General features: G+C 47.3%; 192 protein-coding genes, 7 pseudogenes and 2 riboswitches (1 of these 201 only partly in view). Of the genes and pseudogenes, 166 read left to right on the top strand and 33 right to left on the bottom strand.

The genetic code is table 11. The annotated features are described in order from the left end of the window. Window positions 1–298: 298 nt before the first annotated feature. Window positions 299–391, bottom strand: a complete 93-nt coding sequence (locus FYJ45_RS33005; protein ID WP_408609478.1) for a GNAT family N-acetyltransferase — start codon at window positions 389–391, stop codon at window positions 299–301. Between the two features lie 98 nt (window positions 392–489). Between FYJ45_RS33005 and FYJ45_RS01210 the strand changes: the two genes are divergently transcribed. The 5 genes from FYJ45_RS01210 (at window position 490) to FYJ45_RS01190 (ending at window position 6,883) form a co-directional block, all read left to right on the top strand. Further along, a complete protein-coding gene (locus FYJ45_RS01210) occupies window positions 490–1,668 on the top strand; it encodes a winged helix DNA-binding domain-containing protein (protein WP_154463080.1) in 1,179 nt (392 codons plus the stop codon). Window positions 1,669–1,913: 245 nt separating this feature from the next. Next, window positions 1,914–2,741, top strand: coding sequence for a dipicolinate synthase subunit DpsA (locus FYJ45_RS01205; RefSeq protein WP_035320534.1), 828 nt, complete (start codon window positions 1,914–1,916; stop codon window positions 2,739–2,741). A gap of 18 nt (window positions 2,742–2,759) precedes the next feature. Then, window positions 2,760–3,353: a dipicolinate synthase subunit B gene (locus tag FYJ45_RS01200; protein WP_021633806.1), complete on the top strand. Its 594-nt coding sequence runs from the start codon at window positions 2,760–2,762 to the stop codon at window positions 3,351–3,353. A 100-nt stretch (window positions 3,354–3,453) separates the two neighbouring features. After that, the gene (gene asnB / locus FYJ45_RS01195) at window positions 3,454–5,304 is read left to right on the top strand and encodes an asparagine synthase (glutamine-hydrolyzing) (protein WP_154463079.1); all 1,851 of its coding nucleotides are present in this window, start codon (window positions 3,454–3,456) and stop codon (window positions 5,302–5,304) included. A gap of 217 nt (window positions 5,305–5,521) precedes the next feature. Continuing rightward, the gene (locus FYJ45_RS01190; RefSeq protein ID WP_154463095.1) at window positions 5,522–6,883 is read left to right on the top strand and encodes an MATE family efflux transporter; all 1,362 of its coding nucleotides are present in this window, start codon (window positions 5,522–5,524) and stop codon (window positions 6,881–6,883) included. A gap of 48 nt (window positions 6,884–6,931) precedes the next feature. Here FYJ45_RS01190 and FYJ45_RS01185 read toward each other — a convergent pair whose 3' ends face one another. Then, window positions 6,932–8,155: an FprA family A-type flavoprotein gene (locus FYJ45_RS01185; protein WP_154463078.1), complete on the bottom strand. Its 1,224-nt coding sequence runs from the start codon at window positions 8,153–8,155 to the stop codon at window positions 6,932–6,934. Between the two features lie 381 nt (window positions 8,156–8,536). Between FYJ45_RS01185 and FYJ45_RS01180 the strand changes: the two genes are divergently transcribed. The 8 genes from FYJ45_RS01180 (at window position 8,537) to FYJ45_RS01145 (ending at window position 14,296) form a co-directional block, all read left to right on the top strand. Continuing rightward, a complete protein-coding gene (locus FYJ45_RS01180; protein WP_154463077.1) occupies window positions 8,537–8,746 on the top strand; it encodes a hypothetical protein in 210 nt (69 codons plus the stop codon). A gap of 9 nt (window positions 8,747–8,755) precedes the next feature. Beyond that, window positions 8,756–8,905, top strand: a complete 150-nt coding sequence (locus FYJ45_RS01175; protein WP_154463076.1) for a GNAT family protein — start codon at window positions 8,756–8,758, stop codon at window positions 8,903–8,905. 172 nt (window positions 8,906–9,077) lie between these two features. Continuing rightward, window positions 9,078–9,398 carry a hypothetical protein gene (locus FYJ45_RS01170; RefSeq protein WP_154463075.1) on the top strand — a complete coding sequence of 107 codons (321 nt, stop codon included), beginning with the start codon at window positions 9,078–9,080 and terminating at the stop codon, window positions 9,396–9,398. Further along, complete coding sequence (locus FYJ45_RS01165) at window positions 9,341–9,694, top strand: hypothetical protein (protein WP_195841594.1); 354 nt, start codon at window positions 9,341–9,343, stop codon at window positions 9,692–9,694. The genes FYJ45_RS01170 and FYJ45_RS01165 overlap by 58 nt, the downstream gene beginning before the upstream one ends. A gap of 266 nt (window positions 9,695–9,960) precedes the next feature. Next, complete coding sequence (locus tag FYJ45_RS01160) at window positions 9,961–10,356, top strand: DUF4430 domain-containing protein (protein WP_154463073.1); 396 nt, start codon at window positions 9,961–9,963, stop codon at window positions 10,354–10,356. Continuing rightward, the gene (locus FYJ45_RS01155) at window positions 10,356–10,868 is read left to right on the top strand and encodes a hypothetical protein (RefSeq protein ID WP_154463072.1); all 513 of its coding nucleotides are present in this window, start codon (window positions 10,356–10,358) and stop codon (window positions 10,866–10,868) included. The genes FYJ45_RS01160 and FYJ45_RS01155 overlap by 1 nt, the downstream gene beginning before the upstream one ends. A 92-nt stretch (window positions 10,869–10,960) precedes the next feature. Beyond that, window positions 10,961–11,893 (top strand): hypothetical protein, encoded by a 933-nt coding sequence (locus tag FYJ45_RS01150; RefSeq protein ID WP_154463071.1) that lies wholly within the window; start codon window positions 10,961–10,963, stop codon window positions 11,891–11,893. A 561-nt stretch (window positions 11,894–12,454) separates the two neighbouring features. Beyond that, a complete protein-coding gene (locus FYJ45_RS01145; RefSeq protein WP_154463070.1) occupies window positions 12,455–14,296 on the top strand; it encodes a hypothetical protein in 1,842 nt (613 codons plus the stop codon). Window positions 14,297–14,525: 229 nt separating this feature from the next. Here the strand turns inward: FYJ45_RS01145 and FYJ45_RS01140 are convergent, their stop codons facing one another. Both FYJ45_RS01140 and FYJ45_RS01135 read right to left on the bottom strand, forming a co-directional pair. Then, on the bottom strand, window positions 14,526–15,728 hold the full coding sequence (locus FYJ45_RS01140; RefSeq protein WP_154463069.1) for a cation:proton antiporter: 1,203 nt from the start codon (window positions 15,726–15,728) through the stop codon (window positions 14,526–14,528). 74 nt (window positions 15,729–15,802) lie between these two features. Beyond that, window positions 15,803–15,876: riboswitch (Fluoride riboswitch) on the bottom strand. Between the two features lie 69 nt (window positions 15,877–15,945). Then, a pseudogene (locus FYJ45_RS01135) lies at window positions 15,946–16,461 on the bottom strand (carboxypeptidase M32); the annotation flags it as partial. 313 nt (window positions 16,462–16,774) lie between these two features. On the opposite strand from FYJ45_RS01135, the gene FYJ45_RS33000 reads away from it, so the two are divergent. From FYJ45_RS33000 to FYJ45_RS32980, 5 genes and pseudogenes are all read left to right on the top strand, one after another. Beyond that, a complete protein-coding gene (locus FYJ45_RS33000; protein ID WP_330588475.1) occupies window positions 16,775–17,236 on the top strand; it encodes a nuclear transport factor 2 family protein in 462 nt (153 codons plus the stop codon). After that, complete coding sequence (locus tag FYJ45_RS32995; protein WP_330588474.1) at window positions 17,196–17,516, top strand: PAS domain-containing protein; 321 nt, start codon at window positions 17,196–17,198, stop codon at window positions 17,514–17,516. The genes FYJ45_RS33000 and FYJ45_RS32995 overlap by 41 nt, the downstream gene beginning before the upstream one ends. After that, window positions 17,516–17,611 (top strand): hypothetical protein, encoded by a 96-nt coding sequence (locus FYJ45_RS32990; protein ID WP_331672532.1) that lies wholly within the window; start codon window positions 17,516–17,518, stop codon window positions 17,609–17,611. The genes FYJ45_RS32995 and FYJ45_RS32990 overlap by 1 nt, the downstream gene beginning before the upstream one ends. Window positions 17,612–17,640: 29 nt before the next feature. Further along, window positions 17,641–18,090: a hypothetical protein gene (locus FYJ45_RS32985; protein ID WP_330588473.1), complete on the top strand. Its 450-nt coding sequence runs from the start codon at window positions 17,641–17,643 to the stop codon at window positions 18,088–18,090. Continuing rightward, window positions 18,060–18,674 (top strand): annotated as a pseudogene (locus FYJ45_RS32980) (hybrid sensor histidine kinase/response regulator); the annotation flags it as partial. The gene FYJ45_RS32985 and the pseudogene FYJ45_RS32980, both read left to right, overlap by 31 nt. Window positions 18,675–18,752: 78 nt before the next feature. Here the strand turns inward: FYJ45_RS32980 and FYJ45_RS01120 are convergent. Next, window positions 18,753–19,418 (bottom strand): Crp/Fnr family transcriptional regulator, encoded by a 666-nt coding sequence (locus FYJ45_RS01120; protein WP_154463068.1) that lies wholly within the window; start codon window positions 19,416–19,418, stop codon window positions 18,753–18,755. A 172-nt stretch (window positions 19,419–19,590) separates the two neighbouring features. On the opposite strand from FYJ45_RS01120, the gene FYJ45_RS01115 reads away from it, so the two are divergent. The 8 genes and pseudogenes from FYJ45_RS01115 (at window position 19,591) to FYJ45_RS30220 (ending at window position 24,638) form a co-directional block, all read left to right on the top strand. Beyond that, the gene (locus FYJ45_RS01115; RefSeq protein ID WP_154463067.1) at window positions 19,591–20,304 is read left to right on the top strand and encodes a 4Fe-4S dicluster domain-containing protein; all 714 of its coding nucleotides are present in this window, start codon (window positions 19,591–19,593) and stop codon (window positions 20,302–20,304) included. 68 nt (window positions 20,305–20,372) lie between these two features. Then, window positions 20,373–21,199, top strand: a pseudogene (locus FYJ45_RS01110) (ABC transporter substrate-binding protein); the annotation flags it as partial. A gap of 50 nt (window positions 21,200–21,249) precedes the next feature. Continuing rightward, entirely contained in the window at window positions 21,250–22,098 is an 849-nt protein-coding gene (locus tag FYJ45_RS32975) for a PDC sensor domain-containing protein (RefSeq protein WP_330588470.1), read from the top strand. Window positions 22,099–22,258: 160 nt separating this feature from the next. Beyond that, a pseudogene (locus FYJ45_RS32970) lies at window positions 22,259–22,785 on the top strand (response regulator); the annotation flags it as partial. A gap of 18 nt (window positions 22,786–22,803) precedes the next feature. Continuing rightward, a complete protein-coding gene (locus FYJ45_RS32500; protein WP_321170200.1) occupies window positions 22,804–23,337 on the top strand; it encodes a substrate-binding periplasmic protein in 534 nt (177 codons plus the stop codon). 35 nt (window positions 23,338–23,372) lie between these two features. Next, complete coding sequence (locus FYJ45_RS30230; protein WP_235930470.1) at window positions 23,373–23,777, top strand: transporter substrate-binding domain-containing protein; 405 nt, start codon at window positions 23,373–23,375, stop codon at window positions 23,775–23,777. A gap of 5 nt (window positions 23,778–23,782) precedes the next feature. After that, window positions 23,783–24,151 (top strand): sensor histidine kinase, encoded by a 369-nt coding sequence (locus FYJ45_RS30225; protein WP_235930469.1) that lies wholly within the window; start codon window positions 23,783–23,785, stop codon window positions 24,149–24,151. A 16-nt stretch (window positions 24,152–24,167) separates the two neighbouring features. Continuing rightward, on the top strand, window positions 24,168–24,638 hold the full coding sequence (locus FYJ45_RS30220) for an ATP-binding response regulator (protein WP_235930468.1): 471 nt from the start codon (window positions 24,168–24,170) through the stop codon (window positions 24,636–24,638). Here FYJ45_RS30220 and FYJ45_RS01095 read toward each other — a convergent pair. Beyond that, window positions 24,635–26,494: a hypothetical protein gene (locus FYJ45_RS01095; RefSeq protein WP_154463066.1), complete on the bottom strand. Its 1,860-nt coding sequence runs from the start codon at window positions 26,492–26,494 to the stop codon at window positions 24,635–24,637. The two genes, FYJ45_RS30220 and FYJ45_RS01095, sit on opposite strands and share 4 nt — an antisense overlap. 259 nt (window positions 26,495–26,753) lie before the next feature. On the opposite strand from FYJ45_RS01095, the gene FYJ45_RS01090 reads away from it, so the two are divergent. Next, window positions 26,754–27,548 (top strand): nucleotidyltransferase domain-containing protein, encoded by a 795-nt coding sequence (locus tag FYJ45_RS01090; protein WP_235930467.1) that lies wholly within the window; start codon window positions 26,754–26,756, stop codon window positions 27,546–27,548. Here FYJ45_RS01090 and FYJ45_RS01085 read toward each other — a convergent pair. Beyond that, window positions 27,545–28,000, bottom strand: a complete 456-nt coding sequence (locus FYJ45_RS01085; protein WP_154463064.1) for a hypothetical protein — start codon at window positions 27,998–28,000, stop codon at window positions 27,545–27,547. The genes FYJ45_RS01090 and FYJ45_RS01085 overlap by 4 nt on opposite strands. Before the next feature lie 381 nt (window positions 28,001–28,381). Between FYJ45_RS01085 and FYJ45_RS01080 the strand changes: the two genes are divergently transcribed. Beyond that, complete coding sequence (locus FYJ45_RS01080; RefSeq protein ID WP_154463063.1) at window positions 28,382–29,167, top strand: serine hydrolase domain-containing protein; 786 nt, start codon at window positions 28,382–28,384, stop codon at window positions 29,165–29,167. A 134-nt stretch (window positions 29,168–29,301) separates the two neighbouring features. Here the strand turns inward: FYJ45_RS01080 and FYJ45_RS01075 are convergent, their stop codons facing one another. Beyond that, entirely contained in the window at window positions 29,302–30,099 is a 798-nt protein-coding gene (locus FYJ45_RS01075) for a LytR/AlgR family response regulator transcription factor (RefSeq protein WP_154463062.1), read from the bottom strand. A gap of 238 nt (window positions 30,100–30,337) precedes the next feature. On the opposite strand from FYJ45_RS01075, the gene FYJ45_RS01070 reads away from it, so the two are divergent. From FYJ45_RS01070 to FYJ45_RS00955, 24 genes are all read left to right on the top strand, one after another. Then, on the top strand, window positions 30,338–31,432 hold the full coding sequence (locus FYJ45_RS01070; RefSeq protein WP_154463061.1) for a GGDEF domain-containing protein: 1,095 nt from the start codon (window positions 30,338–30,340) through the stop codon (window positions 31,430–31,432). Window positions 31,433–31,554: 122 nt separating this feature from the next. Beyond that, on the top strand, window positions 31,555–32,685 hold the full coding sequence (locus FYJ45_RS01065; RefSeq protein WP_154463060.1) for a Gfo/Idh/MocA family protein: 1,131 nt from the start codon (window positions 31,555–31,557) through the stop codon (window positions 32,683–32,685). 198 nt (window positions 32,686–32,883) lie between these two features. Continuing rightward, window positions 32,884–34,062, top strand: a complete 1,179-nt coding sequence (locus tag FYJ45_RS01060) for a glycoside hydrolase family 88 protein (RefSeq protein ID WP_154463059.1) — start codon at window positions 32,884–32,886, stop codon at window positions 34,060–34,062. A 76-nt stretch (window positions 34,063–34,138) separates the two neighbouring features. Next, the gene (locus tag FYJ45_RS01055; protein WP_154463058.1) at window positions 34,139–35,758 is read left to right on the top strand and encodes an alginate lyase family protein; all 1,620 of its coding nucleotides are present in this window, start codon (window positions 34,139–34,141) and stop codon (window positions 35,756–35,758) included. Between the two features lie 260 nt (window positions 35,759–36,018). Next, window positions 36,019–38,307, top strand: coding sequence for a helix-turn-helix domain-containing protein (locus tag FYJ45_RS01050; protein WP_154463057.1), 2,289 nt, complete (start codon window positions 36,019–36,021; stop codon window positions 38,305–38,307). Window positions 38,308–38,528: 221 nt separating this feature from the next. Beyond that, window positions 38,529–40,223, top strand: a complete 1,695-nt coding sequence (locus tag FYJ45_RS01045; protein WP_154463056.1) for an extracellular solute-binding protein — start codon at window positions 38,529–38,531, stop codon at window positions 40,221–40,223. 105 nt (window positions 40,224–40,328) lie between these two features. After that, window positions 40,329–41,249, top strand: a complete 921-nt coding sequence (locus FYJ45_RS01040; RefSeq protein ID WP_154463055.1) for an ABC transporter permease — start codon at window positions 40,329–40,331, stop codon at window positions 41,247–41,249. Window positions 41,250–41,261: 12 nt separating this feature from the next. After that, complete coding sequence (locus FYJ45_RS01035; RefSeq protein WP_021638684.1) at window positions 41,262–42,140, top strand: carbohydrate ABC transporter permease; 879 nt, start codon at window positions 41,262–41,264, stop codon at window positions 42,138–42,140. A 63-nt stretch (window positions 42,141–42,203) separates the two neighbouring features. Beyond that, window positions 42,204–44,126, top strand: coding sequence for a DUF5696 domain-containing protein (locus tag FYJ45_RS01030; RefSeq protein WP_154463054.1), 1,923 nt, complete (start codon window positions 42,204–42,206; stop codon window positions 44,124–44,126). Between the two features lie 293 nt (window positions 44,127–44,419). Further along, entirely contained in the window at window positions 44,420–45,340 is a 921-nt protein-coding gene (locus tag FYJ45_RS01025) for a metallophosphoesterase family protein (protein ID WP_154463053.1), read from the top strand. Further along, entirely contained in the window at window positions 45,328–45,558 is a 231-nt protein-coding gene (locus tag FYJ45_RS01020; protein WP_035323312.1) for a putative signal transducing protein, read from the top strand. The genes FYJ45_RS01025 and FYJ45_RS01020 overlap by 13 nt, the downstream gene beginning before the upstream one ends. Before the next feature lie 7 nt (window positions 45,559–45,565). After that, window positions 45,566–46,138 carry a nitroreductase family protein gene (locus FYJ45_RS01015; protein ID WP_154463052.1) on the top strand — a complete coding sequence of 191 codons (573 nt, stop codon included), beginning with the start codon at window positions 45,566–45,568 and terminating at the stop codon, window positions 46,136–46,138. Between the two features lie 125 nt (window positions 46,139–46,263). Then, window positions 46,264–46,608, top strand: coding sequence for a hypothetical protein (locus FYJ45_RS01010; protein ID WP_021638679.1), 345 nt, complete (start codon window positions 46,264–46,266; stop codon window positions 46,606–46,608). Window positions 46,609–46,854: 246 nt separating this feature from the next. Further along, a complete protein-coding gene (locus FYJ45_RS01005) occupies window positions 46,855–47,172 on the top strand; it encodes a PadR family transcriptional regulator (protein WP_025489540.1) in 318 nt (105 codons plus the stop codon). A 91-nt stretch (window positions 47,173–47,263) separates the two neighbouring features. Further along, on the top strand, window positions 47,264–48,112 hold the full coding sequence (locus tag FYJ45_RS01000; protein ID WP_025489541.1) for a DUF1700 domain-containing protein: 849 nt from the start codon (window positions 47,264–47,266) through the stop codon (window positions 48,110–48,112). After that, complete coding sequence (locus FYJ45_RS00995; RefSeq protein ID WP_021638675.1) at window positions 48,105–48,626, top strand: hypothetical protein; 522 nt, start codon at window positions 48,105–48,107, stop codon at window positions 48,624–48,626. Before FYJ45_RS01000 ends, FYJ45_RS00995 begins: the two co-directional genes overlap by 8 nt. A gap of 61 nt (window positions 48,627–48,687) precedes the next feature. Beyond that, window positions 48,688–49,041, top strand: coding sequence for a putative immunity protein (locus tag FYJ45_RS00990; protein ID WP_330588477.1), 354 nt, complete (start codon window positions 48,688–48,690; stop codon window positions 49,039–49,041). Window positions 49,042–49,350: 309 nt separating this feature from the next. Beyond that, on the top strand, window positions 49,351–52,674 hold the full coding sequence (locus FYJ45_RS00985; RefSeq protein WP_195841593.1) for an ATP-binding domain-containing protein: 3,324 nt from the start codon (window positions 49,351–49,353) through the stop codon (window positions 52,672–52,674). Between the two features lie 52 nt (window positions 52,675–52,726). Continuing rightward, window positions 52,727–52,831: a DUF3788 family protein gene (locus FYJ45_RS32495; protein ID WP_276890953.1), complete on the top strand. Its 105-nt coding sequence runs from the start codon at window positions 52,727–52,729 to the stop codon at window positions 52,829–52,831. 363 nt (window positions 52,832–53,194) lie between these two features. Beyond that, on the top strand, window positions 53,195–53,752 hold the full coding sequence (locus FYJ45_RS00975; protein ID WP_021638669.1) for a phosphoribosyltransferase family protein: 558 nt from the start codon (window positions 53,195–53,197) through the stop codon (window positions 53,750–53,752). 137 nt (window positions 53,753–53,889) lie between these two features. Further along, entirely contained in the window at window positions 53,890–55,545 is a 1,656-nt protein-coding gene (locus FYJ45_RS31635) for an ABC transporter ATP-binding protein (RefSeq protein WP_321170196.1), read from the top strand. Between the two features lie 50 nt (window positions 55,546–55,595). Next, the gene (locus FYJ45_RS00965) at window positions 55,596–56,420 is read left to right on the top strand and encodes an energy-coupling factor transporter transmembrane component T family protein (RefSeq protein WP_021638667.1); all 825 of its coding nucleotides are present in this window, start codon (window positions 55,596–55,598) and stop codon (window positions 56,418–56,420) included. A gap of 51 nt (window positions 56,421–56,471) precedes the next feature. Beyond that, the gene (locus FYJ45_RS00960; RefSeq protein WP_021638666.1) at window positions 56,472–57,251 is read left to right on the top strand and encodes a creatininase family protein; all 780 of its coding nucleotides are present in this window, start codon (window positions 56,472–56,474) and stop codon (window positions 57,249–57,251) included. 26 nt (window positions 57,252–57,277) lie between these two features. After that, window positions 57,278–57,844, top strand: coding sequence for a hypothetical protein (locus FYJ45_RS00955; RefSeq protein WP_021638665.1), 567 nt, complete (start codon window positions 57,278–57,280; stop codon window positions 57,842–57,844). 75 nt (window positions 57,845–57,919) lie between these two features. Here the strand turns inward: FYJ45_RS00955 and FYJ45_RS00950 are convergent, their stop codons facing one another. Then, window positions 57,920–58,885 carry a D-alanyl-D-alanine carboxypeptidase family protein gene (locus tag FYJ45_RS00950; RefSeq protein WP_235930466.1) on the bottom strand — a complete coding sequence of 322 codons (966 nt, stop codon included), beginning with the start codon at window positions 58,883–58,885 and terminating at the stop codon, window positions 57,920–57,922. Between the two features lie 48 nt (window positions 58,886–58,933). Between FYJ45_RS00950 and FYJ45_RS29360 the strand changes: the two genes are divergently transcribed. Continuing rightward, window positions 58,934–59,107: a hypothetical protein gene (locus FYJ45_RS29360; RefSeq protein WP_162162471.1), complete on the top strand. Its 174-nt coding sequence runs from the start codon at window positions 58,934–58,936 to the stop codon at window positions 59,105–59,107. Window positions 59,108–59,160: 53 nt separating this feature from the next. Here the strand turns inward: FYJ45_RS29360 and FYJ45_RS00945 are convergent, their stop codons facing one another. Next, window positions 59,161–60,297, bottom strand: a complete 1,137-nt coding sequence (locus FYJ45_RS00945) for a sensor histidine kinase (protein WP_154463048.1) — start codon at window positions 60,295–60,297, stop codon at window positions 59,161–59,163. Beyond that, a pseudogene (locus FYJ45_RS00940) lies at window positions 60,287–60,811 on the bottom strand (response regulator transcription factor); the annotation flags it as partial. The pseudogene FYJ45_RS00940 and the gene FYJ45_RS00945, both read right to left, overlap by 11 nt. A 169-nt stretch (window positions 60,812–60,980) precedes the next feature. Between FYJ45_RS00940 and FYJ45_RS00935 the strand changes: the two are divergent. The 3 genes and pseudogenes from FYJ45_RS00935 to FYJ45_RS00925 form a co-directional block, all read left to right on the top strand. Beyond that, window positions 60,981–61,511, top strand: a pseudogene (locus FYJ45_RS00935) (DUF11 domain-containing protein); the annotation flags it as partial. 255 nt (window positions 61,512–61,766) lie between these two features. After that, on the top strand, window positions 61,767–61,862 hold the full coding sequence (locus FYJ45_RS32490; protein ID WP_288909410.1) for a helix-turn-helix domain-containing protein: 96 nt from the start codon (window positions 61,767–61,769) through the stop codon (window positions 61,860–61,862). A 192-nt stretch (window positions 61,863–62,054) separates the two neighbouring features. Beyond that, window positions 62,055–62,450, top strand: a complete 396-nt coding sequence (locus FYJ45_RS00925; RefSeq protein ID WP_276890905.1) for an ATP-binding cassette domain-containing protein — start codon at window positions 62,055–62,057, stop codon at window positions 62,448–62,450. Between the two features lie 72 nt (window positions 62,451–62,522). On the opposite strand, the gene FYJ45_RS00920 is transcribed toward FYJ45_RS00925, so the two are convergent. Then, a complete protein-coding gene (locus FYJ45_RS00920) occupies window positions 62,523–63,350 on the bottom strand; it encodes a helix-turn-helix domain-containing protein (protein ID WP_154463047.1) in 828 nt (275 codons plus the stop codon). A gap of 155 nt (window positions 63,351–63,505) precedes the next feature. Between FYJ45_RS00920 and FYJ45_RS00915 the strand changes: the two genes are divergently transcribed. From FYJ45_RS00915 to FYJ45_RS00880, 10 genes are all read left to right on the top strand, one after another. After that, window positions 63,506–64,636, top strand: coding sequence for a Gfo/Idh/MocA family protein (locus FYJ45_RS00915; RefSeq protein ID WP_154463046.1), 1,131 nt, complete (start codon window positions 63,506–63,508; stop codon window positions 64,634–64,636). Between the two features lie 150 nt (window positions 64,637–64,786). Next, on the top strand, window positions 64,787–65,938 hold the full coding sequence (locus FYJ45_RS00910) for an AAA family ATPase (protein WP_154463045.1): 1,152 nt from the start codon (window positions 64,787–64,789) through the stop codon (window positions 65,936–65,938). A 2-nt stretch (window positions 65,939–65,940) separates the two neighbouring features. Next, window positions 65,941–66,417 carry a hypothetical protein gene (locus FYJ45_RS00905; protein WP_154463044.1) on the top strand — a complete coding sequence of 159 codons (477 nt, stop codon included), beginning with the start codon at window positions 65,941–65,943 and terminating at the stop codon, window positions 66,415–66,417. Continuing rightward, window positions 66,404–66,787, top strand: a complete 384-nt coding sequence (locus FYJ45_RS00900) for a hypothetical protein (RefSeq protein ID WP_154463043.1) — start codon at window positions 66,404–66,406, stop codon at window positions 66,785–66,787. Before FYJ45_RS00905 ends, FYJ45_RS00900 begins: the two co-directional genes overlap by 14 nt. 13 nt (window positions 66,788–66,800) lie before the next feature. Further along, a complete protein-coding gene (locus FYJ45_RS00895; RefSeq protein WP_154463042.1) occupies window positions 66,801–67,640 on the top strand; it encodes a sugar phosphate isomerase/epimerase family protein in 840 nt (279 codons plus the stop codon). 100 nt (window positions 67,641–67,740) lie between these two features. Then, window positions 67,741–68,220, top strand: coding sequence for a glycoside hydrolase family 3 protein (locus tag FYJ45_RS30200; RefSeq protein WP_235930465.1), 480 nt, complete (start codon window positions 67,741–67,743; stop codon window positions 68,218–68,220). 6 nt (window positions 68,221–68,226) lie between these two features. After that, window positions 68,227–69,903, top strand: a complete 1,677-nt coding sequence (locus tag FYJ45_RS00890; protein WP_321170199.1) for a glycoside hydrolase family 3 N-terminal domain-containing protein — start codon at window positions 68,227–68,229, stop codon at window positions 69,901–69,903. Window positions 69,904–69,933: 30 nt separating this feature from the next. Next, window positions 69,934–70,380 (top strand): alpha/beta fold hydrolase, encoded by a 447-nt coding sequence (locus FYJ45_RS30195; protein ID WP_235930489.1) that lies wholly within the window; start codon window positions 69,934–69,936, stop codon window positions 70,378–70,380. Window positions 70,381–70,421: 41 nt separating this feature from the next. Next, window positions 70,422–70,580 (top strand): alpha/beta fold hydrolase, encoded by a 159-nt coding sequence (locus tag FYJ45_RS31630; protein ID WP_276925136.1) that lies wholly within the window; start codon window positions 70,422–70,424, stop codon window positions 70,578–70,580. Next, the gene (locus FYJ45_RS00880) at window positions 70,577–71,047 is read left to right on the top strand and encodes a pyridoxamine 5'-phosphate oxidase family protein (RefSeq protein WP_154463041.1); all 471 of its coding nucleotides are present in this window, start codon (window positions 70,577–70,579) and stop codon (window positions 71,045–71,047) included. The genes FYJ45_RS31630 and FYJ45_RS00880 overlap by 4 nt, the downstream gene beginning before the upstream one ends. Before the next feature lie 82 nt (window positions 71,048–71,129). Here FYJ45_RS00880 and FYJ45_RS00875 read toward each other — a convergent pair. Further along, a pseudogene (locus tag FYJ45_RS00875) lies at window positions 71,130–71,582 on the bottom strand (ABC transporter permease); the annotation flags it as partial. Beyond that, window positions 71,560–71,724, bottom strand: a complete 165-nt coding sequence (locus FYJ45_RS00870; protein WP_154463039.1) for a helix-turn-helix domain-containing protein — start codon at window positions 71,722–71,724, stop codon at window positions 71,560–71,562. The pseudogene FYJ45_RS00875 and the gene FYJ45_RS00870, both read right to left, overlap by 23 nt. A 200-nt stretch (window positions 71,725–71,924) precedes the next feature. Here FYJ45_RS00870 and FYJ45_RS00865 point away from each other — a divergent pair, with 200 nt between their 5' ends. The 24 genes from FYJ45_RS00865 (at window position 71,925) to FYJ45_RS00750 (ending at window position 96,527) form a co-directional block, all read left to right on the top strand. Continuing rightward, a complete protein-coding gene (locus FYJ45_RS00865; protein ID WP_154463038.1) occupies window positions 71,925–73,187 on the top strand; it encodes an ATP-binding protein in 1,263 nt (420 codons plus the stop codon). Window positions 73,188–73,358: 171 nt separating this feature from the next. Then, window positions 73,359–73,595 carry a hypothetical protein gene (locus FYJ45_RS00860; RefSeq protein WP_154463037.1) on the top strand — a complete coding sequence of 79 codons (237 nt, stop codon included), beginning with the start codon at window positions 73,359–73,361 and terminating at the stop codon, window positions 73,593–73,595. Window positions 73,596–73,801: 206 nt separating this feature from the next. After that, entirely contained in the window at window positions 73,802–74,266 is a 465-nt protein-coding gene (locus FYJ45_RS29355) for a DUF2461 family protein (RefSeq protein ID WP_276925137.1), read from the top strand. A gap of 205 nt (window positions 74,267–74,471) precedes the next feature. Further along, on the top strand, window positions 74,472–74,708 hold the full coding sequence (locus FYJ45_RS00850) for a hypothetical protein (RefSeq protein WP_154463035.1): 237 nt from the start codon (window positions 74,472–74,474) through the stop codon (window positions 74,706–74,708). Window positions 74,709–74,803: 95 nt separating this feature from the next. Continuing rightward, on the top strand, window positions 74,804–74,968 hold the full coding sequence (locus FYJ45_RS00845) for a hypothetical protein (protein ID WP_154463034.1): 165 nt from the start codon (window positions 74,804–74,806) through the stop codon (window positions 74,966–74,968). A 51-nt stretch (window positions 74,969–75,019) separates the two neighbouring features. Next, entirely contained in the window at window positions 75,020–75,739 is a 720-nt protein-coding gene (locus tag FYJ45_RS00840; RefSeq protein WP_321170198.1) for a sulfatase-like hydrolase/transferase, read from the top strand. Between the two features lie 230 nt (window positions 75,740–75,969). Beyond that, window positions 75,970–76,206: riboswitch (cobalamin riboswitch) on the top strand. Between the two features lie 201 nt (window positions 76,207–76,407). Next, window positions 76,408–77,889 carry a precorrin-2 C(20)-methyltransferase gene (gene cobI, locus FYJ45_RS00835; protein ID WP_154463032.1) on the top strand — a complete coding sequence of 494 codons (1,482 nt, stop codon included), beginning with the start codon at window positions 76,408–76,410 and terminating at the stop codon, window positions 77,887–77,889. Between the two features lie 20 nt (window positions 77,890–77,909). After that, entirely contained in the window at window positions 77,910–79,058 is a 1,149-nt protein-coding gene (gene cbiD, locus FYJ45_RS00830; RefSeq protein WP_154463031.1) for a cobalt-precorrin-5B (C(1))-methyltransferase CbiD, read from the top strand. 50 nt (window positions 79,059–79,108) lie between these two features. Then, window positions 79,109–79,882 carry a precorrin-4 C(11)-methyltransferase gene (gene cobM, locus FYJ45_RS00825; RefSeq protein WP_154463030.1) on the top strand — a complete coding sequence of 258 codons (774 nt, stop codon included), beginning with the start codon at window positions 79,109–79,111 and terminating at the stop codon, window positions 79,880–79,882. Then, window positions 79,882–80,994 (top strand): cobalt-precorrin 5A hydrolase, encoded by a 1,113-nt coding sequence (locus FYJ45_RS00820; protein WP_154463029.1) that lies wholly within the window; start codon window positions 79,882–79,884, stop codon window positions 80,992–80,994. Before cobM ends, FYJ45_RS00820 begins: the two co-directional genes overlap by 1 nt. A gap of 15 nt (window positions 80,995–81,009) precedes the next feature. Continuing rightward, entirely contained in the window at window positions 81,010–81,771 is a 762-nt protein-coding gene (gene cobJ, locus FYJ45_RS00815; RefSeq protein WP_154463028.1) for a precorrin-3B C(17)-methyltransferase, read from the top strand. Further along, entirely contained in the window at window positions 81,768–83,921 is a 2,154-nt protein-coding gene (gene cbiT / locus FYJ45_RS00810; RefSeq protein ID WP_154463027.1) for a precorrin-6Y C5,15-methyltransferase (decarboxylating) subunit CbiT, read from the top strand. The genes cobJ and cbiT overlap by 4 nt, the downstream gene beginning before the upstream one ends. Then, entirely contained in the window at window positions 83,918–85,360 is a 1,443-nt protein-coding gene (locus FYJ45_RS00805) for a cobyrinate a,c-diamide synthase (protein ID WP_195841591.1), read from the top strand. The genes cbiT and FYJ45_RS00805 overlap by 4 nt, the downstream gene beginning before the upstream one ends. A 46-nt stretch (window positions 85,361–85,406) precedes the next feature. Further along, entirely contained in the window at window positions 85,407–86,504 is a 1,098-nt protein-coding gene (cobT, locus tag FYJ45_RS00800; protein ID WP_154463025.1) for a nicotinate-nucleotide--dimethylbenzimidazole phosphoribosyltransferase, read from the top strand. After that, window positions 86,498–87,100 (top strand): bifunctional adenosylcobinamide kinase/adenosylcobinamide-phosphate guanylyltransferase, encoded by a 603-nt coding sequence (locus tag FYJ45_RS00795; protein ID WP_154463024.1) that lies wholly within the window; start codon window positions 86,498–86,500, stop codon window positions 87,098–87,100. The genes cobT and FYJ45_RS00795 overlap by 7 nt, the downstream gene beginning before the upstream one ends. Continuing rightward, complete coding sequence (locus tag FYJ45_RS00790) at window positions 87,097–87,879, top strand: adenosylcobinamide-GDP ribazoletransferase (RefSeq protein ID WP_154463023.1); 783 nt, start codon at window positions 87,097–87,099, stop codon at window positions 87,877–87,879. Before FYJ45_RS00795 ends, FYJ45_RS00790 begins: the two co-directional genes overlap by 4 nt. Before the next feature lie 115 nt (window positions 87,880–87,994). Next, window positions 87,995–88,372 carry a bifunctional adenosylcobinamide kinase/adenosylcobinamide-phosphate guanylyltransferase gene (locus FYJ45_RS00785; protein WP_195841590.1) on the top strand — a complete coding sequence of 126 codons (378 nt, stop codon included), beginning with the start codon at window positions 87,995–87,997 and terminating at the stop codon, window positions 88,370–88,372. Between the two features lie 141 nt (window positions 88,373–88,513). Next, on the top strand, window positions 88,514–89,137 hold the full coding sequence (locus FYJ45_RS00780) for a histidine phosphatase family protein (RefSeq protein WP_154463021.1): 624 nt from the start codon (window positions 88,514–88,516) through the stop codon (window positions 89,135–89,137). Then, window positions 89,098–90,066: an adenosylcobinamide-phosphate synthase CbiB gene (gene cbiB / locus FYJ45_RS00775; RefSeq protein WP_154463020.1), complete on the top strand. Its 969-nt coding sequence runs from the start codon at window positions 89,098–89,100 to the stop codon at window positions 90,064–90,066. Before FYJ45_RS00780 ends, cbiB begins: the two co-directional genes overlap by 40 nt. A gap of 77 nt (window positions 90,067–90,143) precedes the next feature. Continuing rightward, on the top strand, window positions 90,144–91,205 hold the full coding sequence (locus FYJ45_RS00770; protein WP_195841589.1) for a pyridoxal phosphate-dependent aminotransferase: 1,062 nt from the start codon (window positions 90,144–90,146) through the stop codon (window positions 91,203–91,205). Window positions 91,206–91,226: 21 nt separating this feature from the next. Beyond that, window positions 91,227–92,726 (top strand): cobyric acid synthase, encoded by a 1,500-nt coding sequence (locus tag FYJ45_RS00765; RefSeq protein WP_154463018.1) that lies wholly within the window; start codon window positions 91,227–91,229, stop codon window positions 92,724–92,726. A 14-nt stretch (window positions 92,727–92,740) separates the two neighbouring features. After that, window positions 92,741–93,358 carry a precorrin-8X methylmutase gene (locus FYJ45_RS00760; RefSeq protein ID WP_025489582.1) on the top strand — a complete coding sequence of 206 codons (618 nt, stop codon included), beginning with the start codon at window positions 92,741–92,743 and terminating at the stop codon, window positions 93,356–93,358. 410 nt (window positions 93,359–93,768) lie between these two features. Further along, the gene (locus FYJ45_RS00755; RefSeq protein ID WP_235930462.1) at window positions 93,769–96,063 is read left to right on the top strand and encodes a penicillin-binding transpeptidase domain-containing protein; all 2,295 of its coding nucleotides are present in this window, start codon (window positions 93,769–93,771) and stop codon (window positions 96,061–96,063) included. A 185-nt stretch (window positions 96,064–96,248) separates the two neighbouring features. Beyond that, window positions 96,249–96,527 carry a type II toxin-antitoxin system HicB family antitoxin gene (locus tag FYJ45_RS00750; RefSeq protein WP_154463017.1) on the top strand — a complete coding sequence of 93 codons (279 nt, stop codon included), beginning with the start codon at window positions 96,249–96,251 and terminating at the stop codon, window positions 96,525–96,527. An 86-nt stretch (window positions 96,528–96,613) separates the two neighbouring features. On the opposite strand, the gene ytvI is transcribed toward FYJ45_RS00750, so the two are convergent. Further along, a complete protein-coding gene (gene ytvI, locus FYJ45_RS00745; protein WP_276890950.1) occupies window positions 96,614–97,687 on the bottom strand; it encodes a sporulation integral membrane protein YtvI in 1,074 nt (357 codons plus the stop codon). A 901-nt stretch (window positions 97,688–98,588) separates the two neighbouring features. Between ytvI and FYJ45_RS00740 the strand changes: the two genes are divergently transcribed. From FYJ45_RS00740 to FYJ45_RS00600, 29 genes are all read left to right on the top strand, one after another. Then, entirely contained in the window at window positions 98,589–99,764 is a 1,176-nt protein-coding gene (locus FYJ45_RS00740) for a tyrosine-type recombinase/integrase (protein ID WP_154463015.1), read from the top strand. 336 nt (window positions 99,765–100,100) lie between these two features. Further along, window positions 100,101–100,505 (top strand): helix-turn-helix domain-containing protein, encoded by a 405-nt coding sequence (locus FYJ45_RS00735; protein ID WP_154463014.1) that lies wholly within the window; start codon window positions 100,101–100,103, stop codon window positions 100,503–100,505. 5 nt (window positions 100,506–100,510) lie between these two features. Then, window positions 100,511–101,278, top strand: coding sequence for a CpsB/CapC family capsule biosynthesis tyrosine phosphatase (locus FYJ45_RS00730; protein ID WP_154463013.1), 768 nt, complete (start codon window positions 100,511–100,513; stop codon window positions 101,276–101,278). A 146-nt stretch (window positions 101,279–101,424) separates the two neighbouring features. After that, window positions 101,425–102,162 (top strand): YveK family protein, encoded by a 738-nt coding sequence (locus FYJ45_RS00725; RefSeq protein ID WP_154463012.1) that lies wholly within the window; start codon window positions 101,425–101,427, stop codon window positions 102,160–102,162. A gap of 115 nt (window positions 102,163–102,277) precedes the next feature. After that, the gene (locus tag FYJ45_RS00720; RefSeq protein ID WP_154463011.1) at window positions 102,278–103,273 is read left to right on the top strand and encodes a polysaccharide biosynthesis tyrosine autokinase; all 996 of its coding nucleotides are present in this window, start codon (window positions 102,278–102,280) and stop codon (window positions 103,271–103,273) included. Continuing rightward, entirely contained in the window at window positions 103,264–104,091 is an 828-nt protein-coding gene (locus tag FYJ45_RS00715; protein ID WP_154463010.1) for a hypothetical protein, read from the top strand. Before FYJ45_RS00720 ends, FYJ45_RS00715 begins: the two co-directional genes overlap by 10 nt. Before the next feature lie 970 nt (window positions 104,092–105,061). Then, window positions 105,062–106,126 carry an NAD-dependent epimerase/dehydratase family protein gene (locus FYJ45_RS00710; protein ID WP_154463009.1) on the top strand — a complete coding sequence of 355 codons (1,065 nt, stop codon included), beginning with the start codon at window positions 105,062–105,064 and terminating at the stop codon, window positions 106,124–106,126. Window positions 106,127–106,200: 74 nt separating this feature from the next. Beyond that, the gene (locus tag FYJ45_RS00705) at window positions 106,201–107,451 is read left to right on the top strand and encodes a nucleotide sugar dehydrogenase (protein WP_268890886.1); all 1,251 of its coding nucleotides are present in this window, start codon (window positions 106,201–106,203) and stop codon (window positions 107,449–107,451) included. Between the two features lie 40 nt (window positions 107,452–107,491). Beyond that, window positions 107,492–108,757 carry a glycosyltransferase family 4 protein gene (locus FYJ45_RS00700; RefSeq protein ID WP_154463008.1) on the top strand — a complete coding sequence of 422 codons (1,266 nt, stop codon included), beginning with the start codon at window positions 107,492–107,494 and terminating at the stop codon, window positions 108,755–108,757. A gap of 11 nt (window positions 108,758–108,768) precedes the next feature. Further along, window positions 108,769–109,731: an NAD-dependent epimerase/dehydratase family protein gene (locus tag FYJ45_RS00695; RefSeq protein WP_154463007.1), complete on the top strand. Its 963-nt coding sequence runs from the start codon at window positions 108,769–108,771 to the stop codon at window positions 109,729–109,731. 3 nt (window positions 109,732–109,734) lie between these two features. Then, entirely contained in the window at window positions 109,735–110,853 is a 1,119-nt protein-coding gene (locus FYJ45_RS00690) for a glycosyltransferase family 1 protein (RefSeq protein WP_154463006.1), read from the top strand. Then, complete coding sequence (locus FYJ45_RS00685; protein WP_154463005.1) at window positions 110,853–112,037, top strand: polysaccharide pyruvyl transferase family protein; 1,185 nt, start codon at window positions 110,853–110,855, stop codon at window positions 112,035–112,037. The genes FYJ45_RS00690 and FYJ45_RS00685 overlap by 1 nt, the downstream gene beginning before the upstream one ends. Further along, a complete protein-coding gene (locus FYJ45_RS00680) occupies window positions 112,037–113,215 on the top strand; it encodes a Coenzyme F420 hydrogenase/dehydrogenase, beta subunit C-terminal domain (protein ID WP_154463004.1) in 1,179 nt (392 codons plus the stop codon). The genes FYJ45_RS00685 and FYJ45_RS00680 overlap by 1 nt, the downstream gene beginning before the upstream one ends. Continuing rightward, complete coding sequence (locus tag FYJ45_RS00675) at window positions 113,212–114,303, top strand: glycosyltransferase (protein WP_154463003.1); 1,092 nt, start codon at window positions 113,212–113,214, stop codon at window positions 114,301–114,303. The genes FYJ45_RS00680 and FYJ45_RS00675 overlap by 4 nt, the downstream gene beginning before the upstream one ends. Beyond that, complete coding sequence (wzy, locus tag FYJ45_RS00670) at window positions 114,304–115,692, top strand: O-antigen polysaccharide polymerase Wzy (protein ID WP_154463002.1); 1,389 nt, start codon at window positions 114,304–114,306, stop codon at window positions 115,690–115,692. Between the two features lie 825 nt (window positions 115,693–116,517). Further along, complete coding sequence (locus FYJ45_RS00665; protein WP_154463001.1) at window positions 116,518–117,927, top strand: lipopolysaccharide biosynthesis protein; 1,410 nt, start codon at window positions 116,518–116,520, stop codon at window positions 117,925–117,927. A gap of 47 nt (window positions 117,928–117,974) precedes the next feature. Next, on the top strand, window positions 117,975–118,517 hold the full coding sequence (locus tag FYJ45_RS31625) for a serine acetyltransferase (protein ID WP_276890881.1): 543 nt from the start codon (window positions 117,975–117,977) through the stop codon (window positions 118,515–118,517). A 23-nt stretch (window positions 118,518–118,540) separates the two neighbouring features. Further along, a complete protein-coding gene (locus FYJ45_RS00655; RefSeq protein ID WP_154463000.1) occupies window positions 118,541–119,626 on the top strand; it encodes a glycosyltransferase family protein in 1,086 nt (361 codons plus the stop codon). Between the two features lie 761 nt (window positions 119,627–120,387). After that, the gene (locus tag FYJ45_RS00650) at window positions 120,388–121,098 is read left to right on the top strand and encodes a LytR/AlgR family response regulator transcription factor (RefSeq protein ID WP_154462999.1); all 711 of its coding nucleotides are present in this window, start codon (window positions 120,388–120,390) and stop codon (window positions 121,096–121,098) included. Further along, window positions 121,085–122,422, top strand: a complete 1,338-nt coding sequence (locus tag FYJ45_RS31620; protein WP_154462998.1) for a sensor histidine kinase — start codon at window positions 121,085–121,087, stop codon at window positions 122,420–122,422. Before FYJ45_RS00650 ends, FYJ45_RS31620 begins: the two co-directional genes overlap by 14 nt. A gap of 99 nt (window positions 122,423–122,521) precedes the next feature. Beyond that, window positions 122,522–123,106, top strand: coding sequence for an accessory gene regulator ArgB-like protein (locus FYJ45_RS00640; protein ID WP_154462997.1), 585 nt, complete (start codon window positions 122,522–122,524; stop codon window positions 123,104–123,106). Then, window positions 123,094–123,255 carry a cyclic lactone autoinducer peptide gene (locus tag FYJ45_RS00635; RefSeq protein ID WP_154462996.1) on the top strand — a complete coding sequence of 54 codons (162 nt, stop codon included), beginning with the start codon at window positions 123,094–123,096 and terminating at the stop codon, window positions 123,253–123,255. The genes FYJ45_RS00640 and FYJ45_RS00635 overlap by 13 nt, the downstream gene beginning before the upstream one ends. A 76-nt stretch (window positions 123,256–123,331) precedes the next feature. After that, complete coding sequence (locus tag FYJ45_RS00630) at window positions 123,332–126,019, top strand: vWA domain-containing protein (RefSeq protein WP_154462995.1); 2,688 nt, start codon at window positions 123,332–123,334, stop codon at window positions 126,017–126,019. Window positions 126,020–126,041: 22 nt separating this feature from the next. Continuing rightward, window positions 126,042–129,272 (top strand): tubulin-like doman-containing protein, encoded by a 3,231-nt coding sequence (locus FYJ45_RS00625; RefSeq protein WP_154462994.1) that lies wholly within the window; start codon window positions 126,042–126,044, stop codon window positions 129,270–129,272. A 6-nt stretch (window positions 129,273–129,278) separates the two neighbouring features. Next, a complete protein-coding gene (locus FYJ45_RS00620) occupies window positions 129,279–130,994 on the top strand; it encodes a hypothetical protein (protein WP_154462993.1) in 1,716 nt (571 codons plus the stop codon). Window positions 130,995–131,009: 15 nt separating this feature from the next. Next, the gene (locus tag FYJ45_RS00615; RefSeq protein WP_154462992.1) at window positions 131,010–133,985 is read left to right on the top strand and encodes a hypothetical protein; all 2,976 of its coding nucleotides are present in this window, start codon (window positions 131,010–131,012) and stop codon (window positions 133,983–133,985) included. Then, complete coding sequence (locus FYJ45_RS00610) at window positions 133,960–134,739, top strand: hypothetical protein (RefSeq protein ID WP_154462991.1); 780 nt, start codon at window positions 133,960–133,962, stop codon at window positions 134,737–134,739. The genes FYJ45_RS00615 and FYJ45_RS00610 overlap by 26 nt, the downstream gene beginning before the upstream one ends. Before the next feature lie 823 nt (window positions 134,740–135,562). Beyond that, window positions 135,563–135,943, top strand: a complete 381-nt coding sequence (locus FYJ45_RS00605; RefSeq protein WP_154462990.1) for a metal-sensing transcriptional repressor — start codon at window positions 135,563–135,565, stop codon at window positions 135,941–135,943. A 194-nt stretch (window positions 135,944–136,137) separates the two neighbouring features. After that, a complete protein-coding gene (locus tag FYJ45_RS00600; RefSeq protein WP_154462989.1) occupies window positions 136,138–138,855 on the top strand; it encodes a heavy metal translocating P-type ATPase in 2,718 nt (905 codons plus the stop codon). A gap of 263 nt (window positions 138,856–139,118) precedes the next feature. On the opposite strand, the gene FYJ45_RS00595 is transcribed toward FYJ45_RS00600, so the two are convergent. Next, window positions 139,119–139,919: an AraC family transcriptional regulator gene (locus FYJ45_RS00595; RefSeq protein WP_154462988.1), complete on the bottom strand. Its 801-nt coding sequence runs from the start codon at window positions 139,917–139,919 to the stop codon at window positions 139,119–139,121. Between the two features lie 282 nt (window positions 139,920–140,201). On the opposite strand from FYJ45_RS00595, the gene FYJ45_RS00590 reads away from it, so the two are divergent. From FYJ45_RS00590 to FYJ45_RS00545, 10 genes are all read left to right on the top strand, one after another. Next, window positions 140,202–141,341, top strand: a complete 1,140-nt coding sequence (locus FYJ45_RS00590; RefSeq protein WP_154462987.1) for a glycoside hydrolase family 88 protein — start codon at window positions 140,202–140,204, stop codon at window positions 141,339–141,341. 82 nt (window positions 141,342–141,423) lie between these two features. Further along, the gene (locus tag FYJ45_RS00585) at window positions 141,424–142,563 is read left to right on the top strand and encodes a DUF2264 domain-containing protein (RefSeq protein ID WP_154462986.1); all 1,140 of its coding nucleotides are present in this window, start codon (window positions 141,424–141,426) and stop codon (window positions 142,561–142,563) included. A 343-nt stretch (window positions 142,564–142,906) separates the two neighbouring features. Continuing rightward, a complete protein-coding gene (locus FYJ45_RS00580) occupies window positions 142,907–144,472 on the top strand; it encodes a response regulator transcription factor (RefSeq protein ID WP_154462985.1) in 1,566 nt (521 codons plus the stop codon). Next, window positions 144,469–146,301, top strand: coding sequence for a cache domain-containing sensor histidine kinase (locus FYJ45_RS31615; RefSeq protein WP_154462984.1), 1,833 nt, complete (start codon window positions 144,469–144,471; stop codon window positions 146,299–146,301). Before FYJ45_RS00580 ends, FYJ45_RS31615 begins: the two co-directional genes overlap by 4 nt. A 430-nt stretch (window positions 146,302–146,731) precedes the next feature. Continuing rightward, window positions 146,732–147,667: an ABC transporter permease gene (locus FYJ45_RS00570; RefSeq protein WP_154462983.1), complete on the top strand. Its 936-nt coding sequence runs from the start codon at window positions 146,732–146,734 to the stop codon at window positions 147,665–147,667. A gap of 17 nt (window positions 147,668–147,684) precedes the next feature. Then, the gene (locus FYJ45_RS00565; protein WP_021636070.1) at window positions 147,685–148,602 is read left to right on the top strand and encodes a carbohydrate ABC transporter permease; all 918 of its coding nucleotides are present in this window, start codon (window positions 147,685–147,687) and stop codon (window positions 148,600–148,602) included. Window positions 148,603–148,636: 34 nt separating this feature from the next. Then, the gene (locus tag FYJ45_RS00560) at window positions 148,637–150,193 is read left to right on the top strand and encodes an ABC transporter substrate-binding protein (RefSeq protein ID WP_195841587.1); all 1,557 of its coding nucleotides are present in this window, start codon (window positions 148,637–148,639) and stop codon (window positions 150,191–150,193) included. Between the two features lie 117 nt (window positions 150,194–150,310). Further along, window positions 150,311–151,762: a glycoside hydrolase family 30 protein gene (locus FYJ45_RS00555; RefSeq protein ID WP_154462981.1), complete on the top strand. Its 1,452-nt coding sequence runs from the start codon at window positions 150,311–150,313 to the stop codon at window positions 151,760–151,762. A gap of 79 nt (window positions 151,763–151,841) precedes the next feature. Further along, window positions 151,842–152,957, top strand: a complete 1,116-nt coding sequence (locus FYJ45_RS00550) for a glycoside hydrolase family 5 protein (RefSeq protein WP_235930461.1) — start codon at window positions 151,842–151,844, stop codon at window positions 152,955–152,957. A 316-nt stretch (window positions 152,958–153,273) separates the two neighbouring features. Continuing rightward, entirely contained in the window at window positions 153,274–154,626 is a 1,353-nt protein-coding gene (locus tag FYJ45_RS00545) for an MATE family efflux transporter (protein WP_154462980.1), read from the top strand. 104 nt (window positions 154,627–154,730) lie between these two features. Here FYJ45_RS00545 and FYJ45_RS00540 read toward each other — a convergent pair whose 3' ends face one another. From FYJ45_RS00540 to FYJ45_RS00520, 5 genes are all read right to left on the bottom strand, one after another. Then, on the bottom strand, window positions 154,731–155,723 hold the full coding sequence (locus FYJ45_RS00540) for a sensor histidine kinase (RefSeq protein WP_235930460.1): 993 nt from the start codon (window positions 155,721–155,723) through the stop codon (window positions 154,731–154,733). A 22-nt stretch (window positions 155,724–155,745) separates the two neighbouring features. Then, window positions 155,746–156,474 carry an ABC transporter permease gene (locus tag FYJ45_RS00535; RefSeq protein WP_154462979.1) on the bottom strand — a complete coding sequence of 243 codons (729 nt, stop codon included), beginning with the start codon at window positions 156,472–156,474 and terminating at the stop codon, window positions 155,746–155,748. A 10-nt stretch (window positions 156,475–156,484) separates the two neighbouring features. Further along, window positions 156,485–157,192 (bottom strand): ABC transporter permease, encoded by a 708-nt coding sequence (locus FYJ45_RS00530; RefSeq protein ID WP_154462978.1) that lies wholly within the window; start codon window positions 157,190–157,192, stop codon window positions 156,485–156,487. Then, a complete protein-coding gene (locus tag FYJ45_RS00525; RefSeq protein WP_154462977.1) occupies window positions 157,170–158,108 on the bottom strand; it encodes an ATP-binding cassette domain-containing protein in 939 nt (312 codons plus the stop codon). Before FYJ45_RS00525 ends, FYJ45_RS00530 begins: the two co-directional genes overlap by 23 nt. 106 nt (window positions 158,109–158,214) lie before the next feature. After that, on the bottom strand, window positions 158,215–158,895 hold the full coding sequence (locus FYJ45_RS00520; RefSeq protein ID WP_102289066.1) for a response regulator transcription factor: 681 nt from the start codon (window positions 158,893–158,895) through the stop codon (window positions 158,215–158,217). A 361-nt stretch (window positions 158,896–159,256) separates the two neighbouring features. On the opposite strand from FYJ45_RS00520, the gene FYJ45_RS00515 reads away from it, so the two are divergent. The 10 genes from FYJ45_RS00515 (at window position 159,257) to FYJ45_RS00470 (ending at window position 168,372) form a co-directional block, all read left to right on the top strand. Next, window positions 159,257–159,460, top strand: a complete 204-nt coding sequence (locus FYJ45_RS00515) for a hypothetical protein (RefSeq protein ID WP_154462976.1) — start codon at window positions 159,257–159,259, stop codon at window positions 159,458–159,460. A gap of 170 nt (window positions 159,461–159,630) precedes the next feature. Then, window positions 159,631–160,194 carry an RNA polymerase sigma factor gene (locus tag FYJ45_RS00510; RefSeq protein WP_154462975.1) on the top strand — a complete coding sequence of 188 codons (564 nt, stop codon included), beginning with the start codon at window positions 159,631–159,633 and terminating at the stop codon, window positions 160,192–160,194. Next, window positions 160,191–161,279, top strand: a complete 1,089-nt coding sequence (locus FYJ45_RS00505) for a DUF4179 domain-containing protein (protein WP_154462974.1) — start codon at window positions 160,191–160,193, stop codon at window positions 161,277–161,279. The genes FYJ45_RS00510 and FYJ45_RS00505 overlap by 4 nt, the downstream gene beginning before the upstream one ends. Before the next feature lie 249 nt (window positions 161,280–161,528). Continuing rightward, window positions 161,529–162,200, top strand: coding sequence for a YkgJ family cysteine cluster protein (locus tag FYJ45_RS00500; RefSeq protein WP_154462973.1), 672 nt, complete (start codon window positions 161,529–161,531; stop codon window positions 162,198–162,200). Window positions 162,201–162,410: 210 nt separating this feature from the next. Beyond that, on the top strand, window positions 162,411–163,886 hold the full coding sequence (locus FYJ45_RS00495; protein WP_154462972.1) for a D-alanyl-D-alanine carboxypeptidase family protein: 1,476 nt from the start codon (window positions 162,411–162,413) through the stop codon (window positions 163,884–163,886). A gap of 130 nt (window positions 163,887–164,016) precedes the next feature. Further along, complete coding sequence (locus tag FYJ45_RS00490) at window positions 164,017–165,078, top strand: GGDEF domain-containing phosphodiesterase (RefSeq protein WP_154462971.1); 1,062 nt, start codon at window positions 164,017–164,019, stop codon at window positions 165,076–165,078. Window positions 165,079–165,267: 189 nt separating this feature from the next. Then, on the top strand, window positions 165,268–165,807 hold the full coding sequence (locus tag FYJ45_RS00485; RefSeq protein WP_102289061.1) for a DUF6323 family protein: 540 nt from the start codon (window positions 165,268–165,270) through the stop codon (window positions 165,805–165,807). A gap of 60 nt (window positions 165,808–165,867) precedes the next feature. Continuing rightward, a complete protein-coding gene (locus FYJ45_RS00480) occupies window positions 165,868–166,740 on the top strand; it encodes a DUF6179 domain-containing protein (RefSeq protein WP_154462970.1) in 873 nt (290 codons plus the stop codon). Window positions 166,741–166,828: 88 nt separating this feature from the next. After that, window positions 166,829–167,452, top strand: coding sequence for a GH25 family lysozyme (locus FYJ45_RS00475; RefSeq protein ID WP_154462969.1), 624 nt, complete (start codon window positions 166,829–166,831; stop codon window positions 167,450–167,452). Between the two features lie 164 nt (window positions 167,453–167,616). Beyond that, the gene (locus FYJ45_RS00470; RefSeq protein ID WP_154462968.1) at window positions 167,617–168,372 is read left to right on the top strand and encodes a hypothetical protein; all 756 of its coding nucleotides are present in this window, start codon (window positions 167,617–167,619) and stop codon (window positions 168,370–168,372) included. A 63-nt stretch (window positions 168,373–168,435) separates the two neighbouring features. Here the strand turns inward: FYJ45_RS00470 and FYJ45_RS00465 are convergent, their stop codons facing one another. Then, complete coding sequence (locus FYJ45_RS00465; protein ID WP_025489633.1) at window positions 168,436–168,687, bottom strand: hypothetical protein; 252 nt, start codon at window positions 168,685–168,687, stop codon at window positions 168,436–168,438. A gap of 171 nt (window positions 168,688–168,858) precedes the next feature. On the opposite strand from FYJ45_RS00465, the gene FYJ45_RS00460 reads away from it, so the two are divergent. From FYJ45_RS00460 to FYJ45_RS30170, 5 genes are all read left to right on the top strand, one after another. Further along, on the top strand, window positions 168,859–169,842 hold the full coding sequence (locus FYJ45_RS00460; RefSeq protein ID WP_154462967.1) for a hypothetical protein: 984 nt from the start codon (window positions 168,859–168,861) through the stop codon (window positions 169,840–169,842). 1 nt (window position 169,843) lies between these two features. Next, window positions 169,844–170,716, top strand: coding sequence for a TPM domain-containing protein (locus tag FYJ45_RS00455; protein ID WP_154462966.1), 873 nt, complete (start codon window positions 169,844–169,846; stop codon window positions 170,714–170,716). Window positions 170,717–170,811: 95 nt separating this feature from the next. Next, window positions 170,812–171,435 carry an MBL fold metallo-hydrolase gene (locus tag FYJ45_RS00450; protein WP_154462965.1) on the top strand — a complete coding sequence of 208 codons (624 nt, stop codon included), beginning with the start codon at window positions 170,812–170,814 and terminating at the stop codon, window positions 171,433–171,435. 37 nt (window positions 171,436–171,472) lie between these two features. Continuing rightward, window positions 171,473–171,814 (top strand): arsenate reductase family protein, encoded by a 342-nt coding sequence (locus FYJ45_RS00445; protein WP_035321678.1) that lies wholly within the window; start codon window positions 171,473–171,475, stop codon window positions 171,812–171,814. A 3-nt stretch (window positions 171,815–171,817) separates the two neighbouring features. After that, window positions 171,818–172,027 carry an NUDIX hydrolase gene (locus FYJ45_RS30170; protein WP_025489638.1) on the top strand — a complete coding sequence of 70 codons (210 nt, stop codon included), beginning with the start codon at window positions 171,818–171,820 and terminating at the stop codon, window positions 172,025–172,027. Window positions 172,028–172,225: 198 nt separating this feature from the next. On the opposite strand, the gene FYJ45_RS00435 is transcribed toward FYJ45_RS30170, so the two are convergent. Beyond that, complete coding sequence (locus FYJ45_RS00435; protein WP_154462964.1) at window positions 172,226–173,578, bottom strand: MATE family efflux transporter; 1,353 nt, start codon at window positions 173,576–173,578, stop codon at window positions 172,226–172,228. A 336-nt stretch (window positions 173,579–173,914) separates the two neighbouring features. Between FYJ45_RS00435 and FYJ45_RS29350 the strand changes: the two genes are divergently transcribed. From FYJ45_RS29350 to FYJ45_RS00400, 8 genes are all read left to right on the top strand, one after another. After that, window positions 173,915–174,085 carry a hypothetical protein gene (locus tag FYJ45_RS29350; protein ID WP_195841586.1) on the top strand — a complete coding sequence of 57 codons (171 nt, stop codon included), beginning with the start codon at window positions 173,915–173,917 and terminating at the stop codon, window positions 174,083–174,085. Continuing rightward, window positions 174,033–174,488, top strand: a complete 456-nt coding sequence (locus FYJ45_RS00430; protein ID WP_154462963.1) for a SufBD protein — start codon at window positions 174,033–174,035, stop codon at window positions 174,486–174,488. The genes FYJ45_RS29350 and FYJ45_RS00430 overlap by 53 nt, the downstream gene beginning before the upstream one ends. 207 nt (window positions 174,489–174,695) lie before the next feature. After that, window positions 174,696–175,337 carry an RpiB/LacA/LacB family sugar-phosphate isomerase gene (locus tag FYJ45_RS00425; RefSeq protein WP_154462962.1) on the top strand — a complete coding sequence of 214 codons (642 nt, stop codon included), beginning with the start codon at window positions 174,696–174,698 and terminating at the stop codon, window positions 175,335–175,337. A 151-nt stretch (window positions 175,338–175,488) separates the two neighbouring features. Next, window positions 175,489–176,847 carry an MATE family efflux transporter gene (locus FYJ45_RS00420; RefSeq protein WP_154462961.1) on the top strand — a complete coding sequence of 453 codons (1,359 nt, stop codon included), beginning with the start codon at window positions 175,489–175,491 and terminating at the stop codon, window positions 176,845–176,847. A gap of 192 nt (window positions 176,848–177,039) precedes the next feature. After that, complete coding sequence (locus tag FYJ45_RS00415) at window positions 177,040–178,371, top strand: glycoside hydrolase family 28 protein (RefSeq protein WP_154462960.1); 1,332 nt, start codon at window positions 177,040–177,042, stop codon at window positions 178,369–178,371. A gap of 91 nt (window positions 178,372–178,462) precedes the next feature. Further along, a complete protein-coding gene (locus FYJ45_RS00410) occupies window positions 178,463–178,795 on the top strand; it encodes a PadR family transcriptional regulator (RefSeq protein WP_154462959.1) in 333 nt (110 codons plus the stop codon). Further along, a complete protein-coding gene (locus FYJ45_RS00405; RefSeq protein WP_154462958.1) occupies window positions 178,788–180,344 on the top strand; it encodes a permease prefix domain 1-containing protein in 1,557 nt (518 codons plus the stop codon). The genes FYJ45_RS00410 and FYJ45_RS00405 overlap by 8 nt, the downstream gene beginning before the upstream one ends. A gap of 35 nt (window positions 180,345–180,379) precedes the next feature. Further along, on the top strand, window positions 180,380–180,919 hold the full coding sequence (locus FYJ45_RS00400; protein ID WP_154462957.1) for a rubrerythrin family protein: 540 nt from the start codon (window positions 180,380–180,382) through the stop codon (window positions 180,917–180,919). Window positions 180,920–180,991: 72 nt separating this feature from the next. Here the strand turns inward: FYJ45_RS00400 and FYJ45_RS00395 are convergent, their stop codons facing one another. The 3 genes from FYJ45_RS00395 to FYJ45_RS00385 form a co-directional block, all read right to left on the bottom strand. Then, on the bottom strand, window positions 180,992–182,605 hold the full coding sequence (locus FYJ45_RS00395) for an AAA family ATPase (RefSeq protein WP_276890847.1): 1,614 nt from the start codon (window positions 182,603–182,605) through the stop codon (window positions 180,992–180,994). Window positions 182,606–182,918: 313 nt separating this feature from the next. Continuing rightward, window positions 182,919–184,427 (bottom strand): tagaturonate reductase, encoded by a 1,509-nt coding sequence (locus FYJ45_RS00390; protein ID WP_154462955.1) that lies wholly within the window; start codon window positions 184,425–184,427, stop codon window positions 182,919–182,921. 13 nt (window positions 184,428–184,440) lie between these two features. Further along, window positions 184,441–185,949 (bottom strand): UxaA family hydrolase, encoded by a 1,509-nt coding sequence (locus FYJ45_RS00385; RefSeq protein ID WP_154462954.1) that lies wholly within the window; start codon window positions 185,947–185,949, stop codon window positions 184,441–184,443. Between the two features lie 421 nt (window positions 185,950–186,370). Between FYJ45_RS00385 and uxaC the strand changes: the two genes are divergently transcribed. The 3 genes from uxaC to FYJ45_RS00370 all read left to right on the top strand — a co-directional run bounded on the left by uxaC (window position 186,371) and on the right by FYJ45_RS00370 (window position 188,585). Beyond that, the gene (gene uxaC, locus FYJ45_RS00380) at window positions 186,371–187,786 is read left to right on the top strand and encodes a glucuronate isomerase (RefSeq protein ID WP_154462953.1); all 1,416 of its coding nucleotides are present in this window, start codon (window positions 186,371–186,373) and stop codon (window positions 187,784–187,786) included. Window positions 187,787–187,955: 169 nt separating this feature from the next. Continuing rightward, window positions 187,956–188,120 (top strand): hypothetical protein, encoded by a 165-nt coding sequence (locus tag FYJ45_RS00375; protein WP_154462952.1) that lies wholly within the window; start codon window positions 187,956–187,958, stop codon window positions 188,118–188,120. A 42-nt stretch (window positions 188,121–188,162) separates the two neighbouring features. Then, window positions 188,163–188,585: a flavin reductase family protein gene (locus tag FYJ45_RS00370; RefSeq protein WP_330588476.1), complete on the top strand. Its 423-nt coding sequence runs from the start codon at window positions 188,163–188,165 to the stop codon at window positions 188,583–188,585. A gap of 240 nt (window positions 188,586–188,825) precedes the next feature. Here the strand turns inward: FYJ45_RS00370 and FYJ45_RS00365 are convergent, their stop codons facing one another. The 5 genes from FYJ45_RS00365 to FYJ45_RS00345 all read right to left on the bottom strand — a co-directional run bounded on the left by FYJ45_RS00365 (window position 188,826) and on the right by FYJ45_RS00345 (window position 192,508). Continuing rightward, window positions 188,826–189,821, bottom strand: coding sequence for a LacI family DNA-binding transcriptional regulator (locus tag FYJ45_RS00365; protein ID WP_154462950.1), 996 nt, complete (start codon window positions 189,819–189,821; stop codon window positions 188,826–188,828). 162 nt (window positions 189,822–189,983) lie between these two features. After that, on the bottom strand, window positions 189,984–190,742 hold the full coding sequence (locus FYJ45_RS00360; protein WP_021636009.1) for an ABC transporter permease: 759 nt from the start codon (window positions 190,740–190,742) through the stop codon (window positions 189,984–189,986). Beyond that, a complete protein-coding gene (locus FYJ45_RS00355; protein ID WP_154462949.1) occupies window positions 190,739–191,656 on the bottom strand; it encodes an ABC transporter ATP-binding protein in 918 nt (305 codons plus the stop codon). Before FYJ45_RS00355 ends, FYJ45_RS00360 begins: the two co-directional genes overlap by 4 nt. Next, entirely contained in the window at window positions 191,653–191,808 is a 156-nt protein-coding gene (locus FYJ45_RS00350) for a PLDc N-terminal domain-containing protein (RefSeq protein WP_276890845.1), read from the bottom strand. Before FYJ45_RS00350 ends, FYJ45_RS00355 begins: the two co-directional genes overlap by 4 nt. A gap of 157 nt (window positions 191,809–191,965) precedes the next feature. Then, window positions 191,966–192,508: a helix-turn-helix domain-containing protein gene (locus FYJ45_RS00345; RefSeq protein WP_154462948.1), complete on the bottom strand. Its 543-nt coding sequence runs from the start codon at window positions 192,506–192,508 to the stop codon at window positions 191,966–191,968. A gap of 275 nt (window positions 192,509–192,783) precedes the next feature. On the opposite strand from FYJ45_RS00345, the gene FYJ45_RS00340 reads away from it, so the two are divergent. The 7 genes from FYJ45_RS00340 to FYJ45_RS00310 all read left to right on the top strand — a co-directional run bounded on the left by FYJ45_RS00340 (window position 192,784) and on the right by FYJ45_RS00310 (window position 199,324). After that, window positions 192,784–193,746, top strand: coding sequence for a Gfo/Idh/MocA family protein (locus tag FYJ45_RS00340; RefSeq protein WP_154462947.1), 963 nt, complete (start codon window positions 192,784–192,786; stop codon window positions 193,744–193,746). A gap of 187 nt (window positions 193,747–193,933) precedes the next feature. After that, entirely contained in the window at window positions 193,934–195,364 is a 1,431-nt protein-coding gene (gene glnA, locus FYJ45_RS00335; protein ID WP_154462946.1) for a type I glutamate--ammonia ligase, read from the top strand. 29 nt (window positions 195,365–195,393) lie between these two features. After that, window positions 195,394–196,614, top strand: a complete 1,221-nt coding sequence (amrB, locus tag FYJ45_RS00330; RefSeq protein WP_154462945.1) for an AmmeMemoRadiSam system protein B — start codon at window positions 195,394–195,396, stop codon at window positions 196,612–196,614. Window positions 196,615–196,643: 29 nt separating this feature from the next. Continuing rightward, a complete protein-coding gene (locus FYJ45_RS00325) occupies window positions 196,644–197,285 on the top strand; it encodes a radical SAM protein (protein ID WP_195841585.1) in 642 nt (213 codons plus the stop codon). Between the two features lie 186 nt (window positions 197,286–197,471). Beyond that, the gene (locus FYJ45_RS32965; protein ID WP_408609479.1) at window positions 197,472–197,696 is read left to right on the top strand and encodes an ATP-binding cassette domain-containing protein; all 225 of its coding nucleotides are present in this window, start codon (window positions 197,472–197,474) and stop codon (window positions 197,694–197,696) included. A gap of 143 nt (window positions 197,697–197,839) precedes the next feature. Beyond that, window positions 197,840–198,178: a hypothetical protein gene (locus tag FYJ45_RS00315; RefSeq protein WP_154462943.1), complete on the top strand. Its 339-nt coding sequence runs from the start codon at window positions 197,840–197,842 to the stop codon at window positions 198,176–198,178. A 279-nt stretch (window positions 198,179–198,457) separates the two neighbouring features. Then, window positions 198,458–199,324 carry a CAP domain-containing protein gene (locus FYJ45_RS00310; protein WP_235930458.1) on the top strand — a complete coding sequence of 289 codons (867 nt, stop codon included), beginning with the start codon at window positions 198,458–198,460 and terminating at the stop codon, window positions 199,322–199,324. 110 nt (window positions 199,325–199,434) lie between these two features. Here FYJ45_RS00310 and FYJ45_RS00305 read toward each other — a convergent pair whose 3' ends face one another. Continuing rightward, window positions 199,435–199,941: a hypothetical protein gene (locus tag FYJ45_RS00305; protein WP_154462942.1), complete on the bottom strand. Its 507-nt coding sequence runs from the start codon at window positions 199,939–199,941 to the stop codon at window positions 199,435–199,437. 201 nt (window positions 199,942–200,142) lie between these two features. Here FYJ45_RS00305 and FYJ45_RS00300 point away from each other — a divergent pair, with 201 nt between their 5' ends. The 3 genes from FYJ45_RS00300 (at window position 200,143) to FYJ45_RS32960 (ending at window position 201,121) form a co-directional block, all read left to right on the top strand. Then, the gene (locus FYJ45_RS00300; RefSeq protein WP_154462941.1) at window positions 200,143–200,676 is read left to right on the top strand and encodes a Spo0B domain-containing protein; all 534 of its coding nucleotides are present in this window, start codon (window positions 200,143–200,145) and stop codon (window positions 200,674–200,676) included. 80 nt (window positions 200,677–200,756) lie between these two features. Then, on the top strand, window positions 200,757–200,990 hold the full coding sequence (locus FYJ45_RS30160) for a hypothetical protein (protein WP_235930457.1): 234 nt from the start codon (window positions 200,757–200,759) through the stop codon (window positions 200,988–200,990). Between the two features lie 17 nt (window positions 200,991–201,007). Continuing rightward, the gene (locus tag FYJ45_RS32960; RefSeq protein ID WP_408609477.1) at window positions 201,008–201,121 is read left to right on the top strand and encodes a hypothetical protein; all 114 of its coding nucleotides are present in this window, start codon (window positions 201,008–201,010) and stop codon (window positions 201,119–201,121) included. On the opposite strand, the gene FYJ45_RS00290 is transcribed toward FYJ45_RS32960, so the two are convergent. Beyond that, the gene (locus FYJ45_RS00290) at window positions 201,096–201,980 is read right to left on the bottom strand and encodes an AraC family transcriptional regulator (protein WP_154462940.1); all 885 of its coding nucleotides are present in this window, start codon (window positions 201,978–201,980) and stop codon (window positions 201,096–201,098) included. The genes FYJ45_RS32960 and FYJ45_RS00290 overlap by 26 nt on opposite strands. A gap of 307 nt (window positions 201,981–202,287) precedes the next feature. Here FYJ45_RS00290 and FYJ45_RS00285 point away from each other — a divergent pair, with 307 nt between their 5' ends. After that, a protein-coding gene (locus FYJ45_RS00285; protein WP_021635988.1) for a sugar phosphate isomerase/epimerase family protein crosses the window boundary here: on the top strand, window positions 202,288–203,000 show its 5' portion. 73 nt of this gene lie beyond the right edge of the window; the window shows 713 of its 786 coding nt (coding positions 1–713); it begins with the start codon at window positions 202,288–202,290; the stop codon falls past the right edge of the window.

Here is a 203,000-nt window from a genome sequence, read left to right as displayed (position 1 = left end):
TTCAGCCCTTGTCACGATAAATTTTCTCCTTTGCGAAAAACTTTTTTTTATTTTATCATGCATCGGCTAAATCTTCAGTGCTTATCAGTAATTTTTGTGCGAGAAATTTTCGCCTTTCAGAGCTGGAAAGCACAAGAAGATGTTTAACAGGATGATAATTTTCCCCTTATAACTATAGTTTTCCCCTGCTGCTGTATCTTTTCAAAACCCAAATTATAGTACATTGCCATCGGACCAGTGAAAGCAAGCGGGAGCAGGTTTTGGAAGCCTGCGGATAGACTTCGATATATTCAAAGCCTTATGCTTCAGCATCCTTGCAGACCCGCCTCAGAAGCGCTTTTGCAATCCCCCTGCCACGATACTCCGGCGCTGTCTCAAAGCAGATATGCATTTTGATTTTTTCTTTGTCACCATCAAAAAGCAGAGGTATAATAACTTCATAATAAAAAACAGTTAATACAGCTTCCCGCAGGACGAAAGGAATCCCCTATGACAGAACTGAACCTGGAACAGATAAGAAATTTCCGGCTCCATTCCCACCATCTGGATGCGTTTTATACAAAGGAAGACCTCATCGCAGCCGCAGGCGCCTGCGGTATGCAGAACAGTCCGCCCGGAACCTGGGAAACCGCGCTGTACAACAGAATTCCTTCCTGCAGCCAGGAGGATATGAACCGTTTTTTGTACCAGGAACGGTGTCTGCTGCAGGCATGGAGCCTGCGGGGCGCGCCTGTTGTATTCCCGGAGGAAGAAAGCGATGTCTTTTTATCTGCGCTTATTCCGCAGGAGGATGAGCCATGGATTTATACGCAGGGAATTTCCCTGGCGCTGGATTTTCTGCAGATGTCCTTTGAAGAACTGCTCCCAATGCTGAAGCAGGTAATGCCCAGGCTTAACGGCAAGACAATCGTGACCAAAAGCGCTCTGGATCAGACGCTGGCCGAATGGATGCTGCCGCTGCTTCCTGAAGAAAAGAAAACGCTGTGGAACCATCCGTCCATGTACGGCAGCCCGGACAAACAGACGGTGGGCGGCGCGGTGGTGTCATTCCTGCTGCGTCCCTGTGCATTCGACGGATTGGTGGTGTTCGGGGCGCGGGAAGGAATCAGCCCCACCTTTACTTCTTACAACGCCTGGACAGGCCATCCGCTGGGAAACCAGGGAGAAGGGGAAAAGAAGCTGGTGCGGAAATTCCTGCACTGCTATGGACCGGCAACGCCTGCCTCTTTCGAAGGTTGGCTTGGCTGCTCGGGAAAACAGGCCCGCCGCATGTGGAAAGCTGTGTCTGAGGAGATGGAGCCTGTCAAAGCAGCGGGTAAGAAGGCCTGGATTCTTTCCGAAGACAAAGCCTGCCTTCTGTCCCCGAAACCGCTGCAAAGGGAATTGCTCCTTCTTGGCGGCCACGACCCATATCTTGACCAGCGTGACAGAAGCATTTTGCAGCCGGATAAATCCCTGCATAAACAGATCTGGAAAATGGTGGCGAATCCGGGAACTGTTGTTTACCGGGGAGAAATCATTGGAATCTGGACAGGTAAAAAGAAGAGCAGGGGAATGGAGATGAAAATAACCCTGTGGAACGGTTTTCAGGATAAGGAAAAAATTTCTGTACTTGCTGAAGAATATGCAGCTTTCCGGCAGCAGAAGCTGATCGGTATTGAATTTTAACAGGATTTTTGGGAAAAAGCGATGCGGAAACGGTATCGCTTTTTCTGTATAAAGTGGAAGTATAAAAGAAAAACGTTAGTGGGAATTGTTTCTTTTTTGCAGGCATTTTCTGCCGTATTACAGCAGATTCTGTTCCGGGGCATTTTCCAAACACGCTTTCCTGACAGGCACAACAGCGGATAAGCGGCATACAATTTTATGAGACAGTAAGTCGATTTATGACACCTGCAGTCAGGAGGGCAACTATGGCGGAATACGATATTGCGGTTATCGGAGGAGACAGACGTACGGCTTTTATGATACCGTTTTTTCAGGAAAATGGATATAGAGTCATCAGCTTTGGAATTCAGGAAACGGATAAGGAAAACGCGGATGGCCGGGCGCATTCTTTGAAGGAGGCGCTGGACGGTGCGGATGTGATTGTGGGAGGGATTCCCCTGGAAAAAGAAGGGGTTCTGGAAATCCGGGAGCTGTCGCGGCTGATCCGTAAAAAACACACTATTTTCGGGGGTGTCATTCCGGAATCGTTCCGGCAGGAATGCAGTGAAAGGGATATCCTTTGCTGTGATTTTATGCTGGTGGAAAGCATTGCCGTGTTCAATGCGGTTGCAACAGCGGAAGGCGCGGTGCTGGAAGCGTTGCGGCATAAGGATACCAATATACACAAAAGCGAAAGCCTTGTCATCGGTTATGGCAGATGCGGAAAGATACTGAGCGATAAGCTGAAAGGCCTTTCTGCCTGCGTTACGGTATGCAGCAACAGTCAGACCGAGCTTGCGGTGGCGGATGCCTATGGCCTTCGGACACTGCCTCTGGAACAGCTTGAAAGCAAGGCGGGAGAGTTTGAATACATCTACAATACGGCCCCGGCCCTGCTTTTAACGGAGAAGCTGCTTGAAAAAATAAGAGAAGATGCGTTAATTATAGACATTGCATCAGGAAGCGGCGGCGTGGATTATAAGGCGGCCGAACGTCTTAATATAACAGCCCTGCGCTGTCCGGGCCTGCCCGGCAAATATGCCGGCAGGACTTCCGCGAAGTGCCTTACGGACTATGTATTGAGACATCTGTGAAAGGAGCGTATTTTAACGATGGATTTAAAAGGTAAAAAAATAGGAGTTGCACTGACCGGCTCCTTTTGTACGTTTGAGAAGATATTTAAGGAAATGGAAAAACTGGCACAGCTGGGGGCGGATATTTACCCTCTTTTTTCCAATGCTTCCCAGAGCATAGAGAACAGATTCGGGAAGCCGGAGGAGTTCATGGAACGGGCGGCCAAAATCGCGGGCAGGGAGCCGATATGCTCCATTGAGGCGGCGGAGCCGATAGGCCCCAAGGGTTATCTGGATATTATGGCGATTCTGCCGTGCACCGGCAATACTGCCGCCAAACTGGCAAACGGGATTACGGACACACCGGTTCTGATGGGTGCCAAGGCGCATCTGAGAAATAACAAGCCTCTTTTGATCTTCATTTCCACCAATGATGGCCTGGGGATGAATATGAAAAACATAGGACTTCTTCTGAATACCAAAAATATTTATTTTGTGCCCTTTGGCCAGGATAATCCGGAGAAAAAGCCGAATTCCCTCGTAGCCCACGCAGACAGACTCATACCGGCGCTGATGCAGGCCCTTGACCATAAGCAGATACAGCCTTTACTGGTGGATTACGGGGAAACGTAAAGGCCATGAGCCGCTGCGATGAAAGAAAAATCAGTAACAGTCCAAACATCGTAAACTTTTACTGTAATCAAGTCAAATGACAGGAAAGGCGGAAAGCCATATGTGCGGAATTGCAGGCTTTTGTAACGTCAGAATAAATTATGAAAAAAACGAAGGAGAATGGAGGACGGTGCTGAACCGAATGAAAACCGTCCAGAAACACAGAGGGCCGGATGAGAAAGGGATTTTTCTGGGAAAACACTGCGGCCTGGCTCATGTGAGGCTGTCCATCATCGATTTGGCGTCAGGGCGCCAGCCTATGGTAAAAAGAGAAGGCGGCGCCGAATTTGCGATCTGTTACAACGGAGAGCTATATAATATGCCGGAGCTGAAAAAAGAACTTCTGGCATCAGGAGAAAGCTTTCAGACGAACAGTGACACAGAGGTTATTCTGACAGCTTATCTGCATTACGGAAAAGAATTCGTAAAGCGGCTGGATGGTATTTTTTCCTTTGCGATCTGGGATGGAAGGCTGGAAAAAATTTACCTTTACAGGGACCGGGCAGGCGTAAAGCCCTGTTTTTATACCATAAAAGAGGATACCCTCATTTTTTCATCGGAAATCAAGGGAATCCTCAGCTATCCCGGGATACAGGCGCAGGTGGATAAGGCCGGGCTCTGCGAGGTTTTCGGGCTGGGGCCTGCCAAAACCTACGGCAGCGGTGTATTCCGTAATGTGAAGGAGGTACTGCCGGGATATTACCTGGAATTTGGCCCGGAAGGGATTAACCAGCATTGTTACTGGAAACTGCAAAGCCGCCCCCATGAGGAGTCCTACGAAAAAACAGTGGAGCATACCCGGTATCTGATTGAAAATGCGGTAAAAAAGCAGATGTTGTCCGATGTCCCTGTCTGTACCTTTCTGTCCGGCGGCGTGGACAGCAGTCTTGTGACTGCTATCTGCAGCAGCGAACTGAAAAAACAGGGGAAGATGCTGTCCACCTATTCCTTTGATTTTAAGGACAATGATATTAATTTTCAGGCAAACAATTTCCAGCCTTCGCAGGATCGGCCCTGGGTGGATGTGGTCAGAAAATATGCGGATACACAGCATTTTTACCTGGAATGCAGAAATGAGGAGCTTTACGACTATCTTTTTGAAGCGGTGGACGCCAGGGATCTGCCATGTATGGCTGATGTGGAGTCCTCCATGCTGTATTTCTGCCGTAAAGTGGCAAAGCAGCATAAGGTGACGCTGACAGGGGAATGTGCGGATGAGATTTTCGGCGGTTATCCTTGGTTTCATAAAAAAGAATGCTTTGAGTCGGCCTGTTTTCCCTGGTCCATGGATTTTACACCCAGGACGATGCTGCTTAAGGATGAAGTGCTTGAGGAGCTGCCCCTGGAGGAGTATGCAGGGAATGCATACCGCAGAACCATAGAGGAAACACCTGTTTTAGAGGGGGAGGCTGGGGAAGAAAAGCGGCGCAGGGAAATTTCCTATCTGAATCTGAAATGGTTCATGCAGACGCTTCTTGACAGGATGGATCGCACCAGCATGCATGTGGGGCTGGAGGCCAGGGTGCCATTTGCTGATCATTTAATTATGGAATATCTGTGGAATGTTCCCTGGAGCATGAAGTGCCATGACGGCGTTGTAAAAGGGCTTCTGCGGGATGCCGGCAGGGGCTGGCTGCCGGACGATGTCCTCTACCGCAGGAAGAGTCCCTATCCCAAGACCTATGATCCGGCATATGAACAGCTTGTGAGGAGCCATATGCGGGAGGTGCTTTCCGATATGAATGCGCCGCTGAACCTGCTGATTGATAAAAAGAAGGTGGAACATTTTATGGAACAGCCATCCGATTATGCCCGTCCCTTCTACGGACAGCTGATGGCCGGGCCGCAGCTGCTCGCTTATTTGTTACAGGTGAATTACTGGCTGGAGCATTATCGGATTAGTCTGGTGTGATTTTGCCTTTTTGCCTGGTGTGATTATGAAGAATCAGCCTGATACGTTTCACTCTGGTGCGCCCGTAAAAAATGTGCTAATATTATAGATAACGATAAAATTTCAGCTGGCAGGGGGAAATATCTCCTCTGCCAGCTGATACTTTCGTAAGAATATAAAACAGCGCGCTGTCCGATATATGGAGGATTCCTGCGCGGAAAGAGGTTATGTGGGTGAAATGACACAGGACGAAGCGCGCAGGCAGGCGCATTATGAGAAGATGACACAGACACCGGTTCCGAAGCTGGTCACGACGCTGGCGATTCCAACGATTATCAGTATGATGGTATCGGCCATTTATAATATGGCGGATACTTTTTTCGTGTCCCAATTAGGGACAAGCGCGGTGGGAGCAGTTGGCATTGTATTTTCACTGATGGCCATTATTCAGGCCATCGGGTTTACATTAGGCATGGGCTCAGGGACTATCGTGTCGCTGCACCTTGGGGCAAAGGAGGAGGAAAATGCCACATGCGCCGCCAGTACGGGCTTTTTTTCCGCGATTGTGCTGGGACTTGCGCTGACTGTTTTTGGGTCGCTTTTTGTAGAACCCCTGATGCAGGTGCTTGGTGCGACGGAAACGATTCTTCCCTATGCAAGGGATTATGGACAGTACATATTGCTGGCGGCGCCGATTATGTGCGCTTCCTTTGTGATGAACAATATTTTCAGGTGCGAAGGGAAATCCGTGCTTGGCATGCTGGGAATCGGCACCGGCGGTATCCTGAATATTATCCTGGATCCCATTTTTATTTTCGGGCTGGGGTTGGGAACTGCCGGGGCGGCGATTGCCACGGCGCTGAGCCAGACGGTGAGCTTCATCATTCTGCTGGTGCTTTTCTTAAAAGGAAAGAGTGATGTGCGGCTGCGGATTACCAAAGTTTCCAAACAGCTGAAAACATACGTGGATATTGTTACAACCGGTATGCCCACGCTTTGCCGGCAGGGTCTTGCCAGCCTGGCCTCTGTGGCGTTGAATGTGAATGCGGCAATGTATGGGGATGCGGCTGTGGCGGCCATGAGCATTGTGGGAAGGCTTATGTTTTTCATGTTTTCCGCCATGCTTGGCTTTGGGCAGGGCTTCCAGCCTGTGGCAGGCTTCAATTATGGGGCAAAAAAATATGACAGAGTGCATGCAGCCACCCGTTTCACAATCCTGGTGGGTACGGTGGTAATGGCGGTTTTCAGCCTGATTATTTTCATTTTCGCCCCGCAGATTCTGAGAGCCTTCCGCAGGGACGACGCACAGGTAATCGCGTTGGGGGCCTATGCGCTGAGGGCGCAGTGCCTTGTAATGCCGTTCTGCGGCATTACCACAACCGCCAATATGGCGCTTCAGAGTACGGGACAGTCGGGCAGGGCCACCTTCCTGGCGCTTTGCCGGCAGGGGGTATTTTTCCTGCCCCTGATCCTGATTCTGCCCCGGTTTACGGGAGTGCTGGGCGTACAGCTGGCACAGCCTCTGGCGGATGTGTGCACTCTGCTTGCATCCATACCTTTCTTGATGGCATTTTTGAGACGGCTGAAGGTTATGCAGTAATAAGACGGGCTGTATCCTGAAAGGTAAAACCAGGCCTGAAAGGTAAAACTAGGCCTGAAAGGAATGGCCGTCACGAAGGGAAGCGGCCAGGCTCTCCTTCAGCTGAAGGAGGCTGCCCAGGGAATCCTCCTTCAGAGAGGATTTGATGGTGACGACAGGCTCCAGAATTTTCATCTGCTTCATTTCTTCCAGCAGAGTGCGCATCTGCCTGCCGCTGGCCGGCGCCCAGGAACCGTTTTCGATCAGGGCAACCGTACGGTTCTGCAAATTCAGCGCTTTCATATCATGAAGAAAATTCAGCATGGCCGGGTAGATGCCGCTGTTGTAGGTGGGAGCCGTGAGTACCAGATGGCTGCAGCGGAATACCTCGGCAATGAGGAAGGATATGTGGGTACAGGAAATATCATAGACCGCAATTTTACGGATGCCCGCATCTGCAAGGCCGGCGGCCAGTATGTTGACGGCGTTTTCCGAATCGCCGTACATGGAGCCGTAGAACAGGGCGACCGTATGCTCCTCCGGCTCGTAGCTGCTCCAGCGGGCGTATATATCAAGCAGCAGGTCGATGTCGCTGCGCCAAATGGGCCCATGCAGAGGGCAGACCACGGCAATTTCCAGAGCAGACAGTTTCTTCAGCGCAGCCTGTACCTGCGGCCCGTATTTTCCTACAATGTTGCCGTAATACCGTCTGGCTTCCGCCAGCCAGTCCTGCGTATAGTCCAGTTCGTCAATAAAAATATTGCCATTCAGGGCTCCGAAGCAGCCAAAGGCGTCGGCGGAGAACAGGATATTTTCGCTTTCCTCATAGGTCATCATAACTTCAGGCCAATGGACCATGGGCGTCAGGTAAAAATGCAGGGTATGGCGGCCGAGCGGGAGCGTATCCTTTTCTTTAACGGTAATTGCCCGGCCCTCCAGATCCATATCGTAGAACTGCCGGATGAAGGTAAGGGTTTTGGCATTCCCGACGATTTTCAGCCCGGGAAAACGAAGGAGAAGTTCACTGATGTTGGCGCAGTGATCCGGCTCCATATGGTTTATCACTAAATAGTCCAAAGGGCGTGAATCCAGTGTATGGAGCACATTTTCCAGAAATTGGCGGGAGATGGAAGAGTCCACAGTATCCAGCAACGCTGTTTTTTCATCCAGAATCAGATAGGAATTGTAGGCGACGCCACTGGGAACCGGGAAAAGATTTTCGAACAGTGACAGCCGGCGGTCACATCCGCCGACCCAGGTGACGGCGTCAGTAATTTTTCGAGTACAGTACATGCTTGAATGCTCCTTTCATTGAGGCTTTATGATTTCAATGTATTTTATACTGCAAAAGAGTTAGAATACACTAACCAAAAATACAATACAGGATTTGTTTAAAAAGATCAATATATTTGTGTATCGGAGATCTGCGGTGATTTGATCGGTTATTAGCATTATGTACCGAATATGGGCAGGAAATTCAAATTAATGAAATTCATGGACAAACCCGTAAACCTGCTGTCTTTAATTGTATTATCTTTATATTTGGATAGAGAGTACTGATTATAGGACATTGATTTTGATAAGCTTGATGCATATACAGCGGGAAACGGGGAGGTATCATTCATGGATAAAAGAGAATATGCGGAATGCTTTCAGAAATTGGTGGATTGTTTTGTGAAAGAAGAAAAATTTATTCAGGATATTGAACTGATGGATAAACCTAATCTGGATGAAATAGAACAAAATGCGGTTCTGTCCTATAGGGCGGCAAATAGGGAACAATTGGTGCAGGCGCGCTTTATTGGAGTATGCTGCTCCATTTGCGATTGTCTGGAAGTTCCGGCCAGGATAAAGCGCTGTTGTCATAATGTCAGGAAAGGATAACGGAGGCATATGATGAATGTAATAGCAAATAAAGATAATATTTGCATCAGAAAAATGGAGGAGAGCAGGGATGATTTTGAATTATTCTTAAAATGGATGACAGATCCTGATACAATGAAATACTGGGAAGGGATGAATTTCAGGTGCTGCGAAAACTGAATCAGGAGAAATACCGGGAGGCACTGGCCGAGTGTATGCAAAGATTACAGGATAAGAAAAATTTAATGCCTGTTAGACAGTGAACCTGTTGCTGAAGGTGATTTTGAACTGGCTGGAGTTAATATTTATTCAGCCTGGTATCTGAATGGGTATATCGGCTGGGGAGGCCGGTTTGAAGGCGGAGAAAACAGATATTTTGATGCGGAAGATAACATTTATTCCGGTGACAATGGCGAAGCAGAAGGCAAGAAGCAGTTCCATAGGGATGCTGTTCCTGCTGCCGGAACCATGGAAAACGGGCCGGCAGCCGAAGAAAATACATATGCCGGACCATTTAAAACACCGGTTGAAAGAACATCAGATACAAACCGTTCTGACCCCAAAACCACCATTTCCTGCTGGAGAAAGGATTTCCAAAACAGCTTCCAGGCCAGAATGGACTGGTGCACAAAGAGCTATGAAGAAGCAAATCATGAACCCACCGTCGTTTTAGAAGGCCTGGCAGGAAACATTATGATCCGGCAGGTCAGACCGGGCGATACTATAAGCTTAAGCGCAGCAGTCTCCTCAGATCCGGATGGTAATCATCTTTTCTATCATTGGTGGATTTACGAAGAAGCCGGAAGCTGCAAGGAAAAAATCCATATATCAGGCGCATACTCCCAGAAGGCCGCCATCACAATCCCTGCATCGGCCAGGACAGGCAGCGTTCACATCATACTGTCGCTGACGGATGACGGGGAGCCGGTGCTGACCTCTTATGGCCGTGTGATACTCAATATCACGTAGGAACAGCCGGCGGTGGGATAACTGTGTTGCTGCGGAACACGCCGGCTGGGAAGATAAATACTTTCTGTTCTATATGGGTTCCGGGCCGCAGGGGTATTGGAATTTCCCCATGCCAAAGGATAAAAAATGGCAGAAGACAAGTGAATTCCATTCATATTTGATATTGCAATCCATCCATAAATGCTGGTATGATATAGAAGTTACGGATATCATGCTGAACCGGAAAACAGATGAATGAAACAGCATGAGGGAAGGAGAAAAAGAATATGAAGGAAAAGAAAGGAATTATCATAGCCGCAGTGCTCCTGCTTCTTGTTTGTGCGGGAGCAGCAATCCTTTATGGAAAATTCCGTCCGTCAGGAGAAGCGGGAAGCAAGAACGTTACGGTTGTGGTAGTGCACGGGGATCAGTCGGAGCAGACCTTTGAATACCATACGGATGCGGCGTACCTTGGCGAAGTGCTGGAAGCGGAACAGCTGGTGGAAGGCGAAATGGGACCTTATGGTTTATTCATCACTGCCGTGGACGGAGAGAAGGCTGACGATACAAAGCAGCAGTGGTGGTGTATCACCAAGGGCGGCGAAACCGTCAATACTTCTGCTGATCAGACCCCGATAGCGGACGGAGATCGTTTTGAACTGACCATGAAGGAAGGCTATTAATGGCACATCTTAATACAAAGGAAATAGCGCTTATGGGGATCCTCAGCGCGCTGCTGATCATAGGGCAGGTTGCGCTGGGGTTTCTTCCCAATATTGAAGTTGTGACCCTTTTAGTAATCGCCTATACGCTTGTGTTCGGCAAAAAGGTGTTTTTTATCATCTATATTTTTGTGCTGGTGGAAGGGCTGATTTACGGCTTCGGATTATGGTGGATCAATTATCTTTATGTCTGGAGTGTTCAGGCCGCAGTCAGCCTGTTTTTCAGAAAACAGAAATCGGTGCTGTTCTGGAGCATCCTTTCCGGTTTTTTTGGGATTACCTTCGGCGCGCTGTGCGCGCTGCCTTATTTTGCCATAGGGGGCCCGCAGGCGGCGTTTGCCTACTGGATATCAGGCCTGGCCTATGACATTCCCCACTGTGTCGGGAATGTAGTGGTATGTCTTGTGCTTTTTAAGCCTGTGCTTTCCATATTAAAAAGGACCTGCGGTGAAATCAATGTGTGTGAAAATTGATTTCACCGCATTTTTTATTGCGGTCATTTCCGGGTAAATTCGAACGGATGCAGCACATTCCTGCGGAAGAAATAAAAGAGGTGGAAAGCGTTATGGACAGCCAGGAGGTGAATGCGGACAGCTATTCCAGGGAGTATACGCAGACAGAGAAGGAAAGGTATGGGAATCTGTACAGAGCCTATCTCCAGGGAACTTTCCCGCAGGGGGAACTCAGACAGGAGCAGACGCAGAAAAAGGAGACGGCGGATTCGCTTTATTATGCCAGGGATACCTCAACCTTCTGTCTGCCGGAGCGTGAACTTACGGATGAAGAGCTGCTGCAGATTATAGAGTTTGAAATCAAAAGGGATTATGTGCTTTCCGAAAGAACGGAGCCGGCGGATATCACGGCAGAAGAAAAGCAGGCCAGGGAACAGATCGCGGAAAGCGGCGGGATTACCGAAGAAAAGGCAATTGCGCTGGGAACCGAATGGCTTCATAATCTGTATGGCGTGTCCGAAAAGGGGATGGAACTGAACCATTATCTGGATACAGATATGGGGGCTGAGGGAAAAGGCGTCTATAATGTTAACTTCAGCGTACGCAGCACGGAATACTATTATTTCTATTTTGATCCACAGGACGGAACTCTTCTGGGGGCTTCCGGCAGCCTGGCCGCGGATATGGAAGCAGATGCCGTAAGTTACGCTGTGCTGGAAGGAAAGATGGAGAAAATGTGTGAAACGGCAAAGGCTGTTTTAACAGGAAAACTTCAGAAGGAAGCAGAATATGAAAAAATCGTCTGTGCTTACCGGGATGAAAACGGATATCTGGGCAGCTTTAACAGATTTGCCTACTATTTTATCAGAAAGGACGGAAGCGCTTATAAGATCGCAATGAACGCCGCAAGAGAAGCATTCCTGGATTATGCATATATTGAAGATTATGGCGCATACATTCAGGAACAGAATCCGCAGACGGCGGAAAAGAGTAAAAATCCGAATTCCGGGCAAGGAAAAACGGTTTATGTGGAAATGTGGAAATAGGGAAATAAGGAAAGGTCCGGGATGCGATTCCCGGGCCTTCCTTTATGGAAATATGCGGCGGCCGTCCGTACGGAGCGAAGTAGACAGGTTATCAGAGAGAGCTGGAAGACATGCATTTGCATTTGAAACAGACTGTGAAACAAGTAATGTGGCGCAGAAACCGTCTGGGAATGACAATTGTAAAGTCTGCGATAATAGTGAGTAGATAAATTGACAAAATTTTTATAATCCGCTACACTTATGTAAACGCTTACACAAACGCAGGAATCAGTATTCACAATCAGAACCAGGGAGGTTTCAGCCATGGCGCTGTATTTGCCTTTTTTAAACGGCTGCACCAGGATTATCAGGCGGTTTTTTCCTGCTTTTGTTTCTATGAAGAAGGCAAAGACGGAAGGAATCTGGCGCAGGTTTTACATCGATATAAGTACAATTCTTTACTGCAAATACGCAATAAATATTGACAAACTCGCAGTAATTAGATACTATCTATGTAAGCACTTACATAGATATGTGATATAGAAAACTGTTATAAAAAACAAGAATAAAAGAGGAAAAATCATGTTGGAAAATCTTAAGAAAGAATTTCTGCAGCCGTCGGAGGAATTCTCACCCATTCCCTTCTGGTTCTGGAATGATTATCTTACTGAAGAAGAGCTGGACCGGCAGATGCTTGCCTTTAAGGAAAAAGGGGTGGACGGGTTTGTAATTCATCCCCGTCTGGGACTGCCGGAGGAAATCGGTTATCTGACGGATACCTATTTTCATTACGTCCGTTATGCGGTGAAGCGCGCTTCCCAGCTGCATATGAAAGTTGTGCTTTATGATGAGGCGATGTATCCTTCCGGATCCTGTCACGGACAGGTGGTCAGGGAGAACCCGGCGTTTGCTTCCCGGGGACTTCGCATGAGTGATCAGGAATCGGCGGAGGAAGGGGAGCTTCTTATTGCCGCCGTGAAGCGGGAGGGAAAGACCTGGTATTTTTGGGAAGGCCCTTCCGGCGGTACCATCCGGGGCGTTCATTATGGAGAAGACGATGGAGAAGCGGGCGCGCCGGCCAGTGCGGATCTGATGAATCCGGAAGCAGTGGCCTTATTTCTGCAGCTTACCCACGAACGCTATTATCAGGAACTTAAGGAATATTTCGGGAATACCATTATTGGGATCTTTACTGACGAACCGAATATCCTGGGGCGCTGCAGCAAAGGGGGAATGATTGCCTGGAGCGGGAATTTCCTGGAGGATTTTTACAGGCAGGGAGGAAATGAGCAGGATTTATACCTGCTGTTTGCAGATACGGATTCCTCTGAGGGCAGACGCGCAGGTGAACGCTACAAAAGGGCGGTTTATGAAAGAATGTCCCGGGCCTATTACAGGCAGATAGCGGACTGGTGCGCGGCGCACGGCGTGGCGATGACCGGGCATCCGGAGAAATCTACGGATATCGGGTATTTACAGCATTTTACGATTCCCTGTCAGGATATTGTGTGGCGTTATGTAGCGCCGGAAGAGGAAAAAGCGATCACAGGCGAACACAGTACCATGGGAAAATGCAGCTCCGATTCCGCCAGGCACCGGGGAAAAAGGCGGAACGGGAACGAATGCTTCGGCTGCTGCTGCGCGCCGGAGGATCCTTACCGTTTTACCATGGAGGATATGAAATGGTATCTGGACTGGCTGTTTGTCAGAGGCGTCAACATGATTTTTCCTCATGCTTTTTATTATTCCCTGCGGGACAGGCGAAAGGAGGAAAGACCGCCGGAAGTGGGCATGCACAGCAGCTTCTGGGAGGATTACCATATTGCTTCAGATTATATCAAGCGTATGTGCGGCCTGCTTACGGATTCCGTCAATCAGGCGAAGGCCGCAGTATTATGCCGCAGCGAGGAGCTTTCCTGGGAAATCGCAAAGCCCCTGTTTGAAAATCAGATAGAGTTCAATTATCTGGAAGAGGAGCTTCTGCCTTCCTGCAGGATAGAAAACGGCTGCGTGCTAATCCGGCAGCAGCGTTATCCTGTGGTTATTACAGACGGAAAGGATACGCCGGAAACCAGGGATTTTCTCCGCCGGCTGGAGGAAAGCGGAGGAACTGTCCTTGTCTGGAATGCGGACCTGACCGCTCAGAAAATCAGAGAGGCCGTAAAACCGGCGGAAACCTTCCTGCCTCCCGCCAGGGATCTTCGATGTACCTGCCTGAGAAAAGAAGGGACGGAGTTTTTGTTTCTGGTAAATGAAGGGGAAAATTCTGTTACCACAAGCCTGCGGCTGGAAGACGGCCATATCTGCCAGATCTGGGATGCCTGGAACGGTACAATAAAGCAGCTGGAGCTTCCTGTGCAGGAGATGAGGCTGTCGTTGGGACAAAGGGAAAGCCTCATCCTGGTAACGGACAGGGGCGAATAAGGGCTGGACGAAGAGCCGTTTCAGCGTACAAAGAAAAAAGAATTGTACCGGGGCATGAACTGAAAAATATTGTGTTCCGGGATATCCGCATCGGCAGCGAAAGGGAGAGCAGGAAGCAGACTCTTTCCCTGCAGTGCTGTGAAAATATTACTTTTGAAAGGCTGCAATGCATTTAGCCACGCTGCACCGGAGTTTTCCGGTTGGGCAGTTGCAGCGGTAATGCCTTTATTCAGCGGCTCCTCCGGTTGAGGAGCCGTTTATACGTGGCGTCCATGCCCAAAGCCCCCAAAGGAGCGGTGATCAGAATGGAAAGCACGGCCACGGAGAGCACCAGCTTTCCGCAGGGAAGGCCCAGGGCCAGGGGGACGGAGCCGATTGCCGCCTGGACGGTGGCCTTGGGAAGATAAGCGATGACGCAGAACAGCCGTTCCTTCCGGTTAAGTTTTGTTCCCAGCAAGCACAAAAGTACGCCGGCGGAACGCAGGGCGAGGGCAAAGAAAATCATGAGAACCGCTCCCAGCCCGGCGCCCAGCGTATAGCGGATATCCACGGCTGCGCCCACAAGGACGAAAAGGATGACCTCTGCGGCCAGCCAGAGCTTTCCGAATTTTTCCGCCAGCCGTCTGGTTACGAAGGTTTCACTTTTTAACTGAAGGACACAGGCCATGCTCATGACGGCCAGCAGACCGGAGAAGGGCAGCGTCCCCTCCAGCCAGGTTTCCAGTGCGACCAGCAGAAAGGAAATCCCCAAAACGATAATCACCTTCATGCTGTTGCGCACATATCGTTCTTTTGCATACTGCGATTCAAAAAAGAGAGCCAGCAGCCAGCCCGTCAGCGCGCCGCCTGCAATGCCAAGCAGGATGGATATGGGAATGCCGGCAAAATCCATGGCGGATACGGCGCCGCCCTGGGCCATACCCGTGAAGGTGGAAAACAGGACGATAACAAATACGTCATCCAGGGAAGCCCCGGCCAGAATCAGCTGGGGAATCCCCTTATCGGTGCCGTAACCGGTTTCCATCAGCTGCACCATTTTGGGCACGACTACGGCCGGGGAAACGGCGCCCAGCACGGCGCCCAGGATGGCGGCTTCCAGTAAAGTGACGCCAAGGATCCCTGGCGCCAGCAGGACAAAAGCCAGGATTTCAAAGACGGCGGGGAGGAAAGCCATAAGCACCGCGGGCCTTCCCACCTCCTTTAATTCACTGATATCCAACGAAAGGCCAGCCTTAATCAGAATGATGACCAGGGCCATTTCCCTTAAATCAGAAGAGATGCTGAGAATGGAGCCGTCAAGAAAATCCAGCACATAAGGCCCTAAAAGGATTCCGGTAGCCAGCATACCGATGATACGGGGCAGGCGTATCCGCTGGCAGATGGACGCGGCGGCCAGCCCCACCAGAAAAATAAGTGCGAGTGATGTAAGCATAAAAAATTCCTCCCTGAAGAATGTCAGATTACGGGTCTTTACCCGGCAGCAAAAAAAGCCAATGACTCTGTGAAAAAATCACAGAAGTCATCAGCTTTATCAGCGGTTTTGGCAAAAGCCATGGGAGAACTTCATTCCCGGACCTTATTGTAGCATGGGGAAAAAGGAAAAGCAAGGCTTCCTTTAAAATCCGTAAATCTCCCCCATACTTTTTATTGAAATAGGACAGCAGCGACGCTGCGGAAATTTCACAGCCGCATACCCTCTGCACCGCCTGGCGGGAATTGTACAGGCTTCCGTAACGGTGGATTTTTTCATTGAGCCAGGCGGTGATTTCCTTTACCCGGCCTTACGCAAGGATGGGCTCCAGGCTTCCCAGCTCCTTTTCTATCTGATTTAAGAACATGCCGCCGTAAATGGAGCCCAGCAGATAGGAAGGGAAGTAGCCGAAGGAACCGTCGGACCAGTGCATATCCTGCAGAATGCCCTCCGCATCGTTGGAAGGACGGATGCCAAGCAGCTCTTCCATTTTATCATTCCAAAGCTCCGGCAGCGTGTCTGTGGCGGCATGGTCACGGAAAATTGCCTTTTCCATTTCATAGCGCAGGATAATGTGAAGGCAGTAGGTCACCTCGTCCGCTTCCGTCCGTATGAAGCTGGGACGGACATCATTGATCGTCCGGCAGAAAACATCAAAGGGAACGGTCTGAAACTGAGGAAGAAGTTCTCCCAGCTGTCTGTAAACTCAACTGTAAAACGGGCGGCGGCCGCTTTGCCGTGAAGTTGCGGCTGAGAAGGTAAAATGGATGTAGGCGGGCAAAACAGCGTGAATTGGGGTAAAGAGCATAAAACAAACAGGAAGAATCCTGGAGTCTGGCCTGCCGTATCACGCACAGTCATTAGAATGAGCATGATGCGGAGTGGATCACGACTCTTTTTTTGCTGTAGTTTTCCGGGTTCAAAGCAGGAAAAGAGGAAGAATAGGAAACGATGATGCTCCGGTGGATAGAGTGCTATTGACATGCAGTTACAGAGAGGATAAACAGATGAATTATCAAATGACGGCAGGGGAGGCGCTGCAGGCATTCTGCCGGGCCTGGCTTGTGGAACGGGATGTGGAGGCGGCTTTGGCCTTTATCAGGGAAGACGTGGATTTTGTGGGCACCGGAATCGGAGAGTCAGCACGGGGCAGGGATGAGATGCTTTCCTATCTCAGACAGGATATGCTGGAGATTCCGGAGCCGTTTACACTGCTTCTGACGGAGATAAATGAACAGGTTATAGCGGAGCATGTGCGTAACCTGTCTGCGGAGGTTACTCTGAAAAATTCTGTGTATACCTGGCATGTACGCGGTTTCTTTACCATGGTAATGGAGGGGGGGGGAGGGCTGGAAGCTCCAGAGCTTCCACTTTGCCGAGCCTGCCGGCAGCCAGCGGGGGACGGAACATTACCCGAAGACGCTGGTTATGGAGAATACCATTCGGCAGAGACAGGAGCTTTTGAATGAGTCCCTGCCCGGCGGTATGATGGGCGGTTACATAGAGGAAAACTTTCCGTTTTATTTCGTCAACCGCAGGATGCTGAATTACCTGGGCTATGCGGACGAGGCCGAATTCGTAACGGATATTGAAGGCTGCGTTTCCAACTGCATGCATCCCGAGGATCGGGATATGGTGGAACGGGCAGTGATGGAGCAGCTGGCAGAGGATGTTGAATATGTGGTGGAATACCGCATGAAAAAAAGGATGGTTCTTACATCTGGGTTCATGACATGGGACGCAGAGTAATGGCTGAAGACGGGAGGCCTGCGATCATATCGGTCTGCATGGATATTACGGCACAGAAGCGTGCACAGGCGGAAGTGGCAGGGACGGAAGTGTAAAATGGATTTCCATCAAGGCGCAGCTGTTTATGGAAGAAGATGGAGAGCAGTATTTTTATTGTGTTTTTGTAGATATAACGGATGAAAAACAGCTGCAGCAGAGAGTGCTGAATCTGTATGAAAAGGAGCTGTCTTATTTTGCGGAGGTATCTTCTGCGGAGGGAAGCATTCAGGGAAGCCTGAATGTGACTCAGGGGAGGCTGGAAACCTACGTTTCAACTTCGGAAATGGCGGTGGCCCATATCGGGATTTCCTATGAGGATACTATTTTCAGCCTGGAGCGATCAGCCATGGATCCGGAAATTAGGAAAAGGATTGGAAGCACTCTGGAACGGGAGAAGGTGCTGGCCGATTATGCCAACGGAAAAACGGATTATCACTTTGAATTCCTCCGCAGAAGCAACACCGGAAGCAGCTTCTGGGAGAGTACGAAGCTGCGCTCCTTCAGGAATCCGGAGAGGACTGCATTTCAAAAATAGGAATTTCCTCCCGTCTCCTTTTGTCCCTGATAAATGATATCCTGGATGCGGAGGCCAAGGGCGTGGAGTATGAATGTATCGTGGACCCGGTGCTGGACGATTATTATATCGGGGATGCCATGAAGCTGCAGCAGGTGCTGATCAATATTTTAAACAATGCCATCAAATTTACCGGCGAGGGCGGTAAGGTGACCTTTTCCGCATCCCAGCGCAGGAAAACAAAAAACGACGCCATGCTCCGTTTTATTGTCAATGACACGGGAGTGGGGATGGGTGATGATTTTATCCCGCATATATTTGAACCCTTTTCCCAGGAATCCACAGGAACCACCTCCCTTTACGGAGGCACGGGTGCAGAGGACAACCAGATTAACACCGAAGTGGCGGTGATGCTTCTGGAAAGCAAGGGCTTTACGGTGGATACCGCGGAGAACGGACTCATTGCAATGACGGCCAATGCCTTTGATGATGATATTGAAAAGAGCAAGGCGGCGGGTATGAATGCCCATCTGGCCAAGCCCATTGAACCGGAGCGTATGTTCCAGACGCTTTATGATTTCATTTTTGGAAAAGAAGATTATTAGTAACAGGCAGCGAAAAGAGCCGGGATTGAGACTTCACGGAATCCCGGCTCTTTTTGTGCGGCCGCTGCGCATCTGCGGCTACGGCTGATTGTCCCGGATGATAAAATGGTTCTTGTTTACCTTAAGAAGCCCGTCCTTCTGCATTTTACCCAGCTCATTGGACAGGGCGCTCCGGTCCACGCTCAGATAATCTGCCAGCTGCTGACGGTTGAAGGGAATCGTGAATTCACTGCTTCCCTGGGAGGACGCCTGGAAGGAAAGGTAGGACAGAAGCCTTCCGCGGATTGATTTGGGAGAGGTATGGAAAATCCTGCGGGAGAGAATCAGATTTTTCTGTGCCGAGATGGTGAGCAGGTTCCGGATCAGCCTGCCGTGATACTCACAGGCGCCGGGGCAGGTTTGCAGCATTCTGGCGGCGTTGAGGAACAGGATTTCGGAGTTTTCCGAGGCAGTTACGCTTACCTGCATGGGCTCTCCCGGGATGCAGGCATAGGTTTCCGCAAAAATCATGCCCTCCCCCACGCTGTCCAGCAGGCTTTTATTCCCCCAGTGATCGTCATTTTCTATCTGCACACGACCGGAAAGCACCAGTCCGATTGCATCCACCGCTTCGCCGGCATGATAAACAGTGCTTCCTTTTATATAGTGCTTCTGTTCTGCGCCAAGGCAGGAAAGCATTGCCTTGATTTCTTCTTCCGTATTTCCCCGGAATAACAGAGTTTTTGACAAAAATTTATAATTCAAAAAAAATTTCCTCCATTTGTTGTTTTAACAACATACATGTTGGAAGGATTGTATTATACTTACTCCAGAAAGTCAAGTAAAGAGTTCCCGATGTGATAGCTAAGAATTCCCGGCGTGACAGGCCCATAGGTAAGCTGCTGCGATCCGGGAGTAATAAAAGGAGGTAGGAATTATGGTAAGAAAAATTATTCATATTAATGAAGAAAAATGCAATGGCTGCGGTCTTTGTGCTTCGGCGTGTCATGAAGGTGCAATCGGAATGGTTGACGGCAAGGCAAAACTGCTCAGGGATGATTATTGTGACGGGCTGGGAGATTGCCTTCCCGCCTGTCCTACAGGAGCGATTTCCTTTGTGGAGAGGGAGGCGGCGGCCTATGATGAAGGCGCGGTCCTGGAAAATAAAAAGAAAAAAATGCAGCCAGAGGGCGGGGCTGTTTCCGGCGGCTGCCCCGGCAGCAGGGCAAGGGAGCTTGACAGACAGGAGACGCAGCAGCCTGAACATGCAATGGAGGCTGTTCCCTCCCGGCTGCGGCAGTGGCCGGTACAGATCAAACTGGCGCCGGTGAATGCCCCTTATTTTAACGGAGCCAGCCTGCTGGTTGCCGCGGATTGTACCGCGTATGCTTACGGCAATTTCCATCAGGATTTTATCCGCGGTAAGGTGACCCTTATTGGCTGCCCCAAGCTGGACAGTGTGGATTACAGTGAAAAACTGACGGAAATCATCCGTCAAAACGACATCAGGAGCCTGACTATTGTAAGGATGGAGGTGCCCTGCTGCGGCGGTATCGAACACGCGGCGGTGACAGCCCTGAAAAACAGCGGCAAATTTATCCCCTGGCAGGTGGTAACGATATCCACTGACGGCCGGATACTTGAAAAATAAAAGGAGAAACAGGGTGGGAACCATCGGCAGCCTTCCCTGTCAGGGTATGTTTTATATGCGCAGCGGTTTTGGCATGCATTTTTATTCTGGCGGGCTGCGGGAACGGCAATCAGGTGGTGAATTATGAGGAGACAGACCGGGAGAGCATTACGCTTACCTTTTTTGGGAATAAGTATGAACCGGAGAACGTTCTTATTATATTATAGAAGAGATCATATCGGAGTTTATGAAAGAAAATCCGGGTATCAGGATATCTTATGAAAGCCTGAAGGGGACTGCATATTATAATGCGCTGGAAAAGCGGATGGCGGCGGGAAAAGGCGATGATGTGTTTATGGTCAACCACGATATCCTGCTGGAACTGAAAAACCAGGGGCTTGTGGCTGATTTATCCGGGCTTGGCACGATGTCAAATTTTACGGAGAGTATGCGGGGACAGATGGAGGTGGACGGCAGGATATACTGGGTGCCAACCACCGTATCCGTTTTCGGGCTTTACTGCAATCTGGATCTTTTGAAGGAGCATAATCAGAAGGTGCCGGAAAATCTGGGAGAATGGATGGCGGCCTGCGAGTATTTTGCGGGGCAGGGAATCACTCCTGTGATTGCCAATAATGATATTTCGCTGAAGACGCTTGTAATCGGCAGGGGATTTTACTCTCTGTATCAGGAGAAAAGGAAAAAAGAAGTATTTTCCAGTCTGAACAGCGGTGAAGAGGCATTGAGCGATTATCTGGAACCGGGCTTCCTCCTTGTAAAAGAAATGATTGATAAGGGGTATGTGGATGCGAAGAAAGCGGTGGAAACCAGGAAGACATCCGATGATTTATAGGAATTTACCAAAGGGGAAGCCCCTTTTATGCTGACCGGGGCATGGGCGGCAGGAAGAGTGGAACCAATAAGAAGGATGGGATTATAAATCCGCATATAAGCAGCGTCACAGGGGTGAATGTATTTGACCTGTTTGTCCGGATCGATTTGCGGGACGGTGAGACGGGGTTCCTTGTGAAGGAATATGAAGTGGAAAATATTGTGGATAGCTTTTCCCTGTCATTTTATAATGACGCGGGTTTTTCCTATGTAATAAATACAACCGGGGACGTACTGATTCGTCCGCCCCATCCCAACAGCAATAAGACGGTCCAGAACCTGTTTGATATGCTTCCGGTCACTCAGAACAGTGAGAATAAAATCCGGGAGTTTGCCAAAGCCCTGGAAGATTTCCGTACGGGCTGGGCTGTATTTGCATATCAGGAGGAACAGATGGTATTCTGCTATACGCCGCTGAAGCTGCAGTCCGACTGGTATCTGATTTCCATCATTTCCAGGAATGTGGTGGAGAAGCGGACGAATGAAATCCTGATGCGTACAATGACGCTGATAGCCAGCATTATTCTTGGGATTTTCCTGCTTGTGGCATTCTATGTCCGCTATGTGAACAGGACTGACAGAAAGCTGGGCAATCAGGCGGAATACATAGGGCATTTATATAATGCGGTGCCGGAAGGGATTGCCCTTATCACGCAGGAGCAGCCGCTATGCATTCTGCAATTGAACAGAGAGGGCCTCAGATTGCTTGAATATCCGGAGGATGCGCAAAACGACGTGCCCAAAGGCAACGCCATAAAGGATATCGTCCACCCGGAGGATTATGAGCAGACGATAGGTTTTTTCAGGGATACAGCGGAGAATGACAGGAAAAACAGGTTTGAAAACAGGGTGATGCGCCAGGATCCATATTCGGAGGATAAGCTGGCCATTCTTATTTCACGCAGGAATGGCCCACCTGGATGACAGGGACCGTGTGGTGGAATGTCTGCGCAAAATCAGCCTGTCCAGCCAGCATCTGCTCAGCCTGAACAATGATAGAACGGCGACATCCATGTGGAAAGCTGTCCCGGGAAAGGCTCTGTCTTTACAGTGACTATGCCTATGCAGCCGGAAAATGCCCAGGTGGAGGAGGTCCCCGGGGAAAGCCAGGGAAGTCGGGGTGACGGCCTTCCTTGCCAAACCTTTTTACCGTTCCAAAGTATGTTATCTGCTCAGTGAGCTGAGTGGAGACAGGGAAGGTACGAAACCTGTACGGCCCGGCTGGAAGGCAGATTACAGGGACAAAGGGTTTTGCTGGCAGAGGATAATGAAATCAACCGGGAAATTGCCAGGAAACTTGTGGGAGAAAGCGGCGTCGTTATTGAGGAGGCCTGTGACGGAGCGGAAGCGGTCAGGATGGTGCGGGAATCAGAAGAAGGTTACTATGACCTGATCCTGATGGATATCCAGATGCCTGAAATGGACGGCTATGAGGCAACAAGGAAAATTCGGGCCCTGGAACGGCAGGATGTGAAAAGACTGTCGATTGTAGCCATGACGGCGAATGCATTTGCAGAGGATGTGAAGGCGGCCTGCCGGGCGGGGATGAACGCCCACCTGGCAAAACCGATCGATCTGAATGAGCTGGAACGGATACTGAAACAATACCTGTCGGAAGGGAAGCTTGTCATGCTTCTCATAATAGAAATGCTTTATCCCTGTATAAAACAGGCAAAGGAGCCGGAATCGGGACTGGTGCTGCGCGTGGCCTTCCCTGAAGTGGATGGATTTACGGAAATCGATAGGGAAGGCAACCGTCACGGTGTAGTTGTGGACTATCTGAATGAGATAGCCAAAAATACCGGATGGAAATATGAATACATTCCTACGGACAGTGAAAGTATGACCGACAGATTCCTGGCGGGCGAATTTGATCTGATGGGGGGCACCTACTACAGAAAAGAGTTTGAAAAGTTTTTTGCCTATCCTGATTATAATTCGGGCTACACCAAATCAGTGCTTCTGGCGCGCCGGGACGATATGAGCATTAAGGCCTATGACCTGAAAAGTATTGAAGGAAAGACTATAGGCGTATATGAGCGTGCGGGTGAGAATATCCGGCATCTGAAGGTATATCTGGAAAGCAGGATTCCAATCCTAACTTTGCCGAAGAACGCTACAAGGCCAATTTTCCGGACGGCAGCATTGCAGGCATTATCCTGAATGAAGAGGAAAAAGAATATATCGCGCAGAAAAAGATGGTTTCCGTTGCGGTAGTGGAAAACTGGCATCCTCTGTTCTGCGCGCAGACGGATAATGATCTGCATGACGGTATTATATCAGATGTCCTGGGTGCCGTAGCCGGATTTACCGGACTGGAATTTGAGTATGTGTATACGAACAGCTATGCGAAGGCGCTGGCTATGGTGCAGGAAGGAAAAGCGGATATGCTGGGCGCGTTTATGGGAAACGAAGAGGAAGCTGCACAGATGGATCTGGCGCTTTCCGCTTCCTATGCTTCCCTGAACGATATCCTGGTAAGAAATAAGGCGGTCAGTTACCCATCGGAAGGTCTAATCGGCGGTATTATAGAGGGGCGGGAAATGCCTAAGGAAGTAGCCGCCGCCGAGGTAAGGTATTTTAAAACCGTACCTGAGACTTAACCTGCATGGAGAAGAACGTTCCCGAAAATATCCGTGAGAACCTGGGAAAAATACGCTCCTCCTCCCATTATCTGCTGAATCTTATCAGTGACATCCTGGATATGAGCAGGATAGAGAATGAAATGATGACAATAACCAGCGAACCTTTTTCCATGGGACGCGTGGCGGATGAACTGAAAAGCATGATGACTGCGGAGGCAGGCAGACGAGGGTTGGAATTTGTCCTGGAGGATGGGATAAAGGATGATATTCTCTCCGGGGATGCCATACGGCTGAAGCAGGTGCTGATGAATCTGATTTCCAATGCCTTCAAATTTACGCCGGCAGGCGGCAGGGTAATAGTGCGGAACCGGCCTGGGCCTTGCCATCAGTAAAACAATTGTTAAGCTGATGGGCGGGGAACTGAAGCTGAAAAGCGAACAGGGAAAGGGCAGCGAGTTCTATTTTACAGTGGAATTTCCGCTTGCCATGTTGGAATCGGAAGAGGAAAAAGAGGAAACGCCGCAGTCTCTGGGAGAAATCAGGATATTGCTTGCGGAAGATAATGATCTGAATGCTGAAATTGCAGAGGAGCTGCTGCAGATGAAGGGAGCGCAGGTTTGCAGGGCTGAGAATGGCGAAACGGCGTTGAAAATGTTCCGCGACAGCAGTGAAGGCGAATTCCAGGCGATTCTCATGGATCTCCAGATGCCGGTAATGGACGGGCTGGAAGCATGCAGGGCCATCCGGAAGCTGGAACGGGCGGCTGCGGCGGCAGGGATGAACGGCTTTGTTACTAAGCCGGTGGATGTGGATTATCTGTATCATGTTTTGAACAGGGTTATGAATAAAAGCAGGCAGAAGCCTCAGGCCGGGGATTAACCCCAGCCCGGCAGTTCCGTGAAAAGCTGTGTTTCAGAAAAGAGCATCCAGCCCTTTTCGCTTCCATCGGTGCGTTCCATCTTTACAAAGATGAGTTCTTCCGTACAGGGAGCCAGGGCCAGACAGTACATCTGGTCTCCGGGATCCAGTATAAAGGACGGTACCCCGGAAGGCTGATCTTCCGGTGAATCAAAGAAGGGCAGCGCCGCCTGTGCTGTATAGACAAAGGGTTCTCCATACATCCAGGGGACTTTCATCTCATATTCGTCCTGCTGCAGCTGAGTGAAGCCGTTATCGCTGCAGCGGAAGGAAAGCTTTACGTAATAGCATCCAAGACCGTTTACGAATACCGGTGTGTCGGCCCAGACAGAAAGGGTGCCGTCACCCGGTATTTTTATGTAATTTCCATATCCCTCATCCCAGGATGAGATGCGGTAAAGATTTCCGGTGCCGTTTAAGACGGAGGTCTCCGCCAGATCGCCAAGCTCTTTGAGTGCGTCATTTTCATAAGACAGAAGCTTCAGCATGAAAATGCAGTCATTTTCTTCCTGTCCCTTCAGAACCAGTTCCTTTTTCCCATCGGCCGCGTCCAAATCTGTTACCCAGACATAATATCCTGCGGCTCCCTGCTTCAGACTCCAAACCTCGCGTCCGTCAATCTCAATGCTGATGCCCTCTGACCGATACGATTCCTCGTCATAGTCCGTCTTGAAACAGATTATTTCCGGCAGACCGTCTCCGTTCAGATCGTACCATGCATTCTCGTTTGGCTGCAGGGCTGCGAACAGGCCGTCCTGTCCACTGTTTTTCTGTTCCCAAATGCTCTGCAGGGCATTCTGGCCGCCAAACCAGTCTGCTGAGACGATTTCTCCGATTAAGGTGCCTGACAGCCCGTCGTTTTCCGATATGACAGCCAGACTGCCGCCTTCCATAGCGCAGGCAACGGTTTTATTCAGTGAATTATCCGTCATGTTTACCTGGATGAGACCATTCCCCCGCAGCCAGATTTCACGTATCCAGTAATTCTCTGCCTGGAAAGGGGCAATGCAGTCCGCGGCGCCTTCCAGGGCCAGAAATTCCTCCTGGGTGAGGGGACAGGAACCGTACTCATGAAAAGCGCCGCCGGCGTAGTAAAAATAGCAGGGCTTATAAGAATGGCCGGCGCCGTCGGTTCCCCCATCGAAGGAGCTTTGGGTCAGGAAAAAATTGTCATTTCCATCCTTTGTCAGGTTCATTCCCTTTCCTGAAAGGACAGTTTCGTAGGGGCTGCCGTCCTGAACTCCCCAAAGAAAGGAGAGGGTGGAGCTGGCGCCGTCTGTTTCCGCGTACCAGTAGCAAAGGCCATCGGCAGTTTCCAGGACAGCGCTGCGATCCTGAAAATATTCAGGTTGCTCCCCGACAGTTTGGCCATCCGGCGTCTGTCTTCTGGGGGCAAGCTGCTGCGTCCCCCCTGCGCCGGCAAACCAGATATGTCCCTTCAGATAACCATCCTGCCTGGTTCCGGTAAAGGCAAAGGCCTCCCGGACTCCGTCATTATCATAATCCGCACAGTCGAACAGTAAAACCTCTTCTTCCGAAGCCTCCTGAAGGGCGGCCAGAAGAGACGAGTCCTCTTGTGACAGGGCTTTCCCGCCGAAGCTTTGCCCGGCGTTATCTGTCTGCGCGCCGTTTTGTGTTTCGGACACGGCATGGTTGCCATCCTGGCTTTGCGCGCCGGAAGCTGTTCCCGCGTCAATAACCGGATCCGCGGCATTATCCGCAGGCAGGCCGCACCCGCCAAGAAGGGCGGCGCTGAGTAAGAGCGCGGTGGCAAGACAGGTAAGGGCGGGAACGGTTATAGGGGTGTTTTTTTCCATAGATGCTCCTCCTTTGCTGAGGAAGGTGGTTTCCGGCAGATGAATGCCGTTATTAATTGTTCTGATTTTATGTTATATCCTGGAGCGGATTTTCGCAAGATGTCCGGGGAAATATTAAAGAAATCGTAACTTTTGAATTTTCGGTGTATTTTCACAGTTTAAAGAGTGGCTAAGATCGCAGATACGTAGTATACTGGTTGCATTGAACAGTTTTGGCTTTAATGGATAAGCGCAGGAAAGTGCGCGGATGGGAGTAAATATGTCGGAAATAGATGTAAACCGGCTTTGGGAAAAGCTGGCCGGATGCCCCGCTGTGGAAGCGATTGCGCTCGGCGGATCCCGGGCAACAGGAAAAGCGGATGAAAAATCCGATTATGATGTATATGTTTATCTGCAGGGAGAATTCCCGGCCTGTGAGCGGGAAAAATTACTGGGTGAATTTTGTCCGGTTATGGAAATCAACAATCATTACTGGGAGATGGAGGATAACTGCACCCTGGGAAATGGGGTGGATTTGGATATTATTTACCGGAGGCTGGAGGATTTCGCGGCGGGTATCCGCTGGGTGGTGCAGGAAGGGAATGCTTCCAACGGTTATACCACCTGTATGTGGCATAATCTGAAAACCTGCAGGATTCTATATGACGGCACCGGCCGCCTGACCGGGCTGAAGAAAGACTTTGATGTGGAATATCCCCGGGAGCTGAAAAGGAATATTGTGCAGCGGAATATGAAGCTGATGAACGGCGTCCTGCCCTCCTATGACATGCAGATAAAAAAAGCGCGGCAAAGAAGGGATCTGGTAAGCATCAACCACAGGACGGCCGCATTTCTGGAAAGCTACTTTGATGTTATTTTTGCATTGAACGAAATGACGCATCCCGGTGAAAAACGGCTGATGCGGCTTTGTATGGAACAGTGCCATATCCTGCCTGCCTGCTTTGAAGAGAACCTGGAGGGGCTTTTCACCCATATGTTTGACGGGCAGGGGGAAGAATATCTGTGCAGGATGGTAAAGGAGCTGCAGAAAGTTTGTTCCGCCCAGGGCTTCTAAACGCCCGTTGACTGTTCTTTGATATATGCTTCAGCTTCGGCTGCCGTGAGCCTTCTGATTTCTGTATGGGGAAATTCTCTGTATTCAGGCCTTCTGTAAACGGGCCGCATTGCAGTACAGGATTTTCCCCTGTTCTTTTCCAGATATTCCTTCAATGTAAATTCATCTTTGAAAATCTTAAAGGATTTCCTTCCATTGGAAGCTGTGATTTCGTATATGCCGCAATTTGTTTTTTCGGTGGCATCTGCTGTCCGCAGGTAGAGCTTTGCTGTTTCCGCTGATTGAAAGGGGAAATTCCATCTTTGCAAGCCGTTTTTTCCCGCTTTGTTGATGCAAATGCATCTGCCGCAGGTACCGCAGATGTATTGCAGATGATTTTCCAGGCAGTCCCGTGGGTTTTGCAGCGGGGTTGCTCTTTTTTTGTTGCTGTAGCATTCCGGGCATTCAGTCATATTTTTTCTCCTTTAGTAGGTTATATTAGTGGGATGTAAGGGGAAGCAGGTTCTTTTTTTGACAGGCGGGAAAGCCGCCGGAATGGATTAACAGCTGTATGCACTATCACTCCACAGTTAAAGTATAGACTCAGACATAATGGGAGTGTCAAGAAGAAAATAAAAAATATAAAATTTATTACTAATACGTATTGATTTTGATTTCTTATCGATTTATCTTCTTTTTAAGGATATCCTTCAAAACAGGGAAGGAGGAAGTCTATGGCATTTATGCCGGGACAAAAATTCAGGCAGGATATGAGATAGTAATTAGACGATAGGTACATTAAATGAAAGAAGGAATTAACTGCCCGGCGCCGGGCGGTTACAGAGGATTGATATATGAATGAAGAAAAGATAACGGCATTGGAGAAAAAAATTCAAAAGGAGCATGGCAATATTGCGGGCATGGTGGTTCTGAAAGACGGCAGGACGGTATATGAAAATTATTTTAACGGCTGTGGGGCCGATGATACCATCCATGTATTTTCGGTGACAAAGAGCATTGTTTCCATATTGGCGGCCCTTGATTTACTGGGAGGAAGGAAGCCGGCGGGTGAATTCCGGTATATGGAAATGATAGGGCCGGATATTTTATCAGGGCTCCTTGCCAATGCAACGGGGCAGCCGGTGCTTGATTTTGCCAGGGAGGCTTTATTTGAACCGCTTCATATTGCCGTTGCTTCCAACATTGTTTTATATACTCCGCAGGAGCACGTGGCATTTATAAAAAAGAATTGTGCCAGCGGCTGGGTTGCGGACGAAAAAGGACATAATACGGCGGGCTGGGGGCTTACGCTCACCGCTGTGGACATGGCAAAGATCGGACAGCTGTATCTGGACGGCGGGAAATGGGAAGGCAGACAGATTGTATCAGAGGAATGGGTGGCGGAGAGCACGGCGGAACACAGCCGTTGGGAGAAGGAAAAATTGTCTTACGGATATCTGTGGTGGACTGGTATATTAAATGGTTATGCCGCCATGGGAAACAGCGGGAATATCATTTATGTTAATCCTGCGGATAAGATGGTGGTTTCCATTGCCGCACTGTTTAAGCCCACTGCCAAAGATATTACGGAATTTATTGATAAGGATGTTAAGCCATTGTTCTGTGGGGCCGAAGGGTGAATCGGAGGGTATATGGAAATAATAGGAAATAAGCCCGGCCGCCCGAGAGAGAGGACGGCACGGACGCCGTGCTGGTTATCAGGACATAAAAAGGGAGGGGCAGTCTGCTCCTCCACAGTTCCCCAACGCCTTCCTCAGCAGCTGAGAGCCTTTTTTATCTCCATATACTTTTCCTTTCCGATGGGAATCTGGATCCCGTTCAGAAGGGTTGCCTGGTAACGGCAGATTTCACGGACATAATTTCTGTTCACCAGATAGCTTCGGTGAATCAGCAGAAAGGGAGGGCGGTACAGCCTGTGCAGCGTTATGCGGACCGGAAATGCGGATTCCGCCGTAAAGATGTGGCAGATTTTGTTGTCTGATTTAATATAGAGGATTTCTGCCGGAAAGATATAATGTATTTTCCCGTTCAAATCCCTGAGGGACATTTTGGTTTCGGGTTCGGCGGACAGAGGCTGCGCCGGTACGTTTACAATGCTTTTTCCGGCATCTGCCAGACCGCTGTTATTCCTTGCCTGGGGCCTGCTGTGGGACATGTTCGCATGAACCAGAAGAAGCCTTTCCCCGGCCTGCCTCCAGACAAAGGTAAACACTATTTTCGAGGCGGACAGCAACCGGCCGTCCATGTAAGCCGTAATGGAAAAACAGCCGCAGATTACCCACAGACAGCGTTCATGGGAAACAACGGCGTATTCTTCCTGGGATATTGCCTCGCTGACTTCCGGCTCCGGACTGAGCAGGTCCGGGCTGAGCGGCCCCGGGCTTACAAGCCCTGGGCCATTCTGTATAAGTAAGGGATCGTAATCCCCAATCAGGACAAAGCTTCCGTCCAGCTGCTTCATAAAGGAATCAGACTGTCTGCTTACCAGCAGACGTATCATATCCTGTGTTTTATCTATGATATCCTGCTCTTTAAATCTCTGGTACTTCATACAATAATTCCTTCCTTATTTCCATATAACGGTCAATGTTATTATAATGCGCTATTCCATATTATGTAAATGCGAAATTTTATTTTTATGCTGATCCGTGCAATGAAAATCCGATTTCGAATAATAATTTCCAATTGCGCTTAAATAACCGTTATCCGGCAAAGATTTCCCGTTCATTCACTTATTATGCACTTTCGAATAAGATAGGGTAAATGATTATGAACAGGAGGGGAAGAGCTTGGTACAGTTATGTAAATACTGGGGTTTCGTCCTGGCTTCCTACGCTGCGTTTATCATATATGGCTTTAAGGCATGCAGATATTCCCGGGAAATTCTTGGCATGCCTGTTTTTACCAGGGGCCGTGGTATCATGGTTCCCGCGGCCGCGTTGGCGGTGCTTTGGATGGTGGTATTTTCCGGCATTCCCATGATTGTTGTTTATATATTCCTGTACAGTCTGCTTTTGCTTTATTTTCTGCTGGCTTTTCAGAACAGCCTTTCGGTTGCGCTGATATTGCTGGTGGCCCTGGCGTCTACCATATCCCTGGAGGTTTTCCGAAGGACCATTTCCCAGGATGCCATACAGAAATTAATCAGCAACAGGAACCAGCTCTATTTTACTACCACATCCCAGCTGCTTATTGATGCATATCTGTTTATTTTAAGCATTGCTTTCGACGGAAACCCGTACACCGGGCTGATGCTTCTTTTTTTCGTGGTCACTTCGGTTCTTTTATTCGGCGCATTTTATACTTCCTTCATCCATGCGGTTAAAATGAGCATTCTGGAGGTATATGAGACAAAGTCCAGAGAACTGGAACAGCTGCTGGAACAGACCAATCGGGACATTGGCGAGCTGAAAAGCGAGGCCTATACGGATGTACTGACCAATACGTCAAGCCGCAGGTACGGATTGCTGGCGCTCCAGAGGGCGCTGAAGGAAAAGAAAAAGCTTTGTGTATGCATGATCGATCTGGATGGGCTGAAATATGTAAATGATACTTTGGGGCATCAGGAAGGAGACCGCTATCTCACGGCGGTAGCAAGAGTGCTGCTGGAACTGTTTGAAAGAAAAAATGTGAGCAGGCTGGGAGGAGATGAATTTCTTGTCCTGTTTCCGGACAGAAACGAAGAGGAAGCTGAATTGTTGATGCAGGAGGTTAATAAAAGGCTGGCTCAGTTTTTCCTGTGGCCGGATAAAAAAATCTGTCCCGTTGTCAGCTACGGAATTGCCGATGCGCAGAAGCTGCCATTCTGTTCCGTTTCCGACCTTCTCCATGCGGCGGATGAAAAGATGTATGAAATGAAAAAACACCGAAAAAAGGCTGATTAAGGAATGGGGAAAGGACGGGAAAATTCATGGCGGAGCGCAGAGAGGTGTGTTATACTTTTCCATAATAAGAACAGAAGCTGCGAAGAAACAAAACAGCTGCAATTAAGAAAGGAAATACACCTATGAATGAAAAAACCATGAAAACCGCCGTGGTAGGCTGCGGAGCGATCAGCGATATCTATCTCACCAATATGATAAACCGCTTTGATATTCTGGAGGTTGCGGCCTGCTGTGCGAGAAATCCGGAGCATGCCGCCCGGAAAGCGCAGCAGTACGGAATAAAGGCCTCTACCTATGAGGAAATCCTGGCGGACGAGTCCATTGAACTGATTGTTAATCTTACCCCGGCCCCGGCGCACTATGAAATTATCAAAAAGGCTCTTGAGGCAGGAAAACATATATACACGGAAAAGAGCATGACCGTCAGCCTGGAGGAGGCCGCGGAGCTGGTCAGGCTTTCGGAGGAAAAAGGCCTGTACCTTGGTTCTGCGCCGGATACCTTTCTTGGTTCGTCCTTCCAAACCGCCAGGAAGGCGATTGATGACGGCCTGATCGGGGAAATCACCTCCTGCACCGTGGCGGCTAACCGGGATCTGAATTTCCTGTGCAGCATCAGTTCCTTCCTTCTCATGCCTGGCGGAGGAATCTGTTACGATTACGGCGTATATTACCTGACCGCGCTTGTGAGCATACTGGGAAGCGTCAGGCGGGCCTGCGGCATTGTCCGCAATCCCTATCCGCTGCGTACAAACTGCAATCCGTCCAGTCCTGATTTCGGGAAAGAAATGATTCATAAAAATGAAAGCCAGGTATCCGCAGTGCTGGATTTTTCGGACGGCTTTACCGGCACCTTCCAGTTGAACGGGGACAGCATTATTTTTGAACAGGCGGGAATTACCATCTACGGAACCAGGGGAATTCTCAGGCTTCCCGATCCGAACCAGTTCGGCGGCGAGGTTTTATATCTCCCGGCCTCCTTTGATTTTGCAAATCCTCCCAAACCGCAGAGCCTTCCTGACATATTCGGCTTTTCGGATAATTCCAGAGGAATCGGCCCTGCAGAAATGGCCCATGCCATCCGGGCAGGAAGGCCCTGCCGCGCGGGGAAGGAAATGGCTTATCATGTGCTTGAAATCATTACGGCAATCATGAAGAGCAGCGAAACAGGTTCCTTCTGTGAAATTCATTCCTCCTGTGAACGCCCAAGGCCGTTAAAACCGGAAGCCTTAAACGGCGTCTTCAGCCTGGATTAAACCTTGTCCCAAAAGACATATATCCGGTAAGCCTCCCGGCAGCTTCGGGCTAAGTTCTGTCCGGAATCGAAATTATGCAAACCGAATCTGAAGTTTTGTCGATATACTTTTTGCCGCATAATTACTATAATAAATGTATGGACTGTCCCGCCCGGCTCAGGCTGCCGGGACGGATATGGAAAAAGGAGGAGAGGTATTATGCAGACAAGGGAAGAATTACTGCAGCACAAAGAGATTGATGAGGGGATGCTGAAGGCCGCGTATGACAAAGCGGCGGAGCTGATCAAAACGGCCACAGCCGAGTTCACGGAAAAATTTCCGCCGTCCGCCAGCGTAAATCATTTTTACCAGCCGGGAAGCAATTATGAGTGGACGCCAGGCTTCTGGACCGGCGAGGTGTGGCTGGCTTATGAAAAGACAGGCGATGAAGCTTTGAAGAAAACCGCAGAGATTGAGGTGCAGGATTTTTACAGGAGAATAAAGGAAAAGGACGGCGTAAACCATCACGATATGGGCTTTTTATACTGTCCCTCCTGCGTGGCTGCTTACAAGCTTACCGGAAATGAGACCGGAAAGGAAGCGGCGATCATGGCTGCCGACAATCTTATGACCCGCTTTCATGAAAAAGGCCAGTTCTTCCAGGCATGGGGGACGCTGGGAGACGAGAACAATTACCGTCTGATCATTGACTGCCTGCTGAACATGCCGCTTCTGTTCTGGGCCGGAGAAGTGACCGGAAACGGAGAATATGCAAAAAAAGCGGAAGCACATATCAAGACTGCAATGAAGAATATCATCAGAAAGGATCATTCCACATATCATACCTTTTTCTTTGATGTGAATACGGGTGAACCGAAAAAGGGAGTTACCCATCAGGGCTACCGCGACGGCTCCGTCTGGGCCAGAGGACAGGCCTGGGGCATCTACGGCTCCGCGCTTGCCTACAAATTCCTGCGGGATGATGAATATGCCGATATTTTCTGCAAGGTAACAGATTATTTCCTGGAGCATCTGCCCAAGGACATGGTCCCTTATTGGGATTTTGACTTCTGCGACGGCAGCGAGGAGCCCAGGGATTCCTCTGCGGCGGCGATTGCGGCCTGCGGCATGCTGGAAATGAGCAAATATCTGCCGGAAGAAAAGGCGGCTTACTATACGGGAATGGCCAGACGGCTTCTGTATGCGCTGGTAATGGAATGTGCGGTTACCGATCCTGCACAGTCCAACGGACTGCTGTTTCACGGAACCTATGCAAAAAGCTCTCCCTACAACACCTGCCCCAACAATGGCGTGGATGAATGTGTGATTTGGGGCGACTATTTTTACATGGAAGCGCTTACCAGGCTTTCCCGCGACTGGGAACCTTACTGGTATTGATTGCGTACTGCGGGGACAGAAAGGACAACGGGCTGAAGGCGGCGCGCTTTCGGCCTCCCGAATCGGACCCTGGCGCATGCTGGAAACCGGGCTGCGGGGAGAGACGTGGACGAAGGCTATCCGCTATTTTAAGGACAGCAGCCTGATAACGGAGGATTTTCTGGAACGTTTTGCAGCCTGCCTGCGCCTCCATGCACAAAGGCTGGTGGAAAAGGGCGGGGATGCCAGGCTGCAGAGCAACTGGTGTGTCCTGGAGAACAGCGGCCTGTTTGAAATTGCCATGGGGCTGCCTCAAACGGAGGAAACCGGACGCTGGGCGGCTCTGGCGCTTAAGCGTATCCGGGAGTCGGTTAAGGTGCAGGTTTATGAAGACGGCAGCCAGTGGGAGCAGTCGCCCATGTACCATAACGAAGTATATCACTGCCTTTGCTGCGTGATTTACCTGGCAAAAGCCAACGGCATACGGCTGGATCCGGCCATGGAGGATGCGGTGCACCGCATGGCGCTGGCCAATGTCATATGGAAAAAGCCGGATGGCTGCCAGTTTACCCAGGGAGATTCCGACGATACGGATTTGAGGGACAAGATCACCATGGGCGCATGGCTTTTCAAGGACCCGGTTTTGAAATATTCAGGCTTCCCGCGGCTGGATTATGAAAGCGCATGGGATTTCGGGTACGGAGCCGTCGCCGGCTATGACGCCCTTGCCTGCCTGCCGCCTGATTTTACTTCGGCGGCCCTTAAGGACAGCGGGAATTATTATCTTCGTGAAAGCTGGGAAAAGGATGCCAATCTGCTTCATTTTACCTGCGGGGCCATGAGCACGGGCCACTGCCATGGGGACAAGCTGCATGTGGATCTGGTGATAAACGGCGAGGATGTCCTGGTGGACGGCGGCAGATCAACCTATATGAATGTGCCCATCCGTTTCACCCTGAAGGACAATCCGGGGCACAATACAACAACGGTGGATGGAAAATCCTTCACGACTTTTGCGGATTCCTGGGAGACGGAGAAGCTGTCTCTTCCTGTGAACAGAAGCTTTCGTTTCGGAAAAACAGCTGATTTTGTGCAGGGCGGCCACCTGGGCTACATATCGGAGGGAATTTTCGTAAACCGCCGCGTTATCTGGATAAAACCGGACATATACCTGATTAACGATCAGTTTTACGCAGCGGGAGAGCATGAATACAGGCAGTTTTTCCATTTTGCGCCGGAAGGATGGCTTCAGACAGACGGCAGCATGGCGGCCTTCCGTGGGAAAAAGAACGCGGCATATTTCCGTTTCCTTACGGAAGGGACTGTGTTGGAACAGGGGACGGGCATTACCTCCCGGCACTATAACCAATGGGAAGAAAACAGCTGCCTGACGGCCAGACTGAAAAAAGAAGGCTTTGCCAGCATGATTACGGTCATAAACGGCGGAGACGCCCTGACGGAACCTGCCAGGGCAGAGCTTCTGGAGGTCCGCAGCCATACCCGCCAGGTGAAGCTTGCGGATGATGAAGCGCAGGCGGTAAAAATTACGGTGGGAGACAGAAGTTATGTGGTGATTCTGTGTCACAATGAGGTTTTCCATGGTTCGGATGCCGTTATTGCAGATAACTGCTTTGGCGCCGGAAATGTGTGTGTTTTCGATGTAACCGGCGTAAAAGAGGGAGAACGGGTTTACGGAGGAGAAGTACTTCATGTCTGAAAATGTGACATGGGGTATGGAAGATAAAAAAGGGCTTGCATAAGCCTCTTTTTTATGGGCGGGAATAAAAAACGACTTACATGGCCGGATGCCCGCAGCAGTTCAGCCCCGTCCGGGCTGTTGCCCGGCTTGGACAATGGTATGGGAAATAATTACATTTGTACTGTTTTCAGTAAGAGTTTTGTGATAAAATCAATTATATATCGTCAGAATGCCATTGCGGTAAAAAAATCTAAGGCGTGTGGAAGGAAGTAAGCGAAATGAGAAAGAACGGAAAAGCTTACCGGCAGCTTTATTTATCATATGCATTCATCTTTTTAATTCCGATTACTATGGGGATCCTGTTTTATTTTTATGCATATCGTGTAGCAAAGGATCAGGCGGATGCCTCTAACCGAAGCCTTATCCAGACGGTAAAGAATACCTGTGACAGGGAGCTGGGCTATTATGAAAATGCGTTGTTCCAGTTGGCCCTGAATAAAAATGTGCAGCAGCTGTCCGCCGTGCGCGGGGAGTTCCGTTCTGATAATTCCTACCAGCTCTACCAGCTGCAGAACGAGCTTTCGGATCTGCAGGTCTCAATCAATAAAAACGGAAGCTTCTGCAAGGATATCATGGTTTACTTTAAGAACAGCGATAAGGTGGTTTCTTCCTTCGGCAATATGGATTTTTCCATGTACTGTGAGCTGTACTGTTTTGAAGAGGGAGAGACGGCGGCCCGGGACAGGCTGAAAAACCACCTGTCCGAATACCATTTCCGGGATTCCATCCGGATGGACAGTAAATGGACGGGAGGAAGGCCAGCCTTGCTTCTGACTATGACGAACCTGAAGGGAGACTTTGGGGAATCCTCCGCCATGATAGGAATGTGGCTGGATATGGAAGCGCTCAACAGCAGCATTGAGCTGGCGGCCTGGGAGTCCGGGCTGGACTGGATGATCATCAACCGGGAAGGCCAGATTATGAACAGTCCGGAGGAATACAGCGATATTGCGATCAGCTATGATAATCTGGAACAGGGTGGGGACCAGAAAACGGAATGGAAGGGCGAGACTTATATCATAAGAACTGTTTTTTCCGATGTATTTGACTGGAAATATGTCCTTCTGATGCCGGAGAAGCTGATCAGCGGTTCGGCGAGCAAAATGAAGAATATTTTTGTCGTGGGTATTTTTGTCTGCCTGCTTACCGGCTTCTGGGCGGCATCCCGTATGATGAAAATCAATTATAACCCTCTGAAGGTGCTTCTTGAGGTATTCAGGAAACATGATGAGGAGGAAGGCGCATATGTTGATAATGAATATCTGTATCTGAAGGAGAAAGCGATGCTGCTTCTGGAGGAATGCTCAGATTTCAAACAGCTGGTGAGCAGGAGCCAGGAGGTGGTGAAGCAGTATTACCTGACGGATCTGCTGATCAATGCCTATGATGAAAGCGGGGACACGCCGGACCGCGAGCTTATCTGCAGACAATTCAGGGAGGGAAGGAACCTGGTCCTGCTGTTCCTGGTAAAGGATGCTCCGAACCGGGGAGACAGCCAGGAGGAATACATACAGAAAAACAGCCTGCGTAAATTTATCATAGGCAATGTTTTCGGGGAAGGGCTGTCGGAAAGCTTCCGGCTGGAAAAGGTGGAGCTGGGAGATATGGTAGCCATGATTTTAAGCCTGGGGAAAGAAGATACGGCCTATGAGGAGCGCCTGGCGGAAATTGTAGATGCCATGCAGAAGTTTATTTATGACAATTTTAATTTCCGCGTGGCCGTCCTGGCGGGAGAACCCCACAATGGGCTGGAAGGAGTGCATCTGTCCTGGCTGGAGGCAAAGGAAGCGGAGGAATTCGTGTCCGTGCTGGATCCAGACTTCATCAGCTACCGGGAAATCCGCAACAGCTCCCATAAAAAGTACGATTATCCCACCGAGCAGGAGGAACGCATCATCTCGGCGGTGAAAAACCACAACAGCCAGCTTGCCGTATCCTATATAAATAAAATACTGGATGTGAATTTCCTGGAAATCAAAGCATCCCCTGAAATGTTCAAATACCTTTTATATGATTTAATCGGTACTCTGATGAAGGCCGCCCAGGAGGTAGGAGAGCCTTCCGATAAGGAGCTTGGCCTGAATGAAATATCCATCAAGCTTCCGCTGGATAAAATCAAGGACAAATTTTCCGCAGCAGTGGAAGAATTATGCCGTACCCCTGAAGTACAGGGCAGCGGATACAGCCAGAACCAGCAGCTGTGCCAGAAAATACAGGAATATATCCAGGAAAATTTCAGCAATCCCGACCTGAATATATCCCAGACAGGGCTGTATTTCCATATGACGCCCGCCTATCTGTCTTCAATTTACAAAAAATGCACAGGGGACAGCCTTTTGAAGTTTATCAATCAGACCCGTATTGATGAAGCGGAGAGGCTTCTGGCGGAAGGAATCAGCGTTGTGGAGGCGGCGGAGCGGGTTGGTTTCCGCGACAGCTCCACTTTTATCAGAACTTTCAAGAAATTTACAGGCGCCACGCCCGGACAGCTGAAAAGCGGCAGGTAGTTTTTTCTGAAAAAGCAGATAGATTTGATAAATCATCAATAAAGGTTGATAAGATCATTCGATTTTGTCAATCTTTTTTATATTTTGTCTATATAAAATGTATATAGATATATTTAAAATGAACAAAAAGACATGCAAGATGCATAAATAGCATAAAGGCCATGTTCTTTCGAAAATTAAGATAGCAAATATCTTAAAAACATTATGAAGGAGGAAGTTTTATGAGAAGAAATCTAAAAAAGCCGGTTGCATTACTGACAGCGGCACTGACGGCGGCGTCTTTGCTGGCAGGCTGCGGCAGCTCCGCAGGGGAGAGCACCGATGCAGGAGGACAGGTGAAGGAAACCTCTAATGCAAATGAAGCTGCGGAAACGACAGCAGGCGGTTCGGATGCAGAAGAGGCGGCTGCGCCTGCAGAGGTTACATATCCCCTTGCTGAGGGAGGAACCCTTACCTACTGGCTTCAGCTCAATCCCAACGTATCCGCTAACTTTACTAATTTAGGAGAAACAGAACTGGGCAAGGCATGGCAGGAGCAGACCGGTGTTACGGTAGAATTCCAGCATCCGGCGTCCGGGCAGGAAAAAGAACAGTTCAACCTGATTGTTGCGGACGGAAGCCTTCCTGATATTATGGAATGGCAGTGGGTGAAGCAGTATCCCGGCGGACCGGAAAAGGCAATCAAGGACGGCGTAATTATTCCTTTGAACGATATCTTTGACCAGTACTGCCCAAACATTAAAAAGTATCTGGCAGAAAATCCTGAGGTTGACAAGATGATCAAGACGGATGACGGAAATTACTTTGCATTCCCTTTCATCCGCGGCGAGGATAAGCTCTGCTATACTGTAGGCGGCTTTATCCGTCAGGACTGGTTGGATGAGCTTGGCCTGGAGGTTCCCACCACCGTTGACGAGTGGCATGAAGTCCTGACCGCATTCAAAGAGAAAAAAGGTGCGGAAGCTCCTCTTTGCTTTGACTGGACAAACTTCAAGGATTCCAACCCCATTGCATTTGCATTTAAGGTTGGTACCGCAAACGGCACACAGTTCATTCTGGACGATGAAGGTAAGGTTGCCTTTGCTCCCGCTCAGGAGGGCTACAAGGAATATCTGATGACACTGAACCAGTGGTATGAAGAAGGCCTGATCGACAGGGATATCGCAACCCTGAACGGTGATCAGGTAACTGCGAAGATGACAAGTGACAAGGCCGGCGCATCCGTAGGCTGGGCAGCAAGCCGTATGCAGCTGTTCATGACCAGCGCACAGCAGACCAATCCTGAATACACCTTGGTTGCAACCCCCACCCCTACCACGGAAAAGGGAGCAACACCGGAATACGGCTATGTGGAAAATCAGTTCCCTGATGTTGCCGCTGCAATTACATCCAGCTGCAAGAACGTGGAACTGGCTGCAAAATTCCTGGATTACGGTTATTCCGAAGCAGGCCATAACCTGTTCAACTTCGGTATTGAAGGCGTTTCCTATGAAATGAAGGACGGCAAGGCAGAATATACGGACGTTGTTACCAACAACCCGGACGGCTGGCCGCTTGCACAGTCCCTGGCAAAATACATCCGCGCTAACTACAACGGACCTTTCATTCAGGATCTGAACTACCTTGAGCAGTACCTGCAGCTTCCTACCGTAAAGGAATGCCCCAGCGTATGGGCTGTTCCGGATGCAAGAAAGCACACCGTTCCCAACATCACTCCCACACAGGATGAATCCAAGGAGCTTGCTACCATTACCAACGAACTGGGAACCTATGTTGCTGAAATGTCCTTAAAGTTCATCTTCGGTACGGAAAGCTTCGACAATTGGGATAACTACATTGAAACATTGAACGGCATGAAGCTTGACAGAGCGCTTGAAATCGAAAATGCGGCTCTGGAACGCTACAATGCAAGATAATCTGAAGCAAGAAAACGCCGGTTGATTCCGGAACATATACGGCCGGGGGCGGTTGTGCAAACAGTCCCCGGCTGTTTTCAAATCACTAGAAAGGATTGAAAAAAAATGAAGGGGAATTCGTTGGGTTATAGAATCAAAAAAGACTTTCAGCGAAACTGGTCGTTGTATCTGCTGGTTTTACCTGTAATTATTTTCTATGCAATTTTTATGTACAAGCCTATGTACGGCGCAATTATTGCTTTTAAGGACTATACGCCGGCCAAGGGCGTGTTCGGAAGCGAATGGGTGGGAATGGAAAACTTCACCAGGTTTTTCAGCAGCCCTTATTTCGGAAGGCTTCTGAGAAATACCCTGCTTTTGAGTATTTACAGTATTATTTTCGGTTTCCCTGCGCCTATTATCCTGGCGCTTCTGCTGAATGAGGTGAAAGGGAAAAAGTTCAAAAAGGTCTCCCAGACGATTACCTACCTTCCTCACTTTATATCACTGGTAGTTGCCTGCGGTATGATCAAGGATTTCTGTCTGACCACGGGACTTTTTAATGATATCATCGCATTGTTCGGCGGAACGAGGGTTCCCCTGTTGCAGGATCCGGCCTATTTCCGTACCATTTATACGGTGTCCAGCATATGGCAGGAGGTGGGCTGGGGCTCCATCATCTATCTTTCCGCATTGTCGGGCGTGGACAGCCAGCTGTATGAAGCCGCCTCTATCGACGGAGCGGGCAAATGGAAGCAGCTGCTGCACGTAACCCTTCCCGGCATCGCGCCGACCATCGTCATCATGTTGATTCTGAGAATGGGTTCCCTGATGAGCATGGGCTATGAAAAGACGATCCTGCTGTACAATCCGTCCACCTATGAAACCGCAGATATCATTTCCTCCTATGTATACCGGGCAGGTCTGATTGAACAGGACTGGAGCTATTCTACGGCAATCGGTCTGTTTAACTCTGTGATTAACTGTATTCTGTTGTTTGTGACAAACCAGATTTCCAAACGGACAACAGAGAGCAGCCTGTGGTAAGGAGGGAATAAAATGAAGATTAAAATGTCTCGCGGAGAGAAAATATTTCAGGTAGTAAATTATTTTGTCCTGTCGATTATCGTTCTGGTCTGCCTTTACCCTATGTGGCATGTGGCCATGGCCTCCTTCAGCAACAGTACACAGCTGATGGCCCATTCCGGTTTTTTGTTGAAACCGATGGGATTTAATATGCAGGCTTACTTAAAAGTGTTCCAGAATCCAATGATTCTGAAAGGCTATGCAAATACATTGTTTATCCTTATTGTAGGTGTTATACTTGACTTGATCATGACAGCGCTTGCCGCCTATTTCTTTTCCAGAAAGGGCGTGATGTTTAAGAAGCCTCTTATGCTGCTGATTCTGTTTACCATGTTCTTTTCAGGCGGTATGATTCCTTTTTACCTTACCCTGAAGGATATGCATATGATCAACAGCAGATGGGGACTGATTGTTCCTTTTATGATCAGCACTTACAATATGATCATTCTGAGAACAAGCTTTGAATCCATCCCTGACAGTCTGACGGAGGCGGCCAAAATTGACGGCGCAGGCCATATGACCATTCTGTTCCGCATTATTCTGCCGCTGTCCAAGGCGATTATGGCGGTTATGGTGCTTTATTACGGCGTATCCATATGGAACGGATGGTTCTGGGCATCCACGATTTTAAGGGACAGGGAGCTGTATCCTCTGCAGGTAATCCTGAGGGAAATATTGATATCAAATGATATACAGGCGATGAACGGAGGCGCTGGCGGAGACGCCGAAGCGATTGCGCAGAGTATCAAATATGCTACGATTATGGTGGCTACCGTGCCGATTCTTTTTGTTTATCCGTTCCTGCAGAAGTACTTTACTTCCGGTGTTATGATCGGGGCAGTGAAAGAATAACGGTGTGCTGTGAGGAGGCAGGAACTCCCGCAGAATGCCGAAATAACAGGGAGGAATACTGGGATGATACGGACAGAAGCATCCGGAATCACACTGAATTTGAATCAGGATACGCTGCATGTGGAAATTAAGGCAGGCGTATCGGAATGGAAATGGGCGGAGAACTTCCGCCCTGTCATTGTGACGCAGGAGGAGGTCATTGATTTTTCGCGCTGGCAGGAGATTGTACATGAAACGTTTGAAAGCGGCGTGGGAAAGGGAATCCGTTCCTCTTACCGGAAGCTGGACGGGGCGGAGGATTCTTATGCTTTCGAGACTTCCGTCTGGGTGGAGGAGATGGAAGAGGACTGTCCCGGAAGTTCGGCGAAGCTGTTTGGCCGGGTACATTTTGAATGGATACCCATTTGTGAAAAAGGGCTTTCCGTCAAAGAGGTGAGATGGCCGGGATGCATGGAATTTGACAGCCCGTCCCAGGCCTGGCAGACGCTTGTAAATGAAGGGCAGGGGCTTCTGATCCCCAACACCTGGGAAAATGAGGCAGGCGCTCTTTCCTTTAACGGAAGGTTTCTTACGGCCGGGGGCTATATGCCCTGGTACGGCCAGGTGAAGGATCGGGCAGGTTATATTGCGATTGCCGCCACACCCTGGAATGCGGGCGCGTGGCTGGAGCATCCGGCGGGCGGCCCGTATACCCATATCGGGACATGGTGGGAGCCGAGCCTTGGGAAAATGGATTACAGGCGCTGCATGGAATACATATTTGCCCAGGACTGCGATTATAATGACCTGTGCAAGATTTACAGAAGCTATGTGAAGGATACCGGGCTGTTTGTTTCCCTTGCGGAAAAGGCCGCCAGAGTCTCTTCCGTAAAAGATCTGGTAGGCTGCAGCATCATGCACTGCGGCATCAAGACCAACGTCAATCCGGAATCGGATTTCTTTGATAAAGAGGATCCGGAGAAAAACAACCATGTCACCCTGTTTTCCGTCAGGGAAAAACAGATGGAAAGCCTGAAGGGCATGGGTGTGGAAAAGCTGTTTCTGCATCTGGACGGCTGGGCGCAGCCCGGCTACGACAACCAGCATCCTGACTACAGGAATGCCTGTGCGGAGGCCGGAGGCTGGGAGGGCATGAAGAGCCTGGTGGATACGGTTCACCGCTGCGGATTTTTATTCGGAATCCATGATCAGTACAGAGACTATTATTTTGACGCCAAGACTTATGACGAAGAATATGCCACCAGGCTGCCGGACGGGACCATACCGGCGCATAAGCGGTGGGCCGGCGGGCCGCAGACTTATCTGTGCGGCACCCAGGCGCCTTATTATGTAAAACGTAATTTCCAGGATCTGTTCCGTCATGGAATTAAGCTGGACGGAACCTATCTGGATGTATTCACCTGCAATGAAGGGGATGAATGCGACAATCCCAGGCACCGGATGACCAGGCGGGAATGCTATGAATACAGGAAACAATGCTTCGACTGGCTGCTGGCCCGCGGGATTCTTACCAGCTCGGAAGAAGTTTCCGACTGGAGCATGCAGAGCCTGATATTCTGCCATTATGCGCCTTATGCGTTCATGCTGAAGGCTCCGGGAACACCCAGGGAAGGGATTCCCGTGCCGCTCTTTAACCTGGTATATCACGACTGCGTGCTGGAGCCATGGATGATGGATAAGCCGGATGGCAGCGAGGATATGATGGGCTATGCGCTTCTGAACGCGGGCATGCCTTATCTGATCCGGGACGGCGCTTATGAAAATACGGACGGATCCTTTACGGACAGCTCAGGCATGGGGATTGAAGAGATGATTGCCCGCTGTAAGGTGGTGCAGGAACTTCATGAAAAGCTGGCTTTCTGTGAGATGACCAGACATGAGCTGCTGGATGATACAGGAAAGAAGCAGCGCACCGTATTTTCAGACGGAACGTATGTGAGCGTGGATCTGGGGACCGGGGAATATGAAATTTCAACGGCGCAATGAGACAGTGAAGCCGCCTTCGCTCTGATGGAGCGGTTTACGCATTTATTTTAAATTATGAAAATAATGGCCGCAGACCTTGCCCTGGCAGAATTGATATGCCAGACAGGTAGGCGGCTGTTTTGTATTGTATTGACGCAAAGAAAACACCCAGCAAAGAAAATATCCCGTTTGGTGTTTATTTATGATATAATGTCGGCGTAGACGACATTATATCTGCGCATACTGGTTTCTGCGTCCGCCGCAGAAAACCAGGCGCTGAATTCTGTATGAATAAAAGTAAGGAAACACTAAAAATGGATATACAAAATCTGAAGGACCCCCATATTGCGGTAATTTCAGACATACACGGCAACTATGTGGCGCTGGAACGATGTCTGGACCATGCAGCTTCCAATCAGGCGAATGCGTATCTTTTTCTGGGAGATTATGTGAGTGAGCTTGCCTATCCGGAAAGGACCATGCGACTTCTGTATGAGACAGCGCAGAAATATCCCTGTATGTTTATCCGGGGTAATAAGGAGGACTACTGGTTCCAATTTAGAGACAGGGGGGAGACAGGCTGGGAGTATGGGAACTCCACCAGCGGCGCTTTACTGTATGCATACAGGTCGCTCACTTCCCGTGATTTTGACTTCTTTTCCCAAATGCCGGCTTCCCGGAAGCTGCTGCTGGAGGGATTCCCCGGAATTACGGCCTGCCACGGTTCCCCTTTCCGGGTAAATGAAAAAATGCTGCCGGAGGATGAAAATACCCTGCAGATAATGGAACGGACGCAGACACCGCTCATCCTGTTCGGGCATACACATGTGCGGACACGGATTGCAGGGAAGGACAGGCTTGCCATCAATCCCGGCTCTGCGGGAATTTCATATCGAAGCGGCGGGAAGGCGCAGTATCTGCTGCTTCATGGAAGGAACGGCGGCTGGGAGGAGGAGCCGGTCAGCCTTACCTATGATACGGACAGGGTTATCCGGGAGCTTCATGAATCCGGCCTGTATCGTCACGCGCCCTATTGGTGTGTGGTTACGGAGAACATTCTGCGGGGCGGGGAGCTGTCCCATGGAACGGTGCTGGCAAGGGTGATGGAGCTTTGTACACAGGATACCGGCAGCTGCAGCTGGCCGGATATCCCGGAAAAATATTGGGAAAAAGTAATAGCGGAACTGAAATTGGGAAACGGAAGGAAAAAGGAGGCAAAAGGATGGAAGAAGTAAAGGTGGTAAAGATTTTTACGTCCCAGGACAATCTGCAGGCGGAAATGATTCTGGATACCCTGAAGCAGAACGGGATACCGGCCTACAAGAAGGATGCCGATGAAAGTGGATTTATGAATATTTACGGAGGCAATTCCATGTGCGGGGAAGAGATTTATGTGGCGGAGACGGATGCGGAAAGGGTAACGCAGATATTACAGGAAATGGGATTGGAGTGATTGCAGGATGGAGCTTATGGAACTGCTGGAAGGAAGACGTACCTACAGGCGTTTTTACCAGAAAGAAATCAGTGAAGAAATTATAGGGGAGATTCTCCGTGCGGCAAGGCTTTCTTCAAGCGCCGCCAATAAACAGCCTTTAAGCTATGTGGTAATCAGAAGCGCGGATAAGGTAAATCAGGTTTTTGACTGCACCAGATGGGCGGGCTACCTTAAACCGGAGGACGGACAGCCCGGGGAGGATGAGAAGCCGGTGCTGTTCATCGCTGTGGTGGAGAACCTGAATATCAATCCTGACTGTGATACGGACGCAGGGCTGGCCATAGCAAATATGACTCTTGCCGCCTGGAACCGGGGCGTGGGAAGCTGTATTATCGGCGCCTGCAATAAGCCGCGGCTGTCAGAAATGTTCGGCCTGACTGAGGAGCAGAAGCTGCATACGGTAGTGGCCTTCGGTTACCCCTCCCATAAGAGCCGCATTGAAGAGGTAAAGGACGGGGATATCAGGTATTATCTGGATGAAAACCGGGACTATGTCGTGCCGAAACGGCAGCTGGAGGACGTTGTAACCTATATGTAGCCAAATGCGTCAGGCGCACGTTCGGGTATCGTCAGGAGAAAGCTTACAGGCAAATGGCTTACAGACAAAAAGTGTATAGACAAAAAGCAGGCAGCTGTAATGGTTTTGGGCGGAGAAGGTGAAAAATGGAGATTTATTATGTTATCTGCAGGGCGCTCTCCTGGGGGCTGCTCATTGGATTTTTCCTGGGCGGATTTAAGCTCATGGCAGGCAGAAAAGAATATACGGAAAAGCAGGTCAGGGCATCAAAGCTTCTGCTGGCTAAAATTACAGGAGTGGTAAAATACCTGACGATCCTCACCCTTATCCTTGGGCTGCTGTGGTGTGTTTATTTTCTGATCCTGGGCTGCGCAGTACCGGAGCAGGCGGAGTATGCCACGAATATGTCGCAGCTAATCGTGTCTGTACTTACAGTCATTTCTATAATATTTGCTTTCCTGGAATTTGTGCGGCGCACAGATGACAGGTGAGAGTAAGGTATGGCAGCTGATACAAATGCTAAATACCGGCGGGCGGCGAATTTGCGTTGCCTGCCGGTATTTTTATATTTGGAAGGGCAGGTTGTATACCTGCCGGATTTCCTGTTGCTTGGGAACGGATCCGCTGCTGAAAGACATTGACATCCACTTTTAAGAAAAGTTTAAGTATTTTATTTTTCTTAGTACTTGACAATGCATAGTAGTATGCATAATATAGTAATCAAAGGAGGATTTCCCATGAATCCACAATTTAAAAAGGGCGTGCTGGAGCTGGTGGTCCTGGAATCGGTGAGGAAGAGGGATATGTACGGCTATGAGCTGGTGGAGGAGGTCTCGAAGGTGATAGACGTAAATGAAGGCACCATATATCCTCTGCTGAAGCGGATGACCAACGAGCGGTATTTTGAGACATACCTGCGGGAATCCACAGAGGGTCCGCCGAGAAAATATTATCATCTCACGGCGGCAGGAGTACTGTACCGTGACAGCCTGGAGAAGGATTGGAACGAGTTTCAGGAACGCGTATGCACTTTTTTGAGGGAACATGCCGATTGATGCAGTACCATGGACCGACGGTGATACACAGGCAAACCGGTGATGCGCAGGAGGTAAATCCTCTGCTCGTCAGAGGACAGGAGGATTAGTAATGAATAAGTCAGAATTTTTAAATGATTTAAAGAAGTATCTTACTATACTGGAAGACAGGGAACAGGAAGATATCCTGGAGGAATATGCCCAGCATATTGACATGAAGTTAAGCACCGGCCTGAGCGAGGAGGAAGCGATACGGGACTTCGGCAGCGTGGAGGAGCTGGCGGCCCAGATCCTGGAGGCTTATCATGTAAAGCCGGAATATCAGACTGTGAAAACGGAAAAGAAGCTGCCGGATATGACCGGGGTCACTCAGGAGGGAAAACGGCTGTGGGGTACGGTCAGTCATTTTTTCAAAGGCGCTGCAAAAGCGGCGGGGGATCTGGGAAGGACCTGCTGGAAAAAGACGAAAGCGGCGGCCCTGTGGGTGGTACATATTTTGGGAGTGCCTTTTATCTGGCTTGGAAAACGGCTGAAAGGACATGAGAAGCATACGAAGGAGGATTTTATGGCAGAAGACGGACGGATTGCGGTGAGTGAGAGCGGATATGAAAAGAGAGGTCCGAAAGGAGTGCTTCACTCCTTTGGAAGCTTCCTGGGCCGGATTTTTTCCGCGTTGTGGTATTGCTTCCTCTGGTGCGTCAGATGGGGCTGGAACTGCATCATGATTATGACGGCTTTTTTTGGCGGGCTTTGCTGCATGGTGCTGTTGTTTCTGTTTGCAATGCTGCTTGTGTGGCTGGTTCAGGGATATCCCCTGGCGGGAGTTACGCTGGCGTGCTTCGGCGGTGTGCTTTGCACAGGCGCTTTTACCCTCCTGTGCACCACCTTCCTTATATTAAAGAAAAAGAAAGACAGAATGGTTCAGGAAGAAGAAAGACTTGAGGAGGTGCGCAATGCGTAACAGTCAAAAGATTTTAATTGGTATTTTCTGTCTGGGGATTGTCCTGGCCGGAGCCGGAACAGGAATGGCGTTCCTGGAATTTTCCACCTTCACCTATGCCGGGGAAAAGGAAGCAGGAGAAATGGACAGGAAAACCCTTACCCTGGATTATGCTTTTGAGGCGGCTGCGGAGGAACCCCTTACGATTGGCAGGAACTATGGGAGATATGCCAATAACAATGAGGTGATCGAAAGTGAAGCGGTTCCGGAGAACACGGTGCGTTTCCTCGTTACCTATAATGCAAATGTGGTGCAGCCATATTTAAATTCATATGAAATGGATGATGATTCCGGAGAATACGTGAGGGTGGACTGGAACTATATAAATGATGAATTTAAGAGCTTTATGACCTGTAAGGATGATTTGCTGGAAGGGATCAGGAACCGGGAAATTGCCTCTTACCATGTGACCGGAATTGAAGAGATCAGAATCATGGTCAACCCTGCCTCCAGAGAACTGGTTCAGATTGACTGACGGGCCTGTGTACCGTATAATCTTTTTACGGGAAAAAGAAAAAAGGTGCTGCTGACAGGGTATTGAGAAAATAAACGGCTGCAGTTACCGTAAAGGGGAACTGAAGCTGCCGGAGCTGAAAAAAGCGGTGACGCTGACGGTACAGGCGGCTAAGGAAGCGGAGAAGAACCCCGCGGCCCAGGCGGCGGCCAGGACCATCGGACAGGCCGTCGGCGCGGTGTACACGCCCACCCATTCTCTGGGCCTGGCTTTTTACGGGGCGGCAGCCATCGCATACGACCGCGTCGGCCTGGAAGAAAAACCGGAGGTATACGATCAGATCGCCGCACAGGAATGCGCAAAGATGGAAGAAGCGCTGCGCGCTTGTATGGTGGAGAATGAAAAGAATCCCGCCAAAATAAAATGGTACTGCTAAAAAAGACAGCCTGCATTAGGGTACAGAAGGAATTTGTACGGCAGGCAGTATTTTTCCAATATCTGAAGCATAAAAAGAGGATGTTTTCCCGATTGGAAAAGCATCCTCTATACTTTACTGTGTTAAAATCTGTTCCTTGGCACACTCTATTGTATATTTTAGCACAGGAGAAAAATAAAGTCTAGTATTATTTCCTGTTTTGAGTAAAATATTCTTATGGCTGGTAACAGTCCGGCACCGTCCGGGCTGTTGCCAGAGAATGGCAGATTTTTTTCTGACACAGATAACGGCACAGGAAAGGAGCGGAACATGGATCCGGAAGTGAAGAGTACGGCCCTGAAAACTTCAAAGCGGGAAGAGGAAGCGTATCTTGCCAGAACGCTGGCAGTGGTTCACGACAATGTGGAAAACTACGGCAGGGAAGTGGCACGCATGCAGGCCAACATCGATGAAATGCTGGAGCATTACCACGATAACGATGCAGAGGTTTACACGATCCTGAATAATACGATTACACTGCATGATCACATGAAGCGGGCGCTGGCAAGAAATGAAAAGGCCATGAAGAAACCATATTTCGGCAGAATCGTTTTTCGTGACGAGGCGCTTAACAAGACCGAATCCCTCTACATCGGCCGCGGCGGGATATCGAAGGATACCACCCACTGGATGGTAGTGGACTGGAGGGCGCCGGTGGCAAATGCCTACTATGAAAACGGGCTGGGAAAGTGCAGTTATCCGGCGCCGGACAGCGGGCATAATGCACGCAAGCGCATAAAAATCGACCTGAAGATGAAGCGAACCTATGAAATTGAAGACGGAAAGCTTCTGGATTATTACGATTCCGAGGTGGTTACCAATGACGAGCTCCTGACTAAATACCTGGCAAAGAACAAGCAGGCGGTGCTGGGAGAAATCATAGCGACCATCCAGAAGGAGCAGAACGACATCATCCGTAAAACGCCCCACCACAATGTGATCGTACAGGGCGTGGCCGGTTCCGGGAAAACAACGGTAGCCATGCACCGGATTTCCTATATCCTTTATAACTACCAGGAACGGTTCCGGCCGGATGACTTCTATATCGTGGGAAGCAACCGGATTCTGTTAAATTATATCACCGGCGTGCTGCCGGATCTGGATGTGTACGGAATCCGCCAGATGACAATGGAACAGCTTTTTGTAAGGCTTCTGTACGAAGACTGGGATGAGAAGAAATACCGCATCCGGGAAACGGATAAGCTGGGGAAAACCGGCTGTGTCCGTGGTACCTCACAGTGGTATGGCGAGCTGGCGGACTATTGCAGGAGATTGGAATGGGAGGTAATACCGAGAGAAACCATTTACCTTAATCCCAGGCAGTTTGTGGAAGGCCTGCGTGATGGAAAAGCAGGCGTATACGATGAGACGGAGGGCAAACCGGCCAATCCCAAAGATCTGGTGGAGCTGATGTCCAGGGACGCGGTGGAGCGCTACATCAGGCAGAACCCGACGATATCCGTCCAGAGCAAAATCGACATGCTGAACGAACGTCTGCTCAATAAGGTGAAAGAGGAGTTCCTTGGAAAAGGCGTGAAATATACGGAAAGCGAACGAAAGGCCATAACCCGCGCGTACCGCTCCAGATACGGCGCCAGGGTGTGGAAGCGTTCCATTTATGATATATACCGGGATTTCCTCACGAAGCAGGCGGCGAAGGGATATGAGGTGGAGATCCCGGAAAAGGAATTTGATGTATACGACCTGGCGGCCCTGGCTTATATCTATAAAAGGATAAAAGAAACGGAGGTAATCAGCGAGGCGCACCACGTGGTAATCGACGAGGCGCAGGATTTCGGAATGATGGCATACTGTGTCCTGAAATACTGCATCAGGGAATGCACTTATACTATTATGGGGGACGTGTCCCAGAATATCCATTTCGGCTACGGCCTGAATGACTGGGAAGAACTGAAGGAGCTGCTTCTTCCGGAACCCCAGGACAGCTTCGGCGTATTGAAAAAAAGCTACCGGAACACAGTGGAAATATCGGAGTTTGCAACGAATATCCTGCATCATGGACGTTTTTCCAGCTATCCGGTGGAACCGATTATCCGTCATGGGGATCCGGTGAAGATGTCCGAAGTCACGGATACCGCCCTGCTGATGAAAAATGCGGCCAAGGTCTGCAAAGACTGGCAGGCGAAAGGCTTTGACACCATTGCAGTGGTATGCAGGAGCCGGGAGAAGGCTGCTGCGGCGGCCAGAGAACTGGGAAAATATATTCCCATCGTGGAAAGCGATTTGGAGAAGGCTGAATTCAGCAGCGGAATCATGGTCCTTCCTGTGGAATATACGAAGGGACTGGAATTTGACGCAGTGCTCATCCTGGATCCCACCAGAGAGGAATATCCTGTGGATGACGGACATGCAAAGCTTCTGTATGTGGCGGCGACCCGTGCGCTCCATGAGCTGTGCGTGCTGCACCAGGGGAAACTGACAGGCCTGATAGCGGATCCTCTGCCGGCTGAAGCCGCCAGGAAAAACGGCGGAAGAAACCTGCCTGAACAAGCAGGGCAGGCGCCTGGTGTGCAGCCGAAAGATAAGCTGAGAAAACCCGCATCTGCAGGGACAGTCCCCAGAAAGCGGATATCCATTGTAAGAAATACGGGCCTGGAAGAAAAACAGCAGGCAAATACGGGACTGGCAGAAGGGCAGCAGCGAAATCCGGCCCGGCCTTCGGTTTCATCTCCGGAAAAACGGGAAAGTGGAAGCATCAGCAATGCTTCAGTAAGGAGCTTGCCGGATACAGGAAGAAAAGCGTCCGCAGGCATACAGAACAATGGCAGCACAAACGGAAGCCTGCGCCCTCCCTACAGCATTCCCAAGGCTCCGGCCCGGCCGGCTGCCAGTAAGAATACAGGAAGAATTGATTTCGGGGATATGCCAGCTACTGAAAAACTGCGGCCTGCCGGACATTCCAGGATTGATCTGGCAGTCAGGTGGGTGAACAAGCGGCCGGACGGGCTATATCTGCAGAGCCGGTATGGCGTGCTCCGCCTGAGTCCGGTGGGAAGCGCCATTGTGCGTGTCACCTTTACCAAAGGCATGCAGCTTGCGGAGGAAACCAACCCGAATATCGCGGTAAGGAGAATCGAAAAGTCCTGGAAATACAAAGAAATGGGAAATATCGTGGAAATGACAACTGATGAGCTTTGCCTTCAGGTAGATAAATCAACGGGAGCGATACGTTATCTGACCCGGGATAAAAATCTGCTTCTGTCGGAACGGAGTAAAGAAAGCAGACAGATAGAAAGCGGCTCCGGCCCTGTGAACCGGGCGTGGCTTTTCCTGGACTGGCCGAAGGGGGAAGCGCTGTATGGGCTTGGCGCGGGAGATAAACCAGGCATCAAGCTGCGCGGCACTGCAAGATATATATCCCATGATGGCGGAAACGAACTGCCGCTGCTTCTGTCGGATAATGGCTACGGCATCCTGGTTGCCACGAATAAACCGGTTATCTGCTGCGATATTTCAGTCTATGGTTCCTATCTGTGTGTGGAGGACGAACAGCAGCTGGATTACTATTTTATTGGCGGAAAGAAACAGGTGACAATAATGAATGCCTATGCTTATCTGTGCGGCAGACTGTAAGGGCTTTGGCTGCAAAGCATGAAACTGAACAAATTAATGAAGCCGCCAGGAAATCCCGCCGCAAAATGGCGGATGCTGGTTGATGATTGAAGTAACAGACGGCAGTATCCTGGAGGATGTGAAAAAGCTGATTGATGTCCGGATGGGAAGAAAATAATATCATGGCAGGCGGTCCATTTCCGCCTGCCTGTTTGTTGTTTTATACTGTGCAGTTCACAGAAATTAGGCAACATTAACGTAAAGACTTTTAGGGCTAATAAATAAATTAACATGCAAAAAATAAAATTGAACAACAAATATGCAGTAAAACTAAATTATTATAGGTAAATAAACAATTCTTAAAAATTTATTAATTTTTTAGTGACAAGCATTTAAAATTAGTGCATAATTTGTTTGTTATTGTATGGTGAAATATTTTTTCACCATATAAGACAGAGCAGCCGCTGCGTGGTATATAAGCACAGACAGAAAAGGAAAACAGCGCCAGGCAGGCTGAATTTAAATAAATGGAGGGTTCATTATGGAGAATAAGTACTATGAAATGAATATCGCCGGCTGTATCAGGAGACTGCCCCGTATCCGTATCACGGACAATATGGAGATTGCAAGTTTTGTGCTTCTGGGAGATGCGGAGCTTGTGGTAAAGGCATCTGCCGAGCTGGTGAAAAGAGTGCCGGAGGTGGATTACCTGATTACTGCTGAGGCGAAGGGAATCCCGCTTGTTCAGGAAATGGCACGTATTCTTGAAATGAAACGTTATTTTGTGGCGAGAAAGAGCGTAAAGCCCTATATGATAGATCCGTTTGTAACGGAGGTTTATTCCATTACCACGCAGAAAAAGCAGATTCTCTGTCTGGACAGAGAGGAGAGCAATATGATCCGCGGTAAGAGAATCCTCATCGTGGATGATGTTATCAGTACAGGCGAATCCCTGAAGGCCATGGAATCCCTGGTAGAAAAGGCCGGCGGTATCGTTGCCGGTAAGGCGGCGATTCTGGCGGAGGGTGACGCTGCAAAGCGTAAGGACATCATTTATCTGGAGTCCTTTCCGGTATTTCCGGTGACAGCATCCAGATAAAAAAGGTGCATCGGAGGGTGTTTCTTATGTTTGCCGTCCGGTCTGCACAGCCTGCATAATTTCCTGCGCATAAAAAGTGCCCTGTAAAGGTTTTGCAAACCGGTGTATGGGGCACTGAAAAATTGAGGAGAAAATAAGTGGATTACGTAGTAAATGATATCAGTTATAAATATACGCCCGATGGGAAAGAGGTTCTTAAGAAGGTAAGCTTTACGATAGAAAAAGGAAAGGTTACCGCAATTGTGGGACCCAGCGGCTGCGGAAAGTCCACGCTGGTTCAGATTTTCAGCAAGGTCATTCCCAAGCTGATCGGCAACGGCGAGCTGCAGGGAACCTTTGATGTGCCGGAAGGAACCTTTGTCAGCGTGGTCAGCCAGTCTCCGGAGAACCAGCTTTTCGGTTACGGCGTGGAGGATGCCATTGCATTCGGCATGGAGAACCTGGGACTGCCTCAGGAAGAAATTATGGAACGTATGGAATATGTCCTGGATCTTCTGAATCTCCAGTATCTGAGAAACCGAAGCGTGGCAAATCTCTCAGGCGGCCAGCGGCAGGCGGTATGCATTGCCTCCGTACTGGCGATGGAGCCGGATATCCTGATTATGGATGAACCGGTAAGCTCCCTTGATCCCAACGGCAAAAAGATGGTGCAGAGTATTCTGGGCCAGCTGAGCATTAATGGAAATACAACGGTTCTCGTAGACAATAACCTGGTTTGGTCCGCGGGAATTGTGGATCATGTGATCGGCCTGCTGGATGGAGAAGTAGTATTTGACGGCAGCAGGGATGATTTTTTCAGGGATTTCGAACTGCAGGAGCGTCTGGGGGTCATCATCCCTCAGGAAGTGGAAATATACCGGGAGTTATCCCGCCATTTTCCCGGCCTGGACCTGTTCTACACGGTGGAAGAGGGAAGAAAGCAGATTGAAAAACTGATCTGCAGCAAAGAGTTTGCCAATACGGAAGTCAGCGAGGAGGAAAAGGAGCCAATTATCACGGTGCACAATCTGGGCAAGACCTTCAGCGACGGCTTCCATGCACTGATCGATGTGAATGCAAATGTAGCCAAAGGAAAGGTGGTTGCCATCCTGGGACAGAACGGTTCGGGCAAAACCACCTTTGTAAAGCATCTGAACGGCCTGTACAAGCCTACGGAAGGAGATGTGCGCTACAGGGGAGAATCCATCATTCATAAGACCGTGGCTAAAATTTCCAAAAATATAATTCTGGTATTCCAGCATCCGGAGCATATGCTTTTTGAGGAAACGGTGGAAAGAGAGCTTACCTTCTGCGCGCGTATGCAGCAGGTGGATTTTTCCGAAGAGCAGATTACGGAGGTGCTGAAAGCATACCACCTGGAGGAGGAACGGGAGATCTTCCCGCTGAATCTTTCCATGGGGAAAAAGCACATGCTGACTATACTTTCCGTCCTTTTTTCAAGCGCGGATGTCATTGTTCTTGATGAGCCTACCCTGGGTATGGATGGTTTCCTGATAAAAGAGCTTGCGGATATGATCAAAAGGCTTTCTGGGGAAGGAAAGACTGTAATCATGATCAGCCACGAGATACCGCTTGTGTTTAAAACGGTGGATGAGGCCATCATTTTGAATCAGGGGGAGAAAATTTTTGAAGGATCCAAGGACGCGCTGGCCCGCAGAGATGATATTTTTGAAAATATCAATATCCAGCTGCCGCCGGTGGTACAGCTTTCCAAGGAACTGGGGCTGGATGAAATCTGCTATAATGTAGAGGATTTCGCAGCCGGGGTTGTGGAAAGGAGCCGCTTAAAATAGGACTTTGAAAAGAAATAGATGCCCGTTTTGCGGGCGTAAGGAGTGTTGGAATGGATTATTTACAGTATGTAGATGCGGACTCCCTGCTGCACAGGCTGGATCCCAGAACAAAATTTGTATTCTTTCTGGTCATGGCGGTTTTGACCAGCGTAATCAAGTCGGGAGTGGCGCTGCTTTTCCTGTTTGCTTTTTTTATAGCGATGTGGTGTACCTGCAGGATTCAGAAGTATATTTTGGTGCTGGCGGGGAAGCTGAAGGTGCTGCTCGCCTTTATTTTTCTTTTGTGGCTGATTCTGGGGCTGTTTGAGACTCCGGCGGTTCAGGGCGGTCCCATATTTTTTGAAACAATGATTCCTTTTGTGAACGGGCAGAGTATTCATTTCTGTTTTGACTGGTATGATTTGTATAAGGGCGCAGTGTATTCCCTGCGTATTTTCCTTATGATTTCATCCTTTTATACGGTGCTTCTGACCACCAACTTCAGTGAAATCATTCTGGGACTTCAGAAATGGAGAATATCTTATGCGCTGGCCTTCGGCATCGGTTTGATTTTCCAGATCATTCCCATGATCATTACCGAACTGAATGCCATTATGGAAGCACAGAGCTCCAGAGGGCTTGAGATTGAGGACTGCGGCTGGGTGACCAAGGTGAAGAATTATGTGACATTTTCCCTGCCCCTTTTATTCCGTGTTATCAGCAAGGGACAGGCGATTTCCCTGGCAATGCATTATTATCAGCTGAATTTCGCCGTCCGCAGATCTACCTATAAGGGGATTAAGGCGACCAAATATGACGCATTATTTGTAGCGGCCAATGCGGTGGCTATAGCGATTACGATTGTACTTCGGATGCAGTTTTATATTCCTGTTTAAAAACAGGAGGTTAATAAAGCATGCTGCCCCAGGCAGCAGAATGGAGGACGTATGATTAAAAAATGGGAGAACATGACAAGAGATGAAATCGCAGCCCTGGACAAGGATAAGTCCATTGTCCTTCTGCCCACTTCCGCGACAGAGCAGCACGGAGCGCATCTGCCGGTAGGCACGGATGCCATTATTCTTTCCACGCTGGTGGACAAGATGGTAAATGAATGCGAATTTGAAGCAGGAAACCTGATTTTTGCACCGCAGCTGAATGTGGGAAAGAGCAATGAACACATGGGCTTTGCAGGAACGATTACCTTCGGAACCCAGACCTATTATTCCCTGCTCCATGATATTGCCACAGCAATTTGCGCAAGCGGTTTTAAGAAGCTGGTGCTTTTCAACAGCCATGGCGGCAATACAGATATGCTGAATATGATCAGCCGTGATTTGCGTATTGATCTGGGGCTGGATGTATTCGTATTTGACTGGTGGTTCACGCCGTTCTGGAACGAGGGCCTGCAGGGGCTTCAGCAGTCCGGAAAGTACGGTGTTTTCCATGCCTGTGAACTGGAAACTTCCCTGATGCTGGCGGCAAGGCCGGAAACCGTACATATGGAACTGGCTGTGGACGAGGAGCCTGCGGACTGCTTTAAGGGGGAGAAGTATGTAACTGTTTTCGGTCCCATCAATGCGGGCTGGAAGACAAAGGATGTTACCAACAGCGGCGTAATTGGCGCACCTACCTATGCCACTGCGGAAAAAGGTCATAAGCTTTTTGATTACGCGTGCAAAAAGCTTCTTGATATATTAAATGAAATTGCAGACATAAACTACTAATTTTTACCTATGAGGAGGAGTAAGAAGTGACTAAAAAATTTTCATTTGTCAACATCATTTTCTTTGTAGTATTTGGTGTTCTTACAGGTGTGCTGTGGGCTTACCTGTGCCCGATCCCGCTGATCCCGGGCGCTGTTCATTTCAGAACATTCGCATTCATCATCGTGGTCATCGGCTATCTGTTCGGACCCGTAACCGGCTTCTTTGCGGGATATATCGGAACCATTGTATGGGCACTGCTTTCCGGAAACTTTATTCCGCTGCATTCCCCTCTGGCGGACGGCATCACAGTTGGCCTTTCCGCAGCGCTTCCGGCCCTCATCCATACGCACAATGGAAAGAAGGATCTGCTGAAGCTTATTGAGAATAAGGGAAAATTCATCGGCGTCAGCCTGTTCTGGAGCATCCTGTTCGGCGTGCTGATGATTCTGACCACAAGTATTTCCCTTTCTTATTTTACCGGTCTGGAATACACCTACTGCATCATCTGGATTGGTATCGCAGACGTAGTGCCGATCGCGCTGACACCTTTCGTTGTCCTGCTGCTGGCAAAGAGAATGAAAAATATAAGAAATATTGTACCTTATATCTAAAAATCCGGGTTAAGGAAAAATACGCGTAAAACATTTGGCCGCCTCTGACATTTTTGTCAGAGGCGGTTTCTTTGCTTACTCAGCCTGCCTGCCAAGCTGTCCATAAATATTCTGGGCGTCCAGAATATGGTAGGGGTCAGTCTGATGATCTCCGGCAGCGCCTGCGGTGACAAGGATATATTCCCTGTCGTTGATAAGGGCGAGGCTGGCCAGGCACAGGCCGGCTTCGCTGGTGTAGCCGGTTTTTCCGCCCAGGATTTCACCGCCGGGGACAGAAGCGCTGTCCAGGGACTGGAACATGGAGCTGGTAAAGGTGATACCGTCCGGGTGGATGTCGCTTGGGGAGGTGGTGTAGCGGCTTGTGGTGAAAACCTTCCGGAATTCTTCATTGCCCAGGGCGTATGCAAGAAGGAGGAAAATATCCTCCGCCGTGGAGTATAGGCCCTCTTCATGCAGTCCGGTGGAATTGGCAAAGCGTGTATTTTTCATGCCAAGTTCTTCTGCCTTGCGGTTCATTAGTATTGTGAAGGCTTCCTCAGAGCCGGATATGGCGTTGGCAAAGGCCAGGCAGCATTCTGCGCCGGAGGGAAGAAGTATGCCGTAAAGCAGATCCCTGCCCTTTACGGATTCGCCGGGCTGGAAGCCCGCTACGGAGGCGTGTCTGAAATATAATTCAGAAAAAAGCTCCTCGGGAAGCCCTATTGGCTGATCCAGATCCGGTGTGTTTTCAATGGCCAGCAGTGCTGTCATTATTTTTGTCAGGGATGCGGGGTAAATACGTTCCGATGCATTGCGGGATGCAAGTATGTCTCCGGAATTCAGTTCCTTCAGGATGGCACAGGGGCTGTACAGCGTGTCCATAGTTACGGCCGGAGAAGCAGCCTTCGTCTCTTCTGTGGAAATAAGGGAGGAGGGCGGAGCGTTGTAGCTTTCCATGCCAGAGCCGGTAATGGCCGGAAGCAGGCAGAATTTAACCGCTGCGGCAAAAAGAAGGATAAAAATAAGGCTGACAAGTGCTGTGACCTTATGTGCCGGGCTCATCCTGTGCGATTTTTTTCTCCGCCTCCTGCGTCTGCGGGATGTATTTCTGTGGTTGTAATTGACCTCTCTCATAAGTATGGCTGCCTTTCTTCATGGATTACAGAAAAGTGTAAGGATCCTGATAACTGGACGCTTACAGGCATCTGCGCATTATTTGTAACCTCGATGGGACTGAACGGTTACTATGTTTATTGTAATGAGCAGATGCCTTTCGTGCTTTAACTTTCCATTGCTTTTTTCCTAAGCTTTCCTGAGAAAAACTTAAGATTCTCTTATCAGCGGGGCAGGGTGACCCGGAAGGTGGTCAGCTCCTGCGCACTGTCCGCCGTAATCGTCCCGCCATGCAGTGTGATGATTTCCCGCGCGATGGAAAGTCCCAGGCCTGCGCCGCCGGTGTTGGTGGCCCGGGCGTCATCCAGACGGAAGAATTTGTCAAAAATGGATTGAAGCTTTTGTGGCGGGATGGTTTTTCCCCGATTTCGGAACAATATGGTGACCTGGTCCGGCAGATATTCCGTCATGATTTCGATGGCCGTATCGGGATAGCTGTAATATACCGCATTTTTTAGAATATTGTTAAAGACTCTGGCCAGCTTCCCTGGATCGCCGTACAGCCTGCTGTTTTCATCCGCCAGCAGGCGGATGGTATTGCCATGGGCGGTAAGCACCGGATAGAATTCATCGGTGAGTTGGACGAGCAGGTAATAAAGATCAAAGGTTTCCTTCTCAAGAACGATCTGCTGCAGATTATAACGGGTGATTTCAAAAAATTCATTGATAAGCTTTTCCAGACGGTTGGCCTTGTCCAGAGCGATATGGATATAGCGGGCTTTTTGTTTTTCAGGCATATCGGGGGCTTCGTCCAGAAGGCTCAGATAGCCTATGACAGAGGTGAGGGGAGTTTTCAGATCATGGGCAAGATAGGTGATCAGATCATTTTTTCTGGCTGCCTCCTCCTTCATGAGCTGTTCATGGCGCAGCATGGTGGTTTTTGTCTGTACAAGCTGTGTTGAAATGCCTGCATATTCCGGGGGGAAGATATCGTTTACATCCTTTTCCTGCGCCATATAGCTGCGGATCATAGCACCTGTTTCCTGCAGGGTGGCGCGGATCTTTTTGGCGGCGTAGAGCCGGGAAATGAGAAAAACAGAACCGATCCAGAGGATTACCAGGGCGCAAAACACCCGCAGCAAAAGGATTTTAAGCGAATACCAGTCTGGCTCCCGGACGATGCCTTCCTGACCCGCTTCGTTTAAATAGGTGCTTCTTGTGATCATATAATTCCGGCTGAACCAGTCAAGAAAGCTGCCATTAAATACCCTGTCCACCAGAAAATATAAAAGATAACAGAACAAAAGGCCGGCGATGACGGCACAGACGAATTTCAGGCCGGCAGAAAATTTACGCTTCAATTTTATATCCGCACCCCCAGACCGTTTTGATATATTTGGGATCTTCAAAAGAATCCCCCATCTTTTCCCGCAGATGGCGGATATGGACAGTGATGGTATTGTTGCATTTGCTGTAATATTCGTCCTTCCAGATTTGGCGGAATAAATCCTCCGCGCTCACCACATTTCCTTTCTGGCGGCACAGGATGCAGAGAATGGAAAATTCCGTGGGCGTCAGGGAAAGCGGTTTTTCATTCAGCGTACATTCATGGGTTTTGGCATTTAAAACAAGTCCGGAATGTGTGATCAGATCCTGGGGTTCCTCCGGCCCGGCTCCGGTATTGTAGAGTTTATAACGCCGCAGCTGCGCTTTTACCCGGACAATGAGCTCCAGCGGGCGGAAGGGCTTGGTAATATAATCATCGGCCCCGAGGGTCAGGCCGTTTATTTTATCAATTTCTTCCCCTTTGGCCGTGAGCATTATCACCGGATAGGTATACTGTTCCCTGATTTCACGGCACAGCTGAAAGCCGTTTTTTTTCACTCATGTAAATGACCTCCCGTCTCAGTCTTAATATTATCAGAAAAAAAGGTGTTGAAAATGATTATTTTCCTAACAAAATATTAAGATTTTTACACAGGAGGCCTTAATGTGCATTTATGTATCACGATGCGTGGTATTTGCGGCGTAGACCTATACGGTTACGGTATCCAATGCGGACCCTTCCGAGGCTGAAAATGTGGTGCTGACGGATCCGGTTCCCGGAAGCCTTATGGGCGTGGAATTTTCTGCGGACGGCGGGACTGTATTCAATCCCTGGACCGGAAGCCTGAACCTGGGCGTATTGGCCGCGGGAAGCTCCCGGACCATTCTCATCCGCGGGACCGTCATGGCGGAAGCTGCGGGAAGAATCGTCAATACGGCGCGTGTGGTCTCTTCCACACCGGATCCCCGGCCCGAAAACAATTTATCAACCGTTGTTTCAGGAATCTTGACTCCCAGATGCCAGGCGCCTGTGGATTTGGTAGGCTCCGTGGCTTTGCAGGAAGCGGCGCTGGCCCGGATGCAGGAGTTTATTGGGATAGAAGGGGTAACGACGGAGGAGCTGTTCCGGCTTAACAGGTCGGTGGCAAACCTGGTGGGAACCATTACCAGGTATGAAAGCATTTTGCAAGCCAAGCTGCAGAATGTTTCCACACAGATGGAGGACTGTGCACTGACTGAGGAGATATAACGGGCAGAACCGGTTCCTTCCTTAAAACGATATTAATATGACATTTGCACAGAAACCCTGGTGTGCACCGTGCATTGATGCGGACTGCGCACCGGGTTTTTTGCGTCTGCGAAGGCTGTCTTTGGGGCTGCGGTTTGTATCGTCTGCGCTTTTATGATAAGATGAGACGTAAAGCCGGCGGAAACGGTTGGGTTTTGACTTATGGGCCGCAGACGGAGGGGCAGGAGAACAGGATGATACGGATAGACGATCAATGTGCATGTGAGCAACATCCGGGCAAAGCTGCGCTCGGCAGGCGCCGGGGACTATATTTCCACTGTATGGGAAACCGGATTTAAGCTGACAGAATAACATTTAATACTTTCTTTATCTTTTCTATGCGATTTCTCTATCTGTTTCTGAGATAGTAGAGGTATCGTAATTGACGGCAGACTGGCAGCTATAGATAAATTTTCACATCAGCTGTGAAGGCACCGGAAGGTTACGGGATATCAAAGAAGGAGGACAAGGGCGCTTTCTAAAGTTTATGGGAAAAAAAGTGCGGTGGATGAATTGTCGATGACGGCCCATGAGGGTGATATTTACGGATTTATAGGAAAAAATGGAGCCGGAAAATCAACGGCGCTGAAGATGCTGTGTTCGCTGGCGGCTCCCACGTCGGGAGAGATTGCCATATTTGGAAGGCCGGTTACGGACAGCGTGTCCAGAAAAAGGACAGGGATCCTGATTGAAAGTCCCGGCATTTATCCCGGACTGGGCGCGGAAGATAATATGATGCAGAAGGCGGTCTGCCTGGAGAAGAGGAAAGAGGCGTCTGGGGATCGGAGGAAGCGCTGCGCCGGATTTTTTCCAACCTGCTGCAGAATGCGTTGCGTTACGGAAGCGGGCGGCTGGAAATTAAAAGACAGGGAAACAGGATCACGTTTACCAATCCCGTAAAACAGCCGGAAACACTGGGAGGAAGCGCTGCCGCGGCGGTGGAAACCGGGCAGCTGACAATTATCCTGGAATTCAAAGCCCCGGGAAATTTGTGATATTTGCCTTCCGGTACTGCCCGGGAGGCATTCCTGTATATTTGCGGAAGGCCCTGTTTAAGTGGAATTCGTCATAGAAGCCGAAATTGACAGCCACCGTCTGCAGCTTTGCCTCAGGATAATCCAGGAGGAACTGCTGGACCATATGCATTTTTTCTTCCATCTGGTATTTATAGAAGGTTTTTCCATATTGGAGCTGAAAACGCCGGTTCAGCGTCCTGGCGCAGATGCCAAGAAGATCCGAAAGCTCCCCCACGGTAAAGAACTTCTGTGGATTTTGGGCTAGCAGGGAAACGGACCGCAGCAGTATTTCATCATGACAATGCGCTTCCTGTCCGCAGCATTCCTCCAGCTCCAGAAGCAGCAGTTCAAACAGCGTGTCCAGCTTCCGGTCCCGCTGGAGCGCAGGCTCATGCCAGATGGAGACAAGCTCCTGAAACAGCAGCCTTACCCGCGGCCGGCCGCCGCAGTGAATCAGAGGGGGAAGAAGCGCGCCTTCGGAGGGTGTTTCCTTACCGCATTGGAAGGTATCCTTATGTCCGGCGCCGATATGGAAGTATATGGTCTGCGTCCCGGGGAGGCAGTCCCTGACGCCGAAGTGATGCTGTCCGGCGTGCAGTATGAGCACATCGTCGTTTTCCATGAAAAAGGCTTCCCTGCCCTGGAAGATTTCCCATTGTCCATTTAGCATATATACAAAATCGTGCTCCTGCATGACACGGTCCGGATGGAGACAGCCCTGGGCATAGTAAATATAGCTTGCCGCGCTGATTTTCCTGGGGGATCCGAAGCTGTAAAAGGGCATCCGCAATCACCTTCTTTTTTTAGTATGAGTCCATAATATACATTTTTATTCCTCTTTGTCAATGGACGTTGGCGGGAGGATTTTTTATACTATAGAAAACCGCGGCAGGACAGACAGGTCTGCGCCGTAAGGAATGGGGAAAGGAAGAATGAAGGATGAAAAAATTAAATGTAGTGCTTGTGGGTCTGGGCTTTGGAGGGGCGTTTGTCCCGATTTATAAGGATCATCCCGCCGTAGGGAACATTGGGATTTTTGACACGGATACCGGGCGGATGGAGGAATTCGCCCGGACGCACGGCATTCAAAGGCAGTATCACAGTTTTGATGAAATACTGCGGGATAAGGAAGTGGATGCGGTTCATCTGGTAACGCCGATTCCGCTGCATGCCGAACAGACGGTGGCCGTGCTGGATTCCGGAAAGCACTGTGCCTGCACCGTGCCGATGGCGACATCCCTGGAGGATCTGGAGCGGATTACCGCCGCGGTGAGAAGAAGCGGGAAAAAATATATGATGATGGAAACCACGCTTTATACCAGGCAGTTCTTTTATGCCAGGCAGATGCTGGAAAACGGGGAATTCGGTAAAATTCAGTTTCTGCGCGGCTCCCATTATCAGGATATGGCGAACTGGCCTTCCTACTGGATGGGGCTTCCCCCGATGTGGTACGGGACCCATGCCATCGCGCCCATGCGGGTTATGGCAGGATCGAGGATACAGAAGGTGCATTGCTTCGGCTCCGGCACTATGGAGGAATGGCTTACCAGACAGTACCAGAACCCGTATCCTGTGGAAACGGCAATCTTCTCCTTTGAAAACGGGCTGAAGGGGGAGGCTACAAGGACGCTGTTTGAAACGGCCAGGGTTTATCAGGAGGGCATGTTTATTTACGGCAGTGAAGCGAGCTTTGAATGGGGCTTTGCAGACGATGATGATCCGGTGATTACAACCGCGCAGAGGGCGGAGGATGGAAGAAGAGGCGGAACCACGTCGGTGGAGGCGCGGGTGATGCCCAACTTTTATGAGATGCTGCCCAGGGAAATCCAGAAGCATACGGTAGGCGGCAATTATGATCCGCTCAATCCCCAGGATTCCCTTATCAGCGGCGCGGCGGGCGGCCATCACGGGTCGCATCCCCATCTGGTGAATGAATTCCTCAAAAGCATTCTGGAAGACAGGAAGCCTGCGGTGGACGAGGTGCTGGGAGGCAATATTACCGCGGCGGGAATCTGCGCGCATATTTCTGCCATGAAGGATGGGGCGGAGGTTGTGGTGCCGGAGTTTTAAAGCCTGAGTTTTATATGGTAAAATAGCAGTTGCAAATAACAATAATTTGACGTATGGTGCCGTAATTTTTTTACGGCACCATATTGCTGCTTTAGAAGAAAAAGGGTATACTGAGGTTATCAGGTTTTTAGGAAAGAAGGTAGCTGATATATGTTAAAGAGATTTGAAGTGACAAATTATAAAAATTTTAAAGAAAAAATTATGATTGATTTCAGTAATGTTGACGGCTACCAGTTTAGTACGGACTGTATAACTGAACAGCTAATCAGCAAGATGATTATCTATGGCAGAAATGCGACCGGTAAAACCAATTTTGGAAAAGCACTATTAGATATCAGGGATAATTTGGCTTTAGTAAGATTTGTAAGAAACCAGGAAGGAAACTATTTGAATGCTGATTCGGCAGAGGAATATGCAGAATTTGCCTATACTTTTTTATTCGATGGGGATGAGTTAATTTATAAGTATAGAAAAAGGTCAGAAACAATTTTACTGGATGAAGAATTATTGCTGAATGGTATCCGATGTTTCTACTATAATTTTGATTCTTTGGATGCAGATTTTAGTAATCTCAAATATTTAGATGCGGATACTGTTATAATTGAAAGATATATGCAGTCAATGGCATTACCTGAAGAAAATGAAGGTTCGGTTTCCATGTTACCTTTTTTAAGATGGTTAATAAATAATACGGCATTGCCGGGCGATTCTGTTTTATTAAAGTTAGACGACTTCATTAAGCGTATGGTAATGATTACTGTAGGCAGTTCCATGATGAATGGACCTCGCAGAATGAATGAATCGTTTTTAGAAATGCTGACTGACAATGATGCATTGAAAGACTTTGAAGAGTTTTTAAATATTATGGGGATTGCGTGCAGTTTGGTAATAAAGCAGCTGCCGGACGGACAGAATCAATTGTATTTCAAACATGAGCAATTATTGCCTTTTTATGAAAATGCATCGAGCGGTACTATCGCTCTTACTAATCTGTACCGCCGTTTTGAAATGGGAAAAACAGCTACTGTAATGTATCTTGATGAATTCGATGCTTTTTACCATTATGAAATGTCTGAAAATATCATAAAATTTTTAAAAAAAAAATTTCCGCAGTGTCAGATTATAATGACGACGCATAATACAAACTTAATGACAAACCGGTTTATGCGGCCGGATTGCCTTTTTATATTGTCCGGCAGCGGAAGTCTAACTGCATTGAGCAATGCTACTGTAAGAGAATTAAGAGAAGGACATAATCTGGAAAAGATGTACATCAGTGGGGAATTCGAACGATATGAGTAATTATGATTGGTTTAGACCCAGACAGCGTCGTCAGCACTTGTTTATTGTGGGATTTGGATGATGTTATTGTTTATGGAACAAATATTTATCAGCTTTATTTGGATATCAACAGAGAATACGAAGATGATTGGGAGGAGGTGGATTTACCATTTATTGTAAGTAAAAAGAAGGGATATAAAACACCGGTTCGTAAAACCGATTTTATTAATATAGTGCTGGTATTTGATTACGGACGTCATGATCCTAATTTTTCTGAAGAAAAGATATTGAAAATGCAGACATATTTTGTGGATTCGGCTGACGCGGGTCAACTCTATTTGAATTATCCTATGATTGAATCGTATCAGCATCTGCTGGCTATTCCAGATAGCGATTATGCAGACAGAAGTGTTCCGGTAAATTTACAGCCAGGGCTACAATATAAAAACCTGGTGACTGCTGAGTATAAAAGAAACAAATTTCTTGTTGGAGCAGATTGAAACTATTTTATCTGTTGTAGTGATGGGCAGGAGCCTGGTTACCGCAAAGTATCAGTTGGCGGATACTTTGCAGCAGTGTGGATATCTTTCTGCAGGTTTAGCTTACTATAGATATACAAGATATTTGTTTGTTCATATCATTCGTCATAATATTTGTAAAGCGAATAAGATACTAAGAGGAATGTATGAAATCGAATCCGGTTTACTGAAAGATTGCTTTATCTCATTAGATTTAAAGGAAATTCTTAGAGTGCAAAATAATGTGAGCCGGGATAAAGAGCAGGGCTTTATTTGGGTGTTGAATACATATGTGTTTTTTATACCTGATTATAATTTTCAGTTGTTAGAACAGGATGAATATAAATTGTAAAGGAGCAAACTATATGCGGATTGGATTATCTTCATCATTAAAGCATGATACCCCGTCACAATGGGCGGAGAAAATGAAAGAGCTGGGCTGCGGGGCAGTAGTGTTCCCGGTGGATTATACGGCGCCGGAGGAACTGATTGACGCTTATGCAGGGGCGGCAAAAAAGGCCGGCCTTGTCATTGCGGAGGTGGGCGCCTGGTGCAATCCGGTGGCGCCGGCAGAAACAGAGCGCAGGGCGGCCATGGAGCGCTGCATCGGACAGCTGAAGCTGGCGGACAAAATAGGCGCTAACTGCTGTGTAAATATCGCCGGAAGCACAGGGAGCAGATGGGACGGCGCCTATAAGGAGAATTTCTCCGAAGAGCATTGGGAAAAGACGGTGAAATCCATCCAGGAGATCATCGATGCCGCCGTGCCGGTGAATACATACTATACGATTGAACCTATGCCCTGGATGGTGCCAAAGGATCCGGAGGAATATGAACGCCTGATTACGGCTGTGGACAGAGAACGGTTTGCAGTGCACATGGATCTGGCAAACTGGATTACCAGTCCGGAAAAATATTTTAATAATGAAGACTTTATGGAAAAATGCTTCGATAAGCTGGGGAACCATATCAAAAGCTGCCACATTAAGGACGTATGCCTTCAGGCGGAGTTTACCTTCCAGCTGAAGGAGACAGCCTGCGGGGAAGGAATTCTGAATCTGGAAAAATATGCCCGGCTGGCGGACAGAGTAAACCCGCAGATGCCCATGATCATTGAGCATCTCCATTCGGACGATGAATATCTGGAAAGCATCGCCTATCTGAAGGCAAGGCTGGAAAAAGCCGGAATCCGTATGTGCAATTAAGCGCTCTGCGGAACCGTTATCATATTGAACTGCTGATAAAAAGGATCAGGATACCAAGGCTGAACCGGGAAGCTACCTGCTTACGGAAGAAGAGGAGGCCATGATCCGTACGGTAAGCAGACATTTTACCAGGACGGCGGTACTTTTGAATGTGGGGAATATCATTGATATGAAATGGGTGGAGACCTGTAAGCCCTCCGCTGTTCTTTATGTATGGCAGGGCGGAATGGAGGGCGGCAGCGGCGTTGCCGACGTGCTGGCCGGTAGGGTAAACCCCTGTGGCCGTCTGAGCGATACTATCGCCCGTTCCATAGAAGATTACCCGTCCTCCTCCTGCTTTGGTGATCAGTACAGGAATTTTTATACGGAAGACATCTACGTGGGATACCGTTATTTTGAAACAACAGCCAAAGACAAAGTGCTTTACCCGTTCGGATTTGGATTGTCCTATACACATTTTTCCATGGAAACACTGGAATTTGAAGAGGACAGCGATTCCGTATCCTTAAAAATAGCAGTTGCGAATGAGGGAGAATTTCCTGGCCGCCAGGTAGTGCAGGTCTATGTTAACCCGCCCTAGGGAGTTCTGGGGAAGCCGCTGCGCAGCCTGGCCTCGTTTGCCAAGACCAGGGTGCTTATGCCGGGAGAAAAAGAAGAGCTTCCGTTTACGATATGGAAAAAGGAATTGGCTTCCTATGATGACAGCGGCGCGACGGGACATAAATCCTGTTATGTCTTAGAGGAAGGCACTTACCGTTTTTTTGCGGGAGAGGATGTGAGAAGCGCCGCTTTATGCGGCTCCTTTACGCAGCCGGAGCTGAAGGTGACACAGCAGCTTGAGGAAGCGCTGGCGCCTGTGACTCCGTTTTTCCGCTTGAAGCCGGAGGCTGTCTGCGATAAAAAGACGGCGGAAGAGGCTGATGATTCCCTGGAACTGGACGAATTCCTTTCCCAGCTGACCGATAAGGATCTTGCCTGTATCGTGCGCGGGGAAGGAATGTGTTCCCCCAAAGTGACGCCGGGAACGGCAGGCGCCTTCGGCGGCGTGACTGACAGGCTGAAGGACTTCGGCATCCCGGTGGGCTGCTGCGCCGACGGCCCTTCCGGCATACGTATGGACTGCGGCACCCATGCCTTCAGCCTGCCCAACGGGACCTGCCTGGCCTGTACTTTTAATGAATCACTGGTAGAAGCCCTCTTTGAAATGGAAGGGCTGGAGCTGAGAAGAAACCGGGTGGACCTTCTTCTGGGGCCGGGGATGAATATCCACAGGAATCCGCTGAACGGAAGGAATTTCGAATATTTTTCAGAGGATCCCTATCTGACCGGGAAAATGGCGGCAGCCCAGCTGAAGGGCATGGGAAAAGCGGGCACCAGCGGAACGATCAAGCATTTTGCCGGAAATAACCAGGAATTTTCAAGAAATCTGGCGGATTCGGTGATTTCAGAAAGAGCGCTGCGTGAAATTTATCTGAAGGGCTTTGAGATTGCGGTGAAGGAAGGCAGGGCGATCTCCATTATGAGCACCTACGGTCCGGTGAACGGCCTGTGGACCGCCGGAAGCTATGACCTGCTGACCACGATCCTGCGGAAGGAATGGGGCTTTGACGGCCTGGTGATGACGGACTGGTGGGCGAAGATGAACGATGAGGGACAGGATGGAGATACCCGCAACACGGCGGCCATGGTGCGCGGGCAGAACGATGTATACATGGTGGTATCAGACGCTGCGTCAAACAGCGCCCAGGACAATACCCTGGAAGGCCTGGCCGACGGCAGGATTACCAGAGGCGAGCTGCTGCGCAGCGCCCGGAATATCTGCAGCGTATTGATGCGTCTGCCTGTTATGGATCGGTTCCTCAACCGGATTTCAGAGGAAGAACTGAAGGAGCAGAGGGAGAGCGCGGGAGAGGATGCACAGTTCCTGGATTTGAAATATCAGGAGGTGGATCGGGATACGCCGCTGGATATTTCAGGGATTTCCACGGAGAAGGGGGCTTCCTCCGTGCTGGGAGTAAAGCTTCTCCATCAGGGAATTTACGCCATTCAGATCAAAGCCAGATGTGATGCGGGCGAGCTGGCCCAGGTGCCTATATCTATCTTTATGAACCATGGAGTGGTAATCACCTTTACCATCAACGGCACCCAGGGGGAATGGGTGGTACGCTCCTCAGATTTGGGAGAATTCCGTTTCCCGCACCAGTATCTGAAATTTTATTTCGGCCAGTCAGGCCTGGAGCTGGGCGAAGTGAGAATGATTTAAAGGAAGAACTGCAGTAACGGTTCAGCCTGCTTGGCTGTTATCGAAAAAGAGCTGACGCATGGAGGCGGCAGACGGGAGGCGCTGTTGTTTTACAAGGCTGCGGAACATAAGGTAATTATAAAGGATACTGCCATGGATTATGTGGAATTCGGCTATGGCAGCAGGCCGCTCATAATTTTGCCCGGACTGGGCGACGGGTTGAGAACCGTTCACGGTCAGGCCGTCAATCTGGCTTTTTACTACAGGAAAATTGCCCCCTATTACCGGGTGTATATTTTCAGCAGAAAAAATAAGCTGGAAGAGGGTTATACGACGAAGGATATGGCAGAGGATCTGTGGCTGGCGCTGGAACAGCTGCATCCATTGAATACGGAAAAAATTTGTGCAGGGTGGGAAAGCCGGAGGATTTCAGCCGGTTCCTCATCCAGGCGGAGTCCTGCCTCACCCATAATGCCTATGAAGAGCTTTCCGGGATAAACTGCCCCGTCCTTATCCTGGGAGGAGGCGACGATAAAATTGTGGGGACAGATGCCGCGCCGGAAATGGCAGAAAAAATCAAGCAGTGCAAAATGATAATTTATGAAGGACTGGGACATGGCGCTTATGAAGAAACTGAGGATTTCAACCGCCAGGTCATGGATTTCCTGAATGAGACAGCTTTGGAGGAAAACGTATGAGAAGAAAAGACAGAGAAATTACGGAACCGGCCAAAATACGGGAGATTATCGAAGCCAGCCATTGCTGCAGGCTGGGCTTTTTTGACGGAAAAGAGGTTTACATTGTCCCTCTGAGCTTCGGTTATGAAGAAGAGGAGGGCAGGAGAATTTTCTATTTCCACAGCGCAAGGGAAGGCAGGAAAATCGATTTGATTTCGGCAGCGCCTTCTGTGGGGTTTGAACTGGATACGAATTATGAGCTTGTGGAAGGGGATCTGGCATGTAATCATTCCGCGCGTTTTCAGAGTATAATCGGTACGGGCCGCGTCAGCTTTGTGGATGCAGCGGAGGAAAGAAAGGCGGCGCTGCAGAGCATCATGCGCCATAATACCGGCAGGAACGACTGGGAATTTTCGGATGCGATGGCAGAAGCGGTGTGCATTCTCAGACTGGACGTGACGGAGCTGTCCTGCAAGGAGCATCCGTAGAAGCTTTTGCCAGGCAGGCCGGAGCTTATAGTTTTGTTCACCCAGCAGGCGTGTATAGGTTTCTTCCGAGCAGACCATTATAAAATGCAAGAAACAGGACGATCATAAGGGCAAAGGAACCTGTAATAAGCAGAAGATTTTTCTTTGCGCCGGTTGCATGATGAATACCCAAAGAAGTTTCCACTTTGAAAAACCTTATTTTTGTGATGCGGCTAACCTTTTTCGATACATTTGCATTGCCGGATACTGCTGCTACTGGCGAAACCCGTGCTGCCTGCTTCGCAGGGGAATGGGCGGCAATGAATACAGTGACAACACCAACGGCAGCGCCGCTGAGAATACCGCTTATGCTTACTGCAAAAAGCGGCATATCCACCCATTCGCCTTTTACCAAAAATTTTAAAACCGCGCACAATATCCAGCAGGCTATGGTTCCCAAGGCACAACCGATTGGAATTGCTGTTTTACACCAGTTCAATGCCTCAAGCCGTACAAAACGTATGATTTGCTGTTTACTGGCACCAATACAACGCATCCTCATAGAGGCCGGAAATGGTATATTCAAAATCCCCCGCAGGTGTATTTAAGGTAATCCTGTCGCCAACCGTAATTCGTCCGTCCTCCGTCAGCTCCAGGCACCGCGTTGTCCGGTGAAAAAGGCTGACTTCAAGCCCCATACGGTAAAACTGTTGTAGAGGGCAAAATGGTGAGCTTATATTGATACAGTGGTTGACTTTATGTGATATTTATGTAAATATAAAATTATACTTTGGATTTGCATAATATAATATTTTTTTTACATGCTAATTAGGGGAGGAAAATCCGCTGAACGCAAAGAAACCGTATTTTGCTCCGCAAAACAAGTAGGAGGACTGCTATGTATATAGAAAGAACCATAGAGCCAACCATCAAAAAAATAAGTGAAACATTTCCCGTATTAATAGTAACAGGGCCAAGGCAGGTAGGAAAAACGACACTGTTAACCCGGCTGGCGGATCCAAATAGAAAAATCGTTTCCCTGGATAATCCGACTATACGTGCATTTGCCAGGAGCGATCCTGAAATGTTCCTGCAAAGGTATGCCCCTCCCGTATTAATAGATGAGGTACAGTATGCGCCTGAATTATTGGACTATATTAAGGGATATGTGGACAGGAAGAAAACATGCGGAGACTTTTGGCTGACCGGTTCACAGACCTTTCATATGATGAAAAAAGTGACGGAGTCTCTGGCCGGCAGGGCAGGGATTGTAAAAATGCAGGGACTTAGCAACAGTGAAATACGCGGGAAACATTTTGCACCGTTTCAGGTTGACATTTCGGAACTGATGAATCGTATGAGTGATACGGAGCCTATGAATATCACACAGATATTTTCCCGTATTTATAAAGGCGCTATGCCACGCTTATATGAAAATGAAAATGTTGATAAAGAACAATATTATGAATCTTATCTGGAGACATATATCAGCCGCGATATCAAAGACATGACTCAGGTTGCGGATGAATTGAGTTTCCTTAATTTTATGACAGTTGTCGCAGCGCGTACCGCAACAAATGTCAATTATGATGTTTTGGCGGGCGAGGTTGGAGTTTCAGCGCCCACAGTGAAGCAGTGGATGTCCATATTGGTTTCTTCCGGTCTGGTTGCATTAATCCCTGCATTTTCCAATAATGCGCTGAAGCGTGTCATCAAGGCCCCGAGAATGTATTTTCTGGATACCGGATTATGTTCCCATCTGACAAGATGGAGCAGTGCGGAGGTTATGGAGCGCGGTGCCATGGACGGGCAGTTTTTTGAAACCTGGGTGGTGTCTGAAATATACAAAAGTTATATAAATGCCGGAAAGAATCCGCCGCTCTATTTTTATAGGGACAGCAATAAGAAAGAAATTGATTTGATTATTTATCAGGATGGAATTGTCAATCCGGTGGAAATAAAGAAAGGCTCGGCACCTAAGGATGCTGTTAAGAATTTTTCTGTTCTGAATCCGATAGAAGAGGAGGCTGCTTCGGAGGATGTAATTTCAGGGACAGAGCATCTGAAAACAAAAGTTGGCACCGGCGCGGTAGTATGTATGCCGCCTGATTTAATTCCTGTTGACCGGAAAAACTGGTACGTACCGGCATGGATTATTTAGACGGAGCTGGAAGGTGGGGCACATTTTGTGCAGGCGGATTTTTACCTTTGAAATAGCCTAAAGAATTGACAAGTTGTTTGTATATGTGAATATTTATGAAGATTTAGAAATTGATTTTTCAGAAATCAGCTTAGATTCAAGAGTTGGGCATAAATAAACTGGCAAGAGCCATTGGAGTATATCAAGGCAAATGGAATGGTAATCGGTGTGAGTGCAGGGAGTCTTCTTTTCTCTAACAATTTAGATGGTAACTTGGGGTTGATAAATACGAGATTAGATGTACATTGTCTGGATGGAGAAAAGAAAGGCAAAATAGCATATCCTTTAAAGAATAATATAAGATTAACAAATACCTGTGCACTTGTTGTGCGGGAATTTCCAGATGAATTAGAGATAATTGGCGAATAGGAAGATGAATAATGTTTAAAGGTTTTAATGAGTCTACTATAGAGTATTATCAGGCAATCAGAAAAGATAATTGTAAAAATACTTATAGAGAAAATAAAATGTTATATCTTGACGGTGTGAAATATCCATTGGAAGAATTGTATTTTGAACTGTATAGTTATTTCAGTAAAGTAGACAGTGATTTGTTGAATAATAAGAGATAAAGCATTTCTTCGGCATATAACGATGCGCGGTTTTGCAATAATGCCCTAATTAAGGAATATTTTTACATACGATTTAAGCTGGACAAGGTAAATAAAAAGAATGCACCTGGCTTTTTTTTCGATGCATCTTTAACAGGGTATAAGTTTGGGTTGAATATCTATAATTCAGATGCAAGAGGTATGGAAAAAATACGGGAGTATATATTGGATAACAGGAATTTTGCAAAAGGAGTAATTGAAAAGTTTAATGAAGCTGGTTTGCTGGGAGTGCGGGGAGAAAAATATAAAAGAGCATGTTATCCTGAAGAAGATGTGGTTTTGCAGGAGTGGCTGGAGCGCAGGAGAATTTCTTTTGTGCATGAAGATGGATTAAGCGATGTGTTTTTTGGGAGAGCTATGCTTGAATGTATGTTAGTTGCATTTGATAGTGTGCAGGATGTGTATTTTATGCTAAAGGAAGCACTGTAATTTAATCATGGGAAAAGGCCTAAATTGGAGAATGTTTTCGGGTACGGAACCTGGAAGCGTTCTCCATTTTAGGTGTGACAGGCGGCATATATTTCTGTTAGGTGCAATTCAGGATTCCCAAATCCCTTTCTGAAAATTTCATTGCCATAGCTTCCGCCGGGGCAGTGTGAATGACCTATGGAAAAAGGAGGTACAGTGGAATACATTGAGAAAAGCATTACTGGAAAGTTTGTCAAAAAAAGCCGGGCTGACTTTTTTATCAGACATGCACTATAAAGCCTACTGGCCTGATATCTGTGATGCCCTGAAGAAAATGGAGGCAGAGGATTATACCCTGGAAGAGTGGGAAGAGGCGGCAGAGTATATTCTGGGAAAAGGGGCCGGGCCGTTCGATTCCGCGGAGTCTGTCTATCGCTATATTCTGCAATGCTTGAAGCTGTAGTGAAGCCATAAAAAAGAGTCTGAATCCAGGCTTTTTTTATGGAAAGATCTTAAGCAGAAATCATAAGAATACGAGGCAGCATAATAATTCTGACGTTGAAAACAGCTGTTGACAGCTATGTGGAAGAAAAAATGGTGGAAATGATACTTGGCGACACGGATATAGATTCAGTGTGGGACAATTATCTTGCCGAATTAAATGCCGTGGGAGTTAATCGTATGCTGGAAATTTATCAGGAAGTATTGGACGCAAGGCAATAAAATATATAAAAAATGTATCCGGAATGAAAGGTTGGATTTTGTTCCGGATACATTTGTGCTATACCGAAGGCAGATCAAATTGAAATTGACAGACAAATCGGCAGAATTTTAGATTATCTGGAAAGCAAGGGCTGTATGGAAAATACGCTGATGATATTCAGTGCGGATCATGGAGATCTTTGTAATGATTATTATATGAGACAGAAAGGGCCGTTTCCTTATAAGGCGCAGTTGGGCATCCCTATGCTTCTAATGGATCAGGGCCGGATACCGGAGAAGGTTCACAGTGATATGCTTGTCAGCAATCTTGATATTCCGGCAACCGTATTGCAGGAAGCCACCGGACAGTATACGTTCGCCTGTTCAAGATCCATGATTCAGATGATGAAGGATGTAACTTTTCAGAGAAAAGAACTGTTCAGTGAATTCTGCGATAGCGTAAAAATCATAAGTGACAGAGCCTTCCGGTTTTCATATTATCCGTTTTCAGGAGAAAAGGTATTGTTCCGGCTGGAGGATGAAACAACGAACCTGGCGCAGGACAGGGAATATGCACCTATCGTTCAGGAATATATGGGCAGAATAATAGATTATCTGATAGTGGCAAAGGGAATTTTAATTGAGGCCCAGTACTTAACGCCAAAAGTACAGAAAGGGATGCGGGAGCTTTTGCCGGATTTTGAGGAACAGATACCACTGGCGTTTCCAATACCGGAGGAAGCGCAAAGGGACAGATTAAGAAAAGAGTTTTTGAATGCGGAAATTTTGTAAAAACCGTAAAATAACGCGGGCATACGGAAAATATTGGGAGTGAAAGGTTACCCCTGTTGCAAAAAGTACAAGAAAAAAGTTTAAAGAAAGGATTGCGGCATGGGCGGCAGTCGTATATAATACGAAGTAATGCAGTGAAATACCCGGCCGCAGATGCGGCATGCATGGAAGCACGGGTAGTTTCCCCGCGGCGGCCTGACAGAAGTTTTGTATGTCAGGCATCCGGCGGGAATAAGAGAAAATGAAGAGGTGCCCCGGACGGCAGCAGCCGTGCTCCGGGGATAATAGGGAAAGGGGTGTAATTCCCCTGCGGTCCCGCCGCTGTAACGGACGAGCCGTATCTTACAGAAAACGTAATCCATAAATCCATGGGGATTTTGGTGTTACACAACTCCACTGGGAAACCGGGAAGGAAAGATACGGTAAGGACTCCGAAGCCAGAAGACCTGCCCTTCATGAAGAATGCATCGGTTACGAGCGATGGCCGGGTGCAAAAGGAAGTGCTTTTTTATCTGAGAAGGATGAAAGGCCTGCTTTTTAGTACCGGTTTTTGCGCGCGTGGAGGCGGCAGAAAACGGTACTTTTTTTATGGCTGTTTTGCGCGGCTGTACGTGCTTAACAGCAGCTTTTAAGAAACTTCCGGTCGCTCACGGGGATGGAGAAGGACATTGGAGAAAATAAGAAAAAGAGGAATTTTGGCAGTCAGCTTCGGCATAAGCTATGAAGACAGCTGCAGGCAGACCATAGGGGCGCTGGAAGAGGATTTTGCGGAGAATTTTCCCGGAATGCCGGTGAAAAGGGCGTTTACCAGTTCCGTTATCATGCGGATCTGGGAAGAGCGGGGAGTACATATCCCGGATGTGCAGGACGCGCTGCGGGAACTGGCGGCGGATGGGATTGAGGAGGTTCTTATCCAGCCCACCCATTTACTGGCGGGAGAAGAGTATGAAAAGCTGTGCGCCCAGGCGGAGGTCCTGCGCGGAAGCTTTCGCCGGATGGACATCGGCGCGCCGCTATTGCATACGGAGGAGGATCTGCACAGAGTTGCAGATTTTTATGCCAATCATTTTCCAAGAGAAGAGGGCGAAGCCCTGGTCCTGATGGGACATGGCTCCCAGCATGAAAATAATGTGGTTTATACCAGGCTGCAGGAGCTGTGGGCACAGATGGAGTGCGGGGACGTATTCCTGGGAACCGTGGAAGCGAAGCCCGATCTGGAGGACGTGACAAGTCAGCTGGAAAAGAGCGGTTTTAAAAGGGCGGTGCTGACACCCCTGATGCTTGTGGCAGGAGACCATGCCCATACGGATATGGCGGGCGCGCAGGAAGGCAGCTGGAAAAGCGTCCTGAAGGGAAAAGGCTTTGAGGTACGCTGCATAGTAAAAGGGATGGGGGAATACCCGGAGATCAGGAGCCTTTATGTAAGACATCTGAAGCAGCTGGAGGAAGCCTGCCGGGGCGTCCTTTACGGAGTGAGCGTAGGGCCGGGGGATCCGGAGCTGCTTACGCTGAAGGCCGTCCGGCTCATACAGGAATGCCCGGTGCTGGCGGTTCCCCGCACCAAAGGGGAAAATACCCTGGCGCTCTCCATTGCAAGGCAGGCGGCGGATTTAACGGGAAAACAGATCGTTTATACGGATTTTCCCATGTCCCGTGACAGACAGGTGCTGGAAGATAACTATGAGAAAATTGCCGGACAGCTTGCCGCGTACCTGAAGGACGGGCTGAATGTGGCAATGCTGAATATCGGGGATATTTCCATCTATTCCACTTTTTCCTATGTGGCCCGGAAAGCGGCGCAGGCGGGCTTCCCGGTGAGAGTATGCGCAGGGGTTCCCTCCTTCTGCGACATTGCGGCGAAAACCGGAAAACCTCTGGTTTCCGGCACCCAGCCGTTAATGGTAATCCCGGCAGGATGCGGGGATTTGGAAAGCTATCTCCCCCTTCAGGGCACCAAGGTGCTGATGAAAAGCGGCGGTAAGCTGGGAAAGATCCGGCAGTATCTGCATGAGAACGGGCTGGTAAATGACGCCCTGATTGCCAGCGACTGCGGACTGCCGGGAGAGCGCTTCGTACAGGCCTCTGCCGCAGCGGCGGAGGAAAAGAGCAGCTATTTTACCACGATTATTATCCGTCCGCAGCCAAACTGAGCACGGAGAAGGGAAAGGCATTGCTGGAACAATATGTATATAAAAACAGGAAGAAGCTAAGATGCGGCTATACCACCGGATCCTGCGCGGCAGCGGCCGCAAAGGCGGCGGCGCAAATGCTGCTTGGCGGGCAAAGGACGGAAACCGTGGAGCTTGTGACGCCGTCCGGCCAGAAGCTTCTTCTGGATGTGGAAGAAATTTTACAGGAAAAGGAACGGGTATCCTGCGCCATACGAAAGGACAGCGGAGACGATCCGGATATTACCAACGGGATCCTTATTTTTGCTTCCGTGGAAAAAGCAGAGGATGGTTTCCGGCTGGAAGGCGGCACAGGCGTAGGCAGAGTCACGCTCCCCGGGCTGGATCAGCCGGTGGGGGAGGCCGCCATCAATACAGTGCCGCGGCGGATGATAACCCGGGCGGTGGAGGATATCTGCGCGCAGTACGGCTATACCGGCGGCATCCGTGTCCTGATTTCCATACCGGAGGGCGTGAGACTTGCCGGCAGAACCTTCAACCCCAGGCTGGGAATTGAGGGCGGGCTTTCCATCCTGGGAACCACGGGGATTGTGGAGCCTATGAGCGAGGCGGCGCTGCTTGACACCATTGAAGTGGAAATGAAGCAGAGGGCGGCGCAGGGATGGAAAAAAATCATTCTCACCCCGGGAAACTACGGAATGGATTTTCTGAAGGAAGCGCTGCATCTGGATCAGGAAAAAAGCGTGAAATGCAGCAATTATATCGGGGAAGCTCTGGATAAGGCCGTGGAAACCGGTTTTGAAAGCGTTCTCCTGGTAGGGCATATCGGCAAGCTGGTGAAACTGGGAGCCGGCGTAATGAACACCCATTCCCGCTGGGCGGATGCCCGTCTGGAAACCCTTGCTTCCTGTGCGATTCTGGCCGGGGGCGAGGCAGGGACGGCAGCGGCGCTGCTGCGCTCCAATACGACGGAGGAGGCGTTGGAAATCCTCCGGGGAAAAGGCCCTTTTGAAGAAACCATGGCGATCCTGCTGGAAAAAATAGCGGGCCATCTGGAACACCGCACCGGCGGAAGCATACAGACAGAAGCGGTGGTTTTTTCCAATAAATTCGGTATCCTGGGGAAAACGCCCGGAGCGGACAGCCTGCTTTCCCGGCTGCAGCAGGAAAACGGACGGGAACCGCAGTAAACGGAACCAGGAACAAAATGATGCGAAAACCAATGGAGAGGTAGAAGGATATGGTATATTTTGTGGGAGCAGGTCCGGGAGCGCCGGATTTAATTACAGTCCGGGGGCAGGAACTGCTGAAACGGGCGGATATTATTATTTATGCAGGCTCCCTGGTGAATGCGCAGCTGCTGAAGGCGGCGCCTGCGTGCTGTCTGATTTACAACAGCGCCGTCATGACGCTGGAGGAAGTGGTGGAGGTCATGGTGCAGGGCGAACGGGAAGGAAAAACCATCGTCCGCCTGCACACCGGGGATCCCAGCCTGTATGGAGCCATCCGGGAACAGATGGATCGGCTGGAAGAAGCCGGCATAGCCTTTGAGGTCTGTCCTGGCGTCAGTAGCTTTTGCGGCGCTGCGGCCTCCCTGCAGGCGGAGTATACGCTTCCCGGCGTCTCTCAGACGGTGATCATCACCCGGATGGAGGGACGTACCCCGGTGCCGGAGAGGGAACGGCTGAGAAGCCTGGCAGCCCATGGAAGCACTCTTGTCCTTTTCCTGAGCACCGGCCTTTTAAAGCAGGTAAGGGAAGAGCTTCTGGCGGGCGGCCTTTCCCCGGATACCCCCTGCGCGGTCTGCTACAAGGTGACCTGGGAGGATGAAAAAATCCTGCGCGGTACATTGAAGCAGCTGCCGGAGCTTGCCGAAGCAGCCGGCGTCCGGAAAACGGCGCTGATTGTTGTGGGAGAGGTCCTGGGTTCGGATTATGAGCTTTCCCGCCTGTATGCAGCTGATTTTTCCACGGAATTCAGGCAGGCGCGCAAGGGAGAGGACGGGAATACATAATGAAAGCGGCGATTATTTCCTTTACGGCAAGGGGAGCCCTGAAAAACAGGGAACTGGCTGGCCTGCTGCGCAAAAAACTCTCCTGTACAGGCTATTCTTTTTATAAATACGTGCTGGAGGGACAGACGGCATTCCGGGAGGTGAGCAGCCTGACGGAAGCCCTGTTTTCTTCCTGTGGGCTTCTTATCTTTATCGGTGCCGCAGGAATCGCCGTGCGTGCCATAGCGCCTTTTCTGAAAGAAAAGGATCGGGATCCGGCGGTGCTGGTGATGGATGAACATGCGGTGCATGTGGTTTCCCTGCTGTCCGGGCATCTGGGAGGCGGTAACGACTGGTGCCGACAGGTTGCCCTGCTCACAGGCGCAGAGCCGGTGATTACCACCGCGACGGATTTAAACGGCGTATTTGCGGTGGATCTTTTTGCTAGGGATAACGGGCTTTTTATTGAAAAACGGGAGCGGATAAAGGAAGTCTCCGGCAGGCTTCTGCATGGGGAAAAGGTGGGGTTTTACAGTGAACTGCCCTGGGAGGGCGAGCTGCCGGAACTGATTGTGCCGTGTGAAAAGGGCGTGGATGGCCTGCTGCGGCCCCGTTTCGCAGAAGAAGGGGAAAAAGGAGACAGCGGCCTGCCGGAATGCGGCATTGTTATTGGAGCGCAGCCCCAGGCCGTCCGCTTCCCGGTTACCTGCCGGCTGATCCCGAAAGATCTGACAGTGGGTATCGGCTGCAGAAAGGGAAGGAGCGGGGCGGAACTTTCAGAATTTCTGCAGACGGTATTTCAGAAATTCGATCTGGATAAAAGGCGGATTGCCCGTTTCGCCTCCATCAGCCTGAAGGAAAAGGAGGCTGGTATCCTGGAGCTGGCATTTGTGGAAAGGGCGCCCTTCCTTACGTTTACCGCACAGGAGCTGGAGGCGGTTCCTGGGAAGTTTGAAGCGTCCGGGTTCGTCAGGAAAACGGTGGGTGTGGATAATGTCTGTGAACGGGCGGCGGTTCTGGGAAGCGGCGGCGGAAGGCTCCTTGTGCCCAGGCAGGCGGCCGGGGGCATTACCATAGCGGCGGCGCAGCGTATGCCGGTTATCCGTTTTTACAGAAATGATAAAGGTAACTGAAAAGGAGAGGAAACGATGTTATATATAGTAGGCTTTGGCCCGGGGGGCTATGAAACCATGACTGTGGAAGCTGTCCGGGCGCTGGAGGACAGCGATCTGATTGTGGGCTATACCACCTATGTGGATCTGATCCGTCCCTGGTTTCCAGAAAAGGAATTTCTGGCAACGGCCATGAAGCAGGAAAAAGAGCGGTGTCTTCTTGCCATCCAAAAGGAAGAGGACGGCAGAAAGGTGGCGCTGGTATGCAGCGGTGACAGCGGAATTTACGGCATGGCAAGCCTGGTATATGAACTGACGGCCCGGGACAAAACGCTGCTGAAGCGGATACGGGTGATTCCGGGAGTAACGGCGGCAGCCAGCGGGGGCGCGCTGCTGGGTGCGCCGCTGTCTCATGATTTTCTTACGGTCAGCCTCAGCGATCTGCTCACCCCTATAGAAGTGATAAAAAAGAGGATCCGCTGCGCCGCACAAAGTGACACCGTAATCTGTATTTATAATCCATCCAGCAGAAAAAGAGGCGATTATCTGCGCATGGCCTGTGAAATAGCGCTGGAATATCTTTCCCCGGACACCGTGTGCGGCTGTGTGAAGAACATAGGCCGGGAAGGGGAGGGAGCTGCGGTGCTCACCCTGGAAGAGCTGAGGGATACCCAGGTGGATATGTTTACCACAGTTTTTATCGGAAACAGCCATACCAGGAATATTCACGGCAAAATGGTAACGCCCAGAGGATACCGCCTGGAAGAAGAAGCGGCGGCCGCGCAGGAGAGAACATGATACAGAAGGTGATGCTGTTTGCAGGAACCACGGAAGGAAGGCTGCTGTGCGAATTCCTGTCAGAAAAAAATATTACGGCCTGCGTCTGCGTGACCACGTCCTATGGAGAGCAGCTGCTTCCTTCCGGGGAAAATATGGAAATCTGCACCGGCGCTCTGGATCGGGCGCAGATGGAAGAAAAATTAAGTTCCTTCCGTCCCCAGCTGGTGATAGATGCCACCCATCCGTACGCCAGGCTGGCCACGGAAAATATACGCGCCGCCTGCGGGTTTTTAAACCTTCCTTATATCCGTGTTGTGCGGGAATCCTGCGGGAAAGAAAAAAACGGGGCGGAAACGGCTACGGCGGCAGAAAAGACCGCAGGGCCTGAAAAAACCGCGGAGCCTGAAAAAACCACAGGGCTGACAACAACCGCAGGGCTAACCGATATAACGCAGAAAATCGGCGGCCAGGAAGAAAGCCGCATGCTGACGGAAGCGGACAGCATGGAAGAGGCCGCAAAGCTGCTGGAAAAAATGGAAGGCAGCATACTTGTTACCACAGGAAGCAAGGAGCTGGAAGCGCTGCGGGGGCTGCCCGGGTTTGCCAAGCGTATTTTTGCAAGAATCCTGCCGCAGCCTGAAATGGTGCAAAAATGCATGGAAATGGGACTTTCCGGGAGACATATTATCTGTATGCAGGGTCCTTTTTCCGAAGAGATGAATTATGCCATGCTGCGTGAAACGAATGCCCGGATCTTGCTGACCAAGGAATCCGGGGCCGCGGGAGGCTTCCCGGAAAAACTGCGCGGTGCGAGAAGAGCAGGCGCGGCCGTAGTTGTGGTAAAGCGGCCAGTGGAGGAAGAGGGCTGTTCAGTGGAGGAAGTGAAGGCGCTGCTCCAAAACGGCGGTGGGAACACCGTTCCCTGCCTCCGGCAGAACATCAGCATCCTGGGAATCGGCATGGGCTCTGCAGACAGCATGACTGAGGGCGTAAAAAAGCTGCTTTCCCGGGCCGGCCTGGTGGCGGGCGCCGGAAGAATGCTGGACGCCTGCGGGCTTACGGAGGGAACGGAGAACCGCAGGCGGGTTCTTTGTGCCTGGGAGCCGGACATCATCTGCCGGGCAATCGAGGAGAGCGGGGAAGCACAGACGGCTGTGCTGATGTCGGGCGACAGCGGTTTTTACAGCGGGACGAAGAAGCTTCTGCAGGCATTGGAGGCTTACCGGGAACAGATGAAAGGCCGGCGGGAGGTCACAATCCATGTGGAGCCCGGAATTTCCTCCCTGTCCTATTTCGCATCCAGACTGCAGATTTCCTGGGAGGATGCAAAGATTTTAAGCTGCCATGGGAAAGAAGAGAATCTTCTGGCCGCTGTAGCAGGCCACCGGAAAACCTTTGTCCTGACGGAAGGGCAGACCGGGGAAATCTGCGCAGAGCTGACGGCAGGCGGCCTGGGGGATACCCTGGTGTATGAGGGAACCAATCTTTCAGGCCCGGGGGAAACCATCCGTAAATATCCGGCCAGGGAGTACCGCCGCGAAGGGAAGGACGGGCTTACCGTACTCTTTTTAATCAATGACAGGTACGGCCGGTTTCCTGTCACGGGAATCCCTGAGGAAAGCTTTCTGCGCGGCAGGGTGCCTATGACCAAAAGCGAGGTGCGTTCCGTCATATTGAGCAAGCTTTCGGTAAAAGAAGAGGATATCGTCTATGATTGTGGGGCAGGGACCGGCTCTGTTTCCGTGGAACTGGCGCTGGCCGCCGGAAAAGGACGGGTATACGCCGTAGAATGCGATCCGGAGGGCATTGAACTGATACGCCGTAACGGGGAGAAATTTGGCTGCCGCAATCTGACTGCAGTGGAAGGGATGGCGCCCCAGGTTCTGGAAGGGCTGCCCGCGCCGGACGCTGTTTTCATCGGCGGCACCAAAGGAAGGCTTTCCGGTATCCTGGAAGCGCTGCGGCAAAAGAAGAAGCCCATGCGGATTTGCCTGAGCGCCGTGACGCTGGAAACCGTATCGGAGGCGCTTGGCTGCGTGGAAAGCTTCCGTTTACAGAACGCAGGCGCCTGCCAGATTGCCGTGACAGGGCTGCAGCCGATAGGCGGACTGCATATGCTGAAGGCGCAGAATCCTATTTTTCTCATATGGGGGGATCTGACGGAATGAAAAACAGAGAAGAAAATCAGCCCGTGCGTACGCAGACAGACGGAGCCTGTTCCCGTAAACGGCAAATGGAGGGAGCTTCCGGCTGTCCCCGCATCCTGATAGCCGGAACCGGAAGCGGCTGCGGAAAAACGACGCTGACCTGCGGTATCCTGTACGGGCTTTTACAGAGGGGACTGCATCCATGTGCCTGTAAATGCGGCCCCGATTATATTGACCCCATGTTTCACAGCCGGGTGCTGGGAGTGGAAACCGGAAATCTGGACAGTTTTTTTACGGACAGGGAAACCATGGGGAGGCTGCTTGCCCGGGAAAAAGGGGATCTGTGTGTGATTGAGGGCGTCATGGGGTATTATGACGGCTGTGGTTTTACGGAAAAAGGAAGCGCGAGCGAAATCGCGGCGCTGACACAAACACCGGTGATTCTCACGGTTAACGCCAGAGGGATGAGTCGCTCCGTGCTGGCGGTGCTGCGCGGATTCCTGGCAGCCCAGACAGAGCAGAACATCCGTGGTGTGATTTTTAACCAGCTTCCGGCAAAGCTGTACCCGGATATCCGCAGGGAGGCCGAGGCCATGGGCGTACGCGCGCTGGGCTATCTGCCCCGCATTCCGGGGGCGGCTTTTGAAAGCAGAAAGCTGGGACTGGTAGCTCCGGATGAAATCCAGGGCTTCCGGAAAAAACTGGGGCTTTTATACGAAACCATGCGGGAAACCATTGACTGGGACGGCATTCTTGCGCTGGCGAAGGAGGCGCCGGTTTTCGACTGCATTCCGGAGGAAAAGGACGGCCCTGACGGCCGGGGCGTTAAAATAGCGGTGGCAAAGGATGAAGCCTTTTGCTTCCTCTATCGGGATAACCTGGAATTTTTAAAGGCCCTTGGCTGTGAAATCCTTTTTTTCAGCCCGCTGCGGGAGAAAGAAATTCCGGAAGGGGCGGACGCGCTGATTTTAAACGGCGGCTATCCGGAGCTGCATGCGGCGGCCTTGGAGGCAAATACGGCCATGCGGCAGGCGGTATACAGGGCGGTAAAGGACGGCATGCCCGTGATTGCGGAATGCGGCGGTTTCATGTATCTGCATGAACGGCTGCAGGGGGAAGACGGTAAAGAATACGGGATGGCAGGCGTACTGCACGGAGAATGCCATAAAACCTCCGGGCTTGCGAGATTTGGCTATATTACCATGGAAGCGGAAAAGGACAACCTGCTCTGCCTTGCCGGAAGGACGCTGAAGGCCCACGAATTCCATTACTACGACAGCACACTTTTGCCGGATGCTTTTACGGCCAAAAAAGCCGGCGGATCGGCCTGCTGGAAGGCGGGCGTGGCGGATAAACGGATGTATGCGGGCTTTCCGCACCTTTACTTTTACGGGAACAAAGAGGCGGCATACGCATTTGTGAGGACGGCGAAGGAATATGGCCATAGAGCAGGTATTTAAGCCATTGCAGACTAGGGGGAGAACAGGGAGGCAACCAGATAAAAAGATGGAGACAGAAACAGAAAAGTATCTGAACAGCTGTAAAGAACGAATACGGGGGATTGATGAACGGGCATGGAAAGCCGCCAGGCGGCATTGGAATGGGATTGCCAAGCCGCTTTACGGGCTGGGGCTTCTGGAGGATGCGCTGGTGCGCATTGCCGGGATCCAGGGGACGGAAAATCTATCCCTGGAAAAGAAGGCGGTGGCTGTCATGTGTGCGGATAACGGCATCATTGAAGAGGGCGTGTCCCAGAGCGGCCATGAGGTGACGACGGTAGTGACCGGAAATATCGCCAGGGGGCTTGCCAGCGTCAACCGGATGGCCGCCTGCGCCGGGGCGGATGTTTACCCTGTGGATGTGGGAATGAAGGAAACAATAGAAGCGGGAAACCTTCTGCACAGGAAGACAAGAAACGGCACCCGCAATTTTTCCAGGGAGCCTGCCATGGAGGAAGCCGAAATGCTGGCGGCGATCCGCGCGGGTGTGGAAACTGCAAAGATGCTCGGCCGGAAGGGATACCATATTGTGGCGCTTGGGGAAATGGGGATCGGAAATACCACCACAAGCAGCGCGGTGGCTTCCGTGCTTCTGGAACGCCCGGCGGAGCAGGTCACCGGCCCGGGGGCCGGCCTGAACCAGGAAGGCGTACGGCATAAGGCACAGGTCATAGCCTCCGCCGTCGCCGCTTATGGGCTGCGAAAGGATGAGACGCTCCGCACCCTGCAGACTGTAGGAGGCTTTGACCTGTGCGCGCTGGCCGGCGTCTGTATCGGGGGCGCTGTCTATGGGCTTGCGGTGGTGCTGGACGGGCTGATTACCTCGGTAGCCGCCCTGGCAGCGTGCAGGCTGATTCCGGAGGTACGGGATTACCTGCTGGCGTCCCATCTGGGAAAGGAGCCTGCCATGGCCGCGATTCTGGAAGAGCTGGGGCTAAAGCCCATAATTCATGCCAATCTGGCGCTGGGAGAAGGAACGGGAGCCGTATCCTTTTTCCCTCTTCTTGATATGGCATATCAGGTATACCGGGAAAATGCGACCTTTGAGGATTTGGACATGGACGCCTATCAGGATTACGGCGCGGGAAAGGGGCCGGAATGCTGATCCTGGTAACGGGAGGAAGCGGAAGCGGCAAATCTGCCTTCGCAGAACAGAAAGCCGTTTCCCTTGCTGCCGGGGGAGAGCTTGTATATCTTGCCACCATGCAGGTATATGGCGAGGAAGGGAAAAAGAAGGTGGAGCGCCACAGACAGCTGCGGCGCGGCAAAGGCTTTGAAACCATAGAACGGCCTGTCCGGGTGGACAGGGCGGAGCCGGGAGAGGATGCCACGGTGCTCCTGGAATGCATGAGCAACCTGATGGCAAATGAAATGTTTTCCCCGGATCCTCCGGAAGAAAAGGAAGGCGGCGGGGAAGAGGCCTGGCGCCGTATTCTGCGCCAGATCGAAGCATTGTACTCCAAATGCCGCCATCTGGTGATTGTGACGGGGGAAGTATTTTCCGACGGCGCTGCCTACGAAGAAGGCACCCTGGATTATATCCGCCAGCTGGGAGAGGTGAACTGCCGCCTTGGCAGGAAGGCGGAGGAGGTCTGGGAAGTGGTGTACGGAATTCCTCTGTTGCTGAAAAAAGGCGGAGAACAGGAAAAAATCAGGCAGATTTGCAGACAAAACTGTGAAATGCAGGAGGATCAGGCATGAAGAAAATAAAATCCATCGGCAGCTCCTTTGCCATTGCGTTTTCCATGTATTCCAAAATCCCCATGCCCCAGGCGGAATGGTCGGAGGAAAACCGGAAATATGTCATCTGTTTTTTCCCGTTGGTGGGAGCTGCGGCAGGTGCGTTATGCTATGCCTGGTACAGGCTGTGCGGGGGTATCAATGCAGGGGCTTTCTTCTATACGGCCGGCATGGCGGCCATTCCGCTGTTTCTTACGGGCGGCATCCATGTGGACGGCTTTATGGATACCATGGATGCCCTGCATTCCTACAGGGATCGGGAGGAAAAGCTGCGGATACTGAAGGATTCCCATATCGGCGCTTTTGCAGTCATTTGCCTGCTGGGGTATTACTTTACTTATCTGGGAGGCATATCCGAGCTGAAAAGTGACAGGGCGGTCCTGTGCTTCTGCATTGGCTTTCTGCTGTCCAGAACGCTGAGCGGCCTGAGCCTGGTTTATTTTCCCGCGGCGAAAAAGGAAGGGCTTCTTTATGCGTTCTCCTCCACCGCTCATAAAAGGTGTGTCCGCCTGGTCCTGCTTTTCCTGCTGGCTGTTTGTCTGTTGGCCCTGCTTTTTGTATCCCCGGTGGGAGGAGCGCTTGCCGCGGCTGGGAATCTGGCGGTATTCCTGTGGTACAGGCATATGTCTCAGAAGGAATTCGGCGGTATCACCGGGGATCTGGCAGGCTGTTTTCTGCTGTGCGCCGAATGGATGAGCGCCGTGATACCTGCCGTATTATGCCTGCTGCAGGTTTTGTAGGGGAATTGTAACTTGTAATGTCAGGTCACAGCTTTGTTTCTGACCGTAAGAATGTGGATTCGGGCTGCCGGCAAAGTGAGGCCCGGAAGCGCGGATGGGGATCCAGGGAGTTAAAATGGAAGTTTACATCGGAGGAAGGGCACAGGGAAAGCTTGCCTTTGTGAGGGAAAAATATCCGCAAAAGACAAAAATCGCAGATGGTAAATATGCTGCGCAGGAGGAGTGCCTGCGGGCAGAAATTATCGATCATTTTCATCTGTATCTGGGACGTTTCGGGGCAGATGCAGCCGCCGCCCTGCGTTCGGCGGAACGCGTCTGCCGGGAAAATCCGGAAGTGATAATTATCTGCGATGAGATCGGCTGCGGCATTGTGCCGCTGGAAAAAAGCGACAGGGATTACAGGGAAAACGTGGGCCGGATCATGTGCAGGGTAGTGGAACGGGCAGAGCATGTGGAGCGTCTTATCTGCGGCATACCACAGCGCCTGAAGTAAAGCTGCAGCGTTTCGGCAGCCCGCGCATTGGCCGGGCTGACCGTATGAAAGTGATTCAGGAGTGCCAAAATCCCATCTCTTAAGGCGATTTGGGATGGATTTGGCAGTAACTGTGAAGCTGCCAAACAGAGGAGGAAACACATGATCAGGAAGCTCATACTCATCCGCCACGGCATGACGGCGGGAAACAGGGAAAAAAGATATATCGGCATGACGGACGAGAAGCTGTGTCCCATAGGGCGGGAAGCATTAAACCAGGAGAAAAAACGGGGCCTGTATCCCGCTGCGGATCTCCTTTTTTCAAGCCCGCTCGTTCGCTGCCTGGAGACTGCCGCCATTTTGTATCCCGGGCAGGAACCGTTGATAATCGAAGCCTTCCGCGAATGCAGCTTCGGCCAGTTCGAAGGGAAAAATTATAAAGAACTGTCAGACAATCCGCTGTATCAGGCCTGGATTGACAGCGGCGGCGCCCTTCCTTTTCCCGGAGGAGAGAGCATGGAAAGCTTCCGGGAGCGGTGCGCACGGGGGCTGGGACAGCTGCTTGCCCGCTTTGAAGAGGAGGAAAAACCGCAGACTACGGCCTGCATTGTCCACGGAGGGACGATAATGGCCCTGCTTTCCCGCTTCGGAACGGAGGGCAAGGACTATTATGACTACCAGTGCGGCAATGGCCAGGGCTATTGCTGCCTGGTGGAAAAGAACGGTAAAGGAGAGATCAGGCTTTCATGGATACAGCCATTGCAATATTCGCAGGATTTATTTTAGATTTGCTCTTCGGGGATCCTTATTGGATGCCCCATCCCATCCGTGCCATGGGGGCGGGGATAGGCCTGCTGGAAAAAAAGCTGCGCCGCCCCGGGCAGTCGCCGCAGGCGCAGTTTTGTTCCGGCCTGCTCCTTGTGTGTATTATGGTGCTGCTGTCCGCCCTGGTTCCGGCGGCTCTGCTTTTCCCTGCCTGCCGGATACATCCCGCGGCAGGAATTGTGCTGGAGTCCTTCATGTGCTACCAGATTCTTGCCACCAAATGCCTGAAGACGGAGAGCATGAAGGTCTGCAAAGCGCTGCGGGAGGGGGATGTGGAAAAAGCGCGGACGGCCGTTTCCATGATTGTGGGACGGGATACCGCGGTATTATCTGAGGAAGGGATCATTAAGGCGGCGGTGGAAACCGTGGCGGAGAATACCTCCGACGGCAGCATTGCCCCATTATGCTTTCTCCTGCTTGGCGGCCCGGCTGCCGGTTTTGCATACAAGGCAGTGAATACCATGGATTCCATGCTGGGCTATAAGAATGAAAAATATCTGTATTTCGGCAGGGCGGCGGCCCGCCTGGACGACGTGGCTAACTTTATCCCCTCCCGCCTGGCGGCCTGGGCCATGATTGCAGCCTCCCGCCTGTGCGGCCTGGATGCCGCGGGGGCATACCGGATCTGGAAACGGGATCGGTTCTGCCATGCCAGCCCCAATTCGGCGCAGACGGAGTCGGTATGCGCAGGCGCGCTGGGCGTGGCGCTGGCAGGAGATGCGGTTTATTTTGGGAAAACCGTTAAAAAACCCTTTATCGGGGACGCCCGCCGCCGCGTGGAGGCGGAGGATATCGTCAGAGCCAACCGGCTTTTGTACGTATCCGCAGGGATAATCTGGCTGGCAGGGCTGCTGCTTCGGTGGACACTCTGCGGAGGCTGGGGATTATAAAATTCTGCCCTCCGGATTATGACCGGGACCTATCGATGAAAGGGCAAAGGAAGAAAGAAAAAACAGGCGGGAACAGTATGGATTTTTTTGAACACGGCGGCCGGAATGGCGGCACAAACATAAGCTATGATTTTTCTGCGAATATCAATCCCCTGGGAATGCCGGATGCCGCAGCGCGGGTACTGCAGAGGGAATGGAAACGGGCGGAAAGCTATCCGGAGGAAACCAGCCGCACCCTTTGTGAGGCCATTGCCCGGCAGTGGCAGGCCAAGGAGGCGCAGCTTGTATGCACTAACGGCGCTTCGGAGCTGATTTATGCCGCTGTCCGTGCGCTTAAGCCTGCGGCCGGGCTGATTCTTGCCCCTGCCTTTTCCGAATACGAAAGAGCGCTCCTTGCGGCGGATTGTCCTGTGAGGTGTTTCCCTTTACGGCGGGAAAACGGCTTTCAGGCAGAAGAGGGCCTGCTTACGTTCCTGGAACAGCAGCCCTCCGGAAGCCTGCTGTTTCTGTGCAATCCCAATAATCCGGTGGGAAACTGCATGGATCCCAAGCTGTCGGAACGGGTGCTTCGGCTGACGACCCGGAAAAAAATCTGGCTGGCAGCGGATGAAACCTTCCTGCCCTTTTGCAGGGATTATGAGAACATCAGTATGAAGCGTTTTTACAGGGATTATGGAAATCTCCTGATAATTAACGCCTTTACCAAGCTGTATGCCATGCCGGGCCTGCGTCTGGGCTACGGAATCTGCGCCGACAGGGAGGTTATCCGGCAAATCAGGCGTCAGCTCCCGGCCTGGAACGTATCTGTCCCTGCCCAGTTGGCCGGCCTGGCGGCGCTGCGTGAAGAGGACTATCGGGAGAGAACCATCGGATATCTGGACAAAGCGCGCGCCTGTCTGATAGAAGGCCTGAAAAAAAGAGATAAGCTGATATACCGCATCTATCCGCCCTGTGCGAATTTTATTTTTTTTGAGGGTGTGCCGGGACTGGACAGGCTGCTTGCAGGAAAGGGCTTCGCCATCCGCAGCTGTGAGAATTACCGTCGGCTGGGACCTGGCGATTACCGGATAGCGGTACGTACAGGGGAAGAAAATGAAGCGCTGCTTCAGGCGTTGGACGAGCTTGAAAAAGAGCTGTAATAAAGAAAGGCAGGAAAAGGTATGGCAAAAAATCTGATGATTCAGGGGACGATGTCCAATGCGGGAAAAAGCATCCTGACCGCAGGAATTCTGCGCGTTCTGTATCAGGACGGCTACCGCGTCGCCCCCTTTAAGTCACAAAACATGGCTCTGAATTCCTACATTACCAGGGACGGACTGGAAATGGGCCGCGCCCAGGTAATGCAGGCGGAGGCCGCCGGCATTGAACCGGATATCCGGATGAATCCCATATTGCTCAAACCCAACAGTGATATGGGTTCCCAGGTGATTGTAAACGGCGAGGTCCTGGGAAACCGGGAGGCAAAGGAGTATTTCCGCATGAAAAAAAGCCTGATTCCCTCTATTATGAAGGCCTACGGAGAACTGGACAAAAGCTTTGACGTGATTGTCATAGAAGGCGCGGGAAGCCCTGCGGAAATCAACCTGAAGGATAATGATATTGTCAATATGGGACTGGCACGCATGGTGGACGCGCCCGTGCTGTTGGTGGGGGATATCGACCGCGGCGGCGTATTTGCCCAGCTGCTGGGTACCATCTGGCTTCTGGAGGAAGAGGAGCGGGCCAGGGTCAAAGGACTTGTGATCAATAAATTCCGGGGAGATAAAACCATCCTGGATCCCGGACTGAAGCAGCTGTATGACAAATGCCGTATTCCCATAACCGGGGTGATTCCCTACACGAAGCTGGATATCGACGACGAAGACAGCCTTTCGGAACGGCTTGACAGACGACAGACCGGCACAGGGATCGATGCGGCGGTCATCCGTTTCCCGCATATCTCCAATTTTACGGATTTCGGCATGCTGGAGGGCTGCGAGGGCGTTTCCGTCCGGTATGTAAATACGGCGGAGGAGCTGGGGAAACCGGATATTTTGTTCCTGCCCGGCAGCAAAAATACCATGTCGGATCTGCTGTGGATAAGACAGAACGGCCTGGAAGCGGGCATACAGAAAGCCGCCCTGGAGGGCTGCCGCATTTTCGGAATCTGCGGCGGCTATCAGATGCTGGGACAGCGTCTGCTGGATCCGGACGGCTGTGAGCACGGCGGTGAACTGGCCGGACTGGGACTGCTTCCCGTCACCACAACATTTGGCAAAAGGAAGCATCGCACCAGAGTGGAGGGCCGCGTAGAACCAATAGAGGGCATCTATCAGGGAATGAGCGGCGTATCGGCAGAGGGCTATGAAATCCATATGGGAGAAACCTGCCTTCTGGAAACCTGCGGACGTTTTGCCAGCGTGACGGACTGCGTTACCGGAAAACAGTATCCGGACGGCTGTGTCAAAGGGAACGTATGCGGCACGTATATTCATGGAATACTGGACGCCCCCGGTTTGCTGAACGGCCTTCTGAATCCTGTTTTTCTGGAAAAAGGCATGACTCCGGGCGCCTACAGGGATCTGGCAGGTTACAGGCAGGAACAGTATGATATCCTGGCGGATGTCATCCGGGCCCACATGGATATGGATGCGGTCCGGCGGATAATCGGACTGAAATAAGGAGTGAAAATAAAATGAATCTGAAGCAGATTGCCCCCGGAGAGATTGAAAAAAGAAGCTTTGAAATTATTGAAGAGGAACTGGGAAGAGAGCTGGATCCGGTTTTGAAGCCCATTATTAAAAGAGTAATTCATACCACAGCGGATTTCAGCTATGCGGATACCCTGTTTTTTTCTGAAAATGCGGTGGAAAAGGGACTGCAGGCCCTCAGAGAGGGCGTATCCATCATTACGGATACAAATATGGGAAGAGCGGGCATAAATAAGAAAAAACTGGAGCAGTACGGAGGAAAGGTACACTGCTTTATGGCGGATGAAGATGTGGCCGCGGCTGCTTTGGCGCAACAGACCACCAGGGCCGCCGTGAGCATGGACAAAGCGGCCGCCATGCAGGAGGATTTTATTTTTGCCATCGGCAATGCGCCTACTGCCCTGATACGTCTCTATGAACTGATACAGGAGGGAAAAATCCGCCCCCGGCTGATTATCGGCGTACCGGTGGGATTTGTCAATGTGGTGGAGGCGAAAGAACTGATCCTGACGGCAGGCGTGCCGGTGATAGTGGCGAGAGGCCGGAAGGGCGGCAGCAATGTGGCTGCGGCGATTTGTAATGCATTGATTTATCAGCTGTAATTTTTGATTCTCCCGGTCCTGAAGTAACGTAAAAAATTGAAATTACAAATCATCCATTGTATCATGATATACATCAAATCGCAGGGGATATCAGGTTTATGAGGAATCTTATTATTGCAGGCCTGGCAATCTGTTTTATTTTTGGAATCATCGGTGGTTTTCTGGTATTTTAATGGCCCAAATAATATCCGGGAAATTTATATTGACATATGAATTTCCCGGAGGTAGGATAATAAAAGAAATTGCCGCCGGAAGGCTGAGGAAAACAGTATCTGGAAGTGGCATTGTCCCTGTTGGCCGCGGCTTTCGCGCAGAATATGCTGCAGCCTGGCGAAGGGAAAAAGGATACCGCCGTGTGGCGGTTTTGTTTTAAAGATAAATCTTACATATGTAATCAAATGGAGGTTGATATGAAAAGGAAACGGAGAAGACGCAGGAAGAACCGGGCCGGAATGATGCGGATGAAAAGAATTTTTCTCCTTCTGACGGCTGTTGTAATCGTTGTGGGAGCAGGAGTCCTGATTTTTAACGGAGTGAAGAAGCTTCTGCCTGCAATTGGAGAGGAAAAGGCGGAAAAGGAACCGGAGACGCCGGAAGAATTGCTTCTATATTATATGGCCTGTATTGAAGACGGAAAATATGATGAAATGTACCGTATGCTGGATGCCCAGACCAGAAGCGAGATTTCAGAGGAGGCCTTTGCAGAACGTAACAAGAAGATTTATGAGGGAATTGAAGCGGCGGATGTCCGGGTAACGGTAACACAGGCCCAGGAAAGCGGAAGCCAGGCAGCGACGGTTTTTTATGATACGACAATGGATAGTGTGGCCGGAGAAATTTCCTTTTCCAACCAGGCTGTTTTTTTGAAAAGGACTGGCGAAGAGGAAGGATATCCTTATGCGCTTGTCTGGGAGGACAGCCTGATTTTTCCTGGACTGACGGCCTATGACAAGGTAAAGGTCACAAGAGACGAGGCGGCCAGGGGAACGATTGTGGATCGGAATGGCAGGCTTCTCGCAGGCCGGGGTACGGGTTCTTCGGTGGGCCTGGTGCCCGGAAAAATGCCGGATAATGAAGAGGGGCTGCCGGGTGAAACTGAGGTGATGGACAGCCAGGCTGAGTTGGGCGGCGAAACTGCGCAAAGCCGGGTGGAAGACACATCTGAAGCTGTGGAGGCGGAGGAAGAGAACGAATCCGTCATACGCCTGGCAGAGCTACTCGGGGTTTCCACAGAGAGTATACGGAAGAAGCTGTCGGCCAAATGGGTAAAACCGGATTCCTTTGTTCCGATTAAGACAATCCAGAAGCTGACTGACCAGGAGCTGATGGCGGAATACCCTTCGGAGGAAACCATCCGGAAAAAAGAGCTGCAGGACGCCTTGCTGGCGATTCCCGGTGTGTTGATAACAGATGTGGAGATACGGGACTATCCGCTGGGAAAAGCGGCAGCCCATCTGACCGGCTACATCCAGCAGGTCACGGCGGAGGATCTGGAAAAACATCCCGGGGAGGGCTACCGGTCAAACAGCGTTATCGGCCGCAGCGGCATGGAGCTTCTCTATGAAAAAGAACTGAAGGGCCGTGACGGCTGTGAGATAAGCATCGTGGATGAACAGGGAAATAAAAAAGCCACGCTTGCCCGGATTACAAAAAGGGACGGGGAAACCATTCAGCTCACCATAGATGCCGGACTCCAGCAGGCGCTGTACGAAGCCTATGCGGAGGATAAAAGCTGCTCCGTAGCCATGGATCCTTACACCGGGGAAATCCTTGCACTGGTAAGCACGCCTTCCTATGACAGCAGGGATTTTATTTATGGCATGTCACAGACGCTTTGGGACAGCCTGAATGAGGATGAAAGGATGCCCCTTTATAACCGCTTCCGGCAGAAGCTGTGTCCGGGCTCTTCTTTTAAACCGATCATTGCAGCCATCGGCCTGGATACAGGAGCCATTGATCCCAACGAGGATTACGGCAATGTCGGCCTGTCATGGCAGAAGGATGCCAGTTGGGGAAACTATTATGTAACAACCCTCCATGCCTATGATCCGGTTGTCCTGAAAAATGCCCTGATTTATTCTGACAATATTTATTTTGCCAAGGCAGCTCTACGCATCGGGGAAAAGGATCTGACAGCATCCCTGGATAAGCTGGGATTCGGCCAGGAGATTCCCTTTGAAATATCCCTTGCCCCGTCACAGTATTCCAATGAAGAAGGAATTGATTCGGAAATCCAGCTTGCGGACAGCGGATATGGACAGGGACAGGTTCTGGTGAACCCGATCCATCTGGCGGCGCTTTACACCGGCTTTGCTAACGACGGAAACGTGCTGAAGCCGCGTCTGCGCTACCAGTCGGATGCAAAGCCTGAATTCTGGCTGGAGCAGGCCTATACCCAGGATACGGCCCGCCTGATTGAAGAGGCCATGGAACAGGTAATCGCCTCTCCCCATGGAACCGGACGCAGCGCCTACCGGGAGGATATCCTGCTTGCCGGAAAAACAGGAACCGCAGAAATCAAACAGTCCAAAACGGATACCACAGGTACGGAGCTGGGCTGGTTCTGCGTATTCACGCCTCAGAAAAATGCGGACAGGCCGATTCTTCTTCTTACTATGACGGAGGATGTAAAAGGCAGAGGCGGCAGCGGTTACGTGGTGGGTAAATCAAAGGAGGTCCTCAATTACTATTTCAGCAGAGAATAATTCATCGGACGTCATAAGAGGTTATAAACTGATTTTGCCACAGCGCCAGGAAACAGGGCTATGGGAAACATAACTATTTGACAAAGGCCCCCTGCTGAAATTATAATGGTACAGGATAACAGAAAATAAAAGCCGTACCGCTTCCTCAGGGAGGTGGGGAAGGCTGAAAATCAGGAGGCATATAGATGACATTTACGTACCCGGCAGTTTTTACCCCCAAAAAGGAGGGAGCAGGCTATTACGTGGCATTTCCGGATCTGGAAGGCTGTGAGGCACAAGGACCGGATCTGGAGGATGCGATAGATAATGCTGCCGATGCAGCATATAACTGGATCTGTGCGGAAATGGAAGAGGAAGAATGCGAACTTCCCCCGCAGACGCACGAGGATGATATTGAACTGAAGGAAGGGGAATTCGTAAGAAAGATTCTGGTGAGAATCAAGCTGCTTCCCGACAATGACTGAAAAAAGACCGGCTGCCCCATTGATATGGCTCTTGTCTGCCTGACAAGGGTCATATCACATGAGGCGCCGGTTATTTTTTTGCCCTGCTATTTAAAAATATGGATGGTGCCGTTGTCGTTCAGGTGACGCAGCAGGGAAAGACTGATTGGAAAGCCGAACAGGCCCACAACGCCCAGCAGCTGGACCCCTGCAAACATACTTGCCAGCGTTACCACCGGGTGAAGCCCGATCTGGCTGCCGACGATTTTGGGCTCGATGATATTCCGGATGACCGTTATAAACAGATAGACAATAAGCAGTCCCAGAGACAGGGAATAATTGCCGGTCAGCGCGGAAATCACCATCCAGGGGATCATGATTCCCCCTGTCCCAAGAACCGGAAGGACATCAAACACCGAAATCAGGAAAGCAATCAATATCGAATTTTTCACACCAATCACCGTCAGCCCAAGAGAAAGCTCCACGAAGGTAATTGACATGATCAAAGCGTAGGAACGGATGCATACAAAAAGGGTTCCCACCACATATTCTTTTACCTGCATAAAAATTTTCTGCGTTTTCCCGCCCAGCTGTTTCAGAAAGAATCCGGTGAGAAGCTCGTAATCCGCGGCAATAAAAAATGTGGAAATAATCATAAGCAGCAGCTTGATGAAAAGTCCTGGCAAGGAGGAGGCAATTCCGGAGATGGTTCCCATGGCGCCAACGGACAGGCTGGATACCATCTGCCCTAATGACTGTGTAAACTGGTTAAAAAGATCTTCCAGGGTGGAAACCAGGGAGGGATCCATTTTTTGCAGAGCCTGCTCCAGATTCCCGAAAATCCCCATTAATACCGGTTCCACATGCCGTGCATAAATCTGCGGCAGATTCAGCACCAGATCCCTGGTTGAGGAAAATGCGCGGATGCCCACAAGGGAAAGCAGCAAGCCTACGGTGGAATAAAAAATAAGTACCAGCAGGATCGCCGTTGGTTTCTGGGGAATATGAAGCTTACGGGATAAAAATAAAACAGGTTTTCTTAATAAATAGGCCAGAATAAAAGCAATTACAAAAGGAGCCAGCAGGGGCAGCCCATATTTCAGGACGACAAATGCTGCGCACAAAAGAAGTGCATAGTAGAGAAAATTAATGAGGAAAGCTTTCTTTTTTTCCATTTTTATCATCGGCAGGGCCGTCATGCGCCCTGCCTTGTCCTTTCTATAATCAGTTTACCCAGTATTTAAACGGTTATCTGAGTCTATTCAAAAATCATGACCGACAGACCGGCTTTTTTGCCGGAAATACAAAAAAAGCACAGCCCCTGCCATAATGGACAGAGGTTATGCATGTTTTATGGGAACTGCGTTAAAATCCTGTGTATCAAGCCGCGGGGGAGCGGCTGGCCTGGTTGTCATTCGATAATTTTTCTCCCGGAGTACCATTTTTATTCATTGTAAAGGATATGTAAAGGGGTGGCAAGATGAAAAGGGAATTTTTTACACAGATTTAACATGGGAGCTTCCTGTTCCCACTTCATAGGGGAGAAATTGATTATTGGAAAAAGCATAAACCTATATTGTATGGAATTAATTTTTTTGTGGTCAGTTTAAAACATACATTTGTTATCTGCCGGCAGTTTGTGATAAAAGGGCGGCGCAGAAATCGGCTTCATATCCGGATTTCTAAAATCCCCTGAAATACTGAAAAAACAGGCCTTTTATTCGGCCTGTTTACAGACAGCTGGAATTATTAATTCAAATATATACTGAATACCGTAAAAACGCTTTCGTAAATTCTATCCTTATGCGAAAATGAATATAAGTTTAAAACTGGTATTTCGTGGCAATTTAAACTCGACACTGGAATTTATTGTAAGACAAGTTTTATATTTTGTCAATTAATGAGTATAAAATAATACTTAAATGTCATTTTTTGCGTTTCTTATTTATAATACAGGTGACAGTGTGCCTGTATAAAGACTAAATAAAAATGATATACAGACAAGCCGGGGACCCAAATTGCCATAGATACCTTTTTGATTTATAAGCCGTCAAATTTTTCGTCAGATTCTGGGAGGACATTATGGCAAGAAAAGGAGAGAACATTTATAAAAGGAAGGATGGTCGATGGGAAGGAAGGTATGGTGCGGGAAGGCTCCCGGACGGAAGAGCCAGATACCGTTCGGTTTACGGGAAAACCTATAGGGAAGTGAAGGAAAAGCTTCTTATTAAAAAGAGAGATGCCTGCCTTGCAGGCGGAAAAGAAAATACGCTGCCGCCGGGGCTTACGATCCGGGAATCCGTCCGCCTGTGGATGGAGGAGAATCAGACGAAATGGAAGGAATCCACATTAGCTACCTACCGTTCCATTGTGGAGAAACATATCCTGCCAGTCATTGGCAGACAGGCGGTTTCCGGTTTTGATGAGGAAGCCTGGCGCGCTTATTTTGAAGGCCTGCGCGGACAGGCCTGCACAGCGCAGGAAAAAAAGCTGTCCGAAACCTATCTTCATCAGATTTTCATCCTGCTCAGCCAGATTTTTCATTTCCTGGGGAAAAAATTCCGCTGCAACAGACCGGAGCTGCCCTCGGTTACCTCCCCGGCTAAAACACAGATTCCACAGCCGCCGGAAGGGCGCGAACTTAAAAAACTGGAGGAACACCTTATAAAAAGCGCACAGGAAGGAGATCTGACCAGCCTGGGGGTGCTGCTGTCGGGCTGCAGCGGAATCCGGATTGGCGAGCTTTGCGCACTGCAGTGGAAAGACATTGATTTAGAAAAAGAAAGCATCATAGTACGCAAAACAATGCAGAGAATACGCACTTTTTCCTCCACAGACGAAGCTGGCATGGCGGGAAAAACCGGAACCAGGGTGATTATAACCACGCCGAAATCCAGGAATTCCATCCGGGAGATCCCTCTGCCGGGATTCCTTGTGGAACTGCTGAAAACCGCCAGGAAAAGCGGCCAAATATCTGAGGAAGGCTATGTACTGAAGGGGATAAGGAAGGAATATACGGAACCGCGGACGCTGCAGTACCGTTTTCAGGCAATCCTGAAAAAACTGGGGATTCCAGGCTTCAATTTCCATATGCTGCGCCATATTTTTGCCACAAACTGTATTTCCCAGGGATTTGACATGAAGACGCTGAGTGAGCTGCTGGGACATTCCAATGTGGGCACGACTATGCGTATTTATGTGCACTCGGATATGGAACGGAAAAAAATGCTGATGTCAGGATATAAAATGGCGGCCTGAAGAACCGCTTCCGGTACAGGTTGAATGGAACCTTTACGGAAGTTTTTTTGTCATGCCTGTTTTTCCAGACGTATCCGGCCATAAAATATAAAAAGGTCGGAATTCCGTATTATCAAGCAGACAGGTTTTAAGAAGCCGTCAAAAAAATGGTCAATAATTCAACAGAAGTGTAGAAAACAGCTCCGGCGGTTCTTTTTCGCAAAAGGATAGATTTAGCGAAAATAAACTGCCGGAACTGTTTTTTGATCAGAGGTTCCCGCAATAGACGCTTTATAAGCCAATAACAGAATATAACGATTGTACACCAGAAAAAAGAACGCCGGAAGGTGGGAAACAATGGAAAAAGATACGTACGACAGAAAAGCGGCTGGAAAGCGGATCCGTGAGAAACGCAGACAGCTGGGAATCACAATGAAGGAAGCCGCGGAACAGCTGGGACGTGTGCCTACTTATTATGCGGACATTGAAAGGGGAAACTGCGGGATGTCGGTGGAAACGATGATCGCAATTTCCAGACTGTACCATATGTCTTTGGATTTTCTGATTCTTGGGAAAGAGACGGAGAATGAGCAGGGAGATGAGGATGACAGGGAAAAGGTATCGGCAGAAGAAACAGAGGCGGTGTATCAACTGCTGAATAATGTTTCGAAGCGGGAGCGGATGTATGCGGCGAAGGTGCTGCGGACTTTTTTGATTGCCTGCAGTGATGTGGGTTTGAAGGAAGAGGACGGGATGGAATAGTTGGTATGGGTGGAATAGAGAATATCCAGGGGTTAGAAAATATTCAGGGATTTACTGATATTCATTGCCATGTGCTGCCGATGGTGGATGACGGGGCGGAAACGATGGAGATGGCGCTGGACATGCTGAGGATTGCGGCAGAGGAAGGTATCCGGAAAATGATTCTGACACCTCACCAGAAGGCGGACAGAAAATGCGTCACTCCGGAAGGAATTATCAGGCGGATGGTTCTGCTTCAGGAAGAGGCGGATAAAAAAGAAATTCCGGTAAAACTGTTTCCGGGAAATGAAATTTTTTACAGACATGGGCTGGGAGAACTGCTGGAGCTTGGAAAAATCAGGACACTGGCGGATTCTCATTATGTATTGGTGGAATTCCTGCCCGGAGAGGACTTTGGATATATACGGGATGCTTTAAACCGGCTTATTTCTTTTGGATACTGGCCGGTGGTGGCACATGTGGAGAGATACATGAATGTAGTGAAGAATCTGCAGAAAGCAGAGGAGCTGAAAGAGGATACCGGGTGTTATTTTCAGATAAATGCAGCGAGCGTCATGGGGGATTATGGATTTGGAGAAAAAGCGATTGCAAGGAAGCTGTTGAAGCAGGGAGCCGTTGATTTTGTAGGGACGGACGCCCACCGGAGTGAAGGCAGGCGGAGCCCTCGCCTGAGAGAATGTGCCGAATGGATACAGAAAAGGCTTGGGAAGGATTATGCAGATAAGCTTTTGATTGGGAACCCGCAGGCGGTACTGGAGGACAGGGTGATTTAGCGCAGAGAGAAAATGCAGGTAGGAAATACGGATAGAAAGTACAGATAGATACTGTAAATTGATTATGCAGATAGGCCAAATATTAAATCACAGACAGTGGATATTAAATTTTATTAGATAAGAAACAGGATGGGAGAACGCAAGGGATGGAAGAGAATACAATACGCCAGACGGATGAAATTGAGATTGATTTATGGGAAATCTGTCTGGTGCTGATACATAATCTGGCATTGATTATTTCCGTGGGAATCATGGTGGCGCTGGGCGCTTTTCTCTTTACGCAGCTGCTGGTGACACCTACTTATGAGTCCACTACTAAGATATATATATTGAATAAACAGGAGAATGCTTCGGTTACTTATTCGGATATCCAGCTTGGGACACAGCTGACGAAGGACTATGCGGAACTGATCCAGAGCCGGTTTGTCTTAGAAGAAGTAGTGCAGGGGATGGGGCTGGATCTGACGTATGAGCAGATGAAGGAGAAGGTTTCGGTTACTACGCCGACGGATACCCGTATTCTGGCGATTACAGTGAAAGATTCCGACCCGGTGATGGCGATGAAAATGGCCAATGCGATCCGGGAGGCTGCCGCAGTACATATCATGAACGTGATGGACATCCAGGCGGTGAATGTGGCGGAGACTGCAAATATGCCGATGAAAAAGGCGAGTCCCAGCGTATTGAAGAATACGCTTATTGGCGGGTTGCTTGGAGTATTTCTGATAATCGCTGTTGTGCTGGTCCGTTACCTGATGGATGACACGGTGAAAACCCCGGAGGATGTGGAGAAGTATCTGCAGCTTTCTACGTTGGCGGTAATTCCGTTAAATGAAGGGGAAAGCGAAGGAAAAAAGAAAAAGAAGAAAGTAAAAAGAAGCTAGAAAGTTAGCTGGAACAAAGATGATTTAGAAAAAGGCGGGCAGGAACGAAAAGAAGTTTTTTCTGCTGTTATCATACGCGGCTTGTAAACGAAAGAAAAAAGAAGGCGGAGAAAGAATGCAGACGGTAAATTTTAATGCAATAGAGAAACTGGATTTCCGGACGAAGGAAAGCTATAAGACACTGCGGACGAACCTGGAATTTTCCGGCAGGGACAGGAAGGTGATTTCTGTAACCAGCTGTACGCCGAATGAAGGAAAGACCAGCGTCTCCTTTCAGCTGGCACTGTCGGTTGCGGAAGGCGGCAAGCGGGTGGTCCTTGTAGATGCAGACTTGAGAAAATCAGTGCTGAAGGGAAGATACAAGACGAATGCTTCCAGGTACGGACTGTCTCATTATTTGAGCGGGCAGGCCTCAATTCAGGATATTACATGCAGGACAAATATTGAGAACTTCTTTGTTATTTTTTCCGGCCCGGTACCGCCTAATCCCAGTGAACTGTTGGGGAACGATGCATTTCGTCTGCTGCTGGAATATCTGCGGAATGAATACGATTATGTGATTGTAGATACGCCGCCGCTGGGAAGCGTAATTGACGGGGCGGTTGCCGCACAGTATTGCGATGGAACGGTAGTTGTGATTGAAAGCGGCGCAATCAGCTATAAGTTTGCGCAGAAGGTGAAGGAGCAGCTGGAGAAGGTGGACTGCCGGATCCTGGGAGTGATACTGAATAAGGTGAATATGAGCGGCAAAGGGTATTATGGCGCTTACTATGGAAAATATTATGGGAAGTATTATGGAAAGTATTACGGAGGGAATGAGGAAGGCGGACTGCATTCTGCAGTAGTGCAGAAGGGGCTGAAACCGGTAAAGACCGGGCAGAAGCAGGAAGAGAATGGCGCAGGTTTGAAAGGGCACGAAGGCAGGGCTGCGGCAAAGGCTGACGGAAATGTGAAACTGGCTGTCGGAGATTCCGGGGAGGAACAAGCGGAAGGTCTGTATGAAGAAGATGACATGATACAGCTGGATGTGGATATCGTGCAGTTAGAGGAAGCTGAAATAGAAATGCTGGAAGAACCGGAGGAAGCAGGAGGGGAGAAAAAATGGAAATAAAAAAACTGGCAATTGGAATAGGGATTGTGGATGCTGTCCTTCTTGTTGTATGCCTGTTCCTGTATCTGGGGAAGGACAGAACGCCGCCAGTGATATCCTTTGGCGATAGTACGGCGGTCTATGAAGACGGGATGGACGAGAGTCTCCTGCTGCAGGAAGTAACACCGATGGATGACAGAGACGGAGATGTGAGCAATAGCCTGATGGTGGAAAAGGTAGCTGGAACAAACGGAAAAGAAGTGATCGTAACGTTTGTAGCACTGGATCAATCCAATAATGTGGGCAAGGCATCGAAGGTGTTTGCGGTTGCTTCAGGATCTGCTGCTGCGCCCGATGGGGACGAAATGCAGACGGACGATGGAAATGGAATGAGTCAGGATGAGACGGAATCAGGTGCGGTAATGGGAGATGATTCGGCGGAGGATAACAGCTCTGAGGATGGCGGGGCTGCGGATAACCGCGATGCCAAAGATACACAGCAGGATGGAAATGCCGGGGATGAAAACGGCGGGAAAGAAAATGCCGGAGACGAAAACAGGGAAGCTGGAGACGGAAATGAAGAACAGTCGGGTCCTGCTCCTGTACTGGTGATGAATTCCGATGAGATTGTTACTAAAAAAGGAACTGCACCGAACTGGAATACGGTAATAGAGACGATGTCGGACGATAAAGATGATTATAATACGCTTTATAATAACCTGAAGCTGGAAGGACATGTGGATCTGAGCAGGCCCGGGGAATATCCGGTGACATTGTATACGGTGGATTCGGATGGGAACAGGTCAGAGACGAGAGAATTGGTTGTAAAGGTGGAATAGGAAAAATAGGAAAGAGGATGCGGGTGGGACAGTAGCCCGGCTGGGAATACAGATGGAGGAAAGTACAAGAGGACGAGTAGGATAAATGAAAAAACATATATAAAATGATACCGTTGGTCGTCCTGTTCCCATTAGTGCTTTACAGATGCAGTCCAGTTCCCTTTTACATAGGCCTGATAAGGTACCTGCGTGATATAAGTAGGATGCAGTCTATTATACGATAGACAGATATCGGCAGTGGTGAGGGGAATATGGGGGAAGTGTTTATCAGGATTTTGTTACGGATGACTTCCATGTAGGATGGAACGAAACCGAAGTCGAAGTAGAGTCGCTTATAAGCCTCTTTTTTGAAGATGGAATTCTTTCGTAAATCAAAGGCATTTTATGATAATAGCTACCCAAAATCTTGATTTTGAATAGGCAGTCATTGTCAGTTGACGACATCATTTTAACACGGAATGTGGAATTGAAATCAACTTTCGTTGTTATATAAGGACTATTTTAACACGAAATAGAGTATTTAGGTCAGATGAATAATCATGAATTTTTGAATTTAGTATAGCGATTAGCTTGTAATGAAAATCTATTTTATTACCAATTTGCGGTGGTAGATGATAGTTACATTATGGATAGTATGTCTAAAGAAAATAGTTTAAAGAAAAGTGGCTGAAAAATGTAATGCTTTATACAAACTTTTTTAATGTAAATGAATTATTATCGGGAAAAAAATAGAAATGCATTGATGGGTCTATCCTATAAAGATTAGTTGGAAAAAATGGGAAGTTTGGGGTGGATTAAAGCACTGAGGAGAGCAAAACTTGCTACTGAAAGGATTTACTTATTATTGGATAGACACTGTCGAGATAGAACTGATTTTAATAACATCTTTAAGGAAGATTCCGTGCTTTAGGTATCATCATTGGGTATAACCATAGTTTTTATTTTAGTTAAAGGATTGGAGTAACAAACGATGAGTTGTGTGGATTTAAAAGGCAAAACAATATTGGTCACAGGCGTAGCCGGATTCATTGGGGCAAATCTGGTAAAGCGTCTCTTCGCGGATGTGGAAAAAGTAACTGTCATTGGCATCGACAATATGAATGATTATTACGACGTTAGACTGAAGGACGCAAGGTTGGCAGAACTATCTGAGAGGCCTTCATTTATTTTTGTGAAGGGAAGCATCGCGGATAAGGAGTTGATTACAGAAATCTTTGAAAAGTATAAGCCACAGATAGTGGTAAATCTTGCAGCACAGGCTGGTGTTAGATATTCCATAACCAACCCTGATGCATACATTGAGAGCAATCTGATCGGTTTTTATAACATTCTAGAAGTGTGCCGTCATTCTTATGATGGAGGATGCACTGGTGTAGAACATTTGGTCTATGCAAGCTCTTCCAGCGTGTATGGATCCAATAAGAAGGTGCCTTATAGTACCGACGATAAAGTGGACAATCCAGTAAGTCTTTATGCAGCTACTAAAAAGAGTAACGAGCTTTTAGCACATGCCTATTCTAAATTATACAACATACCGTCTACAGGACTTCGATTTTTTACTGTTTATGGTCCGGCAGGACGTCCGGACATGGCATATTTTGGGTTCACAAACAAGTTACATGAAGGCAAGACAATTCAGATTTTCAATTACGGCAACTGCAAACGTGATTTTACCTATATAGATGACATTGTCGAGGGTATTGTACGTGTGATACAGAAAGCACCAGATAGAGAGAAAGGTGAAGATGGTCTACCGTTACCACCGCATAAGATCTACAACATTGGCAATAACAGCCCGGAAAATTTATTGGACTTTGTGCAGATTTTGAGTGAAGAACTAGTAAGAGTGGGGGTAATACCAGAGGACTATGATTTTGAAGCGCACAAGGAGCTTGTACCGATGCAGCCGGGTGATGTTCCGGTAACATATGCAGATACGAGTGCCTTGGAGAGAGACTTTGGATTTAAGCCAAGTACGAGTCTACGTGAGGGATTACGGCGGTTTACTGAATGGTATAAGGAATTTTATTTGTAAAAGTAGCCAGTAGGCTAGTGTGAGGGAACTGACCACAGTAAATATGCTGTAGAGTAACGAGGAGAAAAACGATTATGAGAGACTTTAAGAATTTGAAGATTGCTGTTACAGGTACTGGTTACGTTGGCCTATCCATAGCCATACTTTTAGCACAGCACCACAAAGTAACGGCTGTGGACATTATTCCTAAGAAGGTTGAGTTAATCAACAATAAGAAGTCACCTATTCAGGATGACTATATCGAGAAGTATCTGGCCGAGAAGGATCTGGATTTGACGGCTACGTTGGATGCAAAGGAAGCATATTTTGAAGCAGATTTTGTGGTAATTGCAGTTCCCACAAACTATGACAGTAAGAAGAATTTTTTTGATACAAGCGCTGTCGAAGCTGTGATCAGGCTAGTGATTGAGTACAATTCGGAAGCCATTATTGTCATCAAGAGTACCATCCCAGTAGGGTATACGATGTCAGTACGTGAAAAGTTCCACTGTGACAACATCATTTTTAGTCCAGAGTTCCTTCGTGAATCCAAGGCTTTATATGACAACTTGTATCCGTCAAGGATAATTGTGGGAACGGATATGGATAATACTAGGCTGGTAAAGGCTGCGGAGATATTTGCCAAACTGCTCCAAGAGGGCGCAATCAAGGAGAATATAAATACTCTGTTTATGGGTTTTACTGAAGCCGAGGCTGTTAAATTATTCGCCAACACGTATCTAGCACTCAGGGTAGCGTATTTCAACGAACTTGATACCTACGCTGAATCGAAAGGATTGAACACACAGCAAATCATAGAAGGTGTTTGTTTAGATCCAAGAATCGGAATGCACTACAACAATCCGTCTTTTGGCTATGGTGGATACTGTTTACCGAAAGATACCAAACAACTTCTGGCCAATTATTCTGACGTACCTGAAAACTTGATAGAGGCAATCGTGGAGAGCAATCGGACTAGAAAAGAATTTATAGCTGACCGTGTACTGGAGATTGCAGGGGCGTATAGCACCAATGATAGCTGGGACGAGAACCGAGAGAAGGAAATAATTGTTGGTGTATATCGTTTGACAATGAAGAGTAATTCAGATAACTTCCGGCAGAGTTCCATTCAGGGTGCCATGAAGAGAATTAAAGCCAAAGGAGCAACTGTGGTTATTTATGAGCCGACACTTAAAGATGGTGAGAAATTCTTTGGTTCAGTTGTTGTGAATGATCTGGAAAAATTCAAAAATATGTCACAGGCAATAATCGCTAACAGATATGATAAATGCCTGGATAATGTGAAGAATAAGATTTATACGAGGGACCTGTTCGGCAGGGATTAATTAAATGCATGCGGGAAGAAATAGAGGAGGAGCTGCGGAGATGGCAAAAAAAAACCTTTTGATATATGCGCATTATTACATACCAGACCCCGCATCAACGGGACAGATCCTCCGCGAACTTGCGGAAGGAATGCTTGATAAGTTTAATATCACAGTTATTTGCGTGGTTCCGTCTTATCTTGGTACGATTGAAGATAAATATAAAACTCAAAAATATTATAAAGATAATATCAATGGTGTGAATGTACTACGCATCAGAGTGCCAGAGTTCAGAAAAGCCAATAAAAAAAGCCGCATTAAAAATATTGTGTCTTATTTTTTCGGAGCAATAGCAGCTACCTTCAAGGTTGGGAAGATGGATTATGTATTCTCTATTTCTCAGCCACCGATTCTGGGTGGTTTGCTTGGTGTATGGGGTAAGTGGGTTAAACGTGCTAAGTATATTTATAATATCCAAGATTTCAATCCTGAACAGGTTCTTGCGGTTGGTTATAGTAAAAACAGACTTATCACTGATGCAATGATGTGGTTTGATAAGTTCAGTTGCATGCAAAGTAGTCTGATTATTACAGTAGGACGTGACCTTGTGGAAACTGTAGAAAATCGTTTCAAAGGAAAGAAAGTTCCCAAGACTGTGATGATTAACAACTGGACGGATGGAAAAGAAATTTACCCATTGCCGGAAGAACATCCGAAAGTAGTGGAATTCAAGAAGAAGTATGGACTGGACGGAAAATTTGTCATCATGTATTCCGGTAATATTGGATTATATTATGACCTTGAGAATTTAATTAAAGTAATCGAACACTTTAGGCCAGAAGATAAAACAACAGATGATCGAGAAATTATTTTTGCCTTTGTAGGTGCAGGAACTGTATTAGATAAGCTGACTCTTTATGTAAAAGATCATCAAATGAAAAATGTAGTGTTTATTCCGTACCAAGACAAAGCAGATTTAATCTATAGCCTTAACGCAGGAGATATTCATTGGTGTGTGAATGCAAAGGGCATCAAGGGTGTGAGTTGCCCATCCAAAGCCTATGGCATTATGGCAGCTGGTAAGGCAATCATCGGAGTGCTAGAGAGTGGCACTGAAGTTAGAGGTCTGATTGAAGACTGTAACTGTGGGAAATGTTGTGAGCCTGGAGATTATGTTGAGGTTGCAAATATCATTCGTTGGTATATAGAGAATGCCAATAGTGATGAAGAAAAGAAAATGGGTATGCGTGGACGTAAATTCCTGGAAGAAAAACTAACTAGAACCGTAAGCGTCAATAGGTACTCTGAAGAAATATTAAAATTATAGGTGGATATGAGATGAAAATTCTTATAACTGGAGCCTCTGGCTTTATTGGCACAAATATCCTAGAGGATTTAATTGATAAAGGATATGAAGTTTTAAATATAGACTGGAAAGAACCGAAAATTCCTGAAAGAAAATCTGTCTGGAAGAAAATTGATATTTGCAACTATAAGAAGTTCCGGGAATCTGTGCTGGAATTTGCCCCGGATTATTTATTACATCTTGCAGCAAGGACAGATTTAGATGGTAAGACTCTTGCAGATTATGATGCCAATATCACAGGTGTAGAAAACCTGATGAGGATAATTCATGAGATTCCAAATCTAAAGAAAGTTGTTATTGCTTCCTCCAAATTTGTAACACGCAATAATTACAAGGTTAAAAATCAGTTTGATTATTGCCCACACACAAAATATGGTGAGAGTAAAGTCGAAACAGAAAAGAAAGTATGGAGGGATCAGCCCAAGTGTGACTGGTGCATCATCCGCCCCACCTCTATCTGGGGGCCGTGGTTTGGCGTTCCATACCGGAACTTCTTTGATATGGTCATGAGGAGGATGTATTTTCACATAGGTCATATTGAATGTTATAAAACATATGGATATATTGGCAATGCAGTGTATCAGATTGAACAGCTGCTTTTTAACAGTACTCCAGAAAAAGATAACAAGGTATTCTATATTGGAGATGAGCCTGCCTATGAGATTAATGAATGGGCAGATGAAATTGCTAATGAGCTTGGCTTTATAGTTCCCACGATGCCGGTATGTTTTGCGAAGTGGCTCGCTAAATTTGGCGATTTACTTGGATTATTTGCCATTCACTTTCCAATGCAATCCTTTAGATATGGGAATATGACAAACGATGGAATTAATGACATGACTAATACGTATAAAATTGCACCTGAAATGCCGTATTCAAGGCTCGAAGGGGTGAGGATAACGCTGAAATGGATAAGGAAATATGAAAGGAACTAAAACATGAATGAACCAATAAGAATATTGCACATTACATACAAAATGCATTGTGCTGGCATAGAAGCCTTCATTATGAATATGTATCGTAATATAGATAGAACAAAGGTTCAATTTGATTTTCTCGTACATTATTCGGAGAGGCAGTTTTATGATGATGAGATAGAAAGTTTGGGAGGAAGAATATACCGTTTGTCAGTGCGTGAAGATAAAAACTTCATAAAGTATTTGTTTGATTTAGATAGATTTTTCAAAGAACATAATGAGTATAAGATTGTTCATGCCCATATGGAAAGCTTCGCTATGTTTTATATGCCCTATGTAAAAAAAGCAGGCATTCCTGTTAGAATTGCACATAGCCATAATGATCAGGTGGATCCATCGATCCGTGGGTTCATTAAGAATTTAATGAATAAGCCATTTAAGTATTATGCTACAGAATACATGGCTTGTTCAGAGAAATCCGGAAAGTACCTATTTGGTGATCGTTCTTGTTGGGTAATCCAGAATGCAATTGATGCAAGAAACTTTGTGTATGATGAAAATGTGAGACAAGATATAAGAAAAGAACTTGGAATAGAAGACAATTTTGTAGTTGGCCATATAGGACGATTCAATACACAAAAGAACCATAACTTCCTGGTAGACGTGTTCTATGAGTTAACTAAAATTAATGACAAAGCGATATTACTAAGTGTAGGGGAGGGAGAACTCCGCCCTGAAATAGAAAAAAAAGTGTTCCGACTTGGGATAAAAGATAGAGTTATGTTTTTAGGAGTAAGAAGTGATGTCACTAGGTTATATCAAGCAATGGATGTTTTTGTACTCCCGTCCTTATATGAAGGCCTTGGGATAGTTGGAATTGAAGCGCAGGCTGCTGGGCTTAAAATGGTATGTTCTGATGTAATACCTGAAATTGCACGTATTACAGATGAAGTCATTGCACTTTCCTTACAAGAGACGCCACAGACTTGGGCAGAAAAAATTAATTGCTTTACAAATAGATATGCTCGTAAAAACACTTATGAAGAGATAAAGAAAGCCGGCTTTGATGTGCCATTTTTGGCACAGAATTTGGAAAACTATTATCTAAGGCGATATGAAGAGGTAAAGGAGCAGGACTAATGGACGACATAGTTGGATTAGTATCAGTCCGGAACTTTAATTACGGAAGTATATTACAAGCATTTGCTTTCCAGAGCGTACTTTTTCGGAAAGGAATTAACAACGAGATTATTTTATATAAAAAAAGGAACGGTGTAAAACAGCTATTACGAGTTTTTAATATGCCTCTTCTTAAAGCAAAAATTAATACTTTAAAGAGAAGTATATACGCCAAATTAGACAAAGATGTTAACTCAGTCATGCGGGCACGCCATAGTTCCTTTTCTGAGTTTGTGAAAAAAAAGTTGGTATTTTCGGAGGAATATGATGGTAGAAAATCTTTGATAGAAGGAACAAAGAAGTATAGAGCTTTCATTTTAGGCAGTGATCAGGTGTGGAATCCTATGAATTTAGGAAGTGATTTTTATACCTTATTGTTTTGTCCTAAAAATAAGCTAAAGGTTACTTATGCATCTAGTTTTGGGGTTTCACAGATACCTAATTATCAGATAAGACGAACTAAAAATTATTTAAAGGCCATCGATCAGATTTCTGTTAGAGAAGATTCTGGAGCTCAGATTGTAAAAAGGCTCATAGGCAAAGATGTACCGGTAGTAGTCGATCCGACTCTCCTATTAGATGCAGAAGACTGGAATTCATTAATTATCGATCATAGAGAATGTGAGGATAAATATATTTTTGCATATTTTGTTGGAGCATCACCAGGACATAGAGATGCAGTGAAAAGGCTTTCAAAGAACACAGGACTCAAAGTGATAGGTATTCCTTTTGTGGACGAGTTGGCTAAATCAGATTATTTTATGGTAGACAAGGAATATTTGAAAGTGGGGCCTAGCGAATTTGTGAATCTGATCCGACATGCTGAGTTCATTTGTACTGACTCCTTTCATGCAACAGTATTTTCAATTCAGTATCAAAAGCTTTTTTTTGTTTTTGACAGATATAAGGTTGATGACAAGGCAAGTATGAACAGTCGTCTTTTTTCTATACTCCGTAAACTGGGTCTTGAATCAAGACTGGTTTCGCAGAGAGGAGATATATTGAACTGGTATGAAGAAGATATAGATTTTGCTCCAGTTCTAAATAAATTAAAAAATCTGCGTATAGATTCAGAAGTATATCTGGATAAGGTATGCAACATGCTTAAAGAGCCAAATCATATAAATGCGGCAGGTGAAGATTGATGATTAAAATAAACGAAAAGACTGATTGCTGCGGTTGTACTGCATGTGCAAATTCCTGTCCAGTTCAATGTATAGAGATACAGCAGGATGAAGAGGGATTTTTATATCCAAATGTAAATGAGATTAAATGCATTAACTGCGGGACATGCGAAAACGTTTGTCCGGTAAAAAAGGATACTCCCAGTGGTGATATTATTGACGCTTATGTGGTTCAAGATATTCGTAAAAATATTCGTGAGTCAAGTTCTTCAGGGGGAGGATTCACAGCGATAGCAGAGTTCATTATTTCAAATAATGGTACAGTGTATGGCGCGGCATTTGATGAAAACTACTCTGTTCATCATGTTGGGGTACGTACATTTGAAGAACTCAGTAGGTTCAGAGGATCAAAATATGTACAAAGTACAATGGATAGTGTATATCTCCAGATACAAAACAAACTGTCCATTGGAGAATGGGTTTTGTTTAGTGGCACGCCTTGTCAAGTTTCCGGATTAAAAAGCTACTTGAAAAAGGAGTGGGATAAATTAATTACTGTAGATATTGCCTGTCATGGCGTACCGTCTCCAAAACTATGGGAAAAATATAAGGAATGGTGGAGAAAATACAAAAAATGTAACTTTATTAAAGTGGAATTTCGCAGTAAGAAATATGGTTACAGTGGATCCACGATGCGGTTAATGTTTGAGAATGGTAGCGAGTATAGTCGTGAGCCATTGCTCCAGTTTTATAAGAATACGATGTTTGCTGGTTTATCTATGAGACCAAGTTGCCATAAATGCCATTTTAAGTCAAAAAAGCGTGTAAGTGATTTTACAATATTTGACTGCTGGGATGTAAATGAATTTTGTCCTGAAATGGATGATGATCGTGGAACAACAGCACTCATCATACAAAGCGAAAAGGGAAAACGGCTAATATCAATTATAAGCAAAAATTGGAAAATGAAATCAGTTAATCCAGAAAAATTGATTTGTAACGATGGAGATATGATAACGACTAGCGCTTCGGCTAATCCGCTTCGAAATCAATTCTTTGTAGATTTAGATGCTATGACGATACCTGAACTGAATAAAAAATATTTTCCTTTGACTATTAAGAAAAAACTGACTCAAATATTTAAACCGCTATTTTATCGAATGGGAATTTTAAAAAAAATTAAGAGGATAGCTAAATGAAAATTGCATTTATATCAGCTAATCTTGAAACTGGTGGTATAGAAAGAGTTGTAAATAATTTATCTAATTATTTAACACAGGATGGACATGAAGTTCATATTATAGCAACAAAAGATGGAAGATGTAATTATTTCGTTGATAAGGATGTGGTTCTTCATGTTTTATATCATGATAAGAATAAAAATAGAGCCGGACGAGTTCTAAAAAAGGTGAAAGAGTTCAGAAAAATAATCAGGCACGAAAAGTATGATGTAATGCTTTCGTTCGGTTCTTACGTTACGATCTATACTGTGGTTGCATCTGCGTTCATGAATGCTCGGATTATAGGCTCAGAGAGAACTGACCCAAGTGTTGCGCCAGAATCGGCGGTAGTAAGAAAAATTCGTGATATTGCTTACAGGTTTGCTACGGGCATGGTATTTCAGACGGAAGATGCCAGAGCATATTTCTGTAAGTCAATACAGAAAAAAGGAAGTATCATTCCTAATCCTATAAAAGAAAATCTACCAGAACGTTGGGAAGGCATACGAGAAAAGGAAATAGTAAATTTCTGTCGATTAAATCGACAGAAGAATTTAACTTTGCTAATCCGCGCATTTGCAAATTTTCATGCATCTCATTCAAACTATAAGTTGATTATATATGGTGAGGGAGAGTTGAAAGATTCCCTAATACAGCTTGCAAAAGAGTTAAATATTAAGGAGTATATGGAAATTAGAAGCTTTACAGTGAATATTCATGAATGCATATTAAAAAGTGCAATGTTTGTATCTTCATCCGACTATGAGGGAATATCAAATTCAATGATTGAATCGATGGGGATAGGCTTGCCTTGTATATGTACAGATTGCCCTGTAGGTGGAGCTCGTATGATGATTATGGATAAAGAAAATGGCTTACTGACGCCTGTGGGTGATGAACATGCGCTTGCTGAGGCGATGTCTTATATTGCAGATAATCCTGATGAAGCGGAGAGAATTGGAAAGCAGGCTGTTAAAATCAGAGAAAGATTATCAGTAGATAAAATCGTTTCATTGTGGATAAATAAGATTAATGAGATAGTAACGCATATGGGAGTTGAAGAGTAAATGAAGCTTAGCCTAAAACAATTTACGAGTGGTGTGTTAAATTTTATTGTCTTTTTAATCTGCATGTTTTATATGCTTTTAAGTTGGAATAAAGCAGTAACATATGAAGGGTGGGCTGTTGAGATAGCTATTGTTTCTGTAACCCTATTATTATATCAATTAGCTACCATGAAAAGTATTAAGTGTAATCTGTATTCGATGATTCCATGGTTTACTGTGCTAAACTATATTTTTATATTCGGTAGAATATATTTAAAAGCACTTGGATATGAGCGACAATTAGGATGGAATTTGTTTTTAATGTATTCGCATAAAGATGCTTATCATGCTGCATTATATTGTTTATGCTACATCCAAGGAATGTTTACTGGAATGGTTTTTTTTAGAACATCTAAGATAAATAACGCAAAATTAGTAATAAATAATTTTTGTAATAATTCAAAACAAATTGGTATTATATTATTAATATTCACCCTACCATTTCGAATTTATTGTGATGTAGTTCAAATCATTGCTCAGCGTATTTCTGGTGGCTACGTAGCTGTAGTTGAAATAAACGGAGTTGTAGGAGCAATAGCACAGTTATTTCCAATAAGTATTATATACTTAATTGCATCAAATAACATAAGAGATAGGCAGGAGAAGATTATATATTTATCTTATTGTGTTTATTCGCTTGTTATTATGATGCTTTCAGGAGATCGAAGATATGCATTGATAGGAATGCTTGCAGTAACATTGTGTTATGTGCGAAAAAAAGAAGTTAAAATCAACATAAAAAGACTTATTTTATTTATTATAGTAGCTATTTTGGGTCTATCACTGTTGACAGCTATACGGAGAATGCGTGAAACGGGAGCGGGCAGTTTAAAAGCTCTAAATGAAGCGTTAATAATTTCCATATCGGAGGATAATATATTTTATGAATTGTTCAATGAATTCGGCTTAACATTCTACACGTATATGTTAGCATTTAAAAATATCCCATTAGTTATCGGTTATAAATATGGTCTAAGCTATGTTTATGCTGTTTTGAGTGTAATTCCAGGAGCCTATAGATTTGCAAATAGTTCAATTATGCAAAACAATATTTATCAAACAATATATAAAATTGAGAATCAGGCTCTTGGTGGTGCTTTTGGTCAAGAGCTATATGGAAATTTTGGGTTATTTGCTCCAGTAGTTGCTATATTCGCAGGGTATTTAATCCAGAAAATAGCGGGTAATGATGACAATAATATCGAAAGCACTCTTGTAAAGTATTACTCCTTATTCTATTTTTTCATTAACCTTGTGCGAGCATCTCTGGCAGAAATCGTAAGAATTTTATTTTACTATTTTATAGTCATATGGATTATTAATAAAATTTTTAAGAATCATAGAAATTGAATTTTAGAAAGTGGTAGTGAACAAGCAAATAATCAAGTGGAGAGATTATGTGAAATCGGTACCTTGTTGGTAGTGTTGTATCACTATTTAAATAAGTTTTAGGGATGTTAATACTACGTAAAATAAGGTAATCATGGTGTATATATATTTTGTAATGCAGGTTAATTTGTGCTGAGAATATGTAATTTGAGTTATTCATGTATGAACATAGTGATGAATTCTATCATAAAATATTAAGTTTTGGATTCCTGGGTCATATCAATAACCTTCATTTCAAAGAAAACAAGCTGGTTATATTCCAAAAAGGATTGTAAGTCTAATTTAATAACTGTTAAATATTACTTTCTTGAATGGATTTAAAGGCAGTCCATATATTGATTCTGTTCATTGATACGTTACATAAATGATTACCAATATAGTAGCCATTGTGATTTTATAAATATTTAAACCACGGTGTTGCTCTTCTATATTACTTTTATATGTAGTTTTAGTGTTTGGAATTGATTATGGAATGGATGCCACAATGATTTTATTAATAGGACTACTGATTATATTTTATGATATAAATAGTAGCTTCCTATAGTGAAATGTAACCCCTTGGTATTCCTCAGAACAATATCATATGGGGGCTATTTTAGGGTCAGCAAAATTGAGGGAATATCTTTATGCTGTATATCTATGGTATTGCTGGATTATTATTTGCAGTGCTTCTTTTGGTAATCTTTAGTTTTGTGATAACAAAATAGAATAGAAAACAGATGTTTCTATGACAAAAACCTTTGATTTATTTAGAGGTACAAACGGAATTTGGGAGGTGACGGCCTAATGAACCAAAAGCAGATAGCGACAAAGAGTGTAATATACCTTATAGGTAATCTATCATCCAAGGTAATTTCTGCGATTCTCATACCCATATATGCATTTTTTATTTCTACTTCGGACCTCGGAACATTTGATTATTCACAGTCGTTAATGAATGTGTTTGTCCCGATACTTTATATTTCTTTTGGAGAAGGAGTACTTAAATTTATATTAACTAGCGATGAGAGTGATAAGCCAAAAATAATAAATATCACTGCTGTATTTGGCATAATATCTTCATTTGTTTATTTACTCGTGTGTTTAATTGGCTATTTTTTTGTTGAGACACCGGCAATATGGCTAAGCACATGGGGGATGATAATCGCACACGGAATTACACAGATATGGCAATATTCATGTCGTGCTTTGCAACAGACAAAACATTATCTGATTATAAGTATAGCAAGTACAATTATTTTATTAGGCGCTACAGTATTTTTTGTATGTATTCTTGATATGGGCTTAGTTGGACTGTACTTGTCTTATATTCTTGGACAGTTGACTCTATTGATTGGAATTGAAGTGAAGCTCCATATTCTTAAACAGATATCATTTAAGAACTTTGATCTAATGCTATTTCAAAGGGTGGCTAGGTTTTCTATTCCGCTTATGTTCAATACGTTAAGTATGTGGCTTGTTCCTCTTTTGATGCGAACAATTATTATAAGTCAATTGGGAGCAGAAGCAAATGGCCTTTATTCGTTTGCAAATAAATTTAATATAGTTGTCAATCTTTTGGGTACTGTAGTTAGTATGGCATTAGTTGAGGAAGCGATAATAACATCTAAGAATGGAAAAGTTGGTAAAGACTACGGATATACAGTAACTCAGATTTTTGTAAAATTTGAACAACTTTCAGCTGTTGCTATTATAGCTATTACTGTAGCTTATACTTTCCTTAGTGCTACTGAATATTATATTACTATTCGCTACTTTGGCTGGTTTTTATGTGCTTCTCTTATATCTATTTTGGGGTCATACATAGGTACTGTGTTTCAGAGCATTAATATCACCCAATATCAATTTACTACAACCCTTTTTGGTAGTGCAGTAGGGGTTACTTTAGCTTATTTTTTGGTTCCTTTAATTTCATTATGGGGTATTGTAGTTGGTCAGATGCTTTCCTGTATAATAACTTCACTTAGCAGATATGCAATCGCGTCATTAAAATCTGAATTCAGAATAGATTGGAAAACTATTATTGTTAATAGCATTCCAGTTTTCATAGCAGTACTTCTTTCGACCTTCTGTTCTAACATAGGCATTAAGGTATTTATAACAATAATTTTTATAATTGGAGTAATTATATTGAATTATGACATTATTAAGAAACTGAATCATAAAATATTCCATTCTCGACATGTACAACCATAAATTCATATTGTACCAACCGTAAGAATAGTAGGAGAAGAGAAAAAACGATGATCACAACATACATTGAACTTAAAGATTGTATTGAAAAAGAAACATTATATTTAAAGAAGCATAAATTGATTCGTTATTTTGGATGGCTTCCTATGTTATCAGGATTAGGAGAGTCTTTTGGTATTTATAAGTTATTAGTATATCTTAGAAAGTGTGAGTATTTTTCCAATCGGTGGTGGGTGCTTTCAGTTTATTACAAATTTAAGTTAAAGGCGGTCGAAAATCGCTTTTCAGTGAGAATTCCAATTAATGTCTTTGATGTTGGATTGCAAATACCACATCTTGGGCCTATTGTTGTTCATCCTAATGCGAAGATTGGCAAGAATTGTAGAATACATGTCGGAGTTAACATTGGAGCTGAAAAAGATCAAGTGCCTGTTATCGGGAATGACTGTTATATAGGCCCGGGAGCAAAAATCTTTGGTGGTATAATGATTGGAGACAGGTGTAAAATTGGGGCAAATGCAGTAGTAAATAAATCTTTTGATGATGATCAGACAATTATCGGAGTTCCTGGACATTCTATAATAGCAGATTAATAATAAAGAACGGGGTATACCTTATGAGAATTTTGCAGATTTCAAATAATGATTTTAATTCCGAGACAGAAATAGGACAACGGTATTCTCCACTTCACTTTGGCTATCATGAACTTAAAGATATGGGTTATGATGTTGAATTACTTTATCCAAATGAAGTGAGGGGGAGATTTCTTTATAAAATCTTTGGCAACCATATTAACGATATTCTTCTTCAATTGCGCTGTATCGGTAAATCCAAAGATTATGACATGATTTATTATCCTATAGATCGTCATTGTATTTTACTAGCTTTAATTAGAAAGTTTAAGTTAATTAAATGCCCAATAGTTATGCTTTGTCATTTTTCATTAAATACGAAATATGTGGATTCTAAGATTAAAAAGGTTTATAAATTTATAGAAAGGTTTTTGGTTTTCCGTTATTTTGATAAGATAGTTTTTCCTTGTGAAAATCTCATGAAGTTTGCAGTGGAAAAAGCACCTAAAGGCACTGAATTTGGTGTAGCTCATTGGGGAGCTGATTATCGTTGGTATAGTGAGTTTCGTAATCAATCCAGCAAATGTGAATATTATATGGGCTGTGGTGGGACAAATAGAGATTACAAAACTTTAATTGAAGCTGTGAATGATACTTCAATTAAAGTGAGAATATACACAAGCAGAAGTCATATTGATCGTCTAATGGAACTTAATCCATCAGAAAATATTATTTTCATTGAGGCGAAAGGAAATCATCGAAAGGAAATTTTAAGAGAAGGCTATTCAAACGCAAAAGCTGTTTTGATTCCTATCAATAAGATTAATGATGTACCGAATGGTGCTACGGTTTTAGTGGAATCACTCGCATCTGGTAAACCAATTCTTATAAGTGATTTGGTTACAAATTTTATTGATGTTAAACAAGAAAAGGTTGGAATTACCACAAAGTTACATGATTCAGGTAGTTGGAAAGAAGCCTTATTAAAATTAGAAAATACTCCGGAATTATTGGACTTATATTCTCAAAATGCACTTGATTTATCTAAGTCTAAATATAATATGTCGCAGTTTGCTGCAGAAATTTCCGTTTATTTTAATAGTGTAGTTAATAAGTATAATTCTGTATAAAGAAATTAAGGGAAAGAGAGAAAATTGAAGATGGATAGATAAATAGCTAGGTTCTAGGATTCACCCCTCATGTTCAAGACATTGTTGGAAAAGTTGAGAAATTTGACGAGAAGTGAACCTTTCATCGATTCCCTATGGGGTATCTGTGAGTCCTTTTCTCACGTAAGAAGAATTCCTGAAACAACTGGGTGAGAACTACAGACGGCTTCCAGATGAAGTATATAAAAGTCTTGAATCCTATCTGGTTTTTCAGTCAGGGAATATTACGTAACAGTTTATGCAAATGCTGATAAGAAAAGATTTGAAAAGGCATAATGGTTGACAACAGATCTTTTCCTCATCAGTATCGTAATACCCTTACTTGTATCAGGATATTAAACAATAAGTATGTGAACGGGCTCTCTGTCTACTACTTGGCCTGGAATTTTCTACGTATCGGTGTAAACATTTCCCATCAGGTGATGTTCTGATGCCCTAGTCAGAGAATCATTCGAATAGTTGTAAATAACCAACAACTATAAAATAAGAATTTTCGCCTCGAAAGAGGCGATTAATCTTAGCGATAGGCCTATGGTTTAACATTTATAACAGCTCAATGGCCTTGATTGGAATTTGTACTGTCTTGTACATCAAAGAAGCATGATTTCTTCATTTCCGTTTTCTTGAATACACGAACAAAGCTCTATGTTTTTTCGATATGACATTTGAATTTCAACGATTAAATCAATACCATACTATTACACAAGGATGAAAACAAACCAATGATTACCGCTGTTATAGTTGATGATGACATAAAATTTTTAAAAATTTTGAAGGAAACGATCAAGCATACAGCCCTTCTAAACGGCCTAAATATGGAAGTCAGCACAATGAGTGATCCCTACCAGTGTCTGGCGCTATCCAAAGTTTTTGATATTTATTTCCTTGATATTTTGATGCCACAATTATCTGGGGTTGAACTTGCAAAAAAACTCAGAGAGAAGTATATAGACAAGGAGTTCATTTTTATCAGTGCTTATGAACAATATATGCGAACATCCATTTTTGTTAAACCAAGAGCTTTTATTCGTAAGGAACATTTGCAGGAGGATTTATACGAAACTTTTCAAATCTTAAAAAATGTTTTTATAAAAAAGAATGAGGAAATTATAGTAAAAGACAATAAAAAAGACTGCAGAATAAAGCCGGGAAATATAATATACGCACGTAATGCAGGACATTATGTTACATTTTATTATACTGAGGAGAATAAAGTTGTAATCAGAAACAGGCTGAAAGAATTGGAAGTACAGTTGAAAGGCTTTGATTTTTTGCAGGTACATCAGAGCTATATGGTTAATCTCAATTACGTAGAAAGCTATCGGCATTGTGTAATACTAATGAAAAATAAAGATAAGATCCCTGTTAGCGGGTCATATAAGGATATTGTAGAGATGATTATGTTGAACAGGATGATTGGTGACAGGAATTGATATGGTGCTGGAATTAATAATTGATGCCCTGGAATCTATTTTGTATATACTGTTTTTGAACAGATTTTGTTGTCATAAATATAAAGGAATCAAACTGTGGAGTAGTACATTTCTGGCTGCTATGCTTTTGTTTTTTAATATTGCAATAGCTGACTGGAATTCATTTTTCTTTTGGCCGACAACTTTGTTAGATCTTTTTATAGTAGTATTTTATGGTATTTTGTGTCTTTGCGGTCCTTGGTACAGCTGGCTGATGGGGGCTGTTATTTTTAATTTAGGACTTATATGCAGCGCGATTATTTCCATGGCTCTGGGTTATCTGTTAACTGAAAATGGTATCAGCAGTTGGATGAGAGCAGATACATTTGAACGATTTCTTTTATTAGTCGTTGGAAAAGTAATTCTGGTGGGCTATATGTATGGCTTCCTGAAATTACGAAGGTTATTTACCGGAAGGGATAAAAAGATAACATATGGTGGTATTTTTTTGATACCAATTATTACAATTGTGCTGCTCTGCCTTCTTTTACAGAATTTGGTTCAAGCTTATCATATGAATAAAAATATGACTTTGTTAATTTCTTTGATCATTGGTATATTCGCGATGTTCAATGTGATTTTATATCTGTTTATTTATGCAATGAAAAAGGAAAAAGAAAGCCGGGAAAAACAGTTGATGATAGAATTGATGGAGATTCAAAAACATTCATATCAAAATGAATTAGAACGTTATGAAATAATTCGAAGAACAGGACATGATATTAAGAATCAACTTCTTGGGATTAAATATTATTTTGATTGCGGAGATGTAAAAGAGGGACAACGTTATTTAGAAGAGATAGTACATAGATTATCAGATGAGGTGGGAAGTTCCACTGGATTTGTGCAGATGCGCGATTCGATATGGGGTGCGATGCTTAATATGAAACTGGAGAAGGCGAGGGCATGTCAGATTACAGTTAAAGAAAGTATTGAGTATCTTCCGGGTAATGAGATGAACCCTCTTGATGTATGTGCCTTATTAGGTAATTTGCTGGATAATGCAATAGAAGCGGAAGAAAAAAATAAGTATCATAAAGAGTTGATTGTCAGAATTCATGAAGAGTACGGAAATTTATGCTTATACATTGCAAACTGGGTGGACAACGAGAAACTACAGGAAGCTATAGAGAAGGTGAGCAGGAAAAAAAATAAATCTCTGCATGGAATCGGACTGCGTAACGTTGAATTAACAGTCGAAAAATACGGTGGAATATTTCAGCAGCAGTTAAAAGAAAACTGGTTTCAAATCAAGATTCTATTGCCAATAACAGTAAAATTATGACATTTATAGCTCAAATATGACATGACCGTTTTTACGAAAGGAAGACAGTAGTATAATTAAATAAAGTTAAAAAACAATATATGAGAAGGTTATGTGCACATGATTGATAAAATATCCCTGGCCGTTGCCGTTTTTTTAGCATCTCATGATGGTACGCCGGATGATAGGACTGCAGTTTATCAGGTGGGAATAGATGTGCTGATTTCCACAGTGCTTACGGTTGCCGGTGTTCTTGGTCTTGCCGTATTACTTCATAATATAATGGGAGGGATTTTTTATCTCGTATGCTTTATTACTGTACGCAGTTATACTGGGGGACATCATGCCTCTACAAGGTTACGGTGTTTTATATTGACCTGTGGGATATATGTCATTACGGCATTGACGGCTGTCATAGTAGTTCCTGAAGCTTTCTTTTGTATGGTAGTTGTGGTTTTTTCTTTGGGTAATTGGGTTATATGGAAATATGTGCCTGTAGAGAATAAAAACAAACGTCTGCCTCCTGACTGGAAGCAGCGTAATCGGATGAAATCCTGGATCATTGTGATATTTTGGCAAATAACAACTTTCTGTATCAGCAGGATAAGTACTGCATTGTCAATACAGTTGTGTATGACTCAGGCAGAAATAATTTTATTGATTTTATGGTGCAAACCATGGGAGGATTTATTATGCGAAAGTTGATAAGGTATTATATTTTACAGGGATTGCTTTTGGTGGTGTACATGATAGGTATCACTACAGTTTCTGCAACCTCAAGATATACAGGATATCAGCCGGAGGAAAGCAAAGAATTGTTGGATACCGTCAGACAATTAAGAAAAAGAAGCTAAGAAGAGATGGACAGAGTGACATCAGAGGGGAGGAAAAGCCCTTTGGTGTCATTTTTCAAAGAGGGGAAAAAACAAAATGATGAAAAGGGAGAAGAGGATGAAAAAAATTAGTGAAATATGTACCATTATAGTACTGTTTTGCATCCTGATTACAAATAAGAGCTTAGCGGCGGGATTGTCTCCTTTAAATACTAATGTTGGAGAAGAACAGAAAAAAAGAATTTATGTGGTTTATGATAATTCAAGCTCTATGTATCTTAGTGATAACTCAAGTCAGGCCGTAACCCGATGGGTAGAGGCAGATTATGCGGTCAGGGCTCTTGCTGCTATGATGAATGAAGAAGATAAACTGAAAATTTTTGTCATGGGTGATTATAAGACGGGGCTTCCGATTCCGGAAAAGGCATCGGCTAATTCGTGGGAAAGTACCGGAAGCAAGATGGATTACGTAGATAAAGTGCTGGGTGAATTGAAATTTACGGAATGGACCTATTTTGAAGCAGTGGAAGCTGCAGCTGAGGAGCTGAAGGAATACGATGATGGGGAAGATTGCTGGATTGTAATATTGACCGATGGTGCATTCAGCCACCCTGAGAATGTGTTCCCGAAGTATTCTGATAAAAAAGAGAGATTGCAAAGTGAGCTTTACAAGATTACTGAGGACAGTAATATTTCAATTGCTTATGTACCGATCGGCAATGAGGAAGGGTTAATAAAGCTTGATGAAAATCTGAATAAGCGGATTTATGTTCCGAATGAGTCTGATGGTGAGAAGAATGAAGACAAAATAATCAGGGATGTTACTGATGTTATTAATAAAATTTACCAAAGAGTATATTTAAATAAAGACATTGAAAAAAAGTACGTTTCGACAGAAACAACAGGATTGGAATTTTCTGCGGGTATTCCAATGGAGCGTGTAATTGTATTTATGCAGAGTGCAGGGAAAGAAACTACGTTTGAAGAGTATAAAAAAAACAGAACTTCTGAGCCTTCAGGAGAAAGCGGAAAAAACGTCCGAGATAAAGATGTGATAATGTTTTCGGGAATTGATACTATTCCGGAGGCGGAGGAGAATGTAGAAGGGCATAATGAGATAGCGCCGAAACATTATGATGATGTCGAATTTAAATACCGGGAGTTGAAGGGGGCAATTAAGACTTTTTCCAGTACTGAACAGAATACAAATGGAGTCTATAGCTATGATATGGCAGACTTTGATACTGTAAATATTTATTATCAGCCGGCTGTGGATGTCAAAATTGAATATCAGCAGGAAGGTGAGAAAGTAGCACATTTAAATGAATGTGAGACAGATGCAGATATTGGGGTCTGGACAGACAGATGCATTCAGGAGGGACAGTTGGATATTCAGTTAACTCTTGTGAATAAGCAAACTGAAACAATGATTGAGGATGATGAAGCAGTTTTTGATTTGCTTTATCCTGAAAATTTTGAGGTGTATTTAAAACCGTGGGATGGTGAGGAGTCACAAAGGATAGAGTTGAGGAGTCAGGAAGATTTTGTATATTCATGTTCTGTTGAAGTCGGAAAATATGAATTAACAATCAGAACTCCCTGGAATGAGCAGAAGACAATCTGTCTTGATGTGCAGAGGAAGAGGAAGGCAGTTGATGCTGTTTTGGCCAGTAAAGAAGAGATTTGGATTGAACATCAGGAAGACGAATCTTCAATAGCGGCTTTTCAACTGCGTCAGGATGGGGAAAATCTGGGTACTGAAGAGTTGAAAGATATAGAACAGCTTCAGTGTATATCAAGAGATGATGATTTTGTGGCGGAGTTTTTAGATATTTCGGATGATGGCCTGGTGAGATTCCGTATAGGGCTGAAGGATCCGGATAAAGATGATATTGCCAGTGAAGCTGATTTCTATTTGACCGGGAAAAGGGATTACGGTATTGGAAAACCGGATGAGTTGATGTCCGGGGATATCAGGCTTAAGATTCGGTCAGACGAATTTGAACTTTCGGTAGAAACGGAAGCTGAGTGCTTTAAAAGATGGGTAATGCGTATGTTTCAGGACGAACCTGTGGAAGTGAAATACTTTTGTAATGGACAGGAATTAACGGGAATTAAGAGGAAAAATTTAAATGTAAAAATAATAGGTATAGAGCCTGAACAGATGACACCATACCTGGAAATTGGTGAGGATTTAAATTTTTATTTAAAGAAGGGAAAGTTTTTTGGAGAACCGGTGACAAATCAAGTGAACATAACAATGGAAATAAGTTATACAAGGAAGGCAACAACAGAGACAATTAACCTTGTAAAAAATATGGGGATACAGAATGTTCCTCTTGGGGTTCAGATAATAGCAATTATTCTGATAACCCTTATAATTAGTTGGATACTACTGTGTTTACTGTGGGTAAGAAGCGACTATCATATTCCAAATTATAAAACATATTTAGTTTCAAAAAATGGCAGAAAAAGTACAAGGGTATATTTAAAGCGTGGAATGCATCTTTTCGTTCCCGGTTGGAAAAAGGTAAATTTGGTTTATAAAGCACCGAGGTCAGACAATGATCCATTCATAAGGGATTTTAATATGAAACTTCAGAAGGATTTGTTGGGAGGAGGATTGGAATTATTAAACTGTGAAGACTTTTCTGATGAAAACAGATTCCGTATAGGGGGATCTCCAATTATTGAAGAAAATAAAACGATTCGTCAAGAACTGCAGTTTTCTTTGTTTGATAAGTACAAAAATGAGATGCTATTAGTGTTTAAGGATGAAAGATAATTGACACAGGGAGGATAAGGAGATGAAAGCACCGACAGTGATTATAGGTATAGGAGGTATCGGATCTGAGATATGTGCCAGGGTGGCGCATATGCTTCCTTTTGATGCGCCGGATAATCAATATATTCGATTTGTTACAATAGATACGGATTTGAATACGATTAATGATCAGAAAAGAAAAGGCTTCCCTGGAGTACAGATTCAGATTTCAGATAATATGACAGTAAATGCCTGTCTGGAAAGTCTTCCGGAGGAAATCAGACAATGGTATCCGCAGAACGAAATTTTCAATCGAAAATCAATGACAGAGGGAGCAGGACAGCAGAGAGCGATTTCTCGTCTGGCTCTTGAATATTCGATAGCAAGACGAAAATTGTTCCCTTTATGTGCAGTGATTGATCAATTGAATGAATTGGATTTAAACAGCGGCAGGCAGCCAATTGAATTTTATATCATCAGTTCTCTTGCTGGAGGTACTGGTTCCGGGATTATACTGCCTATAGCGCTGTTTATTAAAGATTATATTCGAAAAAAAACAGGAGATGATCTGTCTATCTGCAAGGGGTTCCTTGTATTATCCAGTGCATTGGAGGATAGTGAAATCACTAAGCTGGAAAGAAAAAGCTTGGGTGCCAATGATTATGCTGCGGTAAAGGAATTAAATGCATTTATGAAATTTGCTGACGGTGATCGCATCAGGTACAAGAATACGAGGATAGACCTGGAAGCCGGAAAAGCAAATAACCGATTTGATGCTTATACATACTGTTTTCTTTTTGGCATGTTCAATCAGAATGGGAAAATCCGTTCATTTGGGGAATTAAAGGATTTGGTTGCCAATGCTGTGTATATGCAGGCATGCAGCCCTATTCATGATCGGAATAATTCCCGTGAAGATAATACGATTAAACATATAACTTATAAATCAATAGAGAACGGAGAAAAATATTTGCGCAGATTTGGCGGTATTGGATGCGGAGAGCTTGTATATCCTTACGAAAAGGTAAAAAGATATTATGCATTGAAATGGGCCGCTGAAGTAATGGAAGAGAGGTGGAAGGAGTACGATAGGAAATTTTATGAAAAGGAAAAAGAACAGCGAAGGCTGAGAAAAGCAGGAAGAAAGTATGTGCAGGTAGAACGTGGAACAGAATATTTGAAGGCGATCGAGATGGCAGACCAGACAGATATTTTGGCCGAAGATATCCGCATGTCCTGCAGGAGTGAAGAGGGAACTTTTCGGTGGAACGATTATTTGGATGCTCTCTGGCGGGAGGTTCAGTATCGCTTAGAACAGGAAAAAAAGGAAAATGAAGAAAAAGATGAGGCGGATGAAAATATATTTAACTATCATTTAGGGGAGATCAATACCAAGATTCAGGGAATATGGTTTTCAAAATCTTATCGGGATGTTATGCAGTCAAATGTGGAAAAATGTAAAGAGATAATAACTGTGTACAAGAGAATGGAAGCTTTGGTTTTGGCTATGGGCGAAGCAACAGGAGAGCGTTTTGGCAGTTTTTGGTGCAGACTCCATTCTCTGACAGAAGAACAGCCGTCTTATGAAATGGAGTACTGGCTTAATACGGACGGGAATTTTATGCATCCTAATGGCGTTCGGTATTTTCTTTATCAGCTTCAAAAGGAGATTGGAAAGAGAGTAGAAGCTGAAAAAGAAAAAATTGCAAAACTTCAGCTGGGAATTCAGGATTTGACCAAACAGGATGAAACGCAGATTAAGAAAAAAAGAAAAATTTTCAAACAAGTTTATAGAAAGTATTCGGGTTCATTGAAGAACTTATACGATTGTGCGGAGCATATAGCATACAAAAAAGTTCTGGAGCAGTGTGATGGTTATGTTGAAAGACTGATTAAAAATTATGAATACTTTTATGATAATTACAATGAGCTTTTGGAAGAATTTAAAGAAGAATGCAAACTTTTGGAGGAGGAATTTCAGAGAACAAAGGGAACGATACAGGCATATGTCTGTGTGGATCAGGAATGCCGTGATAAAATTTTCAATATGCTGCATGAACGGCAAAGTTTTATGCAGACAGGAACCGTTTTGTCTTATCGGATTTTTGAATTGATGCAGAATCAGATTCAGAATCGAAGCAAAAGCGGCGATTTATCTATGCAGCTCAAAAATCACTGGGTTGAAAATCTGGAACGCGAGTACAGTGATATTTTGGATATGAATATCCTACACGCAATTGATATGGAAGAACTATGCAAAAATGGGAGAAAGAGTGATGCCATAAGAATGAAAGGATGGATTGAGCAGGTTAAGAAAAATTTAATAGCGCCATTTCTCCAATACAGTAAAGAGAGTGGTGAACAACAGGGAATTTCCATATGCTGCTATAATGATGAATTGCTTAATGAACATGGATATTTCAAAGACGTAGTAAGGTGGCTGGATGATCAGGAAAGCGTGCATGACTCATTTTACTGCAGTAAATACCAATTGATGTTTTACCGCTCATTTGTTGGCCTGGATGCGGATGAGGTGCTGGATTATATTCATTATGATGAGAACAAGGGAGAAGGAGGAGGAGACGCATTTCTTTCTTACCAGGATACACTTGACTATATGGGAAAAAATGCGATACATAATGCACAGATTACACCTCATATCGATAAAGGCTGGCATAGCTATCTGAACCTGCCTGATAGTGATTTGCAGTATCAGAAGTATAAAGAATTAGAAATTGCACAGGCATTTCTTTATGCGGTTCTTCAGAAGAAGTTCAGACATGAAAATAATCTAGAGAATAATAAAAAAGATAAATATTATTATACAGTTGAAAGTGATTTGGTTGAGTTCCCCAATTTAATGGAATTTCATCGATATTTGTATGAGAATAACTGGCAGGTAAGACGGCTGAATGATGAATTGTACAGACGTATTGCAGAAGAAAGAGCGAAACAAAATAATTTGGTGGATAATCTTATTGATAACTATGAGGACGGAATTTTCGGGATTTTGCTTCAGTATTTTGATGAAATTGAATTGTATAAGCAGGATAGGTTTATGTATAAACTTCTTTTAGAAGCCGTTTGGCAGCTGATATTGATGAGCCGGGAAGGTGAATCTGATGTTGTAAGCGAGGACTGCAGAATGAAAATGAAATCAGAGTGGGATAAAATAAAAGATAATGACAATAAGAATAATGCGCGGCTACAGTCTTTTATAAAAGTGGCTGAAAGCTTTTTCCGTGAAAACAAGATACCTAATGATGAGGGTTAAACAGACATGTATACTGTGATTTTATATCGTAATGGAACGCAGGCTTCAATTGAAAAATATATGTTTATGTTTCAGAGTTTTCGTGAAGCGGGACAAGTTGCCTGGTATCACTGGAAAGAACAGGATGAAGTTGAAGATATGATGAACGCCTTGAATATCAGAACGGAGACACATTTTGAATGGCGTCTGATAATTTTTGAAGGAAAATCTGAATGCTGTGGGGGAACACCTGAGAACACAATACCGGAAAAAATCAGTACCCTAATCAGCAGCTATGGACATGTAAGAGAAAACGGATATACAAAAATCAAGGGGTGCTGTCCGCAGCAGATTTGGTATGTTGGCTATCGGAAGAAACTATCGGTAGTTCCCTGTTATAAAGGAGGACTGATTTCCGTAGATGCAGATAGGAAATATGGCTCCTGCTTCAGGATGCTTTGGATGGAAATTGACTGCAGTTGCGAAATGCTGCGTCAGTATAGCCTGTTTATGCTTACCTGTGGTTTACTGACCCTGGCGGCGAATCAATTCCCGGCAGGAATTCTGGAATATGGTTTTTTGTATAAGCTGACGGTAGAAATCGAACAAAATGGATTTGAAAAGTTTATTTTTCATGAAGAGATGCGGCTGGCACAAATTTTAGATGATTTGAACCAGGAAATTGAAAGCCTGCGGCAAAAGAATCTTTGCGGAGTTGATTATCCGGAAGCAGTTTCTTTTAAGTGTTCATTGAATGCCTATAGAAACAGAAAAGCACATTCTGAAAAATTCAAAAAAATCAGAATGAAAAATTTTTCGCAGTCAGAAGTGCTGCAGGATAATCTTGCTCATAACAGACATGTGGTGTGGTCGAAGCTATACTTTCCTAAAGGAGTATTAAGGGAAGAAGCCTCCAGGATACAGGATGAAGTAAGCCGAAGAAAAAAAGCGGGGGGTTTTTTATCAGAAGCAGGAAAGGATATGCTGGAACGTGAAAAAAAAGAAGCTTTTGAACAGATGAGTGAGAAGAGACAAATTCAGCTGCAGCAGCAGGATTTTGAGTGGAATTTCAGGAATAATGAAGAAAATATCCGGCAGAAGATGGAATATATAGTGCCCCAAAAGCAAAAGAAGTATTTGTTTGTTATTTTGTGTGTGATAGAAGTAATGATATTAGTACCATTTGTTTATAGTTATATTAAGTATGTGAATAAATTAGAGAACTTAATAATAATAATTATATGCTGTTTTTTATTTCTGTTAGTTGTTACAAGTTTTTTTTTATTAGAAAAAATTGATGTGTTTTCTAAAGTTAGAAAATATAATAGACATTTTACAGTTAATTTGGAAGACAGACAAGAGAAAAAGGTTGTGTATTTGGAAAGTATTCTTGAACTGATTTCAAAATACCAATACTGTACGGAACTTGAGGAGGAGCAGGAAGAGCAGAAAATGGATTCTCTGCAGCGAAGAAAAAGACTGATGCGACATCGTTTTGTATGTGAAAGCAGTTTGATTATTTGCCGGCAACTGAAATATCTTCTGGTAGACAGTAATAAGAGTTGGCAAGTAAAGGAACCTGTACTTACAGTTGATTTCGAGCAGGAGCCTCAGGATACGGAATATTATTGGATTCCATATAAACGAAGTTTAGGAATGGCGGATATCAATAGAAGCGGAAGTCAGGTGAAAGTTTTCTTTGATTTTATTCCCAGAATACGGATAGAAAAAACGGAATATTAAACGGTGGAGGATGTTATGGAAATATTGCAGTTTTTGGTTGGAGAAATTTTGGGAGATTCGTCTTTTTTCCTGACAATTTATCAAGATAGGAATATTGCACCCATGACAGGCCGGGACAGAAGAAATTACATTTTATTTCCATTACTTTCGTTTTTTTTATCGTTTTTGAGTATTACAGTTATGTATGCATCTCAGGAGGCGGTACGGAAAGCGTATTTGGAATTGAAATCGATGTGGCCATGGTTGATTAATTTGAAAGAGTTAGTACATTGTATATTAGATATTTTCCCTCAAGCGAGCAGTATGTTCTGTTATATGACGCTTTATATGTTCGGCCGGAGTAAATTAAGTGAAAAATTTGTATATTTTGGAAAAGGATTCATGGAAGCTCATGAGGATTTCGGAAAAATATATGTCAGAGATGAATTGAGCAATGACTATGTATTATCTAAAAAGTGGAAGACAATTGCGAATGCATTAAAGCTGTTTATAGCAGTTAATCTGTTTTATCTGGCGGTTTTACATACCGGAGTCATGAATATTCAGAATGTTTTGTTTTTCCGCCCTATAGAGCTGTTTCCGACAGTATACCTTACGGCATTGTTTGAAGCTGTTAACTATTTGGATAATGGAGTTCCGGTGAGATGGAGGTGGCTGAAAAAGAGAAATAGGGAAATACCTTACAATATGAAGCTGAGGAAAATAAGGGCTTTATGTCTTAAAGAAGCATCTAAGGACAAGAGTGTTGTAACTTTCGATGGAAGTAGAAGCCATGAGCTTGAATTTTGTAAAGAAATACGGGAAATTATCAAGAACTATGAGGAAATTGATGATGCAAGGATTCAATATTTGTTGAGTTATTTAAAAAGACAAAGCGGTGAACTTTTTTTTCATATATCCTGTGTGGAAACAGCAATTATGCTCGTACAGGGTAAGAGTATTTTTTATGCAACACCTTTTTATTATGATGTTGGTATCTGCATTTTTTTTCCAATATATCTTTCCCTGCTCCGTAAGGAGAAAGCAGTGATATTGATTGAAGATACAGGAAATCTCAAAGAAATTATCGCATGGGTGAAAAAAGGGATTGAAGAGATTCAGGATTTAGTTGATTTTTGGAATGTTGACCTGCTGGATGGCAGTGTTGAACAGACGGATGTGGGTATTCTGCCATTTCAGATTATTAATCAACAGGATAAGGTTTATTGGCTGGATGAATTTCTGGATAAGGTTTCTTTTGCAGCGGTATTAGAGGCATCGGACATTCTGGCCGGGGGACAGGAAGCTGTGGCGGCTTTGGCGGAGAAGGTAGGAAGGAAAACGCCCAGATGCACATGGTTTCTATGTGATAAAAATGCGGAAAGTATGGTGGATTTATTTTCACATTTATTAAATTCAGAAATCAAGTATGTTAGCGCAACTCCATATTATGCGAAAAAAACAATGCTTGCTTATTGGAATACGGAGAGTGAGCCTTTTAGTCCCTGGAAACCGGCAAAACGATATCTTGGAGTTGAAGCAAGAATTGCGGAAATTGCAGGAAAAGAACATATTTCACATTTAATCTGGTATGGGGAGGATGTCATGCCGGTTTATGATCTACAATGGATATTCGGGCAGTATTATGACCTCTATGGAAAAAGAACCGGTGAAAAACCGTATCAGATGCAGTTAAATAGCCGTATTTCCTTTGAAATATCGGGAAATGCGAATAAATTGGAAACGGAACAGTTTTTGCTTGTGGAAGATTCCAATTGTAATTTATTTGAACTTGGGAGACAGTTTGCGACAAGAGCGCAGGAAAAAATATTTGTCAACATTTTATCTCCAGATTATATGCTCCGCGATTATATGAAGAGTATTAAAGATGTTATGAATGCAGATCCCAAATATATTACCCAGTTTGTTCCTCTTCCCGTTAACACAATGAGAAATGTGGCTCTTCGTTTAATCCGGAGAATGCTTGAAGGCGAAATTTCGGAGGAGGAAATATGGGAGTTCCTGAAAAAAGGGGAAGAAGATGTCAAACGTGAATTTATTAACCTGAGATATCTGCAAAAGCTGATTAATTTGGTTTTTAATATTGATGACGCAGAAATTAGCATAAATTTCGGAAGTGAGTTCTCTAATCAGGAAAAAGAAATTAAACAAATAATTTATTACCGTATTGTTGATGAACGCGTAAAGAAAGAATTCCGGAAATACTTTTCTCAGGCTAGTTATATTGATGAAATCGGTGACCGAAAATATATCGGAAAACTAATGCTGGCAGGACATCTGGAACAAAAATATATGAAGGGGCAGCAGGTTGTTTTAAACGGCAAATATTATGTGATTACCGGTAAGAATCAATCTGAATATGGCCAGGAGCTTTTAGTGAGAAGGGCATCGGATCAAATTTATGGAAGAAAATATTACCGACAGCTTAGAAGGTATTTCTCTTTTGATAAATTTGACGAAATTCCATCGCAGAAAATTGTATTTCGTTCTCACCAAGTTGTATTGAAGAGATGTCATATAAACCTGAATGCGTATTCCTATGGATATCTTGAAATGGATAGTTGGAATCAATTTTATAACGAAAATAGGATTTTAGGGCAATTTAAACAGGAGGAAACACGGATTTACAGGAGGAAAGAGGCTCTGCAGGTTGAATTTACCGGAAAAATGGAAAATAAAAGGTTGATTTACTGGACAGCAATAATGCTGAAGGAAACATTTTGTACCTTCTATCCGCAATATTATCATCTGCTGGATGTGGCCGTGAACTATAAAGAGTACCGGGAATATGAGATTCCGCAGGAACTTTTAACTGTTATACTGTCACATATTGATGCGGATACAACGCGGAGCTTTTATATTTTGGAGGATAGCAGAGAGGATATGGGGCTGCTTCGTTCAATTGAGAGCAATTTCACTAAAATAATGAAGATAATACAGGATTATGTGAAATGGAGCAAGGATAATGGAGACAATTATTTTGGAAAGTGATGCGGAGAAGAAAGCAGATTTAAGCGCAAAATGGAAAGAAGAAATTCTGAAATATTTTGCGGAGGAGTTACATTTTGCAGATAAGAATCAAGTGGAAGGCGGTACTTTATTGTGTGAAAACAAGATGGGACAAGAAGATGAAGTCTGTCCTTATTGCGGAAAGGGCGTTTTAGCTATTGATATAAAAAAGCATCCCATATCGGGTAAAATTTGTGAGGATTGTTTGAACTCTATTGTTTCTAATAAAAGTGCCATAATGGAGTTAGTAAATGACTGTATTTACAGTTTGGACTGCTTTTTTGGGTTGAAACAGGATAAACGAGTCGCGGTGAAGACCAAAAATCTGTTTTTTCATTTCTCTAAAAACAAATCAACCGGGATTACCAATAAACCTGTAAATATAAAATATAAAAAGAAAGGAGGATGGGAGCCCGATTTATTAAAAATAATGCTGGGTTATCCGGAGGATATTTTAAGAAGGGAACTATTACAGGTTTTAATAAATATCGGGTTACCTACCGGGGAAGAATATACTAAACTTAATGAGTTTAGAAACGGTACTGTTCAATGGATGACTGTCCATTGTCTCTACCTGGACTTCCACCAGCATTATGCTGAATATTGTGATGAAAAATGGGCAGAAAGTGATAATAATGCAGAGTATCAGGAATGTTGCAAAATATTAGGCTCTCCATTAACAGAGGATTTGATTAGCCTGGAACAAATGGAACAGCGGGAACAACAAAAACAGTAGGTACGAAAATTCAGCCGATTCTACAGTTAATATAAGTCAGAATCGTAACAGCCTGAAGGTGCAAGAGGTGAATAAATAGAATCTGAAGAATTGCTCTGAAATAGCATGCCTAATGAATATGCATTACAGAAAGCCTGTAATTGTGCTGATTAATGAGTATGATGTTCAATTAACCTTAGTAAATGCTGGTGGTTATTATAAAGAGAGACTGGATAACACTTATACGATAATAAAGAACCGGTTTTGAAAGTTACAGTGATAACGTGATGCCTGAAAATAGCCAGAGAAAGTTTTTGCGCAGGACTTGACAATATGCTTACTAACACAATTACAGTAATTTGCCCTGGCAGGATATATTATGAAGTTTAGCTATGAGTTATGAAAAAGGTTGACGGAATATTGTCAAAAAGGAAAAAGGGATCGTCGTATGATGTTTTTTAAAGCAAAGCACGCTGATAAAGATGATACCTGTCAGGAAGCATTAAAACAGATAGCATGTGGAAGCCTTTGAGGGAAATCGAATAGTCATCAGTTATAATATTGTTTTTAAAGGAGAGGGTGGCAAGATAGCAATATACGAATAAAAAATAATGAAGCCAGCCCTTCGATAGGTATTAATTTGGTTCTCAAATGAATTGTCTTAATTAATAAAACGGCGTGTTTCAAATTATGATTTTGAAACATGCTGTTTTATATTTAAAAAATGTTTTTCTATTAAGAGATACTTGACAAATACCCCCTGAGGGTATAAAGTGTGTTTTATAAATAACATACCCCATTAGGGTATATAAAATGTTCTATACAATAAGAGGGAGGTCAATCCATGCAAGAGTCCCATAAACAAAGTGAAGATTCCAATATAAATACATCGGTTTTATCCGTTCCCACCCCCGTACCGGCTTCTGAAAATGCTGTATCCTGCCCCCACCACAAACACACCCCCCGCACCCCCGAAGCCACCCACCAGCTCCAAAACCGCCTAAACCGCATGATAGGCCAGCTAAACGGCATCAAAAAAATGCTGGACGACAACCGCTACTGCGGCGACATCCTCACCCAGATAGCAGCCGTAGAAAGCGCCCTCCAAAGCTTCGGCTATATCATTCTCCAAGACCACCTGGAAACCTGCGTCGTAGAAGAAATACAAAACGGTAACACAGAAATTTTAGAAGAAGCCATAGATTTGATTAAAAAACTGAAATAATTCAGACAATAACCCTAATTACAATCTGTATAATGCGACAGCCGCCAAATGAATGAAAGCTCCTCCGGGTTTTCCAAAAATCCCAGTTCTAACCGCATCCCAAGTCCCAAAAGCCCCAATGACCCACACCAACTCATTTGCCAGCTTCCCACCGCAGAAATAAGGATAGTAATAAAGAAAGAGGTGATCCCCCCATGCAAACCCAAAAATTCAACATCACCGGCATGACCTGCGCCGCCTGCCAGGCCAACATCACCCGGAACGTCAGCAAGCTGCCCGGCGTCCAAAACGTCAACGTCAGCCTCCTGGCCAACCAGATGACCGTCACCTATGACGAAACCCAGGCCGACACATCCAAAATAATTGACACCGTAACAGGCATCGGCTACGGCGCCTCCTGCCCGATACAAAATGAAAATAAAGAGAGTACAATAAGCAGAGAATGGGAAAACCGCCGGGAACTTACCGAGGAAAACCAGAAAGGCATGAAAACCCGCCTGATAACCTCCGTAGCCATACTGATTCCCCTCATGTACGTAGCCATGGGCCCCATGATGGGCTTACCCGTACCGGGTATTCTAAACGGTATGGAAAATGCTCTGGTATCAGCCCTGACCCAGCTCCTGCTTACCATCCCTATTATGATCATAAACCGCCATTTCTATCAGTCCGGCTTCAAAGCCCTGATAAAAAAGGCCCCCAATATGGACTCCCTGGTGGCAATCGGTTCCGCTGCCGCCTTCCTATACGGCGTATTTTCCATGTATAAAATGTCCTATGGCTTCGGACACGGCAATATGGACCTCGTCCATCAATATGCCCATGAACTCTATTTCGAATCCTGCGCCATGATCCTCACACTGATTACCGTAGGAAAGTACCTGGAAGCCCGCTCCAAAGCCAAGACCTCCGATGCCCTCCGCAAACTCGTGGATCTCGCCCCTAAAACCGCCGTGGTTTTCCGCAACGGACAGGAACAGACGATCCCGGCGGAAAACGTCATTGCCGGTGATATCGTTGTTATCAAACCCGGCGGAAGCATCCCCGTAGACGGCGTGGTTACAGAAGGCCACGGCTATGTGGACCAGGCCGCCATCACCGGAGAAAGTATCCCCGTGGAAAAAGATCCCGGAGACGAAGTGATTTCCGCTACCATCAATAAAAACGGCACCTTCCGTTTCCGTGCATCAAGAGTGGGGGATGACACCACCCTGGCACAGATCATCCGTCTGGTAGATGAGGCCGGCAACACCAAGGCTCCCATTGCCCGCCTGGCGGACCGTGTCAGCGGAATCTTTGTCCCCACGGTTATCGTTATTGCTGTTCTGACCGCAATAGTCTGGATAGCCACCGGCCATACCTTTGAGTTTGCCCTTTCCAATGCTATCGCAGTGCTGGTAATTTCCTGCCCCTGCGCCCTGGGCCTTGCAACTCCCGTAGCCATTATGGTTGGAACTGGAAAAGCGGCAGAATACGGCATCCTGATAAAATCAGCGGAAAGCCTGGAAACCCTGCATTCCATCGACACCATCGTGCTGGATAAAACAGGAACCATCACCTCCGGACACCCTTCGGTAACCGATGTGATTATTTTTAACAAAAATATAACCCAGGATACCTTCCTGGCAGAAGCAGCAGCGGTGGAATCTGGAAGCGAACACCCCCTGGCTATGGCTGTGGTAGAAAAAGCCAAAGAGAAAAAGCTTCCGGTTCCCCAGGCGGAAAGCTTCGACGCCCGCGCAGGCCGGGGTGTCAGCGCCGTTGTGGAAGGGAAAAAATATCTGGCCGGGAACCTCGCCTTTTTACAGGAAAACGGCCTTCTTAAAAAAGAAGACATGCAAAAAACAGCCAAACAGAAACTGGAAAGCCTTGCCAATGAAGGAAAGACCCCTCTGCTTTTTGCAAAAGACGGCGAACTTGAGGGCATCATAGCTGTGGCGGATACCGTCAGGGATTCCAGCAGATCTGCCCTGAAGCAGTTTAAGGAAGCCGGCCTGAAGGTGGTAATGCTGACCGGCGATAACCGGATTACGGCAGAAGCAATCCGTAAAAAATTAGATATTGAAGAAGCCATATCAGAGGTTATGCCCACCCAGAAGGAATCCGTTATCAGGCAGCTTCAGGAAAAAGGACATAAGGTAGCTATGGTAGGCGACGGCATTAACGATGCTCCCGCACTCACCAGGGCGGATGTGGGAATCGCTATCGGTGCAGGAACGGATATTGCTATCGATTCGGCGGATGTGGTCCTTATGAAGGATTCCCTCGTCGATGTGGCGACTGCCATAGATTTGAGCAAGTCGGTTATACGCAATATCCGCATGAACCTGTTCTGGGCATTCTTTTATAACATTTTGGGAATTCCCGTGGCGGCAGGCGTTCTGTATCCGGCCTTCGGCCTGCGCTTAAGCCCCATGATCGGTTCGGCAGCCATGAGTTTGAGCTCCGTATGTGTTGTAACCAACGCCCTCCGTCTGCGCTTCTTCAAAGGGAAAACAACAGACATTACTGCCTTTGGCCAGCCGGAAGTAATTTCTGCACCGGAATCACAGCAGCCATCTGCCGTCAAAAAACAGCCATTGACCGCTGCACAGGAGGAATCCGTTACTCAGGAAGCCCCCTCCAGCCAGGACACAATAAAACCAGAAAAAGAAAGGAATGGACAGGAAGAACTGTCCGGAAAAGGAGAATCAGAAATGGAAAAAGTAATCACAGTAGAAGGAATGATGTGCGCACACTGCCAGATGCATGTGCAGAAAGCCCTTGCAGCCGTGGAAGGTGTGCAGGAAGCGAATGTGGATCTGGAAGCAAAAAAAGCCACGGTTAAGCTGTCTGCGGACGTAGCGGATGATACCCTGAGGAAAGCCGTGGAGGATGCCGGCTATACCGCAGTGGACTGCGTAACCAGATAAAACAGCACTGAACAAAAAAGCAGGATATGTCAGTTCAACAGGGAATAGTTCATTGCGCACAGAACCTAAATAAGGTATAAAGAAGAAGAGCCGTCCGGAGCGAAGGGGACGCAGCCCCAAAGCTGCGTAACAGCTGAAAGAATTCCGGATGCAGCTTCTTCTGCCGGAGAAACTGAATTCAGAAGCTTAAAAAAGCCTCTGCACCGACAGAAACACGGTGCGGAGGCTTTTTTAAGCGTTTTTCCAAGCGTATCTGACGCTACTCATTTCTGCTGTTCACAAAGATAATGACTGCGGTACTGGCTGGGCGTCATATTGGTAAATTTTTTAAACTGCCTCATGAAATGAAGCTCATTTTCATACCCGCAAAGCTCTGCAATGGACTGGATGGACATTTCCGTGGTCCGCAGGTAAAAACGGGCGGATTTCAGGCGTGCCTGAATCACATCCTGAATGCAGGAAACACCAAACAGCTCCCGGTAAAGATGCTGCAGATAGGAAGGGCTGATATGCACTAACTCAGCCATCGCCTCAATTGTCCATTTTTTATGCGGCGTATTTAAAATGGACATCCGCAGCTCATTCATTGCGGAATAATATTTGTTTTCCATGGCTTCGTCAGGAGAAGACAAAAGCTGGGAGGCCAGTGAATACAGCAAAGTCCGCATGAGGGAATCCAGAATCTGTTCCCGGTAGGGATGCTCCGAATTTTTTTCCAGGACGATCATACGGGCATATTCGGAGAGCTGTCCGGTAAAGGAAAGCGTGCATGGCGTATTGCAGGGAAGCTTCAGATCCTGCAGGAATGGTAAGTCGCAGTCCTCAGGCAGAAAATGAATCCAGTCATCATTATAGGAGGCGCCTACACTGCCGTAATGGACAGGAACCGACGGTTCATACAGAATAACCGTCCCCGGCGGAGTCTGCAGAGTTTTTCCGTCTATCCGGAAAAAAGCCTCCGTTTTTATAAGCAGAAGAGTATAGTCAGGCGTTCCTCCCGGACGGCGCATTTCCAGCCTGGTCCGGTGTCTGGAATCATAGCCGCAGTGGCCGACAGTAATCATGGCAGATACCTATCCTTTCCGGTTAAAATGACAGTCAGGACGAACAGCAGAACCAGTCAGGGAGCTGTTGCTCCTGATATCCGAAGCCGAGCTGTCAGTTATATTTTACCGCCTTTTTCAGATTTGTACAGTGCTGTTGTAAAAATAGCAACTGTTCAGGCTTCCGTCAGGCAGACTTCGAAACAGCGGAATGGAAAGCTTTGCAGTATTGATAACTGCCGCCTGCATCGCCGCTTGCTTCATCGTAAATCAATCAAAAATAAAAATAAAGGAGTACAAACCATGGCAAAACAGGAAAGCAAGGAAGAAAGACAGAAATGGCTGGAGGAGGTATACGGCAAAATCTGCGCAAAAATGAGCGCCGAATGCGACAGAGTCGGTGACAAAATCCCCTATATACCGGAAAACGGCAGGTATACAGAGGATTTTGGTGAAAAAGACATCTTCTGGTGGACCAATGGCTTCTGGGGAGGAATGCTCTGGCAGATGTACCACGCCACAGGAGATGAGAAATACCGGAAGGCCGCTGAGGGTGTGGAGAAGAAGATGGATACCGCCCTGGCAGATATCGGAAGGCTGTATCATGATGTGGGATTTATGTGGCTGCATACCGCAGTGGCCGATTACCGCCTTACCGGCAGTGAGGAAGCCAAAAAACGCGGTGTTAATGCGGCCAATGTGCTGGCGGCCAGATTCAATCCGCTGGGGAATTTTATCCGCGCCTGGAACGGTGATAACCAGGTGGGCTGGATCATCATAGACTGCCTTATGAACCTTCCCATCCTTTACTGGATGAGCGAGGAGAGCAAGGATCCCCGGTTCGCGGCGATTGCAAAAATCCATGCGGATACGGCCATGGACAAGCTGTTAAGAGATGACGGCTCCTGTAACCATATCGGCGTTCTCGATCCGATGACAGGGGAGCTTCTGGAAGCGCCCGGAGGACAGGGCTATGGTGAAAACAGTGCATGGAGCAGAGGACAGTCCTGGGCAGTTTACGGCTTTGCTCTCAGCTATCATCACACGGGTGAAACCAGATATCTGGATGCCGCGAAAAAAGTGGCACATTATTTTATTGCCAATGCGGCCATGACCGATTATCTGCCGCTCTGTGATTTCCGTGCGCCTCAGGAGCCTGTATATTATGATTCCACGGCAGGAGCCTGTGCGGCCTGTGGTCTTTTAGAAATAGCATCCTTTGTGCCGGAGCATGAAAAGAAGCTGTATGAAGAAAGCGCCTACCGCATTCTGCGCGCCATGGAAGAAAAATTCGCCAACTGGAATCCGGAAGAGGATGCGATTCTGGAAATGGGAAAAGTCGCTTATCACAGCGATGCCGAACAGGAAGCGATCATTTACGGTGATTATTTCTTTATTGAAGCGATTCTGCGCCTGCTTGACAAGGACTGCTTTATTTGGTAAGAGGGTTGTAAAAAATTGGTAACTGTGAGAGTGACTGAACAGTTGCAAAAATTGCGTGCTATGTGTGCGGACAGGAGCGATTATGAAAAATACGACAAGAAAAGAATGGCTGAATTCCCTGCTTTGCATCGTAACTCCGGTGCTGCAGGCTTTGGAAAAAGAAGAACTGAAAAAGACCATGCCGCTGGATTTTCATGGAGAAAGAGCGCCCTTTGCGCCTTTGGAGGCTTTCGGAAGGAGCATGCTCGGCCTGGCGCCCTGGCTGGAGGCGGAGGGACTTGAAGGAGAGGAAAAGGAACTGCAGGAAACCTACCGCAGCCTGGCAGTACGCTGCATAGACAAAGCGACGGATCCGGAATCCGCGGACTTTATGATTTTTAACGAAGGCGGCCAGCCCCTGGTGGATACGGCATTCCTGTGCCATGCGCTGGTACGCGCCCCCAGACAGCTGGCAGGCAGCCTGCCGGAGAGAGTGCACAGGAATCTGGCGGCGGCCCTGAGAAGCTCCAGGCAGATTGTGGCCTGTAATTCCAACTGGATTTTTTTCTCCGCTATGGTGGAAGCCGGATTGTATGTGCTGGGTGAAAAAGATTATGATAAAATGCGCATCGCATACGCCCTCAGGGTATTTGACGGCTGGTATAAAGGGGATGGCGTCTATGGCGATGGTGAAATGTTCCACTGGGATTACTATAACAGCTTTGTTATCCAGCCCATGTATTTGGATCTGGCGGAAATGTTCGTAAATCTGGGGGAAGAATTCCGGGAACTGGAAAAAAGGGTAGCCATCCGGGCCGCACGTTATGCCTCCGTTCTGGAACGGATGATCGCGCCTGACGGAAGCTATCCAATCCTTGGACGTTCCATCTGCTATCGTTTCGGCGCTTTTCAGATGCTGTCCCAGGCCGCGCTGGAACATCGTCTGGAGGGCTCTCTGGAGCCTGCCCAGGTCCGCTGTGCATTGACTGCGGTTATCCGCAGATGTATGGAAAACCAGGAAATGTTTGATCAAAATGGCTGGCTGCAGCCGGGAGTCTGCGGATGCCAGCCCGAACTGGCGGAGGGCTATATCAATGTGGGAAGCCTGTACCTGTGCAGCGCCGTATTCCTGCCGCTGGGCCTTCCCGTTTCTGACCCGTTCTGGGCCGATGAAGATGCGGACTGGACCTCCCGAAAAGTGTGGAGCGGCGGCCACGTACAGATTGATCATGCGATTGACTGAACTAGACAATATTGACCCAACAGGATCATAATAATTATAAGAAGCCAAAATGCAGACTGTTTTGGCTTCTTATTTTTTTGCCATACCTGTCCCCTTAATAAAACCATTCTCATATACATTCCCTCCCCGTCCCGCATTTCGTTCCGTGCACAGTTCCATATCACGCAGTTCCACATCCGCGAAATATATTGGTCACCCCATATTCCTTATGCTATAATATCCAGAGAAATTCATACATTTTTACATCGGATGAAAATGATTGGCCCCGGTTTTCCGGGGATACATTGCTGGCAGGAACGCAGCTGCCGCCGTCGGCGGACAGCACACAGGGGAGGGAAAATACATGATAAAGCTGCTTATCGTAGAGGATGAGCTGATAACCAGGCGCGGTCTGATGCGGCATGTCCCGTGGAAAAAAATAGGCGTGGATGCCGTGGAAACGGCGGAAAATGCATATGAAGCTTTCGGGATATGTGCCAGATGGCAGCCGGATATTGTGCTTTCCGATATTAAGATGAGGGGCATGGACGGTATCGAGATGTGCAGACAGCTGCGCAGCCTTTTGCCGGACTGCCAGATTATTTTTGTCAGCAGCTATTCCTACAAGGAGTATCTGAAGGCCGCTATTGATCTGGGGGCGATACAGTACGTGGAAAAGCCCGTGGTTTTGGAGGAATTAATCGGGGCGGTGGAAAAAGGCATCGAAAGAATTGTTCAGATTAAAAAGCAGAAGGCGTTGCAGGACAGCTATACGGAGAGCATGGATTTTTTGAAGAGGGAGGCTCTGTTTTCCCTGCTTTCCACGCCGGAGGATGTAAAAAAGCTGGAATGTCAGCTGCGCCGGAGCGGCCTTTGGGACAGCGGGGATACCCGGATGCGCATCGGGATTGTAAAGCTGGCGGGAACGGTGGACGACGCCGGGGAGTTTGTCCGCTTCTACCGGGAAAAACTGCAGATATTTATGGCTGAAGAACAATTCTATTGTAATATGGATTTCCACGACAACAGAACGCTGATTTTGCTGGCAACCGGCACGAAGTCCATGCTGGACAGGGATGGGGAACTGATTCGTGCCCTCTGCGTACTGGCCGTGGAATCCAAAGGGGAATACCGTCATTTCCTTGCTGTGGGAGCTATGGTGGAGGAACCCGGAAAGCTGTATGCATCCTATCAGTCCGCCTGCCAGTCGGCAGGATGCCTTTCCTATAAGGGCTTTGCCTCCTTTGCATTTTGTGGGGAAGCGCCGGCCGATCGGTATTTTGAGGTGGGAAAGGAACAGGAGGAGGCCTTTGTGGGCGCGCTTTCCAGGCGGGAGAAGGAGGAAGCCATCCGTATTCTGGAGCAGATTTATGCACAGCTTATAACAGAAAAGGCCGCGTTGAACAGCTCGGTAAAAAATATGTATTTCCTGCTTTACAGCCATATCCAACAGCTGGAAAAGGAACTGTTGACAGGAGAAGGAAGGGAACGCCGGGAATCCGGACGTTTCTGGGACAACGCGCAGACACTGGAAGAACTGCACACCTTTGTTGCCGCCCGGGCCATGGAAGCTATTGAAGCAAGGGAAAGGGAAGGTACCGGAGGAAATGCGGTGATTTTCCAGGTAATTGAAGTGATGAAGCAGCGGTATTCAGACAAAAGCCTGTGTATTAAGGATCTGGCGGATGCCGTATACCTCACGCCCTCCTATCTGTCCGGTCTTTTTAAAAGGAGGACCGGAACCACCATCAACCAGTATTTGACCAACATGCGGATTGACCAGGCCAAGAAGCTGCTGCGTGACAACAGCCTGAAGCTGTATCATGTGGCGGATCTTGTGGGCTATGAGGATGCCGCCTATTTTGCCAGGATTTTCAAGGCGCAGACAGGAATGACGCCCTCAGAATATAAGGAGAACAAGAACCTGTGAAAAAAATATGGTCCCGGATGAAAAATTATTTCAAACGCCTGCCCATGCGGATTAAGCTTACCGTATCCTTTTCCGGCCCTATGATCCTGATTTTTATTCTGCTGCTTTCCTGCAGCTATATGCTGATTGAGAAAAGATACGAAGCGCAGATTATCTATTCCGCAGATCAATCCTTTGAACAGGCGGTCAACTTTCTGGAGAGCCATCTGCAGAATATGAATTATATTTTGGAGCTTGTGGGTGCGGATCGGGAGCTGCAGGACATGCTGGAGGAGGGAAATTACCTTACTAGACAGGAAGCGGGCGATCAGTGGAGGGATTACTGGAGGATCAATGATATTATGACCTCGCTGGAGTTTTCCGACAAAATGTACCAATGTGGAATTTATGTGCCTGACAGCCTTGTTTACGCCTATAACAGATACCATTTTTTCCCGGAATCCGATTTACAGAAGAAACCATATTATGAGGAAATGTGCGGCCGAATCAATCAGGGGCTGTTGTATTTCACAGGGCTTGAAAGAAGCGGCCCGGAGCTGGTGGGAGAGAAGCAGCTGCGTGTGGCAATGCTGAAGAAAATATACGGAGAGGCGGGAAGCGGCAGCTCCTGTATCGCAAGGGTGAGTGTTTCCAGTGATGAACTGGAACGGATTGTGGCGAATTCGGATGTTACGCAGAAGGGAATCAGTTACCTCATTAATCAGAGAGGGGAAATTCTGGCGGCATCCAGCCAGGAAAATCTGGATGAGCTGTCCGGAAAAGGAAGCCTTCCCGGCCATGGCAGGAATTCCTCATGGCAGGAGCTGCGGATGGGAGGAAGCGCCTATCTTTACCGTCAGAGAAAGCTGGAGCAGGCGGAATGGACGCTGGTTTCCATCATTCCCAGACAGGATTTTTACAGGCAGACTTATTTAATGGGAATGACGCTCATCTTTTTTTCCGTGCTGATTGTGCTTTCCATCTTTCTGATTTCCTGGCTGCTGGGAAAATATTACTCAAAGCGTCTGGTAACGCTGAATACGAAGATGAAACAGGTACAGGACGGGCAGCTTTCTTTGGAAATACCGGAGGAGGAAAGCGATGAAATCGGCGAGCTGTTCCGCAGCTTCAGTTATATGACCAAGGAGCTGCGCAAGCTGATGCTGGAGCAGTACCGGCTGGGTAAAAATGTGAAATCGGCAGAGCTGCGCGCGCTGCAGGCGCAGATCAATCCGCACTTTCTGTATAATACCCTGGATTTGATCAACTGGGAGGCCATGGATTACAATGCGCCGGAAATCATGGAGCTTGCGCAGAATCTGGCTCAGTTCTATCGGATCAGCCTGAATAAGGGAAGGCAGATCGTCAGGGTGCGGGAGGAGCTGAACCATGTACGTGCCTATGTCAGGATAGAAAATTACCATTTTGATAATGCCATCAGCCTTGAGATTGATGCGCAGGAGGGCGTGGAGGAGCTGTCCTGCATCAACATCATCCTTCAGCCCTTTGTGGAAAATGCGATTATGTACAGCATTGCCAGGGCGCCTGACATGGTGGAATGCAGAATCCGTATATCCGCGGTGACCGAAGGAAAGGATCTCGTTTTTTGTATCACCGACAACGGGCTTGGCATGACGGCGGAACAGGTAGCGCATATTTTTGAAGAAAATACGTGCGAAGTGAGCCATGGCTACGGAGCCAAGAACGTGAACTTCAGGATTAAGCTGTGCTATGGGGAAGAATATGGAGTTTCCTATGAAAGCCAGGTGGGAAAGGGAACCACGGTTACAGTCCGTCTGCCCGCCCTGACCCCGGAGGAAGCGGAAAAGATTCTGTATATTGACAGTTAAAACGGAAAAAGACAACAAAATAAAAAAACGGCAAAATAAATAGCCGGCAGACGCGGCAGGAGTCCGGGGACAGGATTCCTGCTGCGTTATTTTTTGGGTATAAGGAGGCCGGTGGCAGCAACCTTGAATGGTAAAAAAGAGCATAAAAAATGTACTAATATTAAATTTTTATGCAAATTACCAATGGCAAATAAAAATATAAAATAAAAATGATTGTAAAAGCAATATAATTTATAAATAAATATACAAAATGCACACAAAGCATAAAATAATCCGGTAAATCTCAGTTTTGTCATATTTCAATTTTTATCAAGGAATAATACAATACTTATATCAGCAATACGTACACAACGCGGTAGTAAAAAGTGAAATGTGTACAGAAAAGATTACGGTTCGGCCCTGGCCGGACTGTAACCAGTAAAGAAGGGGGATGGAAGTCGTGAAAGAGCGATTTAAGAACTTTGGCCATGAACTGAAAAAAAACAGGGCGCTGTTCCTCATGGCGCTGCCTGCGGTGCTCCTGGTCCTGGTCCTGTCATATCTGCCCATGTCGGGCCTGATACTGGCATTCAAGAATTACCGGTTTGACAGGGGGGTATTCGGCAGTGACTGGAATGGCCTGGAGAACTTCCGTTACCTGTTTTCGTCGGGAACAGGATGGCTGATTACCAAAAACACAATTCTCTACAATCTCCTGAATCTGATTACCTCTCAGGGGCTTGCAATCATTCTTGCCATTATCATTTCTGAAATGCAAGGCAAATACTACAAGAAAATTACCCAGTCTGTTATCTTTTTTCCTTACTTTATTTCCTGGGTAATCGTCGGCGCTTTCGTCTACAACATTTTCAACTATGAAACAGGACTTCTTAACGGCTGGCTTACTTCGCTGGGAATAGAAAAAATCAATGTCTATTCCATGCCGTGGGTCTGGCCTATCATCATCTGCTGCTTTAATGCCTGGAAGTGGTGCGGCTACAATTCCATTATTTACATAGCGGCCATTACCGGAATCGACGGAGAGTGCTACGAGGCGGCGCAGATTGACGGTGCAAATATTTTTCAGCGTATCTGGTACATTACGCTGCCCTGTATCAAGCCTACGGTAATTACCATGCTTCTTCTGCAGGTGGGCAGAATCCTGCGCGGCGATTTTGAAATGTTCTATCAAATCGTTGGAAATAACGGGCAGCTCTATAATGCAACCGATGTAATCGATACCTACGTGTTCCGTTCCCTGATGCAGAATTCCAATCTGGGAATGACGGCGGCGGCCACCTTCTATCAGTCCATTCTCTGTTTCATTATCATCATGCTGGTAAATACAGTTGTCAAAAAAATCGACGAAGATTACGCGTTGTTCTAGGGAGGGAGTGAGAAATTATGGCAGCAAAGGAACAGGTTATGGAATCCAGGAAAGTAAAAATGGGGACGGCTGCGATTGTATTCAATATAATCGGCTATATACTGGTAGGGCTTGTGGCAATCATCTGTTTATTGCCCTTTATCATGCTGATATCCGGTTCTTTTTCTTCGGAACAGGCCATCCGCTTTACCGGCTATGGACTGCTCCCCAAGGAGTTTACGCTGGAAGCATACCGGATTGTATTCAAATATCCGGAAAAAATAGCACGGGCGTACGGTGTATCCATATTTATTACGGTAACGGGAACCGTGCTGGGACTGTTTATCACTACGATGGCAGCTTATGTCATCAGCAGAAAGGACTTTAAATACCGTAATGTAATTTCCTTTTTCTTCTATTTTACGACGTTGTTTAACGGTGGAATGGTAAGCACCTACATTTTTTACATCCAGTACCTGCATCTGAAGGATAACTTACTAGCGCTTATCTTACCGGGAATGGTAAATATTTTCTATCTGCTCATCATGCGCAGCTTTGTCGCGGCGGTACCCATTGCACTGGTGGAATCCGCGAAAATAGACGGGGCGGGAGAGTTTCGGACCTTTCTCCAGATTGTCCTGCCGCTTCTGAAATCAGGGCTTGCAACCATCGGTCTGTTCATGGCGCTGGGCTACTGGAATGACTGGTACAATGCCATGCTTTACATGAACAGTTCGGAAAAATATCCGCTTCAGTACATGCTTTATGACCTGCTGCAGCAGACGCAGGCGCTGGCCAGAATCGCCAGCCAGGCGGGTATCCGGGTGGAAAGCCTGCCATCCAACACGCTGAAGCTGGCAATGGCGGTAGTGGCCACAGGGCCGATTATCCTGCTTTATCCGTTCGTACAGAAATACTTTGTTAAAGGTGTCACAATCGGCTCCGTGAAGGGCTGATGGATGATATATGAAAAAAAGGAGGGTTATAAACATGAAAAAAGCTTCTAAACTGATCTCCACGCTGCTTACGGCAGCCATGGTGGGAACACTTCTCGCAGGCTGCGGCGGCAGCAGTTCAAACACAACCACGGCGGAGTCCGTTGCGGACAAGGGCACGGCTTCCACAGAGGCAGCCTCATCGGGGGAAACAGGGCTGGATACCTCGGAGGAGGTGGAGCTGGTGATGTACGTAGTCAGCAATGAGCCTGCAAAACAGCAGGAGCTGACGGACAACATGAATAAGATTTTTAAGGAAAAGCTGAACTGCACGCTGAAAATCAACTATATCGGCTGGGCGGAATACCCCAACAAGTATCCGCTGCTGTTCTCCTCAGGAGAAGCCTTTGATATGGCCTATGCCGCTACCTGGCTGAACTTTTCGGCGCTGGCACAGAAGGGGGCGTTCATGAATCTGGATGAACTCTGGCCTACCTATGCGCCTGACAATTTTGCCATGCAGTCGGAAACAGCCAAGCAGCAGGCTACTATCGACGGACATTATTACTGCGTTCCCACACTGCTGGCAACCTATTCCGCATACGGCCCCATGTGGCGCACTGATATTCTTGACGGAACAGACTGGGACGGCAAAATGGAAAGCTTTGAGGACATGGAAAAATACATGGATCTGGTAAAGGCCAACCGTCCTGAATTTGAACCCTACGACGTATGCTCCTCCGGTTCCGAAATGGATGACCTGTATATGTACAATAACGGGATGTATGCTATTAAGGGATCAACCAATGATTTTCTGTTTATTGATCCCATGGAAGAAAATCCCAAGCTTTTCACCTATTATGAATATGACAAAACCCCGGAATTCCTGGAAATGATGAATCGCTGGAATGAAAAAGGCTTTTTCAGCAAATCAGCCCTGTCCGATACGGATACGGAAAAAACGAAAAACGGGAAGGCAGCGCTGAAAATCCATAATGTGGATACTTTTACAGGACTGGTTATTGACAAACCGGAGTATTCCTTTGATTATGCGAATCTGGTGAAGGATGTTTCGAACCTGTCCTTTACACAGGATGCCATGGTTATTTCCAATACCTCCAAGCATCCGGAAAGGGCGTTGGCGCTCTGGAACCTGATTACTACGGACAGAGAAGCATTTGACGCATTCTTCTATGGCATCAAGGATGTTTCCTATGAACTGAATGACAAGGGCGAGGTAAAAACACTGGATCCTGACAATTATGCTGCATCCGCCATGTGGGCGGCCCGTACCACTGAACTGAACAGGGATGGCATCGGCACACCTGAGCGCACCACAGAGCTGAAAAAGGAATGGGATGCATATATTAAGGATGGCGTGGGAAGCCAGAAGTACCGTTCTTTCGTACTGGATACCTCTTCAATTGAAACGGAGTATGCGGCCTGTCAGAATGTGCATCAGCAGTACTGGTGGCCTTTGGAGCTTGGCTATACGGATCCGGTAAGCGGTCTGAAGGAATATCAGGAAAAGATGGAAGCGGCCGGTATTGAAAAGGTACGCGAGGTATTGCAGCAGCAGTTGGATGCTTATGTTGCAGGCTTAAAACAGTAAGAATTTAAAGCAATAAAGATTTAAAGCTAAGAAAAGTTTTAGTATACAAAGGCGGCGGTAAATTTTCCGCCGCCTTTACCGGGTATTATGCCGGAAAGAAGGGGGAAAGGGATTTTTATGGAAAGAAGAGTGAAGGTATATCTGACAGATATCAGGAACGGCAGACGCCTTTCGGAAGAGACGCCGCTTGTTTTTAAAGCGGACAAATCAGGAAATGATGGTAATGAGGGACACGTCCTGAATGTATATGATCAGGTAAAGTATCAGGAAATCCTGGGTTTCGGAGGGGCTTTTACCCAGGCCGCCGCTGTGAACTATAAAAAGCTGGATGAAGCACAGAGGGAAGAGGTGCTGACTGCTTATTTCGACAGGGAAAAGGGGCTTGGCTACAGCTTCTGCCGCCTTACCATCAACAGCTGTGATTTTTCCACGGAAATGTATTCCTATGATGATACACCGGAAGACTTTGAACTGAAGGATTTTTCCATTGCCAGGGACAGGGAGGATGTGATTCCCATGGTCCATGCAGCCCGGGAAAAGGCGTCGGAACTGCTCTTGTTCGCTTCTCCCTGGAGTCCTCCGGCCTGGATGAAAACCAATGGGAAAATGGATAAGGGAGGATTCCTGCGGGCAGACTGCAGACAGGTCTGGGCGGATTATACGGCCAGGTACCTTCAGGCCTATGAAAAGGAAGGAATCCCCATCTGGGGCGTTACCGTACAGAATGAGGCAAAGGCGGAGCAGGGCTGGGAATCCTGCCATTATGAGGCAGGAGAGGAACGGGATTTTGTGACAGGTTTCCTGAAGCCTGCTTATGAAAAAGCAGGACTGGGTGACAGAAAGATTTTTTTCTGGGATCACAATAAAGAGCGCGCGGTGGACAGAGGGCTGGAAACACTTTGCAATGAGCGATCAAGAGCGGCCTTTGACGGCATGGCGGTTCACTGGTATTCCGGTGATCATTTTGGGGCGCTGGATGTTTTCCACCGCCTGTATCCGGAAAAGCTTCTTATTGCCTCCGAACAGTGCAAGGGGAGAGAGAAGCTGCCGTGGGAGTCGGGAGAGGCCTATGCCCATGATATCATAGGGGATTTGAATAACTGGGTGAGCGCGTGGGTGGACTGGAATATGCTGCTGGATGAAAACGGAGGCCCTGATCACTGGCTGGATGAGCAGCTTCAGTGGGAAAGCATCACACGGAAACGCCTGGAAAGAGGCCTGGAAATCGACTGGAAAAAGGAAGACTTCCGGAAGCTGATGGAGGAAGAGGGAATTTGGTTCGGCGAGTCGCCGCTTCTGTGTGATCATGGGGAAAAAAGCCTGCATTACGCCTCATCTTATTATTATATCGGCCATTTCAGCCGTTTTATCAAACGTGGGGCAAAGAGAATCGGCAGCTCGGTCTATACCTCGGATTTGGAAGTATGCGCTTTCCAAAATCCCGACGGCTCAATAGCCGCTGTGGCGATGAATGCATCGGAGGAAGTAAAAAAGGTGGTACTCCGGTTCCATGAAGAAATAGCGCAGACCTTTATCCCCGCGCACAGCATCGTAACCTTCGTATTTTAACCGTATGTTTGGCAGGAAGTAAGCCGTTTTTATCCTGCCTGACGAATACGCGCGCTTCAGCGGGCAGATAGGAGCAGAAATGGAAAATAACATGAAAATAAGAGGCGTAAATCTGGGTAACTGGCTGGTGCTGGAAAAATGGATGAGTCCAGCGCTGTTTGAAGGAACGAAGGCGGAGGACGAGGATGCGCTATGCAGGGAACTCCCCAGACAGGAGCTGATCGAAAGACTGACAGCACACAGAGACAGCTATATTACAAGGGAAGATTTTATATACATCAGTGAGCGGGGACTGAATATGGTCCGCATACCCGTACCTCACTTTATATTTGGAGATGACCCGGTGTACTGTGAACCGTATGTGCCCTGTATTGAATATCTGGATCGTGCATTTGACTGGGCCGGTGAAACAGGCCTGCAGATACTGATTGACCTTCATACGGCGCCGGAAAGCCAAAACGGCTTTGATAACGGCGGCATCTGTGGTGTCTGTAAATGGGCGCAGAGTCCCGAACGGATTGACAGAGTACTCAAGGTGCTTGGAATGCTGGCGGAGCGGTATAAAAGCCATCCGGCGCTGTGGGGGATTCAACTGTTGAATGAACCCATATCCGAACCGTTGTGGCAGATGATCCGTAGCAGATATCTCCCGCAGGATCCGGAAAGGGCGGCAGGCTCCTCCTTTGTACCGTTGGAGGTTTTATACGATTTTTATACCAGAGGCTATCATATGCTGCGAAGTATCTTGCCTCCGGATAAGAAAATCGTGTTCCACGATGGTTTCCGGTTTGAGGTATGGGATACTTTTTTCAGGGAAGCAGGTTTTGAAAATGTGGTGCTTGATGCGCACTGGTATCTGGGCATGGGACAGCCCGATGAAGATACGGATGAGCTTTCCTATATGAATGCCATATTAAAGGAAGACGTAAAAAAACTGAAACGAATGGAGGCAGTGGTTCCTGTAATTATAGGAGAATGGTGCCTGTCCCATAACCTGAAGCCCGGCAGAGAATATTCCGCATTGGAAAAACAGCTTTCCTACAGGCTTATCGGTGATGCCCAGCTTATGGCATGGGAATCGGCAAGCGGATATTTCTTCTGGAGCTACAAGCTGCTTTCCCAACCGGAGGGCTGGGATTTCAGGAAGTGCGTGGAAAAAGGCTGGCTGCCGGACAATCTGGAAAAAGGCTTCTGATTCCAGGCAAAGCCTGTGCCGATGATTCCCGCCTACGCTCCTTTTGGGTTCCTGCGGCTTCATTTTCCCGGGCTTTTCCGCCGGCCGGGGAAATGACCAGATGACAAAAGGTCCGGAAACAAAAATACCCGGAAACGGATTGACAAAGAAAAAAGTCTGTTATATAATGACACCGTTCATCGGAGGGTGAACCATTCGTAAGGAAATGGTAACCGGATAAGATGCTGGCTGAGATGCCTGCTTCTTATCCGGTTTTTTGTGCGGCGATTTTTAAGCGTCAGCTATATATACATACAGAGAAAGGGGAACAGAAGATATGAAAGAAACGCAGAATTTTACAAAAGGAAATATTCTCACCTCCCTCGTCCGGTTTGCGCTGCCGGTGCTGGCGGCGTTATTTTTGCAGACGATGTACGGTGCGGTGGATATGCTGGTGGTAGGCCGGTTTGCCACGGCGGCGGATGTTTCCGCCGTTTCCACAGGAAGCTGGCTGATGCAGCTGATTACTTCGTTTGTGGTAGGGATTGCCATGGGTACGACAGTGCTTCTTGGCCGAAGGCTGGGAGAAGGAAAGCCGGAAGAAGCCGGAAAAATCATCGGATCCAGCATCGTTCTCTTTGCCATCATCGGAGTGGTAATCACCTTTTTTATGGAACTGTGTGCGGTGCCTGTGGCGCAGATCATGCGTACGCCCATCGAGGCCTTTGACGCAACGGTCTTGTATGTCCGTATCTGTTCGGCCGGATCGGTTTTTATCGTTGCCTACAATGTGCTGGGCAGTATTTTCCGGGGAATCGGGGATTCAAGGATGCCGCTGGTTACAGTGGCAATAGCCTGTGTATTTAATATTGCGGGAGATTTCCTTCTGGTGGGCGTTTTCGGCATGGCGACGGCAGGAGCGGCGATTGCCACGGTTCTTGCCCAGGCGCTCAGCGTGATCATTTCCGTACTGATTATCCGGAGGCAGAAGCTTCCCTTTACCTTCCGCAGAACGGATATTGTTTTTGACAGAAAAAGAATGGGAAGCGTATTCCGCCTGGGACTGCCCATCGCTTTCCAGGATCTTCTTGTGAGTATTTCCTTCCTTGCCATTACGGCAATTGTAAACTCTCTGGGAGTGATCCCTTCGGCAGGCGTGGGCGTGGCGGAGAAGCTGTGCGGATTCATCATGCTGGTGCCCTCGGCCTTTAACCAGTCTATGTCCGCTTTTGTAGCCCAGAATATGGGCGCGGGAAGAATGGATCGGGCCAAGCGCGCCCTGCTGTGCGGAATCGGAATGTCTCTTGTGGTCGGCGTGTTTATGGCCTGGCTTTCCTTCTTCCACGGGGATCTTCTGGCAGGGCTGTTCGCCAGGGATGAAGCGGTCATTGCGGCCGCCGCGGATTATCTGAAGGCCTATGCAATCGACTGCCTGCTGGTGTCCGTTATGTTCTGCATGATAGGCTATTTCAACGGCTGCGGGAAAACACTTTTCGTCATGCTGCAGGGCATTGCGGGCGCATTCGGCGTCAGAATCCCCGTGTCCCTCATCATGAGCAGAATCAAGCCGGTATCCTTGTTCAAGGTGGGCCTGGCAACCCCCTGTTCCTCTGTGGTACAGATTATATTGTGCGTTGGTTATTTTCTCCTGCTTTCCCGCAGAAAACCCAAAAAAGAGGCAGGAGAGTAAGGCCTGTCAGTCCGGTTCGCAGTCCTTCAGTGTAATATGCTTCAACGAGGGTGTCAAATCTATTCAGCACAATGTAATCATTATCCGCTCCGGCGCCCGTTAAGCTACAGGTCTGCATACAAATTCAATGTGACAGCCAGCCAATTCCCTGTCAGCGTTGCAGTGACTTCCCCGCCAAGCTTTTCCGCAAGCAGCTTCACAACAGCCAGTCCCAGCCCCGTACTTCCCTGTGTCCTTGCGGCGTTCCCTGTATAAAAACGGTCGAACATCCGCTCCACGTCAGGGCGCGCCCCTGCTTTGACCGGATTTTCCATCCGCAGCATGATGCTCCCCTCCGGATTTTCTGAAAGGGAAATCCGGATATCCCCTGGACTGTAACGAACCGCATTGGTCAGCAGATTCTGCAGGATACGCTCCAGCATGCCGGGATCAGTACGTAAGAAAACAGATTTGTCGGGCAGCAGGATATCAGGATGTATCCCTCCGGCTTCCAGCAGAAATGCATTTTCCGTGAGAAAGTCAATGAGCATGTTGGAGAGATTAACAGACTCTTTATGCGGCTGCAGCTGTTCGGAATTCAGGACAGAAAGCTCATAAAAGGCTTCAATAAGCTCATTCATACGGCGGGCCTTCCGAAGCGCTGTATCCGTCCTGCGCAGCTGTTCATCTGAAAGAAAGGTGCGCTCCAACAGCTGCAGATGTCCCATAATAACGGTAAGCGGCGTGCGCAAATCATGGGAAATCCCGGCGATGGACTCCCTGAGCTGTTCCTCATGGCGCAGGGCGCCCGCCGTAAGGGAGCGCTGTCTGGCATAGTGCCGGTTGATTTGCCCGGCAAGGCGCTCCAGGTCACGATCAGTGAGGGACAGCTCCAGCATTTTTTCAGTTCCGCCGTCCGCGAGCAGGGTAAGCTGCTTCGACAGATGACGGATTTCTTTTTTCAGCAGATAATATTTAGTACAGATAAAAACGAACAAAATACCGAAAAAAAAGATGCAAAGACCGATGGCGTCCGCCCCCCTTCCTTCCTGCGGTTTAAACTGCCCCAGCCCCAAAATTCTCCAGGCGGCTGCTGCAGGATATCCATAACTTTTCAATTACACTTTACAGTCACGTATCTTATTTCAGTTCACATCTCCTGAAAGCGCCCCAGGCCGCGGGAATCAGCACTGCATACCAGATCAGCGCCACCATCAGCCCTTCCGGATAGAACCAGTCCGATAATACGACAGCCTCCCTGATCTGGAAGGTGGGAAGAAAACGGACAGGAAATCCCAGCATCATGCCATAACCTAAGTAAAGAGCAAGCGTAAAGGTAACCAGGGCGGCAGCGGCAACGGATTTCGCCATGTCCCTTAGCCGGAAGCAGCAGAGTAGCGGCAGCAGGAAAAATGCGCTGTTTTGCAGAAGGGAATAAACCAGGGTTCTCAGCACTGTCTGTAGAAATATGCCGCCGTCCGGAAGGCCAAAACGGGACAGCTCCCGCAGACAGCCCGCGGCTGGATAAACGAAAGCAGGCAGATTAAAGGCTGGAAGCAGCACCACGAGCCTGGCGGCAAAGATATGGGAACGTGAATGTCCGGCGGTGATTTCCCGGTCAATTGTCCGGCAGGAAAACTCCTGCCCCAGGAGAAAGGCGAGCAGGCAGGAAAGCAGAAAAGTGGAATCATAAATCATGCTGTTCCATATATCCGTTAAAGTTTTTGGCTCGCCGCCCGGATTCCCCGGGGAATCAATAAGATAGGTGTCCGCCATAAGAAAACCAAGAACGAAAACAGCCAGTGTACTTATTTGGTAAATCCGGTTCCTGAACAGCTGATACCGTTCCATTTTTATCAGATTAAGCATAGCAACCTCCCTATTTTAAATCGGCATGACAGAATATGATGCCCGCGCCCGCAAAGCAGAGGAAAACCCAGGCAGCATCCACAAAAACAAGCTGTGTGAAGGGTATGGCCAGCTGTCCCAAAGAGAGGAAGCGAAGCTGCCCCATGGGAATAAAAGGCGCCAGAAGCTGTGCATCGGGCAAGTTCAGCAGAAAAATCATCAGAAAAAAAGCGCTCATTCCCAGAGAAAGTGTTTTCCCCACATCCCGACAGACAAAAGCCAGGAAAAAGGGAAGGCTTCCCATGGCACATACGGCCATAAAGATAACGCCTGCCTCAGCCGCCGGCCGGACAGTGGCTGGAAAACAGCTTCCCCCGAAGAAAAGATGTCCCCAGAGAGACGCAGCAAATAGCGGCGCTGTCAGGATACAGCAGGATGCGGTGAGAAAAACAATTCCTTTTGCAAGAAACAGGGAAAGCCTCTTGTGTCCGGCGGTCACGGCGGCATGTAAGGTCCGGTTCTCAAAATCCACCCCCACAAAGAGCGGGCATAATATTATGCTGAGAAAATAAAGCAGCGGCGTATTGAACAGTGCGCCGGAAAAGCAGTCCGCCGCAGATGCGGGCAGCTTCCGGTCAAGCATCATCACGCTTCCCAGCAGCAGGGAAAAGGCGAGCAGCTCGGAAAAGCTTTTCTGATGTGCAAGCTTATACAACTCAGCCTTCAGCAGCTGTGCCATGTCGTCCCCCTCCTATCCTGTTTAGAAAATATTCTTCCAGAGTATCTCCCTCCTGCTGCAGTCCGGTAACAAGGATTCCGGCATCCGACAGGATCTGCGCCGCCAGTTCCGGCTCATCCGTATGCTCGTACAGGCGGATGCTTCCATCGGGCATAAGCTGCATCTCTTCCGTATCCAGCTTTTGCTCCAGAAGAAGAAGGGCCTTCTGCGGGTCCTTTGTGCGGATGGAAAGACAGCGTTTACAGCGTTCGTCCAGTTCCCTGTCCGTAAGCTCCTCTATAATGCGTCCCCTGTCAATCAGGATAAAATGGGAAGCCGTCTGATAAAGCTCCTCCAGGATATGGCTGGATACGAGAATGGTTACGCCGTATTCCCGGTTCAGCTGGCCCAGCAGCCTTCTGATTTCCACAATGCCGGCGGGATCGAGGCCGTTGACAGGCTCATCCAGAATCAGGAACTCGGGAGTGCTTAACAGTGCAAGGGCGATCCCCAGACGCTGCCTCATTCCCAGGGAAAAATTCCGGGCCTTTTTCTTTCCGGTATCCTGAAGGCCTACGGTTTTCAGACAGCCGGGGATGATGCTTTTGTCGGGAATTCCTCTCTGGATTCTCTGAACCTCCAGATTCTGCGCCGCGGTAAGATTGGGGTAGAGGGCGGGTGTTTCGATCATGCAGCCGATGCGCCTGCGCTGCTCCTGCAGCCCGGACGGCGTGCTTTTCCCCCATAAGGAAAGTTCCCCCTGCGTGGGAAAGGAAAGTCCGGTAATCAGCCGCAGAAGCGTGGTTTTCCCCGCGCCGTTCTGGCCGATGAAGCCATAGATTTCCCCTTTTTCCAGCCGCAGGCTGATATGATCCAAAGCGGTGGTATGTTTATATTTTTTTGTCAGTGCGTTTGTTTCCAAAACAGCAGTATTCATATCGTCAGCTCCTTTCTAATCCCAAGTCTAAGGCGAAAGGTTAAAGAATTTCTTAAGTGGACCGGGATAATATTAAAAAAAGAATAAAGCCGAAGGTTTTTTCCCTTCAGCTTCTATGTAAGCGGTAGCCGATACCCCAGACGGTATCAATATATTCCTCATCGGGGGAGAGCGCCTTCAGTTTATTTCTCAGGTTGCTGATATGGACGTTAAGCGTATTGTCTTCACTGAGATATTCACAATCCCAGACGCTTTCAAACAGATTGGCCTTGGAAAAAATCTTGTCCGGATATTGCAGAAGAAGCTCCAGTATCCGGTATTCCTTGGCCGTCAGGGAAAGCTCGGCGTCTTTTATAAAAGCGGTGTTTTTATCCTCGTCCAACAACAGCTCACCGCAGCGCAGCCGCCGATCAGGCTTTGCACTCAACGCGGCACGCCGCAGATTGCTTTCAATACGGGCCAGCACCTCCTCCAGATCAAAAGGCTTGGTCACATAATCATCGGCGCCGGAGCGCAGAAGGTCGATTTTATTGCGGGTGGTTCCTTTGGCGGAAATGATGATGACGGGAACGGCCCAGCCGGCGCGTATGTCCGTCAGTACCTGATCACCGCTGCGGTAGGGCAGCATGAGATCAAGAAGAACCAAATCCGGCCTGTATTCCTGCAGAACCTCAGGAACATGCAGCCCATTATATAAGCAGGAGGCCTGATATCCGTTTTCCAGCAAAAATTCGGATAAAAGCCCGCTGATTTCCAAATCATCTTCAATAATCAGTATCCTCGCCATTCCTTTTCCTTTCCCGCAATGCGCGCCGCAGTCCGGCACTCCTGAATCACTTTCTCACAGACAGTTACCATTTTACAACAATTTACGCGCCGGGACAACCTGCTCCGAAGCTGCATAAGCCAAAAACGCGTTACCTGCGGCACAGGCATGGAACCGCAGGATGGATGAATACGGCCATTCCCCACTATTTTACATTTGACTGGGACTGGAGAAAAACGTATCATGGTTACAGATTCTCATTCAAAAACTAACATTGAAACAGCATAAGCACCAGGCGGCGAAACGACCGATTATAAGATGCAAGCCTGCCCGGGCAAAATTGAAGGCAAACAGAAATTGGAAGCACACAGGAGGACGATAGTTGGAAGAAAAGAAAACGGACAGCCTATGCGGCGGCGCCTGCCCCTGCCCAAGAACGAAATGTGAGCGTTACGGCGATTGTGAAAGCTGCAGAAAAAAACACACGAAAAGCGCCCCCTACTGCGAAAGGAAGAAGGGAAAAGCGCCGGCCCGCAAAGCTGCAGAAAAGAAGGGACGGCGGGCTGAGGAGACGCAGACATTATAAGGTAAGTACGGCAACGGTCCGGTTTCCAAAAATTTTGCCGTCCGTTGTGATATTTCCTCAAGAAAACGTAGTTAATATAAGAAGGCTCGCAGCAGTTAATCCGACAAGATGCCTGTTGCGGCCGGAATACATAGGTCTGCCTGAATGGCGGCAGAATGAGGGAGAAGGCAATGGATGATGAAAAAATTATAGAACTGTTCTGGGAACGTTCTGAGCAGGCCATTTCTGAAACTGCGGATAAATATGGGGGCATCTGCCGGAAAATCGCATGGAATATCCTGGGAAATGAAGAGGATACGCAGGAGTGTGTGAACGATACCTATCTGGGAGCCTGGAACAGCATCCCGCCCCGGCGTCCGGGAGCGCTGCGGGCCTATCTATGCAGAATCGCCCGGAATCAGGCGGTAAAAAAATACCGGCTCAATATGGCGACGAAAAGAACCTGTGAGCTGACCTGTGTGCTGGAGGAACTGGAAGACTGCATTCCCGCGCCGTCCTCCTGGGAGGTGGAGGAACAGATCGAGGCCAGAGAGCTTGCAGGGTATCTGGAGGAATTCCTGGATACCCTGAAGGAGCGTGACAGACTGGTTTTTCTGCGCCGATACTGGTTTGCCCAGCCGGTAAAAAGTATCAGCAGGGAATGCGGCGTCACGGAGCATCATGCGGCGGTGATTCTGGAACGGAGCCGTAAAAAACTGAAATGCTTTCTGGAGGAAAGAGGTGTGCGGATATGAAATCTGAGCTTTTGTGGGATGCAATGGGGCATATTGACGAATCACGTATTGAAGAGGCGCTGCGTCAGCCGGAGGACAGGGTAGCAGGAAAGAAAAGAAAGAAGAGCAGACTGAAAAAAGGGGTCGCGTCCGCAGCCGCGGCTGCGCTTGTCATCATGGTGGGGACTCCCCTGCTGGCCGCGGAAAGTCCGGCTTTTTACCAGGCCCTTTATTCGGTTTCTCCTTCTGCGGCACAGTTCTTTATTCCGGTCAGGGAGGCATGTGTTGATAATGGGATACGGATGGAAGTGGTATCCGCCGGCCTGGAAGGAGATACTGCCAGGATTTATGTTTCCCTTCAGGATCTGGAAGGAGACCGAATCGATGAAACGACGGATCTTTTTGACAGCTATGCCATCAGACGCAGCTTTGATAGTGTTGGTACCTGCAGCAGAGTCGCCTATGATGAAGAAAACAGAAAAGCCACTTTCCTTATAGAGATAACAGCCATGGGCGGCAGTGACATCAAAGGCGGAAAAATCACTTTTTCCGTAAGGGAATTCATCAGCGGCAAAACTGCCAGGGAAGACATTCCCTTAGAACTGAAGCCTTCGGACCTTGCACAGCGTGAGATTACCGGAGTGCTGACCGATCCTGTGATTACGGGCGGCAGTTATTCCTGGGAGGCACAGCAGGACTTCGGCGTTTCCATAGAAGATGAGACTGCTATGGAAGAGCTGGAGAAAAAACTCCCCACTACAATGCTTGTTCCCGGAGAAAGCCTGTATTCCCCCATGGAAAACATGGATATTTCAGCGGCCGGCTATATGGACGGCATGCTGCATATTCAGCTTCGTATGAAGGAATCGTTAACGCTTGATCCACACGGTTTCGTTTATCTGATGAATGAAAAAGGGGAACGCATCGATTCTTATTGCGCTGTTTATTTTGCTGAGCATACGGAATCCAATGACCTGCGCGTGGACTATGACGAGATGATGTTTAAGATCCCGAAGGAGGCGCTGGAAGAATACCGGCTGTACGGAAGCTTTTATACGGCAGGAAGAAATGTAAAGGGTGACTGGAGAGTTACCTTTTCCCTTTAAATATCAGATTACTGCAGGAGCTGTCGGACAGACCGGTTGATGCCGCCTGCGGATACCCTCCGGCTGGCCACATATTTCCCGGATGGCCCACATGACGTATTTTCCGGTGGTGTGTTTTGGGCGGATATGATATAATGTCGTCGAAGACGACATTATATCTGCGCATTCTGGTTTCTGCGCTTGCCGCAGAAATCCAGGCGGAATACAGAATAAACCCGGCTGTGCCGGTGAGATAAAGGCGGTGCTGCAATGGAAAGAGACATTAATCTGGATGAAATATCCGACGGGAAATTATATGATGCCAATGATATGGTCAAGGTGGGGTGTTCGGACTGCGCCGGATGTTCGGCGTGCTGCCATGGCATGGGAGAAACGATTGTGCTTGACCCTTATGATATCTGGCAGCTCACCTCCCATCTGGGATGTACCTTTGAGCAGCTGCTTTCATCAGGCCGGATTGCCCTTCATGTATACGAAGGCCTGATTCTCCCCAGCCTGAACCTTGTGGGGGAAGAGGAAGGCTGTCCCTTCTTAAATAAAGAAGGCCGCTGCTCCATCCATTCCTTCCGTCCCGGCATCTGCCGCTGTTTCCCTTTGGGCAGGCTTTATGAAAACGGCTCCTTCCGCTACTTCCTTCAGATTCATGAATGCAGGAAAGAAAACCGGACAAAAATGAAAATCCACAAATGGCTGGATATTCCGGATTTGCGCCGCTATGAAAAATTCATCTGCGACTGGCATTTTTACATAAAAGCCCTTCAGGAGCAAGCAAAAACCTGCAAAGAGGAAGAAAGGCTGAAGGAACTGAGCATGCGGGTGCTTCAGGACTACTACCTGATACCCTACGCGCCGGAAAAGGATTTCTATGAACAGTTCTACAGCCGCGGCAGCCAGGGGGAAGGCGGCAACGAGTTAAATTAAATTTATGACAGTAAATAAATCATTGTATGACCGGCAGGAAACTGCCGGTCATCTTCATGAAAAATTAAGAAATTGCGCAAACCAGCATATTTCCAGAAATTACCAGCGCAAAACGTTACTTTTTGTGGAATATTGAGAATTATCTTCTTGACTTGAAATTCCCGGGGAGGTAATCTTTTAAGTAGTAAACTACAAGGAGTACTTACCCTGATGAAATATAAATGGAAACCTGTCTTGGCAGCTATGCTTGCCTCTTTTTGTCTTTTTTCTTCTCCCCTGACGGCTTTGGCGACAGATAATACAGTCAGCACCATTGAGGATGAAATGGTTCACAATACGGAAGGAGCCGCCGAAGCAGGCAGCGCAGAGACGCAGACAGGTGAATCGGAAACACCGGGCAGCCTCCCCGGTCAGGCCGACGAAGAACCGGGATGGCCCTCCGGCCCTTCCATAGTTGCGGAATCCGGCATTGTTATGGAAGTCTCCACAGGAACGATTCTGTACAGTAAAAATATGCATGCCCAATATTACCCTGCCAGCATTACCAAAATTATGACGGCCCTTCTGGCCATGGAAAACTGTGAACTGGATGAACAGGTAACGGTTCCCCATGAAGCAGTATATATGGAGGATAAGGGCTCACACATCGCGCTGGACGAGGGCGAGGTGCTGTCCGTGGAGGACTGTCTGTACGGCATGATGCTGGCATCTGCCAACGATGCCGCCTATGCGCTGGCCATACATATCGGCGGAACAATAGAGAAGTTCGCCGAAATGATGAATGAAAGGGCCAGGGAGCTGGGCTGTGAGGACAGCAACTTTGTCAATCCCCACGGACTGCCTGATGAAAGGCATGTATCCAGCGCCTACGACATGGCTCTGATTACCAGGGAAGCACTGAAGCATGAGATTTTCCGTACGGTATCCAAAACGGTTTATTATGAGATTCAGCCCACCGATAAACAGCCGGATCTGATTCCCATGTCCAACCACCATAAGATGATCTGTAGCGGCAAATACCATTATGACGGTGTGTTTGCAGGAAAAACCGGATATACGGTGGTGGCAAAGAACACGCTTGTCACCTGTGCGGCACGCAATGACATGGAGTTGATCTGCGTAACCATGAAAACGGAGGGCAGGCAGGTATATGTGGATACCGCTACTCTGTTTGATTTCTGTTTTGATAATTTTAAAAAGGTGGATATCGGATCCAGCGGCACGGAGGGTGAAGAGATTGAGGTTTCCGTGAAGGAGGGGGACAGCCCGGAGAAAACGGAGAAAATACCGTTTCGGATATCGGAGGACGGCTATGTTGTCCTCCCTTCCCAGGCAGAATTCTCGGATTTGAAGCCTCTGCTTTTACTGAATGCGGACAGAGGGCCGGAGGTAACCGGCGCGGTACTGGAATATCTTTTAGGTACCCGCACCGTGGGACAGGCTGTCATAGCGCTTCCTGAGTCGATGATAGTGAAGCCGGAGCCAGAAACTGTACAGAATGAGACGGAGAGCGAACCGGAACAGGAGAAAGAGAAAGAGGGCAAAGGCTTCCGCTGGTGGTACATTCCATTGGGTATCCTTGGCGCTCTGGCGGCAGCGGGCGCAGGCTTCCTTATAGTCCGCAGACAGATATGGAAATACAGATGGAGAAAAAACAGGAAAAGGCGCAGAAGCGGACGGCATTAATCTGACAGAGCCTGAATACCGCTGAAAATAAAAATTATTACTTCTTCCGGAGGGACTATAGCTTAACAGTAACAAAGAAAATGCTAAATAACGTAAATCATGCTTGTACATTCGGTCATAAAAGCTTACAATGAGTATATGTATAAACGGCGTATGGCGCAGGAGGAGTTTTTATGGCAACGGAAAAACATATGATTTTGACGAGGCCTTTTTTACCTCCGTCTTTAATCAGCTGACCACTAATATCTTTATAAAGGATGCGGAAACAGACGTAATAGTTTATATGAACGACGCGATGAAGCGGGAATTTGGACAGATACATCCGGAAGGAAAGCGGTGCTGGATGATAGAGGATGCCAGAAGGGAAAATATAACTCTCACCGTGGCGCTGATAGACGTGAATGGGCTGAAGAAAATCAACGATCAGTGCGGTCACGGGGAAGGGGAAGGGGATAATCTCCTTACCTCAATGGCCTGCGTGACAAAGGGCTGTCTTGGGGAACAGGATATCATTTTCCGTCTCAGCGGGGACGAGTTCGTGCTGGTATTCTATAATCAGAACCAGCAGGCGGCTGAGAAACTGATGCGGGAAATCAGCAGGCGGCTCCACGATGAACGGGAGAAATATTCCATTTTTTATGAAGCTACCTTCAGCTACGGCCTGATGGAGGTATATCCGGGAGACAGATATACCTTGTCGGATATTATCAGACGGGCCGATCAGCAGATGTACATACAGAAGCGGAGCTACCATATCATGCGTGCCAAGGAGGGACTCCTTAAAGACGGGCAGAGACGTATGGGGACGCTGGAGCTGACGGAAACCTATCTCATCAAGGAGGATGCCGGAACCCGTGATATCCTGGAGAAAATGAAGAAAATGGGAATTAACCTGGCCATGGATAATTTTGGGATCGGCTATTCCTCCCTTTTTTCACTGAAAAACATACCGGTGGATATTGTAAAAATAGACAGGGGCTTTGTTAAGGGAATTACTTCTGAACTCTTTAATGCCACCTTTGTCCGGGCAATTATGGAGCTGTGCCATGATATGGGGAAGAAGGTATGCCTGGAGGGAGTGGAGACGAAGGAAGAGTACGATGTGGTGAAGAATTCGGGGTTGGAGCTGATTCAGGGCTTTTATTTCGGTTATCCCATCAATGCGGAAATGTTCGAAAAGCAGTGGCTGTAAACAACGGAATTAAATATAAAAACATAAAAGAGAGGGAAGCGCTGTCCGCAACTTTCCTCTCTTTTACGTATACTATTATACCACAAAATTGAGAAAATATCAAGGCTTGTAATAGAATCGGCCAGAACGTATAATAGGCATTTCCAGCAGAAACAATAGGAAACAGGGATTTAAAAGGAGGAGACAGCGGTGAACGAAAGTTTATTGGAGGTGCTGCAGTCACAGAAGGAGAAAAAGGAGCTTTCCGTTCTTATGCAATGTAATGAAAAAACGGAAAGCTTTGGTTTGTCCCTGACGGAGGAGGACGCGCATGAACTGGTTTTGTGCAGGAATGCGAGCCTGAAAAAATACCGCCGGGTGGAGTTCGGAGAAGGGATTCTGGATAAGCTGATTTTTACCTTCTGTGATTCCCAATACATTAATCAGGAGAATTACCGGGAGGTCATGGAGGAGCTGCAGGATATTTTTTATTCCTTTAAGAATGAAGCGATGGATTTGCTGACGGATGACGAGCTTCTGACATTTATGAAGGAACAGTTTGAAGAGATCTGCATGGGAGACACGGAATATCTGGAAAGCACCTGCCTTCCAAGGTTTGCTTCCGCCATTCGTTCCGGTGACAGGGGCTATGTGAAAAGCGGCGGAAAAGGAGAATATGAAAAGCTCAGCGAGGAGCAAAGGTGGGACGGAGAACTCTTTATGGATGTAATAAAGGAGCTTTTCTGGTAATTGTCAGGACCAGTACAGGGGTTTTTCCAAGGAAGGAATAAGGAGGAGAAGGATACGAAAATGGCAGAGGACAGGGAATCAAGGGAAAATGAGGGCAGTATGTATGGTTACGGATTGGAAGAGATACTTCCGGTGGTGATTTATCTGACAAATAAATATACATCCGGGGAAAGCAGCTCCGTGCCCTATGAAAAGGCGGAAATGCTTATGGAAGCCGTGCTTTACTGCATCCGGGAATGCTTTACATGGAATACGGCCGGCGTGCTGCCGGCCGTAAACAGCCTCAGTGCGCGGCAGGCCTATGATAAGGGATATGAATATGTGACGGAAAAGGTAAAAATGGCCAGGGGGCTTTACGATGGCCTGATTACGGATTTTGAAGATTATGGCTGTCTGAATTACCGGAAAACCGTTCTGGAAGGGCTTCCCGCCTTTTTCCTGAAATATGATATCCGCTTCTGCCCGCAGGATCATATCCTGACTCTGGATTATCCGGATATGGTACGCGGGGAGGCACAGTGCGGCGCGGATCGGATTTACAGTTATCTGTCCCATCTTTGTATGGAAAAGAGGTTCCTGGAGCAGTTTGACAGACAGGCGGTATGCAGGGTGTTGGCAGGTGTTCAGCCGGATTACCGGGAACTGTATCTGGACAATATATGCGAAGCAGTGCTGTTCCAGGCGGTAAAATGTGTGATTACGGACAGCCCGGTGTGGAAGCTGGAAACATCCGGGGATGAGAAGGAACTCCTTGGGATATATTTTGACGGAGATACGCGTGAACAGGCTGCCCGCAAAACGGCAGCACTGATCGAAATGCTGGTGGGAGCAATGGAAAATGCGGTGCCGGACCCTGAATTCAGAAATTACTTTGGACAGATGGGGAAAGCTTTTTGCGCCAGATATCTGCTTCAGGCGGGAAGCAGGGAATAAAGGGATAAAAATCCAGAAAGACAAAGACATGTGCCCAGGCCTTTTTTCATAAAATAGGCGTAAGAGTTTATTGGAAAAAGGATAGAAAATGTATAAAGGCATTGATGTGTCGGAGCGCCAGGGAACCATTGACTGGAAAAAGGTAAAAAAAGCAGGCTGCAGATTTGCAGTGCTTCGTTCTATAAAATGGGACGGAAAACCGGACAGTCAGTTTTGGGCAAATGCCAAAGGCTGTTATGCAAATGGTATTCCTTATTCTGTTTACCGTTATACTTATGCCGTCCTGCCTACGGAGGCGCTGGAGGAGGCGGAACAGGTAATCCGGCTCCTCCGGTCCCGGGGAAAACGCTCCTGCAGGATATGGTGGGATGTTGAGGATAAGTCCCTGGAGCCTCTGGGAAGGGATGTGCTGACAGGGCTGATAAAAACGGCGGAAAATACCATCACAGGCGCAGGGTATGAATTCGGCATTTATACAGGGCAGTTTTTCTACGATGGAGGCTTTTTTGATGCCGGGGCTTTTGACTGTCCCATGTGGGTTGCCCGTTATCCCGTGAGCAGAAGCTTTGTATTTGATGAAAACCCGCCTTCGGATAAATACCGGCCGGAAATAAAGCAGCCGTTGTTTGCGTGGCAGTATACCAGCAAAGGCAGAATAGACGGGATAGACAGTCTGGTGGATTTTGACATTTGTTATCTGCCTTTTGGGTAAACGGAATAGGGATTGGGAAGCTGTAAATGCCCTGAAACGGAGGGAAAGAAATGGCTGACTGGCTCTTGTGTTTTCCCGCTTATCGTGTATGATAGAGGTAAGAGGCCGTGCAACTGTGACGATGCGGTGCAGTTACGGGAAAATAAAGGAAAGGAAGGTTTTTTATGAGAAGGAAAGGTTTTATGAAGCTGGCGGCGGCCGCAGCTGTCGCTGCGGTTTGTTTTTTGCTGCCTCTTAAGGCGGATGCGGCGGAGCTTATTCATTCGGATGAATACGGGGATGTTTATGTAGTGAATTCTGAAGGCAGGGACAGCCTGGTATTTATGGAAGACGCCAGCGGCAAGGTGCTGGAGTTCATGAAAGAAAGCGCGGGAGATCCCTATTTTGTCAGGTATAATGTCATGGATGCTTCGTTGGCAAGGCTGAAAGCAACTGCCAGCGCCATTCAGGTTCTGGATGATAACGGGGAACTGATCGCCAGCAAGGGAGCGGCTGAAATCCAGCAGGAGGTGGCGGCGCATCTGGCTGTGATAAATGCACTGGATACAATGGATCCCCAGCAGCAGATTATATTGGAAAACCAGCAGCTGGCAAGCCTGGCCGCACTGAAACAGGAGCTGCTGCTGCAAAAGCAGGATTCGCTTGTGAAAATGCAGCAGGCTGCCGCAAACGGTAGTACGGAAGAAGTGATTGCCTGCCAGTTTGCAGCCGCAATGTATGATCAGATGATTACCCTGAGCGCTTCCAAGGAACAGGCTATCCTTTTGTATCAGCAGCAGTCGATACCGGAGGCGCAGCAGGTTTTGGAATCAATCAAGGAACAGGCAGGAATTATTCAGCGGGAAATATCGGATTTTGCCGTACAGTTCAAGCAGCTTCTGGTACAGGAAATCGTGAACGAGCTGGTAAATCTGCCTTAAGCGGATTAATTTAAGCGGACAGATACATGGGAAAAAGGGCCGGCAGCTGTAAAGCTTCTCCCTTTAATTTCCCTGTTGGGCCGTGAACATTTCCTGCATATCATTGATTAGCTTCATATCCTCCGCAGTCAGCTTCAGATTGGAGCTGAAGGTCTTTCCCTCCGCTGTGGTAACGGTCATTTCCAGCAGCGTCCCTTCCATTACGGCTCCTTTGGAAACGGCGTTTAAGAAGGAGGGAAACTTGGGGTGCCTGGCCTTGAACTGCTCCCAGGAGGCCTTTATCTGCAATAATTTCATAGGATTAAACTGGTTCATTTCAAATACTTCCTTTCCCTGATAAATAGAGCCTGGTTCTCAGGCACGTCTATTGTATCATTTTTCCCGCTTTTTGGCGAGTGAAAAAACAGGAGACAGACAGTGCGGAAAATGGTAAAATAAATGTGCGGCAATGATAATCAGGCATTTATGGGAATAAGGAGAAGAACGATGATTTATAAGTGCAGGAACTGCGGCGGAAATGTGGTTTATGATCCGGACAGGAAGGAAATGCATTGTCCTTACTGCGACGGGACGGACACACAGGATAAGCTGCCGGGCGGAGGAATGGAAACCTGCGCCAACTGCGGCGCGCCGATAGAGGCGGGGGATTACCGCAGCGCAGTGAAGTGTGAGTACTGCGGCCACTATACGATTTTTGACGAACGGGTGGAGGGCGTATATGAGCCCCGCCTGATCCTGCCTTTTAAAATAGGGAAAAATACGGCGGTAAAGCGTTTGGAGAATGAGTTTTCCAGACGGATATTTGCGCCGGTAACCTTTCTTGCACAGGCTACAGTGGAAAAGATGGAGGGAAATTATGTCCCTTTCTGGCTGTACGACATGAAGGCATACTGTCATTATGCGGGGACAGGAACCAGAGTACGCGTGTGGGTCAGCGGAGATACGGAATTTACAGAAACCTCGTATTTCCAGGTGAGCAGGGATATGGATGTGGATTTTGAAAAGCTGCCGGTGGATGCTTCCCTGGCTATGGAAGATAATGTGATGGATCTGATGGAGCCTTACGGCTATGAGGCGCTGGAAAATTTCAGGCCGGAATATATGTCTGGCTTTCTGGGGGAGATTTACAACCAGGACGCAGAGACGCTGGAAAAGCGAGCCAGGGATAAGGCGGGCAGGGATGCTTCGGTGATGCTGCACAACACCCTGAACGGCTATACAACGCTGATTCCGCAGCAGGAAAATATCAGTTTGAACAGTATACAGTCCAGCTATGCGCTGCTTCCGGTATGGTGGTACCGGTACAGCTTTGAAGGGAAAAATTATGACTGCTTTGTCAACGGACAGACGGGCAAGGTTGTGGGAAAAGCACCTTTGTCGGTCAGGAGAATTTTTGCCTACGGCGGTACTTTTTTCGCCTGCATGTCACTGATTTTGCTGCTTTTGAAGGGAATACTGGAGGGACTGTAGGATGAAAGGGTATCTGAAATATTTCAGGGTGTATTTTATAATCATACTTGTCCTCACTGTGATTTTTGCGGCGCTGAAGCTTACCGGGGCCGGGAAACAGCCGGCAGAGAGGGGCAATACGGAGGCGGTGACGCAGGAACGGGTCTTCGATTATGCGGATAAGCTGACGGATGAAGAAGAGGACAGCCTGCGCAGGCTGATTGCCAAAAGAGAGGCGCAGACAGGCTGCGATATTGTACTGGTGACGCTGAATGAGTCGCTGGAGGAATATGCGAAGGGCTATGAGGAACAGCTGGGATACCTGTATCCTTATCAGTATGTAATGGTGTATGCCGATAATTTTTACGATGAGCATTTGTTCGGCTACAATAAGCCCCAGGGCGACGGCGTGCTGCTTCTGGACAACTGGTACAGGGAAAGCGACGGCAAGGTATATTCCTGGCTGAGCACCTGCGGTAAGGCGCAGGACCGTTTCAGCAGCACAATGATTGATGAACTGCTGGATAAGGCGCTGGAGGATGTGGACAGCAATCCCTATAAAGCCTATAAAAAATATGTGGACCTTTTTTATTATGATATGACCGGGAAAGTGCATATTCCCGTTGCTGCCCTGATTTTTGTGGCTGCGGCCTGCACTGCCGTTTATGTGGGTGTCAACCTGGGAAGAAACAAGGGGCAGAAAACGACCGGGGTGGCGACCTATGTATCGGGCGGGCATCCACAGATGCGTAATCAAAGTGACCTGTTCCTTCATAAGACGGTGACAAGACGTCATATAGAGAGAAATACCGGCGGTTCCGGAGGCTCTGGCGAAGGAGGCGGCCATGTTTCCAGCGGAGGAGTATCCCATGGAGGCGGCGGGCACAGCAGATAACAGAAACCTGTATTTTGCTTCGCAAACCAAGGAGGAAAATTCCTCTGTTCGTCAGAGGATTTACATTTTGCTCCGCAATACGAGTAGGAGGAAGTATGAGAATTCAGTATTTGGGGCATTCATGTTTTAAAATCAGTTCCGGCGGATATGCGCTGGTGGTGGACCCTTATGAAAATGGTTCCGTGCCGGGGCTGAAAAATCTGGATACCACGGCAAATCTGTGTGTGTTCAGCCATGAACACAGTGATCATCATGGTGAGGGCAGTGTGATTATGGAAGAGAGCTTTCTTCCCTGTCCCTTCAGGATTGAAACCATTGACAGCTGGCATGACGACAGGAACGGGAGCCTGCGCGGCAGGAACCGGATTCATATTTTCCATGTGGAGAAAATGAAGGTGGTTCATCTGGGGGATATGGGGTGCGCCCCTTTGGAGTGGCAGATGGATCTATTGAAAGGGGCGGATCTTGTCATGGCTCCTGCGGGGGGCTATTATACGGCGGAACCCTCCGATGTCTGCGCGGTTGTGAAGAAAATAGGCCCTCGTGTGGTGATCCCCATGCATTATCGGACGGCGAAAAGCGGTTTTCCGGTGCTCAGGACCTGTGAGGAGTTTTTATCCTGCTGCGGCCATGTAGTGAGATATGAAACGGATACCCTTACACTGGACAGCGCCACGCCGCCGCATACGGCTGTGCTGAAGCAGTGGGGATATATGTGAACAGAAGCAGATTCCTATGAAAAGGAGAATTATATCGTTGAACATACAGATTTTCGGGAAGACGAAATGCTTTGATACGAAAAAAGCAGAACGTTATTTCAAGGAACGCGGCATTAAATATCAGTATATTGATATGAAGGAAAAAGGAATGAGCAAGGGAGAGCTGAACACGGTCTGTCAGGCAGTGGGCGGCCTGGATAAGCTGCTGGATGATAAATGCAGGGATAAGGATGCGCTGGCGCTGATTCGTTATATATCGGAAGAGGACAGAGCGGAAAAGCTTCTGGAAAACCAGCAGGTCATTAGAACCCCGATTGTACGCAACGGGAAAAAGGCGACGATTGGTTACTGCCCGGATATTTGGAAAGGGTGGGAATAAAGAGTGGAAAAAAAGGCGCCTTATCTTGTGCGGCTCACTGGTATCCTGGTAGAAGAGGGCAGACTCCTGATTATCCGGCAGCACATGCCGGATGGACGGCAATGGTATCTGCCCGGCGGTCAGCTCGAACCGGGAGAAACGATTGAAAAGGGAATTATCAGGGAAATGAGAGAAGAGACAGGGCTGGATACATTTTTTGATTTTCAGGATTAACAGGGTTTTACGATATATGGAAGCTGTGGGATAATGTTAAATTCTATAGTTGAAATACAGTTATTAAAAAAGGTGTAGTGAAACCGTCTTCCGGCTTCGCTGCGCCTTAATTCAATTTTGTAGTTAATGGAACTTTCTTATGAAACAGATTAGCGGATAGCGGCAGCATGGTTCAAATTTTGGCGTATATCACTTTAATCAGTCATCGAAGCCATGGATCCAGTCGGCCTTCACGAAATAAATCAGGAAAATGATGGAACTCAGGGTCCAGGTCAGAGGATAGGCCCAGAAAATAACATTGATTACCGGAATGATTCTTACGACGATGCTGATGTAGGTAATTCTGATGATACACCAGCAGCACATCATAACAAGCATGGGAATCGTTGCCTTTCCTGCACCGCGCAGAATTCCGGCGACGCAGTGTGAAAATGCCAGCAGGAAATAGAAGAGCGTAACCGTACGCGCCTGTGTGGTTCCATAGGCGATTACTTCGGGATCGTTGTTAAATGCAGCTATGAGCACAGGGGCAAAGGCATAAATCAGGACGCCCACCAGCTCGGCCATAGTGATGGAGCAAAGGATACCGAAACGCGCGCCCTTTTTTGCCCTGTCATATTTTTTGGCGCCCAGGTTCTGACTGATAAACGTAGTCATGGACATGGCAAAGCAGGTGATGGGAAGGAAGCCGAATCCTTCTATTTTGGAATAGGCGCCGCAGCCTGCCATGGCCATTTTGCCGAAGCTGTTGATATTGGCCTGCACCACAACATTGGCAATGGAAATGATGGAGTTCTGAAAGCCGGAGGGCAGGCCGTTCTGAATAATCTGCTTCAGGAAGAAGAGGTCAAAGCGGATTTTGCGGATATGTACCCTGTAATCTTCAGGGCTCCTGGAAAGGCGGATGATACACAGAATCGCGCTGACAAACTGGGAAATGATGGTTGCCAGAGCCGCGCTGCCGACACCGAAACGAAATACGCCTACGAACAGCAGGTCCAGTAAAATATTGACAACAGAGGAAACAATCAGGTAAACCAGGGGATGTCTGCTGTCCCCCACCGACTGAAGAATACCTACAAAAATATTATACAGGACAAAGGCAAGGGAGCCGCAGAAATAAATACGGAAGTAAGTAATGGAATTGGGCAGAACATCCGACGGCGTACCCATCCAGATAAGCAGCTGCGGAGTGAGACATACACCGATGAGCGTAAGCAGTACCCCGGCAGCAAGGCCAAAGGCTATCGTAGTATGTATGGCCTTCTGCACCTTTTCTATTTCACGCGCTCCATAATATCTGCCGATAACAACGCCTGCGCCGATGGCGATTCCGTTGAAAAAACCAACCATAAGGAAAATCAGGCTTCCCGAGGAACTGACAGCGGCCAGAGCCTCGCTCCCCAGGAAATTTCCCACAATGAGGGAGTCTGCCGTATTATACAGCTGCTGGAACAAATTGCCCAGAAAAAGAGGAATGGCAAATGCTATAATTTTTTTCCAGATAGATCCTTCTGTCATCAGTGTGGTTTGCTGTGCTGTTTTATTCATTGATGCTCCTGTCTGCGTGTACTATATGCACATTCGCCCCTGTCTGTACGCATAGTTCCGCCCATATTTAGTATATTTCAAAAGGTATCTAAAACCGGCGGCAAAACAACCGCCAATTTTTTATTATATCACAGCCGGTAAAAAAAGGAAGAGTAACGTATCAACGAGGGGATAATCGATCAGGATTCCGTAATAAGCTGTAAGGCCATCGTGTTATGTTTCTTTTCAGAATTTAAAATTCAGCCAATCGCGTATGCCTGGCATGGATATCATGCAGGTTGTCTGATACAGTTTCCCGATGGAATTCCGGATCTCATTCAGGAGATGTATGAGATAATGGAAAAGAAACTTATAAAAATTACTCAGGAAATATGCTTATGCACTTTAGAAACGCTGAAAGCAAACTCAGGTATCCTTGATACTGTCATAGCAGAGGGAAAGGGGGAAAAGTATAATGAAAATAACAGAGGAATATATCCGGGAACAGATACTGCTTCTTTATTCTAAGGACTCCAATACAGGATACGCCGCATTGAAAGAACTACAGGATGCCAGCCATGAGGACTGTATGGTTTACACCCATTTAAATGAGTTTTTTGTTATGCTGGAAAATAAAAATTCTTTTGTACGTACCAGAGGGCTTGTTCTGATTGCTGAAAATGCCATATGGGACGAAAAAGGCATCATTGACCGCTTTTTTGACAGCTATCTGCAGCATATTACGGATGAAAAACCGATTACCGCAAGACAGTGCATAAAGCTGCTTCCAACAATTGCGAAGCATAAGCCTGAACTAAAAAAGAGGATGGCGGATGCGCTTCATGTAGCGGATCTTTCCTGCTATAAAGAAAGCATGCGGCCGCTGGTGGAAAATGATATCGAAAATGTGCTGGCTCAAATACAGGAATGAAAGAGAAAACTGCAGGAAAACTTCGATACTATTTTCTGGGAGGCGTGCAGTACCAAAATGGAAGAGCAGAATATGCATGATTAAGGAAAAGAAAACACAAGCGCTGGTAAATAAAATAAGTTATACTTAAATACAACTGTTCAGCCGGCCCACGTATTTACAGTCAAGTACAGTAAAGGCCGGTAATATACAAGGAGGTAAAATTTTATGAAAATTGCACTGATTAATGAAAACAGCCAGGCGGCAAAGAATGCGCAGGTGGAAGCGGTCCTGAAAAAAGTCGTTGAACCCAAAGGACACGAGGTATTTAATTATGGAATGTACAGCGCAGAGGACGAGCATCAGCTTACCTATGTGCAGAATGGTATTCTTGCAGCGATTCTGCTGAATTCAGGAGCAGCTGATTATGTGGTTACGGGCTGCGGTACAGGAGAAGGCGCCATGCTGGCCTGCAATGCATTCCCCGGCGTGTTGTGCGGACATATCGTGGATCCTTCCGATGCTTATATGTTTGCCCAGATCAATGACGGCAATGCCATTGCGCTTCCCTTTGCAAAGGGCTTCGGCTGGGGCGCGGAGCTGAATCTTCAGTATATTTTCGAAAAACTGTTTGAAGGTGAGAGCGGACAGGGCTATCCCAAGGAAAGAGTTGTTCCGGAACAGCGCAATAAGAAGATCCTGGATGAAGTTAAGAAGGTTACACATAACGACCTGTGCACTATCTTGAAAAATCTGGACAGGGAGCTGGTTAAAGGCGCTATTGCAGGAGACAGATTCAGCGAATACTTCTTCGCAAACTGCAAATGTGAGAAAATAGCAGCATGCGTAAAGGAACTGCTGGAAGCATAAGCGGAAAGTAATTTCAGGCGTTTTCCAGGACGGAGGCGGATGCTGCTGCAGGACACAGCTGCAGGGTGCCGCACAGCTTTGAAGCATGAAACATATTAACTGGTTCATTCCCGGCGGATGGACCAGTTATTTAGATTAAGGGAGAAGTGGCATGGCAGCTTCTGATATGACAAAAGGCAGTATTATGGGACATCTGGTCCGCTATTCCATTCCCCTGATTCTGGGGAATCTTTTTCAGCTTGCCTACAACGCGGTGGATTCCATGATTGCGGGCCGGTTTATCGGGAAGGAGGCGCTGGCCGCGCTGGGAACGGCAGGGCCGGTGATGAATATTATTATTCTGGGGATTTCCGGGATCTGTATGGGAGCCGGCGTGCTGATGAGCGGTTTTTTCGGGGCAGGCAGCCTGGAAGAACTGAAAAAAGAACTGTCCACCACGCTGCTGTTTGGCCTGTATTTTACCATTGGGGTGGCGGTGTGCGGGTTGTTTCTGGCCAGACCGCTGCTTGTATTGCTTCAGGTGCCGGAGGGTGTGCTGGATCGTGCATGTATTTATTTGAAAATCATTATACTTGGTTCCCCCTTCACCTATTTTTACAATGCGCTGGCGGCGGCGCTGAAAAGCGTAGGGGATTCCAGGACACCCGTCAGGTTCCTGATTTTTGCCTCTTTGCTTAATGCAGTTTTGGATTTGTTGTTTATCGGCCTGCTGGGATTTGGAATCGTATGCTCGGCGGTGACTACTGTGGTCGCGGAAGACGTGTCAGCCGCCCTGACCTGGTATCATATCAGAAAAGCCGTCCCTATGCTCAGCCCTGACAAAAAGACATTCCGCATTGACAGACGGCTTCTGAAGACCACGCTCCGTTATGGCAGCGTTACGGCGCTGCAGCAGGCCTGTCAGCCGGTGGGAAAGCTGCTGATTCAGGGAGCTGTCAATCCCCTTGGCGTGGACGTGATTGCCGCATTCCAGGCGGTGAACCGGGTGGATGATTTCGCATTTACGCCGGAGCAGAGCATCTCGCATGGAATCACCACCTTTACTGCACAGAACCTGGGTTCCAGGCAGGATGAGGAGCGTAAACGGGAACGTGTGGGCGCGGGGCTAAGGACAGGCCTGCTGCTGGAATTTCTGTATTGGATATTTATTTTCCTGTTGGTTTATCTGGGGAGAGTACCCGTCATGAAGGCCTTTGTGACAGGAGAGGGCAGCACAGGCGTTGTGGAGGCGGGGAGCCGGTATTTGGGGACTATGGCTTTCTTTTATCTGCTTCCCGCCTTTACTAATGGACTGCAGGGCTTTTTCCGGGGAAGGGGAAAAATGGGAATTACGCTGGCAGGCACCTTCATCCAGACAAGCCTTCGTGTGGCGGTTACCTATCTGACCGCCCCTGTTCTCGGTATTTACGGCGTGACAATCGCCTGTGCCGTAGGCTGGACGGCAATGCTGCTTTTTGAAGTGCCCTGCCTGTTCTTTTTTCGGGACAGGACGGTTAAACAGAAAAAGTAATGTAACAGTCCGGACAGGTTTGCGCATTCACTGCGCAAAACGTGAGAAAACGTGGCGGCAGCAGGCATCCGCCCCTCGCTGAAGGCGACTTATAATGGGCGGATGCAGTAATAGTTCGGCCGAAGGCTGAACTGTTACAAAGTAAATGTTGAAAACGAAACAGCTGTTAAGAGGATAAAAAAGGAGAAAAAGATGGCGGTAAAAACGGCGACAGGCGCCTCATTGCTGGCGGCAGATTTGGAAAAAGCACAAAAATATGATATCACGGCTTACGGGGCCGTTTCGGGCGGCGATCCGGTAAAGAATACGGAGGCGGTCAACCAGGCCTTTGCGCAGGCGGCCCAAAATGGCGGCGGCACGGTCAGCGTGCCCGCAGGCGATTATAAGGTATATACGATAAGGCTTCGCAGTGGGGTGAACCTGTGCCTGGAAAAGGGATGCGTATTACGGGCGGCCAAAACCGATATCCGGCATTCCTATGAGAAGCAGGAAGGGGAAGGCGGGCATTATGATAAGCCGGAGGTAAACCTGTACGCCGGGATACAGGATCACGGACATACTTATTATGCCAACAGCATGATTTACGGGGCGGATATTTCAGACGTAATGATTTATGGAGAGGGCCTGATTGACGGCGGCTGTTTGGAGGACGGCTTCCGCAGCTATGTGCTGCTGGGCGGCGATCCCAAAATGCCAAAGATGCGCAATGAACCGGGAGTCGGCAGTGACGGGGAATGGTTCGGCAATAAAGCGATTTCCCTGCTTCGCTGTAAAAATGTGGTGCTGAAGGGCTTCAAGCTTGTCATAGGCGGCCATTTTGCCATCATTGCGCAGGGTGTGGAAAATATGTTGGTGGAGGATGTCCTGGTAGACACGACCAGAGACGCGCTGGATGTGGACTGCTGCCAAAATGTGACCATCAGAAACAGCACCTTTAATTCCCTTACCGATGATGCGCTGGTCATGAAAGCGTCCTACGGCGCAGGAAAATTCATGCCGCTGAAAAATGTCCTTATTGAGGACTGCCGTGTGAGCGGCTACGATGCGGGGAGCGTCGCCGCCGGCGTATACACCAGGGAAAAGCTGGTGGCTGCCGACAGAGGCGGCCCCACGGGAAGGGTGAAGCTGGGTACGGAATCCACCTGCGGCTATGAACAGGTGACGGTGAGAAGGGTCCGCTTTGAGCGGTCCCGCGGCTTCGCACTGGAAGCGGTGGACGGCTCTGACCTGACGGATATTCTTTTTACGGACTGTGAGATGGAAAATATAAGCAGTTCCCCTATTTTTATCCGGGCAGGAGAAAGAGGCCGTTTTCCGGGACGGGAAACAGCCGGGAGGAAACGATTGAAGCAGGGGAAGGAAATGTGCGTCTGGATAACCGGAACTGGGTGCTTCCCGCCAGGGAGGAATATACCTGTTATCCGGCAAAAAGGTATACTCCTTCTTACAGAAAAGATCGCGTCGTCAACATTGACGGCCATTCCGCTTTTTCCGTTGTCAGCCAGGAGGAACCGGCGTATGTGAATCCCGCGAATGTTGTGGAAGAGGATGGCGTAGCATAGATAATCTAGGTATTATTTTACAAAAAATGGTGCTTTACAAGGAGGACAGGCGGATGGACAAAAAAATGATGGCTGTGGGAACCTCCATGCTGCTGCTGAAGCTTCTGGAAAAAGAGGATATGTATGGATATCAGATGATAAAAGAACTGGAGGAACGAAGCGAAAGCGTCTTTTCCTTGAAGGAGGGGACACTGTACCCGCTTCTGCATACGCTGGAGCTGCAGGGTGATATCGAAAGCTTCGAACAGCCGGCTCCAACCGGAAGGATCAGGCGCTATTACCGCATTACCCCCGACGGAAGAAAAACGCTCTCGGGAAAAAAGGAAGAGTGGAAAACCTATGAAAAGGCGGTTAACCTTGTGCTGGGAGGTGTGAGCCATGCGTAAAAATGAGGAAAAAGGCAGAAATACAGGCACAGACACAACAGAACGCAATGCTATGGAACTGTTTCTGGAGGATGTGGAAGCGCAGATTCAGTATAAGCCGGCCGCCAGACGGATTAGCAAGGAGTTGTATGGCCATCTGGAGGATAAGACCGAGGAATATAAATCGGAAGGACTGGCGGAAGAGGAGGCCATGTCCTGTGCTGTCAGAGACATGGGGGATGCTGCGGCACTGGGAGTCATGATGAATGATACACACCGTGTAAAGCTGCCGTGGGTATTTATTCTTTCGGTAGTGATGGCGGTTTTATTAGGAATTGCTGGAAACATTGCGGAATATGGAAGCGGTGATTTCTCATTTGAGGAGAAGCTTTTCTGGGTAGCCGGGAACAGTATTTATTTCCCTCTGGGTCTTTTGGTGTTTGCGGCGGTACTTTGGAAAGGCTATCCATGGATTGTGCGTTACAGCAACAGAGTTCTGGCGGCGGCAATTTTGCTCCTGTCCCTGATGACTGTGATATCAGAGCTTAATTACAGCGCGCTGGAAAGGTGGCTGGGGCGTATTGGATTTATGGCTACATACATGCTTTCTCTGCCGGTGATTATATTGACGGTACCGATAATGATGGTGCTGGCTTATAAATTAAGAAGCTGTAAAACGGCAGGGATTATAGCTATTATGTGCCTTTTCGGGATACAATTCCTTTCTTATTCAAGATCGACGGGGACGGTTAACTTTTCATACCGTTTGGTTGCTTTTGCGGCATTCCTGATTTCCATGGTTTTTATGGGTATAAAAAAATATTTCCGCATTTCTCTCCAAAAAGCAATACCGGCAATAATTATCCCCGGCATACTGATCGCCGGTTTATGGGGAATGGAAAACAAAGAAATGCTGAGGGATTTTTCACTGCAGTGCTTTCAACCGGAGCTTCATGCGAAAAACGCCTGGGATGACTCCTATAACAGTATCCTGATAAGAAATCTGCTGCCCCAGGCAAAGCTTTTTGGAGGGCTTACGCTGCCGAAGGAAACTTTAAAGGATTATTATATGGCTGATTGGTATTTTGATGGCAACGAGGACACAGAAATACCTAATAGAACTTACCGCGAAGAACATTGGAAATACGCTTCAAAGGAATTGACTGATATACTGCCGCAGCATTATCATAACAATTACCGTATTGCTTACTGGATTCTGCAATATGGCTGGGGACCGGGAATCTTTTTACTATTGTGTGTGGCAGCAGTGTATGCGCTGATGCTGAAGCTTATTTTAAGAATCCATAATCCAATGGGTAAGGCCATATCAACTGCCTGCTTTATCTGCCTGGCAGGTCAGACAGTTCTGTATACTGCAGGAAATTTCGGATTTCAGTTTGGATGGTTTACCGCATTTCCTTTTATTTCGGAAGGTAATGTGAGTATTGTTATGAACATGATGCTTGCCGGACTGATCGCATCCTCATACAGCTACGATCACGCAATATCAGAAGAAGAGGAGCTGAAGATTTTCCGCCCTCTCAGAAAAAAGGTAACGGCTGCAGACTGACGCTCATATGATAAAAGAAAAGGGCTGACGACAGAATGGATTTTAAGAAAAGCGAAACATATAAAAATTTGCAGCAGGCATATGACGGAGAACGGATGGCAAGCACAAAGTACCGGCTTTATGCAGAGATCTCCAGAAAGGACGGTTATCAACAGATAGGGGATATCTTTGACGAAGCAGCCGGAAATGAACAGGCGCATGCGGAAATCTGGCTGCGTATGCTCAATGAAGATACCTTCCCCATGCTTGAGGAAATGCTGCAGGATGCCGGGGATGGTGAGCAATATGAATGGAAACAGATGTACCGGGACTTCGCAGGTACGGCGGATCAGGAGGGATTCCATGATATTGCCGAGGTTTTCCGCAGGATAGGAGAGGTGGAGAGACATCATGATTTCCGTTTTACCCAGCTTGCCGAAAATTTCAGGGAGGGATCCATTTTCTGCAAACAGGACAAGGAGGTCTGGATCTGTCTGAACTGCGGATATGTGATTTGTGGAAAATGCGCGCCGGAAAGATGCCCGGCCTGCGGGTATCCTCAAGGGTATTTTGAATTGAACTGTGAGAATTATTGAAAATTGGAGTAAACTAAGAAGCGGTATAGGCTGAGTTAACCTATGCCGCTTCTCAGTTTGAAATGAATATACTTATAAAACCTCAACCTTACATTTGTGCTTCTTATTTGTTCTGTTATAGGAGATACCTACAGCCAGAATTCTGCCGGAATATTTAGACAATTCACCAATTTTGCCCTGAAAACGCATTGCATACTTTTTATCTTTTATCTGTTGGATTGCAGCATCAGGTGTATTATCAACCTTAAGCTCCAAAATGATACAATCAGCATTTTTGTCCGTTTCTGGATAAAAGATAAAATCGACATATCCAATACCAGCCTTTTCTTCCCGTTCAATCCGATAATTATCACGTGCAGATAAATATACAAGGTTTACAATAGCCGTCAGCTCTGTTTCATGGTGGTAGGTTAGTAAGGGAGTCTCCGTATCATGTGCTAAATCCAGTATTTTTTCCATAGTTTCTGTATCACCGGCAATTGTCGCCTGAAGCATACGATCTGATTCATTTGCCAAACGGTAAACATAACCTAAAGATGGTTCCTGCTTTAGCATATCTGAAAATTTATCCATCAGTTCTTTATTGGGAATGGATACAGTTCCGTTTTGGTAACTCAGGAATCCGTAGACCACCATAGCTGAAAATATTTCTTCTTTGGTTTTCAAGTCAGTTGAAGTCGCAGTATATTCTGAGATTTTTGCCGGAACTGCCATACCCGAAACCATTAAGGTAAGATCATCACGTACAGCCCTTATATTATTTTCAATATAAAAATAAATTTCATCATATGGCCCTGAACTGGTCCAGTAATTTGAAAGTTCATTAAATCTAAGCGCCTGTACGACAGAACGTGGATTATAAACCTGCTCTCCGGATGCCGTGTGATAACCATTGTACCATTGCTGCAGCCCTGTGCGTGTAACACGCATATCATTGCAAGTATTCTGATATCGCAAATACAAATCATCCACTTCAGCCTGAGTAAAACCGAAATAGTCACTAAATGCCGGAGATTTTACCATAGTAAATTCTGTAAACATATTTAGTTCAGAACCGCTTGAATATTTTGCAATAGGAAGTATTCCTGTCATATATACAAGCAATACATAAGGACGATCCTTTAACAGACTTCTTAAGAATGACAAATATGCCATTTTTTCTTTTTCTGTGATAAAAGGCTGATGGAAAATAAAATCCCATTCATCCAATACAAAAATAAAACGTATGGAACAATCATCTGTATAGATATCAGTAAGTGCATCTACAGCAGACTGCTCCTGTGCCAGTTTGGCATCAGGAAACTCTTTTTGAAGATCCTTAATTAGTCGTTCCTCAATCCGGGCGATATATTGTTCATAAGACGTACACTGCCTGGAAATATCATTAAAGGAAATATGAATTACATTGTATTTATTTCGGTATATTTGGTAATCCGCATCCTGACTTATTTTCAGACAATCAAATATATCTGCTGCATCTTGAGCTTTTGAAAAAAAAGAGGCAATCATATTAGCCATAACCGTTTTCCCAAAACGCCGTGGACGTGTGATACAAATGTAATTTGTTCCTTCATCAACCAATGGGAATAATTGTTCCAGTATCAGTGTCTTATCAACAAAATAGGGTTTTTTAGTTTCATTTTTATATAATGTATATGCAGTGCTGCTATTCAGATAAATTCCCACGTTTTTCCTCCAAATTTTTAATAAGTAAGTTTTGTTCAGTTCCCGGTATTTATTCCCATGACTGTATAAGCCTCGACAAATATGGCTTAACTGTAAGATCCTTTATATTGATTTTAATCCACGAGGGCAACGGACAAAAACTAACATATTTTATTATAGCAGAAAGGAAGGTAAAAATGTACTGCTATGAAAAATTTTTGCCTGAACTGCAGAGGTATTTGTACTGGCTTGTGATAGCAAAAAACTGTGCAGAAACGGAAGAGTGCTCAGCGTTTCTGCACAGCTAAATGAATTTAACCTGTACTATAGTGAATTATTTATTCAGGCAATCCTGCATCAGCGCATACGCGCCCTTTTCCCGGATTGTCCTTAAATCCTCGCAGACAGCTTCCTCGAGGCCGGGCAGCGTGGTCAGATCCATTCCCCAGAAGCCGGTCTGCGTGCACACCGCATGGACAAGCTCTTCGGGACTGTCATTTTTATGGGCGTCGTAGAATTCCAGTATGGTTCTGTCGTCGCTGATCTGATATTTGCTTCCCTCAGGGCGGGTGGCGGTAAGACCGCTTTCCGTCAGTTCTTTTCCATTGTAGAAGGCAATATAGAAAGCCAGGGATGCGGTAAGGCAGGCAGGAAGCGTTCCTGTTTTCTCAATATATCCCTTCAGGGAAGGCAGGACTCTCGCTTTCCATTTGGAGGTTGAGTTCAGGGAAATGGAAAGGAGGGCGTGGTCAATGTAAGGATTTTTGAAACGTTCCGTTACAGATGCGGCGAAGTCCTCCAGTTCCTCTTTTGGCAGTGTGAGCGTGGGAATAATCTCCTGATAGATGGCCTGGTTCATAAAACCCTGAATCACTGTATCCTCCATGCAGTCGCGGACAATATCCTGTCCTGACAGATAAGCGCCGAGAACCATGGAAGTATGCGCGCCGTTCAGGATGCGTACCTTACGCTGTTTGTAGGGTTTATGATCGTCGGTTACAAGGATGGGGAGGCCTGCCTTTTCAATGGGAAGCTCATCCTTGATGGACTGAGGTCCTTCGATTACCCAAAAGCCGAATACCTCTCCGGTATCCATGGCATTGTCTTCATAACCGTTTTCCTCATTCAGTGCGGAGGCTTCGGCACGGGGGAAGCCGGTGACAATACGGTCTACCAGTGTGGAGCAGAATACATTTTCACTCTGGAGCCAATGGATGAAATCCTCACCCAGGTTCCACTGTGAAGCGTATTTCAGGACGCATTTTTCCAGCTCTTTTCCGTTGTCATCGATCAGCTCGCAGGCAAGAATAATAAAGCCTTTTCCCGGTTCATTGCCAAAGGTAAGGAATCTTTGGTACAGAAACTGGGTCAGCTTCCCGGGATAGCTTGATGCGGGGCGGTCTTCAAAACGGCAGGCGGGATCGTAAGTGATTCCCGCTTCCGTAGTGTTGCAGGAAATAAAACGCAGCTCCGGATTTTTAGCACAGTCCATGACTGCATCGAAATCAGTGTAGGAATTCAGGCAGCGGCTTACGCAGGAAATAATCCTTTTTTTATTCACCTTTTCCCCGTTTTCACAACCGCGCAGATACAGGGTGTAAAGGCCGTCCTGCTCATTGAGGGCGTTTTTCAGATCAAAAGCGCCGGGAATGGGGGCGATGGGCTGTACCAGAACCACCTTGGAATTGAAGTCTGCCTTTTCATTCATATTATCAATAAAATAATCCACGAAGGCTCTCATAAAATTGCCTTCACCGAACTGAATCACGCGTTCGGGCGCTTCCTTCAGAAGATAACCGTCATAACCGGCCTCCTGCAATGTCTGATAAGATAATTTGTCCATATTATTTTTCCTCCTATAAAGTAACGCCTTGTTTGAAAATAGCCATATCGTGGAAGCCGGCGGCTTCTGATTTTACCTGTTCTCCATTCGCTACACGGATGACGTACTGAAACAGCTTTTCTCCCAGCTCCGTAATGGAACCGCCGTTTACGAGAGTACCGCAGTCAAAATCGATCCAGTTCTTTTTCTTTTCCCCAAGCTGGGAATTGCTGGAGATTTTCACCGTAGGTACAGGGGAAGCAAAGGGAGTGCCCCTGCCTGTGGTAAAGAGTACGATCTGAGCGCCGGAGGCCGCAAGGGCGGTGGAGGCTACCAGATCATTCCCCGGTGCGCTTAGAAGGTTCAGGCCTTTCGTTTGTACCGTTTCGCCGTAGCCAAGAACGCCGCGTACCGGAGCGGAACCGGATTTCTGGGTACAGCCCAGGGATTTGTCCTCAAGTGTGGAGATGCCGCCTTTTTTGTTGCCGGGAGAGGGGTTCTCATATATGGTCTGGTTGTGGTTTTTAAAATAATTCTTAAAATCATTAATGAGATCCACGGTCTGCGCAAAAAGCTGTTCGTTTTCACAACGGTTCATGAGCAGCGTTTCCGCACCGAACATTTCGGGAACCTCGGTGAGAATAGTGGTGCCTCCCAGGGATATCAGCAAATCGGAAAAAGCGCCTACCGCAGGATTGGCGGTGATGCCGGAAAGACCGTCCGACCCTCCGCATTTCATGCCGATGACCAGCTCGCTTAGAGGAATCGGCTCCCGTCTGGCTTTTCCCGCATAAGCGGCAAGCTGCTTAATCAGTGCAAGGCCTTCGGCAATTTCATCCTCGCATTCCTGGGCAACCAGGAATTTAACCCGGTTTTCATTGTAAGGGCCTATGTATTTTTTCAGCTCTTCTATATTGCTGTTTTCACAGCCGAGGCCTAAAACGAGAACTCCTCCCGCGTTGGGATGGTTCACCAGATCTGCCAGGATGCGGCGGGTGTTTTCCTGATCCCCGCCCATCTGTGAGCAGCCGTAGGGATGGGGGAAAGCGGCAATGGCATCCAGATTATCCTGTAAGAAGCCCTGCGCCCGATCTGCAATGGCGGTGGCCACATTGTTGACGCAGCCTACGGTGGGAATAATCCAGATTTCATTACGCACACCGGCACGGCCGTCTTCGCGGCGGTATCCATAAAAAACTTCGTATTCGGAATCATGAATGCATTTGTCCTGTCCGTTTCCCATATTGGAATCTGCCCCGGGCTGATAAGTATAGGTAAGGACATCGCCCAATCCGGTTTTCAGGTTGTGGGTGTGCACCCAGCTTCCTTGTGCGATTCCCGTAATGGCAGTTCCAATGGGGGCGCCGTACTTAATGACCGCTTCGCCCGCCGATATGGGAAGAAGCGCAAATTTATGCCCCTGGGGGATGTCCTCCTTCAGGGTGAACTGCAGGTCATCCAGCCTGATGACGGTTCCGTTCGAAAGCGGCTGCAGCGCCACGGCCACACTGTCCTTGGGATGAATGCGGATAAATGTCTGCATACTGATATGTACTCCTCCTGAATTAACAATTTGTAAGAGCTTACATTTAAAGTACACCTCTTTTTACAGCCAGTCAACCCGTTTTTCACAAAAAAGCCATTCCCCACCAAAACTTTATACATTCTGCGTTATTTATTAGAAATAATTCATGGAAAAAACAGTGAAAAGAAATTGATTTTACAGCTGTCCGGCAGGATGCCAACTGCTGCGCCGTCTGCGTGAACAAGCAGCAGCGGGCAGGCAGTCAGTTGTGCAGCGTTTTTAAATGGGCGGAAGCCAACAGCTGGGAAGTGATGGAACAGTGGCTTGATTTTTATAGAAAAACAGGATATAATGAAAGAAAAAATGTAAGCATTTACATAACCGGGCGGGATTCAAAAATATCCCGTGCCTGTATGCAGACAGGAGCAAAGGAGCAATTATGAAACCTTTTATGGACAAAGACTTCTTATTAAGTACGGATACCGCACGTACCCTTTTTCATGAAATCGCGGAAAAAATGCCGGTATTGGATTATCACTGCCATATCAATCCGCAGGAAATTGCGGAGGACAGGAAATTTGAAAATATCACGCAGGTATGGCTGGGCGGCGATCATTACAAATGGCGTCAGATGCGTTCCAATGGTGTGGAGGAATACTATATTACAGGAAACGCGTCCGACAGGGAAAAATTCCAGAAATGGGCGGAGACGCTGGAGAAGGCAATCGGCAATCCCCTGTATCACTGGAGCCATCTGGAGCTGCAGCGCTTTTTCGGCTATTATGGCGTTTTAAACGGGGATACGGCACAGGAGGTATGGGATCTTTGCAATGAAAAGCTTCAGGAGGACAGCATGAGCGTCCGCAACCTTATCAGGCAGTCTGCCGTAACACTGATTTGTACCACGGATGATCCGGCGGATGATTTGAAGTGGCATAAGGCCATTGCAGAAGACAGCAGCTTTGAGGTGCAGGTCCTTCCCGCCTGGCGTCCGGATAAGGCCATGAATATTGAAAAGCCTGATTATGCCGATTACCTGGACAGACTGGGAAAGGCCGCGGGCATTGAAATCGCATCCTTTGCGGATCTGAAGACGGCTCTCCGGAAGCGCATGGATTATTTTGACAGCCTTGGCTGCCGGGCAAGTGATCACGCGCTGGAATATGTGATGTATGTCCCGGAAACGAAAGAAACGGTGGAGGCGGTTTTTGCAAAACGGCTTGCCGGAGAAAGGGTGACGAGACAGGAGGAGCTTGGCTTCAAAACTGCGTTTATGACCTTTGTTGCAGCGGAATATGCGCAGAGAGGCTGGGCGATGCAGCTCCATTACGGCTGCAAACGAGACAATAATACATCCATGTACCAGCTGCTTGGACCGGATACGGGATATGACTGCATCAATAATTACGCGCCCTCCAGCCAGATGGCGGATTTCCTGAATGCACTCAATATGGCATCCAGCCTTCCTAAAACCATTATTTACAGCCTGAATCCCAATGACGACGAAGCGATAGGCAGTATCCTGGGCTGTTTCCAGAATTCCGATGCCATCGGCAAGATCCAGCAGGGTTCCGCCTGGTGGTTTAATGACAATAAAACTGGCATGCAAAAGCAAATGACCTCGCTTGCCAACCTCGGGCTGCTGGGGAACTTCATCGGTATGCTGACCGATTCCAGAAGCTTTCTGTCCTACCCCAGACATGAATATTTCCGCAGAATCCTCTGCGATCTTATCGGCGGCTGGGTAGAAAATGGAGAATATCCTTATGATAAAAAGGCGCTGACAAAGATGATTAAGGGAATATCCTATAATAATGCAGTGAATTACTTTGGATTCAAGTTGGAAGAAAAGTAGTATTGCAGCATTGTCCTGTCATGCAGCCATTTTAAATGGTTGCATGCCGAAACAGTTCAGGTATCTGAGCTGTTTCGGATGAAAAGAAGGATAAAGCGGAATCTGTAACGGAATTTCCGAAAACAGCTTGACTGTTCCCCGGTTTGGATTTAGAATGAGATAGGAACATATGTTTGGAATTGGGCGAAAGGCCCTGTTGATCGGGGAACGCAAGGGGGATATGCATATGGCAAAGGTTTCCGTACCTGTTTCTAATGATTTCTGTCCGCAGTGCCTGTATTTTTACGGCACCTATAAGGAAAATGGAGAGCCGAATTATGGTTTTTTCTGCTAGGCTACCTACTGCTGGGACGAAGGGCTTAAATTTGTTGCCTGTATTGGGGAAAACAAGCTGACCCGCGACAGAATACGCGCGACAGGCATTTTTTCCGCATCCGTAGTGAATGAAGCGCTGCTGCCTGCAGCTGATTACTGCGGCAACCATCCGGGTTATGATTTTGATAAGTCAAAGGAAATTCCGTCTGTAAAGGGGGCGGTGCTTGATGTACCCGTTCCGGTAAGCAGCCCGTGGACGTTTGAACTGGAAGTGGACAAGACACTTCGCCTGGATGAAAGAAATGAAAGCGAGATCTATATCTGCAAAATCAGAAATGTCCTGACTGAGGAAGGGCTTACCGATGGGCGGAGCTTTGAAGAACGCCTGAAAGAAGCCGCGCCGGTAATTGCCTTGTCCACGAAGTATTTTCCTGCAAAGCCGGAGGCTTTAGGCGATTGGGGACAGTGGAAAGATAAGCATTAATGGATATGGGACGAAGAACCAGAAAAATGGAATTTAGAGCGGTTGGTGTTGGTAAAGGCTGCTTTTAAGCTGGCTCTTGAAAAAGCGATCTCTGAGATATGCAGGGATCGCTTTTTTGAAAGTGATCAACGTCGTGACGTCAGGCTTCCTGAAATATTTTAACGTCTATGGACACAAACATATTTGTACCATGAGATAAACGTTAGATTCGGTTTGTGCTTTCATTTATAGATAAGGTTTCTAATTTGTCGTTTCCCGATGAATCAGGTCAGCAGAAAACATAGTACGGGCAGGGATATCCTTGCCGTCCAGCACCTGCATCAGCAAAGATACGGCAGTGGTGCACATAAATTCCACGCGGTTGTCAACCGTGGTGATTTCAGGGGTGCTGCAGATGGAAAGAAGAGAGTTGTTATAGCCGGTCACCTGAAATTCTGCGGGAATCTTTTTTCCCTGGGATAACGCGTATTTTACCGCGCCCACGGCCAGTTCGTCATCGGCTGTTATGCATGCATCAAAGGTAAGATCTTTTTCCAGCCCTGCAAGGAATGTCATAGTATCGTGGACAGGCGCCGGGCAGGAAAATGCGCGTCTTTTTCCGTCCGATATGCCGTTCTTTTCACAGGCCTCCTGAAATCCGGCCAGTTTCCTTTTCCCGCTGTAGCTCAGGCTGCGGTAGAGATAGACAGGGGAACGGGAACCGCGCTTGATCAATGTGTCTGTCATTTCACTCACTGCCAGACTGTCATCACAGAGCACGGAATGAATGTTATCGCCTGCCAGATAACCGTTCAGAATAAAAACTGGCACCTTGCCGGCGGCCTCAAAGAGATAAGCATTATTTTTTTCAGTATCCTCCACGAAATTAGAGCCGACAAAAAACAGGGCATCCACATTGCGTGACAGCAGAAGCTGAAGATATTTTTTCTTCTCTTCCAGCTGATAGCCGGTACAGCAGAGCATGGAAGCATAGGAATGATAGCGAAGCTCCCGTTCCAGAAAATAAATAGCGGAAGCCAGGTATACATCGGAGGAATCCGCGCAGAGAATCCCTACGGTATGCATGGAATTCAGCCCCAGGCTGCGCGCAAAGGCGTTTGGCGTGTAGCTGTTTTGTTCCATGACCTTCAGAACCTTCTCCCTGGTGGCGGGGCTTACCTTGTCGCTGCCGTTTAAAACCCGGGAAACCGTTGCGATGGACACACCGGCCTGTTTGGAAATATCATAAATATTCATATCAAATTCATCCCTTTTTATTTTTACTCTTTGTCCGGCAAAGGCCGATATCTGCTGCTGATGTAAGCACATACAATTCTGATTGATGTTATTATACAGTATATATACAAACTACGCAATTGCATAAAATCAATGTACTTATTGTATGAAGACTGCATCCATTTATAATTGTTTCCTGTTAAAGAGCCAGATGGCAGTCAGCAATCCTGAGATGGATATGCCAATGGAAATCAATGCAGGTATCAGAAAATCCGATACGGCAGCCATGCCGGAAATTAAATCCACATTTTTCGTAGTCAGGATAAACGGATTGAAGCCGGCAAGAGGTTTGATAATGCCAAGTAAAGAGATAAGGGCGGCAATACCGCCTGTAAAAAGTATGCTTGTAAAGGTTTGTTTAAAAATGACACAGCCAACCATAAGAATACTTAAATAAAGAAAACCGGCTATCCAAAGGGCAAATGCTGCAAATGCAACATCAGGCAGATTTGTATTATCCCATAAGTAAGCTGTATAACCGTATGCCGCACCATAACTGACCCAATAGCAAAGGGTCATAAGAATGGCTGCGACAGTAAATTTTGCGAGAATGACAGCCTTACGTGACAGCCCTTTCGTTACCATTAAAATTAAAGTCCCTTTGGAGTATTCAGTTGACAGACAGCTTCCGTATAAAATAATAAATGCACTGAAACCAACACCGGAGATATTTTTGTAAAATTGTTTCCACGCATCCAATGCAACGGGTTCTGAATTCATTTCCATATCCGCGGCTAAAGCTGATAAAATCTCGGGTGTGAATTTTGCAAGAAATGCACTTGCTATGCCAAAAGTCAGGAAAACCGCAAACAAGATAAAAAAACGATAATTTTTTATGTTTTCCATAAATTCTTTTTTCACAAAAGCAATATATCCGTTCATTTTGTCACCTCCAAAAACAGACTTTCAAGAGACGGTTCCATAATATCCATTTTGACAGGACAAAGCCCCGTTTCGGCAAAGACCAGGAAAAGTGAGTGCTGCACCTTTTCCATATTCCGGCTGTGAATAATGATTTCCCTGTTGGTTCCCTCTGAATTGGGAAGGAGAGGTTTTACAGCTTCCTGTTCCCTGAAAATCCGCAGCTCATTATCAGTTGAAAATTCCAAAAGCAGACTGTCATGTTCGTGCAAAGCCTTAATTTCTGCAAGGGCGCCGCAGACAGCAATTTTTCCGTCATTCAAAAAAGCAGCATGGTCACAAATACGTTCCACATCGGAAAGAATATGGGTGGAAAACAAGACTGTTGTTGTACTGCTGATTTTGCAGAGAATATCTAATATTTCTTTCCTACCTGCCGGATCAAGCGCACTGGTCGGTTCGTCACAAATCAGAAGCCGGGGCTTTGTCAGCAAGGCCTGTGCAATTCCAAGACGCTGCTTCATGCCGCGGGAAAAACCGCCGATTTGTTTCGTTACGCCGTCTAAACCAACAAGGGTAAGCAGCTCCTGTCCCCGCTGCGTAATCTCAGTTTTTGATAAACCAATCACTTCCCCGCAAAGGGTAAGGTAGTTTATCGGCGTCATATAATTATAGAACTCCGGGACATCAGGCAAATATCCGATATATTGATTTGTCTTTGTCTGCCCAAAACGAACCGGTTCATTACAGACAAAGATATTGCCGCTGTCAGGCTGCAGTAAGCCAAGTACCATTTTCATAGTTGTTGTCTTCCCGGCACCATTTTTGCCAATAAAACCGAAAACACTTCCCTCCGGCACAGACATGCTGAGGCCGTCTATGATTTTTTGCTTTCCAAAACTTTTTGACAGATTTTGTATGGTTAGTACATTCATTCATTTTCCCCCTTCCCGAACATAAAATAGAAGATTGGCCCAAAAAGCAATAAGACTGTGGCAATGATAAGCCACAGGGTTTTATTGCCGAAATGATAATACGGATGCCGTAAAATATGAGCCACAGCAGCTGCTGCAAGTGCTGAATCCACAATCAGAACAGGAATAAGCAAAGGCAGAATCCTAAGTAAAGTGTCCAAAATTTAACCTCCTGTAGTTAGTGAATGGTATAATAGTATCATAATGCCAATATTATCATAATGATAATAAAAGATCAATAGAAACCGCCCTGATTTGAGGGCGGCAGTTTTAGTTATCCAATTTTTCAGCCGGAGATATGATTACGCCAATCGTCCGTAATTTACGCTCTGCATTTGGTTCATTATTTTTTACTGCACTGATAGTTTTAGAAATTTCCGTTACAAGGGCTGTCAGTTCTTCATCCGATAAATAGAGAGGGGAAAGAGAAAAACCGGTCATATCCTCCTTAATATTTATATTTGAGGACTGGCAGTACTGTTGAAATTGTCTGGCAAAGCCCATGATATACTGCATAAAATATTGCATATAAAGTTCGCCGGAGTTTTCTTCCAATATTTTTTCCATATTGGAATTGATACTCTGTGCAAGGGCATAGGTTCTTTCTACGGTGCCGCGCACCTGAGTTTCTTCAACTACCTTCAAAATTCCGTCATGCAGCATCCTTTTCAAATGGCGGTATAGGGTAGCAGGTGGGATATCGGTGTATTTATCGGACAGGTGTTTCGCGGTTGCCTGTCCCTGAGAATATATTTCAAGCAGTAATTTACATTTTACCGGATTGGTTATGCATTCCATAAGTTTATCTGTCATAATTAATTCTCCTAGTTTAAATATATGAAAATATTATCACTTTGATAGTAAAGAGTCAATCTGCAGCTGCGGTAAACAAAAAATATATGGATGAAAGGCAGTATTCGCTTCCTGCTGTTACGGACTGTATCCGCGGTCCCTGCCTGGAACGCGGCGCCGAAAAAACAGGTTGCTTTTTCCTGAAAATGCAGTTATCCTGAAAGTAAGCTATTATCATCAGATAGGAAAAATAGATGACCGTTTGTACAGGATAAAAGGACAGAGGAGGTATTGTTATGACTAATTTCAGATTTGCAGTAATGGGGGCAGGAAATATTGCAAACAAATTCTGCGATGCGGTGAACCGTATCGCAGACTGCGAGGTGGCGGCGGTTGCGAGTAAATCCATGGAACGGGCGCAGGCCTTCGCACGTAAAAACGGCCTGAAGGCGGCTTATGACAGCTATGAAAAAATGCTGATAGAAGAGAAGCCGGATTGCGTATATATTGCAGTGACCACGGATGCCCATTATGCCCTGACTATGCTCTGCCTGGAACACAAAGTCCCGGTATTGTGTGAAAAAGCAATGTTTGTAAACAGCGCCCAGGCAGAAACAGTATTTGAAAAAGCAAGACAGGAAAAAGTATTTGTCATGGAAGCCATGTGGAGTCGTTTCCTTCCTGCAATAAAGATGGCAAAACAGTGGATGGATGAAGGGAAAATCGGAACGCCGTCTTTCATAGATACGGCTATCGGTTTTCTCGCTCCTGTAGATAAGGATAACCGCTATTACAGTCCCAAACTGGGTGGAGGAGCCGCGTTTGACATAACCGTGTATGCTTATGAACTGACCACTTATATGGCGGGCCATTCCATCGAAAACATGCAGGTATCCGCAGTATGGAGCGACACAGGAGTGGATTTGTCTGATCAGGTAACAATTTGCTACCCTGGTTTGATGGCGTCTCTGCGCACAAGCTTTGCAGCAGCGCTCCATGAGAGAATGGCAATCTATGGAAGTGAAGGGAAAATAGTCATTCCCCATCCTCATTTTGCCGAGGAGGCTTTCCTTTATAATAAAGACAATGAACTTGTCATGCATTTCCAGGATACTGTGACGGAGAATGGCTTCCTTTATGAAATTGAAGAAGCCGTAAACTGCATCAGGGACGGGCGTATTGAAAGCCCGGTAGTGCCTCACAGCCTTACTCTGGACTGTGCAAGGCTGTTTGACAGGATAAACAGTACCAGGCCGTGAAAAATATTTGTAGCTGTAAAATATTATACAGAACTCAGAGAGAAAGTCCCGGTTTTCCGCCGGGGCTTTTTGTGTTAAAATAAGGTATAACGGCAGCAGTCAGGAAAGGGGTGCAGACGTATCCGTCCATCCTGCTGCCCATATACATAAAAATGCGGCTTGAGTCCGCAGAAAGCGGGGATTTTTTATGGGGAAGAGTGAAAAAGTGCTGCAGCTGTGCAGAGAAAACAGCATTCGTATGATTGATTTTAAAATGGTGGATTTGGATGGCCGATGGCGGCATATTACCATACCGTTGGAGCGCTTTGGAGACAGTATTTTTACACAGGGGATAGGGTTCGACGGTTCCAATTATGGCTATGCGCCCATCGAAAAAAGCGATATGGTTTTTATTCCCGATCCGGACAGCGCGGTGATCGATCCCTTTGCGGAAATCCCCACACTTTCCATGACAGGGGATGTGTGTGTCATAGGAACGGATGAAAACAGGCCCTTCGACCAGTATCCGAGAAACGTGGCGCTGCGGGCCGCAGAGTATATGAAACAGTCCGGCGCGGCGGATTCCATGCTGATCGGGCCGGAGTTTGAATTTTATCTTTTTGATACTGTAAACTATCAGGTATCTCCCAGAGGCGCTTCTTATGCGGTGGATACCAGGCAGGCCGAATGGAATACCGGACTTGCGGATACCGGCAACCTGGGATATGAGGTGAAGCATAAGGGCGGCTATCACATCGCCGCGCCCCAGGATATTTCCTATAATCTGAGAAGCAAAATGTGTATGCTCATGGAGGATTGGGGAATCCGTGTAAAATACCACCATCACGAGGTGGGAGGCCCCGGCCAGCTGGAAATCGAAGTGGAGCTGGGAGAAATGGTGGACATGGCTGATAAAACCATGATCACAAAATATATCGTAAAAAATGCGGCTGCCGCAGAAGGCCGGACCGCAACTTTCATGCCCAAACCTGTTTATCAGGAGGCGGGCAGCGGAATGCATGTGCACATGCTTCTGTTTAAGGACGGCAAACCGGTCTTTTATGATAAAGACGGCTATTCTTCCTTAAGCCGGGAGGCCCATTATTTTATCGGAGGCCTGCTGAAGCATGCGCCCTCCCTGTGTGCATGGACGAATCCATCCACCAATTCCTATAAGCGCCTGGTACCCGGCTTTGAAGCTCCGGTTACCATCGGCTATGCCACCTCCAACAGAAGCGCGGTTATCCGTATTCCGGCATATGCGAAAACGCCGGAGCTGAAAAGATTCGAATTAAGAAGCCCGGATGCCACCGCCAATCCCTACTATGCATATGCCGCCATTCTGATGGCAGGACTGGACGGGATGGAGAAGCAGATCGATCCGCAGGCCAATGGCTGGGGGCCTTATGACTATAATCTTTATGAGCTGTCCCCCGAGCAGCAGGCCCGTATCCGGTCACTTCCCAAATCACTGGACGAGGCGCTGGATGCGCTGGAGCAGGATTATGATTATCTGACAAAAAATGGGGTCTTCCCGGAACGGCTGATTCAGATCTGGCTGGAAAGAAAGCGGAAGGAAAGCAGGGCAATCAGCCAGGTCCCCCATCCGGCGGAATTTGGCGCTTATTATGATTTATAGTGAAACACTGCAGGATTGGAGATGATCATATGGCAGTGACAGCCGGATTTATGGTACCTCACCCTCCTCTGATTGTTCCGGCAATCGGAAAAGGTGAAGAACAGACGATAACAGACACGCAGGAGGCATACCGGAGGGCGGCGGAGGAAATTGCAGCCCTCCGTCCGGAAACGATTGTGGTGCTGTCGCCGCATACGGTGATGTATGCGGATTATTTTCATGTGGCCTCAGGACATTGGGCGTCGGGAGATTTCGGACAGTTCCGGGCGGGGCAGGTGAAGCTGGAGGCGGAGTATGACACGGAATTCGTCCGGCAGCTCTGCAGCCTTGCCGACAGGGAAAGTTTCCCTCTGGGAACGCTGGGAGAACGGGACAGACAGCTGGATCACGGCGTCATGGTGCCGCTGTATTTTGTGAACCAATATTATGACGGCTACCGGCTTGTCCGCGTGGGGCTTTCCGGCCTGTCCCTTGCCGAACATTACCGGGCCGGGCTGCTGATACAAAAGACAGCGGAGCAGCTGGGTAGAAGGACCGTAATTATCGCCAGCGGGGATCTGTCCCACCGCCTGAAGGAGGACGGCCCTTATGGATACAAAGAGGAAGGGCCGGCTTATGATAAGCGGATTATGGTAACCATGGGCAGGGCTTCTTTCGGAGAACTCCTGGAGTATCCGGAGAGTTTTTGTGAAAAAGCAGGTGAGTGCGGACACCGTTCTTTTACCATCATGGCAGGCTGCCTGGATCGCAGGGCTGTGGAGGCGCACAGGCTTTCCTATGAAGGCCCCTTCGGTGTGGGTTATGGAATCTGTACCTATACGGTAACGGGAACGGATGAAGCCCGGGCCTTCCTGAAACGGTATGAAGAAAAGCAGCACAGGAAAGCGGTGGAAGATAAGGGCAGGGAGGATATCTATGTGCGGCTGGCAAGGAAATCCCTGGAAACCTATATCAGAACCGGCAAAAGCCTGACGCTTTCCAGGGCGGAGGAAGAACTGGAACGGCTGGTTTACAGTGTGGACGTGCTGGGAGAGCCTGAGGCGATCACTTCCAAAGAAGAGCTGGACGTGAAGAAATATGGCGTAATTGTTACAAAGGGGAGAAAACGCGGGCTGCTGCTGCCCGATCTTGACGGCGTGGACAGCGTGGAAGAGCAGATTGCCATCGCCCGGAGAAAAGCAGGCATCCGGGAAGAGGATGAGGTGAGCCTGGAACGTTTTGAAGTGATCAGACACGGTGAAAAGGGGTAGTACCAGCCAAAAGCGGAAAAGAGCTGCGCATGGCAGAAAGGAGCATTGAATGGCAGAAAGGCAGATACGCTGTCCGGTATGCATGCATCACTGTCTGCTTCAGCCGGGGCAGATCGGGCGATGCCGGGCAAGAAAAAATGAAAACGGGAAAAGCCCTGGAGCTTCGAAGGCAGGGAAATATCGGCGTGGCCTATACCTATAACGAACCGTTGGTGGGCTATGAATATGTGCGTGATACGGCGGCGCTGGTGCGCAGTGTGGGAATGAAAAATGTTATCGTGACCAACGGCAGCGTGACGGAAGAGGTACTGGAGGAAATCCTTCCATTTACGGATGCCATGAATATTGATTTAAAGGGCATTACGGACGCCTTTTACCGAAGCCTGGGCGGAGATTTGGAGACTGTGAAGCGGTTTATCAAAAGGGCGGCCCCGGCCTGCCATGTGGAGCTTACCACCCTGATTGTCCCCGGTGAAAATGATTCGGAGGGACAGATGGAGCAGCTGGCGGCCTGGGTAGCAGGAGTTGACGATAAAATACCGTTACATGTGACCCGTTTTTTCCCCAGATGGAAAATGACGGATCGGCCGCCCACAAAAGTGGAGACTGTCTGCCGGCTGGCGGATGTCGCAGGCAGGCGCCTGAAGCATGTGTTCACAGGTAACTGCTGAACTGGCCTGGAAAGTATAGTCTTGCAGTATTTGCATATAATGCAAAATTGCTTTATAATTTGTTTTGTAACTGTTGTACACTATTAAGGGAAAGCATCTCTCGACATCATCACGGGAGGTGCTTTTTTTACTCAATTTAGACTATTCAAATTATTTATATAATGATAAAATGTTAACTATAAGTATATATGGGATTATGGCAGAAGAGATGCCGTACATAATCTATCATATGAAATGGAAGCCGGCAAAAAGTATGCGCTTGTTGGTAAGAGCGGAGCCGGAAAGTCAACTTTTGTGAAAACGTTGCTGGGTATTATAAAGGGAACAAAAGGAAAGTTATTCATTAACGAGTTAGATATAAGCACAATAAATTTAGATAAATATTATCAATATATATCATATGTATCTTAGGATGCACCAATTTTTGATGGTACTATATTAGAAAATATTACTATGAATAAATGTTATGCCCAGGAGGAAATTTGGAGTGTACTCGATATGGTATTATTAAAGGAAAAAAATAGAAGGTTTGGACAAAAGATTAGATACTAATATTGGCGAAAAGGGTATTAAATTATCAGCAGGAGAGAAACAAAAACTGGCATATTGCACGTGTTTTATTACAGGATGCTTCAATAATTATTTTGGATGAGGCAACAGCTTCTATGGATTATTTGTCAGAGGAAAAAGTATTGCAGAATTTGTTTTCAGAGAAAAAAGACAGTTTGATTTTGCTTATAACCCATCGGTTAAAAGCAATAAAATTTGTTGACAAAATATTCTTACTCGAAAATGGTGAAATCAGAGAAGAGGGATGCTTTGCCCAACTAATTAAAAATCGATCTGACTTTTATGAACTTTGGAACAAACATGCAGAGCAGCAGATGAAATGATTTCTAAACACAATCAATCCCAGCGCCGAAAGCCTGTATCCACAGGCTTTCGGCGCTGGAGGGCGCAATTGAAGGAGTCAGGAAAACGGAGCTTGCGCCGGAGATAAAAAGCGGCCTGAAGGACTTTTATCAGGAGCACAGGCTGTAATGCCAGCAGTCCGGACAGTACCCAAAGCTGCTGTTTCCATAACTTTCCACGATCACAATGCTGTTTTTTGTATTATTATGTGTTTGTAACATATTTGTAACAAATTCGTAATAATTGTAAAGGAGACAGCAATGAGAAAATTAACATTACTTACAGCAGGCGCAGTTACGGTATCTGTTCTGGGAATGGCGGCGGGGATTGCTCCCGGCTCGGCATTAACCGCACATGCAGCTGGAAACAGCCGTGGAATACAGAACGCTGCCTATAAAAATATGATAGTTATTCAGGGCAGCAGCGCGGAGGATATCAAGGATAAGCTGAACGGCCTGGGAAATTCCTTTGGCTCCATCCAGTGGGGCGACTGCCCGGTAATCATTCCTCCCTGTGATACGTTTCCGGGAACGCCCGGCGGCGATCAGAATACAGGAAAGCCGGACGGCAGCCAGCCTGATACGGGAAAGCCCGATAACGGCACGCCGGATCAGAATAAGCCGGGAACCGATCAGCCGGACCAGGACAAACCGGATCAGAAGCCGGATCAGAACGAACCGGGCCAGGACAATCCCGACCAGGAAAAACCGGGCGGAGATACGGGAAATGATGGAACACAGGATAATGAAACCCAGCTTTCCTTTGCTGCCCAGGTGGCAAGGCTGGTAAATGAGGAACGTGCAAAAGCAGGCCTGTCCCCGCTGCAGGTTGATCAGAACGTACAGGCTGCCGCACAGGTAAGGGCGGTTGAAATCAAGACGTCCTTTTCCCATACCAGACCGGACGGAAGAGATTTCAGTACGGCGTTGAAGGAGCAGGGCGTCAGCTACAGAGGCTCCGGCGAAAATATTGCCTGGGGACAGAAATCCCCGGAACAGGTTATGGAAGGCTGGATGAACAGCGCAGGACACCGTGCCAATATCCTGAATGAAAAGTTCACTTCTATCGGCGTGGGCTATGTGCAGATTGGCGGCGTGAATTACTGGACACAGCTTTTTACCTATTAAAATAACGATTCTGCAATGAAACAAAAAGAAGGATCAGCCCCAGAGAAATCTGAGGCTGATTTTTTCTTTGGAATCCTGCGGACAGAACCTGCGCCAGAGCTGGGAGCATATTACAGGATTGGCCTCCTTCGGCAGCTCCCTTCATCGCTGAGGGGAAGATCCTCATACCCCGGCCGCCCAAAGGTATGTCCCGGAGCGGCAGGAGAGCCGCAGGAAGGGGAACGGTAGGAAAAATAGGAATGAAGAAAACAGAGAATTCCGCCCAGGAGCAGTACGAGAAAGAAAAAACAAACGGCTATGCCGATGGCAAATACTATACCTGTGGAAACCGGACTCAGGAAAGTAAGAAATGCGGCGAGCGTCAGACAGGTGCCTCCCGTAACCGCCAGATTGCCGCAGCAGTAATAGGCCTCCCTCAGCCGGGCTTCATTTTTGGCCGCAAGAGATCCTGCCAGTATTGCCGCCAGTATGATGCAGGCGAACGCGATGAGCACGATAAAGAAAAGGGACGGGTTTGCCAGCGTCAGCATCCCGTTTGCAAAGAGCGTAAAAATGGTGAACGCCAGCAGCATACCGACGACAATGGTGATAATGCAGAATTTAGTAGCATTTTTCATAGGTATCCTCCTTTCTTCGGAAAAAATTTGGGGAAAGTTATACTCCCATACCTTAAGATATGCCGGGAAACAAAAGGTGTGGCTTTTACAGGCAAAATAGAATGGTATCTGTGAAAAAATATGTTATGATTTAAATGTGTAGTAACTTAAAGCCGCACTTGCCGCAGAGCCTTTGTCCGGAATGTATAGCGTCCGGTTTGTGTGAGCTGTGAACAGACAAATAAGCACATGGAGCTGCATGTAACCGCAACGCTGTTTGCGTGTATCATTGAAATGTTTTTTATTATGCTTGTTCTGGTTATCTGGAAATTCCGGGTGCAGGGAAAGCGCAGGAAAAATATCCTTCTGCTTATAACGATTCCGGTATACCAGCTGGCGCTTCTTGGCTGTATGTTTTACATGTGCAGCGATTTTTCCCGGGAGGTTCTGGGCGCGGGAATGCTGATTGTCCTGTTCAGCCTGCTGCTGGACTGGCTTACGGCAGGATTGATCGACGGACAGAACCTGAGGGCGGAAATGGAAGAACAGGTGAACCGCCTGAATGAGGAACGGAGAAAAGAACTGGAATACAGTGCGCAGAACAGCCGTTATCTGGAAGAGGTGCGGCTCATGAGGCATGATTTCTCCAACCAGCTGCAGCTGGTGGACTCGCTTTATGCGCAGGGCGGTAAGGAAGAACAGATCCGGGAACTGATGGATGAACTGAAGAAACGGGTAAATGGAGCGGAAAAGTAAAGCTTCGTCAGGAAAACCGGGATATTCACAGGCTGGGGGTGCAGTATGAGCAGGAGAGGAGGCGGATTTGGCGGGACTGCATGAGCCGTCTGGACAAGGCTTATGAAATGCTGGAAGAGAAGGAAGACTTCGGGACGGTGAGAAATACGCTGGAGGATTCCTTCCGTCAGATCCGCACCTGTGAGAGAGCTGTTTACTGCGAAAATCCCATTGTGAATTCCGTGCTGGTGCTGAAAAAAAGATTGGCGGAGGAAAAAAATATTACTGCCGGACGAGCAAGAGCACGGATAAGGAGCTGTACGGCCTGGGGTTAAAGCTGGTAAGGCAGATCGTGGAGGAATATGACGGCAGGATGGAAATAAAGACTGCAGGCCGCAAATTCACGGTAACCGCCTGTATAAGGACGGATGCGGACAAAGTCATTCCTTCAGCCACACATCCATAAGCCCTGCATCCCTTCCGGTATCCAGAGAAGGGAGGACGCCCCGGTCCCGAAGGGGGGAGTGGCCGTTTATTCTGGTATAAGCCCTGTAAAAGGAAGAATAATCGCCGAATCCCGCCTGCGAAGCCGCTTCCTGGGCGCTATAGCCGGTAATGAGGAGCTGCTGCGCCGCCGTGATCCGCTTGTGCAGCAGATAATCAAAAACGGTGGTTCCCGTAGCCTTGCGGAATACCTTATTCAAATGGTGCTTACTGATAAAAAAGCGTTCTGAAAGCTGATCCAGCGTAATATTTTCCTTCAGATGCTGGTTTAAGTACCAGATAATACGGGTAACGGTGTCAGGCGCGCCGGTCAGGGAGGGCGCGCTTTCGCAGGCATCCCCCATGGAAACGATCTGGGCAAGCAGGGCTTCCACACACACAGGAAGCAGCGCATCCCGGAGCGATTCATTTTTCAGGGCGCAGTCCTCCAGCGCCTCAAAATAACAGGGAATGCGGTACCGGTCCACCTGCTCATAGTAAATTCTCCGGGAGGGCTGTTTCTCAAAGGCCGGAAACGCGGATAAAAGGAAGGAACGTCTCTCTAAAGAGAGGATATCCGGATGAAAATGGATGGAAAACCGTTTGTAGGTTTTTCCTCCGTTTATTTTTACCCCGTGGAACTCATGGGGGGACAGCAGCAGAAGGCTGTTGGGCGTGGGCTTGTATTGCCGGCCCTCCACCAGATAGTCCACGTCCCCGTCCAGGAAGAAATAGACCTCGTAAAAATTGTGACAATGAAGGAAATAGTCCTCCGTAGCCTCATCGCTTTCCCTGTAGCCGAGGCTGACCTTATCCGTATGTATAAAAGCGGCTGGATTCATTAGTTAAGGTGCTCCTTTCCTGCGTTTGCGTTGCTTTTTTCCGCGGCCTGTGCTGCCTGACGAGCAGGGCAGGCGGATCTTTGCATTCTTTCTTTTGGCAACTGTTTTACACCCTGACAGCTGCATCTTTTTACAGAATAATCCACCACCGCTATTTTTGCAATAAAAAAGTTCCTATATACAATGGTAAAAATATGGCCTGAAAGCTATATTAGAAAGGAACAGACCGGTACGTAAAAAGGGCCCGTCGGGCAGTACATATCCCGGAAAACATGGGAAAAAGCCGGCACAGAAAGGAAATGACAGTATGAAGACAGGAGCGCAGCTGTATACGGTAAGGGCGTACACGCAAAATGAAAAGGACTTTTCCTGCACCATAGGGAAAATTGCAGAAATGGGTTATAAAACCGTGCAGATATCAGGCATCGGGAAGGATATCAGGCCGGAAAGAGTCCGTGAAATCTGTGATGGGGCAGGGCTGGAAATCGTACTGACCCACAGCGATGTGAACCGTATTCTCAATGATACGGAAAATCTGATCAAAGAGCACGATATCCTGGGAAGCCGCTACATCGGGCTGGGCGCGATGCCGGACAAGTACCGCACGAAGGAATGGATCACCCATTTTATGGATGATTTCAGGGAGCCGGCGAAGAAAATAGCGGATGCCGGAAAGCTGCTCATGTACCACAACCATAATTTTGAATTCCAGAAGCTTGCCCCCTGCAGGGACAACGGCGCAGATCGGGAGAAGCGGATTATTGAATATCTGCTTGAGGGCTTCAAGCCGGAGGAAATGGGCTTTACCCTGGATACCTACTGGGTGGCTGCGGCAGGCGGCGATGTGTGCCAGTGGATCGCGGAACTCTCCGACAGGATTCCCTGCGTGCATCTGAAGGATATGGCCGTGGAAGGCTTCAGCCAGCTGATGGCCCCCGTAATGGAAGGAAATCTTAATTTCCCGGCGATTCTGAAGGCGCTTGAGAATACCAGCTGCGAATACATGCTCGTGGAGCAGGA

The sequence above is a fragment of the Eisenbergiella porci genome (assembly GCF_009696275.1).
Classification (GTDB): Bacteria; Bacillota; Clostridia; order Lachnospirales; family Lachnospiraceae; genus Eisenbergiella; species Eisenbergiella porci.
This window is presented reverse-complemented; position numbering and strand designations above follow the sequence as displayed.

Excerpts from the sequence above, each read along its gene's own strand:
- FYJ45_RS33005 (WP_408609478.1), bottom strand. The coding sequence starts at position 391 with ATGCATATCTGCTTTGAGACAGCGCCGGAGTATCGTGGCAGGGGGATT.
- FYJ45_RS01210 (WP_154463080.1), top strand. The coding sequence starts at position 490 with ATGACAGAACTGAACCTGGAACAGATAAGAAATTTCCGGCTCCATTCC.
- FYJ45_RS01205 (WP_035320534.1), top strand. The coding sequence starts at position 1,914 with ATGGCGGAATACGATATTGCGGTTATCGGAGGAGACAGACGTACGGCT.
- FYJ45_RS01200 (WP_021633806.1), top strand. The coding sequence starts at position 2,760 with ATGGATTTAAAAGGTAAAAAAATAGGAGTTGCACTGACCGGCTCCTTT.
- asnB (WP_154463079.1), top strand. The coding sequence starts at position 3,454 with ATGTGCGGAATTGCAGGCTTTTGTAACGTCAGAATAAATTATGAAAAA.
- FYJ45_RS01190 (WP_154463095.1), top strand. The coding sequence starts at position 5,522 with ATGACACAGGACGAAGCGCGCAGGCAGGCGCATTATGAGAAGATGACA.
- FYJ45_RS01185 (WP_154463078.1), bottom strand. The coding sequence starts at position 8,155 with ATGTACTGTACTCGAAAAATTACTGACGCCGTCACCTGGGTCGGCGGA.
- FYJ45_RS01175 (WP_154463076.1), top strand. The coding sequence starts at position 8,756 with ATGATGAATGTAATAGCAAATAAAGATAATATTTGCATCAGAAAAATG.
- FYJ45_RS01165 (WP_195841594.1), top strand. The coding sequence starts at position 9,341 with ATGGACTGGTGCACAAAGAGCTATGAAGAAGCAAATCATGAACCCACC.
- FYJ45_RS01160 (WP_154463073.1), top strand. The coding sequence starts at position 9,961 with ATGAAGGAAAAGAAAGGAATTATCATAGCCGCAGTGCTCCTGCTTCTT.
- FYJ45_RS01155 (WP_154463072.1), top strand. The coding sequence starts at position 10,356 with ATGGCACATCTTAATACAAAGGAAATAGCGCTTATGGGGATCCTCAGC.
- FYJ45_RS01150 (WP_154463071.1), top strand. The coding sequence starts at position 10,961 with ATGGACAGCCAGGAGGTGAATGCGGACAGCTATTCCAGGGAGTATACG.
- FYJ45_RS01145 (WP_154463070.1), top strand. The coding sequence starts at position 12,455 with ATGTTGGAAAATCTTAAGAAAGAATTTCTGCAGCCGTCGGAGGAATTC.
- FYJ45_RS01140 (WP_154463069.1), bottom strand. The coding sequence starts at position 15,728 with ATGCTTACATCACTCGCACTTATTTTTCTGGTGGGGCTGGCCGCCGCG.
- FYJ45_RS33000 (WP_330588475.1), top strand. The coding sequence starts at position 16,775 with ATGAATTATCAAATGACGGCAGGGGAGGCGCTGCAGGCATTCTGCCGG.
- FYJ45_RS32995 (WP_330588474.1), top strand. The coding sequence starts at position 17,196 with ATGGAGAATACCATTCGGCAGAGACAGGAGCTTTTGAATGAGTCCCTG.
- FYJ45_RS32990 (WP_331672532.1), top strand. The coding sequence starts at position 17,516 with ATGGCTGAAGACGGGAGGCCTGCGATCATATCGGTCTGCATGGATATT.
- FYJ45_RS32985 (WP_330588473.1), top strand. The coding sequence starts at position 17,641 with ATGGAAGAAGATGGAGAGCAGTATTTTTATTGTGTTTTTGTAGATATA.
- FYJ45_RS01115 (WP_154463067.1), top strand. The coding sequence starts at position 19,591 with ATGGTAAGAAAAATTATTCATATTAATGAAGAAAAATGCAATGGCTGC.
- FYJ45_RS32500 (WP_321170200.1), top strand. The coding sequence starts at position 22,804 with ATGCTTCTCATAATAGAAATGCTTTATCCCTGTATAAAACAGGCAAAG.
- FYJ45_RS30230 (WP_235930470.1), top strand. The coding sequence starts at position 23,373 with ATGGTTTCCGTTGCGGTAGTGGAAAACTGGCATCCTCTGTTCTGCGCG.
- FYJ45_RS30225 (WP_235930469.1), top strand. The coding sequence starts at position 23,783 with ATGGAGAAGAACGTTCCCGAAAATATCCGTGAGAACCTGGGAAAAATA.
- FYJ45_RS30220 (WP_235930468.1), top strand. The coding sequence starts at position 24,168 with ATGGGCGGGGAACTGAAGCTGAAAAGCGAACAGGGAAAGGGCAGCGAG.
- FYJ45_RS01095 (WP_154463066.1), bottom strand. The coding sequence starts at position 26,494 with ATGGAAAAAAACACCCCTATAACCGTTCCCGCCCTTACCTGTCTTGCC.
- FYJ45_RS01090 (WP_235930467.1), top strand. The coding sequence starts at position 26,754 with ATGTCGGAAATAGATGTAAACCGGCTTTGGGAAAAGCTGGCCGGATGC.
- FYJ45_RS01085 (WP_154463064.1), bottom strand. The coding sequence starts at position 28,000 with ATGACTGAATGCCCGGAATGCTACAGCAACAAAAAAAGAGCAACCCCG.
- FYJ45_RS01080 (WP_154463063.1), top strand. The coding sequence starts at position 28,382 with ATGAATGAAGAAAAGATAACGGCATTGGAGAAAAAAATTCAAAAGGAG.
- FYJ45_RS01075 (WP_154463062.1), bottom strand. The coding sequence starts at position 30,099 with ATGAAGTACCAGAGATTTAAAGAGCAGGATATCATAGATAAAACACAG.
- FYJ45_RS01065 (WP_154463060.1), top strand. The coding sequence starts at position 31,555 with ATGAATGAAAAAACCATGAAAACCGCCGTGGTAGGCTGCGGAGCGATC.
- FYJ45_RS01060 (WP_154463059.1), top strand. The coding sequence starts at position 32,884 with ATGCAGACAAGGGAAGAATTACTGCAGCACAAAGAGATTGATGAGGGG.
- FYJ45_RS01055 (WP_154463058.1), top strand. The coding sequence starts at position 34,139 with ATGCTGGAAACCGGGCTGCGGGGAGAGACGTGGACGAAGGCTATCCGC.
- FYJ45_RS01050 (WP_154463057.1), top strand. The coding sequence starts at position 36,019 with ATGAGAAAGAACGGAAAAGCTTACCGGCAGCTTTATTTATCATATGCA.
- FYJ45_RS01045 (WP_154463056.1), top strand. The coding sequence starts at position 38,529 with ATGAGAAGAAATCTAAAAAAGCCGGTTGCATTACTGACAGCGGCACTG.
- FYJ45_RS01040 (WP_154463055.1), top strand. The coding sequence starts at position 40,329 with ATGAAGGGGAATTCGTTGGGTTATAGAATCAAAAAAGACTTTCAGCGA.
- FYJ45_RS01035 (WP_021638684.1), top strand. The coding sequence starts at position 41,262 with ATGAAGATTAAAATGTCTCGCGGAGAGAAAATATTTCAGGTAGTAAAT.
- FYJ45_RS01030 (WP_154463054.1), top strand. The coding sequence starts at position 42,204 with ATGATACGGACAGAAGCATCCGGAATCACACTGAATTTGAATCAGGAT.
- FYJ45_RS01025 (WP_154463053.1), top strand. The coding sequence starts at position 44,420 with ATGGATATACAAAATCTGAAGGACCCCCATATTGCGGTAATTTCAGAC.
- FYJ45_RS01020 (WP_035323312.1), top strand. The coding sequence starts at position 45,328 with ATGGAAGAAGTAAAGGTGGTAAAGATTTTTACGTCCCAGGACAATCTG.
- FYJ45_RS01015 (WP_154463052.1), top strand. The coding sequence starts at position 45,566 with ATGGAGCTTATGGAACTGCTGGAAGGAAGACGTACCTACAGGCGTTTT.
- FYJ45_RS01010 (WP_021638679.1), top strand. The coding sequence starts at position 46,264 with ATGGAGATTTATTATGTTATCTGCAGGGCGCTCTCCTGGGGGCTGCTC.
- FYJ45_RS01005 (WP_025489540.1), top strand. The coding sequence starts at position 46,855 with ATGAATCCACAATTTAAAAAGGGCGTGCTGGAGCTGGTGGTCCTGGAA.
- FYJ45_RS01000 (WP_025489541.1), top strand. The coding sequence starts at position 47,264 with ATGAATAAGTCAGAATTTTTAAATGATTTAAAGAAGTATCTTACTATA.
- FYJ45_RS00995 (WP_021638675.1), top strand. The coding sequence starts at position 48,105 with ATGCGTAACAGTCAAAAGATTTTAATTGGTATTTTCTGTCTGGGGATT.
- FYJ45_RS00985 (WP_195841593.1), top strand. The coding sequence starts at position 49,351 with ATGGATCCGGAAGTGAAGAGTACGGCCCTGAAAACTTCAAAGCGGGAA.
- FYJ45_RS00975 (WP_021638669.1), top strand. The coding sequence starts at position 53,195 with ATGGAGAATAAGTACTATGAAATGAATATCGCCGGCTGTATCAGGAGA.
- FYJ45_RS00965 (WP_021638667.1), top strand. The coding sequence starts at position 55,596 with ATGGATTATTTACAGTATGTAGATGCGGACTCCCTGCTGCACAGGCTG.
- FYJ45_RS00960 (WP_021638666.1), top strand. The coding sequence starts at position 56,472 with ATGATTAAAAAATGGGAGAACATGACAAGAGATGAAATCGCAGCCCTG.
- FYJ45_RS00950 (WP_235930466.1), bottom strand. The coding sequence starts at position 58,885 with ATGAGCCCGGCACATAAGGTCACAGCACTTGTCAGCCTTATTTTTATC.
- FYJ45_RS00920 (WP_154463047.1), bottom strand. The coding sequence starts at position 63,350 with ATGCCCTTTTACAGCTTCGGATCCCCCAGGAAAATCAGCGCGGCAAGC.
- FYJ45_RS00915 (WP_154463046.1), top strand. The coding sequence starts at position 63,506 with ATGAAAAAATTAAATGTAGTGCTTGTGGGTCTGGGCTTTGGAGGGGCG.
- FYJ45_RS00910 (WP_154463045.1), top strand. The coding sequence starts at position 64,787 with ATGTTAAAGAGATTTGAAGTGACAAATTATAAAAATTTTAAAGAAAAA.
- FYJ45_RS00905 (WP_154463044.1), top strand. The coding sequence starts at position 65,941 with ATGATTGGTTTAGACCCAGACAGCGTCGTCAGCACTTGTTTATTGTGG.
- FYJ45_RS00895 (WP_154463042.1), top strand. The coding sequence starts at position 66,801 with ATGCGGATTGGATTATCTTCATCATTAAAGCATGATACCCCGTCACAA.
- FYJ45_RS30200 (WP_235930465.1), top strand. The coding sequence starts at position 67,741 with ATGATCCGTACGGTAAGCAGACATTTTACCAGGACGGCGGTACTTTTG.
- FYJ45_RS00880 (WP_154463041.1), top strand. The coding sequence starts at position 70,577 with ATGAGAAGAAAAGACAGAGAAATTACGGAACCGGCCAAAATACGGGAG.
- FYJ45_RS00870 (WP_154463039.1), bottom strand. The coding sequence starts at position 71,724 with ATGGGGCTTGAAGTCAGCCTTTTTCACCGGACAACGCGGTGCCTGGAG.
- FYJ45_RS00865 (WP_154463038.1), top strand. The coding sequence starts at position 71,925 with ATGTATATAGAAAGAACCATAGAGCCAACCATCAAAAAAATAAGTGAA.
- cobM (WP_154463030.1), top strand. The coding sequence starts at position 79,109 with ATGGTATATTTTGTGGGAGCAGGTCCGGGAGCGCCGGATTTAATTACA.
- FYJ45_RS00820 (WP_154463029.1), top strand. The coding sequence starts at position 79,882 with ATGAAAGCGGCGATTATTTCCTTTACGGCAAGGGGAGCCCTGAAAAAC.
- cobJ (WP_154463028.1), top strand. The coding sequence starts at position 81,010 with ATGTTATATATAGTAGGCTTTGGCCCGGGGGGCTATGAAACCATGACT.
- cbiT (WP_154463027.1), top strand. The coding sequence starts at position 81,768 with ATGATACAGAAGGTGATGCTGTTTGCAGGAACCACGGAAGGAAGGCTG.
- FYJ45_RS00805 (WP_195841591.1), top strand. The coding sequence starts at position 83,918 with ATGAAAAACAGAGAAGAAAATCAGCCCGTGCGTACGCAGACAGACGGA.
- cobT (WP_154463025.1), top strand. The coding sequence starts at position 85,407 with ATGGAGACAGAAACAGAAAAGTATCTGAACAGCTGTAAAGAACGAATA.
- FYJ45_RS00795 (WP_154463024.1), top strand. The coding sequence starts at position 86,498 with ATGCTGATCCTGGTAACGGGAGGAAGCGGAAGCGGCAAATCTGCCTTC.
- FYJ45_RS00790 (WP_154463023.1), top strand. The coding sequence starts at position 87,097 with ATGAAGAAAATAAAATCCATCGGCAGCTCCTTTGCCATTGCGTTTTCC.
- FYJ45_RS00785 (WP_195841590.1), top strand. The coding sequence starts at position 87,995 with ATGGAAGTTTACATCGGAGGAAGGGCACAGGGAAAGCTTGCCTTTGTG.
- FYJ45_RS00780 (WP_154463021.1), top strand. The coding sequence starts at position 88,514 with ATGATCAGGAAGCTCATACTCATCCGCCACGGCATGACGGCGGGAAAC.
- cbiB (WP_154463020.1), top strand. The coding sequence starts at position 89,098 with ATGGATACAGCCATTGCAATATTCGCAGGATTTATTTTAGATTTGCTC.
- FYJ45_RS00770 (WP_195841589.1), top strand. The coding sequence starts at position 90,144 with ATGGATTTTTTTGAACACGGCGGCCGGAATGGCGGCACAAACATAAGC.
- FYJ45_RS00765 (WP_154463018.1), top strand. The coding sequence starts at position 91,227 with ATGGCAAAAAATCTGATGATTCAGGGGACGATGTCCAATGCGGGAAAA.
- FYJ45_RS00760 (WP_025489582.1), top strand. The coding sequence starts at position 92,741 with ATGAATCTGAAGCAGATTGCCCCCGGAGAGATTGAAAAAAGAAGCTTT.
- FYJ45_RS00755 (WP_235930462.1), top strand. The coding sequence starts at position 93,769 with ATGAAAAGGAAACGGAGAAGACGCAGGAAGAACCGGGCCGGAATGATG.
- FYJ45_RS00750 (WP_154463017.1), top strand. The coding sequence starts at position 96,249 with ATGACATTTACGTACCCGGCAGTTTTTACCCCCAAAAAGGAGGGAGCA.
- FYJ45_RS00740 (WP_154463015.1), top strand. The coding sequence starts at position 98,589 with ATGGCAAGAAAAGGAGAGAACATTTATAAAAGGAAGGATGGTCGATGG.
- FYJ45_RS00735 (WP_154463014.1), top strand. The coding sequence starts at position 100,101 with ATGGAAAAAGATACGTACGACAGAAAAGCGGCTGGAAAGCGGATCCGT.
- FYJ45_RS00730 (WP_154463013.1), top strand. The coding sequence starts at position 100,511 with ATGGGTGGAATAGAGAATATCCAGGGGTTAGAAAATATTCAGGGATTT.
- FYJ45_RS00725 (WP_154463012.1), top strand. The coding sequence starts at position 101,425 with ATGGAAGAGAATACAATACGCCAGACGGATGAAATTGAGATTGATTTA.
- FYJ45_RS00720 (WP_154463011.1), top strand. The coding sequence starts at position 102,278 with ATGCAGACGGTAAATTTTAATGCAATAGAGAAACTGGATTTCCGGACG.
- FYJ45_RS00715 (WP_154463010.1), top strand. The coding sequence starts at position 103,264 with ATGGAAATAAAAAAACTGGCAATTGGAATAGGGATTGTGGATGCTGTC.
- FYJ45_RS00710 (WP_154463009.1), top strand. The coding sequence starts at position 105,062 with ATGAGTTGTGTGGATTTAAAAGGCAAAACAATATTGGTCACAGGCGTA.
- FYJ45_RS00705 (WP_268890886.1), top strand. The coding sequence starts at position 106,201 with ATGAGAGACTTTAAGAATTTGAAGATTGCTGTTACAGGTACTGGTTAC.
- FYJ45_RS00700 (WP_154463008.1), top strand. The coding sequence starts at position 107,492 with ATGGCAAAAAAAAACCTTTTGATATATGCGCATTATTACATACCAGAC.
- FYJ45_RS00695 (WP_154463007.1), top strand. The coding sequence starts at position 108,769 with ATGAAAATTCTTATAACTGGAGCCTCTGGCTTTATTGGCACAAATATC.
- FYJ45_RS00690 (WP_154463006.1), top strand. The coding sequence starts at position 109,735 with ATGAATGAACCAATAAGAATATTGCACATTACATACAAAATGCATTGT.
- FYJ45_RS00685 (WP_154463005.1), top strand. The coding sequence starts at position 110,853 with ATGGACGACATAGTTGGATTAGTATCAGTCCGGAACTTTAATTACGGA.
- FYJ45_RS00680 (WP_154463004.1), top strand. The coding sequence starts at position 112,037 with ATGATTAAAATAAACGAAAAGACTGATTGCTGCGGTTGTACTGCATGT.
- FYJ45_RS00675 (WP_154463003.1), top strand. The coding sequence starts at position 113,212 with ATGAAAATTGCATTTATATCAGCTAATCTTGAAACTGGTGGTATAGAA.
- wzy (WP_154463002.1), top strand. The coding sequence starts at position 114,304 with ATGAAGCTTAGCCTAAAACAATTTACGAGTGGTGTGTTAAATTTTATT.
- FYJ45_RS00665 (WP_154463001.1), top strand. The coding sequence starts at position 116,518 with ATGAACCAAAAGCAGATAGCGACAAAGAGTGTAATATACCTTATAGGT.
- FYJ45_RS31625 (WP_276890881.1), top strand. The coding sequence starts at position 117,975 with ATGATCACAACATACATTGAACTTAAAGATTGTATTGAAAAAGAAACA.
- FYJ45_RS00655 (WP_154463000.1), top strand. The coding sequence starts at position 118,541 with ATGAGAATTTTGCAGATTTCAAATAATGATTTTAATTCCGAGACAGAA.
- FYJ45_RS00650 (WP_154462999.1), top strand. The coding sequence starts at position 120,388 with ATGATTACCGCTGTTATAGTTGATGATGACATAAAATTTTTAAAAATT.
- FYJ45_RS00640 (WP_154462997.1), top strand. The coding sequence starts at position 122,522 with ATGATTGATAAAATATCCCTGGCCGTTGCCGTTTTTTTAGCATCTCAT.
- FYJ45_RS00635 (WP_154462996.1), top strand. The coding sequence starts at position 123,094 with ATGCGAAAGTTGATAAGGTATTATATTTTACAGGGATTGCTTTTGGTG.
- FYJ45_RS00630 (WP_154462995.1), top strand. The coding sequence starts at position 123,332 with ATGATGAAAAGGGAGAAGAGGATGAAAAAAATTAGTGAAATATGTACC.
- FYJ45_RS00625 (WP_154462994.1), top strand. The coding sequence starts at position 126,042 with ATGAAAGCACCGACAGTGATTATAGGTATAGGAGGTATCGGATCTGAG.
- FYJ45_RS00620 (WP_154462993.1), top strand. The coding sequence starts at position 129,279 with ATGTATACTGTGATTTTATATCGTAATGGAACGCAGGCTTCAATTGAA.
- FYJ45_RS00615 (WP_154462992.1), top strand. The coding sequence starts at position 131,010 with ATGGAAATATTGCAGTTTTTGGTTGGAGAAATTTTGGGAGATTCGTCT.
- FYJ45_RS00610 (WP_154462991.1), top strand. The coding sequence starts at position 133,960 with ATGGAGACAATTATTTTGGAAAGTGATGCGGAGAAGAAAGCAGATTTA.
- FYJ45_RS00605 (WP_154462990.1), top strand. The coding sequence starts at position 135,563 with ATGCAAGAGTCCCATAAACAAAGTGAAGATTCCAATATAAATACATCG.
- FYJ45_RS00600 (WP_154462989.1), top strand. The coding sequence starts at position 136,138 with ATGCAAACCCAAAAATTCAACATCACCGGCATGACCTGCGCCGCCTGC.
- FYJ45_RS00595 (WP_154462988.1), bottom strand. The coding sequence starts at position 139,919 with ATGATTACTGTCGGCCACTGCGGCTATGATTCCAGACACCGGACCAGG.
- FYJ45_RS00590 (WP_154462987.1), top strand. The coding sequence starts at position 140,202 with ATGGCAAAACAGGAAAGCAAGGAAGAAAGACAGAAATGGCTGGAGGAG.
- FYJ45_RS00585 (WP_154462986.1), top strand. The coding sequence starts at position 141,424 with ATGAAAAATACGACAAGAAAAGAATGGCTGAATTCCCTGCTTTGCATC.
- FYJ45_RS00580 (WP_154462985.1), top strand. The coding sequence starts at position 142,907 with ATGATAAAGCTGCTTATCGTAGAGGATGAGCTGATAACCAGGCGCGGT.
- FYJ45_RS00570 (WP_154462983.1), top strand. The coding sequence starts at position 146,732 with ATGGAAGTCGTGAAAGAGCGATTTAAGAACTTTGGCCATGAACTGAAA.
- FYJ45_RS00565 (WP_021636070.1), top strand. The coding sequence starts at position 147,685 with ATGGCAGCAAAGGAACAGGTTATGGAATCCAGGAAAGTAAAAATGGGG.
- FYJ45_RS00560 (WP_195841587.1), top strand. The coding sequence starts at position 148,637 with ATGAAAAAAGCTTCTAAACTGATCTCCACGCTGCTTACGGCAGCCATG.
- FYJ45_RS00555 (WP_154462981.1), top strand. The coding sequence starts at position 150,311 with ATGGAAAGAAGAGTGAAGGTATATCTGACAGATATCAGGAACGGCAGA.
- FYJ45_RS00550 (WP_235930461.1), top strand. The coding sequence starts at position 151,842 with ATGGAAAATAACATGAAAATAAGAGGCGTAAATCTGGGTAACTGGCTG.
- FYJ45_RS00545 (WP_154462980.1), top strand. The coding sequence starts at position 153,274 with ATGAAAGAAACGCAGAATTTTACAAAAGGAAATATTCTCACCTCCCTC.
- FYJ45_RS00535 (WP_154462979.1), bottom strand. The coding sequence starts at position 156,474 with ATGCTTAATCTGATAAAAATGGAACGGTATCAGCTGTTCAGGAACCGG.
- FYJ45_RS00530 (WP_154462978.1), bottom strand. The coding sequence starts at position 157,192 with ATGGCACAGCTGCTGAAGGCTGAGTTGTATAAGCTTGCACATCAGAAA.
- FYJ45_RS00525 (WP_154462977.1), bottom strand. The coding sequence starts at position 158,108 with ATGAATACTGCTGTTTTGGAAACAAACGCACTGACAAAAAAATATAAA.
- FYJ45_RS00520 (WP_102289066.1), bottom strand. The coding sequence starts at position 158,895 with ATGGCGAGGATACTGATTATTGAAGATGATTTGGAAATCAGCGGGCTT.
- FYJ45_RS00510 (WP_154462975.1), top strand. The coding sequence starts at position 159,631 with ATGGATGATGAAAAAATTATAGAACTGTTCTGGGAACGTTCTGAGCAG.
- FYJ45_RS00505 (WP_154462974.1), top strand. The coding sequence starts at position 160,191 with ATGAAATCTGAGCTTTTGTGGGATGCAATGGGGCATATTGACGAATCA.
- FYJ45_RS00500 (WP_154462973.1), top strand. The coding sequence starts at position 161,529 with ATGGAAAGAGACATTAATCTGGATGAAATATCCGACGGGAAATTATAT.
- FYJ45_RS00495 (WP_154462972.1), top strand. The coding sequence starts at position 162,411 with ATGAAATATAAATGGAAACCTGTCTTGGCAGCTATGCTTGCCTCTTTT.
- FYJ45_RS00490 (WP_154462971.1), top strand. The coding sequence starts at position 164,017 with ATGAGTATATGTATAAACGGCGTATGGCGCAGGAGGAGTTTTTATGGC.
- FYJ45_RS00480 (WP_154462970.1), top strand. The coding sequence starts at position 165,868 with ATGGCAGAGGACAGGGAATCAAGGGAAAATGAGGGCAGTATGTATGGT.
- FYJ45_RS00475 (WP_154462969.1), top strand. The coding sequence starts at position 166,829 with ATGTATAAAGGCATTGATGTGTCGGAGCGCCAGGGAACCATTGACTGG.
- FYJ45_RS00470 (WP_154462968.1), top strand. The coding sequence starts at position 167,617 with ATGAGAAGGAAAGGTTTTATGAAGCTGGCGGCGGCCGCAGCTGTCGCT.
- FYJ45_RS00465 (WP_025489633.1), bottom strand. The coding sequence starts at position 168,687 with ATGAACCAGTTTAATCCTATGAAATTATTGCAGATAAAGGCCTCCTGG.
- FYJ45_RS00460 (WP_154462967.1), top strand. The coding sequence starts at position 168,859 with ATGATTTATAAGTGCAGGAACTGCGGCGGAAATGTGGTTTATGATCCG.
- FYJ45_RS00455 (WP_154462966.1), top strand. The coding sequence starts at position 169,844 with ATGAAAGGGTATCTGAAATATTTCAGGGTGTATTTTATAATCATACTT.
- FYJ45_RS00450 (WP_154462965.1), top strand. The coding sequence starts at position 170,812 with ATGAGAATTCAGTATTTGGGGCATTCATGTTTTAAAATCAGTTCCGGC.
- FYJ45_RS00435 (WP_154462964.1), bottom strand. The coding sequence starts at position 173,578 with ATGAATAAAACAGCACAGCAAACCACACTGATGACAGAAGGATCTATC.
- FYJ45_RS29350 (WP_195841586.1), top strand. The coding sequence starts at position 173,915 with ATGGAAAAGAAACTTATAAAAATTACTCAGGAAATATGCTTATGCACT.
- FYJ45_RS00430 (WP_154462963.1), top strand. The coding sequence starts at position 174,033 with ATGAAAATAACAGAGGAATATATCCGGGAACAGATACTGCTTCTTTAT.
- FYJ45_RS00425 (WP_154462962.1), top strand. The coding sequence starts at position 174,696 with ATGAAAATTGCACTGATTAATGAAAACAGCCAGGCGGCAAAGAATGCG.
- FYJ45_RS00420 (WP_154462961.1), top strand. The coding sequence starts at position 175,489 with ATGGCAGCTTCTGATATGACAAAAGGCAGTATTATGGGACATCTGGTC.
- FYJ45_RS00415 (WP_154462960.1), top strand. The coding sequence starts at position 177,040 with ATGGCGGTAAAAACGGCGACAGGCGCCTCATTGCTGGCGGCAGATTTG.
- FYJ45_RS00410 (WP_154462959.1), top strand. The coding sequence starts at position 178,463 with ATGGACAAAAAAATGATGGCTGTGGGAACCTCCATGCTGCTGCTGAAG.
- FYJ45_RS00405 (WP_154462958.1), top strand. The coding sequence starts at position 178,788 with ATGCGTAAAAATGAGGAAAAAGGCAGAAATACAGGCACAGACACAACA.
- FYJ45_RS00400 (WP_154462957.1), top strand. The coding sequence starts at position 180,380 with ATGGATTTTAAGAAAAGCGAAACATATAAAAATTTGCAGCAGGCATAT.
- FYJ45_RS00390 (WP_154462955.1), bottom strand. The coding sequence starts at position 184,427 with ATGGACAAATTATCTTATCAGACATTGCAGGAGGCCGGTTATGACGGT.
- FYJ45_RS00385 (WP_154462954.1), bottom strand. The coding sequence starts at position 185,949 with ATGCAGACATTTATCCGCATTCATCCCAAGGACAGTGTGGCCGTGGCG.
- uxaC (WP_154462953.1), top strand. The coding sequence starts at position 186,371 with ATGAAACCTTTTATGGACAAAGACTTCTTATTAAGTACGGATACCGCA.
- FYJ45_RS00375 (WP_154462952.1), top strand. The coding sequence starts at position 187,956 with ATGTTTGGAATTGGGCGAAAGGCCCTGTTGATCGGGGAACGCAAGGGG.
- FYJ45_RS00365 (WP_154462950.1), bottom strand. The coding sequence starts at position 189,821 with ATGAATATTTATGATATTTCCAAACAGGCCGGTGTGTCCATCGCAACG.
- FYJ45_RS00360 (WP_021636009.1), bottom strand. The coding sequence starts at position 190,742 with ATGAACGGATATATTGCTTTTGTGAAAAAAGAATTTATGGAAAACATA.
- FYJ45_RS00355 (WP_154462949.1), bottom strand. The coding sequence starts at position 191,656 with ATGAATGTACTAACCATACAAAATCTGTCAAAAAGTTTTGGAAAGCAA.
- FYJ45_RS00345 (WP_154462948.1), bottom strand. The coding sequence starts at position 192,508 with ATGACAGATAAACTTATGGAATGCATAACCAATCCGGTAAAATGTAAA.
- FYJ45_RS00340 (WP_154462947.1), top strand. The coding sequence starts at position 192,784 with ATGACTAATTTCAGATTTGCAGTAATGGGGGCAGGAAATATTGCAAAC.
- glnA (WP_154462946.1), top strand. The coding sequence starts at position 193,934 with ATGGGGAAGAGTGAAAAAGTGCTGCAGCTGTGCAGAGAAAACAGCATT.
- amrB (WP_154462945.1), top strand. The coding sequence starts at position 195,394 with ATGGCAGTGACAGCCGGATTTATGGTACCTCACCCTCCTCTGATTGTT.
- FYJ45_RS00325 (WP_195841585.1), top strand. The coding sequence starts at position 196,644 with ATGGCAGAAAGGAGCATTGAATGGCAGAAAGGCAGATACGCTGTCCGG.
- FYJ45_RS00310 (WP_235930458.1), top strand. The coding sequence starts at position 198,458 with ATGAGAAAATTAACATTACTTACAGCAGGCGCAGTTACGGTATCTGTT.
- FYJ45_RS00305 (WP_154462942.1), bottom strand. The coding sequence starts at position 199,941 with ATGAAAAATGCTACTAAATTCTGCATTATCACCATTGTCGTCGGTATG.
- FYJ45_RS30160 (WP_235930457.1), top strand. The coding sequence starts at position 200,757 with ATGAGCCGTCTGGACAAGGCTTATGAAATGCTGGAAGAGAAGGAAGAC.
- FYJ45_RS00290 (WP_154462940.1), bottom strand. The coding sequence starts at position 201,980 with ATGAATCCAGCCGCTTTTATACATACGGATAAGGTCAGCCTCGGCTAC.